This window comes from Candidatus Symbiopectobacterium sp. NZEC127 (assembly GCF_025962675.1).
In the GTDB taxonomy this organism is placed as follows: domain Bacteria; phylum Pseudomonadota; class Gammaproteobacteria; order Enterobacterales; family Enterobacteriaceae; genus Symbiopectobacterium.
Window position 1 is genome coordinate 115,344 of record NZ_JAGFPG010000002.1, and the last position, 230,686, is coordinate 346,029.

The window sequence follows — 230,686 nt, forward strand, 5'->3', positions numbered from 1 at the left end:
AGCGCATCACTTCCGGGTCGGCATTCAATTGGGCAAAAATGGGGTAATCTTCATCGCGCCACTGGCGCAGAATCAATCTCTCCGTCTCGATCATGGTGATTTTTCTCCTTATTCACGCTCAAGGCTAACAAATCAATGTGAAAGACGCTGACAGCCTTCATGGCTTCACAGTAGAGTAAGTGTGCATCTTAATCCTTGACGACTGTGTAAGATTATGGAAAACAATCACAAAAAAAATCCGGTTGACGCAGAAAAGAGTGATGGCGGTTCGCGCCGAGTACGGCTGGAAGATATCGCCTTACGCTGTGGCACCTCGTTAAGCACGGTATCACGTGCGCTGAGCGGCGAAAAAGGGGTGAGTCAGGCGCTGCGCGCGCAGATTCTGGAAGTGGCGCGGGCGGTGCGCTACAGCCCTGCCGTGGAAATGGGGGGCTCCCGTATCGTGCTGGCCGTCTCTCAGGTGGCGATGCTGGATTATCACCGTTATCAATTCAGTTGGTATGTGCTGCAAGGGCTAAAAGAGCGTGCCAAAGTGCTGGGGCTGGATTTGGTGACCCATCCGCTGTCCGACAAAGGCACGCAGGCGCTGACCGATCTGCTTAATCAGGATGATATCGGCGGGATGCTGGCACTGACCGTCGACGATCCGGCGATTTTAGACGTTGTCGTCAACCTGAAAAAACCTGCGGTGCTGGTGAACAGCGAAGATCCGCTGATGCGGCTCTCCAGCGTGATGCCGTGTAACCGCTCGGCGACCCGGATGGCGGCTGACTATCTGGTGTCGCACGGGCATCGCGATATCCTGTTTTTGACCCATCCCGGTCGACGAACCATTGAACAGCGGCATGAGGGCTGGCAGGAGTCGATGCGTTATTTTCAACTGCCCTGCGCCGAGCAGCAGGTGATCAGCGTCACCGATTGGCTTCCCGAACTGGCTGAGCAGGCGGTGGTAGCGTGGTTTCGTGAAAAAAAACGCACCTGCACGGCGATCCTGTGTGCCAATGACTCTTTGGCGTTAGGGGCCATTAACGGGTTGCAGCGCTTAGGTCTGGATGTGCCGGGGGATATCTCGGTGGTGGGGATGAATGACTTGCCGCAGGCCGAATTTGCATCGCCGCCGCTGACCACTGTGCACCTGCCGGTGCAGGAAATCGGCGTTATTGCGCTTGAGTTGTTGCAGGACATCATCGTCGGTAACGTGACGATCCCGCGGCGTATAGAACTGGCGTGTGCCATGGTTGAGCGCCAGTCCGTGGCGGCGTTTAACGCATCATGAGGGCATTAGCCCTCATGATGTGGTGTAGCGCTTGTTACGCGGTTATTTGAATTTCGCCCGTTCCATATTGGGGATCAGCAGCAGGTACATCACGCCCCAGGCGACCAGATAGGCCACAGAGCTGATGGCGAACAGCGCCCAATAGTTGCCTGACGCCTCGAGTACGGCACCGATCACCGTGGAGAAGATCACGCTGCCGATCATGCCAAAGGTGCTACCGATACCGACGACCGAACCCACCGCCGCGTTGGGGAACAGATCGGACACCGACGTCAACAGGTTTGCTGACCAGCCTTGGTGCGCAGCAGCAGCCAACCCGACGATGGCAACGGCCAGCCACAGGCTTTCCACCTGCGTCGCGGCAAAAATAGGAATGACCGCACAGGCGCAAATCAGCATGGTGGTTTTGCGTGCTTTCGCAGCGCTGAAACCCATACTCATCAGTTTACCGGGCAACCAGCCTGCCCCCAGACTGCCGCCAATGGCAAACAGATAGATCATGATCAACGGCACACCCAATCCGGCCATATTGATATCGCGGGTTTCGTTCAGCCATTTTGGCAGCCAGAACAGGAAGAACCACCAGATAGGATCGGTCAGCATCTTACCCAGCGCAAAGGCCCACAGTTGACGGTAGCGCAGCAGGTGCGTCCATTTGATGGATTCCACGCTGACGTGCTCTTCTTTGTCCTGACGGATCCAGGCCAGTTCCTCGGCAGAGGCTTTATCTTGCGGTTTGCCAAACAGGAAAAACCACGGGATAAGCCAGACAAAGCCCACCGCACCCAGAATCAGAAACGCCCCGTGCCAGCCGTAATGAATGGCGATAAACGGAATCAAGGCGGGAGAGACGACGACGCCAAGGTTAACGGCGACGCCCAGAATCCCCGTAGCCAGCGTGCGCTCTTTCTTGGGGTGCCAGTCGGCGATGACTTTCATCGCCGCCGGGAAGTTGGCCGATTCCCCCAGTCCCAGGATGACGCGCACAATGGCAAACCCGACCACGGTGCCGACGGCGGCGTGCAACATGGCGGCGGCGCTCCAGACCACCATCGCCACGGCGTAGCTGATCTTGGTGCCCAGCTTGTCGATGATGCGGCCGCAAATCAGCGTGCCCGCGCCGTAGGCAATGGTGAAGGCGTTAACCAGCCAACTGTACTCCATTTGCGTCCAGCCGATATCTTTTTGCAGCATCGGTGCCAGCAACCCGAGCAGTTGGCGGTCCATATAGTTCACCGTAGTGGCGAACACCAGCATCGAGCAGATAGTCCAGCGGTAGCGCCCTTTGGGGGGCGTGTTGGCGGCGGTTTGGCTGTCGCCGTGAGGGACAGCAGCTTCTTTTTGGCTAACTTGAGTGTCCATAGTGATCCTCCAGCTCAGGCCAGTGGCCTGAGCAGTTGATTATTAGGGTAGAGCGGTGTTGTCAGTGGTGTTGCGTGATGAAAAAGGGTTACAGCGCCAGTTCGCCGTGTGTGCCCGCCACGCTCCAGGCATCCGGGTCAAGGGTGCGGCCCTGCGCCTCCACGCGGCCATCCGGCATAAAGCGCACTTCACCGTAGACCGGATCGAGCACCCGCAGGGTGTCATCAGCCTCGCGTTGCACGGTGAGATCGGCAAAGGTCTGGGCAAAACGGTCCAGCGAGTGAATGTCAGCGGCATCATTCAGGCGCACCAGCCAGGTGGTCTGTCTGCCGTGCTGCTGCACTTCACAGTGGCGGGTCGGGCCCGTTTCCACGATGTGAAAAGGCTGAGAGCCGAACAACAGCGCCATGCCAGCGCCGCTTTGCAACGCGATGCGCTCGGGGCTGATACGCACATCGCTAAAGATGTGCTGCGGCAGCCAGGCGTGGGTGAACGTCGGTTGTCCTTCGTGGGTGGTGAAAGTCAGCACCGCCAATCCGCGATACTGCTGGACGCGCGGCAGCGTACCGCAACCGCCCCAGTAAGACGGTCTGCCAAATCCGCCGTGTATCGTTTCTCCGGGGTGGTTGATCCACACCTGCGCTTCGGGAATATCACCAATGCGCAGGTGCAGCGGCGTCTCCTGATATCCCCACTCGCCCCAGCGGTAAGCGGCAATGGAGCCCATTGCCACATGGCGGGTTTTGTAGTGGTACAGTTTGGCGATACGGTTGGCCCCTTGGGCAAAGCACCACTCCTGCGCGGTCGGTTTCTGCCACACCGCAACCTCGGCCAGTGCCGGATCGAGGGTCAAGCCGTGATCGCGCAGCAGTAGCGCCAACTGCGGCAAGGCGTGGAAGCGGCAGCCGTAGTTGCCTTTGCCCCACAGCAGACGCGAGATCGCGGCCAACTCCAATGAGCGTCCGGCGCGCAAGGTGTGCTCGTAAGAACGCCCCTGAGAAGCCGTCAACATCCCCTGATGACAGGAACGGGCGATTTGCTCAATCAACCGTTGGATCGCGCGGCGGCTGCGTGCGGCAATATCGGCGTCGGGAGAAAGTGCGGCCAACGCGGTTAACCCTTTCAAATCCACCGGGAAGTAGGGGGCGGAGTTCCACTCTGCCATCTCGCAGGATTCAAAATGCGTGAGCCAATCGAGCACCCGCTGCTTGCCAGCGGCAGCCTGCTCGCTCCCGCTGCGGTTGGTACGCACGAAGGTGGCCTGTGGGAAGAAGCTGCCCGCCAGATAGGCGGCGGTGTGGAACAGCAGCGCATGGTTTTCCGAGAAGTACCACTGCACGTCGTTGCCCGGCTCATCCATCCAGTAACGGAAGTGCAGAATGGCGGCATCGATTTTTTCCCGGGTGGCCGGTGCAATGGCATCACCCCAGGCGATGCGGCACCACAGCAACGGCACCAGCGTGAAGTCGGCACAATCATGACAATCCAGCACCGAAGGCAATACCCCCTCCAGCATGGCGTGGGTTTCCTCATCGGCCATGCCGCAAGCCAGTCTGGCTAACGCTTTAACGCTGCTGTATTCCCCTTGCGTGGCGACGGTGTGCAGCGCGTCGGCAATACGCGCCGCTAAGGTCTCTGGCACAATCTGCTGCGCAGTGGCATGGCAAATCTCGACGCCAAGGGTGCGGCTGATCGAAAAATCACTGCTGGAGAGCGTAATCACGAAGTTGCGGAAATCCGCCGGGAGCTGCGCCGTATTGGCGATTCGCGCCATCTGTTGCCCCGGGCGCAATTCGGTTTCCAGCTCGATAGGGCTATCCAGCGAAATAAAATCGCCTAATACCCGGCAGGCGATGGTCAGCGGCCGGGTTGCAGGTGCGGGAAAGCAGAGGTTGATATCCCCGTGGCTGTAGGCGGAGTATTCGAAGGACACCCCTTCCAGCAGCGCTTCCATTTCCGCTACGCACGGTGCGCAAACCGGTGAGGCCAGCGCCACATTGACGGGGATGCCCGCCACGTAATCGAGTTGGAAGAAAAAGCGAATATCCCGCTCGGCCAGATCGTCAAACCAGACTCGAACATCGTTTAGCCCCGATTTAAGGGAGACGGTGACCTCAAGGGTGTTTTCCAGATTGCGCTGGTAGGCGGCGCTCCAGGCGACATCTTCGCCGTTAACCTGCACGATGCCGCCGCCGCAGGTGGTGAAACGCAGGGTCACCTCACCGGCGGTTTCGGCTTCCAGCCAGGTTTGCGCCCAGGCACCGATGCGGGTAGGGCGGAACCAGAAACCAGAAAGGTCTACGCGGTCAGAACCAAACGGGAACCACCACCGGGTCAGTTCGAACGCGCCGAACGGCTGTGGTTTCTTCTCCAGATAGCGTTGCTGGAAGTCGACCCGGCAAGGATAGGTATGCGGGATAAAGTTTTTCTTTTTGCTCAGGAAGAAAAACGGGTCCATGTCACCCTGCATGGGCACATCGGGTACGTCATAACGCTGGCTGGCGATATCGGAATAGTGCCAGTAACGAATCGCGTCACCCTGTTGCAAAGCACGGCGATAAATAGTGTCAGTGTTCATTTATTATTCCCCGGATCACAATGTGTCGTAGATCATTTATTCCGCAATACGGATGCCTTCACTCAAACACAAAATGGCGAGCGACTGACCGTAGGCGGTGGGTTGCAGCGGAATCTGTTTATAAAAATCAAGCGTGCGCCCCATGCGCGTGCCGTACGAGACATTCTGCACCGTGCCTTGCGCATCGATATTCTGGCGCACTGCCTGTAACGCTTTTTTCCCCGCCGCCAGCCAGCGCTCATCGCCCAGACCCAGGCGTGCGCCTTTCAGCAGGCCGTAGCCGAAACCGGCGGTAGCGGAAATTTCTTCATAGCTGTCAGGGTGGTCCAGCAGGGTATGCCAGGCACCGCTTTCGGCTTGCAGATCGATCAGGGTGTTCACCTGTGCGTTGAGGCACTCCAACAGATAGAGACGCACACCGTTGTCGATATGAGCGACCTCCAGCAGGTCGAGAATCCCAACGGTGATCCACGCGTTGCCGCGTGCCCAGCGCGCTTGCGCAAAATTACTCTTTTGCGCAAAACTCCAGCCGTGATACCACAGACCGGTTTTCGGATCGTTAAGGTAGCGCGCGTGCAGCAAAAACTGGCGTACCGCTTCGTCGACCAGTTCCTGACGGCCTGACACCGTACCGTAATGCGCCAGGAACAACACCACCATAAACAGCGTGTCGTCCCATATCTCCATCTGGTTCACGCCGTCGGACACCACATGCTGGAAGCCTTGTTCCGGCGTGCGCGGCAGCTTGGTCATCACATCGTCCGCCCAACTGTCCAGAACACGCGCGTAATGGTCATTGCGGGTGTGTTGCCACAGCAGTGACAGCGGCAGCATCGGGGCGGTGGTATTGACATTGAGCGGCGGCAAGCCCTGTGCGATTTGCCTGTCAAACCAGGTGTTAAGGGTGGCGAGCAGATCGTCTCGGCGGGTGAATTCCCACAGGCGAAACAGACCATACAGGCCCACGCCCTGCGGCCATTCCCAACTGTTGAAAGAGATATAATCTCCCGGCGTGCCATCCAGATTAGGCTCATGAAAGCGGCCTTCGTCTTTCAGGCCGAGGGTGCCTGTTATCAGGGCATCTAACTGTGCGTTCAGTGTGGTGTTGCTGCTCATTGAGTCGGTTTTCCCTTGGTGAAAGCGTGCGTGTTGCAAATGGTGTAGCATTTGCGCAAAACAAGGCGCAATACGAAAATTTTTTGCGTTAATGTTTTGTGATTTTGGTTAACTTTTTGGCGAGATGCGTACCGATCAGGGTTTTTTTTATTTATTAAAATAACCGGTTATGATGACGCTATCTGAGGCAGAGAAACGGCAGCGAAAAGCGATGAAAGTCACGCTGGAAGAGTTGCAAGCGTTTGTGGTGGTCATCGACAGCGGATCGATCACGGCAGCGGCAGAGCAGTTGGGGCAGACGGCGTCCGGCATCAGCCGTGCACTGCGCCGGCTGGAAACCAAGCTGGACACCACGCTGTTACACCGCACCACGCGCCGTCTGGCGTTATCACAGGAAGGCGAGCTGTTTCTGGCGCAGGCGCGTGAAGTGATCGCCTCCGTTGAGCAGGCGGAAGAGTTGATGGCCGTTGGGCGTGAGCAACCCTGCGGCACGCTGCGCGTCAATGCCGCGTTCCCGTTTATGCAACACGCCATTGTGCCGCTGATCCCCGAATTTCGCCGCATTTACCCGCACATTCAGTTGCAACTGAATACTGATGACGTCTTTATTGATTTGCTGGAGCAGCATACTGACATTGCCATCCGCATTGGCTCCCTGCGGGATTCCAGTATTCATGCGCGTCTGCTCGGAAGCACGCGCACGCGCATCTTGGCCAGCCCCGATTACTTGCAACGCCACGGCGTGCCGCAGAGCGTGGAAGCGCTGGATAATCACGTAGTATTCGGTTTTACCCATGTGGATGCGCTCAATGTCTGGCCGGTACGTAAAGCCAACGGTGAGTTGTACCGCATTAAACCGGCGCTGGTGGCCTCGAGCGGTGAAACGCTGCGCCAACTGGCGCTACGCGGGGAGGGGATCGTCCGCTTGTCTGATTTTATGACACAAGACGATCAGAAAAGCGGTCGATTGGTGCCGGTGCTGGCGCAACAGACGATTGAAACGCGCATGCCGGTGAACGCGGTTTACTACCGCAACACCAAGCTGACGGCGCGTATCAGCTGTTTTCTCGATTTTCTCAGCGAGAAGATGGCGCAACAGTTGCTGTGAGCCGCGTTCAGGCGAATACGCGGGTCAAATGTTCACGGTATTCCGCCAGATAACGATCCACCTCCGGCTGCTTGATCACATCATTGCAGATAAAGGTCGGCAGTGGCGACAGGCCGATAAACTGGTTGGCCTTGTGGAACGGCAGGTAAACACCGTCGACACCGGCACCGTGAAAGAACTGGTCGGGATCGGTAAAGGCTTCTAACGGCGCGTTCCAGGTCAGGGACAGCATATAATTCCGCCCTTGCAGCAGACCGCCGGAGCCGTATTTTTTGCTGGCGTCTGAGCGGGTGCGTCCATCGCTGGCATACAGCGAGCCGTGACCGTGAGTAAACACTTCATCGACGTATTTCTTCAGGATCCACGGCACGTCCATCCACCATCCCGGCATTTGATAAATGACAGTGTCCGCCCATACAAAGCGCTGTACCTCTTCATCCAGGTTGTAGCCCTGATCGACGTTAGTCACCTGTACGTTATGGCCCTGTTCGCTGAGCAAGGTGGCGGCAAAATCCGCGAGCGTATTGTTCAATTGGCCCTTGGAGTGACCAAAGGATTTGCTGGCGTTGATCAGCAGAATGTTTTGCATGGTGACGATGATCCTGATTGCTTAATGAAAGTAAGGCAGTGTAGTGCGCTGGATAACGATGAAAAACGGGGGGAATCGCATAACACTCTTGACTGCCAGTCAATAAAGTCAACATTTCTCAGGCAGCGGATTGGCAAAAAAGGCAGGAAAACCAACGTATCGGCTTTCCTGCCCTGAAGAGGCGTTATCTCATTTCACGCAACAAACGTAACGATTAGAAATCCACGCTCATGCCCAGTTGGAAGGTGCGTCCCGGTGCAACGGACAACTGCTGATCGTAGTAGTGTGAGTTGTTGGGATCGGTGTTGGTCGGTGCCTCAATGTTGCGGCTGTTCTGATAATCCCAATATTTACGGTCAGTCAGGTTGTAGATACCGCCGTTGACGCGCACGTTTTTGGTAATGCGGTAGTACGCGGTCAAATCCACCAAACCATAGCCCGGCACGCGCATAAAGGTGACGTTGTCTGTGCCCACCACGTTACCGTTACCGATGCGTTTACGGCCAGCGGCGTAATTGGCGGTTTTCCCTTTGGTAAAGGTGGTGATCAATGCAGCGCCATAAGTACTGCTCGGATCGTCATAGGCCAGCCCAACCACGGCTTTTTGTGGCGAGACAGTATCGAGATTGACATAGCGGTCACCGGAGGCGCTGGATTTCGCTGCACCTTGGGTATAGCCGTAAGCCAGCCGGGTGCTGAACCCTTTGGCCGATTCAAACCAGGTGCCCAGTTCGAAACGTGCACTCAGTTCGCCACCGTAGATATAGGCTTTATCGCGGTTTTCGGTGAGATACAGGATGCTGATATTGCCAGGGACACTACCAAACATCTCTGGACTGTTTTGTCGGCGATAATAGCCGTTGGCAATAAAGTTTTTGTAATCGTTGTAGAAAGCGGCAGCACTGATCGTTACGCCGTCTACAATACGACCCTTGAGCCCCAGTTCGTAGTTATCGCTGGTTTCAGTCTTAAGATTAGGATCGCCGAGTGTCGCATAGGGGCTGGCCATGCCAAAGCTGCTATAACCCAACGCCCAGGCACCATAGAGTTGCCCGGCATTCGGGAACTGCGCGCCGCGCTTATACTGCACATAGGCCAACAGATCTGGCTTCAGATTGTACTGGAAGGTCAGTGCAGGCAGAATCTGTCCGTCGGCGTTGGTGCCGTACATTTTAGCGGTGTCACTGGCCGATACGTTACCGTAGGTATTGGTCAACAGGTTATCGGTATTTTCCGGTTTGGCGTGCTGCCAGGCGAAACGTACCGCAGGGATCACCGAGAAATCACGACCCGCCACGTCCCAGGTCATCTTGTCCTGTACAAAGGCACCGGCATTGATGATCTTGCTGTCGGCTTGAGGGCGACCTAGCTCTACTCCACCTGCTGTGCCAGCTCGCAGATTTTTGGCAATCAATGGGCGCTCAGACTCTGATTGGCGCAGGTTAACCCCGTAACTGAAGCGGTGGTTGCGCCACTCTTTGGTCGCTTTGCTTTCCAGTCCAACGGTGTTGGTATCGTATCCGCTCCACACCTGAGTCGGTATTGCAGCATTGCTGATGGTGTAGTCGTGGGCTTCAGTTTTGCTAAAGAACAGTTTGCTGTTCAGGCTGTCAAACAGCAGACCGTCAGTCGGCGTATACAGATCGGCAACGCTTACGCCCCAACGGCGCGTTTTGCTGTCCTGGAATGAGGTGCTGCCATCGCGGGTAGAGCCACCATCAGCGCCCACATTCCAGGTGGGGAAGTTGCTGTGGTTAAACTTCTCGTAATACTCCACGGTGCCGGTTAGCTGGTGCAGGTCGGTCGCTTGCCAGATGCCGGAGGCCAGCACGGCGTTGGAGTGCCAGTTGGCCGGATTGCTGTCGATGGTAGCATCGCTGTGGTTTTCGGTTTCATTACCGTCACGGCGGCTGTAGACCACCACGCCGCGCAGGGTGTCGTCACCGCCTGCGGCGGTAATCCCGTTGTGGAAGCTGCGATCGGCGGAGTCATACCCGGCCTGATAGCCAAAGTAGCTGTGTTTGTCGCTGCTGAGGAAATTGTCCGGGGATTTGGGTACAAAAGAGACGGAGCCGCCCAGCGCGTTATTGCTGTTCGACACATCGGTAGCGCCGGAGGCGATATCTACTGAACCGTACAGATAGGGATCGAGGTAATCACCGCGTCCGATACTGGTGCTGCCTGCCTGAACGCGGCCGCTCGGCGTAGAAGTACCGCGATCGGTGCCTGCGGGAAGTTCAACGCCGTCGATATCGATAGAGACGCGGTTGTTTTCCAGCCCGCGAATGTTGTAGCCGCTATAACCACCGCGATCGTAGCTGCTCTTGCCGGCGGTGGCCCCAGCGCTGACGCCCGGTGCACTCACCAGCGGCTGGTAGCGCATGATATTGCCGAAGGTATTACCGCCTTCTTTTAGCAAGTCGTTGGCCGTCAGGGTGGTTTTCGTGCCCGCTTCTCGCTCCACGCGGGGAGAAAGTACCGTCATGGTGTCCTGGGACTCTTTCTGGGCAGTGTCCGATTTGCCCTGCGCGCTTTGCGCCGCATTGGCACCAAATGCCAAGCCGGACAGGACGCCGGTCAGCAAAATGTTATTCATATTCTTATGATTTAACATGATAGAGCTCTTGGGTTCGCGATGGTTTGAGTACGTGAAAATGGCGGTGCCGATATTGTCATCGGTGCGGTTCAATGCCGCGTATAGCTAAATGATAATCATTAGCAGGTAGCAAATATAATCATTATCATTACGTTTGCGGCATTAAGATTTCTTAATAAAGGAACTCGAAAGCGATTGATGAAGTATTGAGGGAGGAAGGCACCTGAGGTTTGTGACAGTGGCTGGCAAGATGCTGTACTATCTGCGCAGACATTACCGCGCGCGTTGCGGGAATTAAGCCTTTTTAGATGACCTGTTTTTGCATGATCATTGAGTCACCGCGTAAGGATTATCGATGAGTGAGATAACTCATGACGGCGCAGAACGTCTTGCGCTGCATACGTTTACAGAAAATGCGTACCTGAACTACTCCATGTACGTCATCATGGACAGGGCGCTGCCTTTTATTGGTGACGGCCTTAAGCCGGTGCAGCGCCGCATCGTGTATGCGATGTCGGAACTGGGATTGAGCGCCAGCGCCAAGTTCAAGAAATCCGCCCGTACCGTGGGTGACGTGCTGGGGAAATACCATCCGCACGGTGACAGCGCCTGCTATGAAGCGATGGTGCTGATGGCGCAGCCTTTCTCTTACCGCTATCCGCTGGTGGACGGTCAAGGGAACTGGGGGGCACCGGACGATCCGAAATCCTTTGCGGCGATGCGTTATACCGAATCGCGCCTGTCCAAATATGCCGAAGTGCTGCTGGGCGAGTTGGGACAAGGCACCGTCGAGTACCAGCCCAACTTTGACGGCACCTTGCAGGAACCGAAAATGTTGCCTGCGCGTCTGCCCAATATTTTACTCAACGGCACCACCGGCATCGCGGTCGGGATGGCGACGGATATCCCGCCGCACAACGTGCGCGAAGTGGCCGCCGCCGCCGTCGCGCTGCTGGAAAAACCGGATTCATCGCTCGACGATCTGTTGCAGTTCGTTCAAGGGCCGGATTTCCCCACCGAAGCCGAAATCATCACGCCGCGTGATGAGCTGCGGCGCGTCTATGAGCAGGGACGTGGTTCCGTGCGGATGCGTGCCCTGTGGAAGAAAGAAGATAACGAAGTAGTGATCACCGCGTTGCCGCATCAGGTTTCGGGGGCGAAAGTGTTGGAGCAGATCGCCAGCCAAATGCGGGCGAAAAAGCTGCCAATGATCGATGATTTGCGCGATGAATCGGATCATGAAAATCCGACGCGTCTGGTGCTGGTGCCGCGATCTAACCGTATCGATCTCGATCAGGTGATGAACCACCTGTTTGCCACCACCGATCTGGAAAAAAGCTACCGCATCAACATGAACATGATCGGTCTGGATAACCGTCCTGCCGTGAAAGGTCTGGTGGAGATCCTGAGCGAATGGCTGGTGTTCCGCCGTGATACGGTGCGCCGCCGCCTTAATTACCGTCTGGAAAAAGTGCTCAAGCGTTTGCACATTCTGGAAGGTTTGTTGATTGCGTTCCTGAACATTGATGACGTTATCCATATCATCCGCACCGAAGATGAGCCCAAAGCGGAACTGATGCGCCGCTATGGCCTGAGTGACACCCAGGCTGAAGCCATTCTGGAGTTGAAATTACGGCATTTGGCGCGCCTGGAAGAGATGAAAATCCGCGGCGAGCAACATGATTTGGAAAAAGAGCGCGATCAGCTTCAGGCGCTGCTGGCATCAGAACGCAAGCTCAGCAACCTGCTGAAAAAAGAGATTCAGTCGGATGCTGAACTGTATGGCGATAATCGCCGTTCGCCGCTGCATGAGCGTGCGGAAGCCAAGGCCATGAGCGAGCACGATTTTGTGCCGTCTGAGCCGGTCACGATTGTGCTGTCAGAAATGGGCTGGGTGCGTAGCGCCAAAGGGCACGATATCGATCCTTCCGGGCTGAGCTTTAAAGCGGGCGACAGCTTCCGCGCGGCTGCGCGCGGCAAGAGCAACCAGCCAGTGGTGTTTATCGATTCAACCGGGCGTAGCTATGCGCTCGATCCGATCACGCTGCCGTCGGCGCGCGGGCAGGGTGAACCGCTGACCGGCAAACTGACGCCACCGCCGGGTGCCACCATTGAGCATGTGCTGATGGCGGCGGATGAACAGCGTCTGTTGATGGCGTCCGATGCAGGCTACGGGTTTGTTTGCACCTTCAACGATCTGGTGGCGCGCAACCGTGCCGGTAAGGCGATGATCTCGCTGCCGGACAACGCCAAAGCGCTGGCGCCGATCGTGGTAGAACGCGATGACGACCTGCTGATGGCGGTCACCGCTGCGGGTCGCGTGTTGCTGTTCCCGGTGTCCGATCTGCCCCAGTTGTCGAAAGGCAAAGGCAACAAGATCATCTCCATCTCCTCGGCAGATTTCGCCGCAGGCAAGGATCGTCTGGCTATCCTGCTGGTGCTGTCGCCGCAGGCGACGGTGAAACTGTTCTCCGGCAAGCGCAAAATTGTGGTGCGCGCGAGCGAACATCACGGTGAGCGGGGCCGTAAAGGTACCCTGCTGCGCGGGCTGCAAAACATTGACCGCATTGAGGTTGATGCGCCGCCAGCGCCGAAGGATGACAGCGAGGAGTAATGCGTTGCCTGATATCGTCCGATGGCGGTATCAGGTATCTCCCCCCTTTGTTACCTGGCCGTTGGCGCGGGTGCCACGGCAAAGGATTACCCGTGTGTTTTATGCCGAAGCCGCTATACTAGCGGCGGCGGTTGGCTTATGAGGTTGTTATGTTATTCATTATCCGTTTTGTGGTAGTGGTGATTTTTTCCATTCTGATTTGCCTGTTCGGTACGATTTACTGCCTGTTTAGCCCGAAGAATCCGCGTCACGTGGCGACCTTTGGTCATGCGTTTGGGCGGCTATCGACCCTGTTTGGCCTAAAAGTGGAAGTCAGAGTGCCTGCGGATGCGGGAAACTATGGTAACTGCATTTACATTGCCAACCATCAGAACAACTACGATATGGTGACGGCGGCAAATGCGGTGCAGCCGGGCACGGTGACCGTCGGTAAAAAAAGCCTGATGTGGATCCCTTTCTTTGGGCCGCTCTACTATCTGGCCGGTAACTTGCTGATTGACAGAGAAAACCGTGCCAAGGCGCACGGCACCATTGCGCAAGTTGTTCAACACATTAAAGATCGCAATATTTCTGTCTGGATGTTTCCAGAAGGCACGCGCAGCCGTGGCCGTGGATTGATGCCGTTTAAGACCGGCGCTTTCCATGCGGCGATCAGCGCAGGCGTACCGATTGTGCCGATTTGTGTGACCGACACGCACAATAAGGTCAAACTGAACCGGTGGAATAACGGCCATGTTATCGTTGAAATGCTGCCACCGATTGACACCTCTGCCTATGGCAAAGAGCAGGTGCGTGAACTGGCTGCCCATTGTCATGATGTGATGGCGGCGCGTTTGGTTGAACTGAATGTTGAAGTGGCTGAGCGGGAGAAAGCGGCGAAGCGTTAGCGTTTTTTACGTCCTCTGCGTTGGCGGGCGTACACGGTTGGTTAGCAAGATTACGGAGTTTTTATGTCACTTAGCCGCCGCCAGTTTATTCAGGCATCGGGGCTTATGGTGTGTGCGGGCGGGCTACCTGCGACGGCGCTGGCAAAGGGTAAGCAAAATGCGCTACCTATTCCGCCCCTGCTGGAGTCCCGTCGCGGGCAGCCCGTTTTTTTGACCATGCAGCGTGCGCATTGGTCGTTTTCCGGCGACCGTAAGACCTCCGTGTGGGGCATCAACGGACGCTACCTCGGCCCGACGGTAAAAGTGTTCAGCGGCGATGACGTCAAACTGATCTACGGTAACCGCCTGAATGAGCCGGTTTCCATGACGGTCAGTGGCTTGCAGGTGCCGGGTCCGTTGATGGGCGGTGCCGGGCGCATGATCTCTCCGGGCACCGACTGGGCCCCCGTGCTGCCGATTCGGCAGGCGGCGGCGACCTGCTGGTATCACGCCAATACGCCGAATCGTATGGCACCGCACGTTTATCAGGGGCTGGCCGGACTTTGGTTGGTGGAAGACAGCACCAGCAAGAGCCTGCCGATTCCCAATCACTACGGCGTGGATGATTTTCCGCTGATTATTCAGGACAAACGCCTGGATAACTTTGGCGTGCCGGTCTACAACCCGCCCAGCAGCGGGGGCTTCGTCGGCGATACGCTGCTGGTGAACGGCGTGCAAGAACCGTTTGTCGAAGTCTCTCGCGGTTGGGTGCGCTTGCGCTTGCTGAACGCGTCGAATGCGCGCCGTTACGTGATGCGTCTGAGCGACGGTCGCCCGATGTACCTTATCGCCAGCGATTTGGGCTTTTTACCTCTGCCGCTGGCGCTGAATCAGATTTCACTCGCGCCGGGTGAACGCCGTGAAATTCTGATTGATATGTCTCAGGGCGGTGAAGTGACCTTGACGGCGGGCGACGCGGCTACCCTGATGGAACGTCTGCGCGGCTTGTTTGAGCCCTCCAGCATCCTGGTATCAACGCAAATTCTGACGTTAAAACCCACCGGCCTGTTGCCACTGGTGACCAATAATCTTCCCGCCCGCTTGCTGACGGATATTGTGCTGCCCGCGAATATCAGCCGCACGCGAGAGTTTCGTCTGGGCGATAGCCTGCCGGGGATTAACGGTGCGATGTGGGATATGACGCGCACGGATGTACAGACGCAGGAAGGGCGCTGTGAACGCTGGATCGTTCACGCTGATTCTCCGCAGCCGTTCCATATTCAGGGGGCGATGTTTCTGGTGCGCAGCATTAACGGCGCGGCTCCTGCTGCCGATCAGAGCGGCTGGAAAGACACGGTGTGGGTGGATGGCGACGCCGAACTGTTGGTCTATTTCACCCAATCGTCATCGGCGTCATTCCCATTCCTCTACTACAGCCACACGCTGGAGATGGCGGATCGTGGTTCCACCGCACAGCTGGTGGTGCAGTAAAACGGCACTATAAGGGGGCGTAGGCCCCCTTTACGCTTCACATTACAGATTGGCGTTTGGATTCTGTTGTGCTGTCGCTGCGGGTTGCGTTGCAGAAACCTTCAGCGTCAGTTTGAACCACTCCACCACGCGATGAATCAGCGGCTCTTGATACCACGGCAAATCGCCGTGATTCGCCCCTTCCAGTAACACATACTCTGCCGGATTTCCGCCCTGCTTTAATGCCTTAAACAATTGAGCACTTTGTACCGGGGAAACCAGCGTATCCGCGCTGCCGTGCAGGATCAGGAACGGCGGTTTTTTGCCGTTAATGTGCCCCATTGGGCTGGCGTTGAGGGCTTTCTTCTCATCCTTGCCGATAGCTGCACCGGGGAAATCGCGGAAGGCCGCACCATGTACCAGCAGCGCTTCTGTCGAGGCTGGCGAACGATGCACCTCCTGAATATTCTCCGGGAAGCCAGCACCAATATTGAGCAGATTGGAGAGCCCATAGAGGGTGACCACGGCCTGAACATCCGAGGATTGGTTGAGATAATCCCCTTTATCGAAGGCTTTTTCACCGTTGGTTACGCCCAGCATTTGCGCCAGATAGCCGCCAGCGGAGTCGCCCAATACGCCGATGCGTTGTGGATCGATGCCATATTCTGCGGCGTGTTCGCGCAGGTAACGCACAGCGGCTTTACCGTCTTGTACCGGTGCAGGAAAGGTGTCTGGCACGGTGCGATATTCTGCGGCGGCAACCACAAAGCCTGCCTGGGCAAGCGCCATGCGCATTTCGATAAATTTTTCATGATCGGCAGAGGTAAAACCACCGCCGGGGAAATAGACAATCGCCGGTTTTGGTGCGGCAGTCCGTGGGATGAGGAACGACATCCTCAACTGACGTACCGCACGTGGGCCTTTGATCTGGCTGTAGATCACATTGCTGATGGTATCAATTTGTCCGCGGGTAGCGGCAATCTGAATGACCTCAGCTCCGGGTGTGTAGCCGGGGAGTTGCTGTGGGGCAGCGTAGGCGGATGTGGCGGCAATGCCTGCCACCATCGCGCCAATCAAGGCAATCTGTTTTATTTTCATGACGTTCCTTAGAGTACTGCGGTATCGGTTACTTCAGAGTATCAGGAAAATTGGCGGGCAGTTCGCTGGCCGGGCAAGCGATCACGCTCTCGTTATCGGGGCCGCAATCACGCACAAAGGTAATGGTGGCAAACTCGTCGATCACTTCCGTTGGGTAGGCCGGGCCCGCAGCGCGGTAGGCTTCCATGGTAGGGATATGATCGTTTTGGAAGCACACGGTTTTTTGCGGATCGTTGATAACCCAACGGGGGAAGAAGATGGTGCCGTGGAACAAGCGATCGCCCAGATTTACGATCAGGCTGACATCGGTGCCGGTCGGTTCCGTCCAGGAAATTTTATAGACGCTGTGGGCAACGCGAACGATGTGGGCAAACTGATCCTTGACCCAACGGTTAGCGACGATGCCGCTGTGAATGCGGTAATCCAAGGTGTGGTCGTTCTTCACGTAAATCTCATAGTTCCAGCCATTATCGTAGGTATAAACCAGATGTTTGCCGACAAAATCGCTGAGATCGTGCTTATCAAATGTACTCATGGTCCTGCTCCTTTTGTTCTTGATGTCAGGATCATATTGCGTCACTGTATGAATTAATAACGCTGATTTTCCATCTAATTCATCCAAAATGTAGATTGATTATGCACAAGACAACGCTGGAACAATGGTTCTTGCTGGATAAAGTGATTGAGCTGGGCAGCTTTGCGCGTGCGGCACAGGCAACGCATCGCAGCCAGTCTTCGGTAAGCTACAATCTGGCGCTGCTTCAGGAGCGCCTCGGCGTGGCATTGCTGGAGGCTAAAGGACGTAAAGCGGAGATAACCCCTGCCGGCGCGCTGCTGCTGGCGCAGGTCAGGCCGCTGCTCAATGCCTTTCATTATGTGGAAACGCAGGCGGCCACGCTGAAAAAGGGGGTGCGCACGCGTCTCGATCTGGTGGTCGATAACGTATTTCCCCGCGAGACGCTGTTTGCCATCTTACGTGAATTTCAGCAGTTGCACCCTGATACTCACCTCCACCTGACGGAGATACTGGAGAACCAATCCTGGGACGTTGATGCCGATGTGGCGGTACTGACGCGGCGTGAAGACATGATGGGACGGGGCGAATGGCTGATGAACATCGATTTTGTTGCCGTGGCGCACCGCGATCACCCGTTGCATCAACTGCCTGCGCCGTTACGTGAAGAGACGCTGTTGCGCTATCCGCTGGTGCGGATCGCTTCCCGTGAAAACAGCATGCCCTTGGCGGTAACGGCGGCCACTGAATATTGGACGTTCTCCACCGTCGAATCGGCGATTGAAGCGGTGATGCATCAGGTCGGTTATGGCTGGTTACCGGAAGAGTGGATCACCGCACCGCTGGCGTCGGGCATGTTAAAAACGCTGGCGTTAGGGCACGGCACGCGCCGTGCCACGCCGCTGCACCTGATTGTCCGGCGGGCGTTGGCACCGCTGGATGAACAGGTGAAAACTCTGCTGACCCTGTTTCGGCGCGCCAGCCGCGGTACGCCCCAAACGGGGCGTACCGAATAAGCGTGCTGGTGGCTTAGCGCGTGGGGAAGGCGGGCAGCGGAGCGGCGTCGGGGAAATAGTCGTCTAGCGTATTCCAGTCGGGAGGCTGTGACGAGCCTTGAACGGCAACCATGCAGGCGGCAACGCGATTAGCCAAATCGACCGACTGCGTCAGCGGCCAGCCCGCAGAAAGGCCCGCCAGCAACCCGCTACAGTGCGCATCGCCCGCACCAATGCTGTCTACCACTGTGACCGGATACGGCGCCACGGCTTGCGGCGCGGCGTCCGGTGGGCAAATCCATGCCCCTTCCTTATCCAGTCGACAAATTAACGTGAGTCCGCTGCGCGCGGCGTACTGCTGTGCCAGCGCGATAATATCGCCTTCGCCCAGCAGGTGCCGCGCCTCGTCACGGTTTAGCGTCAATAGCGTGCGACTGCCAAACAGCGCAGTGATAAAGCCGGGCGGGATACCCGGTAAGCGAGGGCCGAAATCGATCAGCTTTTGCTGGGGTTGCGCCAGAACCCAGGCGCGCAGTGCGGCACCGCCAGTACCAAACAACTCGTAGCCATTCACATAAATCAGCGTATCGGCGGTGGGTTGCAGGTGGTGCAGCATGGAAGTGGTGATGTGGGCCTCACAGCCAGTGATACTGATAAACGTGCGTTCGCCGCCCGGCTCCGCCAGCGCCAAGCACCAGCCATTGTCCATATCGGTATGGCGCATCAGCACCGGCAGATGCAGTGCTTTCATGGCGGTTTCCACCGCATTACCCCAGGTGCCGTTGCCCACCGGCATGCCGTTGAGCACCGACGCGCCAAGGCGGGTGAGTGCGCGCGCTACGTTAAAGGCACAACCGCCGATTTGCAGCCCGTTGTCTTTGGCTTCCACGTCTTCGCCACTGAGCGGCATACGTGGAACGCCCAGCAGCATATCGCCGCAAGCACCGCCGATCACCAGCACGTGTCGGAGCGTTTTCTCTTCATGCATTAGTGGTTCTCCTTGGGCTGTAGCATGACATAGAGGCCATACGTCACGCCGCTGACGCCGAAGGAGAGGAACAGCCCAAGGCTGGAGTTTTCAAAGATACCGGTTGCCCACGGGCCATCGATAAAGCCAGTCCTGGTCACCATCAGCCCGGCAAACGCGCCCAACAGCCAGCACAGTAACGGCACCCAGCGTATGCCGCTATTCTTGCCATTGACGGCAAACAGCGCATCGTTATCGTAGCCGTGGTGCTGGCGCAGGCAGATATAGTCCAGAATAAACACCGCAGACCACGGGCCGAGAAACAGACCACAAAAGATCAGAAACGAGATAAACGGCGAAAGAAAATCCTGCGAGACAAACAGGACGTAGACAGCAACGCCCACCACCAGCACGGCATCCAGAGAAACCGCCACCGACTGGCGCAGTTTTACGCCGATAGCCAGCAGGTTCAGGCTGGCGGAATAGAGGCTGAGCACCGCGATAGTAACGATACCCGCCGTGGCAGTCAGCAGGTAGGGCACTGACATCCACGGCGGCAACACCGTCCCGATAAGCGCGATAGGGTTAGCCGAACTGGTTAACTCCGGTAGCTGGGCGGACAGTAAAATGCCTGCCAGCATCAGCAGGACGAGCGGTAACGCCGAGCCGCCGACCACGGCAAAAAAGACGCTGCCGCGCGACGTCGTGGGGTTTTGATAGCGGCTGTAGTCCGCCCCGGCGATGGCCCAGCCAACCCCGGTGCCTGCCGCAATCACGGATACTGCGGGCAGGAAGCCTGTCAGCCAACTGCCGGAAGGCATCGCCAGCACCACTCCCCACGGGGTGTTGAACAAGATATAAGCGACGACGATAAGCGTCATGGTGCCGAAGATTTTGGTGATCCAGCTTTGCATCAGGATCAGGGTGTTTTGCCCCAGAATACTCACCACAATGGTCAGGCCGCCAAACAGGATCAGGCAGATGGCGTTCAGCGTGGGGCTGCTGGTAAAACCGATGGCTTCAAACAGGGCTACCAGCGTCAGCGTGCCGGTGGTCAGGTTAACGGCTTCCCAGCCCATCAGGGTAAACCAGCCAAAAGCCGTAGGGGCGATATTGCCCTTCAGGCCAAACACCGCACGCGACAAGGTCAATGTGGCGGTGCGGCCCGTTTGCCCGGCAAACGAGGTGTATCCGACCAGTGCGAAGCTGGCGACGCCCACAATGGCGGCGAGCAGCGACTGAATAAACGATAATCCGAACGAGACGATAATGGCACCATAAACGATGCCAAGAATACCAATATTCGCAGCACACCAAATCCAGAACAGTTCTAACGGTTTTCCTGTGCGCTCCGCAGCAGGAACAATATCAATTCCCGTATTTTCAACTTGCCAAGTTTTATTCTGCTGTGTTTCACCCATGACGGCGGCTCCTTGTTGGCCTTAATGAAGCGGGTGGCGGAAAGGGCAGGCATGCAGTGATTATTGATAACGGCAGCCATGCCGAAGAGAGTCCGATGTTAAAACATAGCAGCGGAACGGCAGGACAGACAGTAATTTAATGCGTTTGTTGAGCTGTGGTGTGAGGAGTGCGCGTGGCGCTGGTGAGGAAAAAATAAAGGGGCTGCCAAAATAGAATGACCGCCCCTTTTCTCAGTTCATGCGTGGGTGAAACGAGTGATACCGAGTGACAAAATAAAACGACTGTTAAAGGTGTTGTTATGTGCCTAAGGTGTCTGGCACTAAGTACTGCTTATTGCTGTGTGTTGTCTTTATGCCATTTCATGTTAATGGCTGTATTTCTAATGATATTCTTCACTGCACGACATTTTTGCTACGTATTTTCCTGGTATTGCTAAAAGTCCTTTCGTATGCCATTGAAACAACGGCTGGCATACCTGCTCAGTTCACATTTTCTGCTCTGAGCGCTGTTCTCATCGCACGATCTACTTAAATAACAAGGACATTATTGTGATCTGTGTCGTGAGACGCTGCTTTGTGGTCAACTAAATGACCCCCTGGTGTTGGCACGTCTGTATTTAATGTATACAATCCACAGTACAAAAGCAAGTCCAATTAAATGCCATTGAGATACCAATACCAGTCCTGAGTCTTGTCTCGTGGTAATGTGCCCCTGCCATGCTGACACCTGTCGGGGGGATGCTACCCGTGGCGCAAAAAAACACTATAAGGCCGTACTATGCAGGAGCTATTTCGTTGGGTCAGGCACACACTTGAGCAACCCTCTACAGCACCGCGCTATATGCAATTAGCGATGGTTTTGGAGCAAGGCATCAACCAGAACAAAGCGCTGGCAGGGCAATTCTTTCCCGCTGAACGCGCGATTGCGCAGCAGTTGGACATTTCTCGCGTTACGGTCTCTCGCGCTTTGGCGTTGTTGGAAGAAAAGGGATTGATTGTTCGCCAGCAGGGCGTCGGAACGCGTATCAGCCAGCACCTTGACTATTCGCTGGATGACGAAGAAGCCGGGTTCACCAAGCTGGTGTTGCAATCCGGAGGTGTTGCCGGTAATCGCTGGCTGGAGCGTACCACCACGCTGTTGCCGGACGAGGTTGCTAACAGCGTTCCTGCCTTGAAAGGTGAGCGGGTGACCAAACTACGGCGAGTGCGGTTGATCAACGGTGAACCTGTGTCGCTGGAAACCACATGGATCCCGCTGGCACTGTTGCCCGCACCGGAGATTCTGGAGCACTCGCTCTATCAATACTGGGCGGAGCGTGGGATTCTCCCGGCGAAAAAGAAGGTGCGCATCAAGGCGATTGCCTGTCAGGCTGAAACCGCGCGTTTGTTAAACATTCAGCCAGGCATGCCGCTGCTGTTTTATCGCCAGCATACCTACAATGGGCAAAATGGTTTGCTCGAATATTGTGAAATTTACTGTCGCAGTGATATCTACGAAATACAGATATCGGATTGAAGCCGTATTTCAGCCAGCCTCATTGTCGTTGAGGCTGGCTGTCTCGTCAGATTATTGACAACCGCCGCGAGCCTGGCAGCGTACCCACTCTGCGGAGCCCTCGTCCGGACCTGTTGCCGGGTCGTTGAAATACATCCGATCGTTGCCTATGTGCGCGTTAACGCCTGCGGTAAGGCTCAATATGCTCGCCAAGAGCAGATATTTGATTGCATTTTTCATCGGTAACATCTCCATCATTCATAGGGTTTTGGGTATTACACGAACGCCTGAACTGCGCCATGAAGCATGGAGTAGGGCTTATACCCGATCAACGGATGCGGAGTGCTTGTTTGGTTTCTGTTAACGTTGGGGAAAATTCTGATTGTTATTTGATAGGAATCTTCGGGGGAAAGGCGAGTGCCATGGAAAAAAAAAATTTCCGCCACCGGCAGTGGCGGAAGCGCGTTTAATCTTTGGTTGGAAACGTGGTGCGTGGCACATCCGGGTCTGGTCCCAGCCGTTTACCCGCATCCAGCTTGGCGATCTCGCCCAGTTCGTCTTTGTCGAGACGGAAATCAAACACATCGAAATTTTCTCGGATGCGCGTCGGGGTAACGGATTTGGGGATCACCACCAGACCAGAATCCAGGTGCCAGCGGATCACAATCTGTGCGGGCGTTTTGCCGTATTTCAGCGCGAGCTGACGGATCAGCGGTTGCTCGAATACCCCTTCTCCCCCTTGTGCCAGCGGACTCCACGACTCGGTTTGAATCTGGTGCGTGGCATTCCAGGCGTGTAATTGGCGCTGCTGGAACAGAGGGTGTAGCTCAACCTGATTTATGACCGGGAATACGCCGGTTTCTGCTTTAAGGCGTTGTAGATGGTGTGGATGAAAATTGCTCACGCCAATGCTTTTTACCAGTCCCTGCTCCTGCAAACGCAGCAGGCCGCGCCAGGCGTCAACATAGGTATCCTGATCCGGCACTGGCCAGTGGATCAGATAGAGATCGACAAAATCCAGCCGCAGCTTTTGTAAGCTCTCTTCCAGCGCTTTTTGCGGATCGGACTGATCGGTATTCCACAGTTTGGTGGTGATAAACAGCTGATCGCGGGGCAGCGTGCTGGACTGTAACGCCTCTCCGACGCCTGCTTCATTTTTGTAAATCGCGGCAGTATCAATGGCCCGGTAGCCGGTGTGTAGCGCATCGGTCACCGCAGCCACTGTTTGTTCGTGTGTCGCTTGCCACACGCCCAGGCCGAGCTGCGGCATGATGTTGCCGTCGGCCAGTTTGATCATGGGTTGCGTCGTCATGTCATTCTCCTTTATTCGAGAATCCTCCCTGCCGAGGTCGGCAAGGGCTCGGTTAGTGTTCAGCCACCGGATACGGTGATGAATGGTATCCCTTCAACCCTGTTCGTAATGGACAGGACATGTCGGTTAAGTCTAGCCGAAAATAGCAGCAAAGCGGTGAGGAGAGGTAACGGTACCTGCTTTTCTTGCACGTAACATCAAGAAAATCAGAGGGTAGCGGGTACCGTTGAAAGAGCCTGGAGAGGTCCTGCGTTAGGCGGCGGAGCGCCTTCTGTGCCACAACATCACCAGCATGCCAATCAATCCACTGATCAGTAACACAATGGGAAGAATGATCAGGGCGGTCATGACCTGGTCTTCATAACGCTTGACCAGGGGTACATGGCTAATGGCATAGCCCAGTGTGACAATACCAAACACCCACAGGAAACCGCTCAGCCAGTTAAATATCTGAAAACGCAGGCTGTTGAGGCCAGAAATGCCTGCCATGGTTGGCAATAGAGTACGGATAAAGGCCAGAAAGCGGCCCACTAACAATGCCACCAGCCCATGACGATGGAACATATGGTAGGCGCGTTGGTGATAGTGTGCTGGCAGTTGCAGCAGCCACCCTTTTACGAGGCGTGTATCCCCTAGCCAGCGACCTTGCAGGTAACTGAGCCAACAGCCGAGACTGGCCGCGATGGTAAGCAGTAACATGGTGGGCACGAAGCTCATCACGCCTTTGGCGATCATGGCCCCGGTGAGCAGTAGCAGGCTGTCACCCGGCAGAAACGAGGCCGGCAGCAAGCCATTTTCCAGAAATAAGGTCGTGAAAAGAATGCCGTAGATAACCCAGATAACATTGGGGTCGGCCAACGCACTGAAATCTTGTTGCCACAGCGCCTGAATGATGTCGTGAACCACACTCATATTACTTCCTGCCAGGTGTAGGGGCCCAAAGTACAACCCTGCTCGCACAAACGTCGAACGGATCAATCTGTGTCGCTAAGCAATAGCGTAGGGCCAAGATCTTAGTGTCGCCAATACGAACGCCATTCGGCGACAGACATAAGCTCTGTTATTCGTGTAAAGCGGTTTTTTTGTCTTACTTATTCCGTTCATCATACACGCTTTACACACACCACCGCAGCCATATCAAGGGATATCGCCGTCACACTTTGTGAATTCTGTTGAATCCGGCTGTCAAATCATCGATCAGATCATCACAGTCTTCAAGCCCGATATGTAACCGAATAAGTGTGCCGGTGAAATCGATGCCGCCAGCGGGACGAATCGAGGCCAGATCCTCCGGCTGATTCGCCAGGATCAGGGATTCGAAACCGCCCCAGGAATAGGCCATGCTGAAATGCGAAAAATTGTCCAGATAGTCGGACAGTTGCTCCTTGCTCAGCTTTTGCTTTAGCACAAAGGAGAACAATCCGTTACATCCGGTGAAATCACGGAGATAAAACTCATGCCCTTTACAGCTCGGTAGCGCCGGGTGGTTGACGACCGCCACTTCTGGCCGTTCAGCGAGCCAGTGGGCGATGCGCAGGCTGCTCTCCTGATGCTGCTTGAGGCGAACCCCGAGGGTGCGCAGACCGCGGCTGGCGACGTAAGCGGTGTCGGCATCGACCATCTGCCCCATCAGATAGGAGTGCTCACGCAACTGATCCCAGCAGCGAGCGTTGGCAACGGCGGTGCCCAGCATGGCATCGGAGTGGCCGACAATATATTTGGTCCCGGACTGCACAGAGATATCGATATCGAACTCAAGCGCTTTGAACAGAATGCCCGCCGCCCAGGTGTTATCCATGATGATCACGATATCGGGGTTAACGCGACGCACTGCGCTGACGATGGCTGGCACATCGTGCACTTCCATGGTGATGGAACCGGGAGATTCGAGGAACACCACTTTGGTGTTTTCCTGAATCAGGTCAGCAATACCCGCACCGATAAGCGGATCAAAGTAGCGGGTAGAGACATTGAATTTACTCAGCACGTTATCGCAGAACGCCTGGGTCGGTTCGTAGACGGAACCGGTCACCAGCACATGATCACCGCTTGAAACAAAGGAGAGGATCGCATTAGAGATTGCCGCTGCGCCGCACGGATAGAGCGCACAGCCCGCGCCGCCTTCCAGCTCCGTCATCGCTTCCTGCAATGAGAAGTGGGTCAGGGTGCCGCGACGTCCGTAAAACAGGCCGCCTTTGGCCCGGTTGAGGGTGGCCTGTTTCTTGTCGGCAACCGTCTCAAAAATCAGCGATGAGGCGCGTTGGATAACGCTGTTGACCGATCCCTGAGTGTATTTTTTGCTGCGTCCTGCTGAGACCAGCGTCGTTGCTGTTTTCTTGCTGCTCATGTCTGTTTCACCAAAGAGAATGGAAGCGGTTACGTTAGCATGGTGTGAAGAAGAGAGGGATTGCGTTTTTTTCATCTGGGAGAAAAACGGTCAGAGTCACTGTTTTTGAGGAGGCAGAAATGATGTCATGCTGGAGAAAGCAGGGAAGTGCCAGCCCGTCTCGCACGAAGGGCTGGCGCAATTGAGGCGGCGTTACCCGGTATGAACGCCGAAAAACTTGGGCAGCCACAGGGAAATGGCGGGAATGTAGGTGACCAGCATCAAGACGAAGAACAGGCCGCAGTAGAAGGGCACCATCGCCTTCACCACCTGCTCTATTTTCTGTTTGCTCACGGCACTGGCGACAAACAGCACGGAGCCAACCGGCGGGGTGATCAAACCAATCCCCAGGTTAACCAGCATGATCATGCCGAAATGCACCGGATCGACCCCGAGTGAAATGGCGACAGGTAACAGTACCGGCGTCAGGATCAGGATCAGCGGGGCCATATCCATCAGCGTGCCGACCAACAGCAACATGATGTTGATCCACATCAGAATGACGTACTTGTTATCCGAGATAGACGTGAAGAATTCGGTAATGCGACTCGGTAACTGCATGTAGGTCATGATGGCACCGAAAGCCGCAGCAAAACCGATCAGGATCATCACGATGGTGACGGTTTTTACCGTGCGGTACATCAGCTTCGGCAGCTCTGCCCAGGTGTAGTCTCTGTAGATAAACATGGTGACGAAGAAGGACCACACGCAGGCGATAGCCGCAGATTCGGTGGCGGTGAAGATCCCCGAAAGAATCCCGCCCATGATGATGACCACGGTCATCAGGCCCCACAGCGTATCAACAAAGATTTTAAGCGCCTGTTTGAAAGGCACCCGCTCACCTTTGGGATAACCGCGTTTATGGGCAAAGCCCACGCACATCACCATAATGGTAAAGCTCAGCAGCAGGCCTGGCATGATACCGGCGATAAACAGTGAGGCGATGGATACCGTGCCGCCGGTGGCCAGCGAGTAGATGACCGAGTTATGGCTAGGCGGCGTGAGGATGGCCTGTACCGAACCGCTGGCGGTCACTGCGGCGGCAAAATCACGCGGATACCCTTTTTTCTCCATTTCAGGAATCATCACTGAGCCGATGGAGGCGGTGTCGGCAACCGAGGAACCTGAGATGGCACCAAAGAAGGTGGAGGCCACAATATTTACCAGCGACAGGCCGCCTCGAATAAAGCCCACAAAGATATAGGCGAAGTTCACCAACCGGCGGGCAATACCGCCTTCCGCCATGATGGCACCAGCCAGAATAAAGAACGGAATGGCCAACAGGGAGAATTTGTTCACCCCATTGGTTATCTGGATCATCACCGCTTCAAGCGGCAGATCGATCCAGAACGCACCGACAATGGCGCTAAGACCCACGGCGTAGGCCACGGGTACGCCAACGGCGAGCAGCACCGCCAGCGCGGCAACTAAAATAAATGCATCCATGGTAATGCCTCCGGATTAAGCGCTGCCCAGCATCACGACAGGACGTTTATCCTGCGGACCAAAGCATATTCTTTCGACAATAAACAGCAGTGTGATCAAAGAGCCGATCGGCAGCGGCAGATAGGTCTCGCCGGCTGTCAGTACCGGAAATTCAGCCACGGGCTGTTCCCACAGTTCGATGCAAAGTTGCGTGCTGTAATAGAGGATAAATCCGCTGATCAGTAGCATCAGCATGTTGGTGAGAAAACTGCACACGCGCTTGCCGCTCTCAGGCAGACGATCGGTCACCATGCTCACGGCAATATGCGAACAGGCGCGGTAACTGACGGCGGCACCGACAAAGGTAAAGGTTACCATGCAGATAATGGCAACCGGCTCCGGCCAGGAGAGCGCGGAGTTCAATACATAGCGTGCGAAAATGCCAACCGGAATGATCAGTGTCATGACCAATAACGTTAGCCCGGAAACCCACATGGCAATCAGATAGAGAATATCCATTGCAGAAATATAAATACGACCCATTGCTTCCACCTGTACGACCCTGCGCCATTATCCTGTGCCATTATTGGGATATCGTCCGCGCCTTTAGCTCATGACAAAACTCAGACTGTGCAACGTAATAATGTCTGCCGGGGTAACTTATGCTATTAGGGATAATGGGCGGGCCAGTGCTAAACCAGCCCGCATTATTAACGGTAGACTATTTCACGTCTGCCACAGCCTTGATCAGATCCTGGTATTTCGCACCAAACTGATCGCGTACCGGTTGTGTCGCTTTGTAATAGTAATCGGTATCAATGTCGTAGAAATTCACGCCGCCGGCCTTCATTTTATCCAATGACTGCTGGTTATAGGCATTCCACAATTCACGCTGTTCCATTTGCGCTTCTTTGGCTAATTTAAGAATCAATTCCTGTTGATCTTTAGTGAGTTTATCCCATTTGGTTTTTGAATAGAGGAACAGTTCAGGAATAATAAAATGACGGCTCCAGGTAAAGTTTTTGGCGACCGGCATGTAGTTGTGCGCGACGAAGGTGGGCGGATTGTTTTCCGTGCCATCGATGACACCGGTTTGCATACCGCTGAACACTTCACTGGTTCCCATGGCGATAGAGTTCGCTCCCATGGCTTTCAGCGTGGCCAGCGCGACCGGGCTGCTCTGTACCCGAATCTTCATGCCTTTGAGGTCTTCCGGTTTGGCGACCGGGGCTTTGGTGATCAGGTTGCGCGTACCGGCATCCATCCAGCCAAGGAACACCAGCTTGGATTTACTGTTATTGGTAATCTTGTCACCAATTTCCTGACCAATTTTCCCGTCCAGCACTTTGTGCATATGATCTTCATCACGGAAAATATAGGGCAGGGTAAACACTTCGATTTCTGGCAAAATGGCAGCAACCGGGGTCATGGAGACGCGAATAATATCGATGGCACCCAGTTGCGCCTGCTCAATCATTTGCTTCTCATCGCCTAATACCCCGCCTGGAAAGGTTTTTATTTCCAGTTTTCCATCCGTGGCGGCCTTTAATTTCTCTCCCATTTTTTGTACGGCTACCACATTGGGATAGCCTTCGGGGTGAACATCGGATGCTTTGATTTGCAATGCGCTGGCTGAATAACTCATAAACAGCGTGGCGGAGCTTAGGCAGATGCCTATCAGTGTTTTGGATAGCTTCATTCGGGTCTCCAGAAGTCTCGAGGATATATTCGTGGTACGACTATTATTGTTCTATAAATAAAACCCGGTGCGTAATGAAGAGAATTAAAAAATTAAGTCAAAATAATTTCCCCTCATATTCAAGGGTAAACTAACCTATTATACCACTTTGCGGAATGACTCGTATCACAAAAGCGCAATATAGGTAACTGAATGAAACAATTGATGGTAATTGATTTCTTACGTGTCATTTGAATGTCTATAGTATTGTTTTTAGTGCCATTAATTATTTCTGATAAGGTCTTTCCTGTAAGACAACTTATCGATGTTTACTCAACAATGGTGTAATAACTCAAAGTCGATCACAGAACGCGACTTTTGTTGTTCCTGGGCTGGCAAATTGGCAGACCCGCGAAGTCGTCATGCCAAATCAGTGTTTTCCCTTATGGATATTAGGGTTTTTTGTGCTCAAAAAGCATAAATACTAATGAGAACTACTATCAATTCGTGCTCAGTTTGATATCATTTCCCGTCGATTCGTTGCACTATTCATTGGTGTTGTACTATTCATTGGTATAGGTGGAGGCACAGCGTGAAAACGGCTGTCGGTCATATTTTTTCCCAGGCATTGCCCGCCTGGCTTACACAACGCGGCGCGTTCAGCGCATTTTCCCGTAGCATGTTGACGGCTCTGGTTTTAACGGCGGGGCTGGTCACGTCAGCAGGACTAAGTGGAAATGCGTTTGCGGCACCGGCCTCTACGCCTGTTGCCAACGCCGCTGCCGCCAGCGCACCACAGGCTGCCGCTACGGCATCGACGCCTTTGGCGGCTGAACCCGCTGTCGCAGGGGCTGCTGCGGTGCCTGCATCGCCGTTGGCTCTGCCGCAAGGCAGTGCAGGCAATATCATGAAAACCGATCTTTCCGTCTGGGGCATGTATCAGCATGCGGATCTGGTGGTGAAATCCGTGATGATCGGTTTGCTGCTAGCTTCCGTGATTACCTGGGCGATCTTCTTTGGTAAAAGCGTCGAACTGCTGGGTGCCAAACGTCGCCTGCGTCGCGAATACGCGGCGTTGGAACAGGCACGCACCTTAGATGACGCTGCGGATGTCGTTGAGGCCTTCAAAGCCGACAGCACCGCGGCGATATTGCTGGCCGATGCGCAAAATGAATTAACCCTTTCTGCCCGTTCTGATGACAATAATGGCATCAAAGAGCGTACCGCTTTCCGTCTGGAGCGCCGCGTGGCGGCTGCCGGTCGCCATATGGGGCGCGGTAACGGCTATTTGGCAACGGTCGGGGCGGTGGCACCCTTCGTCGGGCTGTTCGGTACGGTCTGGGGCATCATGAACAGCTTTATCGGCATCGCACAAACGCAAACCACCAACCTGGCCGTGGTCGCGCCGGGGATCGCCGAGGCCCTGTTGGCCACCGCGGTTGGTCTGGTCGCCGCCATCCCGGCAGTGGTGATTTATAACGTGTTCGCTCGCGGGATTGGCAGCTATAAAGCGCTGATGGGTGATGTGGCGGCACAGGTGCTGCTGCTGGTGAGCCGCGATTTGGATGTGGCCGCGAGTAACGGTAACCGTTTGACTGCAGCTAATCAAAAACTGCGGGTGGGTTAAGTTATGGCGATGCATTTGCACGATGATACGAGCAGTGACAACGAGATGCATGACATCAACGTCACGCCGTTCATTGACGTGATGCTGGTGCTGTTGATCATCTTTATGGTGGCAGCGCCGCTGGCGACCGTCGATATTCGTGTCGACTTGCCGGCATCCACTGCGGTGCCGCAACCCCGCCCGGAAAAGCCGGTCTATTTGACGGTGAAAGCGGACAAACAGCTGTATGTGGGTGATATTGCGGTGAGCGAGACCGGGCTCACCACGCTGTTGGATGAACAAACGAGTGCCAACAAAGAGACCACCATCTTCTTCCAGGCAGATAAAACCGTGGACTATGAAACCATGATGCGAGTGATGGATACCTTGCGTAAGGCGGGCTATCTGAAAGTCGGGTTGGTGGGTATGGAGTCAGCGGGTAAATAATTGCCTGTACCGTCCCGCGCTTCTGGCGGGACGGCCTGTCACCCTGCGCGCTCAGGTAAAACGCGTATATTGCTCCTGTGCGTCCGGTGTCCCCGTATAATCCTACCAACGTCAAACTCTCCCCCCAGCGCATCGTGTAAAGTGTGCCGTCGGCAACCAGCATCCGTCATGCACGATTTCACACGGGCTTTTTATCCTGAATACACGGCCTACGCTTTCGGCATCGATGACGCTGCCTGTTTGCATCACCGCACGGTGTAATGGTTACAACAGGTTGATTTTTCATCGCCATGACGCATTATGAGAGGCTACGAGTTACTTATCGAACCACGATAAGGTTTTACCGTGCAATCATGCATGGCACAGGGAATATAGCGGTGGAATCGGTAATGCGTAATATTCTGATTTTTGTTTTAACGTGCGCGGGTGTGTGATGCGTGTCATAGCACCAGGAGAAGCCTGATGAGCAAAGGAAATGAGCTGTCTATTATTTCCCGCTATATGAAAAAGCTGCATGTGTTGACGTTATGCGTAGGGGGAAATTCAGAATTATGGTGTGCGAGCTGCTTCTATACTTATGACGAAAATGAGGTCGCCTTCTACATCATGACAGAAACCTCGACGCGCCACGGTGAAATGATGCTGCGCTACCCGGAGGTTGCCGGGACCATTGCGGGCCAACCCAAAACCGTCATGCTGATCAAAGGCGTTCAGTTCAGCGGTCAGGCAATATCACTTCAGGGCGAAGACGCCGTGGCGGCCCGTGAGCGCTACACGCAGCGTTTTCCCATCGCCCGAGGGGCCACCTCACCTGTTTGGCGCTTGCGAGTTGATATCTTGAAGATGACGGACAATACATTGGGGTTTGGCACCAAACGCTATTGGTACCGCGATGAACAAAACGACGGATAACTGAATGAATCTGGCAACAGGAGGAGCCATGAGTCGAGTATTGCTGCTAGGCGCGACAGGATTGATTGGGCAGGAACTGCTGAAGCTGCTGCAAGCCAATAGCCGGGTAGAGGTTATCTATGCGCCCACGCGCAGGCCGCTGCCCGCGCAGGACAAACTGGTCAATCCTTGTCATGAGGATGTGCGCGTTGCGCTGGCGCAATGGCATGAGCCGGTCGATATTGTGTTTTGCTGCCTGGGAACCACGCGCAAACAGGCAGGCAGCAAGCAAGCGTTTCGCTTTGTTGACTATACGCTGGTGGTCGACAGTGCCGCGCAGGCCAAGGCGCTGGGCGCCACACACCTGCTCACGGTGAGCGCCATGAGCGCCAATGCGACGTCACCGTTTTTCTATTCGCGCACCAAAGGTGAGATGGAAGCGGCGCTACGTCAGCAAGGATGGCGGCATTTGACGCTGGTACGCCCTTCACTGCTGTTGGGCGAGCGGGCAACGCGACGGCCGCTGGAACACTTTTCCGCTCCGCTGCTCAAGTGGCTGCCTGCTAAATGGCGAGCGATCGAAGGTAAAGCGGTGGCGAGGGCACTGATGAATCACGCCTTTTCACCGGAGCCAAAAGCCAGTGTGACGGTGCTCGAAGCTGAGGAACTGCGCGCCTGGGGCAGTCCGCCGCTTGCGCCGGATCTGCTCAGTTAAGCCTGCGACTGTCACCGCAAACGGTGGATGACCTGATTGCTGCTGCCACGCCAGATTAACGCAGGATCCTTGAGATCCTGTACAAATTTTCCGTCCACCAACACGTTGATGAGCGCCACGACCCGTTGTTGCTCGGGCGTGAGTTCAGCCAGCAGGTAGCCGGTCCACATCCAGATATCTTTTCCGGGGCATTCGGCGCGAATGCGCTCCACCAGGCGCAGCACGTCCGGTACGTTTTGCGGATGGAGCGGATCGCCACCGGAAAGCGTCAAGCCCTGGCGCGGAATCTGCGTATCCTGTAAATCGGCAATGATCTGGTCTTCCAGCGCCTGAGTAAACGGCTGGCCGGAATTGAGCCGCCAGGTGCTTTTGTTGTAGCAACCTGGGCATTGATGCACGCAGCCCGAAACAAACAGCGTACAGCGCGTGCCGGGCCCGTTGACCACGTCAACCGGGTAATACTGATGATAATTCATGGTATGGCATTGTTTGCTGGGTAATGGTTTGTTGAATAGACGAGATCCGGCGTCCGTTGACGCCGGTAAACGTGCAAAGCTGGCCGCATCCCTGCGGCCGTCAGGCACGGCGTGGGCTGGTTAGCCCAGTTGACCATTGCCGAGGTGCTTGATCCGGCGTTTAACCTCTTCCTGCTTCCCGGCGTTGAACGGACGTGCATCCGGGCTGCCCAGATAGCCGCACACCCGGCGCGTCACGGATACGCGAGCGGAGTCGTGATTGCCGCATTTCGGACAGGTAAAGCCTTTGCTGGTGCACTCAAACTCACCGGTGAAGCCGCACTCGTAACACTCATCGATCGGCGTATTGGTGCCGTAATAGGGCACACGGCTGTAGCTGTAATCCCAGACGTCTTCCAGCGCTTTGAGGTTATGTTGCAGGTTCGGGTACTCGCCGTAGCAAATGAAGCCTCCGTTTGCCAGCGGTGGGTAGGGCATCTCAAAATCGATCTTCTGGTAAGGATTCACCTTCTTCTCCACGTCCAGGTGGAAGCTGTTGGTGTAGTAACCTTTATCCGTTACGCCCGGTACCACGCCAAATTCAGCGGTGTCGATACGGCAGAAACGGTCACACAGGTTTTCACTCGGCGTACTGTAAAGGCTGAAACCGTAACCCGTTTCCTCTTTCCACTGCTCGGTTGCCGCTTTCAGGCGCGCGACGATGGCGACCGCCTTTTCACGCAGTTGTTCATTGTCGAACACGTGTGTCTGGTTGCCGAACAGGGCATTAACGGTTTCATGAACCCCGATATAGCCCAGTGAAATAGACGCCCGGCCGTTTTTGAAGATTTCAGCGACGTTGTCGTCCGCTTTCAGACGTACGCCGCAGGCTCCTTCCATATACAGGATCGGTGCAACGCGAGCTTTGACGTTTTCCAAACGAGCGATACGCGTCATCAGCGCTTTTTTCGCCAGTTGCAGACGATTATCCAGCAGGTTCCAGAAGCGCTCTTCGTTGTGCTCGGCCTCCAGCGCGATGCGTGGCAGGTTGAGGCTGATTACCCCGAGGTTGTTACGGCCATCGTGGATCTGCTTGCCCTCTTCCTCATACACCCCGAGGAAGCTGCGGCAGCCCATTGGCGTTTTAAACGAGCCGGTAACCTTAACCACCTGATCGTAGTTGAGGATATCCGGGTACATCCGCTTGCTGGCGCAATCCAGTGCCAGTTGCTTGATGTCATAGTTCGGATCGGCAGCCTTGTGATTGACACCGTCGCGGATAGCAAACACCAGTTTGGGGAACACCGCGGTTTTACGGTTTTTGCCCAGGCCGGCAATGCGGTTGCGCAGGATGGACTGCTGAATCAGGCGCGATTCCCAACTGATACCTAGGCCGAAACCAAAGGTGACAAACGGCGTTTGACCATTGGCGGTGTGCAGCGTATTGACTTCATATTCCAGCGACTGGAAAGCGTCGTAGCACTCTTTTTCGGTACGAGACAGCGCATAGGCGTCTGCATCGGGAATGTGCCACTCATCGGCGGTTTCCCGGTGCTTTTTATGGCTGGCGGTAACGAACGGTGCCAGAATCTCATCGATACGGTTAATGGTGGTGCCGCCGTAAATGTGGCTTGCGACCTGCGCGATGATTTGGGCGGTCACGGCCGTGGCGGTTGAGATGGATTTCGGCGGCTCAATCTCCGCATTACCCATCTTGAACCCTTTGGTCAACATGCCTTCCAGATCGATCAGCATACAGTTGAACATCGGGAAGAACGGGGAGTAGTCCAGATCGTGGTAGTGAATTTCACCGCGCTCATGGGCAAGCACCACGTCGCGCGGCAGGATATGCTGCTTGGCATAGTGCTTGGCAACGATCCCGGCCAGCAGGTCGCGCTGGGTGGGGATCACTTTACTGTCTTTGTTGGCGTTCTCGTTGAGCAGGGCCATGTTGCTCTGTTCAACCAGACCGCGAATTTCCTGATTCAAACGGCCACGCTGTTCGCGGGCGACATCACGATCGTGACGGTACTCAATGTAGGTACGTGCAAGCTGCTTATACTGGCCAGACATCAGCAGGTTTTCGACAGCGTCCTGGATATCACGGATATCGACACGTGCTTTCCCTTGCATTTGTTGAGCGACCGCACAGGCCACGGTTGCACAGTAATCTGTATCATCAACTCCTGCCGCATGCGCAGCACGTTCGACCGCCTGCTTGATGAGCATCTCATCAAAAGGCACCTGGCAACCGTCCCGTTTAATCACTACTGGTTTCAACGTTCGTTCCTCAGAGTTGTCCACAAGCGGAATCCGCAGCGGACAAGGGCTGCGGGGGGTTGTGGATGATATTGTGGATAAGTACTACATGTAGTGTCTGTAATTATGATAGACACTATATGTAGTTTTGGGTGAAAAGAAATTCGCGATTTATTGACCTGGAACAAAGAATTTCGAGCAGCGTAGAAAGGGTGTGCAATGCCGTTGAGCGAAATAAAAATAATGTATTGATTTGATTAGTAGTTTTTTATCTCTGCGCCATAAGGCAAATTACGAACAAAAAAGCATAATAAACGTAGGGAAATAACAATAAGCGGGGCAATTATATCGCTGGGTGTGTCCGTGTTTCCCGGTGAATCACGACGAGGGGCGCTCCGGCGGCTTACGCCGCTACGACCCCATCGCCGCACTTCACCTAATAACGAGCTTTTTCATCAGTCTGACGGGGCGAGGGTATAGCCCCGAGTGCGCTTAGCGGCGTACCGCGATGGCTTCGATTTCGATCTTCACATCTTTCGGCAGACGCGCCACTTCTACGCAGGAGCGCGCCGGGAACGGTGCCTGATGCAGAGTAAAGAAGGCTTCGTAAGTGGCGTTAACGGTGGCAAAGTCTTGCAGGTCTTTCACAAAAACCGTGGTTTTCACGATGTCGGCGACTTTCAGGCCTGCCGCTTCCACAATGGCCTGCACGTTTTCAAGAGACTGGCGCGTTTGTGCGACGATGTCCTCGGCAATCAGGCCGCTTTTCGGGTTTACCGGAATCTGACCGGAAGTGATGATCATGCTGCCCAGATCGACACCTTGTACATAAGGGCCGATAGCGGCTGGGGCGTGTTCCGTACTGATGCTACGTGACATGGCTTCTCCTGGATTTCGACATGGCTATTTTCGAAGGGACAATTCCCACCGGGCCTGCGCCGGGCGGGAGACAGCTTACCATTATTCAGAAAAGCGCGGCGCAGGCAATGGTATTGATGAACCAGCGCCGCACAGTGGCTTAGCGGTCAGCCAGCACAGCCTGGCGTTCAAACTCTTTCTCGCAGTATTTGCACTTGAGGTGCGCATCGCCATCGCGTTGCTTGACGCTGAACGATGAGGTGACCGGTTCACTGCGGCTGATGCAGTTGCTGTTCGGGCAGGTCAGCACGCCATCAATACGTTCCGGCAGGCTGGGCACCAGTTTGCGTACCACCGCGTAGTCATCAATCTGGTTTACCGTGGCCTGCGGGGCGTAGATCGCCAACTGGTTGGCCTGCTGCTCTGTCAGGAAGATATTTTCTATCTTGATCAGATCCTTGCGCCCCAGATGATTGGAAGGCAGGTTCAGCCCGATGGTGATGCGCTGGTCGGTGGCGGTCAGCTTGAACAGCGTCAGCAGCTTGAAGCCCACCTGCGCCGGGATATGGTCGATAACGGTGCCGCGTTTGATGGCTTCAACCTGTAATTTATTATCCTGAGTCATGATGCTTTCCCCTCTCACAGAACCAGTTCGCGATTTAATACCAGCGCCAGCAGCGCCTGACGTGCAAAGATGCCGTTGCCTGCCTGTTGGAAGTAATAGGCGTAAGGCGTGCTGTCGACATCCGTCGTTATCTCATCCACGCGCGGCAGCGGATGCAGTACTTTCAGGTTGTCGCGGGCTGTTTCCAGATCGGCGGCGCGCAGCACAAACTGCGATTTGATATTGATGTATTCGGACGGGTCCAGCCGCTCTTTCTGTACGCGGGTCATGTACAGAATATCCAGCTCCGACACCACCTCTTCAATGCTGGTGTGCAGACTGTAGGTGATGTTCTTCTCTTCCAGCATCGCCAGAATGTAATCCGGCATCGCCAGTGCGTCGGGCGCGATAAAGTAGAAGCGGTTGCCGTCGAATTTCGCCAGCGCCTGCGTCAGGGAGTGCACGGTGCGACCGTATTTCAGGTCACCGACCATGGCAATATTGATGTTATTCAAGCGTCCCTGGGTTTCCTGAATGGTGAACAGGTCGAGCAGGGTTTGCGTCGGGTGCTGGTTGGCACCGTCTCCGGCGTTGAGCACCGGAATGCCACCGGAGAACTCGGTGGCAAGACGCGCGGCGCCTTCCTGCGGATGGCGCATTACGATGGCATCGACATAGTGGCCGATAACCGAAATGGTATCCGCCAGCGTCTCGCCCTTCTTGCCGAGTGACGTGTTATTGCTGTCAGCAAAACCGACCACGGAGGCCCCCAGACGGTGCATCGCGGTCTCAAAAGAGAGCCGGGTGCGCGTCGAGGCCTCAAAGAAACAGCTGGCGATCACTTTATGTTTTAACAACTCCGGCTGCGGTTTGGCCTTCAGGCTAGCGGCTACCTGCAACGCCAGCTCCAAATCTTCGCGGGTGAGGTCGTTAATCGAGATGATGTGTTTTTGATAAAGCGGATTGACCATGTTTGCTTTTCTCCCAACGGTTAGCCCTGAAACATTTTTCTCTCGTCCTACCGCTGTCGGCCGACGAGGTTCGCCCGGTATAACAGGCAAAAAAAAGCCCCTTCAACGAGGGGCTTTTTTTAAACGATCGGTGATTGCCGGAAAAGAGGCGGCGCGCTGACGAAAAAAGGGGTCAGCAGCGTGATAAATACAGCATGTGGTGAGGCAAGCGCACATGGTTCCTCCTGGCAAATTGTGGCGCATTATACGCGCGAGATTTGCTATTTCAAGCGCTAATTTATGCGCAATAGTCGCATTTTTAGGCATTGGCAATCGGTTGCTTAGAGAAAACCTTACGCGTTCGACCAATGAAAATAAAGGGGATAGGTAGCACTTTTGCCACTGTAGACTAGCGAGAATGCCTATGGCGGAGTATAAAGTTCGCTAAAACGACGTTTTACTTTTCACGAGAGGATTTACTATGATCACCGGGAATATCCACCAGCTTGAATTGGTTCCTTATCTGCCTGCCAAACTGCGCGACGCGATCGAGTACGTAAAAGCCAATATTACGGCTGATACCCCGCTGGGCAAGCACGATGTCGATGGCAACAACGTGTTTGTGCTGGTTTCCAATGACAGCACTGAAGCGTTTGAACAACGTCGCGCTGAATACCATGCCAAATATCTGGATATTCAGATTGTGCTCAACGGCGTTGAAGGCATGACTTTCAGCAACCTGCCGGCAGGCACGCCTGACACCGACTGGTTGGCGGATAAAGACATCGCGTTTTTGTCTGCCGGTGAGCAGGAAAAAACCTTTGTCATGCAACCGGGTGATTTTGTTGTCTTCTTCCCAGGCGAAGTCCACAAGCCGCTGTGTGCTGTGGGTGAACCTGCACGCGTGCGCAAAGCCGTCGTGAAGATCGACGCGTCACTGGTGCTGTAATCTTGCTACCGCGCGCGACGCCGAGGACGTTCGGTGCCGCGCACGGTGCGTCATCGGGATAATTGATCCCCCTTCATATATTCATCCATAATCACCTATATAAATATCGTCCCGTTCAGTGATGCAGCGGTTTGTGCTTATCGCGTAATGAGGGGAGCGCGGTTGTGCTGCCTCCTCGCTGACAGTTGATGATGGCCTCGCCGTGACTGCGCGCGCCCTAAGGAAGGAGTAAAAATGGTTACGATACAGGATGTGGCGAAAAAGGCGGGCGTCTCTAAAGCGACGGTATCTCGCGTACTTAACGGCAAAAACGTGGTACGTGAAGATATGCGGCAGCGCGTGTTTCGCGCCATCGAGGAAACCGGATTCAGTCCAAACCTGCTGGCCCGTCAGCTCGCCACCCGCAAAACCAACTCGATTGGTTTGGTGATCACCAACTCTCTGTATCAGGGACCGTTTTTTTCCGAAATGACCTATCAGGCGGCGTCATGCAGTGAAAAGCATCAGCGCCAGCTGATTCTGGCGGATGGTAAAAACAGCGCGCAGGACGAGCGCAATGCCATCGGCATGCTGCTGGCACTGCGTTGCGAAGCCATTATTGTCTATCCCAAATTCTTATCGGCAGAAGCGCTGGAAACGCTGATCGAGCAGCATGAGACGCCGATCATCGTGATTAACCGTAAGCTGCCTCATCACCAGAATCACGCGGTCTATATCGAGCATTACCACAGCAGCCAACTGATGACGCAATATCTGCTCGATCAGGGGCATAGGCGCATCGCTTTTATTGCCGGGCTGCCCGGTTCCCCGTCAGGTGAACAGCGGCTTGCCGGGTTCCTTGATACGTTAAAGGCGGCGGGCATCGCACATAATGAGGCGCTACGTCTGGAAGGGGACTGGACGCCGGAAAGCGGCTATCGCGCCGCTCAAACGCTGTTGGCGCGCAATGTGGACGTCACCTGTGTGCTGGCGGCCAATGATGATATGGCGATTGGCGCAGCCAAGGTGTTTCTCGATGCCGGAAAACGGGTGCCGCAGGATATGTCGTTGGCGGGGTTTGATGACATGCTGATTGGGCGCTACTTTTCTCCCGCCTTAACCACGGTGCATGTGCCGATTGCTGCCATGATTCAGGATGCGATTGGTCGCCTGGTGGCGGCGTCAGAAGGCGATGCCATGCCGATCCCGCCTTGCCAACATCAAGGACGTTTGGTTATCCGAGACTCCGTCGCCAGGCGCTGAGCATGGCGCGGAGTGCGGCCCTTATTCCTGACCGAGCGTGGCAACCATCACCGCTTTGATGGTGTGCATGCGGTTTTCTGCCTGATCGAACACAATGCTGTGTGCCGATTCAAACACCTCATCGGTCACTTCCATGCCGCCGTGCAAACCGTACTGCTCGGCCATTTGCTTGCCGATGGTGGTGTGATCGTCATGGAACGCGGGCAGACAGTGCAAGAATTTCACCTGCGGGTTACCGGTGGCGGCGAGCATCGCCATATTGACCTGATAGGGTTTGAGCAGCGCAATCCGCTCCTGCCACACCTCTTTGGCTTCTCCCATGGAAACCCACACGTCGGTGTAGATGAAATCCGCACCGGCCACGCCTGCGGCGATATCTTCCGTCAGCGTGATTTTTCCGCCGGTCATCTCGGCAGCAGCGCGGCACTCGGCCACCAGATTGGCATCGGGCCAGCAGGCTTTGGGCGCGACCAGCCGCAGATCCAAACCGGTTAACGCAGCGGCTTCCAGCATGGTGTTGCCCATGTTGTTGCGCGCATCGCCCGCGTAGACCAGCGTCATGTCGCTAAAGGCGCGCTCAGGCAGATGCTCCTGCATGGTCAGTAAATCCGCCAGCAGTTGTGTCGGGTGAAACTCGTTGGTCAGCCCGTTCCATACCGGAACACCGGCGTACTCGGCCAGCGTTTCCACCAGCGCCTGGCCGTAACCACGGTATTGGATGCCGTCATAAATTCTGCCCAGCACGCGGGCGGTATCCTTCATTGACTCTTTATGACCGATCTGGCTGCCGCTTGGGCCGAGATACGTGACGCGCGCTCCCTGATCGTATGCAGCAACTTCGAAAGAGCAACGAGTACGGGTCGAATCTTTTTCGAAGATGAGTGCGATGTTTTTATTTTGCAGGTAGCGTTTTTCGGTGCCGTTCTTTTTGCCGGCTTTCAGTTGGGCAGATAAGGTTAACAGTACGCCGATCTCAGCGGGGGAAAAATCCATTAATCTTAAGAAGTGACGCTGGTGAAACGAGTTCATTGTAGTTATCTCCATGTGGCTCAACGCTGTTGGTTGAATTAAAATTCACTTTATATGTGTAATTATTCAATTTCAAGGGGCGACGTCAAACTTTATGGTGGAGAGGGCGTCGGGGGTGTGGGAGAATACGGTAATAACGTAGAGATTAACGGGGGACAGACACATGGCAAACCGCGATTTACTGGACGAACAACGGGAAGAAACGCGCCTGATTATCGAAGAACTGCTGGATGATGGCAGCGATCCGGACGCACTGTACACCATCGAACACCACTTTTCGGCGGAAAACTTTGACGCGTTGGAAAAGGTCGCTGTTGATGCCTTTAAAATGGGCTACGAAGTGACGGATGCGGAAGAACTGGAAGTGGAAGAGGGCAAACTGCTGATGTGTTGTGATGCCATTAGCGAAATGGCGCTCAATGCCGAGCTGATCGATGAGCAGGTAGAACAGTTAATCGAGCTGGCTGCACGTCACAACGTCAATTACGACGGTTGGGGCACCTACTTCGAGGATCCGGATGGCGAAGAGGGTGAAGAAGGCGAAGAAGGCGAAGACGACGATTTCTATGATGAGGACGATGACGGCAAACGTCATTAATCCCTCTCTGGTATCACGGGCGTGCCGAAGTGAACTTCGGCGCGCCGCTTTAGAGCTGTTTTAGCATGGTGACTTCACAGTCACCGTGGCCGGTGTTGCCCATCGCGTGCGGAATGTGTTCAAACCCCAGTTTGCGATACAGCGCAATCGCCTGCGTCAATGTGCTGGTGGTTTCCAGATAGCAGCGTCGGAATCCCTTCTGGCGGGCGAAATCGAGCGCTTGCAGCGCCAATTGGCGCGCCAGTCCCTTGCCACGTAATACCGGCAAAAAGTACATCTTTTGCAGTTCACACACGTCAGCTTCTCCCTCCTGCAAGGGCGCGACACCGCCGCCGCCGACCACTTCTCCTTCGTATTCAATGACCCAGTAGGCGCTGTTTGGGTGGTTATACAACTGAAACAGGTTGTCTAAATTGGGGTCAGAGACCGTATATCCCTTATCTGCCGTCAGGCCAAATTCCGCAGAAACATGGCGGATCACTGCCGCGATGGCAGCGTTGTCCTGTGCGGTAATGGGGCGCATCCGCAGAGAAAGGGGAAGGGCGGTTGTCATGGTGCTTACTCTTATACTGATAGGGGACGATGATATTTTCTTACGCTGTAATACCATTGAACAGGGTTTTTGTGCAATACCGGGATAACGGGCATTGGCCATGCGCAGCCTCACCATGATCCAATTATCTGCGTTGATTTTTTGTCCGCGCATTTTTTCTTGCCTAATGGATTAGGCACAGTTATTGTACGGGTATGGCCGTTTTGCACGTTATTCAATCATAACATTATGATTGTTATCTGATTATGTAGGATGCGCCAGAAATTTACCTTATGACAATATATTATTGTTATTTAATGGTTAGCCTGCGATCGATATTGGGATGTGACCTGGGACACATTATTATTGAAATCCATTTACCCTTATGGATGACGAGTAGTATGGCCCATCGCATGTTGTCAGGCTGGATTAGCCTGTTTTTACTGTTTTTATCTCCCCTCGCTTACGCACAACCCTTACAGCCTCAGGAAGGCGATTGGCGGCCTGCCGAGTTTCGTTTTCATACCGGTGAAACGCGTAATGACCTCCGTCTGCACTACTACACGTTGGGTGACCGTAGTAAGCCTGCGGTGCTGCTGTTGCACGGCACCAATCAGCCGGTCAGCGCGCTGCTGGCGGACGGATTTGGCGGCGAGTTATTTGGGCCGGGCCAACCGCTGGATGTGACGAAACACTTTATTATCATTCCCGAAAGTATCGGATCGGGGAAATCCTCCAAACCCTCCGACGGTTTGCGCACGCAATTCCCGCAATATAACTACGATGATATGGTGCTGGCACAATATCGACTGGTGACGGAAGCGTTGGGCATCAAACATTTGCGTCTGGTCATGGGCTACTCCATGGGGGGCATGCACACCTGGCTGTGGGGGCAAAAATACCCGGACATGATGGATGCGCTGGTGCCGATGGCGTCACAGCCCAATGCGCTGTCGGGCCGTAACTGGATGCTGCGCCGCATGCTGATTGAATCCATCAAACGCGATCCGGCCTGGAAAAATGGCGATTATCAGACTCAGCCTCCGGCTTTGCAGACCGCTAATATCATGTTCAGCATCGCCACCACGGGCGGCACCCTGGCTTACCAGAGTAAAGCGCCGACGCGTGAGCTGGCGGATAAGCTGGTGGATGCGCGACTGGCGGCTCCCGTGACCAGTGATGCCAATGACTTCATCTATATCTGGAATTCCTCGGCGGATTACAACGCGATGTCCGGTCTGGAACGCATCAAGGCCCCGATGCTGGTGATCAACGCCGCTGATGATGAGCGTAATCCGGTGGAAATTGGCTCGCTGGAACCCGCGTTGAAAAAGGTCAAACAGGCATCGCTGTTCTTGATTCCGGCAAGTGCGGAAACCAGCGGCCATGGAACCATGATGTCCGCCCGCTTCTATCGCACTGCGCTGGGTGAATTCCTGGCGAAAACGCCTTCCCATCAATAACTGCGGTTTTTTCTTCCGGGCAGGCGTGTTCACAATGAAGCGCCTGCCCGGCTTGCTCTTGATGACCACTCACTAGGGACGATGTATGTTTCGTAAGATAAAGATCCGCACGACGCTCAGCATCATGGTCTTATCGTTGACAGCGCTGTTGCTGTTTGTCGGGATGCTGGGGCTGTTTGCTGCCCAATCAGGTAATCACTCCTTCGCCAGAGTTGATAAAGAAGTGCTGCCCGGGCTGGTCGCATTAAATGAAAGTTCGGAATTACTGCTGCGCGCGCGTCTCGATCTGCGCTTGTATGAATCGCTGATGAGCAACGGCTCGCAGGACGCGGCAACGGTGGCATTAAAACGCGCCAAAGGGAAAATTGACGGTGCCAGTGAAAAATGGCAGGAGTATTTGACCTATCCGCAGGCGGAGCAAGAGAAGGCGATTTCCGCCGAGATGGCCCGCAAGCGTGAAACCTTGATGACCACCTTTATCACCCCGGCGCTTGCCGCGCTGGAAGCCGGAAACCTGGATGAATATCGCCAGCGCGCGGGTAAATCCACCGTGCTCTATGCCGATTTTGATGCTGCGTCCAAGAAGCTGGTGCAGTTTAAACGCCAGAATATCGATGACGCCTACACCGCCTCCAACACCAGCATCAACCGTATGGAGATGATGCTGACGGTGGCGATCGCGCTGGCGCTGGTATTGGCGCTGCTCTCCTGGCTGGTGATGACGCATCTGGTGGTTAAGCCATTGAATCAGGCCATTGGTGTGTTCGATCGCATCGCACAAGGCGATCTGCGCGCTCGCTTTGAAATGCAGGGCAAAAATGAGATCGCGCAGCTGTTTGGCGCTGCGCAACGCATGCGTGACGGGCTGGAGAATATGGTGCGCGTGGTGCGTAACGGCACTGATGCGATCGGGGTTGGCGTGGGCGAAATTGCGTCCGGCAATATCGATCTCTCCAGCCGCACAGAGCAGCAGGCGGCATCGCTGGATGAAACGGCGTCAAGCATGGAGCAGATCCTCTCGACGGTCAGTAATAACGAAGATAACACCCGCAAGGCTAACGATCTGGCGCAGAAGGCCTCGGCCTCGGCGGCGCGCGGTGGCGGTGTGGTCTCCGAGGTAGTGGATACCATGCGCACCATTCAGCGCAGTTCCGCCAAGATCTCCGATATTGTCGGGGTTATCGACGGTATTGCCTTCCAAACCAACCTGCTGGCGCTCAATGCCGCAGTGGAAGCGGCGCGTGCCGGAGAGCAGGGCAAAGGATTCGCGGTGGTTGCCAGCGAAGTGCGCACGCTGGCGCAGCGTAGCGCCACGGCAGCCAAAGAAATTGGCTCGATGATTGATAACTCGCTGACCAGCATCCAGCAAGGTGCTGGTCTGGTCGAAGTGGCCGGAAAAACCATGAGCGAAGTGCTGGATGACGTGAGGAAAGTGGCGGACATCATGGATGAAATCATGATGGCATCCGGTGAACAAAGCCGGGGCATTTCGCAAATCAATATCGCGATTAATCAGATGGATGGCGTGACGCAGCAGAACGCCGGGCTGGTGGCCGAGGTGGCAACTGCGGCAGGATCGTTGCAGGATCAGGTTTCTCACTTGCAGCATGCTATCGCCAGTTTTCAACTTGATGATGGGCATGTGTCTGAGAATGGGCTGTTCCCGGCGGTATCGCCCGTGGCACTGGTGGGCGTGCGTTAATCGCCAGACAAAACAGGTTCCGTCTCGGCGGAGCCTTTTTTATATCAATATAGAATATTTATTCTGCTAACTAAATAAGCGTATTGGGTGTATGTATTTCTCCGCGCAATACCATCCTCTCTTTGCCTGATTTATCAGATTTATCGCAGTGCATAATTCATATTTATATCGATGCATTTATCAAATGCAAAAAAAAGTTTATTTTTTCTATTCTGCGTGTTCAAATCAGGTGTTTTTATTATATTGCATCAATAAATTTGACTTATTTTTAGTTTTTGGATTTTTTCCACTTCTTTTAGGATGAAAGTGTTATGAGTGACAATATCTCGCAAGGGAACGGCAAACATGCCGTGGTTTTTCATGGGAAATCGGGAGAGTATTTTTTAATCTGGCTGGTCAATGCGCTATTAACCACGATCACCCTGGGTATTTATTCTGCCTGGGCGACGGTGCGCACCCGTCGTTATTTTTATGGCAATACTGAGATTAACGGCGATCGTTTTGATTATCACGCCGAGCCCATCCAGATCCTGAAAGGGCGCATCATCGTGATTGGCGCGCTGGTGCTGCTGTATCTTTTGCTGCTGTTTACACCTGTGGTCGGGCTGGCGGTATTGCTGGTGTTTTCCGCGCTGCTGCCGATGCTGATTATTCGTAACTGGCGCTATAACGCCATTATGACCAGTTATCGCGGCGTGCGTTTTAACTATTTGGGCAGCGTAAAAAGTGGCTATTGGACGTTTTTGGCGATTCCGCTATTAATGGCCGCTGTGCTGGTGCTGTTGATGACCACTGTCGGCAGCTTTTCTTCGCTTATCAGCAATGCGACACCGCTAATTGTTGCTGCACTGCTTTACATCCCCGCGTTGATTGCGTTGGGCGGCGTGATGAAGTATATGATCGCCGATCTTTATGTGAATAACCTGCGGTTTGGTACCGCGGCATTTAATGCCGCGATCAGTAAAGCGGCGTTTATTAAAATTGCCTTTTTCAGCCTGTTGTTTTTTATCCCCTTCCTGATATGGACGCTGTGGTTTTCAGGGGCTGTACTGCTTTCAGTGATGGAATATGTACAAACGGGTGGGCATATCACGCATCGCGTGGACTACACGTCGCCCTATGAAGGCATCTTCAAACTGATCGCGGCGTATGTGTCGTTGATTATTGGCGGTCTGGTTGCCAAGTGCTATATCGTGGTGGCGGAACGCAACTATATCTTTAGCAATACCACGCTCAGTGACAATGTCCAGGTGCACTCCAACATGAAATTGGGCGCTTACCTGATGCTGTTATTTACCAACACACTGATTACGCTATTTTCTTTGGGGCTGGCCGCGCCGGTAGCACAGGTGCGCTATGCGCGCTTCATGGCGAATGCCACGCAAGTGAGCGGTGACCTTTCTCTGCTGGACGTGCAGGCGCACGGTGATACCGCGCGTTCGGCGGTGGCGGAAGAGGCTATCAGCGCACTGGATCTCAACGTGGGCATCTAAGGCGACCTGATGATTATCGAGGGATACTATCAGTATCCGGGGCGTGCCGCACAGGAGGCGGCACGCGTGACGCTTGGTGAGCTGGATGCTTCTTTGGTGCTGATGTGCCACGACGCGGGTTCACAGGCGTTTATGTTGGCGCAAGTCGAGGTCTCGCAAGCGTTAGGCTCAATACCGTTGACGTTGACCTTCCCTGATGGCGGGCGCTTTCGGCCTGCTGATGATGCGCTGTTTCGTGCCTGGGTCGCGCAACATAAGCCTCCCAGCCTGGTGTACCGGCTAGAGAAGTACAAACGGGGCGCGCTGTTTACCCTGCTGGCGACGGTGTTGGTAGCGTTGAGCTATGTGTATGTGGTGCTGCCTTGGCTGAGTGCCACAGTGGCGTTGCATGTCCCCACTGCGGTGGAACAGCAGTTGGGGGAACATACGCTCGCCTTGCTGGAGCGCACCGAGCTAGCGCCGTCAACCCTTCCTGAAGCGCGCCAGCAGGCGTTGCAGCGCCTGTTTGAGCAGGCGCAACCGCCGGAAATGCGTCAGGCGCGCACCCCGTTGCGTCTGCGCCTGATGAGTGCGCCGGGCATTGGTCCAAATGCATTTATGCTGGCCGATGGCACGCTGATCGTCAGCGATGAGTTGGTTAAGCTGTCGCGCCACGACGATGGTCTGGTTGCCGTGATGCTGCATGAAATGGGTCACCATGCTTATCGCCACCCAATGCGCATGCTGGTGCGCTCCTCGTTGGTGTCATTGACGTTTATGTGGATCACCGGCGATGTCAGCGGTGTGGGGGATACCCTGCTACAGTCCGCGGCCTTCGTGAATGAGCTGCAATTCTCTCGTGATATGGAGCGTGAAGCGGATGCGTGGGCGATAGCGGAAATGCAGCGGCAGGGGCGTTCGCTTCAGGCGATGCAGGACATCTATCAGCAATTGATGACGGTATCGGAAAAAGAGCATCAGATTGAGCGTGTTATGCCTGATTGGCTCAGCACGCATCCCGATATGCAACAGCGCCTTGATGCCATCAAGGCACAAGAAAAGTAGTTCATTTCATAAAAAAAAGCCCGGACTTGGCGGTCCGGGCTTTTTATTTACACGGGGTAATTATCGATTACAGCGCGGCAATGGTGGCCTGCTGTTCCAACAGTTTTGCTTTCGCTACCGCATAGCCGTCACGTTTTTCACGCTCTTTGGCGATAACCGCTTCCGGTGCGCGCGCAACAAAGCCTTCATTGGAAAGCTTGCTGTCGATGCGGTTGATTTCCGCTTCAACCTTGGCAACTTCCTTGGCCAAACGCTCCAGCTCTGCGTCTTTGTCGACCAGATCAAGCATCGGGATCAGCAACTCCGCGCCTTCCAGCAGGGAGGTAACCGCTACCGGGCCTTTTTCGCCAGCAGGCAACAGTTGAACGCTTGCCAGACGCGCCAGCGTTTGGATAAAGCTGCGGTTCGCTTCCACGCGACGTTGCGTTTCCGGCGTTGCATCACGCAACAGTACATCGAGCGGTTTGCCCGGCGCGATGTTCATCTCGGCGCGAATATTACGCACGGCGGTGATCGCCTGCTTGATCCATTCCAGATCGGCCAGCGCCTGTGCATCTTCTGCGGTGGCATCATAGGTCGGGAACGGTTGCAGCATGATGGTATCGTCGGTAACGCCCTTCAGCACTTTAACCTGCTGCCAGATGGTTTCCGTGATAAACGGAATGATCGGGTGCGCCAGACGCAGCAGCGCTTCCAACACCGTAACCAGCGTGTGGCGCGTACCGCGCAGTTCCGCCTCGCTGCCACCGTTCATTACCGGTTTAGCCAGCTCCAGATACCAGTCGCAGAACTGGTTCCAGGTGAACTCGTACAGGATACCGGCGGCAATATCGAAGCGGTAACCGTCCAGCGCGTCGCGGAAGGCTTTCACCGTGCGGTTGAATTCAGCCAGAATCCAGCGATCGGCCAGTGACAGCACTTTCTCGCCGCCGTTAAAACCGCAATCTTGCCCTTCGGTGTTCATCAGCACAAAACGGCTGGCGTTCCACAGCTTGTTACAGAAGTTGCGATAACCTTCCAGGCGCTTCATGTCCCAGTTGATATCACGACCGGTAGAAGCCAGTGCCGCCAGGGTGAAGCGCAGGGCATCAGTACCGTGCGGTTCAATACCATTAGGGAACTGTTTCTCGGTGCGTTTACGGATTTTCTCCGCCAACTGCGGCTGCATCATGTTACCGGTGCGTTTTTCCAGCAACTCAGGCAACGAGATACCGTCCACCATGTCCAGCGGGTCGATCACGTTCCCTTTGGACTTGGACATTTTCTGCCCTTCGTCATCGCGGATAAGCCCGGTCATGTACACGGTGTGGAACGGCACCTGCGGCTTGCCTTCGTCATCTTTCACGAAGTGCATGGTCAGCATGATCATGCGTGCAATCCAGAAGAAGATGATGTCGAAGCCGCTTACCATCACGCTGCTCGGATGGAACGCTTTCAGCTCTGCCGTTTGTTCCGGCCAGCCGAGGGTGGAGAAGGTCCACAGCCCGGAGGAGAACCAGGTGTCCAGCACGTCTTCGTCCTGGCGCAGTTCAACCGTGTCGGCGAGCTGATACTCGCGGCGCACTTCCGCTTCATCACGGCCTACATAAACGTGGCCGCTGTTGTCGTACCATGCCGGAATACGGTGGCCCCACCATAATTGGCGCGAGATACACCAGTCCTGAATGTCACGCATCCAACTGAAATACATGTTCTCATACTGCTTCGGCACAAACTGGATACGGCCATCTTCCACCGCTTCCACCGCCGGTTTTGCCAATACGCCAGCGCGCACGTACCACTGGTCGGTCAGCATCGGTTCGATGACCACGCCGCCGCGATCGCCGTAGGGAACGGTCAGATCGTGCGGTTTGATCTCATCAAGCAAGCCCAGCTCATCCAGCTTGGCAACCACCGCTTTACGGGCGGCAAAACGCTCAACGCCGCGCAGGAAATCAGGAATGTCATTGCTGTATACCGTGCTGGCTTCGCCGTTGGTATCAAACACTTCAGCTTCCTGACGGATGTCGCCATCGAACGTCAGGATGTTGATCATCGGCAACTGGTGACGTTTACCGACTTCGTAGTCGTTAAAATCGTGCGCCGGAGTGATCTTCACGCAACCGGTGCCTTTTTCCATGTCAGCGTGTTCATCAGCGACGATCGGAATACGACGATCCACCAGCGGCAGGATCAGGAACTTGCCGATCAGATCTTTGTAGCGCGGATCTTCCGGGTTGACCGCAACACCGGTATCCCCCAGCACCGTTTCTGGACGCGTGGTGGCGACCACCAGATAGTCTTTGCCATCAGCGGTTTTTGCGCCGTCGGCCAGCGGGTAGCGCAGGTGCCACATCGAGCCCTTGCTCTCGCGGTTTTCCACTTCCAGATCGGAGATGGCGGTGCGCAGTTTCGGATCCCAGTTCACCAGGCGCTTGCCACGGTAGATCAGGTCTTCTTTATACAGGCGAACGAACACCTCTTTCACCGCGTTGGACAGGCCTTCATCCATGGTGAAGCGCTCGCGCTCCCAGTCCACCGAGTTGCCTAAACGACGCATTTGACGGGTGATGGTGCCGCCGGATTCTGCTTTCCACTGCCAGATTTTTTCGATAAAGGCATCGCGACCATAATCGTGGCGCGTTTTGCCCTCTTCGGCGGCGATTTTACGCTCAACCACCATCTGGGTGGCGATACCTGCGTGGTCAGTACCTGCCTGCCACAGCGTGTTTTTCCCTTGCATACGCTGATAACGAATCAGGGTATCCATAATGGTTTGCTGGAACGCATGGCCCATATGCAAGCTGCCGGTGACGTTCGGCGGCGGGATCATGATGCTGAAGCTTTCCTGGCTCGTGTCACCGTTTGGCTTGAAGTAGCCTTGCTGTTCCCAGCGCTCATAGAGCGGCTGTTCGATATCTTTCGGGTTATATTTGGTATCCATTATGTCTACTATTCAGTGCGTTGGCGGCGTCGCCGTAGTCAATTGAAAGCCGACGCTGCGATACGCCTTGTAGCGATCGCGCGCCAACGGTTTCAGGGATTCTTCATGAGGGACAAAGTCTATCACTTCATGGAAAGCGGTGGCAAAATCTGCGAACTGCGGCAGCAGGCTGATCAGCACGTCCCGCGAGGTGCTGCCCCGGCGTTGCGGCCAGGCCAGCTCGACGGGTGCGCCCTGTCGCGGGCCTTCACCGGCGAGGTTATGCGGCACAAAGGCGCTGGCATCGCGCTGCCACAGCGCATCGTCCAATCGCAACGCTTGCTGCTCGTCTTCACAGGCGATAAGCACACGCTGCCCGCTGCGCCAACGTTCCGCCGCCAGCTCGCAGGCCAGCGCCTCACAGGCGCTAAGCCCATCGACATCGTCACTGTGTTCGAGAAGGTAGAACGTTGCGTTTTTCATTGTTTACTGTAGGTGAGGGGACGATATAAACCGGCCCTGGGTTGCTGATCATGTTTTTTCTGCGTCATTCCCGCGTAGGCGGGAATCCCTCACAGAGGAAACACGTACTTCCCGCAAGAGGTCCCCGGCTGTTGCCGAGGACGACAGAGAACGGCCTCTTTTTATTCTACGTCATTTAACCCGGCGCGATTAAGCAGGAACTGCGACAACATGGCTACCGGACGGCCCGTTGCCCCTTTGGCCTTACCGGAACGCCAGGCAGTGCCCGCGATATCCAGGTGCGCCCAGTTGTATTTGCGGGTAAAGCGCGACAGGAAGCACGCGGCGGTAATGGCACCACCCGGACGCCCGCCGATGTTCGCCATATCGGCGAAGTTCGATTCCAACTGCTCCTGAAACTCATCGCCCAACGGCAAGCGCCAGGCGCGGTCACCGGCTTGCTCTGATGCGCCGAGCAGTTCGTGCGCCAGCGGGTTATGGTTCGACATCAATCCGGTAAGGTGATGGCCGAGCGCTATCACGCAGGCACCGGTCAGGGTGGCGATATCAATCACCAGTTCCGGCTCGTAGCGTTCCACATAGGTCAGCGCGTCGCACAGCACCAAACGGCCTTCGGCATCGGTATTCAGCACTTCAACCGTTTGACCGGACATGGTGGTCAACACATCGCCCGGACGATAGGCGCGGCCATCAACCATGTTTTCACAGCCAGCCAACACCCCGACAATATTCAGCGGCAGCGCCAGCTCGGCGGCCATGCGCATCACGCCGTATACCGTGGCAGCACCGCACATGTCGTACTTCATTTCATCCATGCTGTCGGCGGGTTTGATCGAGATGCCGCCGGAGTCAAAGGTCAGGCCTTTGCCAACCAGCACGATAGGGCGATTTTCCGGATTGGGGTCGCCTTTGTACTCAATCACCGACATCAGCGATTCATTTTGCGAGCCTTGTCCAACGGCCAGATAGGCGTTCATGCCCAGCTCTTTCATCTGCTGTTCGCCAATCACGCGCGTCACGATGTTCGGGCTGTAGGTATCCGCCAGTTGGCGTGCCTGCGAAGCCAGATAACCGGCGTTACAGATATTCGGCGGCATGTTGCCGAGATCTTTCGCGGCCTTGATGCCTGCGGCAATCGCGAGTCCGTGCTGAATAGCGCGCTCGCCGCTGGTGAGTTCACGGCGCGTTGGCACATTGAACACCAGTTTGCGCAGCGGACGACGCAGTTCGACCTTGTTGCTTTTCAGCTGATCGAAGGTGTAGAGCGTCTCTTTTGCCGTCTCTACCGCCTGACGCACTTTCCAGTAGGTGTTGCGCCCTTTGACATGCAGCTCGGTCAGGAAGCAAACGGCTTCCATTGAACCGGTATCATTCAACGCATTGATGGTTTTCTGGATGATTTGCTTGTATTGACGCTCATCCAGTTCACGCTCTTTCCCGCAGCCAATCAGCAGAATACGTTCTGACAGAATGTTCGGCACGTAGTGCAACAGCAGGGATTGCCCCACTTTGCCTTCCAACTCGCCGCGGCGCAGGAGTGCGCTGATATAACCGTCGCTGATTTTGTCCAATTGTTCGGCAATAGGGGACAGGCGGCGAGGTTCAAACACGCCGACGACAATGCAGGCACTGCGTTGTTTTTCCGGGCTACCGCTTTTTACACTGAACTCCATGTACTCTCCTGAATCTTAAAGACAAAGACGGGGCCAATAGCTAGAATGTGACACTCCGTAATACTTTCCCGCCGTTACACTTACCTAACCTGTGTTAATCTTAACGGCGCGGCGAATCTGTTTTGGTGATGATAAGCAGGTTCTGATACAACGTCGGGCGCGCGGTATGCTGTAATGCATCATAGCGACAAAGGTTGCCACAAATGCGTATAAATGGCGAGTTAGCGATGAAATTATCGACTTTCCTGCAAAAAGACAAGTTTTCACAGGTTTAATTAAGCGTGATCATCATTCGATATCTGGTACGGGAAACCTTTAAGAGCCAACTGGCCATCCTGTTTATTCTGTTACTGATCTTCTTTTGTCAGAAGCTGGTGCGGATATTGGGTGCGGCGGTTGATGGTGAAATCCCGACAAACTTAGTGCTCTCCCTGCTGGGGCTGGGCGTGCCTGAAATGGCGCAGCTCATTCTGCCCTTGAGCCTGTTTTTAGGGCTGCTGATGACGTTCAGCCGCATGTATACCGAGAGCGAAATCACCGTCATGTATGCCTGCGGACTGGGCAAAACGGTGCTGCTCAAGGCTGCCTTTATTTTGGCGGTGATCACCGGTGTGATGGCGATGATCAATGCGCTGTGGGTCAGCCCCTGGTCTTCACGCCATCAGGACATCGTGATGGCAGAAGCCAAGGCCAACCCCAGCGTCGCGGCGCTGGTGGAAGGGCAGTTCCAATCGGCGCAGGGCGGCAATGCGGTGCTGTTTGTCGGCGATGTCAAAGGGCAGGAATTTGAGCATGTGTTTCTGGCACAGCTGCGCCCGAGCGGCAACGCGCGACCTTCGGTGGTGATTGCCGATCGTGGGCGTGTGAACGTTGACCAAAATGGCGCACAGGTGGTGACGCTCAATAAGGGCTCCCGCTACGAAGGCACCGCGATGTTAAGGGATTTCCGCATCACGGATTTCACCAACTATCAGGCGGTTATCGGGCACCAGAACGTGTCGCTCCAGAACACTGGCGTAGAACAGATGACGATGCGCCAACTGTGGCAGTCGGATGAGAACGCCGCGCGTGCCGAGTTTCATTGGCGTATTACGCTGGTGCTGTCGGTGCTGATCATGGCGATTATTGTGGTGCCGCTTAGTGCGGTAAACCCACGCCAAGGGCGCGTGCTGAGCATGTTGCCCGCTATGCTGCTTTATCTGATTTTCTTCCTGCTGCAAAGCTCGCTGCGTTCCAATGCCAGCAAAGGAAGAATTGATCCGGTGGTATGGATCTGGCTGACCAATCTGGCCTATATCGGGATTGCGCTGCTGCTCAATGTCTGGGACAGCGTGCCTCTGCGCCGGTTGCGCGCGCGGATGAAAGTACAAGGAGCAGCCTGATGTTTGGCGTACTGGATCGCTATATCGGCAAAACTATCTTTAACACCATCATGATGACGTTGTTCATGCTGGTTTCGCTGTCGGGCATCATCAAGTTTGTCGATCAGTTGCGCAAAGTCGGGCGCGGCGACTATACCGCGCTGGGCGCGGGTCTCTATACCCTGCTGAGCGTGCCAAAGGATATCGAAATCTTTTTCCCGATGGCGGCGCTGCTTGGCGCGCTGCTGGGGCTGGGAACGCTGGCGACACGCAGTGAATTGGTGGTGATGCAGGCCTCTGGTTTTACCCGCTTACAGATTGCTGGTGCGGTGATGAAAACCGCCATTCCTCTGGTGTTGCTCACCATGGCGATTGGCGAATGGATTTCACCTGCCGGTGAACAGATGGCGCGCAACTACCGCTCGCAGATGATGTACGGCGGCTCGATGCTCTCGACCCAGAACGGGCTGTGGGCCAAAGACGGCAACGACTTTATCTATATTGAGCGCGTGGTGGGGGATAAAGAACTGGCGGGCGTGAATATCTACCAGTTCGATCCGGAACAGAAACTGCTCTCCGTGCGCTACGCGGCATCGGCGGAATTTGATGACGATGCCAAGCTGTGGCAGCTCTCTCAGGTTGATGAATCTAACCTGCGCGATGGCAAACAGATTTCGGGCAGCCAAACTATTAGCGGAGAGTGGAAAACCACCCTGACGCCGGACAAACTGGGCGTGGTGGCGCTGGACCCGGATGCACTCTCGATTCGCGGCCTGTACGACTACATCAACTACCTGAAGCAGAGCGGGCAGGAAGCGGGCCGTTACAAGCTCAACATGTGGAACAAGACGTTCGCCCCTCTTTCGGTGGCGGTAATGATGCTGATGGCGCTCTCCTTTATCTTTGGGCCATTACGCAATGTGCCTGCGGGCGTGCGCATCGTCACCGGAATCAGCTTTGGCTTCCTGTTTTACGTGCTGGACAAGGTATTTGGTCAGCTCAGCCTGGTGTATGGCTTGCCGCCGGTGCTAGGCGCGCTGGTGCCGAGCCTGCTGTTTATGGTTATCAGCCTATTGCTGCTGTTAAAACGGCGCTGAGTGCATCCGGCACGTCACCGCATGCCGGGAAAATGCGCAAAAAAGTGTGCTAACGCTGTTTTTTTCAGCATTCAACGCACCAGAGTGCGGAATAGTGTTGTGTCATCAATCTCAAACGGTATAATGCACCTCGTTTTCCGCATACTACTTCAGTGCCGAAGTGGCGAAATCGGTAGACGCAGTTGATTCAAAATCAACCGTTGAAAGACGTGCCGGTTCGAGTCCGGCCTTCGGCACCATTAGTATGAAAATCAAGTCACCTTCGGGTGGCTTTTTTTATGTCTGAAATCCGTGCCACATAAGTCTTCACCCGCATTCTCTGTCAACGGAGATCAACCTGACTCCATCCACATCAATCTCTTTGCGAGTCTAAAACCGAGTATGTGTGCTGGTTTTGTATGACTTATGGCCATAGCTGAAAGGATAACTATCATGGGCCTTGCCGCTACTAAGGTACGTTCTGCTCAATCCGAGGAAAAGAAGTATGCATTGGTTGATTCATCTCAACGGTTCAACATTTTCTCATCGGCGGTAAACAACACTTGTTCAGCGCTTACCGGTTAACATCATCGACTCGCCAGTTTGTTAAATGAATAGAGAGCCAGTAAATTTCACATCACTGCATTTACTATGGTTGACAGTAATTAATTGATTTTTTTATCAATACTGGCCTCGTAGCAATATGTCGGATCGCCTTCTCCCTCATCAATTTTTTCATGAGGTAAAATGGTAATGGTGACGATTGAGCCCGCCCCCCACAGTTTAAACACTTTTTGTTGCTCGCATACGTAAATCATTTTCTTTTTAAAATCAAAATATTCTATTCTTAAAAAATCAAATCCTTCTTGTTCGATTAATCTGTCATCAAATTCAAAAGTAATGGTTTTTCTGTTAGAATAATCACCTCGATATAATACGCTGTATACTTTTGCGGAGTGAATCACAAGATATCCATTCTGTGTTACCCCCGCAGGGAGAACTATCTCAAATCCGGTTTTATGGAGCGATGAACCTACAGGGCGATAATGATCATAGTCTTTGCCATTAAGAACATCAGATATTCTTTTATCATTTATCGAATAAATCAGAAATGCACCTGCCATTGTCGCCTCCTTGGCATTGATAAGATGAGTGAAGCTGATACAACACCACAGCAGAAAAAAACATATCATGTTATTCTCGCTTTTCTTTGGGAGTGAGTTTCACTAAGCCTTTTGTTAATCCTGTAGGGGTTTCCCCTGATGACGGTAACATTCGTCCACCTTTTTTTCTCCATAATGCAAATCCATTTGTTCCCTCAACCTTGGCGCTAAATTTAAACAACCCATCAGCCAAACCTGGATGCGGCAATGCTTCATGCTCATCAGATAATTTATAAACGGAAAAATCTCCTCCGGTAGCACGTAATTTCTTTAAGGTTTCTGAGCGTTGATGGGATGTAACCTTATCTCTTTGTCTAAGAATATGGCCGTAAAATGTTCTGGTCAGAAATGTATATGCTGAGATCCCCGTCCTGCATGTATAAGACAATATTTCACCCTCCAGCGATAAATCGGTGAGTATTAAAGTGATTAATTGATTTTCTTAGATATATTTGCCTCGTAGCAATATGTCGGGTCACCTTCTCCCTCAACCATTTTTTTATGAGGTAAAATGGTGATGGTGACAATTGAGCCCGCCTCCCACAGTTTAAAAACCTTTTGTTGCTCGCACACGTAAATAATTTTCTTTTTAAAATCAAAATATTCTATTCTTAAAAAATCAAATCCTTCTTCTTCGATTAGTCTGTCATCGAATTCAAAAATAATGGTTTTTCTGTTAGAATAATCACCTCGATATAACACACTATGTACTTTTGCGGAGCGAATCACAAGATATCCATTCTGTACTACCGCCTCGGGGAGAACTATCTCAAACCCGGTTTGATAGAGAGGTGAACCTACAGGGTGATAATGATAATAGCCTTTGCCATTAAGAACATTAGATATTCTTTCATCATCTATCGAATAACTCCGAAACGCACCTGCCATTGTAGCCTCCTTGGCATTAATAGGATGAGTAAAGCTGATACAGCACCACAGCAGAAAAAAACGCGTCATGTTATTCTCGCTTTTCTTTGGGAGTGAATTTCACTAAGCCTTTTGTTAACCCTGTAGGCGTTTCTCCTGATGACGGTAGCATACGTCCACCTTGTTTTCTCCATAATGCAAATCCATTTGTTCCCTCTCTCTTGGAACCAAATTTAAAGACCCCATCGGCCAGTCCAGGATGCGGTAATGCTTCATGCTCATCAGACAATTTATAAACTGAAAAGTCTCCTCCGGTAGCACGTAATTTCTTCAGATTTTCTGAGAGTTGATGGGATGTAGCCTTATCTCTTTGTCTAAGAATATCGCCGTAAAAGGTTCTGGTCAGAAATGCATATACTGAGATACCAAAGTAATTAGCCAGTTGTTGAGCCAGACTGTGTTCAGGCTGAGCATCGTTATCGCTATAAAATGATTCACGTGTTGTACGTGAGTTCCCTGTCCTACATGCATAAGAAAATACCTCACCATCTAGAGAAAAAACGGTGGGCATGAACGTATTTAGTGTCGATGCATCAAGATTGATATCCTTATCTCCTTTATAATTAAGGCCTATAGTTCCAGGATATCCATGAGAGAAGATAATAAGATTGATAATCTTATATTCATCTCTATCTTTATTCATTAGTTTAATTAAGTCCTCCTGAACACATAGTTTAAACACGTCAAACCTATTATGATTGCACCAATATTCCAAAACGCCAATCTCAAGATTTGTATAGCCATCAGAAACATAAGCGATTGTTGTTTTATCCGGTTTTCCCTTGGATAGTCTCAATTGTCCGGTTGCAGCGCCAATGAACATCATTTTTAGCCAAAATGAATCATAATGGAGTTCGGAACCAATAACAATAATACGCTCTTTTTTAAATGTCTTGATCTCTATTTCTTTTCTTTTGTTATTACCCACAGGGGAAAATACTGATTTGCCAATGGTCTTCCATGTTCTATTCATTTATTCATCCCTTATCTCTATAGATAACTCATCAGGTGATAAACTAAAGACCGTATGGGTGTGTCCTTTATCATCCGTTTTTCCATATTCATAACGGCCATCAGCGCGTAATATCCGATATTCCCTGTTGGTAACAGGCTTACCCGTCTTCTGATCTTTGATGGTAAAGGCTTCATCAAACATGCCTTTCAACGAAATCAGTCCCGAGGCGTCGGGGGGATTATCCCCGACAAATACGGTTCCCGAACCGACGACGTTGCCCCCACAGCTAATCGCACTCCCCGTCAAAGCAAGTGGTAGCTTGTTGATAAATATCGTGCTAGATCCACTGATAATGTGACGAGGATGGAGTGAGCTTCCCGCTTTACTGTGTTCTTCCAGTGGGTCGCTTACCCTTGCTGCTGGTCTCCCATCAATAAAAACGTTTGATGAGCCAGCAATAATCGGCGTTGACGAAAATCCGTCATGATCGGTTCCGATATCTCCTACCTTGGCTGCTTTTTTTGTCATTCCTTGACCTTTGAGATGTTGATACTATTGATTCAAATTGACACTGCTATAGCATGGCGTTGACAGTGTGTGCTTGTTGTTACGCGTGTTGAGTAAAGACATCACTCTCTTAGCAATCCCCATGCCAATTTTTATCTCTTTGCTTTAACATTAAATTTATTTCTCTCCGTTTTTCCTTGGGTAAGGTTTGAGCAATACATTGCGCAGACCTCGTGAAAAAACGGCATCCATTGCTCAAAAAGTGATTTATACCAGCAAGTGAGCAATAAATTGCGCAGAATGCGCAGTTATGCTGCCAATTTGAATTGGCCTAGTGGAGGGACGATAGACTATTTACAAGGCCTATAAAAGACACCCTTTAGCAAGGCTCAACTGCTGTTGAGCTAACGCCTCGACTTCTCGAGGTTCATGCGACACTAACAATAGCGTTACCGAAAAGAGCTGCTGTATTTCCTTCATTGCCTGCCATAGTCGTAACCTCACTGGCCAATCGAGGCTGGAGAATGGCTCATCGAGTAACAGAATCTGAGGTTCACTGATCAATGCCCGCGCCAGGGCTGCTCTCTGCTGCTCTCCACCCGAAATTTGTGTCGGGTAGCGTTTAGCCAAATGTTCTATTTCGAGTAATTTCAGCAAGTCGTGACGTTTTTCACTGGCCTGTGGTTTTTTAGCCGCGTACTGAGCAAGGCGCAGGTTATTATCAACCGATAAATAAGGAAACAAATACAAGTGCTGATTCAGATAACGACAAGGACGCTGCCAGATAGGTCGTTTATCGATACATTGATCGGCTATTGATATAGTTCCTCGATAATCAATGTTCCCTACGATAGCGTTCAGCAACGTCGTTTTCCCACTGCCAGAAGGGCCACAAATAGCAGTACAGCTACCCGGCTCCACTGAAAAACTGATATTTTCCAGAATGCCGCAGGAAAGATCATTCACCTTTAACATTCAGCCTTCCTCGTTGTTGCAACAGATGCAGGATTACTAAGAGAAAAATCGAAAAAATAATCAGCAACAGGGCACAGCCGACCGCCAAAGAAAAATCACCGCTGGCAATATTCAGGAATACCGCAATGGGTAAGGTTTCCGTTTTCATTCTGGTCGCGCCAGCCAACATCAGCGTGGCGCCAAATTCACCCAGCGCCCGCGACATCGCCAAAACACAGCCACTCAGTAATGAACGCCAGACGAGGGGGATTTCTACCAGGAAAAACGTTTTTAGCGGTGTTAAGCCTAAATTATAAGCTGTGTGTATATAAGGCGGTGAAATAGAGATAAACGCACTGTAGGCATTGCGCGTTTGTATTGAACAGGCAACGTAGGTTTGCGCAATGATGATACCAAAGGGAGAAAATAACCATTTAGAGAGTGTTGGAACTAACTGCCCAACATACCCTTCTTGTCCCAAAAGGAGCAACAGACCGATTCCGACGACCAATGGCGGCATGACCATGGGTAAATCCAGCAGGATGTTTATTATGTTCTTTCCTGGAAATGAGAGGCGAGACATTGCCCAGGCGGCAGGAAGGCTTATCAGACTCGATAGCAATAAAGAGGTTAGCGCTGTACTGACAGACAGCAACAGCGCAAACTGGATTTCATCATCGGATAATAACTGAATAAACTGGCTAAGGCTCAACTGGGAGAAAAGTGCAAGCAGCGATCCGCCAATCAAAAAAAGCAGAAGCACCAGCGGTATTAATGCCAGCTTAGCCATTCAGTTTTCTACCCGACTCAGATTCAATTAATTCTTCTTAATGGGTAGATAGCCTTGATCGGTAAACATCTTGATGCCCTGCGGTGATGCAAAGTATTCAGCAAGTTGTTTAGCTGCATCTGGGTGTGCGCTGGTTTTTAATACGGCGATAGTGGCTACCTCTTCAGGTGTTCCTGCCGGGGAAGGTAACAACGTTAGTTTATCCTGATTCTTCATCGCATCAGAAAGCCCAATAACCGCAGCATCCACATCACCGTTCATTAAGTAAATCAGCAATTGCTTAATCGTGGTTGCTTGTACTACCACTTTCTCTTTCAGCTCTTTCTCATAACCACTGGCGACCAGCAATTGTTCTCCACTTTTTCCCAGCGCAATTGCCTTAGGGTCACCCATGCCGATTTTTAAATGACTTTTTGCAAGATCGGCCAACGTTTTCACTTCTCCGCCAGTCGCCTTCCTTACCACCATCACGGGCGTGTGATACACCAGTGGATAAGAAGACGTTACCTGCCCGTCTTGCTGTAATTTTTCAACATAGTCTTCAGAACCCGGCAGGAAAACATCCCCAGTCTTGGTCAGATTAAAGCGCGTGAGAATTTGCCCTGAATCACCGTATTCAATAACCACCTTATGGCCGGTGTTTTTTTCAAACAATGCCACCACGGATTCTACCGGCTGTCTTAACCCAGCGCCGGCATACAGATGTAACTCGACCGCACAGGCCGTGTAACTTGCCATGAGCAAAGGCAGCACCATAAGGGATTTTATTAAGCGTGTAGGCATGGGGAATTCTCTTATCGTTAACATTCTTGGAAAGGGATAGCCGAACGAATAGTTAGATCCCTATATATTAGATTACATAACGACAAGCAAAATAATAGGGATTGCGAGAAAGCAAAAGTAGCAAAAAGATGATCTTAGTCACGTTAAACCTGGCATATCCCTGCGCAGGCTCTCTTTAACCTGGTGAACTCAACCCGCTTCTGCCGTCGTTTCCCGCGCGATATCCGTTTGCTTGCGTCGCAACTGCGTCAGCACCAGCAGCAGGGCGAGTAGCGCCAGCACTGCACCGGAAATGGAGACGGCACCGTAGCTTCCGCCAAGGTTTAGCACGGCGCTGCCTAACGCGGCACCCAGCGCGTTGCCGAGGTTAAACGCACCGATATTGACCGATGAGGCTAGCCCAGGCGCACCTGCTGCTTCGCGCATTACCCAGGTTTGCAATGGCGGGACCACGGCAAAAGCGGCGGTGCCCCAGACGACCAGGCCGATGGCGGCACCGGCCTTGGAGGTCGCCAGCCAGGGGAATGCCGCCATGCTGATGGCGATCAGGCTTAAAAACACCATCAGCGAGCCTGTTACCGAACGGTCTGCCAGCTTGCCACCTAACTTGGCCCCGAGGGTGAAGCCAATGCCAATCAACACCAGCATGCCAGTCACATAGCTGGGAGAAACCTGCGTAATCGATTCGAGCGAAGGGGCAATGTAGGTATAGAGCGTAAACATGGCACCAGCACCCATGACGGTGGTTGCCAGAATCACCAGCACCACGGGCTGCGTCAGTACGCGCAGTTCGGCTCGCACATTGGGCCTTTCTCCGTGGCCGCCTTTGGGCAGAAAGGCTCCCAGTGACAGCATTGCCGCAACGCCCAACAACGCGATACCCAGGAATGATTCACGCCACCCGACCACTTGCCCAAACCAGGTCGCCACGGGAACGCCGCCGATATTGGCGATGGTTAACCCCATAAACATGGCAGCAACGGCACTGGCTTGTTTCTCACGTGGAACGAGGCTGGCCGCCACAATCGAACCAATACCAAAAAATGCCCCGTGGTTTAAGCTGGTGATGATCCGTGCAATCACCAGGCTGGTGTAATTGGGGGCTATGGCGGAGGCCAGATTACCCAGGGTAAAAATTGCCATCAGCGCGATCAGCGCTCTGCGGCGCGGCCAGCGGGCGAACAGTAGCGTCATCACCGGCGCGCCCACCATCACACCGATGGCATACGCTGAAATCAGCATGCCTGCGGTGGGGATTGAAACATCCATGCCCTGAGCGATGGTCGGGAGCATGCCCATCGGGCCAAATTCGGTGGTGCCAATACCAAATGCGCCAACGGCGAGCGAGAGCAATGGCAGGGTGGAATGGGAGGGTGAAGACGTACGGCTTGTCGACATGATTTGCTTCCTAATCGTTGCGATTTGAACGCCACCAGCATTGAATCGCCCCGGAAATACAGGCATCCATCAGCGCTTGCGATTTGAACTTGGCATTCTGCCGTGATTACGCGGGGAGATAAACGTAGAAATATAAAAAACACTTTTGCGAAAAGTGGCAGACTGATAGGTAAATCACTGTCCCCTCGTCATCCCCGCCTACGCGGAAATGACCATTCTAGTGAGCTATTATCGATGAAAATGCGGGGAGGGGAATCGGGTGAAAGGTGTAGAGAGAGCTACCTACGCGTTGTTTCAGGACTCGCTGTCCCTACCGCGTTGGGTAACTCCCTCTTGGCGATGTTGTTGATTACAAAATCGCTTCGCCTTCATAGGCCTGACGGTACAGCTCAATAACTTGCTCTTTGGTGGCTTTGCGCGGGTTGGTTAATTGGCAAACGTCTTTCTTCGCATTCTCAGCCATAATGGCGAAATCTTCCGGTTTCACGCCAAGGCTCTTCAGATCGCGTGGAATGCCCACCTGTTTGCCCAAGCGTTGAATCGCGCTAATGGCTTTCAATGCAGCTTCATCTGTCGACAGGCCATCCACGGTTTCTCCCATGGCTTCGGCAATATCTCTGAAGCGGTTAAGGTTGCCGATAAGGTTGAAGGATTCGACATACGGCAGCAAAATGGCATTACACACGCCGTGCGGCAGATTATAAAAGCCGCCCAACTGATGCGCCATGGCATGGACATAGCCCAGTGATGCGTTGTTGAAAGCGATCCCCGCCAGATATTGCGCATAGGCCATATTATCTCTGGCTTTCATATATTCACCATTGGCAACGGCCTTCGGCAAATATTGGGTGATCATTTTGATGGCTTTTAAGGCGGCGGCATCCGTAAGTGGATTTGCCATGGTTGAAACATAAGCTTCAATGGCGTGGGTTAATGCATCCATCCCTGTCGCAGCTGTCAGTGACGGTGGCATCCCGACCATCAATTCCGGATCGTTAATGGAAATTTGTGGCGTAACGCGCCAGTCAACAATCGCCATTTTAACTTTGCGTTCTGTATCGGTAATAATACAAAAACGGGTAATTTCCGACGCGGTGCCCGCCGTGGTGTTAATGGCCATCAGCGGGATCATATCGTTGATCGATTTATCGACGCCTTCAAAATCGCGAATATTTCCGCCGTTAGCGGCGATAAGGCCAATCCCTTTCGCACAGTCATGCGACGAGCCGCCACCGAGAGAAACAATCGCGTTACAGTCATTTTCCCGATAAGACTTGATGCCTTCCGCAACGTTTTTATCCGTCGGGTTGGGCTCTGCACCGCCAAATATATGAACGCCAATACCTGCCTTTTTATAAATTTCAGCAACCTTATCCGCCATTCCACTTTTGGCGAGGAAGGCATCGGTGACAATAAGGATTTTTTTGGCATTTAACGTTTTTGCAAGACTACCGGCTTCCTGAACGCTGCCCTCACCAAATACATTTCGTGTGGGTAGAAAATAATATGTCGACATACAATTTCCCCTATTTATAAATGATGGCTGTCAGTATGTTCATCAGAGCTTCTGGTAATTTTGTTAAAAAATAGCCACTTAGCGCCAACATTAAGCAGCACCAGACATGGATAACAAAAGCAGAGGTTGAACATCTGTGGGCAGTGTAAGGGAATAGCGGCGATGAACTTTGATTTACATCACATTACATGCGATTGTTTTTAACAATAAGTGACATTGTTTTTACAACTAATTTGCGAGATGTTCAAAACTGACCAAGGATAAGTGTTGTACTGGGGAGCGTGAAACTGGGGGGAACAGGCGACGATGGGAGAGAATCAGTAGTCGAATAGCGCAGCTAATGAAGTACCGAGCCCCGCGGCGATGACACTGATGATTTCTAAGGTTGGGTTTCTGATACCACGTTCAATACCGCTTAAGTAAGTACGATCCAGATTACATCTACTGGCCAATGCCATCTGTGTGAGCCCTGCCTGAACGCGCAACGTTTTAATGCGTTGTCCAAAGAGCCGGGTCGTATCTCCTGTGTTCTGCATGTTGGCGCTCTCCTGTCGTTGCTACCTCTGTGATTCATCATTATAACCCACCCAAAGTAGAACGTTATCTGTGCAATCTGCATTTTTATGCATCGGATTTCTCGGACGCCAAAAGCGCGGCAAGCCGGTGGCGCGAAGTGGGGACAAGTCCTACCTGAAGCCCAAAAGGGTTGAATAGCTTGTTGATGACATCAGCGGTGTAGTTGCCTCGGTCATTTTCAACGTCGGACAGCGTTTTGCGTGATATTGAAACCAGAGTGGCGAAGGCATCTTGCTTTAGCCCTAATACGTCAGCCCGAAGCATTTTTAGCGCCTTGCCCTGTGTGATTTCACCCAGTAGCAGATGCCTGATAATGTCATTCATGGCAGATTGCCTTTCTGGTGTGCTAATTGGCTTGGCCTTTTTAGAAACTCGTTGCCGCTTTATACTTTGCACTCCGGGGGACGGTGTGTACGGCTGGGCGGTATAAGGTGTTATCGGTTCTTGCAGCGTGCGGTTTTTTTCTTTTATTCTCCTTATCGTTTCGCTCGCTGGCATCACATCACTGTTTTGATTTTTCATAGCAATCCCCATCTATCCAACTTTTGTTCTATATAGTTGAAACCGATAGACGGCAGGGTAACGATCTGTTCGGGAACCCCCCTTTGTATCAGTCTCTCTTTGAGTCCCAATAATTGTTGTGCAGTATCTTGCAATGCTTTCAGTAACGTTTCTGCTGGAACAAGATCGTTAAGCGCTTGTGCAATCCCTATAAAATTATACTCGCCCCCATTATGAGTAAAATAGTACGTTTAATCTGCATAATTTTCAATCTGTGTAACCTTTTTTACTCTTTAACTTCATTTTTGGTTCTTTATGGGTGTTTTGATACGCATTATTTTTTGAGCGACAAAGCCAACGCTCTACCCGCCCAAAAGAGACTAAAAATCAGAACATGCCCGTTGCCAGCCTCCAGCCATCAATTGCATGATGTAGCGCGTTTTGCCCGATAGCGGGTAGAGAATTAATGATTAAATAACAGGATGCTCGATGAAGCGGCTAACACTACTGACTCTGGGATGGGTACTGTCTGCACCGGCGTTTGCACAGCCACAACTGCCTGCGGTGGTTATCAAGGATGTGACCCTGGTGCCCGGCAATACGGTGCGAGTGGGCAATGCCATTAACGCCCTTTTTCGTATCTCCACGCTGGGGAGTGGCACGACGGATTTATGGCTTAATGTCGATTGCGATACCGGCCAAAAAATACACCTGTTTGCCAGTGTTACCCCTCCCGTACCAAACCGGCCAAGCGTTCGGGTCTATGGCGCGGGCTCACTGGCTCGTTATGTTCCCGGTCTGCCTTTCGAACCGGAGGCGGACAGCCCCTACAGCACCGATCCTGCTCTGGATGTGTGTCAACAAAACGTCCCCGTTCCGCAATGGGTTGCGCTGGCTGAGCCTGATACGCAGGGTAACCGGCCGTATATTGATGTGACTAACAGCGCGAGGCAGGGCGATCGGCTTCAGGTGCGTCTCGCAACGGACTATGCGCGTATTCATCAAGATGAAAAATACCTCGCGCCCTATTCGGTGAAAATAACGGATAAGGTTTTCGATTGCGCACAGGATAAGGGCCAAACCCTTAATCAGTTTGCGTTGGATAATCAGGGACGAATAACGGATAGCCAGTCTGAAGAAAATCCTGCATTCACCGCGCTTTCCGCTGAGGAAACTGCGCTCGCGAAAAGGCTTTGCGCGGTTAACGATATTCGCCAGCTTAGCGGTAACGGCACGCTGGAATGGCGTGAAAAGCCAATGGCGGAGGATTTGCCGTTACGACCTGATTTTGCGCAAAACGATCCGGCTCCGATCCAGCGTCCGCCACTGCCACAGGCCGTGGCGAATACGGTGCAACAGGCGGTTGCGACACCGCAACAGCGCCCGACATTCAAGCGCCTGAGCTACGTCCAAAAATCGCCGGGTGAGGATCTCGCCTCGTTTGTGGTGCAAATGGACAACCTGCCGGATGGAACGGTACTGACGTTGGATAAAATGACGTTGGGTGGCGTGGTGTTTTATTCACAACATGTACGCCTGTTTAATATCGTGGACGTCAAGAAATGGGATTCGCTGGCAGAAAAACCGGTTATCAGCAACACGCTGGAAAACACGTTTGTGCTGCCTCCGACGGCAGGTACCGAGTATCGCTGGAAGAATAACCAGAGCGATACCAAGTCAACCGGCCAGCAGTGCCGTGCAGATGACGCATGGCGCAATGCCACGGCAATTAGCCCGCATTTTCCCGGTCGCTATCTGGAATTCACTTGTACCGACGATCGCGGTGATGGCCGCCCGATGAGCAGTGATTATGCCTACCTCGAGGACTTGCAGGTGTTTATTCGCATCGGTTATCACGAAGCCGGTGAGAAAAAGCGTTTTGCCTTTGACGATGTGACGCTGGTGAAGTGATCTGTCTTGGCGCACGTTCCCCGTTTGAGCGGAGAGCGTGCGCCAACGTCATTAACGCACGGCACTCAGCACCTTGTCCAACGACCCTACCAGCCAGTCGATATCCTGCGCCTGAAAAGCCAATGGTGGGCGCAATTTCAATACGTTGCCATAAGGACCTGCCACTGAAGTCAGCACGCGCTCGGCTCTCAGGCGTTCGATCACATCCAGTGCCAGCGCCTTGTCAGGCGTTTTGGCGGCGCGATCGCTCACCAGTTCGAAACCGATAAATAACCCGGCTCCGCGCACATCGCCCACGCATTCATGGCGATCGGCGAGTCGTGCCAGTTCTTGCCGCAGTTGTTCACCGACAATCAGACTGTGCTCCTGCAACTTCTCTTCGCGGATCACCCGCAACACCGCCTGCGCCGCCGCCATGGAAACCGGGTTTCCGCCAAAGGTGTTGAAATAGGGGATCTCATCGCTAAAGGCGGCTAACACATCGGCTTTGGCGAGCAGGCCAGACACTGGAATCCCGTTACCCATTGGTTTACCCAGCGTCACCACGTCCGGCACGATACCGTGGCGCGCGAATCCCCAGAAGCTGTCGCCGGTGCGTGCAAATCCCGGTTGCACCTCGTCGGCGATAAAAATGCCGCCGTTGGCATGCACCACGTCGAGTGCAGGTTTCAGGAAGCCTGCCGGTCCTGGCAGCACGCCATCAGAAGAGAAGATTGAATCGACCAGCAGACCGGCGAATTTGATGCCGTGCGCCGCCATGTCGTCGATCTGTTTTTGGATCTCATTGGCAAACCAGACGCCTAAATCGGGTGCGTCAACGCGGTAACGATCGGGGGGTGGCACCAGACGCGTGGTGGACGCGAGCGGTTGGCCGCTGCCCAGCGCCGGTGATGCGCCAGAGGTCAGTTCGCTGGTGCCGTGGTAGGCCTCCTGGCTGACGATGATGCCGGTGCCGCCGCTGTACGCCTTGGCGATACGGATCGCCAGATCGTTGGCTTCCGAGCCGGTGCACATGTACATCGCTTTGTTGATGTCGTCAGGCACGGTGGTCAGCAGATCGGCGGTGTAATCCAGAATGCGTTCATGCAAATAGCGGGTATGGGTATTGAGCTGGCTCATCTGCTCATGCACGGCGGCGATAACGGCGGGGTGGCAGTGGCCGATGCTGGCAACGTTGTTGTAGACATCCAGATATTTATCGCCCGCGGCATCCCACAGGTATTGCCCTGCACCGCGAACCAGATGCACAGGGTTGCGATAAAACAAACGGTAGGATTCGCCGAGCAGTTGGCTGCGCTTATCGGTCAGTTTGCGCGTTTCGGCATCCAACGCCTCCGCGTGTTCTGCGCGAAAGCTATTGGTATCCATGATAGTTGAACGTGTTGCCATGATGACTCCAAATTTCGGTTAAGCACACTATTTCGATTAAGCACAGTATTTCGAACGGCATCGTGTTTCTGTCAGACACCGTGCATAAACAGGATGGGAATAGCTTACGCATTAACCTGAATGAAAAGCAACTAAATACACAAATGCATTTAAATGCACTTTTTTGATGCGCATAAAACACCAAAAAAGTGCAATCCATTACACATCATCCTGCGTTGTTACTGCGGTTGCTGACAAACCATCCTACTGCTACCGTCACCTCCGTCATTCCCGCGAAGGCGGGAATCTCTTGCCGAAAAAACGTGTTTATCCTTACAGAGATCCCCGGCTTACGCCGAGGATGACGAGAGGTAAAGTGGCGTTGTCATCAGTCTGATTACTCTCCGTTTACACCATGAATATCGGCCAATGCCTTGGTTTAGTAGTCTCTTTTACGCTGAATAATACGCTTTCTCTCGGGTTGGCATGATTAGTGCTTAAAAATACACAGATGCAAAATAACGCACAAAAAGACGCAGAATGTGAAATGCACAAAAGTGCTCACCTTCTCAGGGCTACGCCACCGAGTTATGACTTCCGCAACCATTAAGGGGAACATTTATGAAACGTTTTTCATTACGCCGTACCGGCCTGATGGCGGCATGCGCCTTTGCGACCCTGGTGGGAGCGGCACAGGCAGGCACCATCACGGTGTATACCTCGTTGGAAGAGGATGAAATCAAGGATTACGTCGCACAGGCGAAGAAAGACATGCCGGATGTCACCGTGAATGTGCTGCGTCTGTCGACGGGCGATCTCGGTCCGCGCATCTTGGCAGAAGCCAAGAATCCACAGCATGACGTGGTCTGGGGATGGGCACTGACCAACGTGATGGACCCGCGCATTTCTGCACTGCTGGAGTCGTATGCCGCCAAAGGCAGTGAAAAGCTGGATGAAACCTATCGTGCACCGGATAACAAATGGTTCGCGGCCACGGGTTACATGGCGGCGTTTTGCGTGAACACCGAAGCGCTCAAAGCGAAAAACCTGCCGGTCCCAGCGACCTGGCAAGATCTGACCAACCCGATTTACAAAGGCGAAGTGGTGATGCCGAACCCGGTTTCATCGGGTACGGGTTATTTACAAATCGCTGCGCTGCTGCAATCCAAAGGGAATGAAAAAGGGTGGGAATTCCTCAAATCGCTGGATAGCAATATTGCGCAATACACCAAATCCGGCTCTCGCCCGTGCAAAGCAGCGCGTACCGGTGAATACGCCATTGGCGTGTCGCTGGCGTTTGCCGCGATGCAATCTATCGAAGAAGGGTACCCGGTCAAAATGGTTATTCCCAGCGATGGCGCAGGCTATGAGCTGGAAGCCTCCGGTTTGATGGCAGCATCAAAAAATAAAGCCGACGCCCAGCGTTTCCTGGATTGGACCTTATCCAACAGCGCGGCGACGCTGTACACCAAATACAAAGAGATCGTCACCATTCCCGGCGTCGAGCAATCGAAAGCCGCCAAGCTGGCGGGCCTGCCTGCCGATCTCTCCAGCGTGCTGTTCCCGGTCGATTTTGCCAAGAGTGCCAAACAGCGCGATGCCATTTTGGAAACCTGGCAAAAGGCGATTGGTCGCTGATAGCAGACTGTTTTTCTGTACCAACGCTGGCTGTCAGGCCAGCGTTGAGGCCGTTGTAATACAAGGCGTCTTTGTCCCAGACGTTGTTTAAAGAGGATAGTAAGTACATGGCGCTGGTGATTCAGAATCTCTATAAAAGTTTTGACGGCCACGTAGCGCTCGATCGCATTAATTTGTCGATTGAGAATGCGGAGTTTGTTTGTTTACTCGGGCCCAGTGGCTGTGGGAAAACCACGTTACTGCGGATTATCGCCGGATTGCTCAGCAGCGATGGCGGAAAAATCACTCTGGATGGCCGCGATTTGATCAACGTGCCTGCCCGCGATCGCGGGTTTGGCATTGTGTTCCAGTCTTACTCATTGTTCCCCCACATGACCATTGCGCAAAACATCGGTTATGGGTTGAAAATTCGTCATACGCCGGAGGCGGAGATTCGCGATCGCGTCAACAGCCTGCTGGAGACGGTGCGCCTTGGCGGCTTTGGCGATCGTTATCCTAATCAGCTTTCCGGCGGTCAGCAGCAGCGCGTAGCAATAGCGCGAGCGTTAGCCGTCAATCCGTCGTTGCTGTTACTGGATGAGCCGCTTTCCGCACTGGATGCGCGCGTGCGCGCCGGATTGCGCCAGGAACTGCGTGAAGTCCAACAACGGTTAGGCATTCCTACGCTGATGGTGACTCACGATCAGGAAGAAGCCATGAGCATGGCAGATAAAATTGTCTGTATGCAGGGCGGTCTGATCGTGCAAGAAGGCACGCCGCGCGAGCTTTATACCGCACCGCGCACCCGCTTTGTGGCTGAATTTATGGGGCACAGCAATCTGTTGCCCAAGGCAACGGTCCAGCAGTGGATGCCGGAACTGTTGCAGACCTCTGCGCCAGAGAATGCCGAGCTGTTTATCCGCCCTGAACGCATTGCCATGGCGAAAGCGCCCGATGCCGAGGGGCAGGTGGTGAGCACCCGTTTTTTGGGCAGCATCCAGCGGGTTGAAGTGCTGTGGAAATCACATCCGTTGCTGGTGGAAACCAGCAGTGCCCTCAACTGGTCGGCGGGCGATCGCGTTACGCTCTCCATTGCTGCGCAAGATTGCGCCTGGGTGCAAGCATGAGTTATTCACTCCTTCCCCCGCAAACGGCGGCTGACCGCTGGTTATCCCGCCTCTGCCTCTATCTGCCGCTGGCAGCATTGCTGGCGTTTTTTGGCGCGCCGATGCTCTGCATTCTGTGGCACAGCCTGCTCGACGATCGCAGCGGCACGTTTGGTGTGTCGAACTATCTGGCGCTGATGAATGCACCGGGCGTCTGGCGCGCGATGTGGAACAGTCTGATGCTGGGTATCGTCACCACGCTGGTGACGCTGCTGCTGGGGTTTATCGTCGCGTATGGGCTGGAATGTACCGCTATGCCTGCCAAGCGCTTTATCTCCTTTGCCACGTCGCTGCCGGTATTAGCGCCATCGCTGGTGCTCGGTCTCGGGCTGATTTTTCTGCTCGGGCGCAATGGCATCGTGGGGAATCTGCTGGGCGTGCGCCTCAATATTTACGGCTTTTGGGGGTTGCTGATTGCCAACGTGCTGTATGCCTTGCCGCAGGCGATCTTGATCATTCGCGTCACGCTGCGCCAAAGCGATACCCGGCAGTATGAGGCGGCGAACGTACTGGGTGCTACCGACTGGCGGCAGTTTCTGGACATCACTCTGCCGGGCGTGCGCTACGGTATTTTGAGCGCAGCCTTTGTGGTGTTTACCATCACCATCACCGATTTTGGTAATGCGGTGGTGATCGGCGGTGATTTCTCGGTGTTGGCGACGGAGATTTACAGTCAGGTCAGCGGGCAAATGAAATTTGGTATGGGGGCCGTGGTAGGGATTCTGTTATTGCTGCCTGCGGCGGCATCCATCTGGATCGAGCGCGCCGCTTCGCGTCGCCAGAAAACCATCGGCACGTCATCCGCCATCCCGCATATTCCTCAACCGTTGCAGCGCCGCGATATTCCGTTTTATCTGGTGAATATGACCATTGCGCTGTTGATTGTAACAGTGATTGCTACCGTGGTGATTGCCAGCATGATTCGCCTGTGGCCTTATCGCCTGGATTTGACGCTTAAGCATTACAACATCGATCTTGCCGGGGGATATGCACCGCTTTGGACATCCATCTGGATCTCGGCGTTAGCGGCGGTTATCGGCACGCTGCTGCTGTTTTTGCTGACGTTTGGCATTCGTCGCCAGCCGGGGAAAAGCGCGGATTTTGCGGCGTTGCTCAGCGCACTGCCCGTAGGCGTACCGGGACTGGTGCTCGGGCTGTCGTATGTGTTCACGTTCAACAGCGCCGATCTGCCGTGGGGGATGCTGTATGGCTCGGCGATTCTGGTGGCGCTGTGTAACTACTACCATTATCACACGCAGGGATACACCACGATGATGATGGGGATGCGCAATGTGCCCAACGCCATGGAGGATGCCACCACCGTGCTGGGTGGCGGCGTGGTGCGTATCCTGCGCGATGTCTATTTGCCTGCCATGCGACTGACCCTGATCTCTGTCGCCATGTTCCTGTTTATGCGCTCAATGGTGACGCTCTCGGCGGTGATTTTTCTGGTGACGCCGTCGCTGCCGCTCGGTGCGGTAACCGTGATGCGCCTGGACGAAGCGGGTTTCACCTCGCAGGCAGCGGCTTTTTCTACGTGCATCATGGGGATTGTCGCTATAATGGCGCTGCTGCTTCATCTCTTGACGGCGAAACGCCAATGACCGCCGTTTACGCCTTTACGCCAGAGAATCACTATTGATGCTAGAAGAGACTCGCTTACACCGTATCCGCGCGCTGCTGTCCACACTGAACCGGGTCAGTACGGAAAAAATCATTCAGCATCTCGGTGTCTCGCGAGAGACGGTGCGGCGCGACATTCTGAAGCTGGAGTCCATGGGCGCGTTACGCCGCGTCCATGGCGGCATTGTCGCGACATCGCTGGAGCCTGAACCGCCGCTGTCGGTGCGCAACACCGTGCGTGAAAAAGAGAAGCTGGATATTGCCCGAGCCGCGGTGCAGCAGCTTAGCGCTGGGCAAACGCTGTTTATTGATGCGGGCAGCACCACGGCGCTGTTGGCGGATGAGTTGCTGTCGATGCCCGGTATGACGGTGATAACCAACAGCCTGAATGTCGCGCTGAAGCTGACCACGGCGGAATCGACGATGCACCATGAGGTGATTCTGCTTGGCGGTCATATGGGGCCGTCCATGCAGGCCACCCGCGGTGATTTGACGGTGAGCGAGATCCAGCGCTATCGCGCCGACGTTGCGCTGTTGTCACCGGTAGGAATCACCAGCGCTTCGGGCGCCAGCAGTTTTGCGCACCATGAAGCCGCCATTGCTCGCGCCATGGTCACAAATGCCAAAACGCGTATTATCCTGGCGGACAACAGCAAGATAGGTATCACCAGTCGGGTGATTTACGCCACGCCGCAGGAAATCGATATCATCATTACCGATGCAGGTTCGGCAGCTAAACCTGAATGGCAACTGCTTCAGGCGCAGTGTGCCCATGCCATCGTGGCGTAACCCGCGACGCATTATGATTTAAACGCAAATGTGTTACCCCTCAGGGAGTAATAATAAAAAACGCTTTTGAATTTTAGGGATATATGTTCATGATAGCGCTAATCCCTTGTTAATCAGCAGGAGTAGCGAGCTATGTCAGTGTCGGCAAGAAATCAACTTTCTGGTGTGGTGGCGTCGGTAACCGAAGGCGCGGTCAATAATGAAGTGGTTCTCACGTTGGAAGGTGGGGAAACCCTGACCACCGTGATCACCCGTGCCAGCAGCAATACGCTGGGTCTGGTGCCGGGTAAAGCTGCGATTGCGCTGGTCAAGGCGCCCTGGGTGATTCTGGCTTCGGCCAACAGCGGCCTGGTGTTCTCCGCCCGTAACCAATTCCGTGGCAAAGTGACCTCTGTCATTCCCGGCGCGGTCAACTCTACCATCCATTTGCTCACCGGCAGCGGCTTGGCGCTGACCTCCACCATCACCAATGAAAGCGTGGCAGAGATGCAGGTCAGCGTTGGCAGTGAACTGATCGCCCTGATTAAAGCCTCCAGCGTGATTTTAGCGACCAAAGCCTGACGCGACGCGTTCGGTATGCCATTAGGGCATACCGACTATTTTCCCCTCTGGGCCGAGGGTGATTACCCTATCGGCACTGGCGAGCGTCGATTCTCGATGTGCAATGATAATCCGGGTAATGTTCATCTGCCTGATCGCCAGATTAACAAAGGCTTCGCTCTCTTTATCCAGTGCGCTGGTGGCTTCATCCAGAAAGAGAATGCCCGGTTTGCGATAGAGCGCGCGAGCGATAAACAGGCGCTGTTTTTGCCCCCCGGAAAGCCCTTCACCCAACTCCCCAATCAGGGTTTCATAGCCCATGGGTAATGCCATGATGGTATCGTGAATATAGCTGGCTCTGGCACACTCCATCATCCAGGCGTCATCCATCTCTTGCTCAAAGCCGCAGATGTTCTCCCGTATTGAGGCGCTGAACAGCCGATCTTCCTGCAATACGCACCCGATCATTTTGCGGTAATTGTTGACGCCGATGTGCTGAATATCGTTGCCATCGATCAGGACTTTGCCGGATTCCGGTGTAAACAGCCCGCACAGTACTTTCATCAGCGTTGTCTTACCCACGCCAGAGGGGCCGGCGATCGCCACGCTTTCCCCCGGCGCAATGGTGATATTCAGATCGCAGAATATCGGAGCAGAAAGGCTGTCGTAGCGAAAGCTCAACGCTTGCGTGGTTAATGCGAGCGGGCGCATGTCAGCGTGAGCGCTGATAGTGGGCATGATGGTCTCTTGCTCACTCAGTGCGATATCGCTGATGCGCTCGTTGTGCAGGCCCATCATGCGCAGTTGCAGAATAAACGCCACCAGCGAGGCAATGCGGTCAGAAAATTGGCTGCGAAAAGCCGAGAACGCCACAAACATCCCCAGGGTCATCTGATTATCGATAACCAGATCGATACCTAACCACAGGATCACCACCTGATCGCAGGCGGCGATAAAGGTGTTTACGCCGCCGAACAGCAGATCCATCCGGGTGATGCGGATACCGGTATTGAGAGTGTCAACTTGCAGATTCAGCCAATGGGTGTGTCGCCGTTCGCACATGCCTTGCATCTTGATGGTGGCAATGCCGTACAGCGTCTCCATAAAATAGGAGTTGGCGCGTGCGCTTCTGACCAGCGCTTCTTCAGACAACTGGCGATAGTAGCTGTAAGTGGCGAAACGGGTGAGGATATAGATAAAGGTAAAACCGACCACCCACAGCGTCAGGTGGCCGCCATACAGCAACATCATGATCAATACGCCTATCACCATGATGCTATCCATAATGGCACCGACCACGCTGGCGGTGAAGGTGGCTCGCAGCGTGTCGAGGGAGCCAAAGCGCGAGTGGATATCTCCCAGTTTACGCTTTTCGAAATAATCCAGCGGCAGATGCAGCAGGTGCATAAACAGACCTGATTGCCATTGCACGTTGATCAGCGTTCCCATCACCAAGGATGACCAGGCGCGAACCATACTGATGGCGGCCCGCAGCAGAATAAAAAAAACCAGCGCAAGACAGATCAGGCTCAATAACCCGCGATCGGCAGCCGGAAGGGCATGATCCATCACCAGTTGCGTACCAACCGGAACGATAAGCGTAATGGCTTCGATAACCAAAGAGAGACAAAAGATCTTGATTAGCGCCCCTTTGATCCCGTGCACGCTGCGGACCAACTGCCAGGCGCTGAGGCGCTTTGTGATCTTTTCTGCCTTGAACTCGCTGCCCGGCCACACCTCCAGCGCGACCCCGGTAAAACAGCGTGATATCTCGGCCAGCTCAACGGTGCGACGCCCCTGTGCCGGATCGTGCACCACAAAGCGGTTATGCTTGGCGCTGACCAGCACAATAAAATGGTTGAAGTTCCAATGCAGGATACAAGGGGTTTTCAGTGCTTCAAGCTCGTGCAGATCCACTGACAGCGCACGCGTTGTCATTCCCAACTGTGCGGCGAAGTCGTTTAATCCGGCAAGCGTGGTGCCACGGGTGGAGAGCCGGAACCGTTGGCGCAGGGCGCTGAGATCGATATTTTTACCGTAGTAGCTACAGATCATCGCCAGACAGGCCAGTCCGCATTCAGCAGATTCCGTCTGGTGCAGCATCGGGAGTCGACGGCGCAGCCCCAGATCCAACTGATCGATAATGCTGTTGCGCCAGCGGTTATTCATGCACCGGCCCTGTGGCACTGTGTTTCATGTCGTAAAAAGGTGCCAGCATCCACTGGTATATTTTCCGCTTTTCGAGAAACAACGTGGTTTGCGCTTTCATCCCGTTTTCCAAGTAGAGCGTTTTCCCGCTGTAATGAATCATTTGTTTATCCGGCCGGACCAACACCTTGTAGTAGGGGATTGCAGCGGCTCGGTCAGTCGGTGCGCCCTGATAAGTTTGCATTTCCTGCTGTGAGGCAGGCGCTTTTGAGATCAGTCGCACCGTGCCGGAAAATTGGCCAAATTTTTCAGCAGGAAAGGCTTCATAGCGAATATTGACGTTGTCGTTGATGGCGATGTAAGGCACTGCATCGTTAGGCACCCAGATCACTAAATAGTACGCGGAGAATTTATCCGGCATGATTTGCAGCAGGCTGTCGCCCACGTTAATCATCTGTCCCACGCTAACGCTTAACGAGTCTATTTTCCCGCTGGATAACGCGCGAATTATAATTTCGCCTTCTGCATCAGCATTCACCAGTTCTTTCTGTAATTCATAGCGTTGTAATTCCATATGATAAATTCGGTTATCAAACTCGGCTTCCTGCGTACGCAAATCACTTTCCAGTCCGGTGATTTTTAATGCATTTTGTTCATTCTGGGTGCTCAGACTTAGCAGGTTATTTTGTTGTTGGTAATAAAGTGCTATCTGATTGGTTAACTGATCTTTGTTAATCAACCCTTTCATCTGATAGCGGCGATAATTCTCCATATTGGTTTTCATGATGTTTATGCCCTCTTCAGCGCGTGTCAAAATAGCAGAGGAGCGTTTAAGTGCATCACTGTATTGTGATTTTTGTTTATTTAATGCATCTAATGTGGATAATTTACTTTTTTCAATGCGTGAGATGATATTGGCGATACGCACCAGCTGATTTTCAATGTCCTTACGGTGGTTATCACTGACAACGCCACTGCGGGTACTTTTACTTACATCAATACGATAGAGCGGATCGTTTTTTTTAATGTCTTGCCCTTCGGTAACATATTTCTTCACAACAAAGCCCTGTACACCTGAATAAATACTTACAGGACGAGGATGCGTGCTGATTTCTCCCCCGACATTGACGCGTCGGGTGTAAGTGCCAACAGTGACAAAGATAATAAAAGAAAACAGAAAGAACAGGCAAACCAGCGCGGTTAACCAAGGAGACATACCTGGAAATAAAATGGCTTTTCCCTGCCATGGCATTTTTCTGTGTCCCAACGCTTCCTTGCGAAACACGCATACCTCTCAGCATATTATGTTATCGACTACAGGGGCTAAACTTTCGAAAAACGCACCTATTTAATATAGGGTGCGCTATAGCATAGTTAATCCCCTTCTGATGTCAATGTTATGGGGTGAAATTCATTTTTTTATCAAATTAGTGGTTGATTTAATAAATAAATAAAGAAAAATTAAACCTCTTTCAGAGAAGTTCTGTCAGGATGGGATAAATGAAGTTAAAACGAACAAAAACGTAACTAAAGATACATTGCATTTCCTCATTCTCTTGTGCACCTATCGATGCCTACTCATCAGATTTGGAGCGAAAAATGTTATCAGGTATTTTTTCTCCAGTGTGGTTTTCAGTCATGTCCTATATTATTTTTTTGCGCAAGCGAAAAACCAAAAAGCATTTTGTTCATATTTCATTTATTGTATTTATGTCCTGCTTTAATGGTTTTTTTTATCCCTTGTTCACAGATTTTCTAAACGATAAAGACATTCATTTTTCATTGGCAACGAGTCTGGTTTCTTCATTGGTAGCAATTGTTTTAAATATGATAATTTTCCTTTTAGTTATATTAAACAGGAGGTCGTATGAGAGAAATTGACGAAAATATGTTGATAAATGTATCAGGTGCAGGTGGGGATCAAGCAGATAAGAACCAGCAACTACTCAACACACTTGGTTCAAGCATGGCGTGGGGGGCGGGGGTGGGCGCAGTGACCGGCCCTGGCGGTGCAGTAGTGGGGGCGCTGTTTCCTTTATTTTAAAGGTTACATCGCCCCAGGTGACGCAAGCCGAGTTCTGCATCCTTTAGTGTCAAATGAACAGGGTAGAATTTAATTTTTTTATCAAGTCAGTGATTAATTTAATAAATAAAGAAAAAATTAAACAAAAATTAAACCACTTTCAGTGAAGTGCTGGTTGCAGAGGGGGAATAACGCTAGAATGAACGAAACTCGTAACGAAGATACATTGCATTTCCTCATTCTCTTATGTGTCTATTGATGCCTAATAGTCAGGCTTGGAGCGAGAAATGTTATCAGATATTTTTTCTCCAGTATGTTTATCAGTGACGTCTTACATTATTTTCTTACGTAATAGTAAAACTAAAAAAAATTTATTCTATATTTCATATAATGTATTTACGTCCTGTTTTATTGGGTTTTTTTATCCCTTATCAAGGGATATTCTACACGATACAGATACTTATTTTTCACTGGAAACAAGTCTGGTTTCTTCATTGGTGTCAATTGTTTTAAATATGATAATTTTCTTTTTGGTTATATTAAACAGGAGGTCGTATGAGAGAAATTGACGAAAGTATGTTGATAAATGTCTCGGGTGCAGGGAATGACCAAGCGAGCAGTAATAAAGAATTGCTCAACACGCTGGGAGAAAATATGGCGTGGGGCGCCGGATTTGGCGCCGTCGGCGGTATCGCTGGCGCTGCCGGCGGTGCTGTGAGTGGTGCGGTACAAACCGTTGTGCAGGAAGCGGTTAAACACGGCCCGGTCAGCGTGCCGATCCCCGTGGTGCCGATGGGTCCGACCTGGAACGGCAGCGGCGGTGGCGCGTCGCCCTGTGTCATGGATAAAGAACTGGCAATCTCACGCCCTCAGTCGTGTTGAGTCGGTTAGTGGTATAACATTTATCGCAGGATGAATGTGCAGGAGGGCAGCGTTTTGCTGCCCTCCTGTCGTTGTGACAACGATTATTCTGCTGAATCTTCCGGGTCTGGCTCCAGCACATGATACGCCACGGCACAGAACAGCGAATTCAGACGCCGGATATCCCCCAGCAGTCCCATATGCAGCGAGCTGGTTTCCAGGCTCTGTGGGTTTTGCTGATGCAGGCGTTCCACGTGAGCGTGTGAGTAGCGACGACCCAGCAGAATCAAACGGTGTTTGGCACGGCGCAGGCGTTTGGCGTTGGTCATGTCTCCGGTGAGAAACACTGACATCGCCAGCGAGAGGGAACTGGTGAGGCGTTGATGCAGCGCCAGCAGTTCCTCCATGCCCTCGGAGGATAAGGAAAGCCGGGCATCCAGCGCCTTGTTAGTGAACGACGACGAAATATGCTCGAGAATACCGCCCGCCTGTTTCAGGTTTAACGCCGTATCGATCACTTCCGCCCAACGGCGCGAATCTTCCTCTCCCAGGTCGTCCTGACGAATTTGCGCCAGATAGAGCTTGATAGCGCTGTGTAGCATATCCGCCTCTTCATCAAGGCGGCTGATCTCGCGTTTTTGCTCTCTGTCACCCAACAGCACCAGCCTAAAGCGCTCCAGCATTTGCGCGACGACATCGCCCAGTCGCAGCGTTTCGCGTACCGCATTAGCGAGGGCAAGCGAAGGCGTGTCCAGCGCGCTGTTGTCGAGATAACGCGGTGCGGCGGTGGCGTTATTCATATCCTCATGGGGCACCAAACGGCGACACAGACGCGCCATGCTGGTCACCAGCGGCAGCATCAGCAGGCAGCGCAGCAGGTTATAGACGACATGAAAATAGATAACGGCTTCGTCGGAGGCAACGTCCGTGCTGCTGATCCACAGTGCAAGCGGTGCCAGCCAGGGCAGAATCAACACGCAGCCGATGATCTTGAACAACATACTGCCGAGCACCAATTGTCGGGCGCTGGCACTTTGTCCGCGTCCTCCGAGTATTGCCAGCACACCGCTGCCGAGGTTGGCACCAATCACAATGCACAGCGCCATTTTCAGCGGAAGCAGCGCGGTTGCTGCCAGCGTCGCCGTCAGCAGCACAGCGGCAAGGCTGGAATAGCTGACCATGGCGAACACCGCCCCCAGCAGCAGTGCCAGCAGCGTGTCATCAGAAATGGAGGTAAAAATCACCAGAATGGCGCTGGAATGGGTGATGGGGGCAGCAGCAGCGACGATCAATTCCAGCGCCAACAGGATCAATCCAAGGCCGATGCCCACTCGCCCCAGTTGGCCGACACGGGCCTTGCGGTTGGAGAGAAATGCCACAATCCCGCAGAGCAACAGCAGAGGAGAAAGCCAGCCTAAGTCAAACGTCAGGATACGCGCCATAAGCGCGGTACCGACATCTGCCCCCAGCATAATCACCAATGCAGGGGAAAGCGCGATCAGTTGCTGCGACACAAAAGAGATGGCCAGCAGCGCGGTGGCGTTACTGCTTTGTACCAGCGCTGTTACGCCGAGACCGGCCAAAAATGCCATGCTGGTTTTCTTGATGCTGGCACTCAATATACGGCGCAGGTTTGCACCATAAACTCGCATAATACCCGTGCGGACGATATGGGTTCCCCATACCAGCAGTGCAACGGAAGAGAGCAAATGCAGCAGCGTCAACATAGTCTATCCTGATGAATATTGTGGTTCGAAAACAAGCGGTGCTGATGGTTTATTCAGCGTGCCATACCGCGATATGCTAACGAAGTGTATCACAAGCCCCGTGAGTATTTTATTTTATTCTAAAGAAATGCGCAGGAAGTAGAATTAATCTCTGTTTGGATAGGGTTTATTTAATCGTTTTTACTGATTATCAGATTCCGCTCTGATTACAATATTACAAATCACCAACATAATGATGAGAATAATGCTGTACCCGCAAGACGCGGAATTTTTCGCCCCCGGTTATCGGATTGACCTGTTATTTTTTTCTGCCAAAAACGTGCAGAGGAAAAGTTAATTTGTTCAATATATTCAATGCTAAAAGCCCATCCAATTTCTGCATGCGGTATGCAAATTTGGTCTTTTTACCCTAACGCTTTATGTTTTAGGCTGCCATTGGCGTGGCGGGAAAGCTGATTTGCTTTTTCGGCAAGACTTTCATGAGAATAAGCCTTGACAAGCTTAGGGGAAATAAAAAAGGATAGGTTGCTGCAATTGACTGAGCATCATCCATCGAGATGCATGTATAACGTTTATATCCGTCATATTTTACCTTGCAGGTGCGTTGGCTGTGTTCACTTACCCGAATCACTTACCGGGTTAACCCTCACTTGCCATCTTCCTGCAACGTGAATTATTCGGGTATACAAGGCCTAAAACGGGCTTTGTTCTATAACGGCCCCGCGTCTTATTCCGTTATCAATCTCAGCAATATTTCTGGCGTGTGCTGCACGCTGGTCGCAGTTTTTTTCTTCATTTGTCACGGCATCAGCGCGGGAAAGCGGCGTTGAGCGTGGCTTTTTCACCAACGCAGGGGATTCAAAAGGGGATTTGTATGTCAGAAGAGATCGCGCAGCCAACGGCGCAGCGTGCGGGCCTGTTTAGAAAATTGGGGCCCTATATCGCGCTGGTTGGGGCGATTCTGTTTTTCTCAGGGCTGTTTTTCAAGGTCGATGGGCTGAATTGGCTGGGTGCCTTCGATTTCACCACGTTGGGCGGTAGCTTTGGTGCCATCAAAGAGGGTGGAACCTTTATCGGCGCGGGTGGCATCAGCGCCAAAGCGGGCTTTATCTTCGCCCTGTCGCTGGTGCCTACGGTGATGCTGGCGTTGGGCGTGCTGGAAATCTTCACCCACTACGGTGCCATCCGCGCGGCGCACCGTCTGTTGACGCCGCTGCTGCGTCCGCTGCTCGGCATTCCCGGCCTGACGGGGCTGGCGATGATCACCGATCTGCAAAGTACTGACGCCGGTGCGGCGCTGACCAAAGAGTTGAGCGATCGCGGTGATATCACGCAGAAAGATTTGGTGATCATGAGCGCATGGCAGTATTCCGGTGCCGGGCTTATCAATAACTACTTCACGATTGGTTCCGCGCTGTTCCTCTCGATGACCGCACCGATTGTGATTCCGCTGGTGCTGATGTTCATCATGAAATTTGTCGGTGCTGCGCTGGTACGCGTGGTGCTTAACACGGTTTATCGCAAGGATTTTCAGAATGAGCAATAACAGCCCCGCCAAGGTGTCCAATAACCCGTTTGATATTTTCGTGGTGGGGGCGCGTAAAGGCTTCAATATCGCTATCAACAACCTGTTGCCCAACGTGCTGATGGCCTATGTGATCGCGGAAATTCTGAATTTGCTCGGCATCATGGCGCTGCTGGGCAAGGTGTTCGCACCGATCATGGGCCTGTTCGGCCTGCCCGGCGAAGCGATCACCGTGCTGCTGACCTCCTGGCTTTCCGCCTCGGCGGGCACTGGCGTTGCCGTAAGCCTGCTGTCCAAAGGCACGCTGGATGGTCATATGGTGACGATTCTAGCCCCGGCTATTTTCCTGATGGGCTCACAGTTGCAGTACATGGGCCGGTTGCTCGGGGTGGCGGATGTGCCGAAGAAATACTGGCCGCTGCTGATGCTGACCAGCATTATCAACGCCATGATCGCCATGTTGATCATGCGCGTGTTTTTTGCCTGATGCTGTCGATGCCGGCACGGTAGTTACCGCGCGGCATGATTGATCTCCTGCGGGACGCACAAAGAGAAAAGAGAGCGTAACTATGTCCATCGTATTAGAGCATTACAACTACCTGCACACCATTCCAGAGCTGGGTTTTCAGGAGTTTAAAACCTCGGAGTACCTTGCCAGCAAAATGGAAGCGGCAGGGTATCGCGTCACGCGCGGTATTAACGGCACGACCGGTATTGTGGCGGAATTAGACAGCGGCGTGCCCGGTCCACTGCTGGCGCTGCGCGCGGATATGGATGCGCTGGGGCACATCATCGACGGTGAGCATTGCGCCCGCCACACCTGTGGGCACGATGCGCACTCCTCGGTGGTATTGACGGCAGCGCAAGAGATTATTCGCGAAGGTATCGTCAAAAAAGGCCGTCTGCGCATTCTGTTCCAGCCGGCAGAAGAGCTGGGCACGGGTGCCATTGCCATGGTGGAAGGCGGCGCGCTGGACGGTGTGGATATGATCCTGGGCTTCCACTTACGCCCTGTCGAAGAGTGCGTGCTGGGCGAAGCGGTACCTGCCATGTACTACTCTGCCAGCAGCACCTTTGAAGTGACCTTCCACGGCAAACCGGCGCACGGTGCGCGCCCGCATCTGGGGGTAAACGCATTGGAGGCCGCCGCACAGGCGGTGATGGCGGTTAAAGCCATTCCTCTGCCGCCGCACCTGACCTGGAGCGTCAAGGCAACCCGTTTCCTGTGCGATGCCGGTGTGACCAACTCGATTCCGGACCGCGCCACGGTGTGCTGGGATTTGCGTTCTGCGCAGAACGACCTGATGCAAACGCTGAAAGAGAAAGTCAAACTGGCGATTGAGCACAGCGCCGCCGCGCTGGGGGCAACTGCCGACGTGGTACTGACCAAAGAGATTCCGGCGGCGGAAATTCATGATGAAGCCACCGCGCTTATCAGCGATGCTATCGTTGATGTGCTTGGCCCGCAGGGGCTGACGGAGCCGAAAAGCACCGCCGGCGGTGAGGATTTCTTCTTCTATCCGCGTCTGCGTCCCGAGGTGAAAGCGGGCTTTTGGGGATTGGGTACCAATCTGAAACCCGGCTTGCATCACCCGGATATGCATTTCGATCTCAATTCACTGGAAGTGGGCGTTCGCGTGTTCAAACGCTGCGTAGAAAAAGCATTAGGCTAAATGCATCCAACGCCCCTGACGGGGCGTTTTTCCCCAATTAATCCCCGTTTTTTTGATATTGCGCCGCCGCGTGTTGGGCGCTATCTGCTAGTGTGTGCCAGACACGTTTTATCAGGACGCACTGCTGTGAATACCCCGTTGTTACAGGTCGAACATCTTGAGGTCGCGCTGGCACAGACATCGCGTGCGCTGCTGCACGATGTGTCATTTTCGCTGGCACCGCATCGTTGCCTCGGGGTGATCGGGGAGAGCGGCAGTGGAAAAAGTCTGCTGTGCCGCGCTCTGCTCGGACTGCTGAATACCGCTTTTGTTTGTCGAGGCACCCTGCGCTTTGCTGATGATCAACCTCTGGGGTTTCATGATGCCGCGCTGCGCCGCTATCGCGGACGGGACATCAGCCTGATTCCACAACATCCGATGACAGCGTTCGATCCGCTGCAACCCATTGGCAAACAGATGGTGGAAACCCTGTGCGCGCATCTGGCGTTGCGGCCCGGTGAGGCCAAAGAGAAGGCCATCGCACTGCTGCAACAGGTGCGTCTGGAAAATGCGGCTAAGCGCTTTGATGATTACCCCGCACAGTTGAGCGGCGGCATGTTGCAGCGGGTGACGATTGCCATTGCGCTCGGGCTGGCTCCGCGCCTGCTGATTGCCGATGAACCCACCAGCGCGTTGGATGCCGTGACGCAGGCGGAGATCGTACAGCTGTTTGCTGAACTGCGCTCGCGCAACGCCATGACGCTGCTGTTTGTGTCTCACGATCTGGGTGCCATTCAGCGCCTGGCAGACAGCGTGATGGTGATGTATCAGGGGAGGGTGGTGGAGCAGGGCGAAACCGATGCGGTGCTGAGCCATCCCCACCATGCGCATACCCGTTATCTGGTGGAGGCGCGGCAGGCGATGTTACGCCGCTACGCCCAGTGGGCTCCGCCTGTTGCCGCGCAGGAGGAAAGGGCATGAGTGTTTGGCTTGAGGCGCGCAATGTGAGTCAGCGCTATCAACTGCGCGCGACGGGCGAATGGCAGGCCGCGCTGCAATCCGTCTCGTTCAGCATTGCACGCAGCGAATGCGTGGGGATCGTCGGTGCCAGTGGCAGCGGGAAAAGTACGCTGGGGCGCGTGTTGCTCGGCCTCGAGCGCCCGGAGGAAGGCGAGATAATACTGGCGGGCACGTCGCTGTATGCAACATCGAGCCTGTGGCGGCGCGGTATCGGCAACGGTGGGCGGGTTGGTGCGGTGTTTCAGGATTATGCTTCCTCGGTGAATCCATTGATGTGCATTACGGACATTGTGGCCGAGCCCTTGCGGTTACAGCGGCGGTTAGGTCGAACGGCGGCGCGCGAACGCGCTGGGGCGTTATTACACCAGGTGGGATTGGACGACGCGCTGGGCACTCGCTATCCACACCAGCTTAGCGGCGGTCAGATGCAGCGCGTGTGTATCGCTCGCGCCATTGCCTGTGAGCCTGAACTGGTGGTGTTGGATGAAGCGGTTAGCGCGCTCGATGTGGCGGTTCAGAGACAAATTCTTGATTTATTAGCTGAGTTGCGGCAACGTCTGGGCTTAACTTATCTGTTTATCAGCCACGATCTCACCGCCGTGACCTATTTGTGTCAACGCGTGTTGTTTTTGCATCAGGGCCGAATCATTGAACAGGTGAATGATATGGCGGCACTGGGGCAGGTTCAGCACCCCGCTGCTCGCCGCCTGTTAACGTCGGTAATGGCGTTCTGACGCTGCTTGAGGTGCGTTTTTTCCATGTCCTCCCCCGCTCCCGCACTGGCTCGCGTAAGCTATGTCAGCTATCTGGCACTGGTATTCCCCTTTGTTATTTCTACGCTGACCACGCCGTTACTCGGTGCGGTGGATACCGCACTGGTGGGGCATCTGCCCGATCCGGCTTTTATTGGCGGTGTGGCGATAGGCGCGGTGATTTTTAGCACCCTCTACTGGCTGTTTGGTTTTCTGCGTGTGAGTACCACCGGTTTTACTGCGCAGGCGCTGGACGATCCGCGTTTGCTGACCAGTGCGCTGTTTCGCCCGCTGCTGATGGCAGTGGTCATCGGTCTGGTTTTTGTGGCGTTGCAGCAGCCCATTTTCTCGGCCAGCATGGCCTTGCTCAAACCGGATGCCGCCGTGCGCCAGCACGCCCATGATTTCTTTTTCATTCTAATCTGGGGTGCCCCTTTTACGCTGGTGAACTATGTCTGTCTGGGCTGGCTGATGGGGCGTTTGAAAACCCGCGCCGTGCTGCTTAACCAGATTGGTATCAATGTGCTGAATATGGCACTGGCGCTGTGGTTTGTGCGCGGGTTGGAATGGGGCGTGCCGGGCATTGCCAGCGCGACGCTGATAGCGCAAATCAGCGGCACGCTGTTGGGCTTGCGTCTGATTTATCGCTATCTGACGCCGGACAAGGCCGCCATGTCGCCTGCCGCTTTGCTCTCCTGGCGCGAGTTCAAAGCCATCATGATGGTGAATGGCGATCTGATGCTGCGCACGGTATGTCTGCTGGTGGTGACGAATCACTTTGTGGCAACGGGCGCGTCCTTTGGCACAGAAATGCTGGCCGCCAACGCGGTGCTGTTTCAGATTCACTATTTGATGGCGTATCTGTTTGACGGTTTTGCCAATGCGTCCAGCGTGTTCAGCGGCCGTGCACGCGGCGCTAACGACGCCGACCACTTCCGCCAGACCTTGCGCTATTCTGCGCTGTCTACGCTATGGATGTCGGGGTTGCTGGCGCTGTTATGGGCCTGGCAGGGCGACAGCGTTATCGGCTGGTTTACCCATCAGGCGGAGATTGTGGCGCTGTGTCAGCGTTATAGCCTCTGGCTGATGGTGTTTCCGCTGTGCGGCGCGGCAGGCATTATTTTTTACGGTGTGTTTACCGGTATTACCTACACCGCGCCAGTGCGCAATTCCATGATGCTGGCACTCATGGCATGGTTTGCCGCGTGGTATTTTTTGGTGCCGGTGTATGGCAACCACGGTCTGTGGCTGGCGTATCTGGCGTTCAGCCTCGGACGTTCGGGCTTTTTACTGCTGTGGTTGCCCGGTGCGAGCCGTCGTCTTAACCACGCGCACGCCGTATAAATCAAACGTCCCCTTCCACGCGCGGTGGAAGGGGACACTGTCGATTAGCGCAAGCGCAGCGCAGACGCTTGTTCCACACGGAAGAAGCGCACGGCGTTACGTAACTGCTCACCTTGCTCGGTCAGTGATTCTGCTGCGGTCGCGGATTCCTCTACCAGTGCCGCATTCTGCTGAGTGACCTGATCCATCTGATCGATGGCGACGCTGATCTCTTTGATCCCGATGTGTTGTTCATCAGATGCCATCGAAATATCCGCCACGATTTTGGATACCTGATTGACCGAATCGACCACGTCGGTCATCGCCTTGCCCGCTTTGTCAGCCTGCTGCGAGCCTTCGGTGATCTTCTCTACCGTGCCTTCGATCAGCGCTTTAATTTCCTTGGCGGCATCGGCACTTTTCTGTGCCAGCGTGCGCACTTCACCGGCAACCACGGCAAACCCTTTGCCTTCGCTACCGGCACGCGCCGCTTCCACCGCCGCGTTCAGTGCCAGGATATTGGTTTGGAAGGCAATGCCCTCGATCACGGCAATAATGTTGACGATCTTTTGCGAGCTGTCAGAGATTTCCTGCATCCGCGCCAGCATATCGTTAACGATGTCACCGCCCTGTGACGCGGTATCAGAGGTTTTCTGTGCCAGCGAGCTGGCTTCGCGGGCGTTATCCGCATTTTGTCGTACCGTTTGAGTCAATTGCTGCATGTTGGACGAGGTTTGCAGCAGTGAAGCGGCCTGTTCTTCGGTGCGCTGCGACAGGTCACTGTTGCCTTGGGCAATCTCATTTGACGCCATGGTGATGGATTCACTGCCGTCAATAATATTACGCACGGTATCTGCCAGTCGCTGATTCATATGGCTGATGGCTGCCAGCAGACTGTGGTTGTCCCCGGGACGCAGGGTGATGGCCGTCAGCAGGTTACCGGTAGAAATTTCGTTCATGATTTCCATAGCGTAACGCGGTTCGCCGCCCAACTGGCGAGAAATACTGCGAGAAATAAACAGTGCCAATAGGCCTGACATCACCACCGCCAGTAACAGCATGCCGATCAGGGTGTATTTCGCGTCCTGATACCCTTTGCTGGCCTCACGAGCCGCCGCGTTGCCTTTCTCCACTTCCATATCGACCAACTTTGCCAGGTCTTTCATCAGTTGGCTGCGGTATTTTGACGATACCGCGCCGCTGATGCGAGATGCTTCCTCCAACTGACCTTTGCTCACGGCCGCGATCACGTCCTGATTCACGGCGCTAAATTGCCCGAAGCCTTCAATAATCGGATCTAACAATGATTTCTGGCCGCTGGCGGTGAGCAGTTTGGTGTAGCTGTCCAGCGCCCGTTGGAAGATAGCGGTATCTTCAAGTAACTCAACGCGGTGTCCTTCACGCTCTTTGTCAGTGACCGAAGCAATATATTGAATTTGTTGCAAACGGATTTCGGACAGCGTGCCCCGCATTTCCAGCGTGTAGCGCACGCCGGGCAAGCGGCTATCACGGTAGGATTCGATATTCTGGTTGTTGAGGTGTAACTGATACAACGCTGCGCTGCCGAGCAACAACATCAGTACGATCAATATTGAAAAACCGGAAAGCAGTTTGGTTAGCAGTGAAAGCTGAGACAGTTTTTTCATCATAATAAAATACCAGGCGGGGAATGTTACTCAGGGTAACGGCAACCTGAAGGAATTCTTTATCCGAATTAAAATGCTGCGACACTTTTTTGTTTCTTTTTACATGTTCATCAAAAAACGCGTTTTTTTCGATTGATTTTTATTGCTTCCCAACGATTGTCGCCGGTGTTTCAAGCGTTTGTGGCACGGTGAAGATAAAATAGACAAATAAATAAAACCCAACCGCGAAATTAAAAAATAATAGGTGTGATCATTATTGCTACAATAAGTATCGCTAAGAAATAAAAAATAAGGCCCACATAGTTTCCCACACCCCTCACCAGAAATGTCATGATAAGGCAAGGCAGCGCATTATGGCGCTAAACGGTAATCCGACTGATGACAAAGCCCGTTGTTAGGCGAAGTGCGGCGATGGGGTCGTAGCGGCGTAAGCCGCCGGAGCGCCCCTCGTCGTGATTCGCCGGGAAACACGGACGTGCCGAAAACGGTTTGTCAGCATATCTAATGCTATACAGAGAGTGTGTTATGTCGCGCGCGCAACGCTTACTCGCGTTATTACAGCTATTACGCCAGCACCGCTTCCCGGTGAGGGGAGAGCAGTTAGCCGAGCAGCTCGGCGTTAGCCTGCGCACGCTCTATCGCGATATCCGCACGCTGCAAGCGCAAGGAGCCAGCATTGAGGGCGAAGCGGGCGTGGGCTATCTGCTGCGTCCCGGGTTTATGTTGCCGCCGCTGATGTTCTCCCCTGAAGAGTTGGAAGCCCTTGCGCTGGGAGCCCGTTGGGTGAACGAGCGAGGCGACGGCCATCTCGCGGCCGCCGCACATTCGGCGCTGGGGAAGATCGGCGCGGTGCTTCCACAGCCGTTGCACTATGTGATGGAGCACTCGGGGCTACGCGTTGGCCCAAGCGAAGCGTATAAAAGTGACGATGACGTGATGTACCAACTGCGGTTGGCGATTCGCCATGAGCAGCGGATAGAGATTGCCTATTGTGATCTTAAAAACCGGCACTCAACGCGCACGCTATGGCCATTAGCATTAGGCTACTTCGATCAAACACAACTGCTGGCGGCCTGGTGCGAGCTGCGGCAGGATTTCCGCCACTTTCGCACCGATCGTATCGCAACGCTGACGCGTTTGCCCGATCGCTTTCCCAAACGCCGTGAGCAATTGCTGCAAGCCTGGCGAAAAAGTGTGTTTGATACGGAAACGCCGCCGGACTCAAAGCCTACTGACAGAAACTGACACCCGATACCGCTAACGTACTCCCTGGCCTGATGCCGCTTGCGCAGGCCCTATCATTGTGACAAGGAGTACGTGATGACTTTTGCCCCGAACAGTCTGATCCTGTATGTGCAGGATGTTGATGTCAGCGCCCGTTTTTATCAAACCTTGCTTGGTGCGCCGCCGCTGGAAACCTTCCCCGATTTCACCCTGTTTGCGCTACAGCCGGAATTCTCACTCGGCTTACAGTCGCGTCAGGGCATATTCCCACCGCCGCAGCCGCAGGTGGGTGGCACCGAGCTGTGCATGAGTCAGGCGACGGACAGCGATGTGGATGCGCTTTACCGCGCGTGGGTCGCACAGGGCGTCACCATCGTGGCTGAACCGACGCGTCTGGAGTTCGGTTACACCTTTGTGGCGCAGGATCCGGATGGTCATCGGCTGCGGGTGTGTGCCACGGATGTCTCGCATTATCAGTAGACGATAACGCCTGATGTGATAACGCCGCGGCGTAATGGTAGCGTCGTGGTGTTAACCAAACGCCCTGTTTAATCGAGGTAAAATACCGGTTTCAGTTCGTCGCTCACCGGGCTGTTATCCGGGTTGGCGGGCATCACGTCGCTCATGTGTTTCCACCACCGCTGGCAGACGTCAGTCTGTGCCACCGCATCCCACTGCGCTTGCGACTCGATTTCAACATAACCAAACAGCAGATGACGTTTTTCATCAAGAAAGATGCTGTAGTGGTGCGCACCGTGCGCCTTCAGCACCTCGGCCAGTTCAGGCCATATGGGGTTGTGGCGGCGTTGGTATTCGTCGTGACACTCTGGGAATACCGACATAACAAAGGCTTTTCGTAGCATGGGGAACTCCAATAAGTCACTGAACTGGACTCTTTCACCTGTCTCGGTCATGCCCGCAAAAGCGGGCATCTCCTACAGACGATATGCATTCCTTCTGTACGAGGTCCCCGGCTTGCGCCGAGGACGACAACAATGTGGGTTGAGGAGGGGATGAAGCGTTATACCTTCAGTGCCGCTTCCATCGGTGTGACGCCAAAGCGTTTGCCCAGCGCAATCAGCTCTTCCGTGGTGATGGTCTGCTTTTTGCCGCCCATGGAACGCACTTTTACCATCACTTCTGCCGCTTTTTCGGCGGTGTCGATCAGGCCAAAGGCTTCGTCCAGCGTCGGGCCGGTACCGAAGATGCCGTGGAACGGCCACAGTACCAGCGAGTGAGACTGCATTTGCTCCGCCGTTGCGGTGCCAATAGCGTCGGTGCCCGGCACCATCCACGGCACGATACCGACGCCGTCAGGGAACACCACCAGACATTCGGTGCTGCCTTCCCACAGCTCGCGGGTAAAGGCGGCGCTGTTCAAATCCAGCACATAGCTCAGGGCAATCAGGTTGGTGGCGTGGCAGTGCATGATGATGCGATCGCGTCCCTGGCTAGCCGCCATGCGCACGATGTGCGACTGGAAGTGCGCCGCCAGCTCAGAAGTAGGCAAACCGCCGCCGGTCAAGCCCCAGAAAATACGGTAGCCTTTGCCATCATCATCCACCTGCAATAACACCAGCGTATCCGCCGGATCTAACTGCACGTTGCGGAAGAACTTGCCCGAACCGGTCACGATAAACCAGCAGCCTGCCAGCTCTGGCATCGCCAGTGACAGCGCTTCGTGGCGTGGCGTCGGGGTAAAATCGCTTTCATAGGGCGTGACGTCTTTGGCATCGAGGCGCAGGCTGACGTTGCCGCCATTGCGTTCGTCCCAGCCTTTGAGCCACATATCGGTGGTGGCTTTAATCATGCCTTGTACAAACCAGGAAGACAGAATTGCTTGCATAATCACTTACCCTTGACGTTGACGAAGAATGGTTTGTTCATAATGGCGTACCTGTTGCAGCCATTCGCTGCCCGGCGTCACATCGTGGCGCTGGCAGTAGTGTTCCCACACGGCTTGCCACGGCAGCGATTTCTGTTCTTCCAGCAGCGCCAGACGCGCGGTGTAGTCGCCCTGTTGTTCCAGTTGGCGCAGTTGCTCGGTGGGTTCCAGCAGGGCGCGCAGCAGCGCTTTTTTCATGTTGCGCGTGCCGATGACCCAGGCGGCAACGCGGTTGATGGAAGCATCAAAGAAATCGAGGCCGATATGCACGCGGTTGAACAGATTGTGGCGCACGATCTCATGGGCGATGGCTTGCGTTTCGTCGTCCAGCAGCACCACGTGGTCGCTGTCCCAGCGTACCGGGCGGCTCACGTGCAGTAACAGGCGCGGTACGTACAGCATGGCGCTGGAGATCTTGTCGGAGATCACTTCCGTTGGGTGGAAGTGGCCGGCATCAAGGCACAGCGCGGTGCCGCGGCTGGTGGCGTAGCCAAGATAGAATTCGTTGGAGCCCACGGTGAAGCTCTCTGCGCCAATGCCGAACAGCTTGCTTTCAACGGCATCAATGTGGTGTTGCGCATCCAGCGGCTCGGCAATCACTTCATCCAACGCGTTTAACAGGCGCTGGCGAAATGCCAGACGATCGATGGTGAGATCTTTCATGCCGTCCGGCACCCAGATGTTCATCACGGAAGGCGTGCCCAACTCGCGGCCAAAATAGGCCGAGATACGGCGGCTGGCCTGACAGTGTTCAATCCAGAAACGGCGCACGTTCTCATCCGGATGGGAGAGGGTGAAGCCGTCGCTGCTGAGCGGGTGCGAGAAACAGGTGGGGTTAAAATCCAACCCTAAATGCTGTTCTTTGGCCCAGGTCACCCAGCGGCTAAAGTGTTTCGGCTCGATGGCGTTGCGTGCGACAGGTTCATCGGATTCCAAATAAATCGCATGCAGATTCAGACGCTTCGGCCCCGGAATCAGGCGGAACGCCTGCTCAAGGTCGGCGCGCAGTTCATCGGCGGTGCGCGCTTTGCCCGGATGGTTGCCGGTGGCGGCAATACCGCCGGTGAGTGCACCTGCGGACTGCTCGAAGCCCACCACATCGTCCCCTTGCCAGCAATGCATCGAGACGGGGATGTTATCCAGTTGCTTCAGGGCAGCCTCGACATCAACGTTGAGCGCGGCATAGCGCGCCTTGGCCAACTGCCAGGCCGATTCAATGGCGGTATTCATACGGTAAGCTCCTCAGTGGCGTGGCACAGCGCCTCAAAACGGCGCCAGTGTCCGGCAAAATCGTCAATAGGACGGGGGATATAACGTTGTAATGGAAAGCTCTCCGCCAGTTGCTGGCGAAAAGCGGTAAGATCGGGTACGGCGTCAAGCGCCATCAACTGACAGCCAATATTGCCGAGCGTCGAGGCTTCCACCGGGCCTGCCAATACCGGTATCTGGCAAACATCGGCGCAGAGTTGGTTGAGAAACGCGTTCTGACACCCGCCGCCCACAATGTGCAACTGGCGTAGCGGTGTGCCGCGCAGTTCTCCCAACTCCAGCAGGACGCGACGGTACAGCAGTGCCAGGCTGTCAAAGATGCAGCGGGCGAATTCGGCCTGGGTAACGGGCTCACTCTGCTGGTGCTCGCGACAGAAAGCGCGAATGGCCTCACACATCGACGGCGGATTGATAAAACGATCGTCATTCGGATTGATTAAACGCGTGAACGGTGGCAGTGCGCTGGCATCGCGAATCAATGCGGGCAAATCAGCAATGTTCATCTCCAGCGCCACGCGTTGCAGTAACCACATGCCCATGATGTTTTTCAGGACGCGGTAGCTGCCGTTGATGCCGCCTTCGTTGGTAACATTTGCCGCCAGTGCGCGCGTATCGTGGTAGGGCACATCGCTTTCAATGCCCATCAGCGACCAGGTGCCGGAGCTCAGGTAGGCGCTGTCGCCTTCGGTCAGCGGCGCGGCCACCACGGCGCTGCCGGTGTCGTGTGTGGCAACGGTAATCACCGGAATGGCATCGCCTGTCGGAGAGGTCCAGGCACCGAGCGTTTTTCCGGGTTGTGCTGGGGTACTGAACCACCTGGCGGGCAGATCGAGCCACGCCAGTAGCGACGCGTCCCAGTTTTTGGTGTGCAAATTGAGCAACTGGGTGGTGCTGGCGTTGGTGTACTCGCAGCCGACGCTACCAGTGAGGCGGTAGTGGAGATAGTCCGGGATCATCAGAAAATGGGCAATGCGGTCGAGGTTTCCGGGGTTGGCGCTGCGCCAGGCTTTCAGTTGATACAGGGTATTGAACGGCAGAAACTGAATGCCGGTCAGATGATAGATATGCTCGACACCGAGTTCCGCAATGGCGTGCGCCATCACGCCATCGGTGCGGTGATCGCGGTAGGCATAGGGCAGATCGACGCGTTTGCCGGCGGCATCCAGCAGCACGTAATCCACGCCCCAGCTATCGATGCCGATGCTGTCAGGGCGGATGCCGCTGTCGGTGATGCGGTGCAAGCCGGTGAGGATTTCCTGTTCCAGCGCATCGAGATCCCACAAATGGTGGCCGTCCTGTTCTACCAGGCGGTTGGTAAACCGATGGATCTCTTTGAGCGCCAGTTGCCTGTTCTCGACTTGCCATGTTGCCAGCATGACCCGGCCGCTGGAGGCGCCTAAATCCACTGCGACAATATTTTTCACCGCCATTGCCGTTCCTCTTTCACTGATTCATGTTGCGCAGTGTAAAGAGCCGGTAAGCGCATCGCCTTCCAGTGAATGCCATGGGACAGAGCAGGTTGGCAAAATGGCAAAGCTGGCCGTGAAAGGCGTCACATTTCGTTGATATCAGTAGGTGTTATGCCGTGTCTTTTGCTCCTGTGATCCTATCCACACTTCCGTGAATTGGCGGTGAAATCTTTGAAAAATGACGTCACCCTGAAAGCGAAACGTCGGGATTTGAAGGTGAAATCTCATCAGGGTGGGTAGGCTGTTTTCTATCGATGTTTGCATTGTTGCAAAGCAGAAAAACAGGGGGCTTGAAATGACGTTGCTACAAGGTGATGAGTTTTTCGTTTCTCGCTCGGTGACCGTTGCCGTGGAGCCGCGTGCGCCGCAACAGGCATTTCCTGAGCATTATCATGATTTTTGGGAAATTGTGCTGGTGGAGCAGGGGGCGGGCGTGCATGTTTTCAACGACCAGCCGTTTGCGTTATGCAGCGGTGCGGTGTTCTTTATTCGCGATAACGATCGCCACCTGTTCGAAGACGTTGATGGCCTGTTCCTGACCAATGTGCTCTATCGTTCGCCGCGCGGCTTTCGTTTTCTGTCTGATATCGCCTCCTTCCTGCCCTACGGGCCCAACGGTGAGTGGCAAGGGCAGTGGCAGGTCAATGCGCCGACCATGCAGCAGTTGAAAGGGCTGCTGGAACGCCTGTCGCTGTTGGCCCAGCGCGACACGCCGGAAGATATCGCCGCCAGCGAAAGCGTGTTTTTGCAAATTCTGGTGCTGCTACGGCAAAAATGTTTCCAGACCCAGAGTTTGGATGGCGATCGGCACGGGGTACAGGCGCTGCTCGGCTGGTTGCAAAACAATTACTGTGAAGAGGTGAACTGGGGGGAATTGTCCGATCGCTTTGCGCTGCCATTGCGTACCCTGCACCGCCAGTTGAAGCAGAATACCGGCATGACACCACAGCGCTATCTCAACCGCTTACGCTTGTTGGAAGCGCGCCGTCGCTTGCAGCAAAGCGATGAATCGATTACGACCATTGCGCACGCGTGCGGTTTCAGCGACAGTAATCACTTTTCCACGCAGTTTCGCAAGGCGTTCTCTGTTGCGCCCAAATCCGTACGTCAGCATACGGGGAGTGCTGCGGAATAACACAACGCCCGTGTAGGTGAGGTGAGTGTGACCATGACGCGCGGTTTAAAGCTGCAAACGGAAGACTATTTCCTTACCGATAAACAGGCGGTACGGGTGGCAGAGCGTCACCCTCAGCCTGATTTTCCCCTGCATCATCATGATTTCGAAGAGTTAGTCATCGTGTGGCGCGGCAACGGTCTGCACCTGTGGAACGACGTGCCCTACCGGATTACGCGCGGCGATCTGTTCTACGTCAGCGCCAACGATCGCCACAGCTATGAGTCGGTAAACGATCTGGAACTGGACAATATCCTGTTTGTTCGCGATCGGCTGACGCTGCCCGCAGACTGGCATAACCTGCTGCCGGGGGCCGATGTGCCGCAATCTCAGCGTTACTGGTGTCTGGGTTCGGCGGGCATGGATACGCTGCGCGACAAGGTGGATGATTTGGCACAGGAGTGCATGAAGTCGGACACGCTGTCGTCGCAGCTTAGCGAAGTGCTGTTGTTGCAGATTGCGCTGTTGGCGCTGCGTTACCGCCATTTACCCGATAGCCCACAACTGGCCGATGCGCACCAGTTGGATCTGCTGATGCTGGCGCTAAGGGCCAGTATCGGTAGCCCATTCCGTTTTGATGCGTTTTGCCAGCAGCATGATTTTAGCGTGCGCGGATTGGGTGCGCGCTTCAAGCAGGAAACCGGGATGAGCGTGGCCCAATATCTGCGCCAACTGCGGTTGTGCAAGGCGATGGAGCTGTTGCGTTATGACAGGCAGACCATTGGTGAAGTGGCAGCGCAGTGCGGTTTTGACGACAGTAACTACTTCTCGGTGGTGTTCCATCAGGCGCAGGGCATATCACCCAGCGCCTATCGCCAGCGTTTTCTGGCAGGATGAACGGCTAAACTCAGCGCGCAGCCTCGTCCACATCCGGTGCGTGGGTAATACGGTTACGCAGATCGCGGCGCACAATTTCCACCAGCCAGAAGCAGAACATGTGGCCGAAAATTTCGGAGAAGTGTTCAGCGAACGGCTGATCCCACGGTGCCGGTACGGTGCCCATCAGCGGCAGCAGGAACACGTGGAACACCACGTGCAGCACCAGGCCATACAGCGCACCTTGCCACAGTTTGATCTTTGGCCACACTTCCGCCACCACGCAATAGATCACCGCGAACGTGATAGAAAAGCCGAAGTGCATGATAAAGCTCATGATCGGACGAGGGTTGCCGTTGTACAGGTAGCTCAGATGCGACATATCGAAAGACATGCCCATTTGCTGCAACAGTTGCTGCGGTGGGTTGGTCAGGTCACGCAGGGGCGTACGCGGCGGGAAGGGAATCTCCCAGCCAAATTTAGCCAGCGCACAGACCACACCGGCAATAATCCCCACCAGCAATGCCACCAGAATTTTATCCCTTGTGGTGCGTAGTTGCATTTCTCTTTCTCCTTGAATAACGATTTTTACCGCAGTTTATTTCTGAAAATAGCGCCAATTGCCATAGACAATAGCGCTGTAACTAAATGATTTGAGAGGATAATACGCCTGAAGGGATTTATTTTCTAACGTGAAATAAAGGCGGGATTTTCATAACTCATTGTTTTATAGGTAAAACACCGATGTTGCATAATGTTTGATTATGTAAGCATTATTGACCATGTGACATTATCTTGTTGTTATGACTGAATATTGTTGCGACTTTTACGACGGATGGTGCAATGTTGGTAGGGTGTTACACGCCGCTCCGGCGGTGTCTGCCTCCGAGAGCGGCATGTCATAGTATCAGGATGCCATGCCCATCCCCACGATATTGGCTGCGAGAATAATGATCAGCCCGCCCAGCACCAGCACGCTGACCGGTTTTTTCCCTACGTTGTTCCACTCTTTCAGTAACAGCCCGACAATGCCGCCGCACAGCACGTAGAAGCTCATGTGCAGCATCCAACTGAGGTAGGTGTAATCGGCCGGAATATTGGCGTGGCCCCAGGCGTAGAAGAAGAACTGCAAATACCACATCACCCCGCCGAGAATGGAAAACAGCGCATTGGTAATAAGCAGCGTTTTGGCCTGTGACAGATCGGCTTTAATCGAGATGGTGGGGCTCATGGCTAAACGCAGGAAACAGAAACCCAGGTTGACGATGGCACCGCCGCCCATAATCACCACGTAGCTTGGCAGTGCCACGTAGAGTGGGTTAAGACCCAGCGCCTCTGCTGCCTGATGCATCGGTTTGGCCGCATCCATGGCGAATGACATACCTGCGGAAAAAATCCCGCACATTACGGCCAGTATCAACCCCTTCTTAAGATTGAACTCTTGAGCACGAATGCCAAGCGCACGCTCTTTCAGCAAACCGGCGTAGCTCACCACGCCCACGCCAATCAGCGCTACGCCTACGCCGACCAGGCTTAACTGCCCGCCGGTGGTGCCAAACAGTTGCATAAATTTGCCTTGCAACAGCGGGGTCATCAGGGTGCCGATTATCAGAGTAATACCGATGGCGATACCGATACCGAGCGACATGCCGAGGTAGCGCATAGTCAACCCGTAGTTGATATTGCCGATGCCCCACATGGCACCGAACAAAAACACTGGCAGCAAGGTAGAAAAACTGAATGAGCCGAAATAGCCCCAGAAATCGGGCAGCAGCAGGGCACTGATGCTCCAGGGCAAAATAATCCAGGAGAAGAAACCGCCCAATGACCACATGGTTTCCCATGACCAGTGACGGACCTTTTTGAACGGGGCATAGAAGCAGGCCGCGCTGGCAGCACCGACAAAGTGCCAGAAAAGCCCGAGGAGAATTGCGCTATTCATAGAACCCTCTTGTTTTCATTCTAATCAGAGTAGGAGTACGTGTATCAACGCATCGCGGGGGATGGTTCGATAGGGCAAGTGTAAAAAGTGAACGAGCGGCCGACCTTCCGCTCCATGCCACCACCAGCAGGTCACACGGCAAGATGCGAAAGGTGAATGCCACTGGCGTCACAAAAATAACCAAAGGAAAGAATGAAATAGCGTTTCAAGTGAAAGGGTGTTTAAGCATTGACGAAGCACGGCACGCTCGGGTTATGCTAAGGGTTTGGGGTCCGCATCGGGCTGAAAGTGGAGTAATGCAACGTGAAAATTACGGATGTCAAAACCATCCTGGCGAATCGCTACCTGTTTGTAGAGATTCACACCGACGAAGGTCTGGTCGGGATCGGCGAGTCAGGCACCTGGGGGTTTCTGGATGCCTCCATGGGGGCGGTGGAAGCGCTGAAAACCTACCTGATCGGACAAGATCCGCTGCGTATTGAGCATCACTGGCAGTATATGTACCGCTGCTGGCATTTTCGCGGTGCGGCCATCATGGGGGCGATCAGCGCCATCGACATCGCACTGTGGGATATTGCGGGCAAATTCTACGACACCCCGGTTTACAACTTGCTGGGCGGTCGCTGCCGCGACAAGGCGCGGGTTTATGCCCATGCCGGGGGCAAAACCACGGAAGAGACCATCGCCAACCTGAAAAAGATGAAGGCACAGGGATTTACCGCGATTGGGCACCTGACGCCATTTCTGGATGAGTCGCGCGGCGATCCCTATTTCATCACCCATGCGAAAGAGATCGGCGAAGCCATTGAGCGCATTGGCGCTTATCGCGAAGCGGTGGGGAATGACGTCGATCTCTGTATTGAAGTGCATCGCCGACTGAAACCGCACGATGCAATTGTATTTGCACAGGGCATCGCGCCCTATCTGCCTTACTTTATTGAAGATCCGATTGGTGCCGATAACTTTGATTCGATGGCGCAGGTTGCAGACAAAATCAACGTGCCGATTGCTACCGGCGAGCGTCTGAACAACCTGCAAGAGTTTGCCATGCTGATCAAACGCAATGCGGTTTCCTATGTGCGGCCTGATGTGTGCATGTGCGGAGGCATTACCGGTGCCAAGAAAATCGCGGCGCTGGCCGAAGCGCACGACCTGATGGTGGTGCCGCATAATCCGCTCAGCCCGGTTTCTACCGCCGCCTGCTTGCAAATTGCGGTAAGCATCCCCAACTTTGCCCTGCTGGAATATCCCGGCGACGACCAACCGGCACTGTCTGAGAAATTTGGTGCCACCGGCGTGGAAAATGGCGTATTGAAGCGCGATGTGGTCAAGAGCACCTTCAAGTGCGTTGACGGTTTTATGGAGATCCCCACGGCGCCGGGCATTGGCATCGAACTGGCGGATGACGTGGCAGAAAAATATCCCTACCGTCGCCGTCCGCTGAAAACGCGTCTTCATGTAGATGGTTCGGTGGTCGATCAGTAAACTGTGCGTTTTGCCGTCGCGTGCCCATTACGCGACGGTGGTTATTCACCTGCAAAAAGAAGAACTATGGAACGTTTTATTGAAAACCTGATGTACACCTCGCGTTGGTTGCTGGCCCCGATCTATCTGGGACTGTCGCTCGGGTTGCTGGCGCTGATGCTCAAATTTTTCCAGGAAGTGTTTCACATTTTGCCAAACGTCTTTGCGTTGGCAGAGGCCGATCTGATCCTGGTACTGCTGTCGCTGATTGATATGACGCTGGTGGGCGGCCTGTTGGTGATGGTGATGCTGTCTGGCTATGAGAACTTTGTCTCGACGCTGAACATTGATGAGGATCGGGAGAAGCTGAGCTGGCTTGGCAAGATGGATTCCGGCTCACTCAAGAACAAGGTTGCGGCATCGATCGTCGCCATCTCTTCCATCCATCTGCTGCGCGTGTTTATGGATGCGCGCAACACGCCGGATAACAAACTGATGTGGTATGTGATTATTCACCTGACGTTTGTGCTGTCGGCGTTTCTGATGGGCTATCTGGATAAAGCAACGCGCCACGAAAAGAAGTGAGGTTAACGGTACGCCACTCTGGCGTACCGCTTCATTCACTGCGGCGTAGTGGTTTGCGCCAGCCATTCCGGCAGGTCATTTAATCCCATCGCCTGACGCACCAGCACCGGTTTCACCCCCGGCAGGCGGTTCGCCAGCGTCAGACCAATATCACGCAGCAGTTTTTTCGCCGGGTTCTCCCCGTTAAACAGCTCCCTGAACCCTTGCATGCTGGCCAGCATCAGCGCGGCACTGTGCTTGCGCTGGCGTTCGTAGCGTCGCAGGTAGAGGTGTTGCCCGAAATCCTTGCCTTGCCCTTGTAAGCGTTTAATTTCGGCAATCAGCGTAGCGACATCCATAAACCCGAGGTTGACGCCCTGTCCGGCCAGCGGGTGGATGGTATGCGCGGCATCGCCCACCAGCGCCAGTCGGTGCGCGGCAAAGCTACGCGCATAGCGCCCGGTTAACGGGTGTGTTTGTCGCGCGCTGACCGTGGTGCATAGCCCAAGATGCGTATCAAAGGCGATCGCCAACTGCTGGTTAAACGCGTCATCGGGCAGCGCCAGCATAGCGTCGGCCTGCAACGGTGGCAGCGACCAGACGATCGAGCACAGGTTTGCCTCCGCCAACGGCAGAAACGCCAAAATACCATCGCCGTGGAACACCTGGCGCGCCACGCCGTCGTGCGGACGTTCGGTGCGAACCGTTGCCACCAGTGCGTGATGGCCGTAATCCCAGAACGTCAGCGGAATATCGGCCTGCTGACGTAGCCAGGAGTGTGCACCGTCTGCGCCGACCACCAATCGCGTCGTGAGCATGGTGCCATCGTCCAGCGTGATAAACGCCTCATTCTCGCCCCAGGCCACCTGCTGTAACACCGCCGGTGCTATCAGCGTAATGTCTTTTGCTTTCTCGGCTCGCTGCCACAGGGCGCGCTGAATGACATCGTTTTCGATAATGTGGCCGAGGCGGGAAAAGCCGTAGGCCTCGCCTTCGAAATGGATGTTGCCAAAGCTGTCTTTGTCCCACACGTACATGGCGTTATAGGGGCTGGAGCGCTGTGCTTCGATGTCTTGCCAGACATCAAGGTGGCGCAGCAGGCATTCGCTGGCCGCGTTAATGGCGGAGACGCGCAGCGAATAAGCCCCGTCTGCTGCCGCTTGCGGTGGCGTGCGCTGTTCCAGAACGGCAATGCGCAGCCCGGAATGTTGCAGCCCGCAGGCTAATGCCAAGCCGACCATGCCGCCGCCTGCGATAACCACATCAAATGATTGCATAAGCCCTGTTTCCTGTTGCTTGCATTAACGACTGACCCAACCCAAGGTGCGGCGTGCAAAGGTATCACGCACGGGCGCAACGGTATTCATGGTCATCAAACCCAGATTGCGGCCCACTTCCAGCGAGGTAAAACTGTTGGCGAACAGGCGTACCAAACCGTCCGTCAGCGCAATGGTTGCCTGTTGATCGGGTTCTCGGCGCTGGCCGTAGCGGCTCAGCACGCGATAGCTGCCGGTGTCTTCCTGCTGCGCGGCGGCCTGTGTCAGGGTCTCTGCCAGTGACATCACGTCGCGCAGCCCAAGGTTGAATCCCTGTCCGGCAATCGGGTGCAGCGTTTGCGCCGCATTGCCCACCAGCGCCACGCGATGCGCGATATGGCGTGCCGCCGTCACCAATCGCAGCGGATAGGTGTGGCGTTCGCCGATATGGGTAATCGCGCCCAGTCGCCAGCCAAAGGCGCGTTGCAGCGCGGCGCGGCATTCGGCCTCGCTCCAGTCGGCCACCTGCGTCTGATGGGATAACGGGTGGCACCATACCAACGAACTGCGTCCACCGTGCATCGGCAACAGTGCCAGCGGGCCATCAGGGGTAAAGCGCTCAAAGGCTTTGCCCGCGTGAGGCAACTGGGTGCGGATGTTGGCAATAACGGCAAACTGCGGATACTCCTCAGTCTCCCATTGTATACCGCAGGCCCGCGCCAGCGCGGAGGAGGAGCCGTCTGCCGCCACCAAGAGTTGCCCGTGCAGCGTGCTGCCGTCATCCAGTTGCAGGGTGGCCTGTTCGGCGCTGCGTTCAACCTGTACCACCTTGCGCGGGCAGTGCACGCGCACGCCCGGCGCATTGTGGAGTAAGCGAAACAGGGTCTGTCCAACCTGATGTAGCTCCACCACGTAACCCAATGCGGCGGCGCGATAATCACTGGCCTGCATGTTGACTACGCCAGCGTGGCCGCGATCGCTGACGTGCACCGAGGTGATGGGTTCTGCCTCGCTGGCGATGGCTTGCCAGACACCGATACGTTTGAGCTGTTGCACGGTGCCTTCCGCCAGCGCGATAGCGCGGGCGTCGAAGCCGGGATGCGCGTTGTCCAGCGGCGAATGTGCTTCAATCACCTCGACGGGAAGGGTGCCGCCGGAAAGGGCGGAAATGGCCAGTGCCAGCGTTGCTCCCGCCATGCCGCCGCCAACTATCAGGATCGTCATGGCGATTATCTCGCTGCCTGACGTGCGGCACGGGCCTGAGCCATCAGCGCTTCAATGTCGTCGGCGTCTTTCACCACGCCCGCCGTTAACACTTCATTACCACTGTCAGTGATCAGAATGTCATCCTCGATGCGGATACCGATGCCGCGATACTCATGGGGCACTTTGGCGTCTGGTGCGATATAGAGCCCCGGTTCGACGGTGAGCACCATGCCGGGTTCCAGCAAACGACTGCGTTCTGATGCACCGTAATCGCCGACATCGTGCACGTCCAATCCCAGCCAATGGCTGAGTCCGTGCATGTAGAACGCGCGATGCGCCTGTTCGGCGATCAGTTCATCGACGTTACCTTTAAGTACGCCGAGTTTAACCAGCCCTTCCACCATGATACGAATTACCTGCTCATTCACTTCACGAATGCTGACTCCGGGCTTGAACAGCGCCAGCGCTTTGCGCTGCGAAGCCAGCACGATGTCGTAAATCGCGCGCTGCGGGGCGCTGAATTTTCCGCTTACCGGGAAGGTCCGCGTGATATCACCGGCATAGCCCTGATATTCGCAACCGGCGTCAATCAGCACCAAATCGCCCTCGCGCATTTGCTGCTCATTTTCGGTGTAGTGCAGAATGCAGCCGTTATCACCGCTGCCGACAATGGTGTTATACGAGGGGTAACGCGCACCGTGGCGGGTAAATTCGTGATGAATTTCCCCTTCGAGCTGGTATTCGTACATCCCCGGCTCACAGTGTGTCATGGCGCGGGTGTGGGCCTTGGCGGTGATCTCTCCGGCCCGACGCATCAGGTCGAGCTCTTTCGGCGATTTAAACAGGCGCATCTCGTGCACCCAGGGTCGCCAGTCGGTCTGCGTCGGCGGTGCGATAAGCCCCTGACGCGTGCCGTTTCGCAACGTTTCCAGTGCGCTGAACAGCAGACGGTCCGCGTACTCGTACAGCCCCTGAGCGTGATAAATCACATCCAGCCCGTTCAGCAGCAGGTGCAACTGTGCATTGATGTCGCTAAAGGGCAGGGCGCGATCGACATTCAAGCGCGACGGGGCCGCTTCCTGCCCCAGACGGCGTCCAAACCAGATTTCCGCCGTGACGTCGCGTACACGGTTGAACAGGACGGTATGGTGATGATGTTCATCGCTTTTTACCAGTAACAGCACCGCTTCCGGCTCGTTAAACCCGGTGAAGTACCAGAAATCGCTGTTCTGACGATAAGGGTACTCACTGTCAGCGCTGCGCGTGGCTTCCGGTGCGGCAAAAAAAATCGCCGCGCTGGCGGGGGCCATTTTTTCCAGCAACTGCTGGCGGCGGCGAGTATATTCCTGACCAAAAGCGTCTTGTTGAATCATCACCTGCTCCTGTGTGATGCGCATACGGTGATTCCCTTCCTGCGTGGGAATCCCTGCGGGTAAGGCCGGATGCGCGATTAATGTAGCGTCGGTTTTTTCTTCTCCGGTGCAGTCTGTACCGGGCGTGTATATTCACTGTGGCAGAGAATGGCAGAGACCCTGACGTATTCGATGATTTCTTCCAGCGATTGCGCCAGCTCTTCCTGATCTTCATCTTCGTCATAGCCGAGCTGGGCAATATTGCGCAAATCATCGATGGCTTCTTTCAATTCGCCCTGCGCCTTGTTCAGGCGCGGCTGAACCACACCGAGTCCGAGCAGAAAGTGATTGACCCATCCGGCCAGCGCATCGGCACGATCAAACACGCTCACTGACGTGTTGTCGTCATCCGGCAGCAACAGTTGGAATTCAAAGCCACTCTCTTCCAGCGCTTCTTTGGTGACCTGATACAGGGTTTGCAACGGCTGAGAAACCAGATGAGAGAAGGCCAAGCCATCGTTTGTCAGCTCGTGTAACAGCGTTTTCCAACTGTCGTCGGTGTTGCCCCCGCACAGGATACCGCTGATAAGCCCGTGTATTTCCGCTGCCGTCAGTGCAACTTGTTGCTGTGTAAGGAGCGTGTCCAGGGTTTCATAGCCGGGATACGTGGTTTCTATCGACATGTGCTTTGTTCATCGTTGGCGGGTTGGTATCGTGTTATGCTACCACCAAGCTCGGCTGCTATGCCAGAAAGGGCTTGTTTCTTCTATGTTGAGTTATTATAGTGGCGCCCGCGTGAATGGGCTGTTGCCAGCCGTGATATGAATTTTTTCTGCGGCGCAGAAAACGAAATGAGGCAGGAAAGGGGCATGTCTGCACAACCAGTAGATATTCAAATCTTTGGCCGTTCGTTAAGAGTCAATTGTCCGCCGGAACAACAGGAAGCGTTGAATCAGGCTGCGGAAGATCTTAACCAGCGGTTGCAGGATCTCAAAGTGCGCACACGCGTGACCAACACGGAACAATTGGTGTTTATCGCTGCACTGAACGTGTGCCATGAACTGGCGCAAGAACGCCTGAAAACGCGTGATTACGCGGCGAATATGGAGCAGCGCATCCGCATGTTGCAGCAGACCATTGAGCAGGCGTTGCTGGAGCAAGGGCGCATCAGCGAGCGTCAGGGCACACCTTTCGAGTAAGTCGAAGAGGGCTATCGCCTTGCCTCGCATTTTGGTTTTTTAAATCGATTTTTGTTAGTTGGCCGATGTTTTTCGCTATAAAGCGTGATAGAGTTATTCACGAGTAAAGAATAAAATTTCTCTGAGGTGTTTGTCTGCGGGTCAGTCCCCTGAGCCGATATTTCAAACCAACAGAATGTAACGCTCCGCAGCCGGTGAGCATGCTCGGTTCGTCCGAGAAGCCTTATGGTTGCGACGGTATGTTCACCTTGAACCAAGGGTTCAAGGGTTACCACCTGCGGCGGCATCTCGGAGATCCCTTCTCCCCCTTTTTTTCCCTGTTATTGCCTATGAATTCTGCGTCCATGCCCGTTTCGCCACAGCAACAGCGTCAGGCCATGCGCGATCGCGTGCGTCAACTACGTCGTGCGCTTACGCAGCAGCAACAAACCTGGTTTGCCCAGCAGATTGCCGAACGCGCATTGGAACAACCTGAAGTGCAGCAAGCACAGCGGATTGCGCTGTTTTTGTCGTTTGACGGTGAGCTGGATACCCAGCCGTTGATCGCACGTCTGTGGCAGCAGGGAAAAGCGGTGTATCTGCCGGTATTGCACCCGTTTTCGCCGGGACATCTGCTGTTTTTACACTACGATGCGCAGACGCCGCTGGTGAAGAACCGCCTGAAGATCTTTGAACCGCGTCTGGATGTGCGCCGGGTGTTGCCGCTGACCCAACTCGATGTGCTGTTTACCCCGCTGGTGGCGTTTGATGCGCAGGGGCAACGGCTGGGGATGGGCGGTGGCTTTTATGACCGGACCTTACAGGGCTGGCAGCAGCGGGGGCCGTACCCGATTGGCTTGGCCCATGACTGCCAGCAGGTCGATGCCATCCCGAATGAAGCGTGGGACATCCCATTGCCTGCTATTCTGACACCCTCTCGCCGCTGGCAGTGGTGAATCTCGCGGGTTGATTACAGCGTCGGCGTATCCGGCCCACCAGAGGTGCGGTGCGACAGCATTTGCTGCACCAGTTCCACGCAACGCAGGAAGCGCGAATCATAATCGGATTCGGTCACGTGTATATAAGGGGCGTTATTCTTCACCAGCATGGTTTTGAGCAGCGTTTGGAACGCGCTGCGTGCGGTACTGCTCCCCAGGCTACGTAACCCATCCGCGACCCACGGCGTATTGTTTTCCAGCAGGATCACCAGATCAAACCGGTATTCATCAATCAACGCCTGAACAAAGGGGTGTTCGCGCCCTTCATATTGCTTGCAGAATGCCTGGGTGGTGATGAAATCGGTATCGATAAAGGCCACTTTATTGGCATATTTTACGGCAAAATCAATATATTGAGCTTGCCCTAGGGCGATTTTATCGTAGTCGGAATATTGCAGCGCCATCTCGTCGCCGCCCAGATGGGAAAAGACATAATCCCGGCCAAACTCCCAGGCGCTGGTGGTGTTGAAGATATTGGCGAGCTTGTTGACCAAGGTCGATTTACCACTGGATTCGCCGCCGAGAATGGCGACGGTGCGCACGAAAAAGGGCTTCACTTCAGTGGGAATATAATCCCAATAGCGGAACGGATCGTGGCGGATCTGTGCGCCGCTGATGTTCATAAACGATCGTTCCGGGTCAACCAGCACCGCGTCGATGCCCAACTGCTCCCGATACTGCGGGGCGTCTTTGGCTTCGCTGGTATAGACAAAGTTGGGCTCAATCGCCTTCTCTTGCATAAAGGCTTTGATGCCGCGGCTCCATACATCCCAGCCGTGCGGGTAGGGCTCCATGCCTTCTTCGTTAAAGGCGTGAATGCGAATATTCTTCTGATATTTAAAAGTTTGTAGCAGCCAACGCAGACGATCGCTCACGGTGGGCTGCTGCGACATCGCGCTGTGTTCAAACAGCAAGCGGTCACGCGATTCGTCGTAACCCAGGATCACATGCAATTCATCAACCTGACTACAGGCACGCTGGATCAGGTAGATATGGCCGGTGTGCAGCGGATAAAATTTGCCGAACACCACCCCGATGGTTCTGTCGTGACGGGGAAATTCCAGTTCCAGAAAGCGGTGCAGTGCTTCCAGCTTTTGAGCGCTGGGGTTTTTGATCTTGGCATTCAGCAACTGGCTGAGATAGCCCTTGGTCATGCCGGTTGCGTCGGCAACCTGCTGAAGGGTACACCCTTTCTTGCGGATGGCGGGTTTCAGGTAATCAAAAGATGACATCGTCAGGCACTCTTGGTTTAGCACGTGTGTTTAGCATGCTAAACCAAGATACCACAAGCATACGCAACCTGCGCGCCTGTTCCCGCTGCTTGGGTATTAAAGATCGTCGAGGATCGCCAGTGCGTCAGTCAGCTTTTTCACGCCAAACACCTGCATATTGGCGGGTGGGCGTTTTGGCGCATTGGCATGCGGGACGATAGCGCGTTTGAAGCCGTGCTTGGCCGCTTCGGAAATACGTTCCTGACCGCTGGGCACCGGCCTTATCTCGCCAGACAGCCCCACTTCGCCGAACACCACCAGATCTTGCGGCAGCGGCCTGTCGCGCAGGCTGGAGACCAGCGATAACAGCAGTGCCAGGTCGGCGCTGGTTTCGGTGACCTTTACGCCGCCGACCACGTTCACGAACACATCCTGATCCGCCATTTGCAGCCCGCCGTGGCGATGCAGCACGGCGAGCAGGAGCGCCAGCCGGTTCTGTTCCAGACCAACTGCGACGCGACGCGGGTTGGCCATCATCGAGTGATCGACCAACGCCTGAATCTCTACCAGCAGTGGACGCGTACCTTCCCACACCACCATAACGGAACTGCCGGACATAACTTCATCACCCCGGCTAAGAAATATGGCGGAGGGGTTGCTGACTTCGCGTAATCCTTGCTCGGTCATGGCGAAAACGCCCAATTCGTTGACGGCACCGAAACGGTTTTTGTGGCTGCGCAGGGTGCGGAAACGGGAATCCGCATCGCCGTCGAGCAGCACGGAGCAGTCAATGCAGTGCTCCAGCACCTTGGGACCGGCCAATGAACCGTCTTTGGTGACGTGGCCCACCATCACGATAGCGACACCGCGCGTTTTGGCAAAACGGGTGAGATAGGCGGCGGTTTCCCGCACCTGCGCCACGCTGCCGGGGGAGGATTGGATATCGGCCAGATGCATCACCTGAATCGAGTCGATAACCATCAGCCTGGGCTGTTCCTGTTCGGCAATCAGGCAGATTTGTTCGATGCTGGTTTCCGACAGCATGTTGAGGTGCTGGGTCGGCAGGCCCAAGCGGTGCGCGCGCATCGCTACCTGCTGTAGCGACTCTTCCCCGGTGACGTACAGGGTTTTCATCTGCTCGGAAAGTTTGCACAGGGTTTGCAGTAGCAGGGTACTTTTCCCCGCGCCGGGGTTGCCCCCGATCAGAATGGCGCTGCCGGGCACCACGCCGCCGCCCAACACGCGATCGAACTCGCTAAAGCCGGTAGAAAAGCGCGGCAGCGCTTCCAGGCTGATGTCAGACAGCTTTTGTACGCGGCTGATGCCCTCATGGTCGCCCGCATAGCCGGTACGGCGATCGGTGCGGGAGGTCGCGGCGGCGGCCAGCCGCACTTCGGTAATGGTGTTCCAGGCGTTGCAGGCGCTGCATTGGCCCTGCCAGCGCGGGTAGTCGGCACCACATTCGTTGCAAACGAAGGCGCGTTTAACGGCTTTTGCCACGGTTCACCTCACTGCTGTTAGCGTTTTTCGTGCCGCAGGCTGCCGCTCAGTACGCACATGACGCCGGTTAAATCGGCATGGCGGATGCTGACGGGGGCCTGCTCATTCACTTTGGGTTTGGCATGATAGGCGATGCCGAGTCCAGATGCCTTGATCATCACCAGATCGTTAGCACCGTCACCGATGGCAATGGTCTGCTCTTCGGGGATCTCCAGCTTTTCTGCCAGTTGGCGCAGGGTTTTGGCTTTATATTTGGCATCGACGATCGGGCCGACCACTTCGCCGGTCAATTTACCGTCGCGCAGGCCCATTTCGTTAGCCACTGCCGCTACCAGGCCGAGTTTCTCTTTCAGGTGATCGGCGAAATAGGTAAAGCCGCCGGACGCAATGGCAACGTGCCAGCCCGCGGCCTGCAACTGCTCGACCATATAGATCAACCCCGGCATCAGCGGCAGATCCTTACGCACTTTTTGCAGGATATCGGCATCGGCTCCCTTCAGGGTACCCACGCGTTCGCGCAGGCTGGCGGAGAAATCCAGCTCACCGCGCATTGCCCGCTCGGTAATCGCGGACACCTTTTCTCCGGTGCCGGCCAGTTTGGCGATTTCATCAATACACTCAATCTGGATGGCGGTGGAGTCCATGTCCATTACCAGCAAACCGGGGGCACGCAGCGTCGGGGTGTTACACATCGGCGCCACATCCATCCCCAGCTCGTGAGCCAGTTTGGTGGCGCGCGGCGTGAGCGAACCGGCCAAACGCACCACCTGATAGTCCTCTACGTTCCAGGCGCTGACGATCACCATTGCCGCACCGAGCTTGCGCTGGTATCGCGTGAGCAAGTTTTTATCGAGCACGTCGCCGTAGAGCAGCCAGCCGGTGTCCCCCGCGCGGTAGTCGAGCGGCATCACTTCATCACCGCTGAGTGATAACGGCAGTCCCGGCCAACAGTTAATCTCGTTAGGGAGATCGCGGTAGGTCTGACTATTCGGCATGGGGCATCCTCTTCTGGCAAAAATAGCGCGTACTGACGCGGGTAAACATAACAGAACATCACTCAGAAAACAGGGCAACAAGCTATCCTATCGCTATCGCTTCTGGCAACATGAAAGTATGCAAATCGCTCAGGGATTCTCATGGTCCACACCCGGTTAAAATTCCGCTTACACCGTACCGCTATTGTGCTGATCTGCCTGGCGCTGCTGGTCGCATTGATGCAGGGGGCGTCCTATTTCAGCCTGAGCCATCAAATGGCGCGTTCAGAGCAGGTTGAAGACATTGCGCGCACGCTGGCGCGGCAGGTGGCGTTCAGCCTGACGCCGCTGATGGAAAGCAACGATGATAACAGCCAGAAAATCAGCACGATGCTGGCGCAGTTAACGCAAAATAGTCGCATTCTTGACGCGGCACTCTATCAGCAGGACGGTTCGTTGATTGCCCGCACCGGGGAAGAGGTCGTGGTGCGCGACCGGCTGGCGCTGGATGGTAAGCGGGTGGGTAGCTATTTCAACCACCAGATTGTGCAGCCCATCAACGGCAAGGATGGCCCGATCGGTTTTCTGCGTATGACGCTCGACACTCACGTGTTGGCGACCGACGCCAAGCAGGTCGACAATACCACCAATATCTTACGCCTGATGATTCTGCTGGCCTTGGCGATCGGCATTATTCTGGCCCGCACGCTGTTGCAGCACCGCCGCAGCCGCTGGCAGCAGTCACCCTATCTGCTCACCGCCAACACGCCGGTGAAGGAAGATGACGAGAGTCGCTCAGCGCTTGTGCCGGAGGAGAAAACGGACAAGTCCGAGTCATAGTACGAGATCGATAACGGTGGCGCGTGTTGTCGCGTGCTGCCGTGCCACTTCCCGCCTTTTGGTTCCTCTCTTAACCTTATTGGTATAATACGTTTCTCATTTATTGCATGTTTATCGTATACGTTGCATTTCTTTATGTGATTTAAATCACGTAGAAGTAGTGGTTATTTTCCCCATAAAAAAATTTTTAATCTTCATCACAGTTTTTGGCGCAGGGTGGGCGCCTAATTGGTAGGACATGTTTTGCTGTGGTCATGTATGTAGAAAAGAAATGTCCGACTAATTTGGTTTTTTATTCAATGTTTACGGGGAAAATATGAATTTCATTATTGAGGCGCTGCCCATTATATGGGTGGCTCTGGGCGTCGTTTTGCTGTTAATTTTAAATATGAAATTTAAAATTAACGGGATGTTGGCACTGCTGCTGGCGGCGGTTTTTGTCGGGGTGTGTGAAGGGTTACCACTTGAGGCAATTGGTAAATCGATTGAAAATGGCGTCGGCAGTACGCTGGGGCATCTGGCATTAATTATTCTGTTTGGTGCCATTCTGGGTAAATTGATGGTGGATTCCGGTGCGGCGCAGCGGGTTTCATCAACGTTACTGAAAAAATTCGGGCCACAGAAAGTTCAATGGGCCATTCTGGTGATTGGCTTGATTTTCGGTCTGGCTATGTTCTACGAAGTGGCCTTCCTGATTTTGGCTCCACTGATTATCAGCATCGCCCGAGAAGCAAAAATTCCTTTCCTGAAACTGGGTATCACCATGGTCGCTGCCGCAACCACGGCGCACAGCCTGTTCCCACCTCAGCCCGGCCCCACGGCGCTGGTGACTGCATTCCATGCAGATATGGGGATGGTTTATATTTATGGCATTATCGTTGCCATCCCTACCGTAATTTGCTCGGGCATCCTGTTACCCAAACTGCTGGGGAATCTGGATCGTCCCATTCCCGAATTATTGGAATCGCAAAAGGTATTTTCTGATGATGAAATGCCAAGCTTTGCGATCAGCCTGTTAGTACCCTTGATCCCGGCGATGATTATTACCGGTGTTACCGTGCTGAAGCTGTTTATTGCCAAAAATAGCGTGGTGCTGCCTTTCCTTAATTTTATCGGCAGTGCGCAAATCAGTATGTTGATTGCGGTATTGGTCAGCCTGTTTGCTTTTGGCGTTAATCGCGGCAGAAGTATGTCCGACGTCATGAAATCCTATACCGTTGCCATTGAAAAAGTAGCCATGGTGGTGTTTATCATCGGTGCGGGCGGCGCGTTTAAACAAATTATCATGGACACCGGCGTCGGCGATTATATTGCGGATATGATGCGCCATTCATCGGTGTCACCGCTGATCATGGCCTGGTTTATCACCGTACTGCTGCGTCTTGCTACCGGTGCTGGTACCGTCTCCGCCATCACGGCGGCTGGGATTGTCGGTCCGATGATCACCACCTTTAACGTCAACCCGGCGCTGATGGTGCTCGCCACCGCTTCAGGGAGTAACACTCTGACTCACGTTAACGATGCCGCATTCTGGTTGTTTAAAGAGTATTTTGGGCTGTCGATTAAAGACACCTTCAAAACCTGGGGGCTGTTGGAACTGACCAACTCGGTGGTGGGATTACTGATCGTGCTGCTGCTTTCGCTGGTGGTATAACCCTTTACCGTTGTCTTGATTGCTTCAGGCCCGCCAGCGCGGGCCTTTTCTTTGTCTGTCACTTAGCGTTTGCGTGCCACAATAAACAGACGCGGGAACGCCAGCAGGCGTTTCCCGTCGGCGTGTGGCGGGTAGGCAGTTTCCAGATATTGGCGATAGCTAGCAAGAAAGGCGGCCTGTTCGGCGTCGTCAAGCGGCGCAAGAAAAGGGCGCAGGCCGGTGGCGCGAAGCCAATCGACAATCGCCTGTGCGTCATCCATCGGGTGGTAGTAAGTGGTGCGCCACAGGTCGACGTCGCAACCGGCATTGGTCAGCAGATCATAATAGGCGCTGCTGGTGAGCAGGCGCTGGCGCACACTGGCGGTATCACCTATTTTATCACGCCAGCTTCCCTGTTCGGCCACCGTGCGCATCAGCCGGTGGCTGGGTTCGTCCAGGTTATCCGGCATCTGTACCGCCAGCATACCCCCTTGAGCCAGCTGCTGTGCCAAATGCGGAAACAGCTGTGCATGCTCCGGCACCCATTGCAACGAGGCGTTGGCATAAATCACATCCTGTGGCTGCGCGGGCCGCCAGGTGGCGATATCCGCTTGCATAAACTGCTGCTGCGGCAGGCGTTCGCGTGCTTGTGCCAGCATGGCTGCCGAGGTATCGACGCCCGTCACCGTCGCGTGCGGCCACGCCTGCGCTAACAGCTCAGTGCTGTTACCCGGCCCGCAGCCCAGATCGCTGACGGTGTTGGGATGCGGATGTGCAATGCGGGCAACCAGCTCTTGTGCCGGGCGGGTGCGTTCATTGGCAAAGCGTAAATAGAGCGCGGGGTTCCAATCTTTCATCGTTGTTCCTGATGGGTAGCAGACGGGGCTGGGTGAAAACAGCATGCCAGATTTCTTTCTCTGGTGCTTGTTGGGATACGTTGCCTTTTATTTCCAACGTATTGCGCGAATATGCGCCGATTGATTGTGTCTCACCCACAAATCAGGGAAAATACCCGGCTAATACGATTTTTTCCCACTTTGCCTGACGCGAACATCCTGATGCCGATGCTCTCGCCGGGTGGTTAACATAAGAAACCTGAAAATCATGTCTCCAAGTGAATACGCCCGCGAAGTTGCGAAACGCAGAACGTTCGCCATTATCTCTCACCCCGATGCCGGTAAAACCACCATTACCGAGAAGGTACTGCTGTTCGGACAGGCCATTCAGACCGCCGGGACGGTGAAGGGGCGCGGCTCGAACCAGCACGCCAAATCAGACTGGATGGAGATGGAAAAGCAGCGTGGTATCTCCATCACTACGTCAGTGATGCAGTTCCCGTATCGGGAGGCACTGGTCAACTTGCTGGATACCCCGGGGCACGAAGACTTCTCCGAAGATACCTACCGCACGTTGACGGCGGTGGACTGCTGCCTGATGGTGATCGATGCGGCAAAAGGGGTGGAAGATCGTACCCGCAAGCTGATGGAAGTGACGCGTCTGCGCGATACGCCAATTTTGACGTTTATGAACAAGCTCGACCGTGATATCCGCGATCCGATGGAAGTGTTGGATGAAGTGGAAAGCGAACTGAAAATCGATTGTGCGCCGATCACCTGGCCGATCGGCTGCGGCAAGCTGTTCAAGGGCGTTTACCACCTGTACAAAGACGAAACCTACCTCTACCAGACCGGGAAGGGCCATACGATTCAGGAAGTGCGTATTGTCAAAGGGTTGGATAATCCGGATCTGGATAAGGCCGTCGGTGAAGATCTGGCCGCACAGTTGCGCGAAGAGCTGGAACTGGTGCAGGGCGCTTCTCATGAATTTGAGCTGGAGGCTTTCCTGTCTGGTGCGTTGACGCCGGTGTTCTTCGGCACCGCGCTGGGCAACTTCGGTGTCGATCACATGCTGGATGGACTGGTCGCCTGGGCACCTGCGCCGATGCCGCGTAAGACCGACACCCGCACCGTTACCGCGCAGGAAGAGAAATTCACCGGTTTCGTGTTCAAGATTCAGGCGAACATGGACCCGAAACACCGTGACCGCGTCGCCTTTATGCGCGTGGTGTCCGGCAAGTATGAAAAGAGCATGAAGCTGCGTCAGGTGCGTACCGGCAAGGATGTGGTCATTTCCGATGCGCTGACCTTTATGGCGGGTGACCGTTCCCATGTGGAAGAGGCATTCCCCGGCGATATCATTGGGTTGCACAACCACGGCACCATCCAGATTGGCGATACCTTTACCCAGGGTGAGGAGATGAAATTCACCGGTATCCCGAACTTTGCGCCGGAACTGTTCCGCCGCATCCGTCTGCGCGATCCGTTAAAGCAGAAACAACTGCTCAAAGGATTGGTGCAGCTCTCGGAAGAGGGGGCGGTGCAGGTGTTCCGCCCGCTGGCCAACAACGATTTGATTGTCGGGGCCGTGGGGGTGTTGCAGTTTGACGTGGTGGTGGCGCGCCTGAAGTCAGAGTACAACGTGGAAGCCATCTATGAATCGGTCAACGTCTCCACCGCACGTTGGGTTGAGTGTGCCGATGCGAAGAAATTTGAAGAGTTCAAGCGCAAGAACGAATTGCATCTGGCGCTCGATGGCGGCGACAACCTGGCTTATGTGGCACCGACCATGGTAAACCTGAATTTGACGCAGGAACGCTACCCGGACGTCACCTTCTTCAAAACCCGCGAGCACTGATTTTTCCCGCGAGTGCGGTGTAGTCGGTTAAAAAACCGGCGTTTAAAAGGATTCGGGCGTAGTGTCCGGCTTTTTAAACGCCGGTTTTATTTTATGATTGTTTATCAATTGATTAGGTTGTTTTTATTTGATTTTCCCCCGCCCTTTATTCCCACGGACAAATCCGAAATGCCGCCGGAAAGGGACTTTTCCTCCCTATTCCGCTAGGAATCGTCGTTCCATGCACTATAGTTAATATCGCGTTAACAATTAGTGAGTTTCACTGCTGGTGATAAATCATGTAGTGGGTTATATCGACTACTGGATATTTGGCGACGTTAAACGCTTGGTTTTGCTGAGTCGCATTGAGTGCCAACACCCGCGTGATTGATGTCCGCGTGGACCATAGCAAAAGGAAATAATCGATGAAAAACATCCTTAACGCAAAAACGATGATGGCTGTTGTACTGGGTTCCCTGCTGACGGCGGGCAATGCACTGGCCGAAGAGACGCTGGGGCAAAAAGTGCAGCTGGCGGCGACAACCACGGGCGCAAAGATTGACAGTTCTCTCCAGAAAGCCTCTGGCTACATGGATGACAGCACCATCACCGCCAAGGTGAAAAGTGCCCTGATGGATGACAAGGGGATCGAGAGCGGAGACATCTCCGTCTCCACCACCAAAGGCGTGGTTACGCTGACCGGTTTTGTCCCTAGCCAGGCCGTAGCGGCGCAGGCAGTCGCAGTGGCGACCAAGACCGAAGGCGTGCAGTCGGTGAGTGACAAACTGCAAATCAAGGATAACGCCACCCAGTCAGTGGGTTCCTATACCGATGATGCGGTCATCACCAGCAGCATCAAGGCCAAACTGCTGGCTGACAAAATCGTGCCGTCGCGCCACGTGAAAGTGGAAACTCAGGAAGGTGTGGTGCAACTGAGCGGTAATGTGAAAAACACCGCGCAGTCAGCGCGTGCAGAGAGTATCGCCAAGGCGGTATCCGGTGTGAAAAGCGTTAAAAATGATCTGACCGTCACCCATTAACGGGCCTGTCGCCCCTTAATGCTCGCGTATTCGGCGGAGGGCAACCTCCGCCACCCTCAAGCCAATTAGCACTTGGTGTCGTTAAAATAAAAGACCGGTGGAAACGCAGCGGTATGCGTAATTAACCTCAGGACGAGCGCCACTCACCCTCGTTAAGGTAAGGAGAGCGTATGTTTCGTTGGGGCATTATTTTTCTGGTGATAGCACTGATCGCGGCGGCTCTGGGATTCGGTGGGCTGGCTGGTACCGCAGCGGGTGCGGCCAAAATTGTCTTTATTGTCGGGATTATCCTGTTTTTGGTCAGTCTGTTCGCGGGACGTAAGCGACCCTGACTATCCGTACCCACAATCGCCATTTGTCTGAAATTTTAGTCTGCGCACGGGGTGTTAACGAAAATCAATCTGAACCATAATAAGATTGTCATCGTCACCCCGCATACTGTTTGCGATGCTTGCTGAACGTTGGTGTGATTACGGTGCGGTTTGTTCGGGAGGTTCGTGATGAATAGCGATATCGTGGTAGGTCGATGGAAGCAGTTGAGAGGGAACTTCTGGGCGCTGTGGGCCGAGTGGTTTGACAGCGATTGTGCCTGGCTGGAAAGCAACAATGATTATCTTGCCGGTATTTTGCAGGAAGATTACGGACTGCAAGAGGGCGATGAACTGTCGGATGCTGTTGTGCAGGCGGAAAAAGGTTCAGTAACGCTACACTAAGTTGATGCTACACTACGTTCACGTTGCCCTACGTTGACGTTGCACTCTGGCATGGATAATTCCCACAGGCGCTTTTCCTTTATAGATACCCATTGTCACTTTGATTTTCCGCCGTTGAGCGAAAATGAAGTGGCAAGTATTGCGCTCGCCGCAACGGCAGGGGTAACGCATATCCTGGTGCCTGCGGTTGAGTCCCGCTATTTTGCGCGCATCACTGCGCTTTCGCAGGCTCATCCTGAAATCTATGCCGCGCTTGGCTTACACCCACTCTATGTTGCCCATCATCAGGATAGCGATCTGGATCTGCTCGAACAGCAGCTGCGTCAACGGGATGACCGACTGATCGCGGTGGGCGAAATCGGGCTGGATCTGTATATGGCCGAGCCCCGTTTCGAACGCCAATGCGAACTTCTGGAAGCGCAACTGGCGTTGGCGAAGCGCTACGACTTGCCGGTGATGCTGCATTCCCGACGCACTCACGATCGTTTGGCGCAGCTGTTGCGCCGTATCGATGTGCCGCGCAAAGGCGTGGTACACGGTTTTGCTGGCAGCGAGCAGCAGGCGCTGGCCTTTATCAAGTTGGGATACTGCATTGGCGTCGGCGGCACCATCACCTATCCACGCGCCAATAAAACCCGTCAGGCGATTTCTCGCCTTCCTCTCGATAGCCTGCTGCTGGAAACCGATGCGCCCGATATGCCGCTTAACGGTTTTCAGGGACACCCCAATCGCCCCGAGCGTGCCGCCAATGTGTTTCACACTCTGTGTGAGCTGCGTTCAGAACCGCCTGAGGTGATAGCGGACGCGCTGTATCGCAACACCTGCCGCCTGTTTACTTTGCCGGGCGTTCACGCCAACGGCGGGGTATCAAACGGCGTTTCTCAAAGCGAGAAATAGCAACGCCTTATCGCTACTCTCGTTAACAGTGCAAAAAATCGACGCTCTGCACCGTTATCGATCTTCCCCTCTGCACCGCTACATCGCGCGGTTGCTCGCTAACGCGCTGCGCTCATGGCCGATGGATAGCGATTTATTATTGCTCAATGCGTAACAACGGCAGCAGCGCGGCGGTTTCTCGTTTTGAGAAGGCTGCTGTCTTAAATCAGTAACAAGCGGGCAACCCGGTTGGCGTCACTCTTGCAAAAACACCCTGAACCAGGATGAACGATGATCCTTGTATTCCTCCTTTTATTCATGGTGTGGAGAGTAACATGACGCGTTTACTTGCAAGACGGCTACAACAATATGTGTTCACGGCAGTGCTGATGGGAATGGCCGCCCAGAGTTACGCCGGGAAAGCCAATGATACGTTGGTCTATGCCTCTGACAGTGAGATAGAAAATGTCAGTCCCTATCACAACACCATGCGGGAAGGGGTGATTTTAGCCCATCTGGTGTGGAGTAACCTGGTTTACCGCGATCCAAAAACCGGTGAATACAAACCGGAACTGGCTACCGATTGGCAGTGGGAATCTCCGACTGCATTACTGATGCATTTACGCCAAGGGGTCAAATTTCATAATGGCGATGATTTCACTGCGGATGACGTCGTCTATACCTTCGAACATGTTGCCGGCCCGAATACCGACTCGGTGGTGCCGCAAAGTGTTAACTGGATCGCGCGCACCGAAAAGGTGGATGACTACACGGTCCGCCTGCATTTAGCCAAGCCGTTCCCGGCGGCGTTGGAGTACCTTTCCGGCCCGACACCTATCTTTCCGGCGAAGTATTTCCAGAGCGTGAAGCTGGCAGGTTTTAGCCGTGCGCCGATTGGCACCGGCCCGTATAAGGTGGTGCAGGTGATCCCCGGTCAGGGCGTCACCATGGTGAAAAATCCCGATTACTTCAAAGAGAGCCCCCTGGGTCAGCCTAAAATCGGCAAGCTGAACTTTGTGGTGATCCGCGATCCGGAAACCCGTCTGGCACAGTTGATGACCGGGCAGGTGGATTGGATCTGGCGCGTGCCTTCCGATCAGACCGAGGCGTTGTCTGCCATGCCAAACCTCGCGGTGAAAAGCGGTGAAACCATGCGCGTCGGCTTTGTGGCGATGAGCATTCACAGCGATTCGCCGGAAGGGAAGCCTTTTCAGGATGTGCGCGTGCGTCAGGCGGTGAATTACGCCATCGACCGCCAAAGCATGGTGACTAACCTGGTGAAAGGCGGCAGTAAACCGGTTTATACCGCCTGCTTCCGTGAGCAGGTGGCCTGTGATGCCAGCAAGGCGATCAATTACCCGTTCGATCCGCAAAAAGCCAAACAGCTGTTGGCGGAGGCCGGTTATCCCAACGGGTTTGATACCGATATCTGGGCCTACCGTGAGCGTGATTACGCGGAAGCGATTATTGGCTATCTGCGGCAGGTTGGCATTCGCGCGCGACTGCATTACGTGCAGTTTCCGGTGATGGCGGACGCGTTGATTTCCGGCAAAGCGCCCATGGCGTTCAATACCTGGGGCTCGTTTTCGATTAACGATGCTACCGCGTTCACCACGCCGTACTTTGGTGGCAAGGGCAATGACATCTGGAAGGATCCCGAGGTGACTAATACCTTGCTGAAGGCCGATGAAACCATCAACACCCAGGATCGCGCTGCGCTGTATGCCACCGCGTTGGGGCGTATCTCCTCTCAGGCCTATATTGCGCCGTTGTTCTCCTACTCAACCCACTATGCCTTTACCTCCGATCTGAATTTTCAGGATTGGCCGGACGAGCTGCCGCGCTTTGCCCTGTCCAGTTGGAAGTAATGCCTGTGGCGGGAGAAGCGCCGCTTCTCCCGCGTTGTGACCAAGAAGGAGCCGCATTATGGCGAAATACGTTTTTCATCGGCTGCTGGTGGCGCTCGCGGTGTTGTTTACCGTGGCGCTGGTGAGTTTCTCTCTGTTGCATCTCTCCGGCGATCTGGCAGCAGCGATTGCCGGTCCTGAAGCCACGGCAGAGGTGATTGCGCAGATTCGCGTGCGATACGGATTGGATCAGCCGCTTGCCACGCAGTTTGGTCATTGGCTCTGGGCCGCGCTGCATCTCGATTTCGGACGTTCTTTCTATTTTGAACACACTGTGATGGAGCTGATTGGGCAGCGTATGCCGGTCACCCTGAAATTGGGGGCGGTTTCTTTGCTGCTGGCGCTGTTGGTGGCGCTCCCGCTCGGCGTATTGGCGGCGGTGTTCCGTGATTCCTGGGTCGATCGCAGCGCCGTGATGACGGCGGTGCTCGGGCAGGCCATGCCCAATTTTTGGTTTGCGCTGCTGTTGATCCTGATTTTTGCCGTGGGGCTCAAGTGGTTGCCGGTCGCCGGTAATGCCACCTGGCAACACTTTGTTCTGCCCGCCATTGCGCTGGGCTACTACGCCATGCCCTCCCTGATGCGGCTTACCCGCTCCGGTATGCTGGACGTGCTGAACGCTGACTATATCCGCACCGCGCGCGCCAAGGGGTTGAGCAGTTTTCACGTCATCGTCAAACACGGCTTGCGTAATGCCATTATTCCCGTGGTCGCGCTGGCGATGGTGGAACTGGGCTTTATGTTGGGCGGCTCGGTGGTGATTGAATCGGTGTTTGCGCTGCAAGGCTTAGGGCAATTGGCGTGGGATTCCATCTCCCGTAATGACTTCCCGGTGGTGCAGGCCATCGTCCTGATTATCGCGGTGTTCTATATCGTTCTCACCTTTCTGGCGGATGTGCTCAACGCGGCACTCGATCCGCGCTTACGGGCGCGCTAGGAGTGAGCAACATGAAAGCATCTGAAAAGACATCCGCATTGTGGCTAGGTTTTTTTTCGCGAGGTGGCGCTGTGACAGTAACGCAAACTGAGGCCGGACAAACGGGGTTATTACCGCAACCGGGCCCGTGGCAACGTGCCGTGCGACGCATCCTGGGTCACCACAGCATGACGCTGGGCGTGGTGATTTTAGGGATTGTGGTGGTACTGGCGCTGCTGGCGCCGTGGATCAGCCCACACGACCCTTATGCGCAGGATGTCAGCCGACGCCTGATCCCGCCGGTGTGGTATGAGAAGGGCAGTTGGGAGCACATTCTGGGCACCGATAAGCTGGGACGCGACTACTTAAGTCGCCTGCTGTTTGGGGCGCGGGTTTCGCTGCTGATCGGGCTGGCCGCCGCCGCGCTGGCGGGCGTTATTGGCATCACGCTGGGCGTGGTCGCCGGTTACTTCGGCGGGCGTGTGGACGCAGTGGTGAGCTATCTGCTAACGGTACGCCTCTCGATGCCAGTGATTTTGGTGGCGTTGGCGATGGCATCGCTGGTGGGGGGCTCGGTAAACGTGGTGATTCTGCTGCTCGGGTTACTGCTGTGGGATCGCTTTCTGATCGTCTCGCGCTCCGTAACGCGCCAACTGCGGGAAGAGGAGTTTGTTGCTGCGGCGAAAACGTTGGGGGCATCGTCTGCTTTCATCATGGTACGGGAAATTCTGCCCAATTTAGTGGGGCCGCTGACGGTGGTGGCAACGCTCGAGATTGCCCACGCCATTCTGTTGGAAGCCACGCTCTCCTTTTTGGGGCTTGGGGTACAACCGCCGATGCCCTCCTGGGGATTGATGGTGGCAGAAGGTAAAGCCTACATGTTCTTCCAGCCCTGGGTGATTTTGATCCCCGGTATTGTGCTGGCGGTGGTGGTGCTCGGCATCAATTTGGTCGGTGATGGCTTGCGCGATATCACCGCCGTAGACGGGCGTAACTGAGGAGGTTGCCATGAGTCAGGATAGCTTGTTGGATGTCAAAGACCTGCGCGTCGATCTTCCCACGGCGCGTGGCACCTTGCACGCGGTGCGCGGTATTGATTTCTCGGTGCGTAAAGGCGAGATGCTGTGTCTGGTGGGCGAATCAGGGTGCGGTAAATCCATGACGTCGCTGGCCCTGATGGGCCTGTTGCCGCGCAAGGCGGTGCGCAGCGCGACGCACTTGCGCTTCAAAGGGCAAGATCTGCAAACGTTGAACAACAAACAGATGGCAGCGATCCGCGGCGATCAGATCGCCATGATCTTTCAAGAACCGATGACCTCGCTGAATCCCTCCTACACGCTGGGCGAACAGCTATGCGAGACGCTGCACGCGCACCGCAAGGTAACGCCGACCCAGGCAAGGGCACGCGCGCTCTATTTAATGGAACGGGTCGGTATTCCGCAGGCTGGGGACCGTCTGCGCCAGTATCCGCATCAGCTTTCGGGGGGATTGCGTCAACGTATCATGATCGCTATGGCGCTGATGTGTGAGCCGGAGCTGATCATCGCGGATGAGCCGACCACGGCGCTGGATGTGACCATTCAGGCGCAGATCCTGCGCATGCTGCGCGAATTGCAGCAGGAACTAGGGACCGCGGTGATTTTCATCACCCACGATCTGGGCGTGGTGGCGCGCATCGCCGATCGCGTGGCGGTGATGTATGCCGGTCAGATTGTTGAGACCGCACCGGTGAAGGAGCTGTTTGGGCATCCGCAACATCCCTATACCAAAGGGCTGATGTCGTGCATTCCGGTGCGGGGAAAAACCGTTCCGGGCCAGTTGCTACAGGCAATCCCCGGCGTGGTACCCAGTCTCATCGGCGCGCAGCAAGGGTGTGCGTTTCGCAATCGCTGCCCGAGCGCGCAGGCCTGTTGCAGTGAAAATCCGCCTTATGTTGCGGTGACGCCGCAGCAGCACGTGCGCTGTGTACAGGCGCAAGCCTGGGAGGACGTGGCATGAGCGAAACGGTAACGGCGTTTGGCGCGGTACAACCCGCCCCCTACATTCCCGGCAATGACGATTTGGCGTTAGAGCTTTGTGCCTTGAGCCGCGAATTTCGCCTTAATCGCGGGCTGTTTGCGCGGCCCGGTATCTTTACTGCCGTCAATAACGTCTCTTTACGCGTGCGGCGCGGTGAAACCTTGGGGCTGGTGGGCGAATCCGGCTGCGGTAAAAGCACGTTGGCAAAGATGCTGCTGGGGCTGTTGCCACCGACCTCGGGTAACGTCCTGATTGAAGGGCGTGAAATCGATGCGGGCGATCGCAAAGCGCTGGCGACCCGCATTCAGCCGATTTTTCAGGACCCGTACTCCTCGTTGAACCCGCGCCGCACGGTGGCCGATATCGTCGACGTCGCGCTGCGCCTGCATAACATCGGCACCCCGGAAACCCGTAAGCAGCGGGTGCAGGAGATGCTGGACCGGGTTGGGATGCCAACCCGAACCCACGGGCAGTATCCCGGCCAGCTTTCCGGCGGTCAGCGCCAGCGCGTCGCCATCGCTCGGGCGCTGATCATGCGCCCGGCGATCCTTATCTGCGATGAGCCGACCTCGGCGCTGGATGTGTCGGTTCAGGCGCAAATCCTCAATCTGTTGATGACGCTCAAGCAGGAACTCGGTCTGACTTACCTGTTTATCAGCCATAACCTGGCGGTGGTGGAGCATCTGGTGGATCACGTTGCCGTGATGCGCAAAGGGGTCATTGTCGAGCAGGGGACGCGCGAGCAGATTTTCGAAACGCCGAGGCACCCCTATACCCAAGCTCTGCTCGCGTCAGTGCTGACACCGGAGCCGGGGCTCGGCATTCCCGATATTTCACCCAGTTACAGCGGATTATGACCCGAACACGGCAAAATGAAGAAGGATGCAGGCAGATGACGCGTGAAGAATTGATGCAAGCGGCGAGCGACTATATGGCGTCTGGTGCGTTTTTGGAAACGCTGGCGCGGCGGGTAAGTTACCCAACGGAAAGTCTGGTCGCAGAGCGCGCGCAGCAGATAATGGCCTACCTGACGGAAGAGATGGTGCCCTCGCTTCAGGCATTAGGCTTTGAGTGCCGCATTGTGGATAACCCGGTCGCGGGTAAATGGCCTTTTCTGCTGGCGCGCCGTATCGAGCCCGAAGCGCCGTTTACGCTACTGACCTATGGTCATGGCGATGTGGTGCTGGGGGATGAAACAAACTGGTTGGAAGGGGTCGATCCCTGGAACGTCACGCCGGATGGCGATCGCTGGTATGGACGCGGTACGGCGGATAACAAGGGTCAGCACACCATCAATCTGGCTGCTCTGATGCTGGTGCTGAAAGCGAAGCAAGGGAGGCTTGGCTACAACCTGAAGCTGATTCTGGAAATGGGGGAGGAAACCGGTTCCCCCGGTCTTGATGCCCTGTGCGCGAACTACAGCGACTGGTTGGCGGCGGATTTGTTTATCGCTTCTGACGGCCCGCGCGTGGTGGCCGAGCGCCCGACGCTGTTTCTGGGCTCGCGCGGCGTGTTTAACGTTGAGCTTCAGGTCAAACTGCGTGAAAGCGCGCATCACTCCGGCAATTGGGGCGGGCTGTTGGCAAATCCCGGCATTCGTCTGGCCCACGCGTTAAGTAGCATTGTCGATGCGCGTGGACGCATTCTGGTGCCGGGATTACGCCCGGCAGTATTGCCCGAGCAGGTGCGTTATCTGCTGCGCGATATCGCTTTGGGGACTGGCCCCAACGATCCGGCCATCGATCCTGACTGGAACGAGCCGGGCCTGACGGCGGCAGAGAAGCTCTACAGTTGGAATACCTTTGACGTGCTGGCCTTTACCACCGGTAATCCCGATAAGCCGGCCCATGCCATCCCGCCAGTGGCGCGGGCGCACTGCCATATGCGCTACGTGCCTGGCAGCGATGTGGATAATTTTCCACGTTATTTGCGTGAACATCTGGATGCGCACGGGTTTGAAGATGTCACGATGGTCACCCCCGATCACTGCTTTACCGCTACGCGCCTCGATCCCAGCGATCCCTGGGTAGCGTGGGGCGAAGCCTCTATTGCCCGCAGTACCGGGAAAAAAGCCGCCATCCTGCCTAACTTCGGCGGCGGCCTGCCAAATGCCTGTTTTTCTGAAACCTTAGGGCTGCCGACGCTGTGGGTGCCTCACTCCTATCCGGCCTGTAGCCAGCACGCCCCTAACGAGCATTTACTGCAATCGGTCGCGCAGGAAGCGCTGCAACTGATGGCCGGTATGCTGTGGGATCTGGCAGAGCAGGGGGCAGCAGTGTGCCATCAGCGGGAGCAGCAATCCGCCGTCGCCACCGTTGCTTGATACTGTCATTAGCACTCGCGCGCACCGATTTTCTGGTGCGCGCGTTGCCATTTTTAAGCGCAGGAGGTTGCCATGCATAACACCGAGATCCGCTACTTTATGGCCGTGGTGAGTACCGGTTCGCTGAGCGCCGCCAGCCAGCAACTTTTCGTCGCGGTTTCCGCCATCAGCCGACACGTCCAACGGTTGGAGAAACGTTTGGGCATGCCGCTGTTTGAGCGCAGCGCGCGCGGCATGGTGCTCAATGATGCCGGGCAAATTCTGGCAAACCATGTCAGACGCAGCATGGCGGATATGAAACTGGCGATCGCCGAACTGGAGGGCCTCAAATCTCGGCAGCAAACCCCGATTCGCGTGGTGTGTACCGATGGCCTGGCGTTGAATCTGGTGCCGCTGCTGCTGGCGCGCTTTCGCCAACTGCACCCTGAAGTCAATTTCCATTTGATTGTCGGCAGCGGCCAGCAGGTGCCCGAGTGGGTGCGGCACGGTGAAGGTGACGTGGCGATTAAATTTAGCCTGGCGGCGGAGCCGGGGGTTGACGTTATCGCCTCGTTTCCCGCGCCGGTGACCGCATTTATGCATCGAGAGCACCCGCTGGCGACGCGCGATTTTGCCTTGTCCGATCTGAATGCCTATCCGCTGGTGTTGCCGGACCAAACCGCCACCATCCGACAACTGTTCGATCTGTGCTGCCGAATGAACAGCGTGTTTATCGAACCGGTGTTTACCAGCAACCAATTTTCTGCGGTGTTTGGCTATGTGCGTAACGATCGCGATGCGATTGGTATCTGTAGCCATTTTTCGGTGATGGGGCACATGCTCAACGACGATCTTCAGATCCGCAGTGTTGACGTGGAGCCGCTGGGGCAACGCATGCTGCAAATTCAGACCGAGATCGGGCGTCCTCGGACCGCACTGCTGGCGAGTTTTTGTCAGTTTCTCAAGCAAACGCTGACGGAAATGGACCGCCAAGTGCGGCAGCGTTATGGGATGCCAGAACACTAAAAAATCGTGTTAATTTTATTTCGTTATTTATTCTTAATGTGGTTTTTTGATTCTTATAAATGCATTTATCTGTTTTTACTGGTCGAAAATTGGATTAATAACGCAATTTAAATTCATCATTAATTTGTTAGTCTGTTTTTACGGCGTGAGGATATTTCCCGATGAAATAGCCATCTCCCGTTTCCCTAATGCCACTTTATTTTGGAGCTTGATGATGAATCTGGAGAAATTTCCCCGCTATCCGCTGACTTTCGGTCCCTCTCCCATCACGCCGTTGAAGCGATTGAGCGAACATCTGGGCGGTGATGTCGAACTTTATGCCAAGCGCGAAGACTGCAACAGCGGCCTGGCGTTTGGCGGCAATAAAACCCGCAAGCTGGAATACCTGATCCCAGAGGCGCTGGAACAAGGGTGCGACACGCTGGTCTCGATTGGCGGTATCCAATCGAACCAAACGCGCCAGGTTGCTGCCGTGGCGGCGCACCTCGGCATGAAGTGCGTGCTGGTTCAGGAGAACTGGGTGAATTATGCGGATGCGGTCTACGATCGGGTCGGCAATATTGAACTCTCGCGCATTATGGGGGCGGATGTACGCCTTGATGCCGCTGGGTTCGACATCGGCATTCGTCAAAGCTGGCAGCAAGCGATGGAAGAAGCCGCGCAAGACGGCGGAAAACCGTTCCCGATCCCGGCTGGCTGTTCTGAGCATCCACTGGGTGGATTAGGCTTCGTCGGCTTTGCCGAAGAAGTGCGCCAGCAGGAAAAAGAGCTGGGTTTTACTTTCGATTATATCGTGGTCTGTTCCGTAACCGGCAGCACCCAGGCGGGGATGGTGGTGGGTTTTGCCGCTGACGGGCGCTCTCGCCGTGTTATCGGCATTGACGCTTCCGCCAAACCGGAACAAACCAAAGCGCAAATTCTGCGTATTGCACAGAACACGGCAAATCTGGTGGAGCTGGGCCGTGAGATCACAGAAGAAGACGTGGTGCTGGATACCCGCTACGGTGGGCCGGAGTATGGCTTACCCAATGAAGGCACGCTGGAAGCGATTCGTCTGTGCGCCCGCACCGAAGGCGTATTGACCGACCCGGTTTATGAGGGAAAATCCATGCACGGCATGATCGACATGGTGCGTCGCGGTGAGTTTCCCAAAGGTTCCAAAGTGCTGTATGCCCACCTAGGCGGTGCCCCGGCACTGAGCGCTTACAGCTATATTTTCCGTAACGGCTGATTCTGGCGGCGCTGCTGGCCCGTTTGGGCCAGCGTTATCAAAAGGGTAACTGCGTGGTTGAGAGCACCTGACGCAACCCCATAAAGGAGCGTATTTGTCGCACTCCGGGCAGGAATAACAACTGCTCGGCATGTAACTTATTGAAACTTTGATTATCTTTGGTGCGAAGCATCATCATGTAATCGAACTCTCCCGTCACCACATGACATTCCATACACCCACTGATGTTTTGTGCCGCCAGTTCGAAATCGGCAAACGACTGAGGCGTCGAACGGTCCAACACCACGCCGATAATCACCACCATGCCGGCATTTAACGCTTCCGGATTCAGCAGGGCCACCGTACCTTTTATCAATCCAGCCTGTTTTAAACGTTCTACCCGTCGCAGGCAGGCCGGAGGGCTGAGATTAACTTTTTCTGCCAGCGCCACGTTGGAGAGTGAGGCGTCCTGTTGCAGCAGTTGCAGGATGGCGTAATCGAATTTGTCGAGGTCAGCGGACTTTTCTTCTGTGGTGGTTGGAGATAATGTTTTTGTTTTCATTGTGTTGCCCTTTATTCGTCGCCTATAACCCATGCTGCATAACATAAAATTGCGTGTTGTAGCCGATATCGTTCAGCTAAAACCATCAATTATCCTCAGCGCTGCTGAAAATGAACGCTATACCCTCGCAGCAAACAATATTATTAACACATCGCTTTTCCCAATAACCATAAGAAAAAACGATGAGAATAGTGTCCTGAGGTGTTTGGATGCCCATAAGGTGTGGAAAAAGAACGTGATAGAAATCCCAGATGCGAGGGTTCAAGCATGTCAGAAAGTGTTCAAATGTGACAAAAAATGCGTATTTCCCGAGTGGCCGCTTTATAATCCGCCTTTGACGTTTTTCGGGCAATCTGGCCCGAGATGAATAGTCTATCCTTGATTTTCAACAACGCATAAAAGGGAACTTCTTATGCAACTCATTATGAGTCTTATTGGCATGGCTGTGTTGGTGCTGGTTGCCGTTTTGCTTTCCAGTAACCGCAAGGCTATTCGCCTGCGCACGGTGTTGGGCGCTTTCCTGCTCCAGATTGGTATTGGCGCATTGGTGCTTTATGTGCCGCTTGGGCGCAAGATATTGGCAGGGATGACCGAAGGGGTTGCCCTGATTATTGGTTACGGCAACGAAGGCGTATCGTTTATTTTTGGTGGCCTGGCGTCCGATAAGATGTATGAGCTGTTTGGCGGCGGTGGCTTTGTGTTCGCACTGCGGGTGCTGCCGATCATTGTCTTTTTCTCCTCGTTGATTGCCGTGTTGTATTACATCGGGGTGATGCAATGGGTTATTCGCCTGCTAGGCGGAGCGCTGCAAAAGCTGTTAAAAACGTCGCGTACTGAATCGCTTTCGGCGACGGCAAATATCTTTGTCGGGCAGACGGAAGCACCGCTGGTGGTCCGTCCCTACATTGCTACCATGACGCGCTCGGAGCTGTTTGCGGTGATGTGCGGCGGGCTGGCATCCATTGCCGGGGCGGTGATGGCGGGCTATGCGCAGATGGGCGTGCCGTTGGAGTATCTGATCGCTGCCTCCTTTATGGCCGCGCCGGGGGGCTTGTTGTTTGCCAAACTGATCGTGCCAGAGACGGAAACCACACACGACCATGAAACTCACTCCGGTTTTGTGAGTGCCGATGATGAGCCTGCCAACGTGATTGACGCAGCGGCCAGTGGCGCGGCTTCAGGGTTACAGCTGGCGCTCAACGTCGGTGCAATGTTGCTGGCGTTTGTGGCGCTGATTGCCTTGCTCAATGGCATCCTGGGGGGCATTGGCGGATGGTTTGATTATCCGCAGCTCTCTATGGAGCTGATTTTAGGTTGGTTGTTCGCACCGGTGGCTTTCCTTATCGGGATTCCGTGGCAGGAATCGACGGTGGCGGGGGCCTTTATCGGCCAAAAACTGATTCTTAATGAGTTTGTTGCCTATCTGAATTTTAGTCAGCATCTCAAAGCGGACGATGCCGTGGCAGCCCTGGGATTGCAGGTGCTCTCGGATCAATCGAAAGCCATTATTTCGTTTGCCTTGTGCGGCTTTGCCAATCTGTCATCGATTGCGATTTTGATTGGTGGGCTCGGCAGCATGGCGCCAAACCGTCGTCAGGATATCGCGCGTTTTGGGCTGAAAGCGGTCGCTGCGGGAACGCTTTCAAACCTGATGAGTGCAACCATTGCTGGATTCTTTCTGGCGCTTTAAAGCCTGACCCGCAGCAGGGGGAGAGTGTACGTTAATGACCATCTCGGCGTTTGTCGGCAATATTGAATGGATGACACTGCCTTTGCCCACCGGCGAGGCCGTGTATCCTGGATTCTGCGCCTATTGTCGCTTCAACCCAGAGGCTTACCACGATACGCTTTATCATCGTATTGATGTGCCCTTGTCTGCGGAGTTGGCACGCTCGGTGCCCAAGCGCCGCGCTGAATTTCTTGCCGGGCGTTATCTGGCGCGCCATGTGCTGGAAAAACTCGGTATAAACCAGTTTACGCTGCTTAGCGGCCAGGACCGCTCACCGGTGTGGCCTGAAAATCTCTGCGGCTCTTTGAGCCACAACAAAGACAGCGTGCTGTGCGCTATTCACCGCCGCAGCGACGTATTCAGCGGTGTGGGTGTTGATGTGGAAACGCTGATGAGTGACGATCGGGCCGCTTCACTCTGGCCTGGTATCGTCGGTGATGAGGAGCGCCAATGGCTGCAAGGGGTGGATATGCCGTTTTGTCAGGCGCTGACGTTGAGTTTTTCTGCCAAGGAGAGCTTGTTTAAAGCCATCTATCCTTCGGTACAGCATTACTTTGATTTTTTGGATGCGCAAATCACCGTGCTCAATCAGGCTCAACAGGTTTTCGAACTGCAATTGCAAACCACGCTAGCCCCTGAATTTCCCACAGGTCGGCGCTTTAGGGGGGTATACCGGATGATGGCTGACAAAGTCACCACCTTCCTCTGCCTTGAATCATCGACGGTTGCCTGACGAGAACCGCGATACTCAGGCACGCATTCAAAGGAAACGGTAGTTGCCTGTTATTTTCGTGGGGATTGGCGTATCGGCATATTCAAGTGATAGCTGTCCCAGATGCTTTTTCAACGCCATCGCTTTGGTTTGTCTGAAATTCAGCAGCACATTGGTCAGTGATGATTTGGTTTGTACCCTTTCGCCGTAACTGTAGAGATCAACGGTGTGCAATTGATATGTCGCCTCGCTTTTAAATTTGGCAATCCGCTGACGTAATTCCTTCAGTTTTTTTCTCTCTTGAAGCCTGTTTAGTACATTCGGCGTGCTCTCTAACGTGTTTAACGCATGTTTAAATTCCAATAATCTCTTTTGGTCATTGATATTGATGTTGTATTTTGCAACAAGACTGTGACTCAGTTTTTTATTTAAATCGTTTCTGTTTTTACTGGATGCGCGGTCGGCGAGTGTGCGCAACGTATCAGCATATGGCTGTGGACGAGGCTCCCCCTTAAACACATGTTTTAATGTCGTCTGTTGCTGCGAGGCTGATAGGTATCTGGTCAGCAAACGGCCTTGCGGTAAATTAACCGGTTTGTGCAACCTTCGCGTCACCTTCAAATTTCCTATCTTATGCATGGGACGAATGATTTCCCCAGTGTCAGTGAGGGTGGCTAACGTGTTGTAGACTTTTTTAATCTGCTTATGGTTACGTCGTTTGGGCATCGACCTTTTTGGGGTTGCAGTCCTGCCTCGGGTATGACTGTGTTTAAAAACGCTTTTTGTTTTTGATTTAGTGCTCATCCCCTCTTCGATAAGCGCAAGGCGATAACATAACTGTCCATTGTCGTTGATAGTGTTGGGCGCAATAATGTACTTTTCTCCGGCAAAAAAAGTGCCAGAGCCGGAAAGTAGCGTTAAGGTGCTTTTTTTATCGACGGCCGGCTGCTGCGCTGTATCTGAACATCGGGTTTCTTTCTTATTGTTATACGTGAATACCGAGGCACTGACCCCGCTACCACAAGCTAGCCGAGGCGAGTAAAGTCGCGTATTTTCAACGGGTGTTATACCCAACGTTGCACGTAATTCATTAATTTTCATATCCAGAGACAGTGAGGTGCCATATTCACTGAGCTGTCTTCTTTTTACCGCTATCTGGTGATTGTCAAAAAAGCTATTTTTGTTATCAATGTTGGATGATTGATCGATAAGTGATTCAAACTGACAGGGAGTTAGTTCAAATGATAAATCTAATTCCTTGGTTTTATACAACGTTAAGAGGGCATTTGCCTCAAAGGGCATAACAGAGAAAAAATTAATGCCACTCTGGCTAAGTAACGTTGATTCCAAGCCCTGGCCTGTTCCTATCAGTAAGGTGTTGCAGATTTTTCTCTTACGGGTAAATACTAACTTTATATTACCTGTTGTTGTCTTGGTTAAAATCAGGCAATGCGTTTTCGCGATTGAGAATTTGGCTCCGGCGAACCAGCCTGGATGAAAAGGCATGCCATTTTGTAATAAGCTAAAAAAAATGGAAAATTCATTTTCCTTGCTCAAGGTAAGTGCATCATTTGTTGCAAGACTTTTGATGATAGATAATATTTTTTTGGCGAATGTATTTTCTTCTGGCATAAATTCTGGAAGATCATTAATCAACGGTGAAAAATCATGCTTAAGACCTGTTATAGACGTATTCACTAATGATTCATGTGATAGGTTTTTTTTCTCTGTTCGTGTTATCAAATCCTTGGTTACCGATATGGCGGCATTGATGCCAGGATCTGCGAATTTGATTCCTTTCAGTAATTTTTCTTTCCTGCTGCGCTTTGCTTTATTTTTCTTGAGGGCTAAGCGGATAGGATCGACTATTCGGGAAATAAATGGTATCGGTAGAGAACGAAAATTCCCCCACCGGGTTGATGAAAAGGGCTGCCCACAGTGATATTTCTCATACACATCGCCACCTAAAAGTGCGTAGAACCCTTGCGGCGGTTTATGGCTTGCCTTTTTTTTTCTGAGCAATGTTCCGGATATATTCTTAGGATCAATATAGAATATTCTTACTTTATCTCGTTTTAATGCCTCTATTTGCAACATATTTCTACACCGTTTGACGGAAACGATGTGGTACTTTTTGTTAAATAGCGGCTTTATTTTGTATTCCATGAGATTATAGTCATATTTTTTGTTTCCTGCTGAATATGCACTTAAGTATAAATTGTTATTCCTGAAATCAAAATGAGCGGTGTTTCCGTCACATCCTTGAAGTGAAAGATCTGTTGATAATGGTGTGGGCTGTTTCTTATAGGTTACGTTGATGATTTTAGTCGTTTCTTTTTCAGTGTCGACACTGGTGTTGGTGCTAAACTCAATGGAGTAATAAATATTTTTATTTTTTTGTTTTGCAGTGAGTTCACCCTCGGTATCGATATATAATGATTCAAATGTGATATTGCTTCTGTCTCCTTCCCTATTGAGAGTGTAATAAGTATAATCGTTCTTTTTACTGTGTTTTCTATATAAACCAGAGAGTAAATTCTGGCACTGACCTTGTATCAATATAAGATCGCCTTCCTGATCGAGCGTTACTCCCATGTCACTGATCAAAGGCATTCTACAACTCCCTAGAAAAACATAATCCTTGGTATTGATTTTACCGATCTTACTCGGTGTCAATGTGACGTCTTCAGAAATGATGTCTGGCAGTCTGTGATACTTGTTGTGATGGTTTTTTTTAGTGATGATACTGTGAGTTGAGTGGTGAATAAAAGAGATGTTTTTGATTAATGTATTAGAACGCGTTGGTGAAAATTCAGATGCTTTCATGGTTCGCACAGGAATGATCGATTTTGTTATATTCAATGGCAGACGTAGTGATGTTGTCATAATCAACCTAAGGGTTACGAAATGTTTATCCTAAGCGTCGATTAATGTAATGCATTAAACAGCTATTTAATTTAATAAAACCTCTGGATTTAAACTGTAAGAAAAAATTCTCATAACCTAAATATAAAATAAATAATTCCTTCATTTCTTTGTCACAATCGATTGATCCGTTATTCAACGAGTTGAATCTTTTCAAAGGACTCGTGTTATTACTCTCTGCGATATTCCCTGCTGCGTTACTCTAGCACATGTAGATTGGACACTATCCGGTAAGGATGCGTTGTATTTTCTTTACTATATTCAAATGTTATGTTTCCAAGAGGCCTTGTTAAAGAAATGAATTTCCCATCATTAAAATAAAAAATGAGATTTGGTATGGTCGAGGAAAAGGTTGAAAAACAACCTGTACTCATTAAATCAATTTTAGCTAATAAATATGTTGCATTCTCTTTAAATGATTTCACTTTAAAATGCAGTTTATTTATTGAGATTTGCAGTTCCTCTCCGCTTAATTGTGAAGTATTATCCTTGATTATTGCAATTTCATGTTCGAGATCTTCCTTATCCTTTTTACTTTCTTCTGTCAGTTTATAGTCTGTCCTTATATGATAGTTTATCGTTTTTCCCATACTGTTTCTTTCTTTGTTTATAAGGTCATGTTTTGTCTTTTTAAGTGAATCAATAAAATCCTTATGTAGGAGAACGTCTTTGATTGAGTTATTTTTTTTCTTTAATAAGTGTGATTTTACTTTCTTGTTTTTTTTGCATATCAATTCTAAATTTGTCAGGCAACGAATGTCATGATTTTTTTCTATTTCCATATCCATTTCATTGAGCGATTCAATAACATCAGATAACGTTTTTTCGGTTCTATCAAGAAAATTTTTACCGCTAGTATACTGATGGGATTTATTTATATATGCCTGGCGGCTTACTATGTTTTTACTGTTTGACTCTTCAACAATCGGAAGGGGGAAATAGTAATCATTATTATTAATATTTGTTGACACTATTGGCATGATTTTGTTTTCTCGAACCAGTTTTGCATGTGGTGACAGAGCCTGTAATTCAATTTTTTTGCTGACGCTTTCACCCGAATCAGGTGTGATATTGGTTTCTTTGGTAAAATTTATTGAAAGTATATCCCCAGATAGCATGATCCCGGCAGTGCTTCTCGGCGCAACAATGTAATTACCTGGTTCATAGCCTGTTCCCATTTGAAGTCTGAATTCAAGTGCTCTTGCCTCAATGGATAATTTATTGGTATATTCATTTTTTTTGTTAATGGATATGTTGTTTTCTCTTTCATCGAGAAATTGAATCAACTCACTTTTTTTACTGCTTTTTTCGATGAAAGTTGAGAGATCTTTTTCTTCTAGCTTTAATGCCATAGTTCTGGTTTTATCCATTTGTGAAAATAAAATAATATTCGACTCAACAGGCAAAATGGTAAAGTAGTCAATGTTAGGTGTTTTTAATAAGGTTTTTTCTAAACCTTGCCCCGTGCCGGCTAACAGCGCTATTAACGCTGTTAACCTATTATCAAAAGAACAGGATATTTCGTTGTCATCACTTTTAGTAAAACTGACGCAATGTTTTTTTGAAAGTGCCCCAACAATACCAACAAAATAGGCAGGGGATAATGGAAAACCGCCTCTGGCTATACCACCAAAAAAAGATATGTCGTTAGATTTTATCAGAGATAATTGATCGCCATTTTTAAGATTTTTTAATATGTTTGGTATGGCAATGTTAAGATCTTTTTTACAGATTATGCTGTCAGGTAGTTTTCCAATCAGCGAGGTATAATTATTATTCATATTGGTGATGTCGCTAGAAATCTTTCCTGTTTTTTCGGATGTTCTACACAACGATGAAAGGTTTTTTATCGTTGATACCGTTGCGCGTATTCCTGGGTCTACAGCATTTACCATTGCATAAAAGGATTTTTTGTAATGTTTCTCATACCAATTGTGTTTAGATTTTTGTAAGTTTATTCGGAAACTATCAATTGCATTACCGAAAAGGGGAATCCATTTGCTGCTAAAATTACCAAGGCGTGTCGAGCTAAACGGTTGGCCCGAATCATAATGTTCATGAGGATCTGAACCCAATGCAGAATGTAGATTTTGTGGTGGTTTATGAGAGAGACTCTTTGCGTTCAACGTAGGCAATTCTATTCTGTTTGGATTTAGGTAAATTATTCTCTTTTTCCCATTATGAATGGTTTCAAGTTGAAGCACATCCCTTGTTTTTTTGACAGAAAGTATAGTGTACCCCTTGAGTGATTTTAGTTTCACAAGAGAATCATATTCTTTGTAACTGACAACATTGTTTTCTTTTTTGAATTCAGATAAATATAATTCGTTATTTTTGAATGTAAATGTTAATGTGATGCCATCATTTCTCTCAAATTTCAGATCTTCAGCTCCCCATTCACCTTGTTCTGTTAAACGTAAAGTGATGTTTGCGTTCGATTCAGATGAAGAATATGTTCTACAGTTCTTTTCTATATCAATAGTGTATTGCTTTGTTGTGTCTTTTATTCTTCCTGTTAATTTACCATTTTCATTTATGCGTAATGCATCAAATAAGTAATCATTATTATTTGTTATGTCGTGAGCACTGTAGCAGCAGTATTTCCTTTTCTTGATGTATTTGTTGTATAAACCTGATATCAACTCCTTACGCTGGCCATTAATAAACGTAAGCCTACCCTCCTTATCCAGCGTGATCCCCATGTCCAAAAAAGATTCTGTTTCGCAACTACCCAGATAAAAATAGTCTTTGGCGTTGATGGATGAGGTGTCTTTAATCATTGTTGGCACTAATTTTATATCGAGACTGACCTCTTTGGCTGCATCAGAAAGCATTGATTCATAAGATTCTTTTAATTGGTTGATGCGCCGAAAGTCGAGCGCAGAGTTGCGAATACGCGAAATATCAGAATGTGAGGTAGGGAAAGTGTTCGATCTTTCTCTCATTCCTTCACAAAGGTTATTGTTGACTTGGTCTGATAGGTTGGATTTTATCTCTGCAATCAACATGCAGTACCTCTACCGATTGAATAAGTGATATTGATTAAAAACATAATGTAATCGATAGCGTGGGAGTTTATTTTTCAAGTATCGACTGTTTTTTGTATATTTTCATTTTTTGTAATAACGACATGGTGTTGGAATGGAAGTTACATAGCGAAATTGAATATAAATCGTCACAATTATTTCTGATGGAAATTATAGGAAGTGAATATGTCAACACTCGGTAAACTGCACCCTTTACTTTTGCGGTATTCCGAAAGTCCATTAGGAGAGATCGGTATTCATCGCACTGTACGTGACTCGCTCAATGCTATAAATCCCGCTAAATTTCCATCAATATAAGAGTGATTGCATTCTCGAACTTATCCGCATATTCGCTAAGTCACTGGCTTGTTTTCTCCGCGGACTCGAGGTAGAAAACGGCAATCCAGCATTTGGGGGCAGGGTGGGTGATAATCGGTGGGTAATGGGCTTTGGCTTTCAGGCTGTGCTTGGTTTCAATGGCGGGACGAACGGGTGATCAAAATGGCGCTACAGCGGAAATACCACCGCTTAGCACCATGAGTAGATATCGTTAGATAAAGCCCTAACGCATCTGTGAGCCTGTATGATTTTTCTAGGTTTTTTGCTGAGCGGATCTTGCTATCAGTTAACATGGGCGGGTCACTCCGTTCATCGAACTGAATGACCCGTAATTTGACCCACTTTTTCCGGATACCTAGGGATAACTAAGAACGCATCGGGAAAGATTTTTATGCCACTTTGGTTGCATTACAAACACATAGGGATTTATAGGAACGTATAGGGAGGCATAAAAAAGAGGAAGTGGTGCCCGGACTCGGGAACATTCAGCTCTCTATTAGGTTGAACGGCAGCATAAATTTTAACCATGTTTGTTGTCAAGACCCGTAGGTTGACCCCGTTTTTGGGCTGTTCAGAACGGGCGAGTTTGCAAACCGCATGGCAAGATGTCGGGCTCGTTCTTTCTATCAGTTTTCTCACGCCATTTATAAAACGTAATGACATTAGCGTTACGTGTGCTGTATGATTATCATCCAGATGACAGGTCGGAGGGTGACATCATGTCAGCGACACATAGCGTTTCAGTTAAACGCGAAACATTAAATTTACGCATCAAGCCCGCAGAACGCGATCTTATCGATCGTGCGGCGAAAGCCAGAGGAAAAAATCGCACGGATTTTGTCCTTGAGGCTGCGCGTGCTGCCGCAGAAGAGGCGTTGATCGACCAGCGGATCATCATGGCAGATCCTGAAGCTTATCAAGAATTCCTTGCGCGCTTGGATCAAGCTCCCTCGCCGAATGCTGCGCTGCGGAAAACCATGCAAACCCCAGCACCGTGGGAGCAGAAAAAATGATTTCCGCCCCTGAGCCACTTCACGCTAAGCATGAACTTTCCGCATTCTGCTGCGGCGTGGAGTCTATGGATAACTGGCTGAAACAGCGGGCGATGAAAAATCAGGTATCTGGCGCATCACGGACTTTCGTCAGTTGCGATGGCTCGAAAGTGCTGGCGTATTACTCGCTGGCTTCCAGTGCTGTGGCAACAACTGCTGCACCCGGACGTTTTCGCCGTAATATGCCCGATCCGATCCCGATTGTGGTGTTGGGGCGGTTGGCTGTAGACACATCGTTGCATGGGCAGGGCGTTGGTCGGGCGTTGGTGCGAGATGCTGGGCTGCGAGTAATTCAAGTGGCTGAGACTATTGGCATTCGCGGGATGTTGGTTCATGCCTTGTCTGATGAGGCGCGGGAGTTCTACTTGCGGGTGGGGTTTGAGCCTTCGCCGATAGATCCTATGATGTTGATGGTGACATTGGGGGATTTGGTGGGGGGCTTATCAGTTTAAATTTGATGTCATGCTCATGAATATCAAAACATGACTGATCCTATTTCCCTGCATAATTGCATAACCACAAAACGGGGACGCAACAACCTACGTTGAAATGAGAGGTATTAAATGAATTTTGAAAAAATGTACTACGTCATGTGATTGATTGCTGAATACTGACAATATATATGCTTGGGCGAAAATAACAATCAGTCAGGCCTGTGGTTATATTAACCACAGGCCTGACTGATAGCCGTTAGTGACTATTAACGGCTAACACAGACTGGAATCGTTGTTGTGCTGTATCAGTAAACCGGGAGGTTACGGGTGCTGGCGGCGCGAAAGCAGCCATCGCTTGCACCAGATAGTCCACATTACTGGTCATCAACCGCTGAGCGTTATCCGACACAATAGCAACGGGCTGTTCAATTAACGCAGCACGCTTAGGTCTTGTGGCTGTGGGCACCACATTCGGCCTCGGTTCAGCAAAGAAGAAGTCAGCAGCACTGACTTGCGAAGTGTCCAGACTATCGAGGTAAAGCAAATTCACGTCTGAATCTGTGCCACTGGCTCCCTTGTAGCTGACTTCAACACCATGAATCTGTGACAATCCATTGATGGTGCCTCGATTTTGTTTAACGACTGTGAGCTGGTTGAAGTCTGTAATACCGATTTGGCGTAAATCAATTTTATCAATGCCGTGACGGAAACCCCGCAAGGCATTCTGATAATCGTTAACACCGGGTTGAGCCTTAACCACAAAAACATCAGATGCTGCATTATCACGACTATAAACCTTACCATTCAGGCTAAAAACCATCTGGCCCTGCGCATTGGTCGTGAGCATAACGCCTTTTCCACCTCCGTTAAGAATTACGGTTCCCAGCCCAGTTGCGGGTTGCATTACTGCAACATTACTTTCTGTATAGGCTTTTGGAGCAAGAAACGCATCCTGGAAGGTAAAATGTTTCGCACTGATAGCAGCAACAACCTGATTTTTGAGTGTAATAGTCTGATTTTTACCCAAATCAACTTTGACATCACGCCCTTGCTGCATCAGCCGTAGATTGGCAAAGGTTTTTCCGGTAAAACCCACTAAATCGATGGTTTCATCGCGAGCAGCCTGAAAATTAGTAATGATATCGCTGCCCGCATCGCGGCGATGTACCACAAAAAAGTCCTTACCGTTGCCACCTGTCAACGTGTTGTTCCCTCGCCCACCATCCAGGAGTGCATTACCGTTACCCGCGAGCAACGTATCGTTGCCATCTCCCGTAACGATATTCTGAATGTTTGCCGGGTTTCTTATCGTCAGCATCGCGCCGCCAATTCTGGCAACACCTGAGGCCAGGTTAACTAACGTGTCCCGCATAACGGCAGCTGTATTAACGGTATTTCGACCTCCGGGCACTCCATTAACAGCATCATCCAGCACTTTGCGGTTGGCTTGTCCGGCGAATGATGCGCTATATTCATCGGTGTAATAATAAGTGTCATCCGACGTGCGCTTGCTACCGTACAACCGTAGTGACCAGGCATTTAAGGTAATCGGCAAGCCAGAGCGCGCATCCGTTGCCTGAATTGTCCAGTTACCTGCCGAATGCTCACCCATATCATGTGTCGACATAAAGCTGTATTTGAATACCCCCGATTGGCGACTGCCGGGATCAGTTGCACTGGCTCCTGGCATCCCATCGGGAATTTTTCCTTGCCGATTGAGCAATAGACTTTGGGTGCCTTCAGGTGAGATGAGTTTGAGTGTCAGATCGCCAAGACGGCCAACCCGTGCGTCAATATCGATCTCAACATGCTCAATCTTTAAACCAGCCTTTATCGCAAGAGACGCGATTAGCGTTCCACCAGCATTCACCGTCTTATTAATTTGCCCGCTTGACGCACTGTAAACGAACTCGTTGGCTGCCGTACTTTGTGCCATCCAGGATTCGGACAGGCGTACAGCCGCACGTGCATCGACCATGCCGAAACCGTAATCATTGCTGGTATGCATGCCTCCACCGTTCCAGTTACGACTGCTGTTATCGTGCCATGTCGTGGAGGGATCATTGATCTTGCGCGCAGACAGCGCCAGTATCTGTTGTACATCCCGGTAGCCTAGATTGGGGTTCGCCTCAAGCATCAGCGCAACAATACCAGAGACAATCGGTGCAGCAAAACTGGTGCCTTGCATACTACTGTAATTGTTACCAAATGTTGAGCCTCGTTCAGTTTCCAGCATTTGGCTGGTTGAGACCACATTGCTTCCCGGAGCCGAAATCAATATGCTGGCCCCCGGGTTTGAGAAAGGAGATGACCCTATTTGCAGTGTTGATAAATCACCCTGCGCATTGATTGCACCCACCTCCACGGAAAAACGGTTGTTACTGGTCAAGGAGCCTTGAGCATTACCCCCTGACGCACGCTGGTTTCCACTGGCAGCGACAATGATGGTTCCTAACCCTCCCCGGCCATTCGCTGCCGCATAGTGTGCATTCATACTCAGCGAAGAACCGGTATTGATAGAACCGTCCTGAAAGTTGCTTAGCGCGAAGTCGTTGGTAAACCCCCAGCTGTTATTAGCGACATCAAAACTGACCATATGCCCCAGACCGGCAAGATCAGCGCCGCGACTGGTAAGATGATAGCCACCCAATGTTGCCCCATGGGCCACACCGACGCCGCCAATAGTGTTCTTTGTCGCCACCATCACGCCCGCGACCATGGTGGCATGATTAGAAACCTGTTTAGGCAACGTGCCACTGCTTTTTTGTGTCTCAAGCCAGGTTTTATCAATGTTGGCGGCAAGATCAGGATGGGTGATATCAACGATTTCGGGTTCGGTAGCAAATTCACCGCCCGGTTCAAACTGGCCAATACGCACGCCTTTGCCGGTGTAATCTTTCCAGACCGGCAATATATTGACATCACTCAAATACCATTGCTGGGCAGCCAGCGGATCAAGAGGCACATCCGGCGTTAGCAACGCAACCACAGCCCGCATGGGGGCGGTTTTTCCACCATTCAGATTCACAACGGTCGCAGATGGATTCCCTGTAGTGTCTAATACACCATATTTGAAACCCATTATGCCGGTATAGCGAACATCAGGTGTAAATAACACATCCCCTTGCGCATTAAGGCTAACCGTTCCTCCTAATGCATCGCCAACGTTAGCAATGCGTAATGTCCCTTTGCTATTCAGTTGCAGATCGTTAGCTAACAGGCTTTGTGCGGAAATCACATGGGCTTGCCTTCGATCAAAATCCTTGCCGTTGTTATTTTTCCTCAATGCATCTGCGACAGGCATTGCATTAGGGGTGTCTAAATCAACGGATGAAATATCTGAGAAATTGAGCTTTTGGATATTTTTTAGCGTTACAGTGCCATCACGTTTCGCCACCTTATCCGCGACTTGATACCCAGTACTGGTGCGGGTAATGCTATAGTCACCATAGTTGCCATGCAGGTTAACCACATTCACGCCACCATCACCATCAATAACAGCATTGCCATGCCCGACTTCAATGATATCGTCGCCAAAACCGCCGAAGATTCTATCTGCGCCGCCACCGGCATAGATGATGCTGCCCGCCTCAGCGGCATAAATGGTGTCCCCCTGTGGGCCAGCGTAGATAACCGCCTTACCGCTGCCACCAATGAGGGTATTGTGCCCGCTGCCGCCGACCAGCACATCGTTGCCCATACCGCCGACCAACATTGCATCACCGGAGCCTCCTTTGATAAAAACACCGTTGACACCTCCACTCCTGATGGTGTCTTTGCCACCACCACCCTGCGCCATGACCAGACCCGCCTGTGCCAGGTTCAATTCCATGCCCTGGTTACCAACAATGATGGACGTATCGCGCCCCCCATTGCCATGAATGTTTTTGGTATCATCGGAGGCACTGATAACAAAAACATCGTCAGCGGCACCGCCAATATAGGTATTGCTGCCCGCGCCTCCGGCCAGCCAACTGCCAGTGCTTGCGGCGATCAGTCTGTCATTACCGCTTCCGCCGTGCAGATTGCGTACCTTCAATTGCGCAGCGTCCAGCGTTTCGCCAACCTGACTGGTACTGACGTAAGCCGTCGTGGTGGAACCCTCCGAGGTTGACGTCACTCGCGTGCCTGCGCCTTGAACGCTCAGGGTGTTACTGACCGGATCGCCAAGAAAATCAACGGAGAGCATTTCTCGATTTTTGCCGTTAAGGGTGAACGATCCGCTGGCGATGATACGGTTTCCGAGACGAACTTCCGATTTATCGGTGGCGTTAACGTTAAGTTTGCTGATGCCCAACGCCGCCAGCGTTTTAAGCTCCCCCGCATCGACCTTCGCATCGTGGGAGCCATCAACCCAAACTCGTAATTTTCCCCAAACGGGATCTCGCGCATCGATAACACCGTCTTTGTTAGCATCTTCACTGGCTAACGCGGCAAAGCCATTCTTGAATTTTTTGTTACCTGCCAGGCCATGAGAACCTGCCTCGCCATCGTAATACTCAGAGAACATTTGGCTGGCATTGGTAACTTGGCCGTTCCCAGAATCGCGAACCAAGATCCCCGTATGCTTGTCTGCCCAGCCGGTACGCTTGAGAGTGCCGCTGTTGTCGGTATCAAACAGCACACCGTCTCGAATATCGGTTAATTGGACGCCAGTGCCGCTCAGATCCAATAACAACGGGTCGACATACACATTGAGTGTCGTCATCGCTGACAGGCCATTCAGCGTCGCGGCATTGTTCAGACACTGTTGAGGCTTATTGGCATCCGGAGTCTGATAAAAGCGTGACAAGTAAGTATTCGGTCGCGCGTTGGGGTCACGTTGTGTTGCACCGGGACGAATACCGCCCGTCGCGAGGCTGGACATTTGGGTTGAGGTAAAATCGGTTTTATTAAGCATCCCGCCGGAGGCAAAAATATTGTGTGTCGCTGAATGGGCGATATACCCATTGATGACATCCTGTGTTGCTTTATTTTCCCCTTCAACCTGTTGCTGTGGCTGGGGCGAGGGTTTGGTTTCAATACCGATCAGGCTATTTCCCGTTGGTCGGGAATGCTGCTCCTCAGGGGTAAGCCATAAGCAGGCGGAAACCCCCTTCTTTTCGTAATATTCACCGTGGCGTGTCAGGTCATCACGCAGAATCTGTGCGCCATGGGTAAATAGTAGATTGCGCAAAGGGACAACGTTATTATTGGGAAACAAATTTCCCCCGAAATTGTTTTTATTGTAGCCAATCACTTTTAATGAGGTAAAAACAAAATCGACACAACTGTTGGTTAGTACGCGATAGCGGGTATCATCAAAGCCCGCTGTATTTGGTTCTGTTGAGAAGTCTAATAATTTATCGTAGTTTTCTTTTGTTAATTCAACGGTGACCTCATACGAAGTTTTTTGGTAGGCGGCATCATCCAAGTTGGTTTTTTGTCCCGCCCCTCTAATCTGGTCATATTTTGATTCAAACCCATAGCTTTTGCTTTGTTCTCCATCGCTCAACACATACCACATGTGACCACCAGGTGAAGTATGAACATCACCAGCTTTATGCTCCCCCTTATCTGCCTGATAAATATAGGATGCTCCTTGGGGAGATACTTTGTATGTCACAGTATATTTTTTCATTATCACAACTCCTTTGTTAGATTAATCAGATTTTGGGATTAAAAAAATCAACATCAAAAAATGATAAAATACCGTTAAACTCGGGGGTGTCACTCAGGGGGGAGACCGTTGCCTGATAGTTTCCAGGGGGTAATGTCAGTATATTTAAATTACGCACCGCAGTGTTTATTTCTTTTCCTTCATATCTGATATGCTGGGTCCATTCAGTTCCAATAGATTTTATCTTTTCATCAAAAAAGACATGGCCATCTTTAACAATGACCAGAGACACCGTGAGCGCTACCCCCCTCTCATCTTGCTCCCCAAATATATTGAAGCGCCTACGCCTTTCATTAAAATCACTCCCGGTATCAAATAACAAAGCAAAGCGATAATCTCCCTTTGTATGGATTTTAAAATCAAAACGTGCCGTTTGCCCTGCACGCGTCACATCAATCGGTTGATAAAGATGAAGCGGTTCTGTGCAGGCTACTAGCCAGAAACAGGCCAGCAGTATCATTTTATTTTTTCGATATCGTAACCATGTTATTACCGTTGCGATTATCATTGTTCGTTTCCTCGTGTAATGGGATCACAGAAAATCGAATCATTTAGGGTATGCCTTGGGTTTCAACTATCGTTCACGTAAACTCTCATCCAAATATTCCTGTAGCGGACTCAGGAAAAAATCAATGACCCTTCGCTGATCGGTTTTTATTTCGGCTGTCACTATCATGCCGGGTGATAATGGGACACGCCGTCCATTGACCAATACGTGATCAGATTTCAGACGAATACGGCTGCTGTAAACCAATCCCTGTTTTTCATTCTCAATAGCATCATTCGACACATTGAGCACCTCACCATCGACGGTTCCGTAACGGGTAAAGGTAAAGGTTTCCACTTTGACAGTGACGGCTTGGCCCACATTAACGAACCCGACATCTTTGTTTTCCAATACAGCTTCAACCTCTACCGGTTGATCGACAGGAACGATGACCATCAGCGGTTGCGCCGGAGTCACTACGCCCCCCACCGTATGAATGGCCAATTGCTGAACGGTGCCGTCCACCGGCGCTCTGAGGCTGGTCAGCGTTTTCTGATATCGTGCCTGAGCTAACGCCTGGACTCGACTGGCGACCTTCTGTTCGGCCTCTTGCTGAAGATCAAGCATGCTCCTTCGATTTTGTGCAATAACCGCTTCCCGTCGACGCTGCGCTTCATCCAACGCGGCGGTATATTGCTGCACACTGGACTGCTGCACGCTGAGTTGGCGCTGCAAGTCCAACCGTGTTTGCTCTTTTTCCAGGTATTCATGTCGGGAGACATAGTGTTTGGCCAGCAACTGTTGGTAATCTTCAGCCAACAGTGAGACGATCGGTAACGTTTGTTGCAGGCTGGCAACCTGAGCCTCGGCAGATTGAATTGCGGCACGGCGTTGCTGAATTTCAGCATCGACCAAGGCCAGGCTGCTGCGGTATTCCTGATATTGGCCTTGCAGCCAACGCTGAGCACTCAGCACTTCATCCTGACGGGCACTGGCGATCGTTCCTATCCCTGGCAACGACCCTGCGGGAGGAGGCTGATTGATGGCTGCAAGCATAGCAGCACTGCGTGCACTGTCGATACGCGCGGCTAACAGCTCACTTTCGATGCGGCTCACGTCAGCGCTGACCACCGTGGGATCGAGTTCCACCAACAATTCACCCGCTTTCACGGCCTGACCGTCATTAACATGAATGGCTTTGACCACCGCCGCTTCGCTGGGCTGAATCAGTTTGGTTTTACCATTAGGCACCACCTTTCCTGATGCCACTGCCACGATTTCTATCGTACCGATAAATGCCCAGAGCACCCCTAAAACAGCAAAACTGATGATACTCCACAGGAAAATTCGAGGTGCAGGATGAACAGGTGTTTCCTGTAACGCTAACGCCGCGGGCAAGAATTGCAACTCATGAGCAACTCTTGGCGCGGCATCCATACTTTTACGTTGCCGCCAGGATTGACCCCATACATGGCGGTAACGCTGTAGCAAGGAAAACGCGGCGTTCATGCTAAAAACTTACAGGTGTGTTGACATCCATATAAACCAACCATCACGCTCTCCATCCAGGTTTATGTCCGTGTTAATGTCATCGTCCTAACGTCTAACACTGCTGCATTCGGTACAATTTGGCGTAGTGGCCCTCTGGATGCGTAACTAATTCATCATGAGTGCCTTGTTCCACTAGTTGGCCGCGCTCCATGACCAGGATACGGTTTGCATGGCGCACCGCTGACAGTCGGTGAGCAACAATAATGACGGTGCGCCCTTGGCAAATACGCTGCATATTCTGCTGAATGATGCGTTCTGATTCGTAATCCAACGCGCTGGTGGCTTCGTCAAAAATTAAGATGCGGGGGTCACCGATTAGCGCCCGGGCGATCGCTACGCGTTGTCGTTGACCGCCCGAAAGTGATGCGCCATGTTCACCCACAACGGTGTCGTAGCCCTCGGGCAGTTCCAGAATGAACTCATGGGCTCCCGCCATGCTGGCGACATGCATAACCTCATCAAGTGGGATACCTGGATCGCTCAACGCGATGTTTTCACGAATGCTGCGGTTGAATAGCATATTGTCTTGCAGCACAACCCCTATTTGCCGACGCAGTGAGGAGACGTCTGCTAACGCCAAGTCCATTCCATCCACAATGACACGCCCTCGTTCAGGGACATAAAGCCGCTGTAACAGACGCGTCAACGTACTCTTTCCAGAGCCAGAACGCCCCACTACGCCAATAACGTCTCCTGCATTAATGTCAAGATTGATACCCTGCAACACTTCAGAGCCATCAACCCGATAACGAAAATGTACTTGTTCAAACTCAATGCGCCCACGCAGTGGCGGCATGGTACTGCGCGTAGCCTGAGACAATTCAGTGCGGGAATTGAGGATATCGCCTAGACGCTGTACGGAAACCCCCGTTTGCTGAAAACTGGTCCACAGTTGCGCCAGGCGCATGATAGGGCCGCTGACATGGCCTGCCAGCATATTAAAAGCAATCAATTCTCCCACTGACAGATGTCCATCGATCACCAAACGAGCACCGAGCCAAAGTGTAGAAACTGTAACGAGTTTGCCAATCAGCGACACGCTTTCATTGGCCAGCGTAGACAGGAACTGTGTTTTAAAACTTGCAGCGACATAAGCGGCCATCTGATTATCCCACTTACGAATGATCTGTGGTTCAACCGCCATTGACTTTAAGGTATCGATCCCATTAACGGCCTCAACAAGGAATGCCTGGTTTTCAGCGTTACGGGTAAAACTGTCTTGTAATCGTTTACGTAGCAGGGGGGTCACCAACAACGAGACGAGTGCGTAAATTGGTAAAGACACCACAACAATGAGGGTTAACCAGCCACTATAAGACAGCATAACCAGGATGAACGCCATAGAACACAGAACGTCTATCATCACGGTAATAGCGTTACCGGTAAGAAAACTGCGAATGTTCTCCAACTCGCGTACACGTGCAACAGAATCACCCACCCGTCTGGCCTGAAAATAAGCCAACGGTAAATTGATTAAATGCCGGAAAAGACTTGAGCCCAACTCCACATCAATTCGACTGGCGGTGTGCGCAAACACATAGCTGCGTAGCGTACTCAGAGCGGATTCAAACAACATAATGCCCAGCAGACCTGTCGCCACAACATCCAATGTTGTGAGCCCTTGATGTACCAGCACCTTATCCATGACGACCTGGAAGAACAGGGGGGTCACTAATGCAAAGAGCTGCAAAGCAAAAGACCCTACGAGTACCTCACCCAATAGCCTACGGTATTTGACTATCGCAGGGATAAACCATGTGAAGTCAAAACGCGAGAATTCTCCCGGCAATGCGTTACTCGAACACAGTAGAACCAACTGTCCGGTCCAACGTTGTTCAAGCTGTTCAAAATCAATGACATGGGGGTGTGGCGAGCGTGGATCATGAATCAGAACTTGTTTTACATCTTGTTTGGCTAAAATGAAAAATGTCCCATCCCGATCAATGGCAATCGCAGGTAAAGGCGTATGTTCAAGTCTGTCAACCGTGGTACGCGCTGACTTCGCTTTGAAACGCACTTTACGTGCAGCAAGCAACAGTTCTTGCAAACCAAAAACCTGATTGGCGGTAGAGAATTCATAGGTAAGTTGTTCTGGTGAAATAGCAATGTTATGGAAGCGGGCCAGCATAACCAAACAAGCAAGTCCTGTATCTAATTCAGGAAGAGCAGGAGGTAAGTCAGCATCCTCTTGTTCTTTTTCCATTTTGCCTCCATGCCTTATATTACAAACGGGTAACATCCTTTAAATAGCTGATACAAATAGTAGAATGCTTAATAAACACAGTTATCATTTTTCCGTTAAGTATCTCTTATTGATAAAGTTATTATCAGAGAAATCATGAGAAAAAATTTTTCCAATCGCTTATGGTATAAGGCCTTTAAAAGGTGATGTGGCACTAAAAAACAGTCAGATAATAGGGGCGTAAATTTATTTTTTAATAAATTAATCATTGTTTATAAGTTCCCTTTAATATTGTGTTTTCATTCGTGTTTCCATAAGTTAATTAGCACCCGATGTAAATAATAAATGTAGATTGCTGCATATTCAATATCGATTGTCTAAACGATGATCATTTTTTATCACGCATTGAAACTTGGAAATATTCTGCGTAGGTCTGTGAGGGATGGGGGGATTAGATCCTCACTTGTAAGTGCGTATATCTATATCTGAAAGGGTTTTCACCACACCTACCACTTTCAGCTTTTTCTCATGAGTCTCTTTTTCTTAAACGTGTGAATGCCTTGGTGTCTATGGGAGATTTTGTGAAGTAGAGATGCAGGAAGCATTGGAAAATCTCGTAAAATTCTGGTGTATTGCGAGAGGCCCCTGTGTAGGTATCTCAATAATCAATCTAATTTATATTTGGAGATCTCTTAGAATATTAATGTCGTCACGGGGGATGAGCGCTATGCGTAAATCGCGATTAGAATATACATAATACCTCTCAAATCCCCCAAAACATAAGATTAATAGCATCCTTAATCTCATCGGCATACTCGCCAAGATCCGCGATTTCTTCCCCCATAACCTCAACCGGAACGCTCGATAGTTCCGTCGTCATCAGCCGATAATCTTCCCCATCAATGCGAATCAGCGGAAATAGCGTTTTATTCACCTTCTCAGACAGGTGATGCGCTTCGATAAGCGGGATAGCCATACGCCGCTTAGGCGTCTCGACAATATCGCTTTGCACATCAACAAACATTGTGTAGTGACTGGCTCTTTTATATTGATAAACAATGAATTGCATGATCACCAATTCCTGTTTTCATCAGCAAAGGAGCCATTCTGTGCGATAAATCGAGCGACTTCCTCCATCCCTTCGCGGTTTTCCTTCTTCCACTCTTCAGCCTTGATTCGGCGGGCTTCTTTGCCAATAACATCATTCACCAGCCCAGAGATATTGACTCCGGCAGCACTCAGGACCTGATAATTGTCCTTGTCTACGGTAACGCTAACGCGGTGTTTCATGATAGTGCTCCTCTCGTGTGCATACTTTGAGTATATACTCCGCGTGGTTGTTCAGCAATTAGTCAAAATTCAACGCCAACCGTTTAAGCTCCTCAACCGTATAAACCCGAAAAACGTTGCGGTGCTTCGCTTCAAGCGGGATACGCTGATGGCTGACAATAGCGTATTTCACGCTATTGAACATCCGCTCAATAGCTCGCTTTATCTGCGGATCGGGCACGATGTAGAAGACGTACATCCAAAGTTTTTGAGTACGAGTTATCAAATGCTGGGTGATTATCGCCTGATAACGGGCCTTGGTTTTCAGATGGCGCTCAGCTTCAACGGCGATAACCGTCCCGTCTGGTAACGTTATCACCCCTGCAGGGCGATGATACACCTTATAGCGAGTGAGGAATGTTGAATCAGCGCCGCTGATCCACCCATAAGCGCCTTTCTTCTCTAGAAGGAGGCGTGCTAGCTGACGATCAAGGCGCTGCATCAGCGTCCAGCCTGTGACTTTAGAGGGCTCAAACCGTGCAGGAAAGCCATCCTCATGGGGTGTGATGACAACGGATAATCCGTCATTGGTGATCCCCCACAGAGAGATTTTCACCATTCTGGTGTTTATTTCATGCTTTTGGACCAATCCCATGCTAATGGCTTTCGCCAGCAATAGATAAAGCGGTTTGTGATTTTTAAAATCAAAAAGCAGCATCAGGTTTTTAAAACTACTGTAGGTTTCTTGTTTTAGAAAATTGAGCAGGACTCGGATCTTTTCGTGATTACGCGCCCGTCGTTCACTGTAATCGTAAATAAGCATGCATCCTCCTTCACATTGTATTGGACTGTTCTCTCTTTCGGCTTTATCGCCTCATTGCGTGGGGGAATACCTTCGCCCACTGGCATGAGTCGACGTCATGAGGCGATCTTGTGGGGAGAAAGAGGTGACCGCGACGCGGTCATGTGCCGGAAAATACATTTCCCGGCACAAAACGGCATGCGCCAGTTCATGCGGGCTGGACGCCCTTATTCCCTGGTGCATGGGGGTAATGTCGCGGCTGGACGCCGCACCAAAACCCCCAAGTTCAACGGCGGCACACCGTCGCGCGCTACGCGCGACTAACCCCTTTGAGACGCCGTTTTTTGCCCCTTTTTTCTTTTGCCCGTTCCGGTCAGCGAAAAAATAGGAAAACGACTTCAAAGTGGTTAGTCGCGCCACGCTACCGGCTTTTGGCCGGAGACTTAGCCGCGACGGTGTGCGGGGCAAGCCCCCCACAAAAACCGGCATTCTGGGGAATGCCTTTTTGCTCGCTGGGGCGGCAAAATTTTTGCGGCTCCCCCCGGCCTGCTCGGTTCCCCTCGGGGGGAACGCTCGCCGGTGGGTTCGGGCGAGGCAAATTAGCCATTTCTGCGAAATGGCATTTACTCGCCTCACGCCACTGGTTAATTCCTGCGGAGCGCAGAAATTAACAAGCTTAAATTCGTCGTGCTTGGCGGTTACGCAGGGCTGCATTTTATTCCCCTGTTGAAGTATGTCGTTGGGGAATGCTAGCGAGAAAGGGAAGGTGTGACGTTAAATAACTCAATATCGAATGTGATGAGTTTTTGGTTATGCAGTTCCACCAACAAAAAAGCTCTGCCCGTCACTACTGGCGGCAGAGCTTTGATCGGGAGTGCTACGTTCAGCACGTTTTCTTGCTGGTCAGTGCTTGCGCGCATTCTTGCATATCGGTGAGGGCAGGGATAAGCAAACAGATAGCGGTCAGCCCATGCCCTAATTGGCATAAACTCTCAGGAGTGGATTCGTACACCTCATTTTCGGCAAAGGTGATCAGTGCGTCACCGATAAAATTGAGGCAATGGCAAAGTCCGGCGCGGGTTTCAGCACAATAATAGGCGGCCAGCGACAATTCATCGTTGTCCATGATCGATAAGTCCAGATGAGCCAGTGCGGCGCTCATGGCAGAATACAGGCTATCGCACTCCGCCAGTGATTGATAAGGCGTGCGCGTGTTACTATCAGCATCAGCCATAGCATTAGTCTCCTTAATGTTGTGGTCAGAAGCCCGGTGAGTGTTGGCGCACTGCCGGGTTTCGTTTTTCACCATAAACTCTCTTTTGGTGCACATACACCATAGCGCTAGGTGCACATACACGTCAACGTGTTTGAAAAATATTTTCCCTTGTATAGTGTTCGTTCAGTGAAAAGGAAAACGGCATGCCTACAGGCTCAAAAAACAAGCGTTCGACAACAAAGGGAATACGTTTCCCGCACGAGCTTATCGAAGCAATCAATGCCAGCGTCGCGCTGGAAAAAGCGAATGACCCTGATGCGAATTTTTCAGCCTGGGTGCTGGATGCCTGCAACAAAAAATTGGCTGCTTCACGGCAGGGCAAGTCGACGAAATCATAGCGTTATGAGCAGTGACTGACAGAATGGGAAGGGCGGTAAAGGCGCTCTTGTAGTGAATCAGTGCTGCATGCATGATGCAACGAAATGGCTCCCGACAGGCTTTCTATGGAATAGAAAGCCTGTCGGGAGCCAGTGTGGGTAACGCGTTAGCGGCAAGATCAATGCTTCCCTGCGTTACTCCGCGCATAAACATAGGGCGCGACATAACCCTCTCGATTGACATCCAGATAATCTGACCACCACTGCATCATTTCGATTCTGGCTTCCAGATGCTCCGCCTTATGCACGTAAGCCGCCCGCACGCCGTTGCGCTCTTTGTGACTCATCTGTCGCTCGATGGCATCCTTTGACCAGCGTCCAGACTCATTCAAGGCGCTACAGGCCATGGTCCTGAAACCATGGCCGCACACTTCGGTTTTGGTGTCATAGCCAATTACGCGCAGCGCCTTGTTGATGGTATTTTCACTCATCGGCTTGTTCAGCGTATGTGCGCCCGGAAATACAAAGACTGATTCGCCAGAAATTGCCCGAATCTGCTCCAGCAGGGCGACCGCCTGCTGCGACAGTGGCACCAGATGTTCATCCCTCATTTTTGCGCCACGCTCTGAGAACCTCACGCCGTTTACCGCTTCACGCTGGGGTGGCACGGTCCAGATATGCACTTTCAGGTTGAATTCATCCCAGCGGGCAAGACGTAGCTCACTGGCGCGCAGGAAAACATGGAGATTAAGTTCCAGCGCCAGTCGAGTTAGCATCCGACCTTGGTAGCTATCAATCTTCACCAGTAGTTCTGGCAGGCGCTTCAACGGCAGGGCTGGGTGATGTTGGGCCACAACCGGAGTCACAACGCCATCCAGATCGTAAGCTGGATTGTATTTGATCACGCCTTGCTGCACCGCATGACGCATGATTTTGGTCAGATGCTGGCGCACCCGACCCGCGACGTCATGCACGCCTTTATCGTTAATCGCTTTAACCAGTTGTGCCAGATGGCGGGTTTCAATCTGAGCGATATCCATCGCGCCAATCGCAGGGAAAACGTAGCGTCTCAGGCAGGTAAGGATTTTATCGGCGTGCGCGTCCGACCAGAGTTTAAGACTGCTGGTGTGCCAGCCAGTGGCGATATAGCGAAACGTTCTTGATTCATCCACTGCGGATTTTTCTGCCTTGCGAGACAGTGAAGGGCAGACACCGGATGCCAGCAACTTACGCGCCGCATCGCGCTTTTCTCGGGCTGCTGCCAATGAAATCAACGGGTAAGCGCCAAAGGCGAGGCGGTTCTCTTTACGCTCGAAGGTGTAGCGGAAATACCACCGCTTGGCACCATGAGTAGATATCGTTAGATAAAGCCCTAACGAATCGGTGAGCTTGTATGATTTTTCGAGGTTTTTGGCTGAGCGGATCTTGCTATCAGTTAACATGGGCGGGTCACTCCGTTCATCGAACTGAATGACCCGTAATTTGACCCACTTTTTTCCGGACACCTAGGGATAACTAAGAATGCATCGGGAAAGATTTTTATGCCACTCTGCTTACATTACAAACACATAGGGATTTATAGGAACGTATAGGGAGGCATAAAAAAGGAGAAGTGGTGCCCGGACTCGGAATCGAACCAAGGACACGGGGATTTTCAATCCCCTGCTCTACCGACTGAGCTATCCGGGCAACGGGGCGCATTAAACCGTATTGGCCGCTTGCCGTCAACGGGTTTGTGCAGGAAAAGCATCAAAACCACGTTGATTGCCGACTTTTCAGTCAGGATGACGCATTTCTCAGCGTCGCGCCCCAGGTTCTGTCAGGTTAGCGCACCGTTTTTGCGGCATAACGCGAACCGCAGTACATCCTCCGCCAGACGGCGTGCCGTGGCGATGTCATCCGCGTGGTGTTTTACCATCAACCGACTCAGGCAACCTTCGAGAATCAATTCCATCTGCTGTGCGACCATTTCAGGATCGTCCGTTTCCAACTGCGCCAGAAGTTCGCGCGTGTAGTGGAGCGATGCCTGTTTTTGACGCTCTGCAATCTGATGGATGGGATGATGGATATCAGGATAAAAACTGCACGCCGCAATAAACAAACAGCCGGGATAGCGCTGGTTCTGTAACGCCTCATGCAACACCTGATAGCGCGCCAGCAGTTTTTCCTCAACCGAGAGCGCGTCATCCAGCAACAGCTGACGTCGCCAGGTATCCACCTGCTGGCTGTGGTGCCGCAGACAATCATAGAGGAGTGCTTCACGATCCGGCCAGAAGGCGGTCATGGCCTCAGCGGTGATGCAGTGTTTCTCCGCCAGAGTGTCTAACGTTAAGGCGGCAACGCCCTGCTGTTCCAGTAAGATCAGCGCGCTCTCAAGTACCTCGTCCCGCTGTAGTTGCATGATATCCCCCTTGATTCAGACTGGGGCCGCCACCGTTTCAGCAGCTTATTGCCCCAGTTTTTGCAAATGTGCCCGGAACGCCTCGGCATTCATAAAACCCGTAATGCGTGAGTCGGGAATCTCTCGGCCATTACTGTCAAAAAAGAGTATGGTCGGTAACCCCATAACCTGAAATTTTTTCAGCAAGGCATTTTGCTGCGCGTTGTTGGCGGTGACATCCGCCTGAAGGAGTTGAAACCCGGCCAGCGCCTGTTTAACGGCCGCATCGCTGAAGGTGTATTTCTCAAACTCTTTGCAGGCTACACACCAGTCGGCATATAAATCCAGCATGGCAGGGCGCTGGCTGCTGGTGAGGGATTGGTTCAACCCCTCCAGATGATGAACCTGTGTAAACGGCAGAGTCGATGTGTGAGCGGTGCTGGCTTGGCTTGATGAAGGCATTAACCATTCTTGCAATGGACGAGCGGCGGTCACGGCACCAATCAAAAGCAGCAGTTGTATCAAACGCATCCCGCGCCAATGGCTGCGCAAGCCCAGAATGATCAGCCAACTCAGGAAGGAAATTATCAGCAGGCTCCACAGGCGAGCTCCCCAGATATCGCCTACAACGCGTTCCAGCAGAAAAACCGGTAAGGCCAGAATGACAAACCCAAAAGCAGTTTTGATGTGCTGCATCCAAGGACCGCTACGGGGTAAAAAGCGGTTGCCGAACAGCGTCACCGCGATAAGCGGCAAGCCCATACCGAGCGCATAGAGATAAAGGATGCCGCCACCGGCGACGCTATTACCGCTTTGCGCAATGTAGAGCAGGATGGCGCTGAGTGGGGCTGTGGTGCAGGGCGAGCAGATCAGTCCTGCCAGTGCCCCCATGCAAAAGACCCCACCCAGAGAGCCGCTTTGTTGTCGATTGCTCCACAGCGCCAGACGGGTTTGCAGGGCGGAGGGCATTTGTAGGTTATAGAGGCCAAACATCGACAGCGCGAGGGCGATAAACAACAGTGACAAGCCGATCAACACGGCTGGGTGCTGTAGCGCCGCCTGAAAGCGTAGCCCTGCCGCCGCGATGATAACGCCGAGCAGCGTGTAGGTCAGCGCCATGCCTTGCACATAGGTGAATGCTAGCAGCAGGGTGCGACGCGTGGATAATTGCTGTTTCCTGCCAAGAATCAGCCCGGAAATCAGTGGGTACATCGGGAGCACGCAGGGGGTGAAGGCAACACCAATACCGATTAACAGCGCCCAAAGCGGAGAAAACGGCAGTTGTGCGGGTGCAACCGGTGTTGTGGCAGTTGGAGCCCTATCGCTGGGCGTTGGCTGATGGCCTGCGGTCACTGCGCTTAACGGAATTTCCCGCGTTTCAGGCGGGTAGCAAAAACCTGCATCGGCACAGCCTTGATAGGTCACTCGCACCGTTGCACCCGCGGTGCTCTGCGTAATAGGGACGGTCACCGTGAGGCTATCGCGAAAAATTGCCACTTCGCCGAAAAAGTCGTCCTTGTGCGGCAGACCGGCGGGTAAGGACATGTCGCCTAATACGGCTTGTCCAGGAGCCAGGCTGATTTTATCGCGATAGAGATAATAGCCCGGATGGATTTGCCAGCGCAGCGTCAGCGTCTCTTGCTGTTGCTGAAAATCGAAAGCAAAGGCGCGATCTACCGTTAGAAAGCGGCTGTTTTGCACCGGAGATGACGGCGCAAACAGGGATGCGCCTGCCAGTTGAGGGCAGATCAGCGTGCTTAACAGCAGGATCAGCGTAAGGATGCGGTTAGCCATGTCAGGTAATCTTTGTCGCCATCCGTGATCGGAACCACCAACAGTTCCGGCGTTTGATAAGGGTGTTGTTGTTTCAGGCGTTGCAGCAGCGCAGGTTGGTGCAAGGTATCGCTCTTGATCACCAGTTGCACTTCCTTTTGCTGCTCCAGCTTACCTTCCCAGACATAGAAAGAGTGCGCGCCAGGCAGTACTGTGACACAGGCTGCCAGCCCGGCATTGAGCACATCGGTCGCCAACTGTTGTGCAATGGGTTCGTCCGGTGCGGTACACAGGACAACGATGGCGCTACTGCTCGCAGGATTTTCCATGGTCACCCCAGTGAAAGAGGAACTGGGGGTACTATACCCTGCTTTGGGGGCCAAGGGGAATGGATGCCGGGCGGCGAAGCACCGCCCGGGGTGAATACCGGAGGGTCGTTACAGCACCAGATTCCCCAGAACAAAGCCAAAGATGACGGATAGCGTAATCGCCAGAACGCCAGGCACCAGGAACGCGTGGTTAAAGACATACTTGCCGATACGGGTTGAACCGGTGTCATCCATTTCTACGGCGGCGAGCAGCGTAGGATAGGTGGGTAACACGAACAGTGCTGACACCGCGGCAAAGGAGGCGACGGCAGTGACTGGCGTCACGCCCAGCAGTAATGCCGCGGGCATCAGCGCCTTCGCTGTCGCCGCCTGTGAGTAGAGCAGGGTAGAGGCAAAAAACAGTATTACCGCCAGCATCCACGGGTAATTCTGCAACAATGCCCCTGCGGTGCCCTGAATTTCACCGATGTGCGCTTTTACGAAGGTATCGCCTAACCAGGCCACGCCCATCACGCAAATGCAGGCGCTCATGCCGGATTTGAAGGTGCTGGCAGAGAGGATTTTGGCGGTATCCAGCTTACAGGTGATGCAGATCAGGGTGGCGACCGTCAGCATAAAGACCACGATGGCTTCGTTACGCGGCAGTATGGGTTTGGCAATCAGCCCGACGGTGTCGCTGATGGCGGTGGCGTAAAGCATCACAGCGACAATCCCCACTAAAAACAGCAGCACAGAACGCTTGGCCCCCGTTTTTATCTCCAGCTTGCTGACGCCGCGCAGCACGGTTTCACCCTTTGCCAACCGCGCCTGATAAATCTCGTCGTCTTTCAGCTCCTTGCCCAAAAAGTTGGTCACTACGGCGGTAAGTAACACCGCGCATAAGGTGGTGGGAATACAGATGCCGAGCAGCAGCAGATAGCTGACACCTTTCGGTTCAAGAATGCTGGCAACGAAAACCACGGCGGCGGAAATCGGTGAAGCGGTGATGGCGATTTGCGAGGCCACAACGGCAATCGATAACGGGCGGGAGGGGCGGATCCCTTGTTCTTTAGCCACTTCGGCAATCACCGGCAGGGTTGAGAACGCCGTGTGCCCTGTCCCCGCCAACAGCGTCATAAAATAGGTGACGACAGGGGCCAAAAAGGTGACGTATTTGGGCTGACGCCGTAGCAATTTTTCCGCCAGGCTCACCAGATAATCCATTCCTCCGGCGACCTGCATGGCCGCGATGGCGGCGATGACCGCCATGATGATTTGAATCACGTCGAAGGGAATGGCACCGGGTTTGATTTGAAACACCAGTGTCAGAACCAGAACGCCGAGACCGCCAGCAAAACCGATACCGATCCCACCGAGCCGTGCGCCGAGGTAAATAGCCAACAGAACGATAACCAACTCAAAGGCAAACATACCAATGCTCCTTTTTTAGATAAGAAATTCTTATGGTTATGGGCAAACCTGAGGCCATAAAAAAGGCACGCCCGCAAAATGCCGACGTGCCTGTCAGGAGTAACGCGAGCGCGCCGGATGGCGGGGCGCGCTGTGCTAACCGATTGGACGCTTAAGACGCGTCGTTGTCATCCGTGTAACGTTTGGCCTTATAGGCCGGGTGCATCAGGTTTTGTACCGAGAAAATGTCATCCAGTTCACTTTCGGTCAGCAGACCGCGCTCCAGCACCACTTCACGCACGCTCTTACCGGTTTCGGCGCAAATCTTGCCGACAATGTCGCCATTGTGGTGGCCAATAAACGGGTTGAGGTAGGTGACAATGCCGATGGAGTTGAACACGTAGGCTTCACACACCGCTTTGTTGGCTGTAATGCCGTTAACGCATTTTTCCAGCAGGTTGTGACAGGCGTTGGTGAGAATATGGATAGATTCAAACATCGCCTGGCCGATCACCGGCTCCATCACGTTGAGCTGCAACTGACCCGCTTCAGAGGCCATGGTGACGCAGGTGTCGTTGCCGATCACCTTGAAGCACACCTGATTGACCACTTCCGGCACCACCGGATTGACCTTGGCGGGCATGATGGAAGAGCCTGCCTGCAATTCCGGCAGGTTGATTTCATTGAGGCCAGCGCGCGGGCCGGAAGAAAGCAGCCTAAGGTCGTTACAGATCTTCGACATCTTCACCGCCAGACGTTTCAGCGCACCGTGCACCATCACGTAAGCGCCGCAGTCGGAGGTGGCTTCGATCAAATCCTCAGCCGGTACGCACGCCAGGCCGCTCACTTCTGCCAGACGCTGCACGGCTAACTGTTGGTAACCGTCCGGTGTGTTCAACCGCGTGCCGATAGCGGTTGCGCCCAGATTCACTTCCAGCAGCAACTCGCCGGTGCGCAGCAGGTTTTTGTTCTCTTCGTAAAGCAGCACAGAGAATGCGTGGAATTCCTGACCCAGCGTCATCGGCACCGCATCCTGCAACTGGGTACGCCCCATCTTCAGGATGGTTTCAAATTCTTTGGCCTTGCGCTCGAAGCCGTCAGCCAACTGGGTGATGGCGTCTATCAGCGTCAGGATGGCGCTGTACACCGCAATACGAAAGCCGGTGGGATAGGCGTCGTTGGTGGACTGGCACTTGTTCAGATGATCGTTAGGGTTGAGATACTGATATTCACCTTTGTTATGGCCCATCAGCTCCAGACCAATGTTCGCCAGCACTTCGTTGGTGTTCATGTTCACCGAGGTGCCCGCTCCCCCCTGATACACATCAACCGGGAACTGATCCATGCATTTGCCGTTGTTCAGCACTTCATCGCAGGCACGGATAATGGTATCGGCAATCGCGCGGGGAATGGTTTTCAACTCGCGGTTTGCCAAGGCAGCGGCCTTTTTAACCATCACCATGCCACGCACGAATTCGGGAATATCACTGATTTTGTGGTTGCTGATGTAAAAATTTTCAATTGCCCGCAGGGTATGAATGCCATAGTAGGCATCGGCGGGAACTTCACGGTTACCTAACAGGTCTTCTTCAATACGGATGTTGTCTGACATGAGAGCCTTCTCTTGAATCCTGCAACTTGATGAGAACGCGTTTTGCTAACCACCTTGGTGTTAACAAAAAAGCGTGTTAACCAATAATCGTGCCAATAAACGCGAGTTATTATCACGAGGGTGTTACCACAAAATGTATCACCACAGGCAACAGTCGCAGAACGATTGACCATAACTGCCTCCGCTGGGGTGATGATATATTGTATAGAATCCCAAAAGCGTAGTTTCGATCACTCAATGAAGATGTGTAATTAATAAAGTAAATAAATTGTGATAGTGGTCACTGGTGATTATTGCGCAACGAAATTTTCCATCTACAGGTTGAAAATCCTCGCTTGCGCTACCACTTCATTAAATTATAAGGGTTGATGTTGGATCTCTGGTGATAGGTCTTCATGATGGCCGGATGCATAACAGATGACGGCAGCCTATGACTCAGGCGGATATCGATCGTTTTGTTCGTTTTATAACAAACAGTTAAATAAATCAGGAGAATCCAGTGCGCTGGTTACCGCTATTCCTACTCTTTCTTTTTGCCTACATCGAAATTTCGCTGTTCATCCGCGTTGCGGAAGTGCTGGGCGTCGCGGTGACGTTGCTGCTGGTGGTGTTTACCTCCTGTATTGGCGTTTCTCTGGTGCGCAATCAAGGGGTGAAAACGTTTATTCAAATGCAGCAGAAAATCGCGGCGGGAGAGAGCCCTGCGGCGGAAATGGTCAAAAGCGTATCGCTGGTATTGGCGGGCTTTTTGCTGCTGCTGCCCGGTTTTTTCACTGACTTCCTGGGATTGCTGCTGCTGTTGCCCCCGTTGCAAAAGCGGTTGACGGTTAAACTGATGCCTCATCTGCACATTTGGCGTGGCGCTGGCACCGCATCGTCCGGCAGCAACGGCAACACCTTTGACGGTGAGTACTATCGCAAAGATGATGACCGTAAAAACCTCGAGCATAGAGACGATCAAGACAAATGATGCTGATTAAGAAAAAGATATTAAACATCTGTTTTATATCTAATTTTTATTCTTCATTATCAGAATTTCATCGTTATCGCAAAAAAAAACCTTTTTCTCCCTTGAAGGGAAGCGAATCGTCCCCACTTAGAAACTCACAAGGCGGGTATCAAAATGTACCCGGCGTTAATCCCAAACTGATATGGACTTTCTCAAAGGAGAGCTATCAATGAAAATTCGTCCATTGCATGACCGCGTGATCGTCAAGCGTAAAGAAGTCGAGTCCAAATCTGCTGGCGGTATTGTTCTGACCGGTTCTGCTGCGGCTAAATCTACCCGTGGTGAAGTACTGGCTGTGGGCCATGGCCGCATTCTGGAAAACGGCGACGTAAAACCGCTGGATGTGAAAGTTGGCGATATCGTCATTTTTAATGATGGCTATGGCGTGAAAGCCGAGAAGATCGACAACGAAGAAGTCCTGATCATGTCTGAAAGCGACATCCTGGCGATTGTTGAAGCGTAATCATCTGAATCGAACGAATTTAAGGGAAATAAACCATGGCAGCTAAAGACGTAAAATTCGGCAATGACGCGCGCGTAAAAATGCTGCGCGGCGTGAACGTTCTTGCGAACGCAGTAAAAGTGACTTTAGGCCCGAAAGGTCGCAACGTCGTTCTGGATAAATCTTTTGGTTCTCCGGTTATTACCAAAGACGGCGTGTCCGTAGCGCGTGAAATCGAGCTGGAAGACAAGTTCGAAAACATGGGCGCACAGATGGTGAAAGAAGTGGCCTCCAAAGCGAACGACGCAGCGGGCGACGGCACCACCACGGCAACCGTACTGGCACAGTCTATCGTGAACGAAGGTCTGAAGGCCGTTGCCGCAGGCATGAACCCGATGGATCTGAAACGCGGTATCGATAAAGCGGTTATCGCTGCGGTTGAAGAACTGAAAAAACTGTCCGTACCTTGCGCTGACACCAAAGCCATTGCTCAGGTCGGTACCATCTCTGCCAACTCTGATGACACAGTGGGTAAACTGATCGCTGAAGCCATGGAGAAAGTGGGCAAAGAAGGCGTTATCACCGTCGAAGAAGGCTCCGGCTTACAAGATGAACTGGCCGTTGTGGAAGGGATGCAGTTCGATCGCGGTTATCTCTCCCCGTATTTCATCAACAAACCGGAAACCGGTTCCGTTGAGCTGGAAAGCCCGTTCATCCTGCTGGCTGACAAAAAGATCTCCAACATCCGTGAAATGCTGCCGGTACTGGAAGCCGTTGCCAAAGCAGGCAAACCGCTGCTGATCATCGCAGAAGATGTTGAAGGTGAAGCGCTGGCTACGCTGGTGGTGAACACCATGCGCGGTATCGTTAAAGTGGCTGCCGTGAAGGCACCTGGCTTCGGCGATCGTCGTAAAGCCATGCTGCAAGACATCGCAACCCTGACTGCCGGTACCGTTATCTCTGAAGAGATCGGTCTGGAACTGGAAAAAGCCACCCTGGAAGATCTGGGTCAGGCAAAACGCGTTGTGATCAACAAAGACACCACCATCATCATCGACGGTGTGGGTGATGAAGTGGTTATCCAGGGTCGTGTTGGTCAGATTCGTCAGCAGATTGAAGATGCGACTTCCGATTACGATCGCGAAAAACTGCAAGAGCGCGTTGCCAAACTGGCGGGCGGCGTTGCCGTTATCAAAGTCGGCGCGGCTACTGAAGTCGAAATGAAAGAGAAGAAAGCACGCGTTGAAGATGCGCTGCACGCGACCCGTGCTGCCGTTGAAGAAGGCGTGGTTGCCGGTGGTGGTGTAGCGCTGATTCGCGTAGCCAATGCCATTCGCAATCTGCAAGCTGAAAACGAAGATCAGAACGTGGGTATTCGTGTTGCGCTGCGCGCGATGGAAGCACCGCTGCGTCAAATCGTGGAAAATGCCGGTGAAGAACCTTCCGTTGTGGCTAACAACGTGAAAGCAGGCGAAGGTAACTACGGTTACAACGCCGCAACCGAAGCTTACGGTAACATGATCGACATGGGTATTCTGGATCCGACCAAAGTAACCCGTTCTGCACTGCAATATGCCGCATCCATTGCTGGCCTGATGATCACCACCGAATGTATGATTACCGACCTGCCGAAAGAAGATAAAGGCGATTTAGGTGCTGCTGGTGGTATGGGTGGCATGGGCGGTATGGGTGGTATGGGCGGTATGATGTAATCAACGTCGGGCACTGGCGCGTTGCGCTGAGGCCCGGGTGAATACATCAACACGCTTTTACGCTCAACGTAAACACTATCTGGTATAGCGCCAGATAGTGTTTTTTTATGCGCCATTTTTGTCTTTTTTCTGAGCAAACGGCGATCAAATCTTGCCAGCGCGCTGTCAAAGATTAAAAAAATGTTATCATATTGCGCACCCAACGGTGGCGGGGTGTGCTGAGGCGTGATGTTTTGTGCGTTACAACAGCCACCATTGGAGTAGGGATATGTCCGATGCAGCGCTAACACTGCTGCGCACCATAGAATGGTTGCACGCGACCGATTGGTTAAAAGAAACGCCGATGGCGTTACCATCCCCCGTCGATACCTGGCTGACAGAGACCGGTTCGATGACGCAGCGGCTGGAACGACATTGCACACAGTTGACGGTGGTGCCGTACTATAATGGTTACATTGCGGCTGAGATGCTGGGTGATGAACAGCACGAGTTGCCTGACTGCGCGCGTTATTGGCTGCGAGAGGTGATAATCTACGGCGATGGACAGCCCTGGGTGGCCGCCAGAACGCTGATTCCGCCCTCAGCCCTTGACACCTCGGTGTCCGCGTTGACTACGCTTGGTAATACACCGCTCGGGCGCTATCTGTTCAAACAGAACTCCCTGCAACGCGATTACATACACATTGGACGCTGTGAAAACCTGTGGGCTCGGCGATCCCGTTTGCGTTTGTTTAATCAGCCGATACTGCTGACAGAATTGTTTTTGCCCTCGTCGCCTGCGTATCATTTTCAAGGCGTTGACCAGGGTAACCGTTAAGGAGAAATGACGTTGGAACGAAGTATGACAGCGGGAAAATGGGGCGCTTACTGTCGGTTAATGCGAATTGATAGGCCGATCGGTTCCCTGCTGTTGCTCTGGCCAACCCTCTGGGCATTATGGCTGGCGGGTGGCGGTGTGCCGAGACCGTGGACGCTGTTGGTGTTTGTCGCGGGGGTGTTTCTGATGCGCGCGGCAGGCTGTGTGATCAATGATTACGCCGACCGCCATTTTGATGGGCATGTCAAACGCACCGCGTCTCGCCCTTTACCCAGCGGCCTGGTGAGCGAGCAATCGGCAAAAGTGCTGTTTGTCGTTTTGGTGCTACTGGCGTTTGCGCTAGTGCTGACGTTGAATCGCATGACCATTTGGCTCTCCGTGGCGGCGTTGGCGTTGGCATGGATATACCCCTTCATGAAACGCGTCAGCCATCTGCCGCAGTTTGTGTTGGGCGCAGCCTTCGGCTGGTCGATCCCCATGGCGTATGCCGCAGTCAGCGAATCGCTGCCCGCCAGCGCCTGGATCATGTTTTTAGCCTACATCTGCTGGACTGTCGCCTATGACACGCAATATGCCATGGTCGATCGCGATGATGATCTCAAGATTGGCATCAAATCCACCGCTATTCTGTTCGGGCGCTTTGATACCTTGATCATCGGCTTGTTGCAGGCGAGCATGCTGGCGTTGATGGTGGTGCTAGGCATGCAAATGAAGCTGGGCGCCGCATTTTTCCTGACGGTGCTGATGGCGGCTGGTCTGTTTGGTTATCAGCAATGGCTGACCGCCGGGCGTGAGCGCGATGCCTGTTTCCGTGCGTTCCTCAACAATAACTATGTGGGCATGGTGTTGTTTGCGGGAATTGTGCTGGGGCTGTGATGGTCCCCGGCATCACACAGGGCGTGTGATGCCGGAGTAAAGCGGTAACGGATGGTGCTTTAACGCAACACTACGCTTGCGCTACTTCCTGCTTTTCGTCTTCCGGTTCTGCGCTGGCCGGTGTACTGGCACTTTCAATCGTCAACCTGACTTCCGGTGTGATTAAATCGCTCAGAATACGATAGAGCTCCAGCGTACTGCGCGTATCCACGCTGCTGCTGTCGCTGATGTAGCCTTCCTGACGCAGCGTGGCTACCAGCGTTGAGAACACGGCCTTATCAAAGAACTCAGGCGCGTTAATGCCATGCAGCACCGACAGACGCTGGGCCATATTGCGGCTTTCTTTTTCCAAGGTACCGCGGTTCATTTCCGGGTTAGCGCCGAGTAATGACAGCGTAATCGCGTAGCGTTGCAGGGTTTCCCGCACACCGGCAGCCAGCAGTTGGAGCGTGCGAATTCGCAGCGGATTTAGCACCAGCGCATCTTGTTTGATGACAATCAGTTCCTGACGCACCAACTCCGTGGTTAACGTTTCAATGACCGCAGGCAGTGCCTCTTTACTGTAATGCAAGAACAGTTCGGCTTGAATTAATGGGTAAATCAACGACATCTGTCGTGTTAATTCATCCGGCGTGATCCTGCCACGGTGCATGATAATGCTGGCGATCATCGATGGCAGCACCAGCAAATGCTGGATGTTGTTGCGGTAATAGGTCATCAACACGGCCTGTTCGCGCGGCAGAATGATGATCTCGCCAATATTGTCTTGTTCAACTTCAAATTTGTTCATTGCCAGCGCGTGTTCCAGCAGTTCCGGCGCTGTCTTTTTCGGCGCAGTGACATCTTTGCTGTAAGGCACGTTGCGCAGCAATTGCAAATAGCAGTCCAGTTGCTCATGCATTTGTTCACGGGTCAGTGCGCGCTGACGTGATGCCAACAGTGCCGTGGAGCACAGGTTCATGGCGTTGGCGGCTGCAGCGTTGTTAATGCGCACCATGATGATATCGGCAATATTTTGCACGGTAGGCGTGAGCCAGGTAGGGCGCTGCGCTTCAATCGGATCGATCGCCTCGCGCCACTGCGGCACATGGTGATTGAGGTAAGGCGTCAGCGACAGTGGCTCGCCAAAATTCACATAGCCTTGCCCCAGATTGCGCAGTTTGCGTAATCCGCGCACCATCTGCATCAGGCCTTCTTTCTCTTTAGTAGCACCGCGCAACTCTTTGGCATAGGTGCCCACTTCCATCACATGCTCATAACCCACATAAATCGGCACCAGCGTGATGGGGCGCGTACCACCGCGCAGCATCGCCTGAAGGGTCATGGCCAACGTGCCGGTCTTGGGCTCCAGCAAACGGCCGGTGCGCGAACGCCCCCCTTCCATAAAGTACTCAACGGAGTAGCCGCGAGAGAACAGCTCACCGAGATATTCACGGAAAATGGTGGAGTAGAGCTTGTTGCCTTTGAAGGTCCGGCGAATAAAGAAAGCACCCAGACGGCGGAAAATCGGGCCTGCTGGCCAGAAATTCAGGTTGATACCTGCCGCGATATGGGGGGGAACCAGACCCTGGTGGTAAAGCACATAGGAGAGCAGCAGGTAGTCCATGTGACTACGGTGGCAAGGCACGTAGACCAGCTCATGGCCATCCTGCGCCAACTGGCGTACGCGCTCGGCATTGTGTACGTTGATGCCTTGATACAGGCGGTTCCAGGTCCAGCTCAGAATGCGATCTGACAGCCGCACGGCTTCATAAGAGAAGTCCGCTGCGATCTCTTCCATCAGGGCGATAGCATTTTGCTGCGCTTTCTCATGGGAGATTTTCTTGCTGCGCGCCTCATCTTCAACGGCTTTCTTGATGGCCTTCGAGTCCAGCAGCTTATGGAATAGCTCCTGACGTACCGGCAAACGCGGGCCAACGGCGGCCAGGCGTTGACGGGCAAAGTGCATGCGTGCGACACGCGCCAGTTTGTGCGCTATGGTTTTGTCAGTGCCGTGTTCGGTTGCCATGTGACGCAGCGACACGATGCTGGAGAAGCGTACAAAGCTGTCGCGTCCCAACCAGATAACAGCGAAAAATTTCTCAATCCCGTTGAGCAGACGCAGATGCGGCGTGGCACCGTGCTGTCCTTCACGGCCCGGAGAGCGGCCAAACATGACAGAAACGGGCACCATCTGCACATCGAGATAGGGATTGTTGCGGTGCAGATCCAGATAATCGTGGAACAGTTTGACGGATTCCTGCTTCGGCGTGTAATAGCGGAATACGCGTGGGCCATCGTTAATAAATACGTGGCTGGGCAGCGACACACCGTCAATTTCCGTGGGTTCCAGCGGATCCGGCAGTTCTAACGCTTGGCATTTTGCGCGCAGCGTCAGTAAATCCGCCTGTGAGTTATAAGGCAGCACATAAAGAATGGGGCGAGAAGGATCTAGCCCTAACTCCGCCACGGGATCGTTAGGAATTATCTTGCTTTTCACTAACAATTTGAGTGGGAAATTCAGTAATTTATAGTAAATTTTACGCCAGCCGGACATAACAACCAGAAGCCTCTTGAGTAGCAATGCGCCGCAAGGATACCAGAAAGTACAAGGGAGATCTGTGGTGTGAGACAACGGTGTTACGGGAAAATTGCAAAAAATCTCTGATAAACGGGTGAAAAAACATGAATAAGGCTACCGGGGTAACTCGGATTATCAAGGCAACCGGGTACTCCCTCAAAGGGCTGAAACAGGCATGGCAGCACGAAGCTGCATTTCGACAAGAACTGATGCTGCTGGTCGTAGCGGTGCTGGTCGCGTGTTGGCTGCCCGTAGCACTGCTGGAGCGGCTATTGCTGATTGGCGTGGTAGTGGTAGTGGTGCTGATGGAACTGGTCAACAGCGCCATTGAGGCGGTTGTCGATCGCGTGGGAACCGAGCATCACGAACTGTCCGGGCGCGCCAAGGATATCGGATCGGCGGCCGTGTTTGTGGCCTTGGTGTTTGCCGGCATTGTCTGGGTCAGCATTCTCTGGCCCCTCATCCTGGGGTGATTTCAGCATGATTTTGGGGCAACGCTCATAAAAACACGGGTATTTGCCTCTCTGTCATTCCCAAGCCGCGATGACCTGTATATACTCACAGATAAACTGTATAAACAACCAGGGGGCGGGATGAAAGCATTAACAACCAGACAGCAGCAGGTCTATGATCTGATTCGCGATCATATTGCGCAGTCCGGCATGCCGCCAACGCGTGCCGAAATCGCCCAGCGACTGGGTTTCCGCTCACCGAACGCAGCGGAAGAGCATCTGAAGGCGCTGGCGCGCAAAGGCGTGATTGAAATCGTCTCCGGCGCATCACGCGGGATCCGCCTGTTGATGGAAGAAGAAAATGTTGGACTGCCGCTGATTGGCCGTGTCGCCGCGGGTGAGCCGCTGCTGGCGCAAGAGCACATCGAGTGTCACTATCAGGTCGATCCGGCCATGTTCAAACCGCACGCCGACTTTTTGCTGCGCGTCAGCGGTATGTCTATGAAAGACATCGGTATATTAGACGGTGATTTGCTGGCCGTGCATAAAACCCAAGAGGTGCGTAACGGCCAGGTAGTGGTGGCGCGCATTGAAGATGAAGTGACGGTTAAGCGCTTGAAACGTCAAGGTAACACCGTACAACTTCTGGCGGAGAATGACGCATTTTCTCCCATCGTGGTTGATTTGCGTGAGCAGAGCTTCAGCATTGAAGGACTGGCCGTCGGTGTTATCCGCAACGGTGAGTGGAGCTAAACGCCGTTAGCCGACAGGGCGTTTCTTTCAGGGAAAGCCTTGTCGGTGATGTATCAGCCTTTCAGATCAACGTCCGGGTTTCGCACTCTTGATGGGCACCGTATGGTCATGGTGACAGTGCCCGTGTTCACGACAATCAGCCACTTCCTGACAGGCTTCGCACAGGCCGTGTGCCTCGACCACGCTGTGACGCAGCGTGAAATTGGCGCTTTGTGCCAACTGCTGAAGAATGGCTTCAATGCCTTCCGTCTGGCGTTCCGTAACTTGCCCGCAACGATCGCAAATAAACAGCGCTGAAGTATGGCTATGCTCTTCAATGTGGTGACACATGACATAGCTGTTGGTCGATTCCACACGATGGATAAACCCTTGCTCCAGCAGAAAATCCAGTGCGCGGTATACGGTAGGGGGTTTTGCTTGTGGTTCTGAGGCGCGCAGCAGATCCAACAGATCGTAAGCACTGATCGCGCCGTGTTGCTGTGCCATCAGCCGAAGCACTTCGAGTCGCTGTGGCGTAAGGCGTACATTGCGCTGCTGGCAAATGCTTTCCGCCTGGGCAAGGAGTTTGTCTTGGTCGCTTGAATCCATTGGCCTGATCCTACCGCATGATGATGAACACGTCCTCCATCTTACCATGTAAGGCGCGGGGTGCGCTGTGATAATCCATCAAAGCGCCGAGAAAGCGACTCAGGCAACCAAATCGATCAGCAGCGCGCGCAACGGGGCTTTGGCGCGGATAGTCAGCTGTTTTTCCTGCTGAATGAAGGCGCCGTCTCCACACTGTAATACCGTTGCGTTCTCTTGCGGCGTCATGGCTTCCATCGCACCGTGAATCACCTGAAAGTAGGCGCGGTTGCCGTTGAGCGTAAAGGTGTGCTGTTCACCCTCATCGAGTTGCAGATGATGTACCCAAACCTGCTGGCGAAGTTGCAGGCTGCCGTTTTCACCTTCCGGTGAGGCGAGCAGTTTGACCTTTGCATTGCACAGTGCAAGCCGTTGCAACGCGCTGTTTTCCCGTGACGGGCAGGCATTGAACCACAGTTGCAAACGCGTCAACGGCGTTTCATCGCTGATGCTGTGCTCGCTGTAGCTTACCGCTGGCTGTGCCGCCAATAACAAGACGTCACCCGCTTTTGCGCGGATATGCCCGCCGTTGCTGTCGCGATATTCCGCTTCACCTTGCAACAGAATATTTAAAATATCGACCTGCGGGTAGGTACGTGGCTGAAATGCCGCGCCTGGCTTGAGGACTTCCTGGTTCAACACGCGCAGTGAGGCAAAGCCTAACAGTTCAGGATCGAAATAATGGCCGAAGGAGAAGGTGTAGCGCGCTTGCAGCCAGCCGTAGTCAGCTTGACCGCACTGTTCCGCTGTTCTGCATGTGATCATGGTTCTGCACCTCAAAAATTATACTAAACAGATAGTAATTGTGTGGACGTTGGATTGTTAGCTAGTTAATCTGGTGGGTATATTCAAAATTCCTGAATGAGTGAATAAATGGCAAAAGATCGGGCATTAACGCTGGAAGCGCTGCGAGTGATGGACGCCATCGATCGCCGTGGCAGCTTTGCGGCGGCGGCTGATGAGCTGGGGCGCGTGCCGTCGGCGCTGAGCTATACCATGCAGAAGCTGGAAGAAGAGCTCGACGTCGTGCTTTTTGATCGCTCAGGTCACCGCACTAAATTTACCAACGTGGGCCGGATGTTGCTCGAACGGGGAAGAATCCTGCTCGAAGCGGCGGATAAACTCACCACCGATGCGGAAGCGCTGGCACGCGGCTGGGAAACCCATATCACCATTGTCGTTGAAGCGCTGATCCCTACCGAGAAGTTGTTTCCCCTGCTGGATAAGCTGGCGCTGAAGGCTAATACCCAAGTGTCATTGCTGACCGAGGTGCTGGCCGGTGCCTGGGAGCGTTTGGAGCAGGGGCGGGCCGATATCGTGATTGCCCCTGATATGCACTTTCGCGCCTCTTCCGAAGTGAATACGCGCAAGCTATACACCATGAACAACGTTTACGTTGCCAGCCCGGACCACCCTATTCATCAGGAGCCTGAGCCCCTGTCGGATGTGACTCGTATTAAATATCGCGGGATTGCAGTGGCGGATACCGCGCGTGAACGCCCGGTATTGACCGTGCAACTGTTGGATAAGCAGCAGCGTTTAACGGTGAGTTCTATTGATGATAAACGCCGCGCGCTGTTGGCGGGATTGGGCGTTGCCACCATGCCTTACCCGATGGTCGCCAGGGATATTGCCGAAGGGCGCTTGCGGGTTGTCAGCCCGGAATATTCCATGGAGAGCCAGATTATCATGGCCTGGCGTCGTGACAGCATGGGCGAGGCAAAATCCTGGTTCTTGCGCGAATTGCCCAAAGCGCTGAACCAGGCGTGATGTGCTGCTCGCGACGATCGTTTGCTGATTAAACCGTCCGCTCATTAAATCTGTCGCGCCCGTGCGGCGCGCTCAGGTCGTTTTCTGGCCCGATGGAAATAATGCCGTGCGGATTGATGGTACCGTGGCTGCGATAGTAGTGATGGCGGATATGTGGGATGTTCACGGTATCCGCAATGCCAGGAATTTGGTAAGTATCGCGCAGGAACCCAAACAGATTCGGGTAGTCTGCCAGCCGACGTTTGTCACACTTGAAATGAGTATGGTAGACCGGATCAAAGCGCAGTAACGTGGTCCACAGCCGAATATCGGCTTCAGTCAATGCGTTGCCTGTCAGGTAACGCTGTTGCGCCAGACGGACTTCCAACGAATCTAATGCCTCGAATACGCCATTGACCGCTTCATCATAGGCGCTTTGCGAGGTCGCAAATCCCGCTTTGTACACGCCGTTATTGATGGTGGGGTAAATCCATTCGTTTAACGCATCAATTTGCGTACGCAGCGCCTCCGGGTAGTAATCGCCGGGCGTTGCGCCAATGCCATCAAACGCCGAATTGAACATGCGGATAATATCAGCGGATTCGTTGCTGACGATGGTGTGGCTCGCTTTGTCCCACAGTACGGGAACGGTAACGCGTCCGCTGTAATCGGTATCGGCATGCAGGTAGAGCTGATAGAGAAATTCGTGCTGATAGAGTGAGTCGCCGGTGGTGTCAGGAAAATCGATGCCGAAAGTCCAGCCATGATCCAACATCAGCGGATGCACCACGGACACACCGATGTGTTCCTGCAACCCTTTAAGCTGACGCATCAGCAAGGTGCGGTGCGCCCAGGGGCAGGCGAGCGAAACATAGAGGTGGTAGCGGTTGGCTTGGGCCTCGAAGCCACCTTCGCCCGTAACGCCCGGCGCGCCATCCGGGGTTATCCAGTGGCGAAACTGCGCTGTGGTGCGTTTGAAGTGACCGCCTGTCTTGCTGGTGTCATACCAGGTATCGTGCCATACGCCATCGATCAGTTGTCCCATAGGTCCTCCATCATCAATGTAAAAACCAGGGCGCAGAGTACTGCGCCGCTGGTGCGAAAGGGTATGCCTGGTGTTGGCATCAGACTGCTTTGGTATAAAACTACGGTATTACCACTTTTTATTCAAAATACGGTCGATGCTGAAAGCGCCTGGACCCGTTACTGCCAGCAGCAGAAAACCGCCTGCGATGGTCAGGTTCTTCAGGAACATCAACTGATTTACGCCTTCGGCAAAGTTAGTGTGAAACAGCAGGGCAGTTAGCAGCGTGAATCCTGCCGTGAAAAGGGCTACGGTGCGAGTCAGAAGACCGAACAGCACCGCCAGGCCACCGCCCAGCTCCAGCAGAATGGTCAGCGGCAGCAGAAAAGTCGGAACGCCCATCGCCTGCATATATTGCGCGGTGCCCGCATAAGCATCACCCAGTTTGCCGTAACCTGCCACGATGAACAGGATTGGCATAAAGATGCGAGCGATAAGCAGCGCAGTATTTTCTAAATTTTTCATCATTTGTCTCCAAGGGAAAGGGGGGCTGGCAACAGGTCTGTATGCCGCTCTACAGCAGGATATCTCTGGGGATATCATCTGCACATCCGGTATGGAGCAAATACTATGGGGGAAATGATTTGGATTCCAGCGAGTTAAATTGTCTGTTTTTTTCAGAAAATCTGAATATGTGCCAGCAATCCGTGGTGCCTAGCGGGGCGACAGCGTTTTGCGCAGCAGCCGTAGTGCTCCCAGCAGGCCAATGCCGCGTCTGGCCCAACGAATCAGCCGGTTTGGGTGGCGCACGCCATACAGCGCGGCAGCGCCGGAAGCGAGCAGCCAGTAGCGACGCCACGCCATGATGCGCAGCCAGTAACCATCGTAGCGGGCTGTTTTTTCCAGCCACACTCTTCTTTCATAAATCACATCGATACGCTGCTGCTCAATCTGGCGTAACAGTCGGGTCTTTTCTTGCCGGCGCTGCTGACGATTCATTTTTCCTCCTCTTCCAGCAGCGCTCTGTCGGTGCGAAGTTCTTTACGCGTGGCTTTGAGCAGCGTGGCGCGACGCGCCTTGGCGAGTGTCCACAGGCCGATAATCAGTGCCAGACCCAGCAGCGTGGCGGTGATCCAGGCTAATGCCAACAAACGGTATTCTGGCTCCAGACCCCAAATAATCAGTGCAATCAGGCTCATCAGACCGAATGCGGCGAAAATAAGGGTGAGTCCGGTGAGCAGCAGCAGCTGCAACAGATGATTCTTTTCTTCTTCTAACTCAATGACAACCAGACGAAGGCGCGTTTCCACAATGCCGACAAGCAGCGTCAGGATACGCTGCGCTGAAGCAATAGCCCCGCTAGCGGGGCCCTGTCGTTGTTTTTCAGTCATAAAAAATTACTGAACTCCCGTCAATCAGCGGCGTGCCAGCAAAACGCCCAGCACAACCCCTACCGCAGCGCCGATACCTACGCCGGTCCACGGGTTCTGCCGAACATAGTCATCCGCGTAATCAGCAGCTTCTTTGGTCTGGTTAACGATACGTTCGCCGGTTTCACTTAACCGTGAGCGCGTGTCCTTCAGTGCGCTTTCCGCTTTGCTGCGTAATTTTTCCAATTCCGCTTTGGATTTATCGCTTGAGGAGTTCAAGACTTCTTCCAGGGTATCCGCCAGTGATTTCAACTCATTGCGCAACAGTTCAGATTGTTGATCTTTAGCCATGATTAACTCCTTTTGGATAAATAACGAGTATTAACTATAGCTCAACTTTTACGATTGGAATGGCGAAGTGGGACGAGATAATTCTGATAAGCTGCTGTAAGCGCTGGGTAATACCATAAAACGCGCCCAACCTGGGTCTATGAACATGGGGTGGGCGGCAATCAATACCAGCGGAACCTGATGGATTACTGCCCACCGGCAGCGGTGATTTCCTGCTGGGCCGCACGCAAGTCTTGCTGGGCTTCGGCGAGTTTTCCCTGCCGTTTTTGAATCTTGTCCGCATTGGCACCGGATTGCTGGCTTTCGCGTAATTCCGCTTCTCGCTCCGCGACTTTCGCTTGTTTCTCAGCCAGATTTTGCTGACGTTTGACGCGCAGGTCATCATCCTGACAGTGAGTTTGCACACTGCGCAGCGCCGTCTCCAGACCTTGAATCTGGCCTGCGTTACGGTGCTGGCGAGCCTGCGCCAACTGCTGTTCGATATCATAGGCTTTGGCTGCGCAGGTGCCTGCTGGCGGTACTTTTGCGTCAGCGGCATAGGCGTTGATGGTGCAGAACGCCAGACTTGCGATAACAAATCCACGGAAAACGGCTACTTTTTTCATATCATTTCACCCCAGTGTTGCAGTTTTTTGCGTGAGCTTTTGCCGCCAGAAAGGAACGGGCTTAGGCGGCTGCTGAGTGATGATTTTTGCCTGCGGAAGCGAGGATCGGAGTGCTTCACGCGCGGCAAAGGTCTGCTCCGATGAAGCCAGCCTGACAATCAGACTGTCCGGCGCAGGGGTAATGCTTTTGATGGCGATACCACGCTCATTAAGACGCTGGTAAACGTAAAAGCCATCAGGGAGCGGGGCACCCTGATGGTGAGGAAAAATTTGCAGCAACGTTTCATCCTGTTGACGGCTCGGTGTCTGGGTCAGCAGGATAATCGGCAGCATCACCAGGATCATCATGCGCCAGATGGCTTTCAGATAACGCCAACCGAATAACACGTTAGTTCCCTTTTCCAGCATTGTCGGCGCGTTTCTTACGCCACAACACCAGCAGTGAACCGAACAGACCGACGAACAATAACACCAGTGGCAACATCATCAGGCAAAACATCAACTCGTCTTCATACTTCATGAAAAGCGGCGTCTTGCCTATCGCAAACCCGAGCGACACCAGGATCAACACCCACAGCAGCCCGCTCATCCAGTTGAAAAACTGAAAGCGCGTATTGTCCAGCCCAGAAAGCCCGGCAATGGTAGGCAGCAGCGTGCGAACAAAGGCGAGAAAACGGCCAACCAGCAGCGCGGACAACCCATGACGGTGGAACAACAGATGCGCACGCTGGTGATAGTGTGCGGGGAGATGAGAGAGCCAGCCTTGTACTACCCGGGTATTCCCCAGCCACTTCCCTTGAATATAGCTTACCCAGCAGCCAAGGCTGGCGGCGGTGGTTAACAACGCAATAGTGAATGCATAATTCATCGTACCTTTGGCAACCAGCACGCCGACCAATACCAGCAGGCTGTCTCCGGGCAGAAAGGCCGCGGGTAACAGACCATTTTCCAAAAACAGGATCATGAACAGAATAAAATAGAGCGTCCAAACCAGTTTGGGGTCAGCGAGAATATCGAAATTTTGGTGCCAAAGCGCATTAACAAGTTCTTTAATTAATTCCATTCGGTATTCCTAACACAACAGCATGCTACGTGGCCCATCGGCGATGAAATACACCGACTGCAAGGGTCATTATGTACACCGGCTCGCCATGGTGAGCGCTGTTAGAGTAGAACATACCGATGTTCATCTATCTCATTAGCTTAATCCATTTTGCCCGACGAACGTGTATTGTTGCGTCTTGGCGGCAGTAACGCCGGAAATACCGGATTAAGCGTTAAAAAGAGCTTCTAACTGTAACAAAAGCCTAAAGGTTGAGATAGAGAATTATCACAGGAAAATGTGAGATTTATCGCTGCTATTTGAGAGAAAAGGTTTTTTTGCGCCCGATTTTACATTTTTTGACACTAACGGGTATTTTCAGACGTTTTTGCCTCTGTTAAGTGACAGAGGCGACAGGTTTTTTTGTGCGGGTGCTCAGGATTTGTGCGCAGTGATCGGCTCAAGATGCACGACGGGATTTTCGGCAAACATATAGCGGTCAACGTTGAATTCGAAGTCATCGGTGGTGGCACGAAACAGCATTTGCTTGGTGTTTTCCAGGTGCTGCCACATCGCCAGCTTGGCGGCGTAGGGATCTTTGCGGATCAATGCTTTAAGGATTTGATCGTGCTCTTCGCACCAGCTTTCTATCGAACGGTCGTCAATGTGTTCGTGCAATTTAAGCCAGTAGGGGTTGTGTATCCGCTGGCTCCACATTTTTTCCACGATAGTGGCCATGGCGGAGTTCTGTGTCGCTAACGCCACCTGAATGTGAAACTTCAGATCCCACTCGGAATCACGGAAACGGTCCTCCTGACGCGCATATTCCTGAATCTCCATCAACTGGACAATGTCTTGACGCGTCACCTGAGTCGCCGCAAATTCGGCAATATTGCTTTCGATTAACTGGCGTGCCTGCAACAGCTCAAACGGTCCGGCAGTGACAAACTCGATATCGCTGCCACTGGGGACGCGATGACTTTGCTGATTGGAGATGACGTGAATGCCTGAGCCTTTGCGCACCTCGACGTAGCCTTCCACTTCCAGCATGATGATCGCCTCGCGCACTACCGTGCGGCTGACGTTCATCTCTTCTGAAATGTAGCGTTCGGCGGGTAACTTCTCGCCAACAAGATAAACGCCACTTTCGATGCGCTGTTTAAGTTCTGCGGCTAACTGTTGGTATAGTCGACGGGGCTCAGTGAGTGCCATATCTTTGCTCTTTAATAGATGACGGTCCGTAAATGGGGAACCTTTCCTTGCGACTTTCCTGCGCCGCAACCTCACCACAGGGGCGAAAAAAGGCTGAGAAAACCATCGCGTCGAGATTTGTTATACCACTTATTCGTGAAGCCGACCAACATCAAGGTCACAGTTATGCATTATCAGCCTGCAATAAAAATGCCCGATAACCGGGGTTATCGGGCATCAAGACGGGTTTAACCGCGAGACAGGCAGTGATTAATGCTGCTGTGCCGCCTCGAGCGTTGCCGGTTGTTCTGCTTGCACCGCAGGACGGTCTTGCAGAATGACCCAGATCAGAATGGCACCCAGCACGTCAAAGGCTGCCAGCACGGCGAACAGCGGACCGAAGCCGATGGTGTCTGCCAATGCGCCAACTACCAGGGCAAACAGGGTGCTCGCCAGCCAGCCAGCGCCGCCGGTCAGCCCGTTAGCGGTAGCCACTTCGTTACGACCGAACACGTCAGAAGAGAGCGTGATCAAGGCACCGGACAGCGACTGGTGCGCAAATCCACCTACGCACAGCAGCGCGATAGCAACATAAGGACTGGTGAACAGGCCGATAATCCCAGGGCCAATCATCAATACCGCACCCAGCGTGACCACCATTTTACGCGAAACGATCAGGTTCACTTTGAAATACTTCTGGAACAGCATCGGCATGTAGCCCCCCAGCACACAGCCAAAGTCGGCAAACAACATCGGCAGCCAGGCAAACATGGCGATTTCTTTCAGGTTAAAGCCATACACCTTGAACATAAACAGCGGGATCCAGGCGTTAATCGTGCCCCAAGCCGGTTCAGCCAGAAAACGCGGCAGTGCGATACCCCAAAACTGGCGGTTACGCACGATCTGCCAGGCAGACATCTTCTTGGCGTTATTCGACTGATGCTGAGATTCTTGACCATTCAGGATGTAATCGCGTTCCTCATCGGTCAGCTTTTTCTGGTCTTTCGGGTGTTTATAAAACGCCAGCCAGCACAGTGCCCACACCATGCTCAAGGCACCGGTGATGATAAAGGCCATTTCCCAACTGTGCATCACGATGGCCCAAACTACTAACGGCGGCGCGATCATGGCACCGATCGAGGAACCGACGTTGAAGTAACCTACGGCAACGGAACGCTCTTTGGCCGGGAACCATTCACTGCTCGCCTTCAGGCCCGCAGGGATCATGGCGGCTTCGGCCATGCCGACCAAACCACGCGACAGCGCCAGACCTTGCCAGCTGTTTGCCATTGCCGTACTGGCACAGAAAATAGCCCACAGGATGGCGAACATGGCGTAGCCGACTTTGGTGCCCAACAGGTCCAGCACGTAACCGGCGACAGGTTGCATGACGGTATAGCAGGCGGAATAGGCAGCAATGATGTAGGAGTATTGCTGTGTCGTGATATGTAACTGATCTTGCAACGTCGGGGCGGCAACGGCGATAGCATTACGTGTCAGGTAACCGAGCACGGTGCCAATGGTCACCAACCCGATCATATACCAACGTAGCCCTTTGATTTTACGCATTTGTGTTTTCTCTCCGAGTCAAAAAAATAACACCGTGCCGCTAGCTGTGCTAACAACCGGTGTCGTATTAGCCAACAAGGTTGGCTAGCGCACCTCCCAGAAGGGCGCAATCGCAGAGTTTCAGTAACGGAGTAGGTTTGTGGCGTCATATGCGCTTACTTTTAGGAAGGTGGCAAGGCGCATCGATAAGGACGCCTTGCCGCCTTTTACTCTCTTGAAACCTGCTTTTGATTTGGACCAGAATTTTTTCTCTTGGGAATGGAATAGAGATTGAATACCGGTTCAAGACGGCGCTACAATAATTTGTCATACAACTTTAAAAGTTGAGTGACATCACAAAACCATTATATTTATGCGGAATTGCTAAAATTTGTTCGATATCGGCCTGTGTTGAGAGCTTGCTGCGCGGTGTCCTGACCAATTTGCCAGGCGTATGATTTTTTGCGATCATGACCTCACTAATGATATGAGATATCCAGCATAATTGGTGTGATATCTTTCAACAAAGGCCAATGTTGTGCCTGAGCGCACGGTGAGGAAGAAGAGTATGCCCCAGTTTCTTAGCGAAGATTTTCTGTTAGACAGCGAATTTGCTCGTCGTTTGTATCATGACTATGCGGCTGATCAGCCTATTTTTGATTACCATTGCCACTTGCCGCCTGAACAGATTGCAGAAAACTACCGCTTTAAAAACCTGTATGACATCTGGTTAAAAGGTGATCACTACAAATGGCGTGCCATGCGTACTAACGGCGTGCCGGAGCGTCTTTGTACCGGTGATGCCAGCGACTGGGAGAAATTCTCCGCCTGGGCAGAAACCGTACCGCACACCATTGGTAACCCGCTGTACCACTGGACGCATCTGGAACTGCGCCGCCCGTTTGGTGTAACAGGTACGCTGTTAGCACCGGGTACGGCGAAAGAGATTTGGGATCGCTGCAACGCCTTGCTGGAGCGTGATGAATTTACCGCGCGCGGCATCATGCAGCAGATGAACGTGAAAATGGTCGGCACCACTGACGACCCGATTGACGATCTGCGCCATCACAAAGCCATCGCCGCGGATGGCAGCTTTAACGTCAAAGTGCTGCCGAGCTGGCGCCCGGACAAGGCCTTCAACATCGAGTTGGCGACCTTTAATGACTACATGGCGAAACTGGGCGAAGTGTCTGATACCGATATTCGTCGTTTCAGCGATTTGCAGACCGCGCTGACCAAGCGTCTGGATCACTTTGCTGCGCACGGCTGTAAAGTTTCTGACCACGCGCTGGACGTGGTGCTGTTTGCCGAAGCCGACGAAGCGACGCTGGATGGCATTCTGTCTCGTCGTTTGGGCGGTGCTGCGCTGAACGATGTGGAAGTGGCGCAGTTCAAAACGGCCGTACTGGTATGGCTGGGGGCGGAATATGCGCGTCGCGGTTGGGTACAGCAGTACCACATTGGTGCACTGCGTAACAACAACCTGCGTCAATTTAAACTGCTGGGGCCAGACGTTGGTTTCGACTCCATCAATGACCGTCCGCTGGCGCAAGAACTGTCTCGCCTGCTGAGCAAGCAGAATGAAGAAAACCTGCTGCCGAAAACCATTCTGTACTGCCTGAACCCGCGCGATAACGAAGTGCTGGGCACCATGATCGGTAACTTCCAGGGTGAAGGCATGCCGGGCAAAATGCAGTTTGGTTCTGGCTGGTGGTTCAACGATCAGAAAGACGGCATGCAGCGTCAAATGACACAGCTGGCGCAACTGGGCCTGCTGAGCCGCTTTGTCGGTATGTTGACCGACAGCCGCAGCTTCCTGTCTTACACTCGCCATGAGTATTTCCGTCGCATCCTGTGCCAGATGATCGGCCGCTGGGTAGAAGACGGCGAAGCACCGGCAGACATCAACCTGCTGGGCGACATGGTGAAAAACATCTGTTTCGATAACGCTAAAAACTATTTCGCCATCGAATTATAAGACCGTGGGCGCGCGCAGGTGCGCGCGCCTTGACATGTATCGTGGGCAAGGTGACAGGGCGGTAACAACCTGACCCCGATCGCACTTCCTGTCCTGAGGTAGCTTCTTAATGCAAACATTGAATCGTCGTGACTTCCCTGGTCGTCAACATCCTGATCGTATTATCCAATTCGGTGAGGGTAACTTTCTGCGCGCGTTCGTCGACTGGCAGTTGGATTTGCTAAACGAACATACCGATCTGGATGCGGGTGTGGTGATCGTTCGTCCGATTGATACCGATTTTCCGCCTTCATTAGACACTCAGGATGGGCTGTATACCACAATCATTCGCGGTTTGAATGAGCAGGGTGAAGCGGTGCGTGAACCGCGCCTGATCCGCTCTGTTAACCGTGAAATCAACATTTACCGTCAGTTTGACGAGTATCTGGCACTGGCACATGACGCCAATATTCGTTTCGTGTTCTCCAACACTACCGAAGCGGGCATCAGCTATCACGCCGAAGATCGTTTGACGGATACGCCGCCGGTCAGCTATCCGGCAAAACTGACGCGCCTGCTGTTTGAGCGTTTCAACCACTTCAACGGTGCTGCCGACAAAGGCTGGGTGCTGTTGCCGTGTGAACTTATCGATTATAACGGCGTTGCACTGAAAGAACTGGTGCTGCGCTATGCCGCGCAGTGGGAACTGCCGCAGGCCTTTGTCACCTGGATTAACGAAAACAACACCTTCTGCTCCACGCTGGTTGACCGTATTGTGACGGGCTACCCGCGCGCCGAAGTGGAAGCGCTGCAACAGGAAATGGGCTACCAGGATACCTTCTGGGATACCGCTGAATACTTCTACCTGTTTGTGATTCAGGGGCCGCAATCGCTGGCACAAGAGCTGCGCCTCGACAAGCTGGACCTGAATATCCGCATCGTTGACGATATCAAGCCGTACAAAGAACGCAAAGTGGCGATTCTGAACGGTGCACACACCGCGCTGGTGCCGGTCGCCTTCCTGGCCGGGCTGGATACCGTGGGCGAATCCATGAATGATGCGCAAATCAGCAGCTTTGTGGAAAAAACCATTGCCGAAGAGATCGTTCCGGTGCTGGATTTGCCGCACGATGAGCTGACGTCCTTTGCCCAAGCGGTACTGAGCCGTTTCCGTAACCCGTTTATTCAGCACCAGTTGTTATCCATTGCCCTGAACGGCATGACGAAATTCCGCACCCGTATCCTGCCGCAACTGCTGGCCTACCGTGAGCAGAAAGGGGCATTACCGGCGCGTCTGACCTTTGCATTGGCAGCGCTGATTGCGTTCTACCGCGGCGATCGCAACGGTGAAGCCTATCCGCTGCAAGATGATGCGCACTGGCTGGAACGCTATAGCACCCTGTGGCACGGCGTTAACGATCGCACCACCTCGCTGCAAGCGCTGGTTACCACCGTGCTGAGCGATGCGGATCACTGGGAACAGGATCTGACACAGGTGCCGGGATTGGTAGAACAGGTTACGCAGCAACTGCAAGCGATCGTCGATCGCGGCATGAGAGCGGCAGTAGAAGGGTATTGTTAATGGCTGAAGATTTATCGATGCAAAGCATCATCAAAATCCATGCGCTGGACAATGTGGCCGTTGCGTTGCGTGATGTTGAGCAAGGCGAAACGGTAGCGGCGGGCGGCGTCACGGTGACGCTGCCGCAGCCGGTGGCGCGCGGACACAAATTTGCGCTTTATGACATCGCACCGGGCGAGATGATCGTGAAGTACGGTTTGCCAATCGGTCATGCGTTAGCGGCTATCGCATCGGGGCAGCATATTCATTCCCAGAATGCCAAGACCAACCTGAGCGATCTGGATGAGTATCAGTACCAGCCGGAATTCATGACGCTGCCGGCACAGATGGCCGATCGTGAGGTACAGATCTACCGTCGTAACAACGGTGATGTCGGGGTGCGTAATGAGCTGTGGATCCTGCCGACCGTGGGCTGTGTAAACGGCATAGCGCGTCAGATCCAGACCCGCTTCCTGAAAGAAACCAACAATGCTGAAGGCATTGACGGGGTGTACCTGTTTACCCACCCGTTTGGTTGCTCGCAGTTAGGGCAAGACCATGAAAACACCCGTACCATGCTGCAAAACATGGTGCGTCACCCCAACGCGGGTGCGGTGCTGGTGATTGGACTTGGCTGTGAAAACAATCAGGTAGACGCATTCCGCACCACGTTAGGCGACTATGACGCAGAACGTGTTACTTTCATGATCTGCCAACAGCAGGATGATGAAGTCGAAGCCGGGTTGGAGCGTCTGCATGCATTGTATGAAACGATGCGTCACGACCAACGCGTTCCGGGCAAACTGAGCGAGCTCAAGTTTGGTCTGGAGTGCGGCGGCTCGGATGGTTTGTCAGGCATTACCGCCAACCCGTTGTTGGGGCGTTTCTCGGATTACATGATCGCCAACGGCGGCACCACCGTGCTGACGGAAGTGCCGGAAATGTTTGGCGCAGAGCGTATTCTGATGAGCCGTTGCCGCGATGAAGCGACGTTTGAAAAAACGGTCCACATGGTCAATGACTTCAAACAGTACTTTATCGAGCACAACCAGCCGATTTATGAGAACCCCTCGCCGGGTAACAAGGCCGGTGGTATCACCACGCTGGAAGAGAAATCACTGGGCTGTACTCAGAAAGCGGGACAGAGCAAAGTGGTTGACGTGCTCAAGTATGGTGAACGCCTGCATACGCCGGGGTTGAACCTGCTCAGCGCACCGGGTAACGATGCGGTGGCTACCAGCGCGCTGGCAGGCGCGGGTTGCCATATGGTATTGTTCAGTACCGGTCGCGGAACGCCTTACGGCGGTTTTGTACCCACGGTGAAACTGGCAACCAACAGCGAGTTGGCACAGAAAAAACCGCACTGGATCGACTTTGATGCCGGCCGCCTGATCCATGGGGTGGAAATGGACGATTTGCTGACCCAGTTTGTGGACATGATCGTGCAAATTGCTGATGGCAAAAAGCTGGCGAAAAACGAGATCAATGATTTCCGTGAACTGGCGATATTTAAAAGTGGCGTAACGTTGTAAAACCTCCCGCTTTTAATTAAAATGAAACGGCGTTCCATTTATTGGCGCCGTTTTATTTATTTTCACCACTCCTTTTCCCAAGGCACAGATCATGACGAGCTATTGGTTTGCTCAGGCAGTGGGGGCGATTGCCTTCCTGGTGGGGATTACCGTATTTTTCAACCGTGACGATCGCAAATTCAAACTACAGCTTTCCCTCTATAGCGCCATCATCGGTATCCATTTCTTTTTGATGGGGGCAAATGCCGCAGGTGCCAGCGCACTGCTGAATGCCGGACGTACGGTGATTGCCACGCGCACCCACAACCTTGTTGTGATGTTTGCCTTTATTATTCTGACGCTGGTGTTTGGGCTTTCTGGTCTTAAGCATGCGGTTGAACTGCTGCCAATCATTGGTACGCTGATCAGCACCTGGGCGCTGTTCCGCACCAGCGGGTTGACCACGCGCTGCATCATTTGGTGCGCTACACTGTGCTGGGTAATACATAACGTATGGCTTGGTTCAATCGGCGGTTCGCTGATTGAAGGCACGTTTTTGATTCTGAATGGCTACAACATCATTCGTTTTTGGCGCATGCAGAAGCGTGGATTGGACCCATTCCGGGCTGAAACGCAATCGCGTTAACGTCGTTATTGCTCCGTTTTCCCTCACCTTCAGACAGACGATGAGGGAAACGTGCAGCCTTACAGCAGGTTCAGCCGCTCTTTCTCTGCCAGCTTGGCATCTTCCGCATCACACACCGCCGCGGTAAAGATAACGTCCGTCGAGGAGTTCACTGCGGTTTCCACCGAGTCTTGAATCACGCCGATGATAAAGCCGACGGCGACCACCTGCATGGCTACGTCATTGGCGATACCAAACATGCTGCACGCCAGTGGGATTAACAGCAGCGATCCTCCTGCCACGCCGGATGCGCCGCAGGCGCAAATGGCGGCGACCACGCTAAGCAGCAACGCGGTTGGCATATCGACATGGATGCCCAGCGTATGCGCGGCAGCCAACGTCAGGACGGTGATGGTTACCGCCGCGCCCGCCATGTTAATGGTGGCACCCAGCGGAATAGCGACAGAGTAGGTGTCTTCATCCAGATTCAGCTTGCGACACAGCTCCATATTCACCGGGATGTTTGCCGCTGAGCTGCGGGTGAAAAAGGCGGTAATACCGCTTTCCCGCAGGCAAGTCAGCACCAGCGGATACGGATTGCGGCGAATTTTCCAGAATACAATCAGTGGATTGATAACAAACATCACGATCAGCATGCCGCCGACCAGCACGGTCAACAGGTGAGCATAACCCCACAGTGCATCAAAGCCGGTTTCTGCCAGCGTAGAGGCAACCAGGCCAAAAATCCCGAGCGGTGCAAAACGAATGACCGTGCGCACCAGCAGAGTAACGGCATCCGATGCATCATTGATAAAGGCTTTGGTGGACGGTGAGGCGTGGCGAAACGCGATGCCAAAACCGACTGCCCACACCAGAATACCGATGTAGTTAGCGTTGATCAGCGCGTGTATCGGGTTGGCAACCACGCTCATCAGTAACCCTTTCAGCACTTCAACAATGCCCGCTGGCGGCACGATATCGGCAGACTGTGCACTCAGGGTCAGCGTGGTGGGAAACAAAAAGCCCAACACCACCGCGACCAGCGCCGCCGAAAAGGTGCCGATGCCGTAGAGGATCAGGATGGGGCGGATATTGGTTTTTTGCCCTTGCTGATGATTGGTGATGGAGGCCATCACCAGAACCAGCACCAGTACTGGTGCCACGGCTTTCAATCCGCCGACGAACAGCGTACCGAGCAGGCCGACGGCAAGGGCGGCGGAGGGCGATAACAATGCGAGGGTAATACCTAGAGCCAGCCCGATAACGATTTGCTGCACCAGGCTGCCTCGCGTTATATAGCGGAAAATTGCAGAGTATGTATTTTTCATAAAATAGGCGGTATTCCCGTTCCATAAGCTGACAAGGGTTGTGTGGTAGCACGTTGCAGGATGAAAACCTCTGGAGAATGCAATGGGTTTTTTTTCATAACCTGTAACAAAGTGTTTGCGCAGAGCAGTATAGGGAAAAGAGGCATTAAAAAAAGCAATGGCACACGATTTTGTGCGGCGGGTCATTCATAAATCGCCTTAATCAGCAGGGGGATGACCAGAGAGATAGCGACAGGAATAGGGAATAGATCGATCAGCATCATTTTGGGGCCGAGCAACACCAGGCGGGTACACCGTAACCGCTGAACCCAGTTCAGAGGTTCATTACGGAATGTTGGCGTATGCTGTTTATGGCGCTTATTGCCGGTTTAGATTAGTTTTTTCATGAGTTACCTCGAATTACGCGTTTACTCACTGAGTTCCGTGTCTACTATTGCTGGATAAGAATATATAGATAATTATATTGTTATGTAATTTATTTATTCTCGGATATAATCAGAAATTTGCGGACAGGTTGTCTGAATATAATGAAATATCCAGCAGTAGTAAGCTCCGTACAGATTTAATTTATCTTATCTCATTCACAGATGCCATTGCAAAGGATAATAATTATTCCTATGATGACTATCAAAAAAAGAATCGAGGAGATTCTACGTTTTAAACATTCAGAGCGTCAATATAACATTGATATGTTGCATTCAGATGGTTTGCATATTGATGCAGTACTTTCTTTTTATCTTTACGAAATAGGTATGAATGCTAAAGCAAAAGAGTTATTGCTGAGTGTCAAATCATGTGGCTTCCATACAGAACTTATTGATAGCTACTTACGTCAAATGTCTTATAACAATAATGAGGAATAAATAGCTGTTCCAAATAGTAAATTACCTTGGGGGAACCACGTTGAACGGGTGTAGTTGGCATTACATGACATACTGACCCGTAACCATTGTTGTCTTCTATGTGATTGTTGCTGAAAAAATACGCCATTTTAGTAAACGGTAATAAATCAATGTTTATAACATCATTTTGTTTACTTTTTGTGCATTGTAGTTCGAGGGAAATCAAGATGAAAATAATTGCGTTGAATTTAAGGAATAATTGAAAACAAGCATGGTGATGAAAAATATTATTTAGCTGGAACCTTGCGCATCGGCACTTACAAAGGTATTTAGGATGGTAAAAGAAAAAATATACTTCATCTATATGCCATCCCCAATGCTTGGACGTAGCCCAATACAGGGGATTAATGGGGCTGGTTTTTTCGGGAATCTATTTGGGGTATACACGGAAGATAAATACATATCGAAATTGAAAACGGAATTAGAAAGAAGGAATCTACACTGGAGTATAGAGAGAGATAACACAGAATCTGATATACAGAAACTTATTGAACAAAAAGCCAAGTTATTTGTCTGTGCTCCTGGGCTTAAATATCAGTTCTACAGAGGAGGGTTTGATAAAGAAAATATAATTTATTTAAGTATGATTGAATATGCAAGCAATATTACTCATAGGGTGTTCAAAAGAATAGATGAGTTAGAAAATGAAAGAAAAAAATAATGTCATTTTGAAAGAAATTACTAATGAATTAGTATTATCCTTTGTTTCAGGTGGTAATGGTACAGGTAATCCAGCTCCGACAGGTTCTGGTACATGTGTTGGTGGCCCAATAGGCGGTAGTCGTGGGTGAACGATGGAAAAATTTTTCAGGATGAGGGGGATGGCAAGTCAGTGCTGGTAGAAATCGCCTCCTGTTACGGAGGCGATAAGTCGCTTAGCGAGCGGCGCGCTGGTTAACCCACAGGTTAATCAGCAGGGTGAGAGCCAGAATGCTGGCAACGACGCCCAGAGAGATAGCGATAGGAATATGGAACAGATCGATCAGCATCATTTTGGTGCCGATAAACACCAGAATGACGGCCAGACCATACTTGAGCAGCGAGAACTTCTCCGCCACGCCAGCCAGCAGAAAATACATGGCGCGTAGACCCAGAATGGCGAACAGGTTGGAGGTCAGCACAATGAACGGGTCGGTGGTAACGGCAAAAATGGCCGGGATACTGTCAACGGCAAAGATAACATCGCTGATCTCAACCAGAATCAAGACTAAAAATAGCGGGGTGGCGTACAGAATGCCGTTGCGCCGCAAGAAGAATCGTTCGTTTTCGATGGTGTCCGTCATCCGCAGGTGGCCGCGTAGCCAGCGCACTAACGGCTTGTCACCGAGATCGCCGCCATCGTCTTTGGAAAACGCCATTTTCAGGCCGGTGAACAGCAGGAATGCACCAAATAGGTAGAGCAGCCACTGGAACTGGGTGACCAGCCAACTGCCACCAAACACCATCAGCGTTCGCAAAATGATGGCACCCAGCACGCCATATACCAGTACGCGTCGCTGATACTGGGCGGGCACGTTGAAATAGCTGAACAGCATCAGCCAGACGAAGACGTTATCCACGGCGAGCGCTTTTTCGATCAGATAGCCGGTGAGGAAGGCGAGCGCTTGTGTGTTGGCGACTTCTACGCCGAGCGTGCCTTTCAGATACCACCAGAATCCGGCGTTGAAGGCGAGCGACAGCGTAACCCAAATCAATGACCAGGCGGCAGCCTGGCGAAATGTCATGGTGGTGGCACCTTTACGCCCTTGATAGAGCAGGTCTACCGCCAACATGGCAATAACGATGACAGCGAAGCTGCCCCACAACCACGGCGTACCGATGGAGTTCATAACAGGTTCCTTGCAACAAAAATTAACACCGTCAGGCCTCATTTTTATCTGGCGCGGTGGTGGGCCAGGTAAAAAAAAACGACATGTATCGGAAGACACAGGTCGTTTGGTCACTCGCGTTGCAAATGTCCCTCGCCTTCCGGCAAGGTCTCACTTACAACGCCAATGCGGAATGCTCATTGGTATTGCCCGATAACCGGAAGCACATCTCTGCCCACTTTACAGCAAGCTTGACACATGACTTCGTAATGACGATTAATCGGCGGAAAAGTTACTCCCCTTTGCATCAGCAAAGATAGGTGAAAAGTCGATCCAGGTCAAATTTTGTGTGTGTTTTTCACCCGCGCTGGTTAGCGCTCCTCTGAAAGCGAGCTGCCGTCGGTTTGGCTGTCGGCGGGGAACACCACCCCGGTCTGGCGACGAATTTCTGTTTGCAAGCGCGCCACGGTGAGCGAGCGTGCCAGAAAGGCGTGATTGACGTCATTCTGGGCGACCAGTGAGGCAAAGGTTTCCACTTCATACAACATGCTGTTGATATGCTGCGGTTGTGACAAATCGATGCGTTGGCCGTTGCGCGGCATCAGGCTCACCTGTTGGCACTCCGACAGCCGGTCGATGACCAGCGATCCTTCCTCCCCCTGAATTTCACTGGGAATGGCGCTGTTGCTCACCTTGGAATGCGCGATAATCACGTCAAAATCCCCGTAATTCAGCACGACGCTGCCGTGTCCGTCCACGCCGCTGTCCAGCAGGGTTGCACTGGCCTGAACATTGTGGGGATCTCCCCACAGGCTGACGGCGAATGCCAGGCAGTAGTAGCCAATATCCATGATGGAGCCGTTGGAGAACGCCGGATTGAAGGTGTTGGGATTCTCTCCCGCCAGATAGGGCTGGTAACGGGAAGAATATTGGCAGTAATTCAGAAACACTTTACGCAATCGACCGATGCGCGCCAGGCCTTGCATCACCACGGCGTAATTGGGCAAGCTCGCGGTTTTGAAGGCTTCGAACAACACGACCTGATTGGCCTGTGCGCAGGCGATCATTCTCTGCGCTTGAGCATGGTTCGATGCCAACGGTTTTTCGCAGACCACATGCTTACCATGCTCAAGAAACAGGATGGATTGTTCCGCATGCAGGCTGTTTGGGCTCGCGATATAAACCGCATCAATCAGGTCGGACTGGGCGAGCGCCTCCAGAGAGGTAAAACAGTGTTCAACCAGATAGTCCGTTTGAAATTGCTGCGCCTTTTCCTGCGAACGGGAGTAGATGGCGATCAATTTCATCTTACCGGTTTCATGTGCAGCATCAACAAACTGGCGCGTGATCTGACTGGTTCCTACAATAGCGAAACGAATCATGGCGGGTCGATGTTCCTGGCGAGAGCGTTAGAGAAACAGAGTAACATGATGTAGGCGCAAGGCAATCGTCGTGTCGTGGTTCTGCCTAGGGGAAAACCATGGCAACAGGATGTCACGCGGCTGGATTCGCCCTGACTGGCGAAAAGCATTCACGGCTACCCGACGTTACGGGGTAAACTGCGCAACCTTTATGACGCGGGAGAGGCCAATGAGCCAACTGGAACTGGAAACGCGCACGCTCACGTTGGTGCGTTATCCGAAAACGGCTGAGAATTCCACCTTACAAGCCTGGGAAGCGGCAGACGCGTTTTTGCTTAACGAGATTGCTGCCATGGAGCTTGCGCCCGGGCCTGTTGTGATTCTGAACGACACCTTCGGTGCACTGGCCTGTGGATTACAGGCGTATGAGCCGCTCTGCGTCAGCGACAGCTACCTGAGCCAACTGGCGACGCGGCATAATCTGTCGCTCAACGGCTTTGTGCCGGAATCCGTCATGCTACAAGACAGCCTGGCGGCATTACCCGATGCGCCATCGCTGGTGGTTATTAAGGTGCCAAAAACCCTGGCGATGCTGGAGCATCAGCTCCGCATGCTGCGCGCGGTGGTCGCTCCCCATACGAGAATTATTGCCGGCGCTAAGGCGCGCGATATTCATACTTCCACGCTGCAACTGTTTGAAAAAATTATTGGCCCGACGCGGACCTCACTGGCGTGGAAAAAGGCGCGTCTGATTCACTGCGACGTGGCGCAAATCAATGTAGGTGAGTATTCACCAACCGTTGAGTGGGAACTGGAAGGTTATGGTTACCGTATCCACAACCACGCCAACGTGTTTTCACGCGGTAGCCTGGATATTGGTACGCGCTTTTTTATGCAGCACTTGCCGCGTGATCTTGAAGGCAAGATGGTGGATTTAGGCTGCGGTAACGGGATTGTCGGACTGGTGGCGCTGGCGCAAAATCCTTCAGCGCTGGTCAGCTTTATTGATGAATCCCATATGGCGCTGGCTTCCAGCCGCATGAACGTGGAAATCAACTGTCCGCAAGATCTGCCGCGCGCCAGTTTTGTGGTGAATAATTCTCTGGCCGATATTGCCCCTGATTCGCTGCAAGCCGTGCTGTGTAATCCGCCGTTCCACCAACAGCAGACTATCACCGACCATCTGGCCTGGAACATGTTCAGCGATGCGCGCCGCTGTTTAGCACACGGCGGTGAGTTGCGCATTGTAGGCAACCGCCACCTCAACTATTACTCGAAGCTGAAGCACCTGTTTGGCAACTGCGAACAGCTGGCGGGCAACAACAAGTTCGTGGTGTTGCGCGCGGTGAAACTGGCATCGTCTCGCTGAACGGAGCTTGAGCACCCGGCTACAGCGTTAGCGCCAGCCGGGTGGCCTGATCGATGGCCCGCCGGGCATCCAGTTCGGCGGCGACATCCGCACCGCCAATCAGATGCACGGCGCACCCGCTAGCCTGCAACGGCGCATACAGCTCGCGCCGTGAATCCTGTCCTGCACAGACGATGACGGTGTCGGCGGCGATGCATCGCTCTTGGCCCTCATGCATAATATGCAGCCCGGCATCGTCAATGCGTTGATATTGCACGCCGTCCATAAAGATCACGCCGTGGCGCAGTAACTGTGCCCGGTGTATCCACCCGGTGGTTTTACCGAGATGTTCACCCAGCTTTCCTGCCTTGCGTTGCAGCAGCACGATTTCATGCTGATGCATCGAACCTGTGGTTGTCTTGGACGGGAGTGCCAGCACGCCGCCCCGTTTATCAAGCGTGCGATCGATACCCCATTCGGTATAGAAATCGGCTTGCGGTGGCGCGCTCAGGTAATGGGCAACATCAACGCCAATCCCGCCAGCACCGATAATCGCCACCCGTTTGCCAACGGCAACTTTATCGCGCAGCACCTGTAAGTAGCTCACTACGCTTGGGTGATCAATGCCGGGAATCTCTGGCGTGCGTGGCGTTATGCCACATGCCAGGATAACCGTATCGAAAGTTTTAAGATCGTCTACCGTGGCTGTGGTGTTGAGGCGTACCAATACGTGAGTGAGCACCAACATACGGCGGTAATAGCGCAGCGTCTCCGTGAATTCCTGTTTGCCGGGGATTTGCCGGGCCAGATTAAACTGGCCGCCGATGTTACTGTCCGCTTCGAACAACGTCACCGCATGGCCACGCTGTGCTGCGTTAATGGCAAAAGCAAGCCCTGCCGGGCCAGCGCCGACCACGGCAATCCGTTGCGGTGTGTCTGTCGCTCTTACGGGCAGTTTTGTTTCATGGCAGGCGCGCGGGTTGACTAAACATGACGTCACCTTGCCGACAAAAATGCGATCGAGGCAGGCTTGATTGCAGCCGATACAGGTATTGATCTCATCGCTACGGCCGGTTTCTGCTTTTTCAAGCAAGTGCGCATCCGCCAGAAAGGGGCGCGCCATGGAAACCATATCAGCACAACCCTGTGCCAGCATCTGTTCTGCCTGTGCCGGATCGTTGATGCGGTTGGTGGTGATAAGCGGTATGCTGACCTTGCCCATCAAACGCTGAGTCACCCAGCTAAAGGCACCGCGCGGCACCAGCGTTGCGATGGTCGGGATGCGTGCCTCGTGCCAACCAATACCGGTGTTAAGCAGCGTGACGCCTGCGGCTTCCATCTCTTGAGCCAGCGTCTCTATCTCTTGCCATGAGGAGCCGGACTCCACCAGATCGAGCATCGACAGGCGATAGATGATAATAAAGTGCGGCCCGGTCGCACGGCGTACCGCGCGCACAATCTCCAATGCGAAGCGGCGGCGGTTTTGTGCGTTGCCACCCCAGTCGTCATGGCGCTGGTTGGTGCGCTCGACCAGAAACTGGTTAATCAGATACCCTTCAGAGCCCATGATTTCCACACCGTCATAGCCTGCCTGTTGGGCCAGCGCCGCACAGCGGGCAAAATCAGCGATGGTGTGTAAAATCTCCTCATGGGTCATGGCGTGGGGAAGGAAAGGGCTGATCGGTGCCTGAAGGGCGGAAGGTGCAACGGGATCGGGTTGATAGCTGTAGCGCCCGGCATGCAGAATTTGCAGCGCAATCTTTCCTCCCGCTTCATGCACCGCAGCGGTGATCGGGACATGGTGATGTAGCTGCGTTTCATGTTCAAGTGTCGCACCGCCGGCGACCACGGCCCCTTTGGTGTTGGGCGCAATACCGCCGGTGACAATCAGCGCTACGCCGCCCTGCGCACGTTCTCGATAAAACGCTGCCAACCGCGCGGTGCCTTGCGGATGCTCTTCCAAACCGGTGTGCATCGAACCCATGATGACGCGGTTTTTTAACGTGGTGAAGCCCAAATCGAGTGGCGAAAAAAGCAGGGGATAGGCGTGCATGATGCTCTCCACAGAAACCGCGCAAGAAACTGGTCTGATGAGTTTACTGTAGCGAGTGTTGAATGTTATGTGAAATAAATGTTTATTTATTGTGATTCGTGTCATTCCCTGCGACGACACTCGATAATCGGGACGGCATGCCAGAAGGTTTGTTGTCCGTGCCAACAATCATTATAATTCGCGGGATCAGAGTGCTAAGGAATCGCTATGTGGGTGGATGAGTGGGAACCGGCGCTGGAAAGTGCGCTTACCGATTTGGAACGTTGTGTCAGGTTGCAGCAGCAAGGCTGGCGTCAGGACCGTGAAACCTGGCAGCAGCAGCTCACGCAGGCCCAACAGCGGGAAGCGGAGCTGTGCGCGCAGATCGAAAGGTTAGTGATTCAATTAAACTCTATGGATGCGTCGCCGGAACGAAATCCCCTGGTGCAGCGCATTAAAATGATTGGCGCCTATATTGACGCCTTGGCGAAGGATGCCTCCGCCTTTAGTCGTTCACTTCCCTGATCGGTTTGATTTGTCCTGTTTTTTCCACTGGTGTTGGTGCTCGCTGAGCAAACGGCAGCAAACTGCCGTTTGCATGACGCTGTGTGACTTACAGTAGCGTCAGGGTTACGTCGATATTGCCGCGTGTGGCGTTAGAATACGGGCACACGATATGGGCTTTTTCCACCAGTGCTTGTGCCGTTTCACGCGCCAATCCCGGCAGATCAATTTTTAATTCCACTTCAATGGCAAATCCGGTTGGTGCGGCACCGATACCGACGCTCCCCTCAATGGTGGTCGCCGCTGGCAGTGCAATTTTTTCTTTGCTGGCGACAAATTTCAGCGCGCCAAGGAAACAGGCTGAGTAACCTGCGGCAAACAGCTGTTCCGGGTTAGTCCCTTCGCCACCGGCACCGCCCAGTTCGCGCGGCGTCGTCAATTTGACGCTCAGCTGCTGATCGGAGGATTCGGCGCGGCCATCGCGTCCGCCGGTGGCTTTTGCGTGAGCGACATACAGTACTTTTTCAATGGACATGGTGTAACTCCTATGGGCTATTTTTTATCACGATATTAAATCGTGCACTATTTAAATGGTCGAAATAAAACGTCGAGATAAGCGGCCATCAAAGATTCTCGATCAGTCTGGCTCGCAGGTATTCTAATTGCTGCTTCATTGCTTGCAGCGTGGTGTCATCACACTGTGTGGCGCACCGCATGCTTTCCGGTATGGCACGCGCCTTTTGTTGCAATGCGCTGCCTTCTTCCGTCAACCGAATCAGCACCTGACGTTCATCTTCTGCACTGCGCGTTCTGCTTACCAGGCCGGATTGTTGCAATCGCTTAAGCAACGGCGTCAGCGTGGCAGAATCCAGATAAAGCTGTTCACCCAGTTCCGACACCGTAAGCCCATCGCGTTCCCACAGCACCAGCATAACAAGATACTGGGGATAGGTAAGCGACAGTGCTGCCAGCTGTTTTCTATAGACTTTATTCATTGCCAGATTGGCTGAATAGAGTGCGAAACAGAGTTGTCCGTCAAGCTGGTAGGCCTGCGCTGGCAATGATGTTGGTACTGTCTGCGTTTTCTTGTTCATGAAATACAATCTAGATAGACAAAGATTAAATAGCAAGCGATTTAAGAGTGAAAAACTTTGTTTTTTGATAATGGATTGATTTTAGTAATTTTATATTTTCATTGTTACCTAGGCTAAGAGAGCCTTAACGTTTTCCTTGCAGGGTTTATATAGTTTCTCCGCATTCTCCACATTTGACGCAATTGTGGAGACGGAACTTGCAGAGATTTACCCTTACGCTAATTAACTCGAAGTTGCACCGTCTATACTCAACACCGTCAACACGACAATCGTCGTTAACGAGTAACCTGGAAAGAGAGAGATAGCACTATGCGTAAACTGACAGCGATTCTGGTGGCATCTACCTTGGCGTTTGGCGCAGCGGGTATTGCGCATGCGAACGATGCTCAAAAAGGCCACGGTCATGAAGCTCGTATGATGAAAGGTGAACGCGGTGGCCCTCGTACTGGCATGCATGAAGAGTGGATGCTTAAGGATCTCAACCTGACCGAGGCGCAGAAAAAGCAGGTTGGGGATATTATCCGCGATGCGCGCGATAACATGCGCAAAGTAATGCAGGACGAACACCGTGCAATGCGTGATGTGATTGCCGCAGACACGTTCGATGTGGCGAAAGCCCAAGCGCAGGTCAACAAGCAGGATGAGATTCATAAAGCGCGGATGGTAAGTCGTCTGGAGACGCAGAACAAGATCTATAACGTTCTGACGCCGGAGCAGAAAAAGCAGTTTAGCGAAAATTTTGATAACCGCATCAATCACAAGATGACAGAACCCGCTGAGAAGGCTGCTACTAAGTAATTCAGACTTTCTCTTCTGACAACCGCCTTACTCACTGTGCGAGCCTGTTTATAGGGCGGCCGATGAGAAGGCGGTTTTTTTACGCCAGACGATTACCGGCTGGCTGTCCGCGTGCGAGTAATGTGAGCCACTCGTTATGGGTTAGCTTGCGATAAAGCGGGCGTATGCGCTCCTTAACGAAGCGCAAAAGCGTCTGCTCATCCATGGATTCGGCCTTGGTCGGATAATCCCCCCAGCCACTGTCATACAGTTGGTAATAGAGGTTGTTCAGATAGCCGGTGGTCTTTGCAAAAAAACGCGGGCCAAAGTCGAAAAAGTGCTGGGAAAACAGATATAAGCTCTCTTCTACGCCCTTGGCATTCGGGGTGTTCAGCAAATACCACATTTGTATCTTTAGCCAGACCAAGGCGCTGGTATCTGCGCTGGGTCTTTTTATTTTATTCTCATACAGATAGCGATCGAGATAGCCGTTTATCTCGTCATAATCCAGTTTCACGTCCAGGCAGAACGACGCAATGATAAGCAGCGTTTCGGAATCATTGCCAAACAGCACTTCCTTTTCCGCCCAATCAATCAGCGCGCTATAGTGTTTCTCCCGGTGTATAGGTTCAAGCAGGGGTTCGAACTCATACAGGGACAATAAATCCTGTAAGGTGTAGGGGTAGGTTAATGCATCCATGCCATCATCCTTTTTTAAAATGCGTCAATGGCTCATCAGCGCGATGAGCGCAATCAACGCGGGAATTGCTTGAACATAGAGGATTTTCCTACTCACGGTGAGGGCGCCGTAGAGTCCGGCAACCAAAACGCAGGCAAGGAAAAAGACCTTAAATTGAAAACCTGCTTCGCCCAGCCATAATCCCCAGAGTAATCCAGCGGCTAAAAAACCATTGTACAACCCCTGATTCGCAGCCATTGTCTTGGTATCGCGAGCAAAATCAGCGCGTAAATTAAAGGCTTTACGACCAACGTGGGTGTTCCACAAGAACATTTCCAGGATGAGGATGTAAACGTGTATCGCTGCAACAAGGGCAATCAGAATGTTTGCCAGCACAATCAAGCCTTATCGAAACCGTGATGTCGGTAAAGTATAGGTGAAGTGGATGGGTAATGAGTAAGAATTGTTAAACGTCCCGCCGATCACCGGGCACACTTTGGCGCATGGCGAGCCATAAGTTCAATCACCCAGTCGATAAACACCCGAAGCTTGGCGCTTAAATACCGGTTTGGGGGAAAAGCCAGATAAAGTGGCATTGGGCTAAATTCCCACTGTTCGAACAGCCGGTGCAATTCGCCACGCGCCTCATGCGCTTCTGCCATGTAACTGGGCAACAAAATAATACCAAGTCCTGCCAGGCCAGCGGCAAGATAGGCATTGCCATCATCAACGGCAAGCTGATAACGCCCGTTAATCCTGACTGTGTTGCCATCATGGCTCGCTTCCAGTGCCGCAACCTTTCCGGTTTGTGAATTCAGATAGCCGACCAGATAATGTTCTGATTGCTCCAGTTGATTAGGGTGGGTGGGTGTCCCTGCGTGAGCCAGGTAATTCGGTGTGGCATAGGCTCCGATCGTCAAATCCCCGACATGGCGGGCAATCAGTGACTGCTCCGAGATGCCGCCTCCGCGTATCACGCAGTCCACATTCTCCCTGATCATGTCTACCTTTCGATCGCTGGCACCGAGATCAATCTGGATATCGGGGTATTGCGCATAAAATTCAGTCAAGGCGGGTACCAGAATCAGACGAGCCAGTGGGCTGGGAACGTCAACCCGCAGCTTACCTCTGGGCGTTGTAACGGCATTGGAGAGGCTGGTTTCCGCATCATCCATCGCAGCAAGCAAACGGACGGCATGCTCGTAATACACCGCGCCATCGGCAGTAACATGCACCTTTCTGGTGGTTCTGTTCAGCAATTTGACGCGCAATCGGGTCTCGAGTTGTTGGATTAACTGGGTAACGGTGGTCTTGTTCATCTGTAATGTCGCAGCGGCTTTGGTAAAGCTGCCCGACTCGACCACCCGAATAAAAGCCTGCATTGCGTCAAAGCGATCCATCTCGTTGCCTCATGCCTTTCTGATTGTTTGTATTTTACAAATAATGAAGCGGCGTTTTGCGCGTTTATCTTACCGTCACTATGCCTCTAGACTTCGGTTACACACAAGTCATCCATCTTGAAACGGGTTATTCAGAGGTATGTTATGGCAATGCGCGATGTGGTTTTTCCTGAAGGGCGGCAAGATCTCTATAACCGCAATCGCTATTCCCCGGCAGTGAGAGCCAACGGCTTTTTATTCGTGTCAGGGCAGGTGGGAAGCCAGGAAGACGGTTCACCTGAACCGGATTTAAAAACACAGGTGAGGCGGGCATTTGAGAATTTGAACGCGGTGTTGTTTGCCGCGGGCTGCACGTTTGAGGACGTTATGGATGTAACCGTTTTTGTGGTCGACCCTGAATCGAACCTGGAAACCATCTGGAGCGTGGTCCCGGAATTCTGGGGCGAAGCCCCTTATCCTGCCTTGACCGGGGTCGGCGTCTCTTGGCTGTCTGGCTTTCACTTTGAAATCAAGGTGGTAGCCAGGTTGCCGTAAGGATCTGCACTGTGCTAATGCGGTGAGTCGGTAAAACGTCCAGCGACACATTAGCGCCATTTTGGCGGCAATTAACAAAAAAGCCACCTCGCAAGAAGTGGCTTAATAATCTGATTTTTAAGATAAAGTATTGTTCGCCATTGTTTGGGGCTTGGCTGACCGAAGAATCTGGGCCGTACTTCTTTATCTACGCATAAAGACTGTGAGTAATGATATCAAGGCCTGTTACCGAGCTTGAAACGGAATGGTCAGCATACTCAAAAAAGCTTTGCCGGTTACGCAGACGGCCGATACGTATATTGCGTCGTTTTTACCGGAGGCTGGGTCAGGCTACACTGCCCGTATACGCTGCTGCATAAAATAGTGCCCTGATTATTCAAAATGAATGGCTGGTTAGTTTCACCATGCCCAAATTCCGGATAATAATAAACAGGATAGGTAACACGCTCGGCGAACTGTTTTATTACATATCGGTAAAGATATTTTTCTTCGTCGCTTGCATTTTTACCGTAAAACTGACCAAAAATAACGGCGCGTGGATGGAATTTTCTGCTGAATTCTATCTGATGCAAGGTCCGGTCAAGCTGTTTTGCCGTTACTCCCGTATCTTCCAGCATCATAATTTTGTCTGAATAGGTACCCTCATATAGGGTGGAAAACAGTGACTGCACCAGGGTCAGGTTACCGCCATCCAGTTTACCACTCACCGTTCTTACAGCCTGGCGGTTCATCGGTTCGATGCCTGGGTAATTAACCCCATGAGACAGGGCCTCAAAGGCTTCATTCAGGCTGTTGTTCATATTAAGTGTTTTGTTGCTGTCAATCTCATGCATTTCTTTATTAAAAGAAGCCAGCACGCCATGCACGCTTGGCCAGTTCAGTTCATGGTTCACAAAGTTGTGGATGGCTGTCACGTCACTGAAGCCGATGATCGTTTTCGGTGTGGATGCTGAGATACGCTTCTGGCTTGCATGTAGTGCCGGATAAAGGTTGAGCGCCCCCGAACCTCCTCTAACAAACCAGAGGTAATGCACATTACGGTCACTGAGAGCATTAATGAGGGTTTGGGCCCGTTTTTCATCCGTGTTGACGTAACCCAGCCTGGTAGGCTTCTGGTCGAGATATCGTTTGTCAACCGAGTAGCACTCGCGAGAAAGTGCTGTCTCAATCTCCGGGATGACGCTTTCATCATATTGCGACGAGCTTGAGATCAGGAATACCGTTCCCTTTTGAACGGAACAGCCTTTTCGTACATGTGTTTCAGTCGGAGGGGATGTTTTCTTCATAAGGGTCTGCGGGATGGGCGCACATCCGGACAGAAAAAGCAAAAGGACGGGGATTGTGATTTTTTTCGAGACCCTGTTTTTCATCCGTATCATATTTTTCCTTTTTAACGATAGGGTTAATCCTGTTTCAGTTACGCCGACATCTGCTGAGCGGAGGACGGTCATATAAGGGGCTCTGCTCGAATTATCTGACAATGGAGCGACCATTATGCTTATGCTCTTTTCAACAACGGGTAAAAAGCGATCCACTTATCGTCACCGCCAGCGTTTTTTGGAACAGGGGAGTTTTTCAGTTTGAAGGATCTCTTAGGGAACTACGAATAATCATATCTATCAGATAAATAATGGTTTTTTTGTGGGTTCTGTTAAATGGAAAGGTCTATAGGAAAGGATTTTCTTTTCAGTGAATGAGAGAGAAAACCATCTAAGGCAGATGGTTACAGATTTTTAATACAGGCAAAGCGCTGAAATTTTCGGATGGCTGCAAGTGGGCTTTTGGGGGAGAGACAAAAAGGGGACAATGGCCACAACCAACAAAAAAGCCACCTCGCAACAAGTGGCTTAATCATCTGATTTATCAGCTAAATTTTGGTGGCCCCTGTTGGGTTTGAACCAACGACCAAGCGATTATGAGTCGCCTGCTCTAACCACTGAGCTAAGGGGCCATGTGGGCGTGAATTATACGGTAACATGGCGGGGCAGGTCTAGAGCAACGTTGCCCGTATGCTGGTTTTGTATGCAGCCTAGCCTGTTGTTATCGTTATAAATACCATAAAAAAGCCCCCGATATTGAGGGCTTTTTCCTATTTCCATTTAGATGCTGTTAATCATCCAGGAAGCTGCGTAACACTTCGGAACGGCTTGGGTGACGCAGCTTGCGCAGCGCCTTGGCTTCAATCTGACGGATACGTTCACGCGTCACGTCAAACTGTTTGCCCACCTCTTCCAACGTGTGGTCGGTGTTCATGTCGATACCGAAACGCATACGCAGTACTTTAGCTTCGCGCGCCGTCAGGCCAGCCAGCACATCGTGGGTGGCTGAACGCAGGCTTTCTGACGTCGCAGAGTCCAGCGGCAGTTCCAGCGTTGTGTCTTCGATGAAGTCTCCCAAATGCGAATCTTCATCATCACCGATCGGCGTTTCCATCGAGATCGGCTCTTTGGCGATCTTCAGCACCTTGCGGATCTTGTCTTCCGGCATCAGCATGCGCTCGGCAAGTTCCTCTGGCGTCGGCTCACGGCCCATTTCCTGCAACATCTGACGCGAAATGCGGTTCAGCTTGTTAATCGTTTCGATCATGTGAACAGGAATACGGATGGTACGCGCCTGATCGGCGATAGAACGGGTGATCGCCTGACGGATCCACCAGGTGGCATAAGTAGAAAACTTATAGCCACGACGGTATTCAAACTTGTCTACGGCCTTCATCAGGCCGATGTTGCCTTCCTGAATCAGATCCAGGAATTGCAGACCGCGGTTGGTGTACTTCTTGGCAATAGAAATTACCAGACGCAAGTTTGCCTCGACCATCTCTTTCTTGGCGCGGCGTGCCTTGGCTTCACCAATCGACATACGACGGTTGATGTCTTTCACCTGCTCGATGGTCAAGCCGGTTTCTTCTTCGATCTGGTGCAACTTCAGCAAACTGCGCTGCACGTCTTCTTCCACTTCAACCAGTTTCTCGCTCCAGGGCTTGTTCATTGCCTTGGCGGCGGAGAACCAGGTGTCATTGGTTTCGTTACCGGTGAACAGCGTGACGAAGTTTTTCTTCGGCATTTTGCACTGTTCAACGCAGAGTTTCATGATCAAACGCTCTTGCGTGCGAACGCGATCCATCATGGTGCGCATGCTGTTGACCAGGAAATCGAACTGTTTTGGCACCAAACGGAACTGCTTGAAAATGTCAGAGAGCTTCAGGATCTCTTCTGCGGCCTTGGCGTGGTTACGTCCATGGGCTTTGATCGTTTGACGCGTGACTTCGTACTGTTCACGCAGCTCGGTAAATTTCTGACGAGCCAGTTCTGGATCGATGCTGTTGTCTTCTTCCGCATCGTCGTCGTCTTCGCTCTCTTCGTCATCATCATCGTCGTCATCCATCTCTTCGCTGGACAATTCCGATCCCACGTGGGTTGCGGTAGGCGCAAGATCTTCTTCGGCGTTGGGATCGACAAACCCGGTGATCAGATCGGAAAGGCGGCTCTCTTCAGCCTCGACGCGATCGTATTGTTCCAACAGGTAAGTGATCGCTTCAGGATATTCGGCAACAGAACACTGAACCTGGTTGATACCGTCTTCGATCCGCTTGGCGATGTCGATTTCACCTTCGCGGGTGAGCAACTCAACGGTGCCCATTTCACGCATGTACATGCGCACCGGATCGGTCGTACGCCCGATTTCGGACTCTACGCTTGAGAGCACCTGAGCAGCGGCTTCTGCGGCATCTTCATCGGTGTCAGACGTAGTTTCTGCCAACAGCAGGTCATCCGCATCCGGTGCTTCTTCCATCACCTGGATGCCCATGTCATTAATCATCTGGATGATGTCTTCGATCTGATCGGAATCGATGATATCTTCCGGCAGATGGTCATTGACCTCAGCATAGGTCAGGTAGCCTTGCTCCTTACCACGGGTGACAAGTAGCTTCAGCTGTGACTGCGGGTTTTGCTCCATAAGACGGTATCCACACTTCAGAGTATTAGGTTGGTGTCGGTCGGCATAATTATACCGGTCACCTTTCACGATGCAGGTGCCTTTCGCTCGCCTGTTCGTAGAAAGCTATTGGGTATAGCCAACAATAACATTCGGGGTATTTCTTCTTCTCGCCGCAGCCCCTTCTAGCGGCTTTGGCAGGGCTTCACCCTGCTGGTTATCGGCAATTAAGCCTCTGTAATCAGTTCTTTCTTGTAAGCGCCTGGTTCAACATGTGCACTTCGTTACGTTCTTCTGCGGTCAGCCCCCGCAAACGTGACTGTGCTATCAATGATTCCAGCCGCTCCTCTAACATATGGTTATATAGGGTAGTCAAGGTATCGATAAACGTCTCTTCTACCTTGTCCTCAACGATCATGTGGTTCCAGGTTGCCATGGTTTCAAGCTGTGGGCCTGATTTATTCTCCCGGTAAAGCTCCAGAAGCTGCCCCGTTGTCAAACCGGGCTGTGCCTGGCACGTTTTCACCAGCTCAATAAACAGCGGCACGCCAGCCATCTTCGATGATGCCAGCCCGTCCGGCGCGGTCACCAATGCTGCCAACTGCGGATTTTGTACCAGCAACCCTATTAGTATACGCATAGTTGTGCGTTTTAGTTGGGGCGGCTGGTAGGGCTGCGCCTGTTCTGCCGTTTTTGGCAGCAGTTTATCCAGTTGGCGATCGTCAAGAATCCCCAGTTTGTTGCCGAGCTGTTGACGTAAATACAGCCGCAGGGTTTCTCCCGGCACCTGACCAATCAACGGCAATGCGTCTCTTCCAAGTTTGGTTCTGCCCTCGGGAGAGCTCATATCCACCTGCTGTTGCAGGGTATCAAACAAGAACGTGGAGAGCGGCAGCGCCTGCTCCATCCTCTGTTCAAACGCTTGTTTACCCTCTTTACGCACCAGAGTATCCGGATCCTCTCCATCAGGGAGAAACATAAAGCGCAACTGGCGACCATCATTCAAATAGGGTAGCGCCGTTTCCAGGGCGCGCCAGGCGGCATCTCGGCCTGCACGGTCACCGTCATAGCAACAAATCACCTGATCGGTAACGCGGAACATCATCTGAATATGATCTGCGGTCGTGGCGGTGCCCAATGACGCGACGGCATAATCAATACCGAATTGCGCCAGCGCTACCACGTCCATATAACCTTCAACCACAAGAAGGCGTTTTAGTTCCGTGTGATTTTGTTGCGCTTCGTAAAGGCCATACAGTTGGCGGCCTTTATGAAAAATTTCAGTTTCCGGCGAGTTCAGGTATTTGGGCAATCCGTCTCCCAGCACGCGTCCGCCAAAGGCGATAACACGGCCGCGCTTATCGCGGATCGGGAACATGACGCGCTCACGGAAGCGGTCATAGGTACGTCCTTGCTCATTCTTAACCAGCATTCCCGCATCGCTCAGGGTTTCACGATCTTCATCGTGGCGACCAAAGCGCTTTAATACGTTGTCCCACCCCGGAGGGGCGAAGCCAATAGCGAAGTGGCGAATCACTTCCGCACTCAGGCCGCGTTGTGCCAGATAACCCTGGGCGGTGGCTGCCGTTGGCTGGTTTAATGCCTGCTGATAAAACTCGCTCAGTTGTCCCATCAATTCATACAGGCTTTGACGCTGATGGCGTTCAAGCGCTGTAGTGCCAGTGCCGGATTCATAAGGCACTTCCAGACTGTGCATGGCTGCCAATTCTTCGATACTTTCAACGAACTCCAGGCGATCGTAGTTCATTAAAAAATCGACGGCATTGCCGTGCGCGCCGCAACCGAAACAATGGTAAAACTGCTTATCACCGTTTACGGTGAAAGACGGGGTTTTCTCATGGTGAAACGGACAGCACGCGTGAAAGTTCTTGCCCTGCTTCTTGAGCTTCACGCGCGCGTCAATCAGATCGACGATATCAGTGCGTGCCAGCAGGTCATTGATAAAGACGCGTGGGATTCGTCCAGCCATAAGCCCCTGTTTTTAATACAAATAAACGATAGCTTATAAACGACAACAAGCCGCGCTTCCTTTCGGAAAGCACGGCCTTCGTATGCAACTGCTAAGTCTGCGGATTAATCACGCGGTGGAGGCCAGGCCTCCAGAAATTAATACAGACGAGTGCGGCGTGCGTTTTCTCGAGCCAGTTTCTTCGCGTGACGTTTCACCGCAGAAGCTTTAGCGCGTTTGCGTTCGGTGGTCGGTTTTTCATAGAACTCACGACGACGAACTTCAGCCAGAACACCCGCTTTTTCACAGGAACGTTTGAAGCGACGCAGCGCTACATCGAACGGCTCGTTTTCACGTACTTTAATTACCGGCATGTGCCTCTCACCTTAATAATTCGGTATGTGCTGGCCTTGTGCCAGCCTTTTCAAAATGGTGCGGAATTCTACTGCAAACGTGATGCGCTTGTAAAGCATTGCGGCGATCATAAAACACCCAACGCGCACGCAGAGCAGAAAATCCAAACCGTTAATGGTAGACTATCTGTTGTATGAAGCAAGTGGCAAGTGGATGTCGGCTTGCGTGGCAACGAATGTTAGGTAGAACGATGCGCATATTGGGTATTGAAACCTCCTGTGATGAAACCGGGGTGGCGATTTATGACACGGATGCCGGGTTATTGGCTAACCAACTGTATAGCCAGGTAAAACTACATGCTGATTATGGCGGTGTCGTGCCGGAACTGGCCTCGCGCGATCACGTGCGTAAAACGGTTCCCCTGATTCAGGCTGCCCTGAAAGAGGCAGGACTGGCCGCATCGGACATCGATGGCGTGGCCTATACCGCCGGTCCCGGGCTGGTGGGCGCATTGCTGGTCGGCGCGACGGTTGGGCGCGCGTTGGCGTTTGCCTGGGGTGTGCCGGCCATTCCGGTTCACCACATGGAAGGGCATTTGCTGGCCCCGATGCTGGAAGAGAATCCACCGGCGTTTCCTTTCGTGGCGCTGTTGGTTTCTGGCGGCCACACGCAACTCATCAGCGTCACGGGCATCGGTGAATACCGTTTGCTGGGCGAATCTGTTGACGATGCTGCCGGTGAAGCCTTCGACAAAACGGCAAAGCTGCTGGGACTGGATTACCCAGGAGGCCCGATGTTGTCCAAACTGGCACAGGGTGGGGATGCCACTCGTTTTACCTTTCCTCGCCCAATGACCGACAGACAAGGGCTGGATTTTAGCTTTTCCGGTTTGAAAACCTTTGCCGCCAATACCATTCGCGCTAATGGCAACGATGATCAAACCCGTGCAGATATTGCGCGCGCGTTTGAAGACGCGGTGGTGGATACGTTGGCGATAAAATGTCGCCGAGCGTTGGATGAGACCGGTTTTAAACGTCTGGTGATGGCGGGCGGGGTCAGTGCCAACCGTACGCTGCGCGCTCGCCTGACAGAGATCATGGCCAAACGGGGTGGGGCGGTGTTTTATGCGCGGCCTGAGTTTTGTACCGATAATGGCGCGATGATTGCCTATGCGGGCAGTGTGAGGCTGTTGCACAACGAAAGTCAGGAACTGGGCGTGAGCGTGCGTCCTCGTTGGCCATTGGCGGAGTTGCCTGCCGTTTGACCCAACCCACGCCAGATACCCTCATCTGGCGTGGGTCACTGCGTCAGCAACCCCTCGCGGGTCACTACAGTTCCTGTTCGAACAGCGCCAAAATGGCGTCGAACAGCTGTTTGACGCTAAAGCCGCGCGCTGGCGTGGTGAAAATGGTGTCATCCCCGGCGATGGTGCCCAGAATTCCTTCCGATTTCCCCAGTGAATCCAGCAACCGAGCGATCAATTGCGCAGCGCCCGGACTGGTGTGAATAACCACAACCGCATCATTATAATCGACATCCAGCACCAGATTTTTCAGCGGGCTGGTGGTGGTGGGCACACCCAGTTCCGCTGGCAGGCAATAGACCATCTCCATTTTGGCATTGCGCGTGCGCACTGCGCCAAATTTAGTCAGCATACGCGATACTTTTGATTGGTTTATATTTTCAAAACCGTCGTCTTGTAACGCCAACACGATCTCGCTTTGAGAACTAAACTTTTCTTCCTTTAACAGCGCCTTGAACGCTTTGACCAAATCTTCCTGTTTCGTGGAGTTACGCATTCTGCACCGTTTGTTGTTATCGTTGATGCGTGCATTATGCAGTTGGGTGAATTTTTATGCAATATGGGCGCTTAAAGAAGTGACTCGGCAGGGTTCAGTACGATAACTGCGCTAAAATGTTTAAATGACGTAAACTATGGAAAAAAAATGCGTGCTTAGTCACATAAAAGTAAATGAAATGTTATCAAAATGAGGTTGTTTACTGGCTGCGGTTCGGTGTAATGTAGCCGCCATCGTACTGAACGTGATGCACGCTGCATTATTTACTCACTTACTTATAACTTTACTTACCTTACAAATCACTCGGCAGATTTTGATTTATTATTAACGACATAGTTTTTCCTTTTTCATGACCTGATAGCGAGGTCTCGGCATGGCCGGCATCCGTTCGGTAAGCCGTTCAAACCTCCTGATTTTATTTATGTCTGGTGGTTTATTGCACAAATTCACGGCATTTTTACTTTTACGATAATAAGGAGTTTAGGATGAAAGTTGCAGTTCTCGGAGCAGCAGGCGGTATCGGTCAGGCTCTCGCGCTCCTGCTCAAAACCCAGCTTCCTTCAGGTTCAGAATTATCTCTTTATGACATTGCACCGGTAACGCCGGGCGTCGCCGTTGATCTGAGCCATATCCCTACAGCAGTATCCATCAAAGGCTTTTGCGGTGAAGACGCTACCCCTGCGCTGGTCGGCGCGAATATCGTTCTGATCTCGGCCGGTGTCGCTCGCAAGCCGGGCATGGACCGTTCCGACCTGTTCAACGTGAATGCGGGGATCGTACGTAATCTGGTTGAACAGATCGCTCGCACCAGCCCGAAAGCCTGCATTGGTATCATTACCAACCCGGTCAACACCACGGTGGCGATTGCCGCGGACGTACTGAAAAAAGCCGGTGTGTACGACAAGAACAAGCTGTTTGGCGTAACCACGCTGGATATTATCCGCTCCAACACCTTTGTGGCGGAACTGAAAGGCAAACTGCCGCAAGAGGTTGAAGTCCCGGTGATTGGTGGACACTCTGGGGTGACGATCCTGCCCCTGTTGTCGCAAATCCCTGGCGTAACATTCAGCGAGCAGGAAGTGGCGGATCTGACCAAGCGTATCCAGAATGCGGGCACGGAAGTGGTGGAAGCCAAGGCCGGTGGCGGATCGGCAACCCTCTCCATGGGCCAGGCGGCGGCGCGTTTTGGGCTGTCTCTGGTACGCGCTCTGCGAGGCGACGAGGGCGTGGTGGAATGTGCCTATGTGGAAGGTGACGGCGAGCATGCCCGCTTCTTCGCACAGCCGCTGTTGCTGGGCAAATCCGGCATCGTTGAACGTAAGTCGATTGGCGCACTGAGCCCGTTTGAAAAACAGGCTCTGGATAACATGCTGGGCACCCTGAAACAGGATATCGAATTGGGCGAATCCTTTGTGAGTGGCTCAGCACGCGGTTAATTGGTGTCTAAACCAGATCGCAATAAGCCGGAGAGAAGGTGCTCCGGCTTTTTTGTATCAGGGTTTTGGGTCAGGATCGTCACGTCGGATAAGTTTTTTCCTATCAATCAGCATGTTAGTTTTCGGATCGTAGTAACGGCTGGGCCAGATTTCAGCAGGGTGAATGTTGATTGCCTCGGCGATGAGCCATTCACCCTTGGGCCAGGGGCGTGATATCGCATTGGCCAGGGTGGAAGAGCTTAACCCCGCTTCTCGTGAGACCGCCGCCAGCGTGGTGCCTTTTTTACGGAGTGCGGCAATGATATCGGCAGGGTGCCAGTCGTGTTTCCTTGCGCTCATAATCTTTCCTTCTTGCTACAAGATAATGGTCCATTGGTGGTATAAATAACGCTCGTCAGTTAAACGCATGGAATGCGTGAACGGAATTAGGAAAAAATATAACATGATATTTCCAATAATTTCCTTAACGTTTTTCCTAATAAATTAAATTTTGTAATGCATCGCACTATCAGGATGAAAGGCTATGAAAAAAGAGTGGTTCACCACTGCTGAATTGCTGGGGATGGCGGGATTGCCTAAAACACGGCAAGGCGTAAACAAACGCGCTCGCGAAGACGGTTGGGAAAAGCGCCCTCATAAAGGCGTTCAAGGGCGCGGCGTTGAATATTCCCTTTATAGCCTGCCAGAACCGGTGCAGCATTCGCTTTCACTGCAAGAAACCCCTTCATCCTACGCAGTGCGCCAGGCCGATATGCTGGCTGTCTGGATTCAGATCTATCAACAGTGCTCTGAGCAAGAAAGAGAAGCGCTGGTCGCGCATATCTTGCGCCACGGTATGGCCTCTGTGTTGTCTCAGTTGCGGATTTCATCGTCAGTTGATGCAGCCCCTGGTGATCCATCCGCTGTCTGAACCTGTACGGATGCCCTCTTTTGCGGATGGTGCACGCCCCGCTGACCTGCCACTTTTTTCCCTTCTTTGTTCAGTTCCCGTTTCAACGTTAGTGTGCGTTTTAGTCCAATATATAACACCTAATCGCTAATTTAATCGGTAACGATTACTTGTTATTAGGAAATGAATTGTTGTTTATATTTTCATTATTGGAAACCAAGGTGATGGTATGGATCATCGGCCATCACCTTGGCGTGCGTTAATGCCGTTTATGGAGGATGTTGCGAATGGAAAAAGCATGGTTGACGCCCCAGGAGCTACTGGGCATTGCAGGTTTGCCAAAATCGAGACAGGGCCTTAACAAACGCGCCAGAGAAGAGGGCTGGGAAAAACGTAAACGAAAAGGGGTGCAAGGGCGAGCCGTTGAATATGCGCGAGAGAGTTTACCGCAGGAAGTGCGCAAACGGCTCCAGATTCGTGAAATGACGGAAATGTCACCGCCGACCTATACGACGCTTGCCAAGCCGCTGTTGGCTTCCTGGATTCAGATATTTGAAAAACTCTCCGTCAGTGAACAGGAGGCGTTGATCGATTTTGTGCTGCGTGAAGGGGCGATTGCCATGTTGTCACGCCTCGAGATCGCGAGCGATCCCAACGCAGCGACAACATAGCGCACGGACGCATTAATAATCGCGTTGAACGGCAATATGTGCCAGACCTACCAGTGCCTCACGGAAAGGGGTCGGCGGCAGCGCTTGAAGCGCGGAAATCGCTTTATCCGCCTCTTGCTCTGCACGCTGCCGGGTGTATTCCAGCGAGCCGCACTGCTGCATGGCGGCAAGCACGGGTTCCAGCAGATGGCGACCATTGCCCTCCTCGATCGCCTTGCGGATCATCGCACATTGCTCACTATTACCGTTACGCATAGCGTGTAACAGCGGCAGGGTCGGTTTGCCTTCGTTCAGGTCGTCACCGGTATTTTTGCCTAAGGTTTTACCGTCGGCACTGTAATCCAGCAGATCGTCAATCAGTTGGAATGCCGTACCGAGAAAACGCCCATATTCCTGTAACGCTTTTTCCTGCTCGTCGGTGGCGCCTGCCAAGATCCCGGAGGCCTGCGCTGCGGCTTCGAACAGGCGCGCCGTCTTACTGTAGATGACACGCAGGTAACTCTCTTCGGTGATATCCGGATCGTTACAGTTCATCAGTTGCAGCACTTCTCCTTCAGCGATGACGTTGACCGCTTCAGACATCAGCGCCAGCACGCGCAGCGAGCCCAGGCTGGTCATCATCTGGAACGCGCGCGTATAGATGAAATCCCCAACCAGTACACTGGCCGCATTGCCGAAGGCGGCATTGGCCGTTTCCTTGCCACGACGCATATCCGATTCATCCACCACATCGTCATGCAGCAGCGTGGCGGTGTGGATAAATTCAATCAGTGCGGCGACCGTGACATGTTTATCACCTTGATAAGCCAGCGCGCGGGCGGCCAGTACGGCTATCATGGGACGAATACGCTTCCCGCCACCACCGATAATGTAATTGCCAATCTGGTTGATAAGTACAACATCGGAATTGAGTTGTGCCAGAATAACGCCATTGACGTCGTTCATATCATGGGCAGCTAATGCTGTGATCTGTTCTAGATTCATATCTGTGCCAGTGCTTTTTCTGTACGCCGTGGTTAGGGTCGGTTCTATACCGGCTTCGATGGTTATTGTGGACTGATTGTACTTGAAAAATGACACAGATAAATGGCTGTGAAGAACCTGTACTCTTTTTCTTCAATTCTCTCGAATCTGCACTTGTCATCGGTAGGTTTTTTGCGTAGAATTCGCGCCCTATTGTGAATATTTATAGCGTGCTCGAATACTCAATATGAGTACGCGGAAAGCGGAGTTTTATATGTACGCAGTTTTCCAAAGTGGTGGCAAACAACACCGAGTAAGCGAAGGTCAAACCGTTCGCTTGGAAAAGCTGGACATCGCAACTGGTGAAGTTGTTGAATTTGACCAGATTCTGATGGTTGCTGATGGTGAAGAAATCAAAATCGGCGTTCCTTTCGTCGATGGTGGCAAGATCAAGGCAGAAGTGGTTGCCCATGGTCGCGGTGAGAAAGTAACGATTGTTAAATTCCGTCGCCGTAAACACTACCGTAAGCAAGCGGGCCACCGTCAGTGGTTCACTGACGTGAAAATTACTGGCATCAGCGCTTAAGACTTAGGAGAGCGGATTAAATGGCACACAAAAAAGCTGGCGGCTCGACTCGTAACGGCCGCGATTCCAACGCACAACGTCTGGGCGTAAAACGTTTCGGCGGTGAAAGCGTTCTGGCTGGCAACATCATCGTTCGTCAACGTGGTACTAAATTCCACGCGGGCACTAACGTAGGTTGCGGCAAAGACCACACTCTGTTTGCTTTGGCTGACGGTAAAGTCCAGTTCGAAGTTAAAGGCCCGAAAAACCGTAAATTTATCAGCATCGTTGCTGAGTAATTTTTCGCGTCAGGTCTGACAGATATAAAGCCCCGCAATTTATTGCGGGGCTTTTTACATTTCCATATCCCTTCACCACCCGCAACACACTGAGAGAACCATGCAGACGAAACAGCAGGCTGGCATCGGGCTGAGCCTGGCCTTGACGGCGGCAGTATGCTGGGGTGCATTGCCCATTGCCATGAAGCAGGTGCTTGTTGTCATGGAGCCCTATACTGTGGTGTGGTATCGGTTTTTTATTGCCTCGATAGGGCTGGGGATCATTCTTTTCTCACGTGGTCAACTGCCGCCGCTGCGTCTTTTTCGCCATCGGCGCTGGTGGGTGCTGTTGTTGATTGCCACTGGCGGATTGCTGGGTAACTTTGTGCTGTTCAGCTCCTCACTCAAGTTTTTAAGCCCGACCACATCGCAAGTGATTGGGCAGCTTTCCCCGGTGGGAATGATGTTCGCCAGCGTGCTTGTTCTGAAAGAAAAAATGCGCGGCACGCAGATTATCGGTGTTGCGATGTTGCTGTGCGGTATGCTGCTGTTCTTCAATGCCAGTCTGATTGAAATTTTTACTCGACTGACGGATTACACCCTCGGTGTGTTATTGGGAATGGGGGCCGCTGCGGTGTGGGTGAGCTACGGCGTGGCGCAAAAAGTATTACTACGCCGCTTGTCGTCACAACAGATCTTGCTGCTGCTGTATGTCCTGTGTGGGCTGGGGATTACGCCGTGGGCGCACCCTGAGGCGATTTTTCAGCTTACCCGCTGGCAGTTGATTTGCCTGCTTTTCTGCGGTGTGAATACCCTGATTGGCTATGGGGCATTGGCCGAGGCGATGGCGCGCTGGCAGGCGGCGCAGGTGAGCGCGATTATTACGCTGACACCACTGTTTACGCTGCTGTTTTCTGATCTGCTGTCAATCCTGTGGCCGCTCTATTTTGCTACACCGGCGTTAAATCTTGTGGGTTATATCGGGGCGTTTGTGGTGGTCTCCGGGGCGATGTTTTCCGCGATTGGGCACCGTTTTTTTCCGGGAAGAAAACGCGATACTGTCATACCGGTGCCAAAGTAACGTGCGGTAGCCTGATGCTATCGAAGGTGGTGTGCGCTGTTTATTTTTAATACAGATGAAATCAACGCGGGAAGCGGGTACAATGCCGCTCCCTTGCGAGGTGGGTTCTGTTACGTTCCGTTTTTTGCATGATGCGCGGCGGTTATTCACGCGTCATGCCATGAAAGCATCACGCCAAAGAGAACCGACAATGTCCTGATGCATGGCGTCTGATGATGGTGATCTCTATAGGTTGTTGCGGAGAGAGTAAATGAAGTTTGTAGATGAAGCTACCATCCTGGTGGTGGCTGGTGACGGCGGTAATGGCTGTGTGAGCTTCCGCCGTGAAAAATATATCCCCAATGGTGGTCCGGACGGCGGCGACGGCGGCGACGGCGGTGACGTTTATCTGTTGGCGGATGAAAGCCTGAATACGTTGATCGATTTTCGCTTTGAAAAATCTTATCGCGCCGAGCGCGGTCAGAACGGGCAAAGCCGTGATTGTACCGGCAAACGTGGTAAAGATATCACCATCAAAGTGCCGATTGGTACGCGTGTGCTGGACGAAAGTACCGGAGAGGTGCTGGGTGATATGACGCGCCACGAGCAGCGTTTGATGGTGGCGAAAGGCGGCTGGCACGGGCTGGGTAACACCCGTTTCAAATCGTCGGTCAACCGCGCACCGCGTCAGAAAACCAGCGGTACGGCAGGTGAAGAGCGTTCTCTGATGCTGGAATTGCTGCTGCTGGCGGATGTTGGGATGTTGGGGCTGCCGAATGCCGGCAAGTCGACGTTTATTCGCGCGGTGTCTGCCGCTAAGCCCAAGGTGGCGGATTATCCCTTCACCACACTGGTGCCGAGTCTTGGCGTAGTGCGTATGGACAGCGAGAAAAGCTTCGTCGTGGCCGATATTCCTGGGCTGATCGAAGGCGCTTCCGAAGGGGCGGGTCTGGGCATTCGTTTTCTTAAACATCTGGAACGCTGCCGCGTGCTGCTGCACCTGATCGATCTTGCTCCGATCGATGAATCGGATCCGGTGGAAAATGCCAAAGTGATCGTCAATGAGTTGCAGCAATACAGTGCTTCTCTGGCAGAAAAACCGCGCTGGTTGGTGTTCAATAAGGTCGATCTGATCGAGAAAGAGGAAGCAGAGCAGCGCGCTAAAGCGATTGCTGAAGCATTAGGTTGGGAAGGTAAATACTACCTGATCTCTGCTGCTAACCGTTCTGGCGTCAACGCACTGTGCTGGGATGTGATGAACTTCCTGGAAACACAGCCGAAAGCCATGGCTATCGAAGAGAAAGGGCCCGAAAAAGTCGAGTTCATGTGGGATGATTATCACCGTGAACAGCTGGCGGCGGTGGAAAATGAAGCCGAAGAAGAGTGGGATGACGACTGGGATGAAGATGACGACGAAGGCGTCGAGATCATCTACCAGAAATAATTCTCAGGCTACGATCCTCCGGTGACGGAGGATGTTGCTGGCACGACATCAGGCACGATCCCTTTTGGGGATCGTGCTTTTTTTTACCTCAATTGCTCTGATAAAGATCTTTGTACAGACGGCTTTCAAAGCGCGCCAGCGGCACACGGCGCGCACGCTGATCTTCAGGCGGCACCGCATAGCCCGACAGGAATTGCACGAAAGCCATGCGCTGGCCGCTGGCCGTGGTGATAAAGCCTGCGAGGTTATACACCCCTTGCAGCGCACCGGTTTTCGCGGAAACCTTGCCGTCTACACCGGCTTCATGCAGCCCGGCACGGTATTGTAAGGTGCCGTTGTAACCCGCCAGAGGCAGCATCTCGATGAACTTCAATTCGTTATCGTGCTGAGCAATGTATTGCAGCGCCTGCATCATGGTGGCGGGTGAAATCAGGTTATGGCGCGACAGGCCAGAGCCATCAACCACAATGCTGTTGTCCAGATTGACGCCCGCTTTTTGCCGCAGCACCTGACGCACCGCATCGGCTCCGGCGCGCCAGGTGCCTGGCACGCTAAAGCGCTCGTGCCCGATAGTGCGAAAAACCGTATCTGCGATCATGTTGTCTGATTTTTTCAGCATGATGGTGAGAAGGTCATGCAGCGGGGCGGATTGCGTCTGAGCCAGCACGGTGCCCGCAGGGGTTGACAGCGTTTGGCGACGTAAGCTGCCGGTGATACGGATATCCGCTTGTAACAGCTCATCTTTAACGATGGCACCGGCGTAGCTGGCACCATCCTGAATCGCAAACGCCAGCGGCAGCGGTTCGGCGCGTTGCATCAGACAGCCGGTCAGTGTGAAACGGTTTAATTCGCCCGGCACCACGTCCAGTTCGCAATATTGCGCGTCAGAAGCGCCCTTGGCTAACGTACGCACTTCGCTGAACATCTGGACCGGGTAGTAGGAGGCAACGCGAATAAACGCGTTGTCACCCGCTTTAGGGGCGCTGTAGAGGGAGACGGAGAAACAGTTGCGATCGACAATGGCAGCGCCCGGCGGTGCGCTAAAGCACTGTGTCATGTCGTTCCACGGCCAGCCGGGAGCTTTGTCGTGGCTGGAGAACACCGAGGTATCGATGATCACGTCGCCAGAGATGCTTTGTACGCCGCGTTTTTTCAATTCGGCGATCATATTACGGATCTGCTGGCGCTTCAGCGTAGGGTCGCCGCTAAAGCGTACCACCAAATTACCGTTCAATTTTCCACCACTTACTGCGCCATGACTTTCCAGCGTGGTGACGAAACGGTAATCTGGACCTAGCTGTAGCAAAGCGGCTAACGCCGTCAACACTTTTTGGGTACTGGCGGGTAATGCCATTTGTTCGCTGTTGTAAGCCACTGCGGGACTACTGGCACCTACTTTTTGCGCCAAAAACGCCAAATTAGCGCCATCCGGCAGGTATTGAATGTGATCGTTAATGCTTGCTGCGTGAGCCGGTAGTACAGAACTCTGTAGCATAACCGCGCAGGCAAGTCCGGAAAAAGTCGATAAAAAACGCATAATCTCAGCTTACAACAGGGTAACGTGGGGTCATACTACGGCGCAATGCGGTCTAAAGTAAACGATGACCCTTATGGAACTCTGGGTTAAAATACGTATCAAAATGCAAAATCGTTCCTGACCTGAAACCTTGTTCCGGGTCAGGTTACTTTTGTTTATCGCCAGGGAGCGCTGGCATACCGACCGTCTGTCGCATCGTTCGTTGAAGCGTCAGGATGACGATAATGAACGTCTTACAAGTTTCTTAGAGGTTTGAAGATATGAAACAATTTCCGATGACATTGCGTGGTGCAGAAAAACTACGTGAAGAGCTAGAATTCTTGAAAGGCACTCGCCGTCCGGAAATCATTGCGGCGATTGCTGATGCCCGCGAACACGGCGATCTGAAAGAGAATGCTGAATACCATGCGGCGCGCGAGCAGCAGGGCTTTTGCGAAGGTCGCATTCAGGAAATCGAAGCCAAGTTGTCCAATGCGCAAGTGATTGATGTGACGAAAATGCCAGCCAATGGGCGCGTCATTTTTGGTTCAACGGTGTCCGTGATGAACCTGGATACGGAAGAAGAACAGACCTATCGCATCGTGGGTGATGATGAAGCGGATTTCAAACAAAACCTGATTTCTGTGAATTCACCGATTGCCCGTGGGCTGATTGGCAAAGAGCAGGATGATGTCGTGACCATCAGAACGCCCGGCGGTCTGGTCGAATATGAGATCCTGAAGGTCGCCTATCTGTAATTTCGCCGATTAAATCGGCAAATTGTGTAAAGAAAAGCAAAAGGCCGCATGCGGCCTTTTCTCTAACGAACGGGCATGGCACCTTTTCGTTAAATGTGAAACACGGTGATATAGTTGGTTACTTGGGTAACACAATTTTACGTTCTTTTGACGGGCGATACAGCACCAGCGTATGGCCGATAACCTGAACGTTGCAGGCACCGGTTTCGCGGATAATGGCTTCAACAATCAATGCCTTAGTATCCCGATCTTCAGTTGCAATTTTAACTTTGATCAGCTCATGATGTTCTAGCGATTGTTCAATTTCAGCCAGAACACCTTCGGTAAGGCCATTATTACCCAGCATAACCACCGGTTTTAGCGGGTGAGCCAAGCCTTTCAGGTGCTGTTTTTGTTTGTTGCTTAGATTCATGTGTCTTTTTTACTTAGGTTGGGATTGAAAACGGGTCATTCTACCGCCATCTCACCATTATAACCAATTTGGTGACGTTGATGGGCCGATCTTTAGCGGCGTCGGTGTTGAACCATACCGGTGGTAAATGACACGTTGATGGTTAATGGCAAGTGGGTTGTACATAACAAGTTGATTGTACATAACGAAGAGTTGGAAAGCCGATGGCAAATAAAAAGCGTTCTGCAAGCTCCAGTCGCTGGTTGCAGGAACACTTTAGCGATAAATATGTACAGCAGGCGCAGAAAAAAGGGCTACGCTCGCGCGCTTGGTTTAAACTGGATGAAATACAGCGCACTGACAAACTGTTTAAACCGGGCATGACGGTGGTAGATCTGGGCGCTGCGCCTGGTGGATGGTCTCAATACGTGGTGACGCAGATCGGCAATGCGGGCAGGATCATCGCGTGCGATATTTTACCAATGGATCCCATCGTTGGTGTCGATTTCCTTCAAGGCGATTTTCGTGATGAATTAGTGCTTGGCGCCTTGATGGAGCGGGTAGGGGATAATAAAGTTCAGGTTGTGATGTCAGACATGGCACCCAACATGAGTGGGACCCCCGCCGTGGATATTCCAAGAGCCATGTATCTGGTTGAGTTGGCGTTGGAAATGTGTCGGGATGTTCTGGCACCGGGCGGAAGTTTTCTGGTGAAGGTCTTTCAGGGAGATGGCTTTGATGAATACCTGCGACAAATTCGCTCCCTGTTCACAACAGTGAAGATTCGTAAGCCTGATGCTTCGCGTGCTCGTTCTCGTGAAGTGTACATTGTAGCGACAGGGCGTAAACTGTAGTACCCTAACGCTGTTTTTTAACACAGTTGTAATATGAGGTTAATCCATTGAGTGACATGGCTAAAAACCTGATTCTCTGGCTCGTCATCGCAGTGGTGCTGATGTCCGTATTCCAGAGCTTTGGGCCCAGCGAGTCAAATGGCCGCCGGGTGGACTATTCTACCTTCTTGACTGAGGTGAATCAGGAGCAGGTCCGTGAAACACGTATTAACGGGCGTGAGATTAACGTTACAAGAAAAGATGGCAACCGCTACACCACCTTCATTCCTGTTAACGATCCCAAGCTACTGGATAACCTGCTGACCAAGAATGTGAAAGTGGTTGGTGAACCGCCGGAAGAGCCGAGCCTGCTGGCATCGATCTTTATCTCCTGGTTCCCGATGCTGTTGCTGATTGGCGTCTGGATTTTCTTCATGCGTCAAATGCAAGGCGGTGGCGGTAAAGGCGCCATGTCCTTTGGCAAAAGCAAAGCGCGCATGCTGACCGAAGATCAAATTAAAACCACGTTTGCTGACGTCGCTGGCTGTGATGAAGCCAAAGAAGAAGTGAGCGAACTGGTGGAATACCTGCGTGAACCGAGCCGCTTCCAGAAGCTGGGCGGTAAAATTCCGAAAGGCATCCTGATGGTAGGGCCGCCGGGAACGGGTAAAACCCTGCTTGCCAAGGCGATTGCTGGCGAAGCTAAGGTGCCATTCTTCACCATTTCCGGTTCTGACTTTGTTGAAATGTTCGTGGGTGTCGGTGCATCTCGTGTGCGTGACATGTTCGAGCAGGCGAAAAAGGCAGCACCTTGCATCATCTTCATCGATGAAATCGATGCCGTAGGCCGCCAACGTGGTGCGGGTCTGGGCGGTGGTCATGATGAACGTGAACAAACCCTGAACCAGATGCTGGTTGAGATGGATGGTTTTGAAGGCAACGAAGGTATTATCGTGATTGCCGCAACCAACCGTCCTGACGTGCTTGACCCTGCATTGCTGCGTCCGGGCCGTTTTGACCGTCAGGTGGTGGTTGGTCTGCCGGACGTTCGTGGCCGTGAACAGATTCTGAAAGTGCACATGCGCCGTGTTCCTTTGGCGACGGATATGGATGCATCAGTGATTGCGCGCGGTACGCCGGGCTTCTCCGGTGCCGATCTGGCAAACCTGGTGAACGAAGCGGCATTGTTCGCTGCACGCGGTAATAAACGCGTGGTATCCATGGTGGAGTTCGAGAAAGCCAAAGACAAGATCATGATGGGTGCTGAACGCCGCTCTATGGTCATGACGGAAGCGCAGAAAGAGTCTACCGCTTATCACGAAGCGGGCCATGCGATTATTGGTCGTCTGGTGCCGGAGCACGATCCGGTGCACAAAGTCACCATTATTCCGCGCGGTCGCGCGCTGGGTGTGACCTTCTTCTTGCCGGAAGGCGACGCGATCAGCGCCAGCCGTCAGAAGCTGGAGAGCCAAATTTCTACGCTGTACGGTGGTCGTCTGGCGGAAGAGATTATTTATGGTGTAGAAAAGGTCTCTACCGGTGCCTCGAATGACATCAAAGTGGCAACGTCTATTGCGCGTAACATGGTGACACAGTGGGGCTTCTCAGAAAAACTGGGGCCGTTGCTGTACGCAGAAGAAGATGGCGAAGTGTTTCTGGGCCGTTCTGTTGCCAAGGCAAAACACATGTCTGACGAAACGGCGCGCATTATCGATCAGGAAGTCAAATTGCTGGTTGAGCGTAACTACGTGCGGGCGCGTGAACTGTTGATGGCGAATATGGATGTGCTGCATTCGATGAAGGATGCGTTGATGAAGTACGAAACTATCGATGCGCCGCAAATTGATGACCTGATGTCACGCCGTGACGTGCGCCCGCCTGCGGGATGGGAAAATGCATCGGCCAGCAGCAACGAACCGGGCAATGGTGGCGGTACGCCGACCGCAGCACAGCCAAGCTGATAAGCGAGAAGTGCAGCCAACACACCTGCAACTTGAAGTATGGCGGGTATAGCGGCGTTATGTGATAGTGTTATCCGGTCATAGCGCTGTTGACCACTTCTTTTAAAACCCCGGCTTGCCGGGGTTTTTCTTTATTGATAACCCGGTTGTTAAAGGAAGAAGGTGATGAAACTAATTGCCCGTGATGCCATTCTGGATCTCACTCATCCTCAGGTGATGGGAATTCTCAACGTTACGCCGGATTCATTTTCCGACGGTGGCAAATATGTCTCGCGTGATGAAGCTATACGCCATGCGCAAGAGATGGTAAACGCGGGAGCCACGCTGATTGATATCGGTGGCGAATCGACCCGCCCTGGCGCGGTGGATGTCAGCGTGCAGGAAGAGCTGGATCGCGTTATCCCGGTGGTTGAAGCCTTGGCGGCACGCTTTGATGCCTGGCTCTCGGTTGACACGTCCAAACCCGAGGTGATTACCGCTGCGGCGCAGGCCGGTGCGCATCTGATTAACGATATTCGGTCATTGCAGGAACCGGGAGCGCTGGACGCTGCGGCGGCAACCGGACTGCCGATTTGCCTGATGCATATGCAAGGCCAGCCGAAAACCATGCAGCATAATCCGCATTATGACGATGTGGTGGCCGACGTGAACACCTACTTCCAACAGCAGATCGCACGTTGCGCCGAGGTTGGCATTGAAAAAGATCGCCTGCTGCTGGATCCCGGATTCGGTTTCGGTAAGAATTTATCGCATAATTACCGCCTCCTGGCGCATTTGCAGGAGTTGCATCATTTTGGTTTACCGCTGCTGGTCGGGATGTCGAGAAAATCCATGGTGGGACAACTGCTCAATGTTCCTCCGCTCCAGCGCGTACATGGTAGCGTCGCCTGTGCGGTCATTGCTGCCATGCAGGGCGCGCATATTATTCGCGTACACGATGTAAAAGCGACAGTGGACGCAATGCGAGTTGTCGAAGCCACGTTGGCAGAGAAGGAATAATAACGAATGAGTAACCGCAAATATTTTGGTACGGATGGTGTGCGTGGCAAAGTGGGCGAGACGCCCATCACCCCGGATTTCGTGTTAAAACTCGGTTGGGCAGCCGGGAAAGTGCTGGCGAGCCACGGTTCGCGCAAAATCATTATCGGCAAAGATACTCGCATTTCTGGCTATATGCTGGAGTCGGCGCTGGAAGCCGGGCTTGCCGCCGCCGGTTTATCGGCCTCATTTACCGGCCCGATGCCGACACCCGCCGTGGCGTATCTGACGCGCACCTTCCGCGCTGAAGCGGGCATCGTTATCTCTGCATCACACAACCCCTACTACGACAACGGCATCAAGTTTTTCTCCATCGATGGCACAAAGCTGCCGGATGAGGTGGAAGAGGCCATCGAAGCGGAACTGGATAAACCGCTGACCTGCGTGGAATCGGCTGAGTTGGGCAAAGCGAATCGCATTGTGGATGCGGCCGGGCGCTATATTGAGTTTTGTAAGAGCACGTTCCCGAACGAACTGAGCCTGAGTGGATTAAAAATCGTGGTGGATTGTGCCAATGGCGCCACCTACCACATTGCCCCGAGCGTGTTGCGTGAGCTGGGCGCAAAAGTGATTGCCATTGGCTGTGAGCCTGACGGCATGAATATCAACGAATCCTGCGGTGCAACGGATGTTCGTCAGCTTCAAGCCCGCGTGCTGGCGGAGAAGGCGGATGTCGGCCTGGCGTTCGACGGCGACGGCGATCGGTTGATCATGGTGGATCACGAAGGCAATAAGGTCGATGGCGATCAGATCCTCTATATCATTGCGCGTGAAGGGTTGCGTCAAGGGCAACTGCGCGGTGGCGCGGTAGGCACCCTGATGAGTAACATGGGCCTGGAGTTGGCATTGAAGCAATTGGGTATTCCGTTTGCTCGCGCCAAAGTGGGCGATCGTTACGTGCTGGAAAAAATGCAGGAGAAGGGCTGGCGCATCGGCGCAGAGAACTCCGGGCACGTTATTCTGCTGGATAAGACTACCACGGGCGACGGCATTATTGCTGGTCTTCAGGTGCTGACGGCGATGGTGCGCAACCATATGTCGCTGCACGACCTCTGTAGCGGCATGAAATTGTTCCCGCAGGTGTTGGTCAACGTGCGCTTCACCGGCAGTAATGATCCGCTGGAAAGTGATGCCGTGAAAAACGTTGTGCTGGAGGTGGAGAAAACGCTGGCGGGACGTGGTCGCGTACTGCTGCGTAAGTCTGGTACCGAGCCCCTGATTCGCGTCATGGTAGAAGGGGAAGATGAAGCACTGGTTATCAGCCTTGCCAATCAGATTGCGGATGTCGTGAAGGCCGCGCATTAATTTCTCGGGTGCCGGGTTGTCTTTGTGGACCATAACGGAGACACCCTCAGCACCCGCTGATGTGTTTAGCCGTTTTTTTCCGCAATCGCATTGATCTTTCTAAAATACACTTGCGTCGCCCAGTGCGTTTGGTTAGTATTCAGACCCGCTCTACCAGGGACATACGCTGTCCGTTGAGCGAGATGTGTGCGGTTTGCCGCGAGAATTTAGCCTCCTCATCTGTTGATGGGGAAACAGTTACGGGTACTATCATGTACGAAGCTCTTTTAGTCATTTTCCTGTTGGTTGCGTTAGGCCTGGTTGGTCTGATCATGCTGCAACAAGGTAAAGGTGCTGATATGGGTGCCTCGTTCGGAGCAGGGGCATCGGCAACGTTGTTCGGTTCGAGCGGTTCCGGTAACTTTATGACACGCATGACCGCTGTGTTGGCGACGCTGTTTTTCGTCCTCAGCCTGGTCTTAGGGAACATGAGTTCACATCAGAGCAAGAGCGGCAGTGAGTGGGATAATCTGGGCCAACCTGCTCAGGTTGAACAGCCTGCTACGCCAGCGGCACCGGCTGCGCCTGCAAGTGACATTCCCAAGTAATTGAAAGATTTCGGATGCCGAGGTGGTGGAATTGGTAGACACGCTACCTTGAGGTGGTAGTGCCCGATTGGGCTTACGGGTTCAAGTCCCGTCCTCGGTACCAACATTAAATCAATAGACGTCAACTGACGTCTATTTTTTTATCTGAAGTCCATGGATTTACAGGCTTTTCCTTCTGTTCTTACTCTCCCAACGTCAACCTAATTCAACCCACATCAACATACTGGTGAGTATATATTTTGGCGTTATGATGTCTTATATACTCAATTCTCACCACAAGCACATGCGAGGACATTGATAATGGCCCTGATAGATATAAAAGTGCGTTCTGCAAAACCAGAAGAAAAAGAATATTCACTGACGGATGGTGACGGCATGTTTTTGCTGGTTCATCCCAATGGTTCCAAATACTGGCGACTGCGATTTCGTTTTGCTGGTAAGCAAAATCTGATGGCCCTAAGCGTCTATCCCGAAGTTTCCCTTTCAGACGCGCGTCTGAAACGCGATGAGTCGAGAAAGCTGGTTGCTGCTGGTATTGACCCGCGCATACACAAGAAAGAGGTACAGGCCGAGCTACAGGACGAAGCCAAAACGTTCGAAGCGGTAGCCTGAGCTTGGCACTCCGATAGCAAAAAATGGTCGGAACTGCATAGTGAACGCATTCTGAAGGGATTAGTTGAACATATCTTTCCTTATATTGGCAAAAGACCTATTACTGATCTGAGGACAAAAGATCTGTTACCGCCGATTAAAACGGTAGAACGTTCGAGACGGCTGGAGGTTGCCACGCGCCTGAAGCAGCGTGTCACGGCGATCATGACCTATGCGGTACAAAATGGCCTAATTGATTATAATCCGGCGCAGGACATGGCTGGCGCAGTGATCTCCGGCAAAGTCATGCATCGACCAGCCCTGCCGCTTAATCTTCTTTCTGAGCTTCTGGCGAAGATTGATGGATATAAAGGGCGTGAGTTTACCAAACTGGTTATTAATCTTTCGCTGCTGCTTTTTATCCGCTCCAGTGAACTACGCTTTGCCCGCTGGCCTGAAATCGATTTCGAGAATGCCATGTGGACGATTCCCCCTGAACGTAAACCGATTCCCAGCGTGAAATTTTCTGAACGCGGTTCAAAAATGCATACGCCACACCTTGTTCCGCTAAACCGTCAGGCATTGGAAATCCTTAAAAAGATTCGAAAGGTGAGTGGTCATTGTGAGTTGGTTTTCATTGGCGATCATTCATCTCGTATACCTGTCAGTGAGGGCTCGGTAAACAAGGCGCTGCAAAATATGGGCTATGACACCAAAACGGAAATCTGCGGTCATGGCTTCCGTACCATGGCTTGTAGCTCGTTGATTGAGTCGGGGTTGTGGTCGAAGGATGCGGTAGAACGGCAGATGAGCCATCAGGAGCGTAACGGCGTCCGGGCAGCGTATATCCACAAGGCGGAGCATCTGGAGGAGCGTAAGCTAATGCTGCAATGGTGGGCGGATTTTCTGGATGCGAATAGGGAGAAGGCTGTTAGTCCGTTTGATTTTTGAAAATTATCTACGAATTAAAAGATTATGAAATGATATAGAAATTATGGTTAGAAAGTGGGGTGGATGAATAGTTATTTTGCGAGCGAATAAAAGGAGTATGCGGTCATACAATGCTTCAGGGGTAACTCTGACATCATAAGCGATATTTAGAAATAGTATAAAAGATAACAATGCAGCCCATTTAAATATCCGTATAGCTGCATTGCATTGAAAATGCCAACATCCAAAGATAATCTTCGCGCTCAACAGGGCTGGAGAACACTGCCGCGGAAGTTGTAACCTCCTGCAAACCGTTGTACTGTAAGAGAGTGTTCAGAGTTCCATACTCTGCTGTAACCTCATATAACATTTATGTTTTTCTATGAACACAAGATGCTTCATAAAAAACGATAAGACTAACTTCCTAAAAAAGAGACAATCGTCGGAGCATAGACAACGTGATTGAAGAGTTCATGGTCAAATTTGGAATTTGGGCAATTGAAGGTCTGCGGCTGATTGCGTCCTATATTCCATATATTTTAGGAGTGCTCACGCTCCCATTCATTTTCTTCTTCCTCCGAGGAGTGTGGTACTGGGTTCACTTAGGCAGCGTGCTAAAGAAGCTGCGCACTGTTAACGCCAAGGCTAGTCTGGACACAATACAGGACATCTTTCCCTCGAAACGCCTTCGCCATTTGTGGAAACAATACAGGGAAACGCTGCATGCCCAACATGAAGACCAAGACGGACAGCGACATGTATCTGCCATACGCTCCACCATCCCTGCGGAAACGTTCTTCAACAACCAGTGTGTTGTCGACAGTTACCTGGGGGTTGAATTCTTCAAGCACCTGCCAGGCATTTTTACCGGACTCGGCATTATCGGCACTTTTGGGGGTATCATTGAGGGCTTGGGACAGTTCCAGGTCAGTGAAGATGCCGTAGCAGTGCGCCAAAGTCTTGAATCACTCATGCACTCGGTGGGGCATGCCTTTCTCATCTCTGGATGTGCCATCGCATTGGCAATGATCTTCACTATTTTAGAAAAGTTTCTAGTGGCATCCCTATATCGCAAGACTGAAGATATTTCCAACACCATCGATTCACATTTCGAAGCGGGCGCTGGCGAAGAGTACCTATCCCGGTTGGTCGATGCATCCGAGGCATCCGCCAGTCAGGCAAAGATTCTGAAGGACGCTCTCGTCAGTGACTTAAAAAATGTCTTGCGAGAACTGACCCAATCGCAAATCGAAGCCGGAAAGGCCCTTCACGATCAGCAACTAATGGCGGCAAGAGAAAGCAACCAGTCTCTTGGCGGGGTCATTTCTACCAGTATTGAGAAGAGTCTAAAGGCTCCTCTGGATGAAATCGCAGCTTCGGTGAAAAGCGCCTCTGGAGACCAGAGCAAAGCGGCCATCGACATGCTCAATGATGTCATGGTTCATTTTAGCCAGCGACTAAACGATCTTTTTGGCGGCCAAATCAATGGAATCAATGAGCTGAACAAGCAGACGGCACAAAGTATGCAAGACGCCGTTACCTCTCTAAACATTCTGCTCGGGAAGCTCGAGGATAGCGGCAAGCGTGCCACTGATGAGATGGCTGCAAAGATGGCTTCGTCGATTCAGGCGATGGAAGAAAGGCAAGCCAGCATCAATGCTCAGACCCAAGAGTTCGTAGACCAGATCCGTAGGCTGGTAGAGAGCTCCCAATCGCAGACCCAGCAAAAGCTCCAAGGTACATTGGAAACTATTGGACAACAGATGACGACCATCCTGAGAACTCTAGGCGAATCTCAGGCCCAGGTCTTTGCGGAGAATCGAGCCCGTGAGCAGGCGGTGTCGGACCGCGCGTCCAGTGCCGTGAGCCAGATGTCCGGTAGTGTTGAAGCTGCCATACAGGAAATCAGCGCAGCGACCCAGGCTATGACGCAGAGCGTCGCGGCGCTCTCATCGGCTACGGCTTCCTCAGTCGACAAAATGAATGCGGGGGCGGAACGTCTCGGAACAGCCGCGTCGTCATTTGCTACGGCAGGTGAGCGCGTCACTGAGGTTATTACACAAGCTACTACTATCAGCGACAAACTGACCGAAGCTTCCGGTTCACTCTCCGCAGGCTCAATATCCCTACAAGAAGCGCTTCGAGACTATCGCGCACAACGAGAGGCATTGGCCGGCCTTATGAAGGAAGTACGTGAAATGGTTGATCTAGCTCGAAAAGAGGCCAGTATCACCGCCGATGCGTTACAACGCATTGAAATCTCGACAACCAAACTTGGTACCGCCCAGAAGGCCGCAGACGAGTACCTGGATGGAGTTAACCAGGTTTTGGAGCAATCTTCAGTGTCCTTTAGAGAAGCTGTACTTTCGACCCTGTCGAAGGTCAATTACGATTTCCACGAAAAACTCGGCTCCGCAGTTGGCCTTCTCTCGACAGCTGTTCAAGAGCTCGAGAGCAGCCTCGGCACTATCGCCGCTCCGAATAGGCGATAGACCATGATTGGAGCGCGAGTCGTTGTAAAACGAGGAGGACGAGAGGAGGCTGAGAAACCTTTTTGGATTTCTTTTGCCGACCTGATGAGCGCACTCATGGTCCTATTCTTGGTGGTTATGGGGGTCGCACTACTGGCGGTCACTCGCACTGTCAGCGAAAAAGAGAAGAAAGAAGCTCAACATGAAAAGAACATCGAACTTATCCTTCAGCGTTTTGAAGATGCTGCGAAGCGATATGACGGTATCTCCGTTCACAAAGACCGTCAGGTCATTGACTTCGGACAGCGAGCACGTTTTGCTTTCGGTGATTGGCGACTAACTGCGCAACAGGAAGAGGTGTTGCGTAAATTTGTTCCTGAAATCATTAAATTAGCCAATGATGACCTTGGGAAAAGCATCCTTAAGCGAATCGTCATTGAAGGCTACACCGACAAACGAGGTTCCTATCTGGCCAACCTCAATCTAAGCCTACAGCGAAGTCAGAAGGTGTTGTGCACGATGTTTGCCTCCACCGGGCCAAACTTGTTGGATGACTCGCAGAAAGCTGATGTCCGAAATCTGTTTTTTGTGGGGGGGTACTCCTTCAATGCTGCAAAGGAAAACGACGAAGAAAGTCGGCGAGTTGAGATGCGCCTTGAGTTCCTTGGCATTGATGAAAAACGTAGCCCTCCTCCTGTCGATATCGGCGACAATTTCGGGGAGTGCGCTTTACGATGAACGAGGCCCTTCGAGTCCTAGCGAGCAAGCTACATAGTAGCATCGACATCGGCACAAATCTGACAATGACAGATGGCAATCTTGATAAGCACATAGCAGCGCTACAGCAACATGTACAGGCAGGCTCAAGTCCGCATGAACCTGAAGACCTTCAGGCGCAAGCTGTACGCCGCTTTTGGGACGCTCCTCGCTTCGACAATCTGAAAGACGCCCGGCTTGTTTCCTTCGGAATGTGTTTGCCCAGCCGCCCAAATGGACCCTGCATCATGGAGGACCGAGAAAGATTCCAGGCTGTCCTGAGCAGCGATACGGGCGTTGAGCAATGGGTTGACGAACCTCGCTGGTTCCGCCGTTGCTACCAAGGTCTGGTTCGCAGTTACTTCAGCTATGATGATTCCAAGGGGAGAGTCGCGCCGAAAGAAGGGCGACGGAACTGGCGAGATCTACGGGACTATCTACACGACAGGTCTCCGAAAATTATCGATGCCGAGCGGCTCAACCCGGACTGGGTCACCACCGCTACTGAAAACAAGAATCTATTCTCACAAGACCCGTGCTCGCCCTATGCTGAGTCGGCCCTTTCTGGGGAAACAGCCACTATCGATCGTATCCGAGAGCAGCTAGGCATTACGGATGACTCTTGGTTCATCAATGAACTGATTCGTTCTCAAGTTCGCCATGCCGTTTCTTTACCGTACGGAGAATTCAAAGACCTGGTCCCCAGTCTTCTTACCATGCTGGTCAACTTGGCTCAGTATGGAATCAAAGTACGAAACTATGGCTTGATACGTATTCTTGACACATACGCACAAGCCCGTTCGCCCGCCATCCACGAGCAACTACGAGATGTATCCGTGAGATGGTGGGGAAATCCGTGGCTTCCCTCCACTGCGGCTCAATGGGGAGGCGTCACGCCGAAGGCCAGAGAAATGGTTGCAGAATGGCTCCGAGGTGAGTTCATCGAGGCATTCTTCACCAAACTTGCTGAAGACGGCGTCGGAGACCGTCGACGAGCCAACTTTTGGCTGCGCTATGTGAAGTCTATGACCAACGTGCAATTTGCTCTGGGGTCTCAGGCATTGAACTCCCGCAGCCGCGATTTCATCGCTTTGTTGGAAAAGATGAAAGGCTTGTACACGAACCTAAAGGACACCAACAGCGCAAACAACGCATTCATCATGACGTTAGGGAATTTGGTTGCGGTGGAATTCGGCTCTATGGGGAACGCGCTGTATATGTATAGAGCAGATGCACTTCCCTTTATCTTTAATCCACATCAACCGCTTTGTGTCGCCAGTCAAGCCCAAAACTCGTTGAAGAATAAAACCCAAAGTGTACTTACGCCGCTACGACACCAAGATGGCATCCACGGCTGGAGCCGCTGGGAAGACAGGTTCGAATCGATCCTGCGAGAGAGCTTCCAGATTCTTCCAGACTCCACCCTACGCCACCCCATACGCGCTGCCGTCTCTTCGAAACCGGCACCCTCCACGCTCAGCTCCAAGTACGGTAGTTTCGAACCGTACAAGCTTCGTGTACTGGGCGAATCCAGAGGAATTGACATCGCTGACCTGCGAAGCAAAGGCGGCAACATCTGGGCGTATACAGACAGTAATGATCCTGAGCTGATACAGATCTTCCAGGATTGGGGCTTTCAGTACAGGGCCGGGAAAGGTTGGTGGAAATAAATAAGGTAGACCCATGGTATTCAAATTTTTCAAGAAAGCGAACTCTGCTTCGACCACCTGGCGGCGGACACTCTCCGCCAAAGGAATTCTGGTTCACCAGGCGCAAGGCGGTTTCCCCTTGGAATCTGCCCTGCTTGCGGGCTATCTGGCACAGCTCATCGATGATGGCCTGGCCACTGAAGCAGGACAGAACGTGGAGATTCCATGGGATAGTGCCTTTACCGCTTTGCAAAGCTCCGACTACTTCGACCTGACCGACGTATTTGCGCTACCTTCTTTCACCACGAAGCGTCCCATCCTACAAAGCCGCAACGCCCTCACTGACGAGAACTTCTCTATTTTTATGGCTGGGTGGCAAGATGAATGCGGTCGCACCTATGACATCAAGGCAGATGGCCCTCTTCTCTCCAACTCTGGAAACCATGAACTTGTACGACCAGAGCATTGGCGGCTCATCAAGGAAGTTATCGCCTTTTCCAGACGCCCACAGGAAGCTCGCCATGACACAGGACATCGGCAGGCTTGGGGGAAAATTCGGACCCTGGCGCTAGAAGCCAGTGCTCGGCTTGATGACTTTCTTCGTCGCTCCGTGGTACTCACGCCTGAACGATTAAACATCGGGCTTCGAAAATCAGTTATCGCCGAAGATGATGTCATTGAAATCGCCCCGTCTTTCGAAGGTGCCCCGGAAGACTGGCTCGAACGATTTGACGCCCGCCGGACCGTTCATGATCGCTACGATATCCCGACGCCTGAAGGTATTGTCCAAGTTCTGATTACTCCGCAGGTCAAAACCGTTCTCCAGGAAGTCAAGCGGCTTCCCCTTCGTCGCGTCTCTGGCTCCCGAGCCCAGGCATTTGTTCTAAACCCCTATGCTGCCTTAGGCCAAGATGCTAAGGACGTCATAGACGAAGCACAATTCGAGCATGCTAGAGAGCAGGCGGGACTCCAGTACGAACGGTTCACCCCGCATATTGAGCGAGATGTTACCGGCTACCCCAACAAAGTTGGCCTACTGATAGAGTCCGCCAGTGCGGTCGACCCAGTCGCATCGGCAAATATCGAGCTCAATGATGAAGAACTCGCCGATTTTGCGGGCCGACTGGAGACGGCCCTTGCCAGAAACTTCCAGCTACTGGGCTGGCGTGGCTATGACCTTGAATTACTTGGTGAAGCCCCGGACCACCTTGTGGAACTTCAGGAAGCCCTTCAACAGCGCAGGCAGGACCGCTCCCTGGTTACCTATAGCCAAGTGCACGACCTCAGTGCCTATTCCTCTCGTATCGAAGGCATCGGATTCGAGAAGCCCTACTATTCCCCCTATATCGCAAAGAAGAATGACGATGAGGGCTGGGTTCCGGACAACGTTCAGGTCGTCATTATCTCGGATTCTGAAGGCGAACAGGGGGCTGTAGAAGGCTTACCCGCCACCAAGGCGGTCCTCGATAAGCTGCGAAAAGCAGTGTCTCGGGTACAGTCTGAAGGAAACCCCTCGGTCAAGCTGGATGGCCTGTCCAAGGACATTCCACTGGATCAAGCTAAAGACATCCTCGACGTCATTGAAGGCGCTCTGGATGACGTTCAGCAAGGCAAGAATCCCACTGAACGCCCGATGAATACTGGACCGAAAGCGCCACCTCGCAAGACGCTTATTCTGCGTCCCAACATTCAGTCGGTAGATTACGAAGAAAAGCGCCGAGAAGCCCTGCTCGCACTGCATTCAGATCCCGAACTACCACACTCTCTCAACCCCTGCTATCCGTTACTGCCGCACCAGCAGCAAGGCCTCGCCTGGCTTCAACATCTTTATAAGTCCCGAGCGGAATATGAGGTCCGCGGTGCCGTTCTGGCCGACGACATGGGGCTCGGGAAGACGCTCCAACTTCTATCCTTGATGGCTTGGCTTGTCGAGCACAACCCCAACGTACTCCCAATGCTGGTCGTAGCCCCAGTGTCGTTGCTGGAGAACTGGGCGGAGGAAGTGGGAAAGTTTATCCAGCCGGGTATATTGCCAATTCTGATGGCTTACGGAAATTCACTAGCCAGTCTGCGCGTCCCACGGGAAGATATTGAGGAACGGCTACAAGCAGAAGACGGCCTAGTTCGCTTTCTTAAACCAGGATGGATTGGTTCTGCCAAGGTAGTCTTGACCACCTACGAAACGCTCCGTGACCTAGAGTTCTCGTTTGCGTCCGAGCGCTGGTCTCTCATGGTCTGCGATGAAGCGCAACGCATCAAGAACCCAGCGGCGATGGTTACCCGGGCCGCCAAGAAGCAAAATGTAGATTTCAAGATTGCTTGCACCGGAACCCCTGTAGAGAACACGCTGGCCGACCTGTGGTGCCTGTTCGATTTCGTCCAACCTGGCCTGCTCGGTGCCCTGAATGACTTCGGTGACCGCTATCGCAAGCCTATTGAGGCAAAGGATGAGGAGGAACGGGCGCGTGTTGAGGAACTCAGAACCCGTATCTCCCCCCAGATTCTACGGCGGACGAAAGCGGAAGTGGCCAAGGACCTGCCGAAGAAAATCCTCGTGGAGGAATGCCGAAGGCTTCAGCTTTCCTCAGAACAACGCAAGCTCTATGCCTCCGCCATCGAAAGCTTCAAGACAAGGAAGAACCCCGATTCCGTCTCTCCTTTCAAGAACACATTGGGGCTGCTGCACTACCTTAGACTCATCTGTACGGACCCACGCCGGTACGGTCTGATGGCCCCGAACCCTGAACCATTGGTGCAGTATCGGAAAAAATCTCCCAAGATGAACTGGCTACTCGGGCAGTTGGAAACCATCAGGGACAAGGGCGAGAAAGCTATCATTTTCTGCGAGTTCCGCAACATTCAACGCCTGCTGAAGTACTACATTGAAGAAAAATTCAAGGTCTCTCCACCTATCATTAATGGAGACACCAGCGCCGCAGCCGGCAATGCGGATAGCCGCCAGCGTCAGATTAGGAAGTTCCAGGATGCGCCAGGTTTTGGTGTCATCATCCTATCTCCTGTTGCTGTCGGCTTTGGCGTGAATATTCAGGCCGCCAATCACGTTGTCCACTACACCCGAACGTGGAATCCCGCCAAAGAAGACCAAGCCACGGACCGAGCTTATCGCATCGGGCAAAAGAAAGATGTGTACGTCTATTACCCAGTCGTTAGGGCTGACGATTTCTCGACATTCGACGTCAAGCTGGACCAACTCCTGACGCGCAAACGAGAACTCGCTGGCGACATGCTTAATGGCTCGGGAGACATTCGCCCAGGCGACTTCAATATTGACGACGTGGTTCCCCCTTCAGACAGAGATGCCCTCAACGAACGTATTACCCTACGCCATGCGCTCAGTATGGAACCACGCCATTTTGAAGGGCTCGTAGCCATTCTTTGGGGCAAACAAGGATATCAGTGCTATTGCACGCCCCAGTCCAGGGACCAAGGGATAGACGTTGTAGCCACTCGTTCTAAAGAGGGGGTGCTCATCCAAGCTAAGACGTCAAGTTTGGATGGCAAGAAACTGGGCTGGGACGCAGTCAAAGAAGTCGTTGCCGGTGCTGCCTTCTATCAACAGAAGCACCAG

General features: G+C 52.9%; 204 protein-coding genes, 4 tRNA genes, 1 other RNA gene and 3 pseudogenes (2 of these 212 only partly in view). 104 read left to right on the forward strand and 108 right to left on the reverse strand.

Annotated elements, in window-relative coordinates; genetic code table 11:
- Positions 1-94, reverse strand: the start of a protein-coding gene (locus J5069_RS10625) for a GNAT family N-acetyltransferase (RefSeq protein ID WP_264643875.1). 437 nt of this gene lie to the left of the window's left edge; only the first 94 of its 531 coding nucleotides appear in the window; it begins with the start codon at positions 92-94; the stop codon falls past the left edge of the window.
- Positions 95-214: 120 nt separating this feature from the next.
- On the opposite strand from J5069_RS10625, the gene J5069_RS10630 reads away from it, so the two are divergent.
- Entirely contained in the window at positions 215-1,276 is a 1,062-nt protein-coding gene (locus J5069_RS10630) for a LacI family DNA-binding transcriptional regulator (protein WP_264643876.1), read from the forward strand.
- Between the two features lie 42 nt (positions 1,277-1,318).
- On the opposite strand, the gene J5069_RS10635 is transcribed toward J5069_RS10630, so the two are convergent.
- The 3 genes from J5069_RS10635 to J5069_RS10645 all read right to left on the reverse strand — a co-directional run bounded on the left by J5069_RS10635 (position 1,319) and on the right by J5069_RS10645 (position 6,332).
- Positions 1,319-2,638 carry an MFS transporter gene (locus J5069_RS10635; protein ID WP_264643877.1) on the reverse strand — a complete coding sequence of 440 codons (1,320 nt, stop codon included), beginning with the start codon at positions 2,636-2,638 and terminating at the stop codon, positions 1,319-1,321.
- Between the two features lie 88 nt (positions 2,639-2,726).
- Positions 2,727-5,216, reverse strand: coding sequence for a hypothetical protein (locus tag J5069_RS10640; RefSeq protein ID WP_264643878.1), 2,490 nt, complete (start codon positions 5,214-5,216; stop codon positions 2,727-2,729).
- 36 nt (positions 5,217-5,252) lie between these two features.
- A complete protein-coding gene (locus J5069_RS10645; RefSeq protein ID WP_264643879.1) occupies positions 5,253-6,332 on the reverse strand; it encodes a glycoside hydrolase family 105 protein in 1,080 nt (359 codons plus the stop codon).
- 211 nt (positions 6,333-6,543) lie between these two features.
- Between J5069_RS10645 and J5069_RS10650 the strand changes: the two genes are divergently transcribed.
- Positions 6,544-7,440, forward strand: a complete 897-nt coding sequence (locus J5069_RS10650; protein WP_264644363.1) for a LysR family transcriptional regulator — start codon at positions 6,544-6,546, stop codon at positions 7,438-7,440.
- A 7-nt stretch (positions 7,441-7,447) separates the two neighbouring features.
- On the opposite strand, the gene J5069_RS10655 is transcribed toward J5069_RS10650, so the two are convergent.
- Both J5069_RS10655 and J5069_RS10660 read right to left on the reverse strand, forming a co-directional pair.
- Positions 7,448-8,029, reverse strand: coding sequence for an NAD(P)H-dependent oxidoreductase (locus J5069_RS10655; protein ID WP_264643880.1), 582 nt, complete (start codon positions 8,027-8,029; stop codon positions 7,448-7,450).
- A 214-nt stretch (positions 8,030-8,243) separates the two neighbouring features.
- Positions 8,244-10,643 (reverse strand): TonB-dependent receptor domain-containing protein, encoded by a 2,400-nt coding sequence (locus J5069_RS10660; RefSeq protein ID WP_264643881.1) that lies wholly within the window; start codon positions 10,641-10,643, stop codon positions 8,244-8,246.
- A gap of 337 nt (positions 10,644-10,980) precedes the next feature.
- Here J5069_RS10660 and parC point away from each other — a divergent pair, with 337 nt between their 5' ends.
- From parC to ftsP, 3 genes are all read left to right on the forward strand, one after another.
- A complete protein-coding gene (gene parC / locus J5069_RS10665; RefSeq protein ID WP_264643882.1) occupies positions 10,981-13,239 on the forward strand; it encodes a DNA topoisomerase IV subunit A in 2,259 nt (752 codons plus the stop codon).
- A gap of 149 nt (positions 13,240-13,388) precedes the next feature.
- Entirely contained in the window at positions 13,389-14,126 is a 738-nt protein-coding gene (locus tag J5069_RS10670; RefSeq protein WP_264643883.1) for a 1-acylglycerol-3-phosphate O-acyltransferase, read from the forward strand.
- A gap of 63 nt (positions 14,127-14,189) precedes the next feature.
- Positions 14,190-15,596: a cell division protein FtsP gene (ftsP, locus tag J5069_RS10675; protein ID WP_264643884.1), complete on the forward strand. Its 1,407-nt coding sequence runs from the start codon at positions 14,190-14,192 to the stop codon at positions 15,594-15,596.
- 42 nt (positions 15,597-15,638) lie between these two features.
- Here ftsP and J5069_RS10680 read toward each other — a convergent pair whose 3' ends face one another.
- Together J5069_RS10680 and J5069_RS10685 are read right to left on the reverse strand one after the other, a co-directional pair.
- On the reverse strand, positions 15,639-16,673 hold the full coding sequence (locus J5069_RS10680) for an alpha/beta hydrolase (RefSeq protein WP_264643885.1): 1,035 nt from the start codon (positions 16,671-16,673) through the stop codon (positions 15,639-15,641).
- 28 nt (positions 16,674-16,701) lie between these two features.
- Positions 16,702-17,208 carry a phenolic acid decarboxylase gene (locus J5069_RS10685; protein ID WP_264643886.1) on the reverse strand — a complete coding sequence of 169 codons (507 nt, stop codon included), beginning with the start codon at positions 17,206-17,208 and terminating at the stop codon, positions 16,702-16,704.
- 101 nt (positions 17,209-17,309) lie between these two features.
- Between J5069_RS10685 and J5069_RS10690 the strand changes: the two genes are divergently transcribed.
- Positions 17,310-18,203 carry a LysR family transcriptional regulator gene (locus J5069_RS10690; RefSeq protein ID WP_264643887.1) on the forward strand — a complete coding sequence of 298 codons (894 nt, stop codon included), beginning with the start codon at positions 17,310-17,312 and terminating at the stop codon, positions 18,201-18,203.
- A gap of 13 nt (positions 18,204-18,216) precedes the next feature.
- On the opposite strand, the gene J5069_RS10695 is transcribed toward J5069_RS10690, so the two are convergent.
- Both J5069_RS10695 and J5069_RS10700 read right to left on the reverse strand, forming a co-directional pair.
- Positions 18,217-19,170, reverse strand: a complete 954-nt coding sequence (locus tag J5069_RS10695) for a PfkB family carbohydrate kinase (protein ID WP_264643888.1) — start codon at positions 19,168-19,170, stop codon at positions 18,217-18,219.
- On the reverse strand, positions 19,170-20,570 hold the full coding sequence (locus J5069_RS10700; RefSeq protein WP_264643889.1) for a purine-cytosine permease family protein: 1,401 nt from the start codon (positions 20,568-20,570) through the stop codon (positions 19,170-19,172). The genes J5069_RS10695 and J5069_RS10700 overlap by 1 nt, the downstream gene beginning before the upstream one ends.
- Before the next feature lie 778 nt (positions 20,571-21,348).
- Here J5069_RS10700 and J5069_RS10705 point away from each other — a divergent pair.
- Positions 21,349-22,086 (forward strand): GntR family transcriptional regulator, encoded by a 738-nt coding sequence (locus tag J5069_RS10705; RefSeq protein WP_264643890.1) that lies wholly within the window; start codon positions 21,349-21,351, stop codon positions 22,084-22,086.
- A 445-nt stretch (positions 22,087-22,531) separates the two neighbouring features.
- Here the strand turns inward: J5069_RS10705 and dkgA are convergent, their stop codons facing one another.
- From dkgA to J5069_RS10735, 6 genes are all read right to left on the reverse strand, one after another.
- Entirely contained in the window at positions 22,532-23,377 is an 846-nt protein-coding gene (gene dkgA, locus J5069_RS10710; RefSeq protein WP_264643891.1) for a 2,5-didehydrogluconate reductase DkgA, read from the reverse strand.
- A gap of 252 nt (positions 23,378-23,629) precedes the next feature.
- Positions 23,630-24,289 (reverse strand): DedA family protein, encoded by a 660-nt coding sequence (locus J5069_RS10715; RefSeq protein WP_264643892.1) that lies wholly within the window; start codon positions 24,287-24,289, stop codon positions 23,630-23,632.
- 241 nt (positions 24,290-24,530) lie between these two features.
- Positions 24,531-25,724, reverse strand: coding sequence for a cystathionine beta-lyase (gene metC / locus J5069_RS10720; RefSeq protein ID WP_264643893.1), 1,194 nt, complete (start codon positions 25,722-25,724; stop codon positions 24,531-24,533).
- A gap of 192 nt (positions 25,725-25,916) precedes the next feature.
- The gene (locus J5069_RS10725; RefSeq protein ID WP_264643894.1) at positions 25,917-27,209 is read right to left on the reverse strand and encodes a TRAP transporter large permease; all 1,293 of its coding nucleotides are present in this window, start codon (positions 27,207-27,209) and stop codon (positions 25,917-25,919) included.
- A gap of 15 nt (positions 27,210-27,224) precedes the next feature.
- The gene (locus J5069_RS10730; protein ID WP_264643895.1) at positions 27,225-27,731 is read right to left on the reverse strand and encodes a TRAP transporter small permease; all 507 of its coding nucleotides are present in this window, start codon (positions 27,729-27,731) and stop codon (positions 27,225-27,227) included.
- Between the two features lie 178 nt (positions 27,732-27,909).
- Entirely contained in the window at positions 27,910-28,887 is a 978-nt protein-coding gene (locus tag J5069_RS10735) for a TRAP transporter substrate-binding protein (RefSeq protein ID WP_264628106.1), read from the reverse strand.
- Positions 28,888-29,458: 571 nt separating this feature from the next.
- On the opposite strand from J5069_RS10735, the gene exbB reads away from it, so the two are divergent.
- The 4 genes from exbB (at position 29,459) to J5069_RS10755 (ending at position 32,525) form a co-directional block, all read left to right on the forward strand.
- Positions 29,459-30,493: a tol-pal system-associated acyl-CoA thioesterase gene (gene exbB / locus J5069_RS10740; RefSeq protein WP_264643896.1), complete on the forward strand. Its 1,035-nt coding sequence runs from the start codon at positions 29,459-29,461 to the stop codon at positions 30,491-30,493.
- 3 nt (positions 30,494-30,496) lie between these two features.
- Positions 30,497-30,919, forward strand: coding sequence for a TonB system transport protein ExbD (gene exbD, locus J5069_RS10745; protein WP_264643897.1), 423 nt, complete (start codon positions 30,497-30,499; stop codon positions 30,917-30,919).
- Positions 30,920-31,381: 462 nt separating this feature from the next.
- A complete protein-coding gene (locus J5069_RS10750) occupies positions 31,382-31,831 on the forward strand; it encodes a YhbP family protein (RefSeq protein ID WP_264643898.1) in 450 nt (149 codons plus the stop codon).
- A 28-nt stretch (positions 31,832-31,859) separates the two neighbouring features.
- A complete protein-coding gene (locus tag J5069_RS10755; RefSeq protein ID WP_264643899.1) occupies positions 31,860-32,525 on the forward strand; it encodes an NAD(P)H-binding protein in 666 nt (221 codons plus the stop codon).
- A gap of 11 nt (positions 32,526-32,536) precedes the next feature.
- Here the strand turns inward: J5069_RS10755 and nrdG are convergent, their stop codons facing one another.
- From nrdG to ridA, 3 genes are all read right to left on the reverse strand, one after another.
- Positions 32,537-33,001 (reverse strand): anaerobic ribonucleoside-triphosphate reductase-activating protein, encoded by a 465-nt coding sequence (gene nrdG, locus J5069_RS10760; protein ID WP_264643900.1) that lies wholly within the window; start codon positions 32,999-33,001, stop codon positions 32,537-32,539.
- A gap of 120 nt (positions 33,002-33,121) precedes the next feature.
- A complete protein-coding gene (gene nrdD / locus J5069_RS10765; RefSeq protein ID WP_264643901.1) occupies positions 33,122-35,260 on the reverse strand; it encodes an anaerobic ribonucleoside-triphosphate reductase in 2,139 nt (712 codons plus the stop codon).
- 471 nt (positions 35,261-35,731) lie between these two features.
- Positions 35,732-36,118 carry a 2-iminobutanoate/2-iminopropanoate deaminase gene (gene ridA / locus J5069_RS10770; RefSeq protein ID WP_264643902.1) on the reverse strand — a complete coding sequence of 129 codons (387 nt, stop codon included), beginning with the start codon at positions 36,116-36,118 and terminating at the stop codon, positions 35,732-35,734.
- Between the two features lie 20 nt (positions 36,119-36,138).
- On the opposite strand from ridA, the gene J5069_RS10775 reads away from it, so the two are divergent.
- Positions 36,139-36,261 (forward strand): hypothetical protein, encoded by a 123-nt coding sequence (locus tag J5069_RS10775; protein WP_264643903.1) that lies wholly within the window; start codon positions 36,139-36,141, stop codon positions 36,259-36,261.
- On the opposite strand, the gene pyrI is transcribed toward J5069_RS10775, so the two are convergent.
- Both pyrI and pyrB read right to left on the reverse strand, forming a co-directional pair.
- Entirely contained in the window at positions 36,258-36,722 is a 465-nt protein-coding gene (pyrI, locus tag J5069_RS10780; RefSeq protein WP_195314358.1) for an aspartate carbamoyltransferase regulatory subunit, read from the reverse strand. The genes J5069_RS10775 and pyrI overlap by 4 nt on opposite strands.
- Before the next feature lie 14 nt (positions 36,723-36,736).
- On the reverse strand, positions 36,737-37,672 hold the full coding sequence (pyrB, locus tag J5069_RS10785) for an aspartate carbamoyltransferase (RefSeq protein ID WP_264643904.1): 936 nt from the start codon (positions 37,670-37,672) through the stop codon (positions 36,737-36,739).
- A gap of 460 nt (positions 37,673-38,132) precedes the next feature.
- On the opposite strand from pyrB, the gene J5069_RS10790 reads away from it, so the two are divergent.
- Both J5069_RS10790 and J5069_RS10795 read left to right on the forward strand, forming a co-directional pair.
- Positions 38,133-38,600, forward strand: coding sequence for a YhcH/YjgK/YiaL family protein (locus tag J5069_RS10790; RefSeq protein WP_264643905.1), 468 nt, complete (start codon positions 38,133-38,135; stop codon positions 38,598-38,600).
- Positions 38,601-38,834: 234 nt separating this feature from the next.
- Entirely contained in the window at positions 38,835-39,842 is a 1,008-nt protein-coding gene (locus J5069_RS10795) for a LacI family DNA-binding transcriptional regulator (protein ID WP_264643906.1), read from the forward strand.
- Positions 39,843-39,863: 21 nt separating this feature from the next.
- Here J5069_RS10795 and argF read toward each other — a convergent pair whose 3' ends face one another.
- Complete coding sequence (argF, locus tag J5069_RS10800) at positions 39,864-40,871, reverse strand: ornithine carbamoyltransferase (protein ID WP_264643907.1); 1,008 nt, start codon at positions 40,869-40,871, stop codon at positions 39,864-39,866.
- Positions 40,872-41,034: 163 nt separating this feature from the next.
- Between argF and rraB the strand changes: the two genes are divergently transcribed.
- On the forward strand, positions 41,035-41,469 hold the full coding sequence (gene rraB, locus J5069_RS10805) for a ribonuclease E inhibitor RraB (RefSeq protein ID WP_264643908.1): 435 nt from the start codon (positions 41,035-41,037) through the stop codon (positions 41,467-41,469).
- Positions 41,470-41,518: 49 nt separating this feature from the next.
- Here rraB and J5069_RS10810 read toward each other — a convergent pair whose 3' ends face one another.
- Complete coding sequence (locus tag J5069_RS10810; protein ID WP_264643909.1) at positions 41,519-42,022, reverse strand: GNAT family N-acetyltransferase; 504 nt, start codon at positions 42,020-42,022, stop codon at positions 41,519-41,521.
- Positions 42,023-42,402: 380 nt separating this feature from the next.
- Between J5069_RS10810 and J5069_RS10815 the strand changes: the two genes are divergently transcribed.
- The 4 genes from J5069_RS10815 to J5069_RS10830 all read left to right on the forward strand — a co-directional run bounded on the left by J5069_RS10815 (position 42,403) and on the right by J5069_RS10830 (position 47,703).
- Entirely contained in the window at positions 42,403-43,464 is a 1,062-nt protein-coding gene (locus J5069_RS10815) for an alpha/beta fold hydrolase (RefSeq protein WP_264643910.1), read from the forward strand.
- An 85-nt stretch (positions 43,465-43,549) separates the two neighbouring features.
- Positions 43,550-45,166 (forward strand): methyl-accepting chemotaxis protein, encoded by a 1,617-nt coding sequence (locus tag J5069_RS10820; protein WP_264643911.1) that lies wholly within the window; start codon positions 43,550-43,552, stop codon positions 45,164-45,166.
- Positions 45,167-45,477: 311 nt separating this feature from the next.
- Positions 45,478-46,659, forward strand: a complete 1,182-nt coding sequence (locus tag J5069_RS10825; protein WP_264643912.1) for a YjgN family protein — start codon at positions 45,478-45,480, stop codon at positions 46,657-46,659.
- Positions 46,660-46,668: 9 nt separating this feature from the next.
- A complete protein-coding gene (locus J5069_RS10830) occupies positions 46,669-47,703 on the forward strand; it encodes a M48 family metallopeptidase (RefSeq protein ID WP_264643913.1) in 1,035 nt (344 codons plus the stop codon).
- A gap of 67 nt (positions 47,704-47,770) precedes the next feature.
- Here the strand turns inward: J5069_RS10830 and J5069_RS10835 are convergent, their stop codons facing one another.
- The 3 genes from J5069_RS10835 to pepA all read right to left on the reverse strand — a co-directional run bounded on the left by J5069_RS10835 (position 47,771) and on the right by pepA (position 52,761).
- Complete coding sequence (locus tag J5069_RS10835) at positions 47,771-50,626, reverse strand: valine--tRNA ligase (protein WP_264643914.1); 2,856 nt, start codon at positions 50,624-50,626, stop codon at positions 47,771-47,773.
- A gap of 12 nt (positions 50,627-50,638) precedes the next feature.
- Positions 50,639-51,088 carry a DNA polymerase III subunit chi gene (locus J5069_RS10840; protein WP_222159278.1) on the reverse strand — a complete coding sequence of 150 codons (450 nt, stop codon included), beginning with the start codon at positions 51,086-51,088 and terminating at the stop codon, positions 50,639-50,641.
- Positions 51,089-51,249: 161 nt separating this feature from the next.
- Positions 51,250-52,761 (reverse strand): leucyl aminopeptidase, encoded by a 1,512-nt coding sequence (pepA, locus tag J5069_RS10845; RefSeq protein ID WP_195314366.1) that lies wholly within the window; start codon positions 52,759-52,761, stop codon positions 51,250-51,252.
- A 281-nt stretch (positions 52,762-53,042) separates the two neighbouring features.
- Between pepA and lptF the strand changes: the two genes are divergently transcribed.
- From lptF to J5069_RS10860, 3 genes are all read left to right on the forward strand, one after another.
- Complete coding sequence (lptF, locus tag J5069_RS10850; protein WP_264643915.1) at positions 53,043-54,143, forward strand: LPS export ABC transporter permease LptF; 1,101 nt, start codon at positions 53,043-53,045, stop codon at positions 54,141-54,143.
- Complete coding sequence (gene lptG / locus J5069_RS10855; protein WP_264643916.1) at positions 54,143-55,219, forward strand: LPS export ABC transporter permease LptG; 1,077 nt, start codon at positions 54,143-54,145, stop codon at positions 55,217-55,219. Before lptF ends, lptG begins: the two co-directional genes overlap by 1 nt.
- Positions 55,220-55,373: 154 nt before the next feature.
- Positions 55,374-55,458: transfer RNA gene (locus J5069_RS10860), tRNA-Leu, on the forward strand.
- Positions 55,459-55,863: 405 nt separating this feature from the next.
- Here the strand turns inward: J5069_RS10860 and J5069_RS10865 are convergent.
- The 12 genes and pseudogenes from J5069_RS10865 to J5069_RS10920 all read right to left on the reverse strand — a co-directional run bounded on the left by J5069_RS10865 (position 55,864) and on the right by J5069_RS10920 (position 65,289).
- Entirely contained in the window at positions 55,864-56,322 is a 459-nt protein-coding gene (locus J5069_RS10865) for a hypothetical protein (RefSeq protein ID WP_264643917.1), read from the reverse strand.
- 70 nt (positions 56,323-56,392) lie between these two features.
- Entirely contained in the window at positions 56,393-56,749 is a 357-nt protein-coding gene (locus J5069_RS10870) for a hypothetical protein (RefSeq protein WP_264643918.1), read from the reverse strand.
- Between the two features lie 41 nt (positions 56,750-56,790).
- The gene (locus tag J5069_RS10875; protein ID WP_264643919.1) at positions 56,791-57,249 is read right to left on the reverse strand and encodes a hypothetical protein; all 459 of its coding nucleotides are present in this window, start codon (positions 57,247-57,249) and stop codon (positions 56,791-56,793) included.
- 70 nt (positions 57,250-57,319) lie between these two features.
- Positions 57,320-58,261: a hypothetical protein gene (locus tag J5069_RS10880; protein ID WP_264643920.1), complete on the reverse strand. Its 942-nt coding sequence runs from the start codon at positions 58,259-58,261 to the stop codon at positions 57,320-57,322.
- Positions 58,262-58,486: 225 nt separating this feature from the next.
- Positions 58,487-58,771, reverse strand: a pseudogene (locus J5069_RS24215) (type VI secretion system PAAR protein); the annotation flags it as partial.
- A gap of 342 nt (positions 58,772-59,113) precedes the next feature.
- The gene (locus J5069_RS10890) at positions 59,114-59,725 is read right to left on the reverse strand and encodes an ATP-binding cassette domain-containing protein (RefSeq protein WP_264643921.1); all 612 of its coding nucleotides are present in this window, start codon (positions 59,723-59,725) and stop codon (positions 59,114-59,116) included.
- Positions 59,709-60,494 carry an ABC transporter permease gene (locus J5069_RS10895; protein WP_264643922.1) on the reverse strand — a complete coding sequence of 262 codons (786 nt, stop codon included), beginning with the start codon at positions 60,492-60,494 and terminating at the stop codon, positions 59,709-59,711. The genes J5069_RS10890 and J5069_RS10895 overlap by 17 nt, the downstream gene beginning before the upstream one ends.
- 27 nt (positions 60,495-60,521) lie before the next feature.
- Positions 60,522-61,277, reverse strand: coding sequence for a molybdate ABC transporter substrate-binding protein (gene modA / locus J5069_RS10900; protein WP_264643923.1), 756 nt, complete (start codon positions 61,275-61,277; stop codon positions 60,522-60,524).
- Positions 61,278-61,466: 189 nt separating this feature from the next.
- A complete protein-coding gene (locus J5069_RS10905) occupies positions 61,467-62,675 on the reverse strand; it encodes an MFS transporter (RefSeq protein ID WP_264643924.1) in 1,209 nt (402 codons plus the stop codon).
- A gap of 349 nt (positions 62,676-63,024) precedes the next feature.
- Complete coding sequence (locus J5069_RS10910) at positions 63,025-64,191, reverse strand: iron-containing alcohol dehydrogenase (RefSeq protein ID WP_264643925.1); 1,167 nt, start codon at positions 64,189-64,191, stop codon at positions 63,025-63,027.
- 317 nt (positions 64,192-64,508) lie between these two features.
- Complete coding sequence (locus J5069_RS10915; RefSeq protein ID WP_264643926.1) at positions 64,509-64,727, reverse strand: helix-turn-helix domain-containing protein; 219 nt, start codon at positions 64,725-64,727, stop codon at positions 64,509-64,511.
- Between the two features lie 85 nt (positions 64,728-64,812).
- Entirely contained in the window at positions 64,813-65,289 is a 477-nt protein-coding gene (locus J5069_RS10920) for a helix-turn-helix transcriptional regulator (protein ID WP_264643927.1), read from the reverse strand.
- 468 nt (positions 65,290-65,757) lie between these two features.
- On the opposite strand from J5069_RS10920, the gene J5069_RS10925 reads away from it, so the two are divergent.
- Entirely contained in the window at positions 65,758-67,179 is a 1,422-nt protein-coding gene (locus J5069_RS10925) for a surface-adhesin E family protein (RefSeq protein ID WP_264643928.1), read from the forward strand.
- Between the two features lie 51 nt (positions 67,180-67,230).
- Here J5069_RS10925 and J5069_RS10930 read toward each other — a convergent pair whose 3' ends face one another.
- Positions 67,231-68,568 (reverse strand): aspartate aminotransferase family protein, encoded by a 1,338-nt coding sequence (locus J5069_RS10930; protein WP_264643929.1) that lies wholly within the window; start codon positions 68,566-68,568, stop codon positions 67,231-67,233.
- Between the two features lie 600 nt (positions 68,569-69,168).
- Here J5069_RS10930 and J5069_RS10935 point away from each other — a divergent pair.
- The 5 genes from J5069_RS10935 to J5069_RS10955 all read left to right on the forward strand — a co-directional run bounded on the left by J5069_RS10935 (position 69,169) and on the right by J5069_RS10955 (position 74,303).
- On the forward strand, positions 69,169-70,185 hold the full coding sequence (locus tag J5069_RS10935; protein ID WP_264643930.1) for an ABC transporter substrate-binding protein: 1,017 nt from the start codon (positions 69,169-69,171) through the stop codon (positions 70,183-70,185).
- Positions 70,186-70,292: 107 nt separating this feature from the next.
- Entirely contained in the window at positions 70,293-71,291 is a 999-nt protein-coding gene (locus J5069_RS10940) for an ABC transporter ATP-binding protein (protein ID WP_264643931.1), read from the forward strand.
- Complete coding sequence (locus J5069_RS10945) at positions 71,288-72,934, forward strand: ABC transporter permease subunit (RefSeq protein ID WP_264643932.1); 1,647 nt, start codon at positions 71,288-71,290, stop codon at positions 72,932-72,934. The genes J5069_RS10940 and J5069_RS10945 overlap by 4 nt, the downstream gene beginning before the upstream one ends.
- 37 nt (positions 72,935-72,971) lie before the next feature.
- On the forward strand, positions 72,972-73,742 hold the full coding sequence (locus J5069_RS10950) for a DeoR/GlpR family DNA-binding transcription regulator (protein ID WP_264643933.1): 771 nt from the start codon (positions 72,972-72,974) through the stop codon (positions 73,740-73,742).
- A gap of 132 nt (positions 73,743-73,874) precedes the next feature.
- Positions 73,875-74,303, forward strand: coding sequence for a TOBE domain-containing protein (locus J5069_RS10955; RefSeq protein ID WP_264629042.1), 429 nt, complete (start codon positions 73,875-73,877; stop codon positions 74,301-74,303).
- A gap of 21 nt (positions 74,304-74,324) precedes the next feature.
- Here J5069_RS10955 and J5069_RS10960 read toward each other — a convergent pair whose 3' ends face one another.
- Both J5069_RS10960 and J5069_RS10965 read right to left on the reverse strand, forming a co-directional pair.
- Positions 74,325-76,451, reverse strand: a complete 2,127-nt coding sequence (locus J5069_RS10960; protein ID WP_264643934.1) for a peptidase domain-containing ABC transporter — start codon at positions 76,449-76,451, stop codon at positions 74,325-74,327.
- Complete coding sequence (locus J5069_RS10965; protein ID WP_264643935.1) at positions 76,444-77,715, reverse strand: HlyD family secretion protein; 1,272 nt, start codon at positions 77,713-77,715, stop codon at positions 76,444-76,446. The genes J5069_RS10960 and J5069_RS10965 overlap by 8 nt, the downstream gene beginning before the upstream one ends.
- A gap of 582 nt (positions 77,716-78,297) precedes the next feature.
- Between J5069_RS10965 and J5069_RS10970 the strand changes: the two genes are divergently transcribed.
- Both J5069_RS10970 and J5069_RS10975 read left to right on the forward strand, forming a co-directional pair.
- The gene (locus J5069_RS10970) at positions 78,298-78,474 is read left to right on the forward strand and encodes a hypothetical protein (protein WP_264643936.1); all 177 of its coding nucleotides are present in this window, start codon (positions 78,298-78,300) and stop codon (positions 78,472-78,474) included.
- A gap of 534 nt (positions 78,475-79,008) precedes the next feature.
- On the forward strand, positions 79,009-79,335 hold the full coding sequence (locus J5069_RS10975) for a microcin (protein ID WP_264643937.1): 327 nt from the start codon (positions 79,009-79,011) through the stop codon (positions 79,333-79,335).
- An 83-nt stretch (positions 79,336-79,418) separates the two neighbouring features.
- Here the strand turns inward: J5069_RS10975 and J5069_RS10980 are convergent, their stop codons facing one another.
- Positions 79,419-81,041 (reverse strand): Na/Pi cotransporter family protein, encoded by a 1,623-nt coding sequence (locus J5069_RS10980; protein ID WP_264643938.1) that lies wholly within the window; start codon positions 81,039-81,041, stop codon positions 79,419-79,421.
- Between the two features lie 874 nt (positions 81,042-81,915).
- Between J5069_RS10980 and J5069_RS10985 the strand changes: the two genes are divergently transcribed.
- From J5069_RS10985 to J5069_RS11010, 6 genes are all read left to right on the forward strand, one after another.
- On the forward strand, positions 81,916-82,587 hold the full coding sequence (locus J5069_RS10985) for a nucleoside recognition domain-containing protein (protein ID WP_264643939.1): 672 nt from the start codon (positions 81,916-81,918) through the stop codon (positions 82,585-82,587).
- On the forward strand, positions 82,577-83,053 hold the full coding sequence (locus J5069_RS10990) for a YjiG family protein (protein WP_264625432.1): 477 nt from the start codon (positions 82,577-82,579) through the stop codon (positions 83,051-83,053). Before J5069_RS10985 ends, J5069_RS10990 begins: the two co-directional genes overlap by 11 nt.
- Before the next feature lie 82 nt (positions 83,054-83,135).
- Positions 83,136-84,239, forward strand: a complete 1,104-nt coding sequence (locus tag J5069_RS10995) for a M20 peptidase aminoacylase family protein (protein ID WP_264643940.1) — start codon at positions 83,136-83,138, stop codon at positions 84,237-84,239.
- A 126-nt stretch (positions 84,240-84,365) separates the two neighbouring features.
- Positions 84,366-85,199, forward strand: a complete 834-nt coding sequence (locus J5069_RS11000; RefSeq protein WP_264643941.1) for an ABC transporter ATP-binding protein — start codon at positions 84,366-84,368, stop codon at positions 85,197-85,199.
- On the forward strand, positions 85,196-85,972 hold the full coding sequence (locus J5069_RS11005) for an ABC transporter ATP-binding protein (protein WP_264643942.1): 777 nt from the start codon (positions 85,196-85,198) through the stop codon (positions 85,970-85,972). Before J5069_RS11000 ends, J5069_RS11005 begins: the two co-directional genes overlap by 4 nt.
- A gap of 24 nt (positions 85,973-85,996) precedes the next feature.
- A complete protein-coding gene (locus J5069_RS11010; protein ID WP_264643943.1) occupies positions 85,997-87,334 on the forward strand; it encodes an MATE family efflux transporter in 1,338 nt (445 codons plus the stop codon).
- Positions 87,335-87,378: 44 nt separating this feature from the next.
- Here the strand turns inward: J5069_RS11010 and J5069_RS11015 are convergent, their stop codons facing one another.
- Positions 87,379-88,959 (reverse strand): methyl-accepting chemotaxis protein, encoded by a 1,581-nt coding sequence (locus J5069_RS11015; protein ID WP_264644364.1) that lies wholly within the window; start codon positions 88,957-88,959, stop codon positions 87,379-87,381.
- A 525-nt stretch (positions 88,960-89,484) separates the two neighbouring features.
- Here J5069_RS11015 and J5069_RS11020 point away from each other — a divergent pair.
- Together J5069_RS11020 and J5069_RS11025 are read left to right on the forward strand one after the other, a co-directional pair.
- Positions 89,485-90,204: a helix-turn-helix transcriptional regulator gene (locus J5069_RS11020; protein ID WP_264643944.1), complete on the forward strand. Its 720-nt coding sequence runs from the start codon at positions 89,485-89,487 to the stop codon at positions 90,202-90,204.
- A 75-nt stretch (positions 90,205-90,279) separates the two neighbouring features.
- The gene (locus J5069_RS11025; protein WP_264643945.1) at positions 90,280-90,663 is read left to right on the forward strand and encodes a VOC family protein; all 384 of its coding nucleotides are present in this window, start codon (positions 90,280-90,282) and stop codon (positions 90,661-90,663) included.
- 68 nt (positions 90,664-90,731) lie between these two features.
- Here J5069_RS11025 and rhaM read toward each other — a convergent pair whose 3' ends face one another.
- The 4 genes from rhaM to rhaB form a co-directional block, all read right to left on the reverse strand.
- Complete coding sequence (gene rhaM / locus J5069_RS11030; RefSeq protein WP_264628922.1) at positions 90,732-91,046, reverse strand: L-rhamnose mutarotase; 315 nt, start codon at positions 91,044-91,046, stop codon at positions 90,732-90,734.
- A 158-nt stretch (positions 91,047-91,204) separates the two neighbouring features.
- Complete coding sequence (rhaD, locus tag J5069_RS11035; protein WP_264643946.1) at positions 91,205-92,029, reverse strand: rhamnulose-1-phosphate aldolase; 825 nt, start codon at positions 92,027-92,029, stop codon at positions 91,205-91,207.
- 6 nt (positions 92,030-92,035) lie between these two features.
- Positions 92,036-93,298, reverse strand: a complete 1,263-nt coding sequence (locus tag J5069_RS11040) for an L-rhamnose isomerase (protein WP_264643947.1) — start codon at positions 93,296-93,298, stop codon at positions 92,036-92,038.
- Entirely contained in the window at positions 93,295-94,767 is a 1,473-nt protein-coding gene (gene rhaB, locus J5069_RS11045; RefSeq protein ID WP_264643948.1) for a rhamnulokinase, read from the reverse strand. The genes J5069_RS11040 and rhaB overlap by 4 nt, the downstream gene beginning before the upstream one ends.
- Positions 94,768-95,101: 334 nt before the next feature.
- On the opposite strand from rhaB, the gene rhaS reads away from it, so the two are divergent.
- Positions 95,102-95,941: an HTH-type transcriptional activator RhaS gene (gene rhaS, locus J5069_RS11050; RefSeq protein WP_222159318.1), complete on the forward strand. Its 840-nt coding sequence runs from the start codon at positions 95,102-95,104 to the stop codon at positions 95,939-95,941.
- Between the two features lie 33 nt (positions 95,942-95,974).
- On the forward strand, positions 95,975-96,817 hold the full coding sequence (locus J5069_RS11055) for a helix-turn-helix domain-containing protein (protein WP_264643949.1): 843 nt from the start codon (positions 95,975-95,977) through the stop codon (positions 96,815-96,817).
- 10 nt (positions 96,818-96,827) lie between these two features.
- Here J5069_RS11055 and J5069_RS11060 read toward each other — a convergent pair whose 3' ends face one another.
- Positions 96,828-97,358: a YagU family protein gene (locus J5069_RS11060; protein WP_264643950.1), complete on the reverse strand. Its 531-nt coding sequence runs from the start codon at positions 97,356-97,358 to the stop codon at positions 96,828-96,830.
- Between the two features lie 345 nt (positions 97,359-97,703).
- Positions 97,704-98,738, reverse strand: coding sequence for an L-rhamnose/proton symporter RhaT (rhaT, locus tag J5069_RS11065; protein WP_264643951.1), 1,035 nt, complete (start codon positions 98,736-98,738; stop codon positions 97,704-97,706).
- A gap of 303 nt (positions 98,739-99,041) precedes the next feature.
- Here rhaT and dgoD point away from each other — a divergent pair, with 303 nt between their 5' ends.
- Positions 99,042-100,223: a galactonate dehydratase gene (gene dgoD, locus J5069_RS11070; protein ID WP_222159322.1), complete on the forward strand. Its 1,182-nt coding sequence runs from the start codon at positions 99,042-99,044 to the stop codon at positions 100,221-100,223.
- 66 nt (positions 100,224-100,289) lie between these two features.
- Positions 100,290-100,787 (forward strand): TIGR00645 family protein, encoded by a 498-nt coding sequence (locus tag J5069_RS11075; protein ID WP_264643952.1) that lies wholly within the window; start codon positions 100,290-100,292, stop codon positions 100,785-100,787.
- Between the two features lie 35 nt (positions 100,788-100,822).
- Here J5069_RS11075 and ubiI read toward each other — a convergent pair whose 3' ends face one another.
- Genes ubiI through J5069_RS11095 form a run of 4 tightly spaced genes read right to left on the reverse strand, consistent with a single transcriptional unit; the run spans position 100,823 to position 105,263 of the window.
- Positions 100,823-102,043: an FAD-dependent 2-octaprenylphenol hydroxylase gene (ubiI, locus tag J5069_RS11080; protein WP_264643953.1), complete on the reverse strand. Its 1,221-nt coding sequence runs from the start codon at positions 102,041-102,043 to the stop codon at positions 100,823-100,825.
- Positions 102,044-102,067: 24 nt separating this feature from the next.
- On the reverse strand, positions 102,068-103,246 hold the full coding sequence (gene ubiH / locus J5069_RS11085) for a 2-octaprenyl-6-methoxyphenyl hydroxylase (RefSeq protein WP_264643954.1): 1,179 nt from the start codon (positions 103,244-103,246) through the stop codon (positions 102,068-102,070).
- A 5-nt stretch (positions 103,247-103,251) separates the two neighbouring features.
- Complete coding sequence (gene pepP / locus J5069_RS11090) at positions 103,252-104,625, reverse strand: Xaa-Pro aminopeptidase (RefSeq protein WP_264643955.1); 1,374 nt, start codon at positions 104,623-104,625, stop codon at positions 103,252-103,254.
- 53 nt (positions 104,626-104,678) lie between these two features.
- Positions 104,679-105,263 carry a YecA family protein gene (locus J5069_RS11095; RefSeq protein WP_264643956.1) on the reverse strand — a complete coding sequence of 195 codons (585 nt, stop codon included), beginning with the start codon at positions 105,261-105,263 and terminating at the stop codon, positions 104,679-104,681.
- Between the two features lie 186 nt (positions 105,264-105,449).
- Between J5069_RS11095 and zapA the strand changes: the two genes are divergently transcribed.
- The 3 genes from zapA (at position 105,450) to J5069_RS11110 (ending at position 106,714) form a co-directional block, all read left to right on the forward strand.
- On the forward strand, positions 105,450-105,779 hold the full coding sequence (gene zapA, locus J5069_RS11100; protein ID WP_195315702.1) for a cell division protein ZapA: 330 nt from the start codon (positions 105,450-105,452) through the stop codon (positions 105,777-105,779).
- Positions 105,780-105,894: 115 nt separating this feature from the next.
- Positions 105,895-106,078: non-coding RNA, 6S RNA (ssrS, locus tag J5069_RS11105), on the forward strand.
- 45 nt (positions 106,079-106,123) lie between these two features.
- Positions 106,124-106,714, forward strand: a complete 591-nt coding sequence (locus J5069_RS11110) for a 5-formyltetrahydrofolate cyclo-ligase (RefSeq protein WP_264643957.1) — start codon at positions 106,124-106,126, stop codon at positions 106,712-106,714.
- 14 nt (positions 106,715-106,728) lie between these two features.
- Here the strand turns inward: J5069_RS11110 and nadR are convergent, their stop codons facing one another.
- The 3 genes from nadR to serB all read right to left on the reverse strand — a co-directional run bounded on the left by nadR (position 106,729) and on the right by serB (position 110,462).
- Positions 106,729-107,988 (reverse strand): multifunctional transcriptional regulator/nicotinamide-nucleotide adenylyltransferase/ribosylnicotinamide kinase NadR, encoded by a 1,260-nt coding sequence (gene nadR, locus J5069_RS11115; protein ID WP_264643958.1) that lies wholly within the window; start codon positions 107,986-107,988, stop codon positions 106,729-106,731.
- Between the two features lie 96 nt (positions 107,989-108,084).
- On the reverse strand, positions 108,085-109,467 hold the full coding sequence (radA, locus tag J5069_RS11120; protein WP_222159329.1) for a DNA repair protein RadA: 1,383 nt from the start codon (positions 109,465-109,467) through the stop codon (positions 108,085-108,087).
- A 17-nt stretch (positions 109,468-109,484) separates the two neighbouring features.
- Positions 109,485-110,462, reverse strand: coding sequence for a phosphoserine phosphatase (gene serB / locus J5069_RS11125; RefSeq protein WP_264643959.1), 978 nt, complete (start codon positions 110,460-110,462; stop codon positions 109,485-109,487).
- 141 nt (positions 110,463-110,603) lie between these two features.
- Here serB and J5069_RS11130 point away from each other — a divergent pair, with 141 nt between their 5' ends.
- Entirely contained in the window at positions 110,604-111,281 is a 678-nt protein-coding gene (locus J5069_RS11130) for a YtjB family periplasmic protein (protein WP_264643960.1), read from the forward strand.
- A 328-nt stretch (positions 111,282-111,609) separates the two neighbouring features.
- On the forward strand, positions 111,610-112,935 hold the full coding sequence (locus J5069_RS11135; protein WP_264644365.1) for a gluconate:H+ symporter: 1,326 nt from the start codon (positions 111,610-111,612) through the stop codon (positions 112,933-112,935).
- Between the two features lie 62 nt (positions 112,936-112,997).
- On the opposite strand, the gene tam is transcribed toward J5069_RS11135, so the two are convergent.
- Positions 112,998-113,771 carry a trans-aconitate 2-methyltransferase gene (gene tam / locus J5069_RS11140; protein ID WP_264643961.1) on the reverse strand — a complete coding sequence of 258 codons (774 nt, stop codon included), beginning with the start codon at positions 113,769-113,771 and terminating at the stop codon, positions 112,998-113,000.
- Between the two features lie 247 nt (positions 113,772-114,018).
- Between tam and prfC the strand changes: the two genes are divergently transcribed.
- The 13 genes from prfC (at position 114,019) to J5069_RS11205 (ending at position 127,617) form a co-directional block, all read left to right on the forward strand.
- A complete protein-coding gene (gene prfC, locus J5069_RS11145) occupies positions 114,019-115,608 on the forward strand; it encodes a peptide chain release factor 3 (protein WP_264643962.1) in 1,590 nt (529 codons plus the stop codon).
- 404 nt (positions 115,609-116,012) lie between these two features.
- Positions 116,013-116,627 carry a molecular chaperone OsmY gene (gene osmY / locus J5069_RS11150; RefSeq protein ID WP_264643963.1) on the forward strand — a complete coding sequence of 205 codons (615 nt, stop codon included), beginning with the start codon at positions 116,013-116,015 and terminating at the stop codon, positions 116,625-116,627.
- A 170-nt stretch (positions 116,628-116,797) separates the two neighbouring features.
- Positions 116,798-116,959: a DUF1328 domain-containing protein gene (locus tag J5069_RS11155; protein WP_196906570.1), complete on the forward strand. Its 162-nt coding sequence runs from the start codon at positions 116,798-116,800 to the stop codon at positions 116,957-116,959.
- 168 nt (positions 116,960-117,127) lie between these two features.
- Positions 117,128-117,340, forward strand: coding sequence for a CsbD family protein (locus tag J5069_RS11160; RefSeq protein WP_264643964.1), 213 nt, complete (start codon positions 117,128-117,130; stop codon positions 117,338-117,340).
- 51 nt (positions 117,341-117,391) lie between these two features.
- Positions 117,392-118,237 (forward strand): TatD family hydrolase, encoded by an 846-nt coding sequence (locus J5069_RS11165; RefSeq protein WP_264643965.1) that lies wholly within the window; start codon positions 117,392-117,394, stop codon positions 118,235-118,237.
- 314 nt (positions 118,238-118,551) lie between these two features.
- The gene (locus J5069_RS11170) at positions 118,552-120,084 is read left to right on the forward strand and encodes an ABC transporter substrate-binding protein (RefSeq protein WP_264643966.1); all 1,533 of its coding nucleotides are present in this window, start codon (positions 118,552-118,554) and stop codon (positions 120,082-120,084) included.
- 58 nt (positions 120,085-120,142) lie between these two features.
- On the forward strand, positions 120,143-121,060 hold the full coding sequence (locus tag J5069_RS11175) for an ABC transporter permease (RefSeq protein ID WP_264643967.1): 918 nt from the start codon (positions 120,143-120,145) through the stop codon (positions 121,058-121,060).
- A gap of 71 nt (positions 121,061-121,131) precedes the next feature.
- The gene (locus J5069_RS11180; RefSeq protein WP_264643968.1) at positions 121,132-122,037 is read left to right on the forward strand and encodes an ABC transporter permease; all 906 of its coding nucleotides are present in this window, start codon (positions 121,132-121,134) and stop codon (positions 122,035-122,037) included.
- Positions 122,038-122,047: 10 nt separating this feature from the next.
- Positions 122,048-123,037, forward strand: coding sequence for an ABC transporter ATP-binding protein (locus tag J5069_RS11185; RefSeq protein WP_264643969.1), 990 nt, complete (start codon positions 122,048-122,050; stop codon positions 123,035-123,037).
- A complete protein-coding gene (locus J5069_RS11190; RefSeq protein WP_264643970.1) occupies positions 123,034-123,915 on the forward strand; it encodes an ATP-binding cassette domain-containing protein in 882 nt (293 codons plus the stop codon). Before J5069_RS11185 ends, J5069_RS11190 begins: the two co-directional genes overlap by 4 nt.
- A gap of 35 nt (positions 123,916-123,950) precedes the next feature.
- Positions 123,951-125,381 carry a M20 family metallopeptidase gene (locus J5069_RS11195; protein ID WP_264643971.1) on the forward strand — a complete coding sequence of 477 codons (1,431 nt, stop codon included), beginning with the start codon at positions 123,951-123,953 and terminating at the stop codon, positions 125,379-125,381.
- A gap of 72 nt (positions 125,382-125,453) precedes the next feature.
- A complete protein-coding gene (locus tag J5069_RS11200; protein ID WP_264643972.1) occupies positions 125,454-126,386 on the forward strand; it encodes a LysR family transcriptional regulator in 933 nt (310 codons plus the stop codon).
- A gap of 214 nt (positions 126,387-126,600) precedes the next feature.
- The gene (locus tag J5069_RS11205; RefSeq protein ID WP_222160934.1) at positions 126,601-127,617 is read left to right on the forward strand and encodes a 1-aminocyclopropane-1-carboxylate deaminase; all 1,017 of its coding nucleotides are present in this window, start codon (positions 126,601-126,603) and stop codon (positions 127,615-127,617) included.
- 37 nt (positions 127,618-127,654) lie between these two features.
- Here J5069_RS11205 and J5069_RS11210 read toward each other — a convergent pair whose 3' ends face one another.
- Positions 127,655-128,158 (reverse strand): Lrp/AsnC family transcriptional regulator, encoded by a 504-nt coding sequence (locus tag J5069_RS11210; RefSeq protein ID WP_264628249.1) that lies wholly within the window; start codon positions 128,156-128,158, stop codon positions 127,655-127,657.
- A gap of 412 nt (positions 128,159-128,570) precedes the next feature.
- Between J5069_RS11210 and J5069_RS11215 the strand changes: the two genes are divergently transcribed.
- Both J5069_RS11215 and J5069_RS11220 read left to right on the forward strand, forming a co-directional pair.
- Complete coding sequence (locus J5069_RS11215) at positions 128,571-129,848, forward strand: NupC/NupG family nucleoside CNT transporter (protein ID WP_264643973.1); 1,278 nt, start codon at positions 128,571-128,573, stop codon at positions 129,846-129,848.
- A 34-nt stretch (positions 129,849-129,882) separates the two neighbouring features.
- A complete protein-coding gene (locus J5069_RS11220; RefSeq protein ID WP_264643974.1) occupies positions 129,883-130,620 on the forward strand; it encodes a 4'-phosphopantetheinyl transferase family protein in 738 nt (245 codons plus the stop codon).
- A gap of 27 nt (positions 130,621-130,647) precedes the next feature.
- Here J5069_RS11220 and J5069_RS11225 read toward each other — a convergent pair whose 3' ends face one another.
- The 3 genes and pseudogenes from J5069_RS11225 to J5069_RS24270 all read right to left on the reverse strand — a co-directional run.
- Positions 130,648-133,425: a hypothetical protein gene (locus J5069_RS11225; RefSeq protein WP_264643975.1), complete on the reverse strand. Its 2,778-nt coding sequence runs from the start codon at positions 133,423-133,425 to the stop codon at positions 130,648-130,650.
- 296 nt (positions 133,426-133,721) lie between these two features.
- A complete protein-coding gene (locus J5069_RS11230) occupies positions 133,722-136,532 on the reverse strand; it encodes a hypothetical protein (protein WP_264643976.1) in 2,811 nt (936 codons plus the stop codon).
- Positions 136,533-137,062: 530 nt separating this feature from the next.
- Positions 137,063-137,182, reverse strand: a pseudogene (locus J5069_RS24270) (Arm DNA-binding domain-containing protein); the annotation flags it as partial.
- A gap of 426 nt (positions 137,183-137,608) precedes the next feature.
- On the opposite strand from J5069_RS24270, the gene J5069_RS11235 reads away from it, so the two are divergent.
- Complete coding sequence (locus J5069_RS11235; protein ID WP_145522506.1) at positions 137,609-137,902, forward strand: DUF1778 domain-containing protein; 294 nt, start codon at positions 137,609-137,611, stop codon at positions 137,900-137,902.
- Positions 137,899-138,393, forward strand: coding sequence for a GNAT family N-acetyltransferase (locus J5069_RS11240; protein WP_264643977.1), 495 nt, complete (start codon positions 137,899-137,901; stop codon positions 138,391-138,393). The genes J5069_RS11235 and J5069_RS11240 overlap by 4 nt, the downstream gene beginning before the upstream one ends.
- Positions 138,394-138,631: 238 nt before the next feature.
- On the opposite strand, the gene J5069_RS11245 is transcribed toward J5069_RS11240, so the two are convergent.
- The 8 genes from J5069_RS11245 to J5069_RS11280 form a co-directional block, all read right to left on the reverse strand.
- Entirely contained in the window at positions 138,632-143,995 is a 5,364-nt protein-coding gene (locus tag J5069_RS11245; protein WP_264643978.1) for a S8 family serine peptidase, read from the reverse strand.
- 25 nt (positions 143,996-144,020) lie between these two features.
- Positions 144,021-144,542 carry a DUF5625 family protein gene (locus tag J5069_RS11250; protein ID WP_264643979.1) on the reverse strand — a complete coding sequence of 174 codons (522 nt, stop codon included), beginning with the start codon at positions 144,540-144,542 and terminating at the stop codon, positions 144,021-144,023.
- A gap of 66 nt (positions 144,543-144,608) precedes the next feature.
- Entirely contained in the window at positions 144,609-146,030 is a 1,422-nt protein-coding gene (locus J5069_RS11255; protein WP_264643980.1) for an HlyD family type I secretion periplasmic adaptor subunit, read from the reverse strand.
- A 94-nt stretch (positions 146,031-146,124) separates the two neighbouring features.
- Positions 146,125-148,275 carry a type I secretion system permease/ATPase gene (locus J5069_RS11260; protein WP_264643981.1) on the reverse strand — a complete coding sequence of 717 codons (2,151 nt, stop codon included), beginning with the start codon at positions 148,273-148,275 and terminating at the stop codon, positions 146,125-146,127.
- Between the two features lie 742 nt (positions 148,276-149,017).
- Positions 149,018-149,323 (reverse strand): type II toxin-antitoxin system toxin CcdB, encoded by a 306-nt coding sequence (ccdB, locus tag J5069_RS11265; RefSeq protein ID WP_264643982.1) that lies wholly within the window; start codon positions 149,321-149,323, stop codon positions 149,018-149,020.
- A 2-nt stretch (positions 149,324-149,325) separates the two neighbouring features.
- Positions 149,326-149,544: a type II toxin-antitoxin system antitoxin CcdA gene (gene ccdA / locus J5069_RS11270; RefSeq protein WP_264643983.1), complete on the reverse strand. Its 219-nt coding sequence runs from the start codon at positions 149,542-149,544 to the stop codon at positions 149,326-149,328.
- Positions 149,545-149,602: 58 nt separating this feature from the next.
- Positions 149,603-150,346: a MobC family replication-relaxation protein gene (gene mobC, locus J5069_RS11275; protein WP_264643984.1), complete on the reverse strand. Its 744-nt coding sequence runs from the start codon at positions 150,344-150,346 to the stop codon at positions 149,603-149,605.
- 862 nt (positions 150,347-151,208) lie between these two features.
- Complete coding sequence (locus tag J5069_RS11280; RefSeq protein WP_264643985.1) at positions 151,209-151,559, reverse strand: hypothetical protein; 351 nt, start codon at positions 151,557-151,559, stop codon at positions 151,209-151,211.
- Positions 151,560-151,744: 185 nt separating this feature from the next.
- Between J5069_RS11280 and J5069_RS11285 the strand changes: the two genes are divergently transcribed.
- A complete protein-coding gene (locus J5069_RS11285) occupies positions 151,745-151,939 on the forward strand; it encodes a YlcI/YnfO family protein (RefSeq protein WP_264628108.1) in 195 nt (64 codons plus the stop codon).
- Positions 151,940-152,097: 158 nt separating this feature from the next.
- On the opposite strand, the gene J5069_RS11290 is transcribed toward J5069_RS11285, so the two are convergent.
- From J5069_RS11290 to aspA, 7 genes are all read right to left on the reverse strand, one after another.
- Complete coding sequence (locus J5069_RS11290) at positions 152,098-153,360, reverse strand: tyrosine-type recombinase/integrase (protein ID WP_264643986.1); 1,263 nt, start codon at positions 153,358-153,360, stop codon at positions 152,098-152,100.
- Positions 153,361-153,531: 171 nt separating this feature from the next.
- A tRNA-Phe gene (locus J5069_RS11295) sits at positions 153,532-153,607 on the reverse strand.
- A gap of 130 nt (positions 153,608-153,737) precedes the next feature.
- Positions 153,738-154,319, reverse strand: a complete 582-nt coding sequence (locus tag J5069_RS11300; RefSeq protein WP_264643987.1) for a transcriptional regulator — start codon at positions 154,317-154,319, stop codon at positions 153,738-153,740.
- A gap of 45 nt (positions 154,320-154,364) precedes the next feature.
- Positions 154,365-156,092, reverse strand: coding sequence for a protein-disulfide reductase DsbD (locus J5069_RS11305; RefSeq protein WP_264643988.1), 1,728 nt, complete (start codon positions 156,090-156,092; stop codon positions 154,365-154,367).
- Positions 156,068-156,400 carry a divalent cation tolerance protein CutA gene (cutA, locus tag J5069_RS11310; RefSeq protein WP_264643989.1) on the reverse strand — a complete coding sequence of 111 codons (333 nt, stop codon included), beginning with the start codon at positions 156,398-156,400 and terminating at the stop codon, positions 156,068-156,070. The genes J5069_RS11305 and cutA overlap by 25 nt, the downstream gene beginning before the upstream one ends.
- 108 nt (positions 156,401-156,508) lie before the next feature.
- Positions 156,509-157,810, reverse strand: coding sequence for an anaerobic C4-dicarboxylate transporter (locus J5069_RS11315; RefSeq protein WP_264643990.1), 1,302 nt, complete (start codon positions 157,808-157,810; stop codon positions 156,509-156,511).
- Positions 157,811-157,961: 151 nt separating this feature from the next.
- The gene (aspA, locus tag J5069_RS11320) at positions 157,962-159,401 is read right to left on the reverse strand and encodes an aspartate ammonia-lyase (protein WP_264643991.1); all 1,440 of its coding nucleotides are present in this window, start codon (positions 159,399-159,401) and stop codon (positions 157,962-157,964) included.
- Positions 159,402-159,900: 499 nt separating this feature from the next.
- Here aspA and J5069_RS11325 point away from each other — a divergent pair, with 499 nt between their 5' ends.
- The 5 genes from J5069_RS11325 to ubiA all read left to right on the forward strand — a co-directional run bounded on the left by J5069_RS11325 (position 159,901) and on the right by ubiA (position 164,257).
- Entirely contained in the window at positions 159,901-160,371 is a 471-nt protein-coding gene (locus J5069_RS11325) for an FxsA family protein (protein ID WP_264643992.1), read from the forward strand.
- 208 nt (positions 160,372-160,579) lie between these two features.
- Complete coding sequence (locus tag J5069_RS11330; RefSeq protein ID WP_195312573.1) at positions 160,580-160,873, forward strand: co-chaperone GroES; 294 nt, start codon at positions 160,580-160,582, stop codon at positions 160,871-160,873.
- 35 nt (positions 160,874-160,908) lie between these two features.
- Entirely contained in the window at positions 160,909-162,564 is a 1,656-nt protein-coding gene (groL, locus tag J5069_RS11335) for a chaperonin GroEL (protein ID WP_264643993.1), read from the forward strand.
- Between the two features lie 268 nt (positions 162,565-162,832).
- Positions 162,833-163,381 (forward strand): chorismate lyase, encoded by a 549-nt coding sequence (gene ubiC / locus J5069_RS11340; RefSeq protein WP_264643994.1) that lies wholly within the window; start codon positions 162,833-162,835, stop codon positions 163,379-163,381.
- Positions 163,382-163,387: 6 nt separating this feature from the next.
- Positions 163,388-164,257, forward strand: coding sequence for a 4-hydroxybenzoate octaprenyltransferase (gene ubiA / locus J5069_RS11345; protein WP_413542225.1), 870 nt, complete (start codon positions 163,388-163,390; stop codon positions 164,255-164,257).
- Between the two features lie 70 nt (positions 164,258-164,327).
- On the opposite strand, the gene plsB is transcribed toward ubiA, so the two are convergent.
- On the reverse strand, positions 164,328-166,793 hold the full coding sequence (gene plsB, locus J5069_RS11350) for a glycerol-3-phosphate 1-O-acyltransferase PlsB (protein ID WP_264643995.1): 2,466 nt from the start codon (positions 166,791-166,793) through the stop codon (positions 164,328-164,330).
- 128 nt (positions 166,794-166,921) lie between these two features.
- Between plsB and J5069_RS11355 the strand changes: the two genes are divergently transcribed.
- Positions 166,922-167,290: a diacylglycerol kinase gene (locus tag J5069_RS11355; RefSeq protein WP_264643996.1), complete on the forward strand. Its 369-nt coding sequence runs from the start codon at positions 166,922-166,924 to the stop codon at positions 167,288-167,290.
- A gap of 120 nt (positions 167,291-167,410) precedes the next feature.
- A complete protein-coding gene (gene lexA, locus J5069_RS11360) occupies positions 167,411-168,022 on the forward strand; it encodes a transcriptional repressor LexA (protein ID WP_264643997.1) in 612 nt (203 codons plus the stop codon).
- Between the two features lie 66 nt (positions 168,023-168,088).
- On the opposite strand, the gene zur is transcribed toward lexA, so the two are convergent.
- Both zur and J5069_RS11370 read right to left on the reverse strand, forming a co-directional pair.
- Positions 168,089-168,610 carry a zinc uptake transcriptional repressor Zur gene (gene zur / locus J5069_RS11365; RefSeq protein WP_264643998.1) on the reverse strand — a complete coding sequence of 174 codons (522 nt, stop codon included), beginning with the start codon at positions 168,608-168,610 and terminating at the stop codon, positions 168,089-168,091.
- A gap of 99 nt (positions 168,611-168,709) precedes the next feature.
- Positions 168,710-169,411: a pirin family protein gene (locus tag J5069_RS11370; protein ID WP_264643999.1), complete on the reverse strand. Its 702-nt coding sequence runs from the start codon at positions 169,409-169,411 to the stop codon at positions 168,710-168,712.
- A 108-nt stretch (positions 169,412-169,519) separates the two neighbouring features.
- Between J5069_RS11370 and J5069_RS11375 the strand changes: the two genes are divergently transcribed.
- Entirely contained in the window at positions 169,520-170,416 is an 897-nt protein-coding gene (locus J5069_RS11375) for a LysR family transcriptional regulator (protein WP_264644000.1), read from the forward strand.
- A gap of 28 nt (positions 170,417-170,444) precedes the next feature.
- Here the strand turns inward: J5069_RS11375 and J5069_RS11380 are convergent, their stop codons facing one another.
- From J5069_RS11380 to J5069_RS11425, 10 genes are all read right to left on the reverse strand, one after another.
- Complete coding sequence (locus J5069_RS11380) at positions 170,445-171,440, reverse strand: glutathione S-transferase family protein (protein WP_264644001.1); 996 nt, start codon at positions 171,438-171,440, stop codon at positions 170,445-170,447.
- 108 nt (positions 171,441-171,548) lie between these two features.
- On the reverse strand, positions 171,549-171,944 hold the full coding sequence (locus J5069_RS11385) for a DoxX family protein (RefSeq protein ID WP_264644367.1): 396 nt from the start codon (positions 171,942-171,944) through the stop codon (positions 171,549-171,551).
- 189 nt (positions 171,945-172,133) lie between these two features.
- Positions 172,134-172,418, reverse strand: a complete 285-nt coding sequence (locus tag J5069_RS11390) for a YqjK-like family protein (protein WP_264644002.1) — start codon at positions 172,416-172,418, stop codon at positions 172,134-172,136.
- Entirely contained in the window at positions 172,415-172,810 is a 396-nt protein-coding gene (locus J5069_RS11395; RefSeq protein ID WP_264644003.1) for a phage holin family protein, read from the reverse strand. Before J5069_RS11395 ends, J5069_RS11390 begins: the two co-directional genes overlap by 4 nt.
- 24 nt (positions 172,811-172,834) lie before the next feature.
- Positions 172,835-173,140 carry a DUF883 family protein gene (locus J5069_RS11400; protein WP_222159365.1) on the reverse strand — a complete coding sequence of 102 codons (306 nt, stop codon included), beginning with the start codon at positions 173,138-173,140 and terminating at the stop codon, positions 172,835-172,837.
- A gap of 185 nt (positions 173,141-173,325) precedes the next feature.
- On the reverse strand, positions 173,326-173,745 hold the full coding sequence (locus J5069_RS11405) for a DUF1090 domain-containing protein (protein ID WP_264644004.1): 420 nt from the start codon (positions 173,743-173,745) through the stop codon (positions 173,326-173,328).
- A 6-nt stretch (positions 173,746-173,751) separates the two neighbouring features.
- Complete coding sequence (gene mzrA / locus J5069_RS11410; RefSeq protein ID WP_264644005.1) at positions 173,752-174,132, reverse strand: EnvZ/OmpR regulon moderator MzrA; 381 nt, start codon at positions 174,130-174,132, stop codon at positions 173,752-173,754.
- Between the two features lies 1 nt (position 174,133).
- On the reverse strand, positions 174,134-174,808 hold the full coding sequence (locus J5069_RS11415; RefSeq protein WP_264644006.1) for a DedA family protein: 675 nt from the start codon (positions 174,806-174,808) through the stop codon (positions 174,134-174,136).
- A 414-nt stretch (positions 174,809-175,222) separates the two neighbouring features.
- Positions 175,223-175,999, reverse strand: a complete 777-nt coding sequence (exuR, locus tag J5069_RS11420) for a transcriptional regulator ExuR (protein ID WP_264644007.1) — start codon at positions 175,997-175,999, stop codon at positions 175,223-175,225.
- 249 nt (positions 176,000-176,248) lie between these two features.
- Positions 176,249-177,547 (reverse strand): MFS transporter, encoded by a 1,299-nt coding sequence (locus tag J5069_RS11425; protein ID WP_264644008.1) that lies wholly within the window; start codon positions 177,545-177,547, stop codon positions 176,249-176,251.
- Positions 177,548-178,094: 547 nt separating this feature from the next.
- Here J5069_RS11425 and uxaC point away from each other — a divergent pair.
- The 4 genes from uxaC to J5069_RS11445 all read left to right on the forward strand — a co-directional run bounded on the left by uxaC (position 178,095) and on the right by J5069_RS11445 (position 183,201).
- Positions 178,095-179,504 (forward strand): glucuronate isomerase, encoded by a 1,410-nt coding sequence (gene uxaC, locus J5069_RS11430; RefSeq protein WP_264644009.1) that lies wholly within the window; start codon positions 178,095-178,097, stop codon positions 179,502-179,504.
- A 109-nt stretch (positions 179,505-179,613) separates the two neighbouring features.
- Entirely contained in the window at positions 179,614-181,065 is a 1,452-nt protein-coding gene (locus J5069_RS11435) for a tagaturonate reductase (protein ID WP_264644010.1), read from the forward strand.
- 17 nt (positions 181,066-181,082) lie between these two features.
- Positions 181,083-182,576, forward strand: a complete 1,494-nt coding sequence (locus J5069_RS11440) for a UxaA family hydrolase (RefSeq protein WP_264644368.1) — start codon at positions 181,083-181,085, stop codon at positions 182,574-182,576.
- Between the two features lie 91 nt (positions 182,577-182,667).
- Positions 182,668-183,201: a YgjV family protein gene (locus tag J5069_RS11445; protein WP_264644011.1), complete on the forward strand. Its 534-nt coding sequence runs from the start codon at positions 182,668-182,670 to the stop codon at positions 183,199-183,201.
- Positions 183,202-183,260: 59 nt separating this feature from the next.
- On the opposite strand, the gene sstT is transcribed toward J5069_RS11445, so the two are convergent.
- Complete coding sequence (gene sstT, locus J5069_RS11450) at positions 183,261-184,508, reverse strand: serine/threonine transporter SstT (RefSeq protein ID WP_264644012.1); 1,248 nt, start codon at positions 184,506-184,508, stop codon at positions 183,261-183,263.
- Positions 184,509-185,125: 617 nt separating this feature from the next.
- Here sstT and J5069_RS11455 point away from each other — a divergent pair.
- The 3 genes from J5069_RS11455 (at position 185,126) to J5069_RS11465 (ending at position 186,201) form a co-directional block, all read left to right on the forward strand.
- Positions 185,126-185,371 (forward strand): hypothetical protein, encoded by a 246-nt coding sequence (locus J5069_RS11455; protein WP_264644013.1) that lies wholly within the window; start codon positions 185,126-185,128, stop codon positions 185,369-185,371.
- Between the two features lie 313 nt (positions 185,372-185,684).
- Positions 185,685-186,071, forward strand: a complete 387-nt coding sequence (locus tag J5069_RS11460; protein WP_264644014.1) for a nitrogen fixation protein NifS — start codon at positions 185,685-185,687, stop codon at positions 186,069-186,071.
- On the forward strand, positions 186,055-186,201 hold the full coding sequence (locus J5069_RS11465; RefSeq protein ID WP_264644015.1) for a hypothetical protein: 147 nt from the start codon (positions 186,055-186,057) through the stop codon (positions 186,199-186,201). The genes J5069_RS11460 and J5069_RS11465 overlap by 17 nt, the downstream gene beginning before the upstream one ends.
- A gap of 84 nt (positions 186,202-186,285) precedes the next feature.
- Here J5069_RS11465 and J5069_RS11470 read toward each other — a convergent pair whose 3' ends face one another.
- Both J5069_RS11470 and J5069_RS11475 read right to left on the reverse strand, forming a co-directional pair.
- Entirely contained in the window at positions 186,286-187,239 is a 954-nt protein-coding gene (locus J5069_RS11470; protein ID WP_264644016.1) for a TerC family protein, read from the reverse strand.
- A 350-nt stretch (positions 187,240-187,589) separates the two neighbouring features.
- Entirely contained in the window at positions 187,590-188,600 is a 1,011-nt protein-coding gene (locus tag J5069_RS11475) for a Gfo/Idh/MocA family protein (protein ID WP_264644017.1), read from the reverse strand.
- A 208-nt stretch (positions 188,601-188,808) separates the two neighbouring features.
- Here J5069_RS11475 and rlmG point away from each other — a divergent pair, with 208 nt between their 5' ends.
- Positions 188,809-189,948 (forward strand): 23S rRNA (guanine(1835)-N(2))-methyltransferase RlmG, encoded by a 1,140-nt coding sequence (gene rlmG, locus J5069_RS11480; RefSeq protein WP_264644018.1) that lies wholly within the window; start codon positions 188,809-188,811, stop codon positions 189,946-189,948.
- A gap of 19 nt (positions 189,949-189,967) precedes the next feature.
- Here the strand turns inward: rlmG and J5069_RS11485 are convergent, their stop codons facing one another.
- Complete coding sequence (locus tag J5069_RS11485) at positions 189,968-191,980, reverse strand: NADPH-dependent 2,4-dienoyl-CoA reductase (RefSeq protein ID WP_264644019.1); 2,013 nt, start codon at positions 191,978-191,980, stop codon at positions 189,968-189,970.
- A gap of 207 nt (positions 191,981-192,187) precedes the next feature.
- Here J5069_RS11485 and J5069_RS11490 point away from each other — a divergent pair, with 207 nt between their 5' ends.
- Entirely contained in the window at positions 192,188-192,484 is a 297-nt protein-coding gene (locus J5069_RS11490) for a hypothetical protein (RefSeq protein ID WP_264644020.1), read from the forward strand.
- A gap of 88 nt (positions 192,485-192,572) precedes the next feature.
- On the opposite strand, the gene J5069_RS11495 is transcribed toward J5069_RS11490, so the two are convergent.
- Positions 192,573-192,998, reverse strand: a complete 426-nt coding sequence (locus J5069_RS11495; RefSeq protein ID WP_264644021.1) for an organic hydroperoxide resistance protein — start codon at positions 192,996-192,998, stop codon at positions 192,573-192,575.
- A gap of 88 nt (positions 192,999-193,086) precedes the next feature.
- Positions 193,087-193,557 carry a MarR family winged helix-turn-helix transcriptional regulator gene (locus J5069_RS11500; RefSeq protein ID WP_264644022.1) on the reverse strand — a complete coding sequence of 157 codons (471 nt, stop codon included), beginning with the start codon at positions 193,555-193,557 and terminating at the stop codon, positions 193,087-193,089.
- Positions 193,558-193,866: 309 nt separating this feature from the next.
- Here J5069_RS11500 and spy point away from each other — a divergent pair, with 309 nt between their 5' ends.
- Complete coding sequence (gene spy, locus J5069_RS11505) at positions 193,867-194,355, forward strand: ATP-independent periplasmic protein-refolding chaperone Spy (protein WP_264644023.1); 489 nt, start codon at positions 193,867-193,869, stop codon at positions 194,353-194,355.
- Positions 194,356-194,434: 79 nt separating this feature from the next.
- Here spy and J5069_RS11510 read toward each other — a convergent pair whose 3' ends face one another.
- From J5069_RS11510 to J5069_RS11520, 3 genes are all read right to left on the reverse strand, one after another.
- Complete coding sequence (locus J5069_RS11510) at positions 194,435-195,034, reverse strand: hypothetical protein (protein WP_264644024.1); 600 nt, start codon at positions 195,032-195,034, stop codon at positions 194,435-194,437.
- 24 nt (positions 195,035-195,058) lie between these two features.
- Complete coding sequence (locus J5069_RS11515) at positions 195,059-195,409, reverse strand: DUF1304 domain-containing protein (protein WP_264644025.1); 351 nt, start codon at positions 195,407-195,409, stop codon at positions 195,059-195,061.
- An 86-nt stretch (positions 195,410-195,495) separates the two neighbouring features.
- Complete coding sequence (locus J5069_RS11520) at positions 195,496-196,413, reverse strand: LysR family transcriptional regulator (protein WP_264644026.1); 918 nt, start codon at positions 196,411-196,413, stop codon at positions 195,496-195,498.
- Between the two features lie 144 nt (positions 196,414-196,557).
- Between J5069_RS11520 and J5069_RS11525 the strand changes: the two genes are divergently transcribed.
- Complete coding sequence (locus J5069_RS11525) at positions 196,558-196,947, forward strand: RidA family protein (RefSeq protein ID WP_264627897.1); 390 nt, start codon at positions 196,558-196,560, stop codon at positions 196,945-196,947.
- Between the two features lie 275 nt (positions 196,948-197,222).
- On the opposite strand, the gene J5069_RS11530 is transcribed toward J5069_RS11525, so the two are convergent.
- From J5069_RS11530 to rpsU, 5 genes are all read right to left on the reverse strand, one after another.
- The gene (locus J5069_RS11530) at positions 197,223-198,482 is read right to left on the reverse strand and encodes an LD-carboxypeptidase (protein WP_264644027.1); all 1,260 of its coding nucleotides are present in this window, start codon (positions 198,480-198,482) and stop codon (positions 197,223-197,225) included.
- Positions 198,483-198,822: 340 nt separating this feature from the next.
- Positions 198,823-198,898: transfer RNA gene (locus J5069_RS11535), tRNA-Ile, on the reverse strand.
- Between the two features lie 158 nt (positions 198,899-199,056).
- Positions 199,057-200,904, reverse strand: a complete 1,848-nt coding sequence (gene rpoD, locus J5069_RS11540; RefSeq protein ID WP_264644028.1) for an RNA polymerase sigma factor RpoD — start codon at positions 200,902-200,904, stop codon at positions 199,057-199,059.
- 220 nt (positions 200,905-201,124) lie between these two features.
- Positions 201,125-202,873: a DNA primase gene (gene dnaG / locus J5069_RS11545; protein ID WP_264644029.1), complete on the reverse strand. Its 1,749-nt coding sequence runs from the start codon at positions 202,871-202,873 to the stop codon at positions 201,125-201,127.
- 137 nt (positions 202,874-203,010) lie between these two features.
- Positions 203,011-203,226, reverse strand: coding sequence for a 30S ribosomal protein S21 (gene rpsU, locus J5069_RS11550; RefSeq protein WP_001144069.1), 216 nt, complete (start codon positions 203,224-203,226; stop codon positions 203,011-203,013).
- A 230-nt stretch (positions 203,227-203,456) separates the two neighbouring features.
- Here rpsU and tsaD point away from each other — a divergent pair, with 230 nt between their 5' ends.
- Positions 203,457-204,470, forward strand: coding sequence for a tRNA (adenosine(37)-N6)-threonylcarbamoyltransferase complex transferase subunit TsaD (gene tsaD / locus J5069_RS11555; protein ID WP_264644030.1), 1,014 nt, complete (start codon positions 203,457-203,459; stop codon positions 204,468-204,470).
- A 64-nt stretch (positions 204,471-204,534) separates the two neighbouring features.
- On the opposite strand, the gene argR is transcribed toward tsaD, so the two are convergent.
- A complete protein-coding gene (gene argR, locus J5069_RS11560) occupies positions 204,535-205,005 on the reverse strand; it encodes a transcriptional regulator ArgR (protein ID WP_222159505.1) in 471 nt (156 codons plus the stop codon).
- A 485-nt stretch (positions 205,006-205,490) separates the two neighbouring features.
- Between argR and mdh the strand changes: the two genes are divergently transcribed.
- Complete coding sequence (mdh, locus tag J5069_RS11565; RefSeq protein WP_264644031.1) at positions 205,491-206,441, forward strand: malate dehydrogenase; 951 nt, start codon at positions 205,491-205,493, stop codon at positions 206,439-206,441.
- Between the two features lie 57 nt (positions 206,442-206,498).
- Here the strand turns inward: mdh and J5069_RS11570 are convergent, their stop codons facing one another.
- Positions 206,499-206,780 (reverse strand): helix-turn-helix domain-containing protein, encoded by a 282-nt coding sequence (locus J5069_RS11570; protein ID WP_264644032.1) that lies wholly within the window; start codon positions 206,778-206,780, stop codon positions 206,499-206,501.
- Between the two features lie 184 nt (positions 206,781-206,964).
- Between J5069_RS11570 and J5069_RS11575 the strand changes: the two genes are divergently transcribed.
- Together J5069_RS11575 and J5069_RS11580 are read left to right on the forward strand one after the other, a co-directional pair.
- A complete protein-coding gene (locus J5069_RS11575; protein WP_264644033.1) occupies positions 206,965-207,351 on the forward strand; it encodes a DNA-binding protein in 387 nt (128 codons plus the stop codon).
- A 266-nt stretch (positions 207,352-207,617) separates the two neighbouring features.
- Positions 207,618-208,001, forward strand: coding sequence for a DNA-binding protein (locus tag J5069_RS11580; RefSeq protein WP_264644034.1), 384 nt, complete (start codon positions 207,618-207,620; stop codon positions 207,999-208,001).
- 12 nt (positions 208,002-208,013) lie between these two features.
- Here the strand turns inward: J5069_RS11580 and ispB are convergent, their stop codons facing one another.
- Positions 208,014-208,985: an octaprenyl diphosphate synthase gene (gene ispB, locus J5069_RS11585; RefSeq protein ID WP_264644035.1), complete on the reverse strand. Its 972-nt coding sequence runs from the start codon at positions 208,983-208,985 to the stop codon at positions 208,014-208,016.
- A gap of 253 nt (positions 208,986-209,238) precedes the next feature.
- Here ispB and rplU point away from each other — a divergent pair, with 253 nt between their 5' ends.
- From rplU to cgtA, 4 genes are all read left to right on the forward strand, one after another.
- Positions 209,239-209,550 carry a 50S ribosomal protein L21 gene (gene rplU / locus J5069_RS11590; protein WP_264644036.1) on the forward strand — a complete coding sequence of 104 codons (312 nt, stop codon included), beginning with the start codon at positions 209,239-209,241 and terminating at the stop codon, positions 209,548-209,550.
- A gap of 20 nt (positions 209,551-209,570) precedes the next feature.
- Positions 209,571-209,828, forward strand: a complete 258-nt coding sequence (gene rpmA, locus J5069_RS11595) for a 50S ribosomal protein L27 (RefSeq protein WP_264644037.1) — start codon at positions 209,571-209,573, stop codon at positions 209,826-209,828.
- Between the two features lie 100 nt (positions 209,829-209,928).
- Positions 209,929-210,888 (forward strand): DMT family transporter, encoded by a 960-nt coding sequence (locus tag J5069_RS11600; protein WP_264644038.1) that lies wholly within the window; start codon positions 209,929-209,931, stop codon positions 210,886-210,888.
- A gap of 250 nt (positions 210,889-211,138) precedes the next feature.
- Positions 211,139-212,311 carry an Obg family GTPase CgtA gene (gene cgtA / locus J5069_RS11605; RefSeq protein WP_195312619.1) on the forward strand — a complete coding sequence of 391 codons (1,173 nt, stop codon included), beginning with the start codon at positions 211,139-211,141 and terminating at the stop codon, positions 212,309-212,311.
- 88 nt (positions 212,312-212,399) lie between these two features.
- Here cgtA and dacB read toward each other — a convergent pair whose 3' ends face one another.
- Complete coding sequence (dacB, locus tag J5069_RS11610; protein ID WP_264644039.1) at positions 212,400-213,848, reverse strand: serine-type D-Ala-D-Ala carboxypeptidase; 1,449 nt, start codon at positions 213,846-213,848, stop codon at positions 212,400-212,402.
- Between the two features lie 260 nt (positions 213,849-214,108).
- Between dacB and greA the strand changes: the two genes are divergently transcribed.
- Complete coding sequence (gene greA, locus J5069_RS11615; protein WP_264644040.1) at positions 214,109-214,585, forward strand: transcription elongation factor GreA; 477 nt, start codon at positions 214,109-214,111, stop codon at positions 214,583-214,585.
- Between the two features lie 118 nt (positions 214,586-214,703).
- Here the strand turns inward: greA and yhbY are convergent, their stop codons facing one another.
- On the reverse strand, positions 214,704-214,997 hold the full coding sequence (gene yhbY / locus J5069_RS11620) for a ribosome assembly RNA-binding protein YhbY (protein ID WP_196906616.1): 294 nt from the start codon (positions 214,995-214,997) through the stop codon (positions 214,704-214,706).
- Between the two features lie 203 nt (positions 214,998-215,200).
- Between yhbY and rlmE the strand changes: the two genes are divergently transcribed.
- From rlmE to J5069_RS11675, 11 genes and pseudogenes are all read left to right on the forward strand, one after another.
- A complete protein-coding gene (gene rlmE / locus J5069_RS11625; RefSeq protein WP_222159517.1) occupies positions 215,201-215,830 on the forward strand; it encodes a 23S rRNA (uridine(2552)-2'-O)-methyltransferase RlmE in 630 nt (209 codons plus the stop codon).
- 47 nt (positions 215,831-215,877) lie between these two features.
- Positions 215,878-217,770, forward strand: coding sequence for an ATP-dependent zinc metalloprotease FtsH (gene ftsH, locus J5069_RS11630; RefSeq protein ID WP_319801674.1), 1,893 nt, complete (start codon positions 215,878-215,880; stop codon positions 217,768-217,770).
- A gap of 165 nt (positions 217,771-217,935) precedes the next feature.
- The gene (gene folP, locus J5069_RS11635) at positions 217,936-218,769 is read left to right on the forward strand and encodes a dihydropteroate synthase (RefSeq protein ID WP_264644042.1); all 834 of its coding nucleotides are present in this window, start codon (positions 217,936-217,938) and stop codon (positions 218,767-218,769) included.
- Between the two features lie 6 nt (positions 218,770-218,775).
- The gene (glmM, locus tag J5069_RS11640; protein WP_264644043.1) at positions 218,776-220,113 is read left to right on the forward strand and encodes a phosphoglucosamine mutase; all 1,338 of its coding nucleotides are present in this window, start codon (positions 218,776-218,778) and stop codon (positions 220,111-220,113) included.
- 251 nt (positions 220,114-220,364) lie between these two features.
- Positions 220,365-220,700 carry a preprotein translocase subunit SecG gene (gene secG, locus J5069_RS11645; RefSeq protein ID WP_264644044.1) on the forward strand — a complete coding sequence of 112 codons (336 nt, stop codon included), beginning with the start codon at positions 220,365-220,367 and terminating at the stop codon, positions 220,698-220,700.
- Between the two features lie 16 nt (positions 220,701-220,716).
- Positions 220,717-220,803, forward strand: a tRNA-Leu gene (locus J5069_RS11650).
- 197 nt (positions 220,804-221,000) lie between these two features.
- Positions 221,001-222,242, forward strand: a pseudogene (locus J5069_RS11655) (tyrosine-type recombinase/integrase).
- 437 nt (positions 222,243-222,679) lie between these two features.
- Positions 222,680-224,713: an anti-phage ZorAB system protein ZorA gene (gene zorA, locus J5069_RS11660; RefSeq protein ID WP_264644045.1), complete on the forward strand. Its 2,034-nt coding sequence runs from the start codon at positions 222,680-222,682 to the stop codon at positions 224,711-224,713.
- 3 nt (positions 224,714-224,716) lie between these two features.
- The gene (locus J5069_RS11665; protein ID WP_264644046.1) at positions 224,717-225,430 is read left to right on the forward strand and encodes a flagellar motor protein MotB; all 714 of its coding nucleotides are present in this window, start codon (positions 224,717-224,719) and stop codon (positions 225,428-225,430) included.
- Entirely contained in the window at positions 225,427-227,118 is a 1,692-nt protein-coding gene (locus tag J5069_RS11670) for an EH signature domain-containing protein (protein ID WP_264644047.1), read from the forward strand. Before J5069_RS11665 ends, J5069_RS11670 begins: the two co-directional genes overlap by 4 nt.
- 13 nt (positions 227,119-227,131) lie before the next feature.
- Positions 227,132-230,686, forward strand: partial view of an SNF2-related protein gene (locus J5069_RS11675; protein WP_264644048.1) — the 5' portion only. 216 nt of this gene lie beyond the right edge of the window; 3,555 of the gene's 3,771 nt are visible here — the first part of the coding sequence; the start codon lies at positions 227,132-227,134; its stop codon lies beyond the right edge, outside the window.

Excerpts from the sequence above, each read along its gene's own strand:
- J5069_RS10630 (WP_264643876.1), top strand. The coding sequence starts at position 215 with ATGGAAAACAATCACAAAAAAAATCCGGTTGACGCAGAAAAGAGTGAT.
- J5069_RS10635 (WP_264643877.1), bottom strand. The coding sequence starts at position 2,638 with ATGGACACTCAAGTTAGCCAAAAAGAAGCTGCTGTCCCTCACGGCGAC.
- J5069_RS10640 (WP_264643878.1), bottom strand. The coding sequence starts at position 5,216 with ATGAACACTGACACTATTTATCGCCGTGCTTTGCAACAGGGTGACGCG.
- J5069_RS10645 (WP_264643879.1), bottom strand. The coding sequence starts at position 6,332 with ATGAGCAGCAACACCACACTGAACGCACAGTTAGATGCCCTGATAACA.
- J5069_RS10650 (WP_264644363.1), top strand. The coding sequence starts at position 6,544 with ATGAAAGTCACGCTGGAAGAGTTGCAAGCGTTTGTGGTGGTCATCGAC.
- J5069_RS10655 (WP_264643880.1), bottom strand. The coding sequence starts at position 8,029 with ATGCAAAACATTCTGCTGATCAACGCCAGCAAATCCTTTGGTCACTCC.
- J5069_RS10660 (WP_264643881.1), bottom strand. The coding sequence starts at position 10,643 with ATGTTAAATCATAAGAATATGAATAACATTTTGCTGACCGGCGTCCTG.
- parC (WP_264643882.1), top strand. The coding sequence starts at position 10,981 with ATGAGTGAGATAACTCATGACGGCGCAGAACGTCTTGCGCTGCATACG.
- J5069_RS10670 (WP_264643883.1), top strand. The coding sequence starts at position 13,389 with ATGTTATTCATTATCCGTTTTGTGGTAGTGGTGATTTTTTCCATTCTG.
- ftsP (WP_264643884.1), top strand. The coding sequence starts at position 14,190 with ATGTCACTTAGCCGCCGCCAGTTTATTCAGGCATCGGGGCTTATGGTG.
- J5069_RS10680 (WP_264643885.1), bottom strand. The coding sequence starts at position 16,673 with ATGAAAATAAAACAGATTGCCTTGATTGGCGCGATGGTGGCAGGCATT.
- J5069_RS10685 (WP_264643886.1), bottom strand. The coding sequence starts at position 17,208 with ATGAGTACATTTGATAAGCACGATCTCAGCGATTTTGTCGGCAAACAT.
- J5069_RS10690 (WP_264643887.1), top strand. The coding sequence starts at position 17,310 with ATGCACAAGACAACGCTGGAACAATGGTTCTTGCTGGATAAAGTGATT.
- J5069_RS10695 (WP_264643888.1), bottom strand. The coding sequence starts at position 19,170 with ATGCATGAAGAGAAAACGCTCCGACACGTGCTGGTGATCGGCGGTGCT.
- J5069_RS10700 (WP_264643889.1), bottom strand. The coding sequence starts at position 20,570 with ATGGGTGAAACACAGCAGAATAAAACTTGGCAAGTTGAAAATACGGGA.
- J5069_RS10705 (WP_264643890.1), top strand. The coding sequence starts at position 21,349 with ATGCAGGAGCTATTTCGTTGGGTCAGGCACACACTTGAGCAACCCTCT.
- dkgA (WP_264643891.1), bottom strand. The coding sequence starts at position 23,377 with ATGACGACGCAACCCATGATCAAACTGGCCGACGGCAACATCATGCCG.
- J5069_RS10715 (WP_264643892.1), bottom strand. The coding sequence starts at position 24,289 with ATGAGTGTGGTTCACGACATCATTCAGGCGCTGTGGCAACAAGATTTC.
- metC (WP_264643893.1), bottom strand. The coding sequence starts at position 25,724 with ATGAGCAGCAAGAAAACAGCAACGACGCTGGTCTCAGCAGGACGCAGC.
- J5069_RS10725 (WP_264643894.1), bottom strand. The coding sequence starts at position 27,209 with ATGGATGCATTTATTTTAGTTGCCGCGCTGGCGGTGCTGCTCGCCGTT.
- J5069_RS10730 (WP_264643895.1), bottom strand. The coding sequence starts at position 27,731 with ATGGGTCGTATTTATATTTCTGCAATGGATATTCTCTATCTGATTGCC.
- J5069_RS10735 (WP_264628106.1), bottom strand. The coding sequence starts at position 28,887 with ATGAAGCTATCCAAAACACTGATAGGCATCTGCCTAAGCTCCGCCACG.
- exbD (WP_264643897.1), top strand. The coding sequence starts at position 30,497 with ATGGCGATGCATTTGCACGATGATACGAGCAGTGACAACGAGATGCAT.
- J5069_RS10750 (WP_264643898.1), top strand. The coding sequence starts at position 31,382 with ATGAGCAAAGGAAATGAGCTGTCTATTATTTCCCGCTATATGAAAAAG.
- J5069_RS10755 (WP_264643899.1), top strand. The coding sequence starts at position 31,860 with ATGAGTCGAGTATTGCTGCTAGGCGCGACAGGATTGATTGGGCAGGAA.
- nrdG (WP_264643900.1), bottom strand. The coding sequence starts at position 33,001 with ATGAATTATCATCAGTATTACCCGGTTGACGTGGTCAACGGGCCCGGC.
- ridA (WP_264643902.1), bottom strand. The coding sequence starts at position 36,118 with ATGTCACGTAGCATCAGTACGGAACACGCCCCAGCCGCTATCGGCCCT.
- J5069_RS10775 (WP_264643903.1), top strand. The coding sequence starts at position 36,139 with ATGGCTATTTTCGAAGGGACAATTCCCACCGGGCCTGCGCCGGGCGGG.
- pyrI (WP_195314358.1), bottom strand. The coding sequence starts at position 36,722 with ATGACTCAGGATAATAAATTACAGGTTGAAGCCATCAAACGCGGCACC.
- pyrB (WP_264643904.1), bottom strand. The coding sequence starts at position 37,672 with ATGGTCAATCCGCTTTATCAAAAACACATCATCTCGATTAACGACCTC.
- J5069_RS10790 (WP_264643905.1), top strand. The coding sequence starts at position 38,133 with ATGATCACCGGGAATATCCACCAGCTTGAATTGGTTCCTTATCTGCCT.
- J5069_RS10795 (WP_264643906.1), top strand. The coding sequence starts at position 38,835 with ATGGTTACGATACAGGATGTGGCGAAAAAGGCGGGCGTCTCTAAAGCG.
- argF (WP_264643907.1), bottom strand. The coding sequence starts at position 40,871 with ATGAACTCGTTTCACCAGCGTCACTTCTTAAGATTAATGGATTTTTCC.
- rraB (WP_264643908.1), top strand. The coding sequence starts at position 41,035 with ATGGCAAACCGCGATTTACTGGACGAACAACGGGAAGAAACGCGCCTG.
- J5069_RS10810 (WP_264643909.1), bottom strand. The coding sequence starts at position 42,022 with ATGACAACCGCCCTTCCCCTTTCTCTGCGGATGCGCCCCATTACCGCA.
- J5069_RS10815 (WP_264643910.1), top strand. The coding sequence starts at position 42,403 with ATGGCCCATCGCATGTTGTCAGGCTGGATTAGCCTGTTTTTACTGTTT.
- J5069_RS10820 (WP_264643911.1), top strand. The coding sequence starts at position 43,550 with ATGTTTCGTAAGATAAAGATCCGCACGACGCTCAGCATCATGGTCTTA.
- J5069_RS10825 (WP_264643912.1), top strand. The coding sequence starts at position 45,478 with ATGAGTGACAATATCTCGCAAGGGAACGGCAAACATGCCGTGGTTTTT.
- J5069_RS10830 (WP_264643913.1), top strand. The coding sequence starts at position 46,669 with ATGATTATCGAGGGATACTATCAGTATCCGGGGCGTGCCGCACAGGAG.
- J5069_RS10835 (WP_264643914.1), bottom strand. The coding sequence starts at position 50,626 with ATGGATACCAAATATAACCCGAAAGATATCGAACAGCCGCTCTATGAG.
- J5069_RS10840 (WP_222159278.1), bottom strand. The coding sequence starts at position 51,088 with ATGAAAAACGCAACGTTCTACCTTCTCGAACACAGTGACGATGTCGAT.
- pepA (WP_195314366.1), bottom strand. The coding sequence starts at position 52,761 with ATGGAGTTCAGTGTAAAAAGCGGTAGCCCGGAAAAACAACGCAGTGCC.
- lptG (WP_264643916.1), top strand. The coding sequence starts at position 54,143 with ATGTTTGGCGTACTGGATCGCTATATCGGCAAAACTATCTTTAACACC.
- J5069_RS10865 (WP_264643917.1), bottom strand. The coding sequence starts at position 56,322 with ATGGCAGGTGCATTTCTGATTTATTCGATAAATGATAAAAGAATATCT.
- J5069_RS10875 (WP_264643919.1), bottom strand. The coding sequence starts at position 57,249 with ATGGCAGGTGCGTTTCGGAGTTATTCGATAGATGATGAAAGAATATCT.
- J5069_RS10880 (WP_264643920.1), bottom strand. The coding sequence starts at position 58,261 with ATGAATAGAACATGGAAGACCATTGGCAAATCAGTATTTTCCCCTGTG.
- J5069_RS10890 (WP_264643921.1), bottom strand. The coding sequence starts at position 59,725 with ATGTTAAAGGTGAATGATCTTTCCTGCGGCATTCTGGAAAATATCAGT.
- J5069_RS10895 (WP_264643922.1), bottom strand. The coding sequence starts at position 60,494 with ATGGCTAAGCTGGCATTAATACCGCTGGTGCTTCTGCTTTTTTTGATT.
- modA (WP_264643923.1), bottom strand. The coding sequence starts at position 61,277 with ATGCCTACACGCTTAATAAAATCCCTTATGGTGCTGCCTTTGCTCATG.
- J5069_RS10905 (WP_264643924.1), bottom strand. The coding sequence starts at position 62,675 with ATGTCGACAAGCCGTACGTCTTCACCCTCCCATTCCACCCTGCCATTG.
- J5069_RS10910 (WP_264643925.1), bottom strand. The coding sequence starts at position 64,191 with ATGTCGACATATTATTTTCTACCCACACGAAATGTATTTGGTGAGGGC.
- J5069_RS10915 (WP_264643926.1), bottom strand. The coding sequence starts at position 64,727 with ATGCAGAACACAGGAGATACGACCCGGCTCTTTGGACAACGCATTAAA.
- J5069_RS10920 (WP_264643927.1), bottom strand. The coding sequence starts at position 65,289 with ATGAAAAATCAAAACAGTGATGTGATGCCAGCGAGCGAAACGATAAGG.
- J5069_RS10925 (WP_264643928.1), top strand. The coding sequence starts at position 65,758 with ATGAAGCGGCTAACACTACTGACTCTGGGATGGGTACTGTCTGCACCG.
- J5069_RS10930 (WP_264643929.1), bottom strand. The coding sequence starts at position 68,568 with ATGGCAACACGTTCAACTATCATGGATACCAATAGCTTTCGCGCAGAA.
- J5069_RS10935 (WP_264643930.1), top strand. The coding sequence starts at position 69,169 with ATGAAACGTTTTTCATTACGCCGTACCGGCCTGATGGCGGCATGCGCC.
- J5069_RS10940 (WP_264643931.1), top strand. The coding sequence starts at position 70,293 with ATGGCGCTGGTGATTCAGAATCTCTATAAAAGTTTTGACGGCCACGTA.
- J5069_RS10945 (WP_264643932.1), top strand. The coding sequence starts at position 71,288 with ATGAGTTATTCACTCCTTCCCCCGCAAACGGCGGCTGACCGCTGGTTA.
- J5069_RS10950 (WP_264643933.1), top strand. The coding sequence starts at position 72,972 with ATGCTAGAAGAGACTCGCTTACACCGTATCCGCGCGCTGCTGTCCACA.
- J5069_RS10955 (WP_264629042.1), top strand. The coding sequence starts at position 73,875 with ATGTCAGTGTCGGCAAGAAATCAACTTTCTGGTGTGGTGGCGTCGGTA.
- J5069_RS10960 (WP_264643934.1), bottom strand. The coding sequence starts at position 76,451 with ATGAATAACCGCTGGCGCAACAGCATTATCGATCAGTTGGATCTGGGG.
- J5069_RS10970 (WP_264643936.1), top strand. The coding sequence starts at position 78,298 with ATGAGAGAAATTGACGAAAATATGTTGATAAATGTATCAGGTGCAGGT.
- J5069_RS10975 (WP_264643937.1), top strand. The coding sequence starts at position 79,009 with ATGAGAGAAATTGACGAAAGTATGTTGATAAATGTCTCGGGTGCAGGG.
- J5069_RS10980 (WP_264643938.1), bottom strand. The coding sequence starts at position 81,041 with ATGTTGACGCTGCTGCATTTGCTCTCTTCCGTTGCACTGCTGGTATGG.
- J5069_RS10985 (WP_264643939.1), top strand. The coding sequence starts at position 81,916 with ATGTCAGAAGAGATCGCGCAGCCAACGGCGCAGCGTGCGGGCCTGTTT.
- J5069_RS10990 (WP_264625432.1), top strand. The coding sequence starts at position 82,577 with ATGAGCAATAACAGCCCCGCCAAGGTGTCCAATAACCCGTTTGATATT.
- J5069_RS10995 (WP_264643940.1), top strand. The coding sequence starts at position 83,136 with ATGTCCATCGTATTAGAGCATTACAACTACCTGCACACCATTCCAGAG.
- J5069_RS11005 (WP_264643942.1), top strand. The coding sequence starts at position 85,196 with ATGAGTGTTTGGCTTGAGGCGCGCAATGTGAGTCAGCGCTATCAACTG.
- J5069_RS11010 (WP_264643943.1), top strand. The coding sequence starts at position 85,997 with ATGTCCTCCCCCGCTCCCGCACTGGCTCGCGTAAGCTATGTCAGCTAT.
- J5069_RS11015 (WP_264644364.1), bottom strand. The coding sequence starts at position 88,959 with ATGAAAAAACTGTCTCAGCTTTCACTGCTAACCAAACTGCTTTCCGGT.
- J5069_RS11020 (WP_264643944.1), top strand. The coding sequence starts at position 89,485 with ATGTCGCGCGCGCAACGCTTACTCGCGTTATTACAGCTATTACGCCAG.
- J5069_RS11025 (WP_264643945.1), top strand. The coding sequence starts at position 90,280 with ATGACTTTTGCCCCGAACAGTCTGATCCTGTATGTGCAGGATGTTGAT.
- rhaM (WP_264628922.1), bottom strand. The coding sequence starts at position 91,046 with ATGCTACGAAAAGCCTTTGTTATGTCGGTATTCCCAGAGTGTCACGAC.
- rhaD (WP_264643946.1), bottom strand. The coding sequence starts at position 92,029 with ATGCAAGCAATTCTGTCTTCCTGGTTTGTACAAGGCATGATTAAAGCC.
- J5069_RS11040 (WP_264643947.1), bottom strand. The coding sequence starts at position 93,298 with ATGAATACCGCCATTGAATCGGCCTGGCAGTTGGCCAAGGCGCGCTAT.
- rhaB (WP_264643948.1), bottom strand. The coding sequence starts at position 94,767 with ATGGCGGTGAAAAATATTGTCGCAGTGGATTTAGGCGCCTCCAGCGGC.
- rhaS (WP_222159318.1), top strand. The coding sequence starts at position 95,102 with ATGACGTTGCTACAAGGTGATGAGTTTTTCGTTTCTCGCTCGGTGACC.
- J5069_RS11055 (WP_264643949.1), top strand. The coding sequence starts at position 95,975 with ATGACGCGCGGTTTAAAGCTGCAAACGGAAGACTATTTCCTTACCGAT.
- J5069_RS11060 (WP_264643950.1), bottom strand. The coding sequence starts at position 97,358 with ATGCAACTACGCACCACAAGGGATAAAATTCTGGTGGCATTGCTGGTG.
- rhaT (WP_264643951.1), bottom strand. The coding sequence starts at position 98,738 with ATGAATAGCGCAATTCTCCTCGGGCTTTTCTGGCACTTTGTCGGTGCT.
- J5069_RS11075 (WP_264643952.1), top strand. The coding sequence starts at position 100,290 with ATGGAACGTTTTATTGAAAACCTGATGTACACCTCGCGTTGGTTGCTG.
- ubiI (WP_264643953.1), bottom strand. The coding sequence starts at position 102,043 with ATGCAATCATTTGATGTGGTTATCGCAGGCGGCGGCATGGTCGGCTTG.
- ubiH (WP_264643954.1), bottom strand. The coding sequence starts at position 103,246 with ATGACGATCCTGATAGTTGGCGGCGGCATGGCGGGAGCAACGCTGGCA.
- pepP (WP_264643955.1), bottom strand. The coding sequence starts at position 104,625 with ATGCGCATCACACAGGAGCAGGTGATGATTCAACAAGACGCTTTTGGT.
- J5069_RS11095 (WP_264643956.1), bottom strand. The coding sequence starts at position 105,263 with ATGTCGATAGAAACCACGTATCCCGGCTATGAAACCCTGGACACGCTC.
- zapA (WP_195315702.1), top strand. The coding sequence starts at position 105,450 with ATGTCTGCACAACCAGTAGATATTCAAATCTTTGGCCGTTCGTTAAGA.
- J5069_RS11110 (WP_264643957.1), top strand. The coding sequence starts at position 106,124 with ATGCCCGTTTCGCCACAGCAACAGCGTCAGGCCATGCGCGATCGCGTG.
- nadR (WP_264643958.1), bottom strand. The coding sequence starts at position 107,988 with ATGTCATCTTTTGATTACCTGAAACCCGCCATCCGCAAGAAAGGGTGT.
- serB (WP_264643959.1), bottom strand. The coding sequence starts at position 110,462 with ATGCCGAATAGTCAGACCTACCGCGATCTCCCTAACGAGATTAACTGT.
- J5069_RS11130 (WP_264643960.1), top strand. The coding sequence starts at position 110,604 with ATGGTCCACACCCGGTTAAAATTCCGCTTACACCGTACCGCTATTGTG.
- tam (WP_264643961.1), bottom strand. The coding sequence starts at position 113,771 with ATGAAAGATTGGAACCCCGCGCTCTATTTACGCTTTGCCAATGAACGC.
- prfC (WP_264643962.1), top strand. The coding sequence starts at position 114,019 with ATGTCTCCAAGTGAATACGCCCGCGAAGTTGCGAAACGCAGAACGTTC.
- osmY (WP_264643963.1), top strand. The coding sequence starts at position 116,013 with ATGAAAAACATCCTTAACGCAAAAACGATGATGGCTGTTGTACTGGGT.
- J5069_RS11155 (WP_196906570.1), top strand. The coding sequence starts at position 116,798 with ATGTTTCGTTGGGGCATTATTTTTCTGGTGATAGCACTGATCGCGGCG.
- J5069_RS11160 (WP_264643964.1), top strand. The coding sequence starts at position 117,128 with ATGAATAGCGATATCGTGGTAGGTCGATGGAAGCAGTTGAGAGGGAAC.
- J5069_RS11165 (WP_264643965.1), top strand. The coding sequence starts at position 117,392 with ATGGATAATTCCCACAGGCGCTTTTCCTTTATAGATACCCATTGTCAC.
- J5069_RS11170 (WP_264643966.1), top strand. The coding sequence starts at position 118,552 with ATGACGCGTTTACTTGCAAGACGGCTACAACAATATGTGTTCACGGCA.
- J5069_RS11175 (WP_264643967.1), top strand. The coding sequence starts at position 120,143 with ATGGCGAAATACGTTTTTCATCGGCTGCTGGTGGCGCTCGCGGTGTTG.
- J5069_RS11185 (WP_264643969.1), top strand. The coding sequence starts at position 122,048 with ATGAGTCAGGATAGCTTGTTGGATGTCAAAGACCTGCGCGTCGATCTT.
- J5069_RS11190 (WP_264643970.1), top strand. The coding sequence starts at position 123,034 with ATGAGCGAAACGGTAACGGCGTTTGGCGCGGTACAACCCGCCCCCTAC.
- J5069_RS11195 (WP_264643971.1), top strand. The coding sequence starts at position 123,951 with ATGACGCGTGAAGAATTGATGCAAGCGGCGAGCGACTATATGGCGTCT.
- J5069_RS11200 (WP_264643972.1), top strand. The coding sequence starts at position 125,454 with ATGCATAACACCGAGATCCGCTACTTTATGGCCGTGGTGAGTACCGGT.
- J5069_RS11205 (WP_222160934.1), top strand. The coding sequence starts at position 126,601 with ATGAATCTGGAGAAATTTCCCCGCTATCCGCTGACTTTCGGTCCCTCT.
- J5069_RS11210 (WP_264628249.1), bottom strand. The coding sequence starts at position 128,158 with ATGAAAACAAAAACATTATCTCCAACCACCACAGAAGAAAAGTCCGCT.
- J5069_RS11215 (WP_264643973.1), top strand. The coding sequence starts at position 128,571 with ATGCAACTCATTATGAGTCTTATTGGCATGGCTGTGTTGGTGCTGGTT.
- J5069_RS11220 (WP_264643974.1), top strand. The coding sequence starts at position 129,883 with ATGACCATCTCGGCGTTTGTCGGCAATATTGAATGGATGACACTGCCT.
- J5069_RS11225 (WP_264643975.1), bottom strand. The coding sequence starts at position 133,425 with ATGAAAGCATCTGAATTTTCACCAACGCGTTCTAATACATTAATCAAA.
- J5069_RS11230 (WP_264643976.1), bottom strand. The coding sequence starts at position 136,532 with ATGTTGATTGCAGAGATAAAATCCAACCTATCAGACCAAGTCAACAAT.
- J5069_RS11235 (WP_145522506.1), top strand. The coding sequence starts at position 137,609 with ATGTCAGCGACACATAGCGTTTCAGTTAAACGCGAAACATTAAATTTA.
- J5069_RS11240 (WP_264643977.1), top strand. The coding sequence starts at position 137,899 with ATGATTTCCGCCCCTGAGCCACTTCACGCTAAGCATGAACTTTCCGCA.
- J5069_RS11245 (WP_264643978.1), bottom strand. The coding sequence starts at position 143,995 with ATGAAAAAATATACTGTGACATACAAAGTATCTCCCCAAGGAGCATCC.
- J5069_RS11250 (WP_264643979.1), bottom strand. The coding sequence starts at position 144,542 with ATGATAATCGCAACGGTAATAACATGGTTACGATATCGAAAAAATAAA.
- J5069_RS11255 (WP_264643980.1), bottom strand. The coding sequence starts at position 146,030 with ATGAACGCCGCGTTTTCCTTGCTACAGCGTTACCGCCATGTATGGGGT.
- J5069_RS11260 (WP_264643981.1), bottom strand. The coding sequence starts at position 148,275 with ATGGAAAAAGAACAAGAGGATGCTGACTTACCTCCTGCTCTTCCTGAA.
- ccdB (WP_264643982.1), bottom strand. The coding sequence starts at position 149,323 with ATGCAATTCATTGTTTATCAATATAAAAGAGCCAGTCACTACACAATG.
- ccdA (WP_264643983.1), bottom strand. The coding sequence starts at position 149,544 with ATGAAACACCGCGTTAGCGTTACCGTAGACAAGGACAATTATCAGGTC.
- mobC (WP_264643984.1), bottom strand. The coding sequence starts at position 150,346 with ATGCTTATTTACGATTACAGTGAACGACGGGCGCGTAATCACGAAAAG.
- J5069_RS11280 (WP_264643985.1), bottom strand. The coding sequence starts at position 151,559 with ATGGCTGATGCTGATAGTAACACGCGCACGCCTTATCAATCACTGGCG.
- J5069_RS11285 (WP_264628108.1), top strand. The coding sequence starts at position 151,745 with ATGCCTACAGGCTCAAAAAACAAGCGTTCGACAACAAAGGGAATACGT.
- J5069_RS11290 (WP_264643986.1), bottom strand. The coding sequence starts at position 153,360 with ATGTTAACTGATAGCAAGATCCGCTCAGCCAAAAACCTCGAAAAATCA.
- J5069_RS11300 (WP_264643987.1), bottom strand. The coding sequence starts at position 154,319 with ATGCAACTACAGCGGGACGAGGTACTTGAGAGCGCGCTGATCTTACTG.
- J5069_RS11305 (WP_264643988.1), bottom strand. The coding sequence starts at position 156,092 with ATGGCTAACCGCATCCTTACGCTGATCCTGCTGTTAAGCACGCTGATC.
- cutA (WP_264643989.1), bottom strand. The coding sequence starts at position 156,400 with ATGGAAAATCCTGCGAGCAGTAGCGCCATCGTTGTCCTGTGTACCGCA.
- J5069_RS11315 (WP_264643990.1), bottom strand. The coding sequence starts at position 157,810 with ATGTTTGCCTTTGAGTTGGTTATCGTTCTGTTGGCTATTTACCTCGGC.
- aspA (WP_264643991.1), bottom strand. The coding sequence starts at position 159,401 with ATGTCAGACAACATCCGTATTGAAGAAGACCTGTTAGGTAACCGTGAA.
- J5069_RS11330 (WP_195312573.1), top strand. The coding sequence starts at position 160,580 with ATGAAAATTCGTCCATTGCATGACCGCGTGATCGTCAAGCGTAAAGAA.
- groL (WP_264643993.1), top strand. The coding sequence starts at position 160,909 with ATGGCAGCTAAAGACGTAAAATTCGGCAATGACGCGCGCGTAAAAATG.
- ubiC (WP_264643994.1), top strand. The coding sequence starts at position 162,833 with ATGTCCGATGCAGCGCTAACACTGCTGCGCACCATAGAATGGTTGCAC.
- ubiA (WP_413542225.1), top strand. The coding sequence starts at position 163,388 with ATGACGTTGGAACGAAGTATGACAGCGGGAAAATGGGGCGCTTACTGT.
- plsB (WP_264643995.1), bottom strand. The coding sequence starts at position 166,793 with ATGTCCGGCTGGCGTAAAATTTACTATAAATTACTGAATTTCCCACTC.
- J5069_RS11355 (WP_264643996.1), top strand. The coding sequence starts at position 166,922 with ATGAATAAGGCTACCGGGGTAACTCGGATTATCAAGGCAACCGGGTAC.
- lexA (WP_264643997.1), top strand. The coding sequence starts at position 167,411 with ATGAAAGCATTAACAACCAGACAGCAGCAGGTCTATGATCTGATTCGC.
- zur (WP_264643998.1), bottom strand. The coding sequence starts at position 168,610 with ATGGATTCAAGCGACCAAGACAAACTCCTTGCCCAGGCGGAAAGCATT.
- J5069_RS11370 (WP_264643999.1), bottom strand. The coding sequence starts at position 169,411 with ATGATCACATGCAGAACAGCGGAACAGTGCGGTCAAGCTGACTACGGC.
- J5069_RS11375 (WP_264644000.1), top strand. The coding sequence starts at position 169,520 with ATGGCAAAAGATCGGGCATTAACGCTGGAAGCGCTGCGAGTGATGGAC.
- J5069_RS11380 (WP_264644001.1), bottom strand. The coding sequence starts at position 171,440 with ATGGGACAACTGATCGATGGCGTATGGCACGATACCTGGTATGACACC.
- J5069_RS11385 (WP_264644367.1), bottom strand. The coding sequence starts at position 171,944 with ATGAAAAATTTAGAAAATACTGCGCTGCTTATCGCTCGCATCTTTATG.
- J5069_RS11390 (WP_264644002.1), bottom strand. The coding sequence starts at position 172,418 with ATGAATCGTCAGCAGCGCCGGCAAGAAAAGACCCGACTGTTACGCCAG.
- J5069_RS11395 (WP_264644003.1), bottom strand. The coding sequence starts at position 172,810 with ATGACTGAAAAACAACGACAGGGCCCCGCTAGCGGGGCTATTGCTTCA.
- J5069_RS11400 (WP_222159365.1), bottom strand. The coding sequence starts at position 173,140 with ATGGCTAAAGATCAACAATCTGAACTGTTGCGCAATGAGTTGAAATCA.
- J5069_RS11405 (WP_264644004.1), bottom strand. The coding sequence starts at position 173,745 with ATGAAAAAAGTAGCCGTTTTCCGTGGATTTGTTATCGCAAGTCTGGCG.
- J5069_RS11415 (WP_264644006.1), bottom strand. The coding sequence starts at position 174,808 with ATGGAATTAATTAAAGAACTTGTTAATGCGCTTTGGCACCAAAATTTC.
- exuR (WP_264644007.1), bottom strand. The coding sequence starts at position 175,999 with ATGGCACTCACTGAGCCCCGTCGACTATACCAACAGTTAGCCGCAGAA.
- J5069_RS11425 (WP_264644008.1), bottom strand. The coding sequence starts at position 177,547 with ATGCGTAAAATCAAAGGGCTACGTTGGTATATGATCGGGTTGGTGACC.
- uxaC (WP_264644009.1), top strand. The coding sequence starts at position 178,095 with ATGCCCCAGTTTCTTAGCGAAGATTTTCTGTTAGACAGCGAATTTGCT.
- J5069_RS11435 (WP_264644010.1), top strand. The coding sequence starts at position 179,614 with ATGCAAACATTGAATCGTCGTGACTTCCCTGGTCGTCAACATCCTGAT.
- J5069_RS11440 (WP_264644368.1), top strand. The coding sequence starts at position 181,083 with ATGCAAAGCATCATCAAAATCCATGCGCTGGACAATGTGGCCGTTGCG.
- J5069_RS11445 (WP_264644011.1), top strand. The coding sequence starts at position 182,668 with ATGACGAGCTATTGGTTTGCTCAGGCAGTGGGGGCGATTGCCTTCCTG.
- sstT (WP_264644012.1), bottom strand. The coding sequence starts at position 184,508 with ATGAAAAATACATACTCTGCAATTTTCCGCTATATAACGCGAGGCAGC.
- J5069_RS11455 (WP_264644013.1), top strand. The coding sequence starts at position 185,126 with ATGATGACTATCAAAAAAAGAATCGAGGAGATTCTACGTTTTAAACAT.
- J5069_RS11460 (WP_264644014.1), top strand. The coding sequence starts at position 185,685 with ATGGTAAAAGAAAAAATATACTTCATCTATATGCCATCCCCAATGCTT.
- J5069_RS11465 (WP_264644015.1), top strand. The coding sequence starts at position 186,055 with ATGAAAGAAAAAAATAATGTCATTTTGAAAGAAATTACTAATGAATTA.
- J5069_RS11470 (WP_264644016.1), bottom strand. The coding sequence starts at position 187,239 with ATGAACTCCATCGGTACGCCGTGGTTGTGGGGCAGCTTCGCTGTCATC.
- J5069_RS11475 (WP_264644017.1), bottom strand. The coding sequence starts at position 188,600 with ATGATTCGTTTCGCTATTGTAGGAACCAGTCAGATCACGCGCCAGTTT.
- rlmG (WP_264644018.1), top strand. The coding sequence starts at position 188,809 with ATGAGCCAACTGGAACTGGAAACGCGCACGCTCACGTTGGTGCGTTAT.
- J5069_RS11485 (WP_264644019.1), bottom strand. The coding sequence starts at position 191,980 with ATGCACGCCTATCCCCTGCTTTTTTCGCCACTCGATTTGGGCTTCACC.
- J5069_RS11490 (WP_264644020.1), top strand. The coding sequence starts at position 192,188 with ATGTGGGTGGATGAGTGGGAACCGGCGCTGGAAAGTGCGCTTACCGAT.
- J5069_RS11495 (WP_264644021.1), bottom strand. The coding sequence starts at position 192,998 with ATGTCCATTGAAAAAGTACTGTATGTCGCTCACGCAAAAGCCACCGGC.
- J5069_RS11500 (WP_264644022.1), bottom strand. The coding sequence starts at position 193,557 with ATGAACAAGAAAACGCAGACAGTACCAACATCATTGCCAGCGCAGGCC.
- spy (WP_264644023.1), top strand. The coding sequence starts at position 193,867 with ATGCGTAAACTGACAGCGATTCTGGTGGCATCTACCTTGGCGTTTGGC.
- J5069_RS11510 (WP_264644024.1), bottom strand. The coding sequence starts at position 195,034 with ATGGATGCATTAACCTACCCCTACACCTTACAGGATTTATTGTCCCTG.
- J5069_RS11520 (WP_264644026.1), bottom strand. The coding sequence starts at position 196,413 with ATGGATCGCTTTGACGCAATGCAGGCTTTTATTCGGGTGGTCGAGTCG.
- J5069_RS11525 (WP_264627897.1), top strand. The coding sequence starts at position 196,558 with ATGGCAATGCGCGATGTGGTTTTTCCTGAAGGGCGGCAAGATCTCTAT.
- rpoD (WP_264644028.1), bottom strand. The coding sequence starts at position 200,904 with ATGGAGCAAAACCCGCAGTCACAGCTGAAGCTACTTGTCACCCGTGGT.
- dnaG (WP_264644029.1), bottom strand. The coding sequence starts at position 202,873 with ATGGCTGGACGAATCCCACGCGTCTTTATCAATGACCTGCTGGCACGC.
- rpsU (WP_001144069.1), bottom strand. The coding sequence starts at position 203,226 with ATGCCGGTAATTAAAGTACGTGAAAACGAGCCGTTCGATGTAGCGCTG.
- tsaD (WP_264644030.1), top strand. The coding sequence starts at position 203,457 with ATGCGCATATTGGGTATTGAAACCTCCTGTGATGAAACCGGGGTGGCG.
- argR (WP_222159505.1), bottom strand. The coding sequence starts at position 205,005 with ATGCGTAACTCCACGAAACAGGAAGATTTGGTCAAAGCGTTCAAGGCG.
- mdh (WP_264644031.1), top strand. The coding sequence starts at position 205,491 with ATGAAAGTTGCAGTTCTCGGAGCAGCAGGCGGTATCGGTCAGGCTCTC.
- J5069_RS11570 (WP_264644032.1), bottom strand. The coding sequence starts at position 206,780 with ATGAGCGCAAGGAAACACGACTGGCACCCTGCCGATATCATTGCCGCA.
- J5069_RS11575 (WP_264644033.1), top strand. The coding sequence starts at position 206,965 with ATGAAAAAAGAGTGGTTCACCACTGCTGAATTGCTGGGGATGGCGGGA.
- J5069_RS11580 (WP_264644034.1), top strand. The coding sequence starts at position 207,618 with ATGGAAAAAGCATGGTTGACGCCCCAGGAGCTACTGGGCATTGCAGGT.
- ispB (WP_264644035.1), bottom strand. The coding sequence starts at position 208,985 with ATGAATCTAGAACAGATCACAGCATTAGCTGCCCATGATATGAACGAC.
- rplU (WP_264644036.1), top strand. The coding sequence starts at position 209,239 with ATGTACGCAGTTTTCCAAAGTGGTGGCAAACAACACCGAGTAAGCGAA.
- rpmA (WP_264644037.1), top strand. The coding sequence starts at position 209,571 with ATGGCACACAAAAAAGCTGGCGGCTCGACTCGTAACGGCCGCGATTCC.
- J5069_RS11600 (WP_264644038.1), top strand. The coding sequence starts at position 209,929 with ATGCAGACGAAACAGCAGGCTGGCATCGGGCTGAGCCTGGCCTTGACG.
- cgtA (WP_195312619.1), top strand. The coding sequence starts at position 211,139 with ATGAAGTTTGTAGATGAAGCTACCATCCTGGTGGTGGCTGGTGACGGC.
- dacB (WP_264644039.1), bottom strand. The coding sequence starts at position 213,848 with ATGCGTTTTTTATCGACTTTTTCCGGACTTGCCTGCGCGGTTATGCTA.
- greA (WP_264644040.1), top strand. The coding sequence starts at position 214,109 with ATGAAACAATTTCCGATGACATTGCGTGGTGCAGAAAAACTACGTGAA.
- yhbY (WP_196906616.1), bottom strand. The coding sequence starts at position 214,997 with ATGAATCTAAGCAACAAACAAAAACAGCACCTGAAAGGCTTGGCTCAC.
- rlmE (WP_222159517.1), top strand. The coding sequence starts at position 215,201 with ATGGCAAATAAAAAGCGTTCTGCAAGCTCCAGTCGCTGGTTGCAGGAA.
- folP (WP_264644042.1), top strand. The coding sequence starts at position 217,936 with ATGAAACTAATTGCCCGTGATGCCATTCTGGATCTCACTCATCCTCAG.
- glmM (WP_264644043.1), top strand. The coding sequence starts at position 218,776 with ATGAGTAACCGCAAATATTTTGGTACGGATGGTGTGCGTGGCAAAGTG.
- secG (WP_264644044.1), top strand. The coding sequence starts at position 220,365 with ATGTACGAAGCTCTTTTAGTCATTTTCCTGTTGGTTGCGTTAGGCCTG.
- J5069_RS11665 (WP_264644046.1), top strand. The coding sequence starts at position 224,717 with ATGATTGGAGCGCGAGTCGTTGTAAAACGAGGAGGACGAGAGGAGGCT.
- J5069_RS11670 (WP_264644047.1), top strand. The coding sequence starts at position 225,427 with ATGAACGAGGCCCTTCGAGTCCTAGCGAGCAAGCTACATAGTAGCATC.